The organism is Acidobacteriota bacterium, assembly GCA_016196035.1.
Taxonomy (GTDB): domain Bacteria; phylum Acidobacteriota; class Blastocatellia; order RBC074; family RBC074; genus JACPYM01.
Genome location: JACPYM010000066.1, coordinates 1 through 186,258 on the forward strand (window position 1 = coordinate 1; position 186,258 = coordinate 186,258).

Consider the following 186,258-nt stretch of genomic DNA (forward strand, 5'->3'; position numbering starts at 1 on the left):
AACGATATGCTTTCTACACACGGATGGTTGCGCTTGGGACTCCTTTCGAGTTTCGTCACCCAAAAGGATAACCCGCTACAACGCAATCATCCGTTTCTTTTTCAATGACCGAGCTTACCCACAAAATCCAGTGGGATCAGAAGTTTGAGGAAGAAGCAGATTGTTTACAAGGCGCTCCCCATGGCATTAGAGAGGAGAGGCCTTGCTTAGCTGAGGGGCCTTGCGGTGGTGTTGCGCAGGTTCCGCCCCGCAATGGTTGTACGCCAGCCGATGGTACTGAGTGTGATTTTGGAGACCTCCTTTTACCATCTGGAAATAATGGGGATCTTTGTTGTAAGGCTTCCCCTATCCTAATTGACCTTTCCGGAAGAGGGTTTAGCCTTAGCGATGTTGTTGGTGGAGTGCCGTTTAACTTAACCGGTAGCAATCCTAGCCTTCAGGCTGCCTGGCCGACCCAAAGTTCTGGCAATGCCTGGCTGGCATTAGACCGTAATGGTAATGGAACCATAGACGATGGCTTGGAATTGTTTGGCAATTTCACCCAACAATCACCTTACTCTGACGGTGAGAATGGTTTTCACGCATTAGCCGAGTTTGATAAGCCGGAGAACGGCGGTAACGAAGACGGCTGGATTACCAGCGCTGACGGTGTGTTTGCGTCTTTGGCAAGACATTAACCACAATGGAATTTCAGAGCCAGCCGAGCTACTTACCCTTGCTTCGCAAGGCATTACGATGATCTCTTTAGAGTATGTTTCGACGCCGATAGCTGATCAACACGGTAACCAATTCTTGTTTAAGGGGAGAATTATTACGGCAAATGGTGAAAAGGTAATTTATGATGTTTTCTTAAAGTCGGCAGTCATTGCACCCCGTCAGTGGCAAGTCCTAAGGAGTTCAAACAATACCTTGCTAGACCCGCCCCCAACCTTTGGAATTACGAGCGACCTGCCAGTACCGGCTGATTACGATGGTGATGGCAAGGCCGATAGAGCAGTCTGGCGGTTAAGCGATGGTAATTGGTTCATCGTGAAGAGTTCAAATGACACAACTACTGCTGTGATTACGTGGGGAATCTCCGGTGATGTGCCAGTGCCAAAAGATTATGATGGTGACGGTAAAGCCGACCTAGCTATCTGGCGGCCATATGAAGGTAATTGGTACATCAAACGCAGCAGTGATAGTCAATATCAGATTACTCAGTGGGGAGCAGCTTATGCCCCGTACTACGATGTGCCGGTACCCGCTGATTATGATGGCGATGGTAAGGCTGATTTGGCTATTTGGCGTCCCATCGAGGGTAATTGGTACATCAAGCAGAGTAGCAATGGCGCGAGTGTCATAAAGACCTGGGGTACATCTGGTGATGTTTTAGTGCCAGCTGATTATGATGGTGACGGTAAAGCTGACTTAGCCGTCTGGCGACCAGCAGAAGGTAACTGGTACATCAAACGCAGTAGTGATGATCAGTATCAGATTATTTCGTGGGGCGCTGGCTTCGACCCCTATTTCGATATACCTGTCCCCGCCGATTATGATGGCGATGGCAAGGCCGACGTCGCGGTCTGGCGGCGAAGGGAAGGCAACTGGTACATCAAGCAGAGTAACAATGGCGCAAATGTGATAAAGCAATTAGGAGTAAATGGCAACATGCCGATACCACGAGATTATGATGGTGACGGTAAAGCTGACTTGATAGTGTGGTGAGTAGGTATACCACAAATATGACTATTAGTTGTTACCTTGATTACGGTATGAACTTATGCTTTACAAAGTTGCTCATGCATATGGTGGGTAGCCATGCAGTATGACAGCCTGGAACAGCGGTAATTACCCGGACATATTGGCTGTCACACTTTACCACTCATTGCCCAACGCCCCAGTTTAATCCTCATCTACAACGCTTTCACTTCCAGCGCCGCCGCGCCCAATGCGCAGAACACGCGATTGAGTTTGACCAACACGCATCCGGTCAACAAAAGCTATGTGCATCTGTTTTTTGTGGAGGGCGCGTCGTGCAGCGTGGCGGATGGCTTTGTGTGTCTGACGCCGAATCAGACGACCAGTTTTCTGGCTTCGGATTTGGATCCGGGGACGAGCGGTTACGTCGTCGCTGTGGCGGTGGATGCGTTGGGCTGCCCGATCAGTTTCAACCATCTGATCGGCGATGAATTCGTAAAATTCAGCAGCGGTCACGCGGCCAATCTGGGCGCTGAAGCGGCGACGGCGATTGCGGGCGGCTTGCCGCTTTGCGATGGCAATACGACGACGGTTGAGCTGCGTTTTGATGGGAGCAGTTACAGCCTGCTGCCGCACGTGCTGGCGGTGGACAATCTGGCTTCGCGCGCGGATGGCAACGAGACGCTGCTGATTTTGAATCGCATCGGCGGCAGTCTGGCGACGGGCGCGGCGACGTTGGCGAATGTGTTTGGGATTCTTTATGACGATGCCGAAGCGCCGGTGAGTTTCAGCTTCGCGGCGGCGACTTGCCAGTTGCGCAGCGTGTTGTCGGGCAGTTCATTGCGCACGGTGCCGCGCTACGAGCAATTCATCCCGGCGGGCCGCACGGGTTGGTTGAAGGCTTCGGTGACAAATTTGGGCGCAATGACGGGCGCGGTCTTGAACTTCAATGAGAATGCGACGGCGCGGGGCGGGGCGTTCAATCAGGGCCACAACCTGCACAAGCTGACGACGACGAATGCGGGGGCGGTGACGATTCCGGTGTTCCCGCCGGGCTGTTGAATCAATGGATGTTTGTGTCAGTAGCCCGCGTGTAAGCAAAGGCCCGACTAGCCTACAGCGGTTTTCAGTTGAGTGAGTAGATAGGAAACGATTTTGCCCAATGTTTATAGGCTTTCGAAGTTTTTACTTCTACTTATTCCAGCGAAAACCGCTGTAAGCAAGCCCTTGCTTACGGCTTGTCATTACCAAAATCTGTGCACGAATCCAGCCCGCGAATGCGGGCGGCAGCATAAAGCCTGGGGCGGAGGCGTCAGCCGGAACCCCAGGACGGCGCCAGATGCAGCCCCAAGCCTGCGAAGTGGGCGGCAGACTTGCGCGCAGTGGAGCACGATCTGCCGCCCGCCATCGCGGGCTGGGCGCGTAATCGCCAATGTTCCCAGGGTTCCGCGCCACCGCGCTCCACCCTGGGCTTTACACTGCCGCCCACATCCGCGGGCTGAAAACCAGGCGCGCGCGATTCGTGCACAGATTTGGGTAATGACGAGACTTACGCGCGGGCTACTGACACCGTACACTGACATGAAAACCGATCTTAGCTTACCTGCTTCGTGCGCTTCATTGCTTCGTAGTGCAAGGCTTGTAAAATGCCTGGGCGGCGTTGCTGTGCATTCAGGCGTGGCAGCGCAAAACCCGAAAAGGAGATGTTTCCGTGTCGCTCCAACCATACTCATTCAAATTGACAGCGCTGGCGTGCGCGCTTTGGTTCAGTGTTTTGACGCCATCAGCACGAGCGCAAAACCAGCCCTTCGTCGCCAATTATGACGAAGCCAAAGTCGGCAGTTACGAATTGCCCGATCCTTTGCGGCTCGCCAACGGCAACGCTGTCACCGATGCCAAGGCCTGGCGCGCGCGGCGGCAAGAGATTTTGCGACTCTTTGGCGAGCACGTGTATGGCTTCACGCCCGCGACAAAAACGCGCATTGCGTTTGCTGAAACCAAACGCGACGAGAATGCGCTGGGCGGCTTGGCCGTGCGCCGCGAAGTCACGGTGTATCTGCTTGGACGCAAGGACGGCCCGCAAATGCATCTGCTGCTCTTTGTGCCAAAAGCGGCCCGGCAGCCTGCGCCTGTGTTCATGGGGTTGAGCTTCAACGGCAACCACGCCGTGCATCCTGATCCCGGCATCACGCTTTCGACCGCGTGGCTGCCCAATACCAGAGACGGCGGCGTCGTCAACAACCGCGCCACTGTCAAAGCGCGCGGCAGCGAAGCCAATCGTTGGGCCATCGAAATGATCGTCAAACGCGGTTACGCCGTCGTGACAGCCTATTGCGGCGATTTGTTCCCCGATCACAACGAAGGCCTGAAAGATTCGATCATCCCACAGCTTTATCGAAACGGGCAGACGGCGCAGGCCGCCAACGACTGGAATGCGCTGGGCGCGTGGGCGTGGGGGATGAGCCGCGCAATGGATTACATCGAAAAGGACAAGACGCTCGATGCCCGGCGTGTCGCCATCATCGGGCATTCACGGCTGGGCAAAGCTACGTTGTGGGCGGGCGCGCAGGATGAACGCTTTGCGCTGGTCATTTCCAATGAAAGTGGCGAAGGCGGCGCGGCGCTGGCGCGGCGTAATTTCGGCGAGACGGTCGAACGCATCAACACCAGTTTCCCATACTGGTTCAACGCCAATTTCAAACAGTACAACCGCAACGTCGCGGCGCTGCCCGTTGATCAACACATGCTGCTGGCGCTGATTGCGCCGCGTCCGCTTTACGTCGCTAGTGCCGTCGAAGACCAGTGGTCAGACCCGCGCGGCGAATTCCTCTCGGCCAAAGCGGCTTCGCCAGTGTATCGCTTGTTGGGCACGGATGGCCTGGGCACGACCGAGATGCCGGGCTTGCAGCAGCCAGTCATGACGACCATCGGCTATCACATCCGTGCGGGTAAGCATGATGTCACCGAGTACGATTGGGAACAGTATCTGAACTTCGCCGATAAACATCTGCGGACGAAGAAATAATGTACAGCCGGCTGCCAGCCGGCTGAAAGTTCGCGCGAATTTGGGGCTGGCTTTCGGCCTTACAACGTCTGAGCAGGCAGTTGGCTGGCAGCCGACTGTACATTGCGGCAAACAAATGATGAGCTTTGTTGACATCCTCATGCTGGCGCTGCGCAATTTGCGCCAGGCCAAACTGCGCACGGCGCTGACCGTCATCGGCGTCGTCGTCGGCGTTGCCGCGATTATTACGATGGTCAGTTTCGGCATCGGCTTGCAGCGCAACATCATCGGCCAGGCCTTTGCGCGACTGGATGCCTTCACTGCAATCACCGTGTTGGGCGCGGATACGGAAGACCTGCTGGCGTTGAACGAAGGGCGCACCGCGTTGGATGAAGACGAAGAGGGAGCCGCAAAGCCTGGGAATGCCGAAGCCGTAGCCAGCCCCGCGCCGAGTGCAACTCCGGCCAGCAATGGCCCACCGAATGCGCCCAGCCGGCCGCGCCGCGTGTTGGATGAAACGACGCTCGCCGAGATTGGTAGGCTGAAGGGCGTGCGGTTTGTCGCGCCAATTGTGACGTTCAATTGCTTCACGCGCTTTAACGACCGCACGCGGGTGCAAACGATTGCCGGGGCGACGGTGGGCGATGATCCGCGTTTCAAAACCTTTCTGGCGGGCGGCGGTTTCCGCACTGCCGATGCGCACGAAGCCGTCATCAACGAAAACTTCCTCACCGCGTTTTCGCCGGAAGCCTTTCGCCGTCGCCGTAATCGCCGGGGCGGGCCACCACAAGGCGGGCCGTTTCAAGCCACTTCGACCAAGAGCGATGAAGAGCGCGTGCGCGATGCGCAAGCCGCCCTGGGCAAAGAGCTTACGCTGCTCTCGCAACCCGGCGCAGCAAGTGTGACGGGCAGCATCTTTGGCATTCCGTTGCTCAATCCCGCTTCGACACCCATTGGCGTGGCTGATGACAGCCGCCTTGAGAAACATGCCTTTCGCATTGTCGGCGTGCTGAAAACCGAAGGCGGCTTGAATTTCAGCCCCTTCGGCAATGCCAATTTCTTTTTGCCGCTGGAACAGGCCAAACGCTTGCGGCTGGCGAATCTGTCGCCGATGGAACGCATGGGCGAGGCGCTGACCGGGCATGACGATGTGCCTAGCTATCGCGCGTTGGAATTGCGCGTCACCGATCCGAGCCAGATCAAACCCGTCACCGCCGCCTTGGAAAAGCTGGGCCTGCGCGCATTTTCAGTCACGACCCAACTCGAAGAGATCGAACGCATCTTCCTGATCATCAACAGCAGTCTGGCGTTGATTGGCGGCATCGCCTTGCTGGTGGCGTCGTTCGGCATTTCGAACACGATGATTATGTCCATCCGCGAACGCACGCGCGAGATCGGCATTATGAAAGCCATCGGCGGTTCGGACGGCGAGATCATGAAAATCTTTTTTGTCGAAGCCAGCCTGATTGGCCTGCTGGGTGGGACGTTGGGCGTGCTGGCGGGCTGGGGCGTAGACCGTTTGGCCAACACGCTGGCCAACCAGTGGATCGTGCGGCAAGCAGGCCAAACCATGCGCCACATCGAATTCTTTTCGATCCCCTGGTTTTTGTCGGGCGGCGCGATCCTGTTCGCCGTGTTCATCAGCCTGATTGCGGCGATCTATCCGGCCTCGCGCGCCGCCAAAGTAGACCCGATCAAGGCACTGCGCTATGAGTAATGCAGTGCCGGTTGTGCAAGTGAATTTTACGTTGGCTGGGCCGTCGAGATTCTTTGTCGAAGCGGTTGACTACACGGGGTTTCGGCCAGAGAATCACCGCCGTAACGAAACAAATTAAGCACCACTAGAGAGCAGTTGCGACGCGCGGGCGAGGCGCGTCCTACTCCTCTCAAAACGAAGAAAAATACCCCCCCTTCCTGAAGCAACATTCGGAGGGAACCATGAAAGTCCATCGTATTGTGCGGCGCTTTGTGCGGCAGCTATGCGGGCAAAGCTGTCTGGCGCTGCTGTGGTTATTGGGCGTGGCTGCCCTTGTGCAAGCCCAGACCGCCAGGTCTGCGAACGAGGCTGTGCTCAGCCTCGACACGCAGGTTGTGTCGCTGACCGTCACCGTCAGCGACAAACAGGGCCGCCATGTGTCCGGCCTGGAGCAAGGCGCGTTTGCCTTGTTTGAAGACCAAGTGGCCCAGGAAATCAGCTACTTCACCAATACCGACACACCGGCTTCGATTGTCGTCGTGTTCGATTTGTCGGGTTCGATGCGCGACGAAAAGATCAAACGCTCCCAACTGGCGCTCGAACGCTTTTTGCAGAACTGCCACGCCGATGACGAGTATTCGTTGATCGGGTTCAACGACCACGCCTGGGTGGCGTTAGACCGCACACGCGATCCGCAGCAGTTATTGCGGCAATTCAGTAGCGTGAAACCGGAAGGGAATACGGCGCTTTATGACGCCGTCGCGTTGGGCTTGCGGCAGTTGGAAAAGGCTCGTTATCCCCGGCGCGTGCTGTTGGTCATCAGCGATGGCGACGACAATCATTCGCGCGCCAGTTTGCGCCAGATCAAACGCCAGGTGAATGAATCCGCTGCGTTGATCTATGCCATTGGCGTGCATGATTTTTCGTTGCGCAACCAAATCGGCGGATTGATTCTGCACGAACTGACAGAGCCGAGTGGCGGCAAGGCGTTCTTCCCGAAAGATGGCGAGGCCATGTCGGAGGCGTTTGAAAAGATCGCGCTCGAATTGCGGCAGCAGTATTCCATTGGCTATACGCCGTCGAATTTTTCCGCCGACGGCAAGTGGCGCAAGCTGAAAGTCAAAGTCACACCGCCTCCCGAAACGCCGGGCATCGTCGTGCGCGCCCGCGTAGGCTATTACGCCAATCCCAAACGACCCGGGGCCGCTGCCGAAGAAGTCGAAGCGGCGCATCGCTAGTCGTTTTGTTGGATGGTTGCCGGCGGGCGAACGATCAGCGCGTCTTCGACGTGCGGGTCACTGTGCAAAGTGATGTGCACCGGGCAGCGGTTGGCGATGTAAAGCAAACGTTCGCGCTGCTCTTCGGTCACTGCGCCGGTGACGTAAATCAAGCGGCTGATGTGTTGAATCTCTTTTTTCGCGGCCTTCTGTTCGTCGCTGCACGATTCGCAATCGTCCGCGTGAATGCGGTCGAAACTTAGCAGCACCTCGACCTCGGTGATTGGCAGTTGCTTGCGTTCGATATACATCCTGAGCGTCATCGCCGTGCACGCGCCCAACGCCGAGAGCAGCAATTCATACGGCGACATCCCTTCATCGGTGCCACCTGCTTTGACCGGCTCGTCGGCCACCAGCGTGTGCGCCCCCGCCGTGATTTGGGTGCGGAAGCCATCGGCCAGCGCCAGTTTTACGCGAACATCATTCATTGTGCTTCCTCGGAAAAGACCCGCCGCAGATTATCGCAGAAAGGCGCAGATCAGCGTTTGTCTGCGATAATCTGCGGCTCAGGTTTTCGTTGCTTCAGAGGCGCGCCATCACAACAGTGGCAACTCTGCCGTGAGCAGTTGCAGCCCCAGAATTTTCCAGCGCGCAATCGCCGCGCGGATGTCGTCTTCGGTCGTGCGCGGATTGATCGTGCACATGCGCAGCACCGTTTGGCCGCGCAGGATCGTCGAACTGGCGAAGGCAAACCCGTCTTCGCGCACGGCATTGACGAGTTGCTGATTCAACCTGTCGAGTTCACTTTCGCCCACACCCACAGGCGCAAAGCGAAAGGCGACGATGCCCAGCGTGGCGGGCGAAACGATTTGCCAGCAGGCGTCTTCGCGCAACACTTGCTCGGCCAATTCCGCCAATTCCAGCCCGCGCGCCACCGCCGCGCGAAAGGCCGCGACGCCAAAGGCCTTGAACGAGAGCCACAATTTCAACGCGCGGAAGCTGCGCGTCAGTTGATAACCCTGCTCGTAAAAATTGACCTCGGCCATATTGAGTTGCGTGTCTTCCAGATATTCCGGCAGCACGTGAAAGGTCTGCTTCAACCAGCGCACATCGCGCACCAGCACGCAGCCGATTTCGTAGGTCTGAAACAGCCACTTGTGCGGATCGAGCGCCAGCGAATCCACTTCGCCCAATCCCGCCAATAATGCTTGGCCGCGTTCGCACAACACCGCCGCCACGCCATACGCGCCGTCAACGTGCAGCCATAAATCTTCAGCGCGGCAAAACTGCACCAGTTCCGGCAGCGGATCAATCGCGCCTGTGTTGGTCGCCCCCGCATTGGCGATCACGCAAAAGGGCCGCCTGCCATTGGCGCGGTCAGCGGTGACAGCGGCTTGCAACGCGGCCAATGGCAGGCGATACGCCGCATCGCTCGGCAGCTTGCACAACTGTTCGGGCGCAAAGCCCAACACGCGCAAGGCACGTTCAGAGGCCGAGTGCGTTTGATCTGAAAAGTAAACGACCGCATCGGCGAAGCGGTCATTCAGCTTGACGTGGCGCGCCACGGCCAGCGCCGTCAAATTGGCCGCTGACCCGCCCGACACGAAATGCCCGCCCGCCGTTGCAGGCAAGCCGCACAATTCGCGCAACCAATCCACCGTTACCAATTCGATTTGCGCGGGCGCCGAACCGCCCAGCCACGAGCCTACAAAAGGATTGAAGCCGCTCATCAGCACATCGGCCAGCACGCTGACAAAATTGACCGGCGTCGGGATGAAGGCGAAAAAACGCGGATGCCCGATGTTGCCCATAAACGGCCAGACATCGCGCTGCAATTGCGCGAAGAGTGTTTCAATGCCGGTTGGCGCTTCGGGCAAGGGCTCGCGCAAGCGGGCTTCGAGTTCGGCGCGCGTGCCGACGCGGATGGCGGGTTTGTCGTTGAGTTGTTCAAAGTGGGCGACGATCTCGTCAATGGCTTGGTAGCCGAGACGGCGCATTTCTGCGGGTGAGAGATCGAGTTGATCGTTGTTGGGCATTACTGGTTAAGGCGCGATCTGAACGTTCGGGTAGCGCTGAATCTTCCCATCCAGCGTGACCAGCAGGCAGCCGTAAATTCTGGCCGTGGCGACAATCAGTTGATCCGCTGGATCGCGATGGAAATTGCCGGGCAGATGATTGGACTCGACCGCAATTTCCGGTGTCAGGTCTAGCAGTTGGATACCCGGTTCAGCCAAGGCAAAGTTGAACCAATCTTTGATCGGGAAAGGCAGCGGCAATCTACCCAACAGGTCGAGTTTCGCCACCTCCCAGCACGAAAAGACGCTGACTCCCAGCCCTTGCGTGACGTGTGCTTGCACATAGGCTCGCTGCGCCGCCGGAAGCTGACTATCCCGATGCACCCACCAAACCCAAATATGCGTATCAAGCACGATCATCGGTAAATTTCCCAATCACTTTCCGGCACGGCAGGCTCAAAGGGGTCGTGGTAGACGATGGGCATACCGCGCAATGGATAGCGCTCTGCTTCATTCTTCGCGTCAGTCTCGGCACTTGGCGCTTGGAAAAAACTTGAACGCACGATGACCTCGACCCGTTCTCCGGTCAGGAAAGGCAGATTGCTCAAGGTCAAGCTGCCGTCCGGCGCGACTGTTGTTTCGACACGATAAGCTTGCATTGTTTTCTCCATTAAACACTTCCTACTAAACAATCCACCCGCCGCCAACCACTACATCACCATCATAAAACACCGCTGCCTGTCCCGGCGTGACCGCGCGTTGTGCTTCATCAAACGCCACCAGCACGGAACCATCCACTTGTTGCGTTAGCGTCGCCGCCGCCTCTTCCGCACGCGAACGAATCTTGACCGTGACGCGCAATGGTTTGGTCAACGCGGCCACAGCGATCCAATTGACGCGCCGCACGATCATGCTGGTCTTGAGCAAATCATCCACACCGCCAACCACCACGCGGTTGCGTTTGGCGTCCACTTCAATCACGTAAAGCGGATCAGGCGAAGAGATGCCCAGGCCGCGCCGCTGGCCGACGGTGTAACGATGAATGCCGGTGTGCCGGCCCAAGACCTGCCCGCTGACCGTGATGATTTCGCCCGGCGCGAGCGCGGCATTCAGCACCGGCAACGTCTTCACGTTCGGCTTTTCTTCGGCCAGATAGCGTTCGATAAATTGTGCGTAGTTGCCGTCCGGGATAAAGCAAATCTCCTGGCTTTCGGGTTTGTGCGCGGTCGGCAACCCGGCGGCGGCGGCGATGTTGCGCACTTCCTGCTTGGTCATTTCGCCGAGCGGGAACATGGCGTAGCGCAACTGCTCCTGCGTCAGTTCAAACAGGAAGTAGGATTGGTCTTTGGCGTGATTGACCGCGCGCAGCAACAGCCAGCGGCCCCGCGCTTCGTCGTATTGCACACGCGCGTAATGGCCGGTGGCGACTTTGGTGGCGTCGGCGGTCTTCGCCAATTCGACCAGCTTGTCGAATTTCAAAAACGAATTGCAGGCCACGCACGGGCTGGGCGTCAGGCCGTTGAGGTAGTTGTTGACGAACGGACTCACCACATCGCGCTCGAATTCATCTTCGAGATTAACGACGTAAAAGGGGAAGCCGAGCTTGTGTGCCACCGTGCGTGCGTCATACAGGTCGTCGAGCGAGCAGCAGCGCGACGGCAATGGTTCGCCGTCCGGCCCGACGTTGATGCGGCGCTGGTTCCAGAGCTGCATCGAAAAGCCGACCAGTTCGTGTCCTTGTTGTTGGAGCAGCGCGGCAGTGGTTGAACTGTCAACGCCGCCGCTCATGGCTACTGCGATCATAGATAAAATCTTCTTTCAACTTGGTCTGGTTTCAAGCATTGCCACCCGGCTAGCCAAATCAGCCCGCTCGCGTCGTTCGTTGAAAATGTCATCACGTAACAGGCTAACATCGCGGCGAATTTCACGGACGTAATCTTCCAGCGCGCCCAATCGGTCTTCAATTCCGCCTATCCGGTTTTCTAATACGGTAAAGCGTGCGTCAAAGTTGGCTGGCAAAGGTTGTGTGTCATACGCCTTTGCCTCAAGCCGCTCCATGCGCCCGTTTAACTCGCCCATGCCCCGGTGTAGCAAGAGCAGTAATTCACGGTCAGACAATTCTTGAGTATCGCTGTCTTCGGTCATTGGCATTTTCCTTTCGCTTGGCAACATCCTCGACACCCATGCTGTTTCCAACAATCCATTTCGGATGCTAAGATGCCCGCTCATATTAGCACACACCATCATCAATGCAGGGACTGAACTAGAAGACATGGCACAAACCAAACCCAACAGCGGCACGCTCAAAACCGAACCCAAGAGCGCGACCATCGAAAAATATCTCATCAAAAAAGAGCCTTACTACCTCAACATCAAAGACGAAGCGACGATCTTCGAGACGGCGTTTCAATCCAAACTGCCCGTGATGTTGAAAGGCCCGACCGGTTGCGGCAAGACGCGCTTTGTCGAAGCGATGGCCTACCGCCTGGGCCGCCCGCTGATCACCGTCGCTTGCCACGAAGACCTTTCGGCCACCGATCTGGTGGGTCGCTTCCTGATCGAAGCCGAAGAGACCGTCTGGCACGACGGCCCGTTGACCACCGCGCTCAAACACGGCGCGATCTGTTACCTTGACGAAGTCGTCGAAGCGCGCAAAGACACCATCGTGCTGATTCACCCATTGACCGACGACCGCCGCGTGTTGCCTGTCGAAAAGCTGGGCCAGTTGTTACAAGCGCCTGATGAATTCATGCTCGTGACCTCGTACAACCCCGGCTATCAGAGCGTGCTGAAAGACTTGAAACAATCCACGCGCCAGCGCTTCCTTTCGATTGAATTTGATTACCCGACTGCCGACAAAGAGACCGACATCGTCGCGCACGAAGGCGGCGTCAACGAAGCCACCGCGCGCGACCTGGTCAAGATTGGCGAGAAGGTGCGCAACTTGAAAGGCCACGGCCTGGAAGAAGGTGTTTCGACGCGCTTGCTGGTGTACGCCGCGCAATTGATCGCCAAAGGCATTGACCCGGTGACCGCGTGCGATGTGGCGATTGCCAGCCCGATTACAGACGATGCCGAATTGCAGCGCGGGATTCGGGAGATCGTGACGACGGTGATTTAGCGACCAATGATGAAAGCATGACGCCTTACAAGGAATTCACGCGGCGGTTCAAACTGCTGATCAGTAAGAACCCTCATCTCATCACGACAACCCTGAGTAACATTTTTACGATGAGGTTGATTGGCAACAAAACGTATGGCGACTTGGCCGAGATTGCCATTGCTGAATTCATCAATCAGTTCATGTACGATTTCAAATCCGTGCACGTCGGCAAAGACCTGTACCGCTCCAAAGCGCACGAAGAAGACATCAAGATTATCAATGAAGTCACACGCGACGAGTTTCCAGTCAGCCTCAAAGCATATGGAGAAGGCCCATTACAACTTTCGACCGACAAAAACTTCATACTGTTTCCGGCCTTGCAGAAATTTGGGCAGGTGATTGAAGGTGAACGGCAGCTTGGCGCGTTGTGGGCGTCTCCGGCCTTTCGTGATTTCGGCAGCCTGAATATCCTGCCTTTGATATATGACGAAAGAAACAAACGCTGCAATATCCTGGTGTTTGATTACGAAGCGGCTAGGCTGAATGTGCAGCGCGTTGTCTTGGAAGATGAAGGCAAGGGCAGAAAGCATCCGGTCTATCGTTTCTACGATGGCGACGGTAACTATGTATGCGAGGTGCGTTATGGCGGCGGTACTGCCAACGCTTTGCAACGAGGGCTTTGGACGCATACCAGAAATGGGTTGAAGTACTTTGATAGTGTGACTAACGGCTGGATTAGTTATTCCCACAGCCAAGTGTTGGTCAGACTCTTCTCGCACGCTCTGATTGCCACCAACAGCGGGCATCAAGCCGCGCTAGATAATCTCAAAGAAGACATCGAATCACAGAAACAAACAGCGAGCCTTATCTGATATGCAAGCACTTGCTTTATTTGATGACCTGGTTGTGACCGTTCCGAAAACGGAAGGGATTAAGTATGCTGGGTCTAAATTAAAGCTGTTGCCGCACCTCCTTTCGCTGGTTCAACAAGTCAATCCCAAAACGGTGTTTGATGGTTTTGCCGGGACTACTCGTGTTTCTCAAGCGCTGGCGCAAAGCGGTTACACCGTGATTGCCAATGACCTGGCGGTCTGGTCAGAAGTTTTTGCGACCTGCTATCTCTTGAATGATTACCCGGCTGCGCATTACAAAAGGTTGATAGACCATCTGAATCAGCTTCCACCTGAAGATGGCTGGTTTACCGAACTTTATGGAGGCGACGCATCTGAAGTTAGTTCCACTAGCCAGGATGGTCTCAAGAAACCATGGCAAAGCCACAACACACGGCGGCTGGACGCGATACGAAATGAGATTGACGGTCTTGCCTTATCCAACGCGGAGCGCGCGGTGCTCTTGACCAGTTTGATTTTGGCACTGGACGAGGTTGATAGCACCTTGGGGCACTATGCGGCTTACCTGAACGAATGGTCACCGCGTTCTTACAACCGTTTGCGGCTCAAGGTGCCGCAGCTTATTCCCAAGCGGGCAGCACATTCAGTTCACCGCCAGGATGTCTTTGAATTGTTGGCTGATGTTGAGGCTGACTTGGCCTATTTTGATCCGCCTTATGGGTCTAACAATGAAAAGATGCCGCCCTCGCGGGTGCGTTATGCGGCTTATTACCACCTCTGGACAACAGTCTGCTTGAATGACCGCCCACCTGTGTTTGGCAAGGCTAAACGCCGTGCAGATACTTCGGACGTTGTTGCTCCCTCGGTTTTTGAAGAGTTTCGCTGTGATGCCAATGGGCATTTCATTGCGCTAGACGCCATTGAACGCCTGCTCAAGTTGACCAAAGCGAAACACATTATTTTGTCGTACAGTTCGGGTGGGCGGGCGACCGCCGCAGGCTTGAATAATGCGATCAGCGCGGCTGGACGGCTGGTTGATGTGATAGAAGTTGATTACCGCAAAAACGTCATGGCCGGTATGCGGTGGACTAACGAATGGGTGCGCGAGGCTGAAGCCCCCAATCGGGAGTTTCTTTTCTTAATCGAGAAGTAGCGCTGTTTTATGTCTGAAGAACGCAAAAGTTTAACCGGTTCGTTGCTGAAAGGCCTGACCGGAAAAGCCGTCGAAGGGCTGGCCCGCAGCGTTGGCCTCAATCCGCACGACCACGCCTGGGTGACGGTGGACATCGGCGCGTCGCTGATGAGCGTCTCGCCCAAGGTCGCGCTGGATTTTTTTAAGGCCGCTAAAGAAGTCGCGCCGCTGCTCGAAAACGGCGACCTGCGCGCCTGGGCCGAATTGGGCAAACGCATCGCGCTGAATAACTCCGAAGAGGCGGGCGATTTCTTCCGCGATTCGGCGACGACGCTGGCGGCGCTGCCGCCGCAATTGCGCGCGCAACTGGTCGCGCTTTGTTCCAAACAGATCGTGCTTTCGCCGCAGGCCGCATTGACGACCTTTCGCACCGCGCCGCGCACCGCCGTGCAATTGGGCGATGAGGCTTCGGCCACGCGCCTGTTCGGCATCGCCGTCGAAGTCGCGCACCGCTCTGTCAAACACAGCACCGAAGTCCTGACCGCCGCGCCCACCGCATTGGCCGCGTTGCGCAAGTTGGAAACGCCCGACGCTGAGGTGTCGCCGACGCAGGCCGTGTTGAATCTGGCTGAAAGCTTTGCCCAGCGCACCGGCGCGACCGCCGCCGAATTCCTGACCGCGATTGGCGAGGGGCTGAATTTCATCACGCGTCCGGCTGATGTGGTGGCGCTGTGCGAACAGACGGCCGTCTTCCTTGAACGCGGCGGCGCGACGGCGCTGCAATACTTTCGCTCGGCGCGTTCGGTGATCGAATTGGGCGGCGCGCAGGCCTTCGACAAATGGAACCGCGTCACGCGCAAGGTCGCCGCCGAAGGCAACGCCATCGTTTACGACTTTCTCAAGCTCACGCCCAAAGTCCTTTCGACGCTCTCGATCACGCAGCGCCGACGCATCACCGAACGCATCGGCGCCGTGCTGGACATCGTCGAAGAGTTGGCCGACGCGAATGTGTATGTCGCGCTCGAGTGCTTCAAATCCTCGCCGCGCGCGCTGTCCGCCGCCACGATGGATCAGTTTCAAAGCTGGGCGCGCGAAGGCGCGGAGTTGCACAAACAGGATCGCCGCCGCGCCCAGGCTTATTACGCGCTCGAATCGAAAAGCAGCCAGGATAGCCTGCGCGGCGCGCACGACGGCGTCGCGCTCGAATCCATCTCGCACCTGTTGCGCCTTTATGTCGAAGGGCTGACCGGGCGCGAGATGATGATCGCGCCGCTCGGTCAAATCCCAGACGAATCGCGCATCAACGACGGCCAGACGATTCAACTGCCCTCGGTCATCGCCGAGTTCGGTTCGCCCGAATCCGATTTCAAGCTATACAAAGCCCTCGCCGCACACGCCGCCGGCCAGGTCGAATTCGGCACGCGCGACATCGGCACCACTGATTTGCGGGCCGCGCTGCACTCGATTGACGGCCACTTTGAAGACGTGTTCCAAAAGCAGCTTGCGCAACAGGCCATCGCCGAACTCAAAGCCGATCCTGAATTCGTGCAGTATTCAAACAGCGAACACCTGCGCGCGCTCACGCGTCCGCCCTTGCGCGAAGAGCAGGTCGAGTATGCTGACTACAAAACCGTCCTCTCGCGCTTTCCCAATTCGTTGCTCGCGGCGCGCATCTTCACCACGCTCGAAAACGGGCGTATTGATTGGCGTTTGCGCACGGCCTATCGCGGCATCCGGCGCGATCTCGATTTTGTGATGCGACACCTGATCGAACGCCGCCCGCCCATCGCCGAACTCACCATCGAGCAAACGCTCTATGAATTGCTCTTTCAAATCACGCTCTGCGGCGGCGTGATTGACGACATCGCGCGCCGCGCATACTCGCAAGTCATCCTCGAAATCGAAGCCATCGTCGCCGAATACCTGCGCGGCGCTGAGGCCTCGGTCGCCGATACGCTGCTCGCCACCAAACGCGTTTACGAACTGATCGGCCAGGCGCGCAACCAGCAGGAAGCGCAAAAGGACGCCGAGGCCGACGAAGAAGAAAAGGACGACGACGAGGACGACAGCGAGGGCGACAGCAAAGACCAGCAACAGACTCCCGCGCAGCAGCAACAGCGCGCGCCCGAAGTTTTCAACCAATGGTCGCAAGTGGTCGAAGACGTCATGCCCAGCGATTCGGAACTGCTCAACGAACTGATGAACGCCGAATCGAGCGAGCAGGACTTGCAGGAAGGCGACGAAGTATTCTTTTACGACGAATGGGACAGGGAACTGGGCGATCACCGTGCCAAATGGTGCCGCGTCATCCAACGCGAAAACCGCAAGGGCCACCGCGAGTTTGTCGAACAGGTGCGCGCCCGTTATTCCGGCGTGATCTCTTCGATCCGCCACCAATTCCAGATGCTCAAGCCCGAATCGTTGCGCAAGATCAAAGGCGAACTCGACGGCGAAGATTACGATTTGCAGGCGCTGATTGATCATTACATTGACCGCAAAACCACAGGCCGCCCGTCTGATCGCCTCTACATCCGCCGCATTCGCCGCGAACGCGATGTCGCCGTCTCTTTCCTGCTGGACATGTCTTCGTCCACCGCGCGCACGATCTCGCGCCACCCGAATCAGCCTTACACGCGCCCCGGCCAAAAGATCATTGACATCGAAAAGCAGGGCCTCGTCCTGATGAGCGAAGCCCTCGAAGCCGTAGGCGATGCCTATTCGATCTCCGGCTTTACCAGCGAAGGCCGCCGCAACGTCAAATACTTCGTCATCAAACGCTTCGGCGACCGTTACAACGAGACCGTCGAACGCCGCATCGGCGGCATCACCTACCACAACAACACCCGCCTAGGCGCCGCCATCCGCCACGCCGCCGCCGAACTCGAACGCCAGGACGCGCGGACAAAGCTGCTGATCGTGCTGTCGGATGGACGGCCCTATGACCACGATTACGGCGATTCCCGCTACGCCCGCGAAGACACCAAGATGGCCCTGCGCCAAACCAAAATGCTCGGCATCACGCCGTTCTGCATCACGATTGACCGCGAATCGGAAGCCGAGTTGAAGGATTTATACGGCGAAGTGGGCTACACGATTATTGATGATGTGATGAGTTTGCCGGAGCGGTTGCCGGGGATTTACCGGCGGCTGACGACGTAGCCTTCGTGACGCAATGGAAATTAAGAACCAAATTCTTACCGGAGATTGCAAAGTAGTGATGCAGAAGTTTCCTGCCAACTGCCTCTCTGCTTGCATTACTGACCCGCCCTACAACTACGAATTCATCGGCCACAAATGGGACGCGGCGGAAATCGAAAGGCGAGTGAGTCGAGTACAAGACAGCAAAACCCTGGTTAAAAACATTCCCTATGGCAGCGGCCTGGCTGGTGGCGTAAGAAACGCACGCTGGTATAACCGCGTCCGGCAAAACATTCTGGATTACGAAGAATGGTGTTACGAATGGGCGGTGGAACTATTCCGGGTTTGCAAAGAAGGAGCCGTCGTCGCGGCCTTCAACAGCACGCGCACGATGGCCCATTTGCAAGTGGCATTGGAGCGCGCTGGCTTTTATGCGCGGGATTGCATCGTTTACCGCCGCCCCAGCGGCATCCCGAAAGGTTTGAACCTGCAAGCAAAGTTAAAGCAGATGGGCGTCGAAGAACATCAGGAATGGGAAGGCTGGCATAGCTGTCTCAGGAGTGAATGGGAAGCCATCGTGGTCGTGCAAAAGCCCCTCATCAACAATTATGTCGAGACCTTGTTGAAGAATGGCGTCGGGTTATTTCGTGCCCTCAATGAAGACGGGTCGTTTCAATCTAACATCATCGAGAACATCCCGCGCGATGCCGAAGAGCAGGAAAATGTTCATTGCACCGTCAAACCCCTGGCCTTGATGGAAAAGCTGGTTCAAATGTTTGTGCCTGCCTCGCCAGAGCATCTGGTGCTTGATCCGTTTGCTGGCTCCGGGACAACGCTCGTAGCTGCCAAGAAGCATGGTTGCAGCTACGTTGGAATTGAAACTGTACCTGAGTATGTAGCGATAGCGAGAAAGCGGCTTGGTCAGATTGAGCGGCATAAGGTGACAAGAAAGAAAGCGCCCGCTAACGGCTTACCTTATACGCCGCCGCTTTGGCTTGAAGAAACTGTTTGAGGTCAAACCCTGTCAACTGCTGAATGAAATTGTAAGTAGCATTGCCCGTCAGCACCTGCCAACCGCTTAGCAGACAAGCGTTGATGGCATTCCCAAGATTATCCTCCCGCACGATCAACAAGATCGGTTGATAGTTCTGCTCAGTGAGCAATTTTCCATAGCCCTTGAACTTCTTCAGTGTGCCGGAGTCGCCGGAGCCAATGCGGTATTTGGTGTCAATCGCTTGGCGATCAACGATAAAGTCGCAAGGCTCATCCGCTCCGATCCGCAAGGCTGGTTTGAAGCCTGGACAAGTCTGGCGGCATAGTTCAATCACCAGCCGTTGCCAGCACATGCCCAACTCGCGCCCCCAGTATTGACGGTTTTCCCGCTTCAACTCAGGCGTAATAGCAAAAGCCGCCATCAATAGATCAACCTCGTTGTTTTCTTCCTGGTAGGTTTTGCGGGAGAACGAGTCCTGATATTGGCTCAGAATTTGGCCGAGGGAGGTTTCAATTTTTTCGCTTTCGTTCATTGCGCTCTTTCAGGCAATCGCTCAATTTGACGCCTAATGCTGCTGCGATGCGGTTGGCGTTGAGCAGCGTGATATTGCGTTCGCCACGTTCGACTGCGCCGATATAGGTGCGATGCAAGCCTGCCAGATCAGCCAGCGCTTCCTGCGATAAGCCTTGAGCAAGGCGTAATCTTTTGATGTTGTCGGCAAAAACTTGCGTCACATCCATACGCCACATTTAACCCCAGTGATGACTATCAGGCGACAGACTATGAGTAGCATCGTGAATGTGCTACATTCCGCGCGGCTCAGAATTGGAGGGTTTGTCGTGAAGGAGTGGAGTGATGAAGTTTGATGAGTTGGATGAAAAGATGCGCGTCTACGAAACCGCCCACGATCATTGCGCCGTGCCGGGGATGTTTCTGGCCGCGCGGATTGACGGGCGCAGCTTCACGCGGCTGACGCGCGAGGTGCAGCAGTTCGAGGCGCCCTTTGATGAACGCTTCCGCGATCTGATGGTGGCAACGACGGAGCATCTGATGCAGTGCGGCTTTCGGGTGATTTATGGCTACACGCAAAGCGATGAGATTTCGCTGCTGTTTCATCCGCTCGAAAATGCTTTTGGCCGCAAGCTGCGCAAGTACGATTCGATTCTGGCGGGCGAGGCGAGCGCGAAGTTCGCCTTGCTGCTGGGCGCGCACGCGGCGTTTGATTGCCGGTTGTCGTTGCTGCCCAATGCCGGGCTGGTGCGCGATTACTTCCGCTGACGCAACGAGGACGCGCACCGCAATGCGTTGAATGGCTGGTGTTACTGGACGTTGCGCAAGGACGGTTTGGATGTGACGCGGGCGACGAAGCAGTTGGAAGGCATGTCGGTGGCAGCCAAGAACGAGTTGTTGTTTCAACACGACATCAATTTCAACGACGTGCCGAACTGGCAAAAGCGCGGCAGCGGCTTGTATTGGGAAAGCTACGAAAAGCCTGCCCTCAATCCGCAGACGGGCGCACAGGTCTTTGCCCTACGGCGGCGCATCAAGGTAGATTACGAACTGCCGATGCGTGATGCTTACAGCGAGTTTGTGTTGAGTTTGTTAGCGCGGGAAACCGCCGTCACGCTTCAGCCCACACCTTATGAATAAAGTCTCCTGGCGATTGGTTTCGATTTTGGGAGCGTTGACGGCGTTCGGCTCGCTCTCGATTGATATGTATTTGCCGAGCTTTCCGACGCTCGAAAAAGAATTGCGCGCGAGCGGTTCCGCCGTCCAGTTTTCGCTGGCGGCGTTTTTTATTGGGCTGGCGTTGGGACAGGCGTTTTACGGGCCGTTGGCGGATCGGTTCGGGCGTAAGCGTCCGCTGTATTTTGGCGTCGCGCTTTATGTGGTGGCGTCGGTGGGTTGCGCGTTGGCTCCGAATATCGAGAGCCTGATTGCGTGGCGTTTTGTGCAGGCTGTGGGCGGCTGCGCGGGGATCGTGATTGCGCGGGCGATGGTGCGCGATCTGTTCGATCACCATTCGTCAGCAAAGGTCTTCTCGTTGCTGGTGCTGGTGCTGGGCGTGGCGCCGATTCTGGCGCCGGTGCTGGGCGGCTATGTGCTGAAAGCTTATGGCTGGCGTGCGATCTTCGTGATTCTGGCGGTGTTTGGCGTGGGCTGTTTACTAGCGGCAATTTTCGGTTTGCAGGAGACGTTGCCGGAAGCGGCGCGGCATACACACGACAATCCGATTCGCACGGCAGTGCGCGTATATGGGCAGTTACTGGTTGACCGGCGGTTTAATGGTTATGCGCTGGCAGGTGCCGTGGCGCAGGCCGGGCTGTTTGCGTACATCTCGAATTCGCCGTTTGTGTTCATTCAGTTCTATGGCGTGCCGGAGCAGGTTTTCGGAATCCTATTCGGTGTGAATGCATTTGGGTTGATCGCCGCTTCGCAAATCAATCATCGGCTGCTGGCGCGCTGGAAGCCGGATGAGATTTTGCATTGGGTAGTGTTGCTGATCGCATGTTTCGGCTTGGTGATGTTGCTGATGGCATGGACGCGCTTGGGCGGGATGTGGACGGTCTGGCCGCCGCTGTTTGCCTTTGTGTCGGCGCTGGGGTTTTCGTTCCCGAACATGATTGCGGGCGCGATGGCGCATCAGGCCGAACGTGCCGGGAGCGCTTCAGCGTTGGTGGGCACGTTACAGTTTGGGGCAGCGACGTTAGCAGGTTCACTGGTGGGCGTGTTTCATAATGCATCGGCGGTGCCGATGGCGGCGGTGATTGCGGGTTGTGGCTGTTTGGCGCTGTTGCTGCACCGGATAATGATTCAGCCTTTGGTGCGTGAATTGGGGCAAGTAGAGGTGGAAGAGGAAGTGGATTTACAAATTGTGGATTGATGAGACTGATGCGGTACCGGGAGCGGTAGCGACCGGGTTAGTCTGGCCTTGAGCCGATTGAATCAGAGGCTAACCCGGTCGCTACCGCTCCCAGTACTGCATCTTTTCACTTCGTCGGCGTAATTTCGACCTTCCGATACAGAATCTTGGTGTGATCGCCTTGCAGCATGATCGGGCCAGGCGCGGCTTCGTCGCTGTCGAGCGCACCGCCGGTGATGCCGGGGATGGTTTCGTTATCAATCAACGTTTGGCCGTTAAACACGACCGTGACTTTGCGACCCACCAGCGTGATGTCCAATGCTTGCCACTCACCAGGTTTCTTCGCCGCGTTCACCAGCGGTTTGAGCCAGCCGTACACCGCACCCATCCGCAAACTATCGAGCACTTGATCGAAGCCGTCGCTGATCTGCACTTCGTAACGCCCGCGCAGATAGACGCCGCTGTTGCCGTTGGGCACGGTTTGGAATTCGACGTGCGCTTTGAAGTCGGTGAATTTCTGCTGGCTGATGATGTCGGCGCAGGGTGTCTTGTTGGTCATAACGCCGTCGGCCACGCTCCAACAATCAGGGTGTAAGTTGTTGCGCAGCTTCCAGCCGGTCATGTCTTTGCCGTTAAAGAGTTGAATCGGCTTACCCCAGGCGACAGCTTTGCTTGGCGTCAGGGCGGGCGCGCGTTTGCCTGTCCATTGAATCGTTTTGCCGTTTTCGTCAATCACCGTACCAACGAGTTGTTCACCGTTGAGTTTGCCGGTGAAGACGAGTTCTTTGGGCGCGACTTCGTATTGTGCGGGAATGACGATGGTGAGTTGGCCGTTGGCAAATTCGGCTTTGCTGGCGTAACGCATGCTGCCGAAGCGTCCTACGAAACTGGCCATCAATTCGTTCTCTTTGCGCAAACGGACTTCCAGCCAGGACGGATAGCTGACGCCGTCGGCGCCTTGCACGGTCAAATCCCAGCGGCCCAGCACGGTATCGGCAAAGCCGGGTGCATTTTGCGCACCGGCATTGATGGTCAAAAGGGTCAGCAAGCAAATTAGGGCAAGCGTTTGTTTCATCGAATCAGTTCCTCAATAAATTTCAGCCGCAGTTCAAAAGGCGCGTAATTCCAACAACGTGATTTCCGGCGGGCAGCCATACCGCAACGGCGCGATCACTGTGCCCAAGCCGCGATTGACATAAATTTGTGTTTCACCCAGTTGCGAATGGCCGCGCATGAAGCGGCGGCTCTTACGCACCAGCCAGCGGCGGCGGCGCTCTTCGCGTCCCGTCAGCAAGCGCCAGTTGATTTGGCCGCCGTGCGTGTGGCCCGACAACACCAGGTCAATGCCCGCCCGCGCGGCTTCGCGGATGATGGTCGGGTTGTGCGAAAGCAGAATGCGCGTTTCGTCACGCGAAGTGCCAACCAACGCTTGCGGCAAATCTGCGTGCTTGGTCAGGATGTCGTCAATGCCCAGCAGGCGAATGTGCGCGCCAGCGCGTTCGAGTTTGAGATTCTCATTCGTCAACACGCGCACGCCTTGGTCGTGCAAGGCCGCAGCCATCAACGGGCCATCCGTCCAATGATCGTGATTGCCCAGCACGGCAAAAACGCCCAGCGGCGCGCGCAAGGCGCCCAACGTGCGCGCGCACGCGCCGATGTAAGCGCGCGTGTGCGAAACGTAATCGCCCGTCAGGACGATGACATCCGGTTGCAACGTGTTGACGTGCCGCACGGCTTCGGCGATTTCGTTGTCGCTCAGGAAAGGGCTGTGATGCAGATCGGAAAGTTGCGCCAGCCGCAAACCGTGAAAGGCGTGCGGCAGCTTGGGAATCCGGATTTGGGGTTGGGTAATCTCGAACTGATGGGCTTCGACAAAGGCGGCTTGCACCAGCGCCGCGAAGGTCTGACGCCATTGATACCGTTCCGGGCGGCGCCGGGTCAGGCGCGCAAATACGTTATGTTTCATCCAGCGTTAGCTCCGTAAGGGGGGTGAACTCAAAAGCTCTGCTGTCTTTTTCTTTGCACCGCGTAGGTTGAATTGTTTGTTGAGTCATCTATTGAATCATCATGGGATGCGAAACAGTGCGCGAATTATACGAACTACGCGGCGCATTGCGCAACGCCGATTTGCCAAGCGGCGCGCGGTTGCGGCATCTTGCGCACGCTTCTGATTTACTGCAAAAGGATACCCTCTAGCGCGTGTCACCATCACCCGTCATCAGCGTCATCATCCCGGTTCTCAACGAAGCCCGGCAAATTCAGGCCTTGTTGCGCGAATTGACCTGTCTGCCCGAAGTGGCCGAGGTCATTGTGGTGGATGGCGGCAGCACAGACGGCACAGCCGCGTTGGCGCAACAGGGCGGGGCGGCGCGTGTCTTGGAATTCGGGCGCGCCAACCGCGCTTTGCAAATGAACGCCGGCGCGGCGGCGGCGCGCGGCGAAGCGCTCTTGTTTTTGCACGCCGATGTGCGCTTGCCGTTGACGGCGCTCGCCGACATCCGCGCCGCGTTACAAGATGAACAGGTGGTAGGCGGCTGTTTTGCCTTTGGCTTTCCGGCTCACGTGCCGCGCGCTTACCGCGTTTACGCCTGGGGCATCAACCTGCGCACGCGCTGGTTCCAAACGGCTACCGGCGATCAGGCGCTCTTCGCGCGGCGCACAGTGTTTGAGCAGTTGGGCGGCTACCCGGCTCTGCCGTTGATGGAAGACCTCGAATTGTTCGAGCGGCTCAAACGCCAAGGCCGCGTCTGCGTTCTGCCGCACCCGGTGTGCGTCTCGCCGCGCCGCTGGCAACAGCACGGCTTGGTGCGCACGGGGTTGTTGATGTACGCCTTGCGCTTGGGCTATTGGCTGGGCTTTTCGCCCGCCCGGCTCAAACGATTTTTTCTGGACGTGCGTTGACTGCGCTTGACGCTGCTGCTGGAGAAACGCTATAAAGCGCCGATTAAGTGGTCTAGTCCACTAGGCATCTGATCAACCGAGCGAGCCTGAAAAACATGACAAGCAATTTGCTGGGCGCAGGCGTCAAACTAAATAAGCAGAGTTTCACACCGCTCTATCACCAAATCGAACAGGCCCTGCGCCGCCGCATCGAAGGCGGCGAACTGGCGCCGGGCGCGGCGATTTCGGAACGCGAACTGTCGGAAAGCCTGGGCATCAGCCGGATGACGGCGCGCCAGGCCTTGAGCGCCTTGCGGGACGAAGGGCTGATTTATTCCGAACGCGGGCGCGGCACCTTTGTCGCCGAACAAAAGCTGGATGTGCAAACGCGCCAGTTGCTCGGCTTCAGTGAAGACATGCGGCGGCGCGGCTTGGAGCCTGGCTCGCGTCTACTGAACTTCAAACGCTTCCGGCCCGAGGCCGCGCAAGCGCAAAAGCTGCGCCTGGCCGAAGGGGAGGAAGCGTTTGAGTTGACGCGGTTGCGGTTGGCTGATCGTGTGCCGATGGCGGTTGAGACCTGTTTGCTGCCGGTGCATTTGTGCCCGCAACTCAAGCGCGCCGATGTCGAGCGCGGCTCGTTGTATCAGGTTTTAGAGCAGCGTTACGGCGTGCGGCTGGGCCGGGCGGATGAAGTTTTAGAAGCCGCCTGTGCGACCAAAAGCGAGGCAGCATTGCTTTCGATCAAACCGCGCGCGCCGGTGCTGGTGGTGCAGCGCACTGTGTATGCTGCCGATGACGCCGTGATCGAATCGGTACGCTCGGTCTATCGCGGCGACCGCTATCAAGCGGCGATTCAATTGAAACGGCAGGGCCGTTGAACCAATCCCAAAGCAAATCTCAAATTACGAATTTGAAATTTGTCAGTCTCGCAAAATTCCCTAGAGGTAAGTATGCAAATGAAAAAGCTGGCAAGCAGCTTAATCCTGGCGCTGTTTTGTGTTTTCACTGCCAACGCGCAAGACACTTCGGCGCTGTTGACGGGCGCGGTCACCGATCCGCAGGGCGCGGTCGTCGCCAATGCCAAAGTCATCGTCAGCGACATCCGCACTGGCGTGGCAAAGACCGTGACCACCAATAGCGCGGGCGCCTATTTCGTGCCCGGTTTGCAACCGGGCGAGTTCACTGTCAGCGCCGAAGCGCAGGGCTTTCAGAAACTGACCAAACGGGGGCTGCGCTTGGAAATCGGCCAGCGCGCCACGGTGGATTTGCAATTGACCGTCGGCGGCACGGAAATGACGGTCGAGGTCTCGTCGGCTGCGGTGCTGTTGCAGGCTGAATCGTCCGCGCTGGAGCAGGGCGTCGAACAGAAGCTGGTCGAAAACCTGCCGCTGATTGACCAGAACGTCATGCAGTTGGTGCAAATCACGCCGGGCGTGGTGTCGGGCAATCCGAGCAATCCGGCAGCCATCGGCCTGATCGGCAATCGCAGCTTTTTCGATTCGAACTTTTCGGTGAATGGCGGGCGCGGCAGCACCAACGATGTACTGGTGGACGGCGTCGCCAACACCATCGGCGATTTCAACGGCGTGGGCGCGACGCCACCCGCGCGCGCCGTGCAGGAATTCAAAGTCGTGAGCGGCGCGCTTTCGGCGGAATACGGGCGCACGGGCGGCGGTGTGGTGACCTACGCGACGCGGCCCGGCGGCAGCCGTTATCACGGCTCGGTCTTTGAGTTTCATCAGAACAGCGAATTCAACGCGAATGGTTGGTTTAACAACAAGAATCGTATCGCGCGCGTCAGCAACCGCCGCAACCATTTCGGCGCGGATTTCAGCGGGCCGGTGGACATTCCGAAACTTTATAACGGCAAGAACAAGACGTTTTTCTTCTTCAACTACGAAGGCCGCCGCAACCGCGACCCGGTGGGCACGCTGTTGACGGTGCCGACGCTGGCGCAACGCAACGGCGATTTTTCAGACACGCGCAATCGCGCGGGCGCGCTGATTTCGATCTACAATCCCTGGACGACGCGCAACGCGCCGGGCAGTACGACGCAATTCATCCGCGATCAATTCGCCGGCAACAAGATCAATTGCGCGGCCCTCAATCCCGCCACCAACAAATCGTTCTGCGACCCGGTGGCCGTGGCCGCGCTGAAGTTTTACCCCGAACCGAACCGCGCGGCGGACGACACGGGCGGCTCGAACAACTACGTCGCGGCGGGCACCAACATCCTCGACCAGAATTACTATTCGATCCGCGTGGATCACAATTTCTCGTCGAAACAGAGCGTGTATGTGCGTTGGACGCGCATGCGGCGCGATGACGAACAATTCAATCCGCTGGGCAATATCGCGGGCAATGGGCGCGTGGTGATTGATAAATTCACGCACGCGGTCATCAACCATTCCTACACGCTGAGCAATTCGCTGTTTAACAACTTCCGCTATGGCTATGTGCGCTCGCACGCGAACCAGGTGCCCTTCGGCACGGGCTTCGACCCGACGACGCTGGGTTTGCCGCGCTATCTGAAAGACAACGCGGCGGTGCTGCAATTTCCGACCTTCAACCTGGGCGCGAACGGCTTCAGCTATTCGGCGCTGGGTTCGCGCGGCTTCAACAACCAGCCGCGCGACACGACGACCGTGGCCGACACCGTGACCAAAGTCTGGGGCAAGCACACCTTGAAACCGGGTTTTGAATTCCGGCTGATTCGCTTCCACCCGTTCCAGGTTTTCGACACGACGGGCAATTTCAGCTTCAACGCCAGCTACACGCAGGCCGACCCGAACGTCGGCTCGACCAGCAGCGGCTGGGGCCTGGCCTCGTTCCTGCTGGGCGCCTATGCGGCGGGCGCGAACCAGGCGATCTATGAATACGGCACGCCGCTGACGATCTATCACCGATACGCGGCGGGCTTCGTGCAAGACGATTGGCGCGTGCGGCGTAACCTGACGTTGAATCTGGGGCTGCGTTGGGATTTGGAAACGGGCACGGGCGAATCTAGCGACCGGCTGACCGCGTTTGATTTCCGCGCGCCCGCGCCGGTCAACACGCCGGCGGTGCGCGCCGCGCTGGGCCGCGATGTCAACGGCCTCTTGCGCTTCGTGGATAAGGGCGAAGCCGAATGGGCGGCGGATAAAAAACGCTTCGCGCCGCGCCTGGGGGCGGCCTGGCAACTCAACAACAAGACCGTCGTGCGCGCCGGTTACGCGCTGACCTATTTGCCGGTCTCGGTCGAAGTGCTCGGCTCGGTCGGCTTCAATTACACGATCAGCAGCGATCAACCCGACACGCGCATCCCGCAAAATTTGCTGAGCAACCCCTTTCCGACGGGCATTCCGGCGATTATCGGCAAATCACGCGGCGCGGCGTCCTTGTTGGGCCAGGGCATCACCGCCGTCGAAGACCGCATTGGCAGTTCGTACAATCAACTCTGGAATCTGGCGGTGCAGCGGCAACTCGGCAAAGCGCTGTTGGCGCAAGCCGCTTATGTCGGCAGCCACGGCGTGCGCCTGCCGCTCAACAGTTTCAACCTGAATCAACTCGATCCGGCTAATCAAACGCTGGGCAACACGGCGCTGGCGCAACTGGTGACAAATCCGTTCAACGGCGTCATCACCGATCCGCTGTCGGCCCTGAGCCGCTCCACGGTGGCGCGCAGCGCCTTGCTGCGCCCGTTCCCGCAATACACGACGATTGCCTATTCGCGCCCGCTGGCGAATCTGGGCGGTTCGTCATATCACGGCCTGCAATTGAGTTTGCAAAAACGCTTTTCGCAAGGCCTCTCGTTTCTCGGTCATTACACCTGGTCGAAAACGATGGACACGGGCGGCACGGGCAGCGGCATCGCTTTCACCGACACGACCAATATTCAAAACATCTACAACATCCGCGATGAATGGTCGCTCTCGACCCAGGATGTGCCGCACCGCTTCCAATTCACCTGGCACTATGAATTGCCGTTTGGTTACCGGCGGCAATTGCTGAGCAAGCTGCCGCGCGCGCTGGATGCGGTCATCGGCGGCTGGCAAGTGAGCGGCACATACACTTGGCAACAGGGCACGCCGCTCGCGTTGGTAGCGACCAATCGCCTGGGGCTGGGCAACAGCGTGCAGCGTGTCAGCGTGCGCGCGGGCCAGGACCCGAAGCTGGACAACGGTACAGCGCGCGACAATGTGCGCAACAATCTGGCGTGGTTTAACACGGCGGCGTTTTTCAATGCCAACGACGAAATCACCGCGTGTCCGGGTGCGCCCACAGGCGATGACCGCAGCAAGTGTTTCGTCTTCGGCAACGCCTCGCGCACGCTGGGCAGCGTGCGGCGCGACAATTATGTCAACCTCGACGCCGTGATGGGCAAGACGTTTCGGATCAGCGAGAAAGTCAACTTCGAGTTTCGCGGCGAATTTTTCAATGCCTTCAATCGCGTGGTTTTCGCCACGCCGACAACCAGCGTGAACGACCCGCAATTCGGGCGCGTGACCAACATCCTGACGCCGCCGCGCCGGGTGCAGTTGGCGGCGCGCATCACGTTTTGAAGCCGCTGAACATTGGAGCCACAGTAGCGCAACCGGCCGAGGTTGCACGGCTTCATCAACTACAACCAAGATTTACGTTGCGCCATGACGCTACTTATGAAACCGCGCAACTTCGGCCGGTTGCGCTACTGTGGCGCGTCATTGACCACTGACCACGTTTTCATTACTTTCGCGGCGATGAAACTCTTTCGACAACTCGCAATTCTCTGGTTGGTGTTTGGTTTGCTCACGCCAGGTATAAACGCCCAGACCAAACCGAAACCGCGCCCGCAACTCAAACCCGTGCCGATGAACAAAGGCCCACTCGGCGCGGCGGGCTACCTGACGCTGGTACCGCTTGATGACCGCCCGGCGGTGGGCCAGTTCGCCCAGATGATCGGAGCCATCGCCGATCATCAAGTGACCATGCCGCCGCGCGAATTGCTGGGCCGCTTCACGCAAGCGGGCGACACGGCCAAGCTGGCTGAATGGTTGAAGGCACAGGATTACAGCAAGACCGACGCGCTGATCGTCTCGCTGGATATGCTGGCCTATGGCGGACTGGTTGCCTCGCGCGTGCCTAACACGACGCTGGACGCGGCCGTCGCGCGCTTGGAGTTTTTTCGCTGGTTCAAACAGAAATATCCGCGCGTGCCGGTCTATGTTTTCAGCACAATCATGCGCGTCGCGCCGACAGCCACGGCCAAAACGCGCGGCACGCACGACAAGCTGGCGCGTTGGGCCGAGTTGATGGATCGCGTGCCCAAGACCGGCGAGCAAAAGCTGGCCGATGAACTGACGCTGCTCAAACGCGAATTGGAGCCGCAGGTCATTCAGGATTATCTGGCCGCGCGCAAACGCAATTTGCAGGTCAATCTGGCGGCGCTCGATCTGTATCGCGCCGGCCAGATTGACGAGATGATTCTGTTGCAGGACGACGCGCGCCAATACGGCTTACACCGGCAGGATCAGGACAAGCTGCGCGAACGGCTGCAACAATTGAAACTCGACGCCAAAATTCCAATCTACAACGGCGCGGACGAGGGCGCGCTGTCGCTCACCAGCCGCGCGGTCTTGGACAAGTACAGCAGCAAGCTGCGCGTGGCGGTCGTGTACTCTTCCGAAAAGAGCAAGCAGGTGATTGCGCCCTTTGAAGATCATCCGCTGCAATTCACCGTCGAACATCAGGTCTATGCAGCGGGTGGTGTGATCGTCGAAGAGACTGAGCCGTATGATTACAAACTCTTCGTCAATGCGCCCGAAACAACCCAAAGCGAATTCAACCAATTCGTCGGCAAGCTGCTGGCTGAACTGAAAGCGGGCCGTTGGGTGGTGCTGGCCGACGTGCTCTTTCCCGCGCCGCATCGCAGCGGAGCCGATGAACGGCTGATCGAAATCCTCAAACGCGAAAAACTGTTCGACATGTTCGCCGGTTATGCGGCTTGGAATACGGCGGGCAACACGCTGGGCACGGCGATTCCCCAGGCGAACATGCGCGTCTTTTACCGCCAGAAGCTCAACGACCTGCTCGAACGTTCAACCCGCACGCAGGTCGCGCAGCTTGAATTCCTGTTGCATCGGTTTGCGGGCGATTACCTTTATCACGACGTTGTGCGCCCGGCGGTCAACGAACGTTTGCGCGCGGCGGCGGCCAACGACGGCACGGTGACCTATGAACTCACGCCGGAAAAGTACGCTGAGGCCAACCGCGAAGTCGAAACGAAACTGCGCGCCGAGCTTGAGCAATTCTTTGCCGAATACTTTCAAGGCCGCACCTACCCGTTGGCCTTTCAACGCGGACAAGAGCGCGTGCTGAAAATCAACGGCCTCAAAGACCTGAAAATTTACCTGCCGTGGGCGCGCACCTTTGAGGTTGCCGTCGAATTCAAACTGGATCACACCTTGAATTGATGGCGGATGGCGGATGGCGGATTTGAGCAGGCACCCTAGACCAGTTTGCAATTGAATGTACGGGCAGTGCGGCTAAGACAGTACCGCGCGCGTGAGCAAGCGGGATGTCAACGCTGGCGCAATACGGTCTACCATGAGTCTCCGCTTGCTCACGCGCGCGGTACTGCCCCGGAGCGCGCTTTTTCTCGTACACTGATCTGCAATCCGATCTAAAACCTTGCTCGGATCGCAATTCGCAATTCGCAATTCGCAATCGAATGACTGCCCTATTCATCATCCTCATCTTCCTTTGCTATGCCGCGCTGATGCTGACGCGCCGTATGCCTGCGATCTTGGCCGTGCCCGCGATGGCCGTGACGATGGCGTTGGCCGCGCGCACCCCGCTCGCGCAAATTCTGAACGATGTAATCGTGGGCGGCGCGCGGCGTTTGGTGGACGCCTATCTGATGGTATTGGCGGGGGCCTTGCTGGGCCGCGTTGTGATGCAGACCGGCATTGCCGAAGGGCTGATCAAGCGCGCGGCGGAGTTTGGCGGCGACCGTCCGTTGGCCGTCGCGGTAATGCTGATGCTGGCGGTGGCGTTGCTGTTCACGACGCTGACCGGCTTGGGCGCGATCATTATGGTGGGCGGGTTGACGCTGCCGATCATGATGAGTCTGGGTGTGCCGCGTAAACTGACCGGTGTGCTGTTTTTGCTGGCTTACGGCGCGGGTTTCGTCTTCAACATTGCGGCCTGGGGGCTGTACCAAAAGACGCTCAAACTCGAAGCGCAGAGCATCGGCCAATTCGCGAGCGTGCTGTTCGCCATTGATGTTTCGCTGATCATCGTCTTTTTGGTTTATGCCGCACGCCGCATCAGTGCGTATGGCGCGTGGGCGGTGGCCGTTGACGACATTGCGGCCAAACGCGACGTGCCGCTGTATACGCTGCTCGTGCCGCTCTTGCCGCTGGCCTTGCACAAAGGTTTGGGCTGGCCGGTGATGCCGGCGTTTTTGGCGAGCGCGGTGCTGGCTGTGTTGTTGACGCGCCCGCGCGAATTGGTGCAGCAACTTGCCAGCGCGGCGGTGAAAGGTTTGGAAGACGTGGCGGCGGCAATCATCCTGATGATCGGCATCGGGATGCTGCTCAATACGACAGAAATTCCCGCCATCAAAGGCGCGCTCGCGCCGTTGGTGCAAGGTATCAACTTCCGCTCACCGCTGGTGTATGTGGCGTTCTTTGGCTTGCTCTCGCCGCTGGCCTTGTATCGCGGGCCGCTCAATTTTTACGGCGTCGGCATCGGCGTGTATTCGCTGCTGAGCGCGCTGGGACTGTTGCCGCCCGCCGCGTTGGTGGCGGCGGTGATGAGTGTCGCGCAGGTGCAAACCGTCAGCGATCCGACCAATACGCACAACGTCTGGGTGGCGAATTATGTCGGCATGCGCGTCGAAGAAATCACGCGTGCGACGCTGGCGTGGAAAGTGGCGGTCTGTGTGTTGGGATTGGTGGCTGGCAGCATGTTGTATTTGCGCTAGCCTTCCGCACGAAGGCACACGAAGGAGCACTAGGAAAATAAAGTCTCAGTAGTTCTAACAGCAGGGGAAAGGCTGAGCTGTAGGACGCAAGCTGATTCCTGGCTCCGGATGCCTGATAGGCCGAAAATGCCGGCAATTTTCAACAACCAGGAATCAGGAGCCAGGAATCAGGAATCAGCCCGCCAGTACGACGCGTTACCACAGGTTGAAATTTGGAACTGCTGAGTCTTCTTAGTACTCCTTCGTGTGCCTTCGTGGGCGGAACGATTATGAAAGTTCGCATTGGCATTGATGTCGGCGGCACCTTCACCGACGTGGTCGTGCTGGACAACGAGACGCACGAACTCGTCGGGCAATTGAAGCTGCCCACTTCGCACACCGCGCGCGAGGGCGTGGCGCTGGGCATCGTGTCAGCGCTCGAAGAAGCCATGCGCAAATTCGCCTTGCAACCCGATGATGTCAGCTTCATCGCGCACAGCACGACGCAGGCGACGAATGCGTTGCTGGAAGGCGATGTGGCCGAGGTGGGCGTCGTGGCGACAGGCAGCGGTTTTGAAGGCTGGCTGGCGCGGCGCGCGACCCGGGTGCCGCCGATTGCGTTGACCGCCAGCAAGCAGTTGATCGCGCAACACGCCTTCGTCAATGCGCAGAAGCGCGCGCGCGAACAGGCGTTGGAACAGGCGTTGGATTTGTTGGCGGCGCGTGGCGTGCGCGTGATCGTGGCTAGCGAAGCGTTCAGCGTAGACCGCGCTGCGGGCGAGACGCTGATTGCCGAAAAAGCGCGGGCGAAAAACCTGCTCGCCACCAGCGGTCACGAAGTCAGCAGCCTATACGGCTTGCGCGTGCGCACCCGCACCGCCGTCATCAACGCGGCCATCTTGCCGAAGATGATCGAGACGGCGGAAATGACCGAACGCTGCGTGAAAGACACCGGCATCGGCGCGCCGTTGATGATTATGCGTTCGGATGGCGGCGTGATGAGCGTCGGCGAAGTCCACAACCGCCCGCTCCTGACCATGCTCTCCGGCCCGGCGGCGGGCATCGCGGGCGCGTTGATGCACGAACGCGTGTCGGACGGCATCTTTATCGAAGTGGGCGGCACCAGCGCCGACATATCGGTCATCCGCGATGGCAATCCGGCCACGCGGTCCGCGCGTTTGAACGGGCATCGGATGTACCTGAACACGCTGGATGTGCGCACGCTGGGCGTGGGTGGCGGCAGCATGATTCGGGTTGACGCAGAGATTGAGCCAGCCGTGAATCACATATTTGAAATTACAGATGTCGGCCCACGCAGTGCGCACATCGCGGGGCTGGCTTATGCCTGCTTTACTCCGCCAGCAGAACTTGCCGGTGGGGAAGTCGAAATTATTCAGCCGACGCCGGGCGATGAAAGGGATTACGCGGTAGTGCGCACGATAGGTGGAAAGCGCGTGGCGATCACTACGACCTGCGCGGCAAATTTGTTGGGTTACATTACGCCGGGACATTTCGCGTTTGGAAATAAACATTCGGCGGAAATCGCTTTTACTTTATTGAGCGAGAGTTTGGGGCGTGCGGGGAAAGGTTCGTTTGCAACGGCGGCGAATGTGCTTGAGCTGGCTGGCGGCAAAATCGTGGCGACGATCAACGAACTGATTGCCGAATACCAACTCGCGCGCGATCAAGTCGTGCTGGTCGGTGGCGGCGGCGGTGCCGCTTCATTGGTGCCATTCACCGCGCAGTTGCTGAAACTGGAACATCGCATCGCCCGCAATGCCGAAGTTATTTCGCCCATCGGTGTCGCGCTGGCGATGGTGCGCGACACCATCGAACGCAACATCGTTGATCCCACGCCCGAAGATATTCTGAAAGTGCGTCGCGCAGCCGCCGATGCCGCGATTGCGGCGGGCGCCGTGGCTGAGAGCGTCGAGGTACAGGTCGAAGTGGATAAGCGCCGCAATCTGGTACGTGCGACGGCGTTGGGCACCACCGAAATGAAACGACGTGAGGGCGAAGCAGTGACGCTGACCGTCGCGGATTGCCAAACTGCGGCGGCACGTTCGATGCGGCTGGACGCGGGCGCAATGCGGCTCGCGGCGGAAACTGTCGGTCATTTGGTTTTCACGGGCGAACAAGTAGAGCGCTCCTGCTTTGGTCTTTTTAACGCGCGGCGGCAAATGTTGCGTGTCGTAGATCGCACGGGCGTGATACGCTTACAGCGCAGCACGGCGCGTGTAAGCAATACGACGCTCGCCGCACTCCCAGATGAATTAGCACGCGCGGTCGAGGCGCTGACCGATTATGGAGACGCCGGACGCACGATCCCCGACATCTTCATTTTGTACAGCGCACGCTTGGTGAATTTTTCCGGCTTGGCCGAATTGGAACAAGTACAGGCGTTGACCGAAGTCGAATTGCGGTCGCTCGATCCGGCCACCAAGTTGGTGATCGTGGCATGCCCGAAGCAGGTATAAAGCAATGCAAAGCACGAACGTGAAAATGATTGGCGCAGCCTTTGGAGTGCGCGCGGCACAGGCCGCCGCTTTGGTATTCCCTTCATTCGTCACGCGCCCAAGGGTTACCAAAGCGGCGGCCTGTGCCGCGCGCACTCCAAAGACGCGGCCCCTTACATTCAAAGCTGTAGGTGGCTGGTTTTTGCTTGCGCTGCTTTTGTGCAGTTCGCTGGGCAATGCCCAGGAACGCAAACCGCAGGAGCGCTCTGCGCCAGAGAACAAAGATGAGCAGGCGCAGTTGGCGCACGCGCAAACGTTGCTCAAACAAGCGCGCGAGGCTGTCGGCAATGATGATGCCTGGAGCAAGCTGCAAAACCTGACCGTGCGACTCAAACTGGAACGCCCCATCAAATACGTCAGTGTGCAAGGCCCCGACAAAGTCGAAGAAAAAGAGCGCACGCTCAACGGCAAGATCGAATTGGATTTCGCCGCGCCCGACCGTTACCGGCGCCGGTTCACGACCCAGACGCTGAGCAATTACAACTATTCTTTTTCCGAAATCGTCAATGGCGACAAGGCCTGGCGCGACCCGCCCTTGCAAGTGCGCTCTTCGCAGGGCGACAACCGCGTGGTGGATGTCGGGGACGTTGATCGCACGCTGAACGCGCAGACGCAAAGCGCGTTACAGCAATTGAGCCTTTTCACGCTGATGTATTTGCTGAAGACGCCCGCCGCCGTGCCGGTTAAATGGCGCTACGAAGGCAAATATGAGTTCACCGATCAAACCTTGGGCGTGGAACCGAAAGAAGTGGACTTGTTGATGGGCGTGCTGCCCGATGAGTTCCGCCCGTTCCTGTTTCTCGATCCGCAAACACATCAGTTGGTGGCCGTCGCGCTGGCTTATGTCGAAGCCTTGCGACCCAGCGTGATGGTCGAAGTGGCCGCCTTGGATCGCGGTTATTTGCGCCGCACTTATCAACGTGCGGGGCAGGAGCGGCGGGCGCGTTCCAAACCAGCCCGTATGCACGAGATGCGCTGGCTATTGTCAGATTACCGTGCCGTCAATGGCGCACAATTGCCGCATCGCATTGACGTGACGCGCGATGGCGAGTTGCTGGAAACCATGACCGTGCGCGAACTTTCGACCGAGCGCCCGATCAATCCGAAAAAATTCGAGGGCGAGCCGAAGGTGAAGTATTGATGCGCGGGCTGTCGTGTCGAAACGGGGAAACGGATTTGAGCGCAACGGCCCGCGCCCTGGCCGCAAAATTACGCCAACAGCACGGCCCGGTTTCAGCTTTTGAGTTAGCGCGGCTACACGGCGTCGAAGTTGTTGCTGACCGCTGGCAAGTAGCACATGGCCGTATTGTTTATTACGGCGAATGCACGCGCGAACCTTTGCGCATCGTGCTGAATGAAGCCGTGCTCGAACAGGCGGACTACTGCGAACAGATGCGTGAACTCGTCATCGCGCACGAACTCGGTCATTTGTTGCTGCCGCGTCCTTCGGTTTTCGCTTCAAGCAAAACAATTGAAAGTGCTGCCCACGCCTTTGCGCACGAATGGATTGGCAATTGTTGACGCGAAGCGTCTTTGGAGTGCGGGCGGCACAGGCCGCCGCTTTGATAGTCCAGTTGCTTATTCGACAATCCGGAAGACTACCAAAGCGGCGGCCTGTGCCGCACGCATTCCAAAGGCTCCGCTCTGCTTGCAAGTGAACAGCGAAATTTATGGCGTACTTTTTAGGGATTGATGGCGGACAGAGCCACACCACGGCGTTGGTTGCCGATGCGCAGGGGCGCATTGTGGGTTGTGGACACGCGGGTGCAAGCAATCACACCCGCGCGCCGGGCGGACGCGAACGGCTGACCAACGCCGTTAATCAGGCAGTTGGTACGGCGTTGCGGCAGGCCGGGTTAATTGAACCGCAGGAGGTGCGCGCGTTCCGATTCGTGAGCGCCTATCTCGCGCTGACCGGTGTACCCGAAGACAAAGTCGCCATCGTCAACGAATTGCTTTCCGCTGAATTTCTGAAAGTAGACCACGATGCACCGGGCGCGTTGGCGGGCGCGCACGCAGGTCAGCCGGGCGTGATCGTGTTGGCGGGCACGGGTTCAGTGGCGTGCGGCGAAGCGTTTGATACACGCGGCGCACGGCGTTACGTGCGCGTCGGCGGACGGGGTTATCTGTTCGCTGATGAAGGCAGCGCCTTTGCCATCGCGCGGCAGGCCTTGGCGCTGGCGTTGCGGCGGGCGGATCGTGTTGATGGTTACGACGAATTGCAGACCGCGCTGCTTGAATATTTCGCGCGGCCCGACCTGCCCAGCATCAGCGAAGACGTTTATGCCGACGTAATCTCGCGCGATCAATTGGCTGGCTTTGCCGTCGTGGTGGCGGCGCTGGCCGAACGCAGCGTCAGCGCGGCGCAACCATTGCTTGACCAGGCGGCGGATGATTTGGCCGAGTTGGCCGAAGCCGTCACGCAGCGTTTGCAAGCCAGCGAGCCGCTCGCTGTCTCGTATCACGGCGGCGTTTTCAAGAGCACCCATCTGTTTGCGCAATTCCGCGCCGCCCTTGCCCGGCGCTTGCCGCACGCGCGCCTTGTCACCCCGCGTTTCACTGCGTCCGTTGGCGCATTACTGTTGGCGTATCGGCAGGCCGGCATAACCATCACTCCCCAACTACTCGACCAATTAGAGCGGTTTGCAATTACGTTTATGGGAGCAGCTTGTGCCGGGACGGTACCGCGCGCGTGAGCAAGCGGCGCGTCAAGCTTACGCCGTGGGTTGAGTCGTGCAGGCTCCGCTTGCTCACGCGCGCGGTACCGTCCCGCAGCGCGGCTTTTCCCGTAAATTGAAGTGAAAACCAATCTAGTACTCCATCAAGCTGTAAGTGATGGATGCTGAGAGCGCATCCGGGATGTAGGGCGGGATTAAATGTTGCAAGGCGGACTCATTGTCTCTTGCCAGGCCCCAGCCGGTTCGCCGCTCAACGATCCCTACATCATCAGCGCGCTGGCCTTGACGGCTGAACAACACGGCGCGGTGGGCGTGCGCATCAAACACGCCGAGCAAGTCGCGGCGACCCGCGCGCGCGTTCACGTCCCAGTGATTGGTTTGGATAAAGTCGAATGCGCCGCTTCACCGGTTTACATCACGCCGACGTTCGCCAGCGCCGAGCGCCTCGCCGCCAGCGGAGCCGACATCATCGCGACCGATGCCACGCTGCGCCCACGCCCCAACGGCGAAACGCTGGATGTACTGATCCGGCGCATTCAAGACGAATTGCACAAACCCGTGCTAGCCGACGTGGCGACGCTCGACGAAGGCTTGCACGCGGCGGATTGCGGCGCGGCCTTCGTGGCGACGACGTTGTGCGGTTATACCGAAGAGACGGCGGGTATGAATTTGCCCGCGTTTGACTTGCTGGAAAAACTGGCCGCACGACTGACCCTGCCGGTGATTTGCGAAGGCGGCGTGAGTACGCCGAAAGACGTGCGGCGCGCCTTCGATTGCGGCGCGTTTGCGGTGGTAGTGGGGACGGCGATTACGGGCGTTGGGCAGTTGGTTGGCCGCATTGTAACAGCTACCCCACGCGCTACTCCGCGATGAAGCGGCGGCCGTCAATTCTTTCTCCCGCCTTCAGCAGCAGCGCCACCGCCTCCGCATAAACCCGATGTTCTTCCATCAAAATTCGCGCCGACAACGAATCTTCGGTATCGTCCGGCAACACCGGCACGACAGCCTGTTTGATGATCGGGCCGTGGTCGAGGTGTTCATCCACCAGATGCACGGTGCAGCCCGAAAACTTGACGCCGTAATCCAGCGCCTGGCGTTGGGCGTGCAAGCCGGGAAAGGCGGGCAGCAGCGAAGGGTGAATGTTGAGCACGCGATGCTGGAATTCGCCGATGAACCAGGGCGAGAGCAGGCGCATGTAACCCGCCAGGCAGACGACATCCACCTGCGCGGCGTGCAGGTGTTCAGCCAGCGCGCGGTCGTGCTCTTCGCGGGTTTTGCCGCGATGGTCGAGCACGCAGGTGGGAATGCCGAGTTCGGCGGCTTTCGCCAATCCGCCCGCATCGGCAACGTTGCTGATGACGAGCGCGATTTCGGCGTCGGGGATGCGCCCGGCGCGGACGGCTTCGGCCAGCGCGAGCATGTTGGAACCGCGGCCAGAGATGAGAATGCCAATGCGTTTCATAAGGTGATTCAGGATGGAACGATAGATTGTTTTGTAAAGGAGGCGGGATTCTACTCTGTGACTAGGCTGGCAACCAACTCTACGGGTGAAGCTCTTTATGCCGCCATACCGGCGGAAGCTTTGAGGTGAGCTTCAGCCCAAGATGGCCGGAATTTTCCACCACCCGGACTGCGCGCCCGTGCGACTTGCTTTAACCGGCTTGCGCTTGGATTGGCCGGGCGGGCAGCGTGCGCGCGTTTTTGACCGAGCTTCCCACACTTTCTTGCTCCTCGCATTAAGGGCAGGGCATACGCAAAACTGCAAGAAGAGGTGTGGGCAAAGAGCCGCGCCACGCTCGTATGATTTTTAGAGCGGAAAAACACTGAGACTGACTGATTTGATTAGGCGGCTAGCAAATGCGTGAGGCATAATGCGGTCGCATTCCAGGTGCCAATAACTTTGCTATCGTCTAAAGAACCTTCGAAAGAAGATTCCTTTATGAACCCTCAACCCTTACGAATTCAGCGCGGATTGGCTTGTTAATAGCGCATTTCTGCTGAAGGTCATCCCCAGCGGACTGGTCATGGCATCAATCAGTCCGGCTTATGCTTCTGGCAAAAAAACACCGCTCACTGGGGCAAGTTTAACCCTTTAGGTAAGTACCGACTGTCTGTCTGTTCGCCAGGCGATGGTTCTCTTGGTTGTCGCCTATGTGGTTGGCCATTGGAACTGCCTGAGCGGCTATGACGATGCTGTTTCTAGCTCTGACCCTAAACCAAGGCCTGGCAAATAACTGCTTGCTTTCGTCCCAGTGAGTTTGGTTCTGCCTGGTTTTTGGCGCTGATCACGCCAAAAAAATTTGGTAGTGGGGTAGTCAGGTGGGACTACAAACTAAAGCCGTCCCACCTGACTACCCCACTACCAAAAATTGATTGTCTCTCTAACCTGCGAGGAAGTTTTATGAAACCCACAAACAAATCTGCGCGCAAACAAAAAAAAGCCAACGGGAAGTTGCGTGGACTGGCGCTGCTGGTCCTGCTCATGGCTGTCGGTGTTGTAATTTGGCAAGCCAGCAAGCCGATGCTGGCTGCGAGCAGTATGGCGGCTGCCGTGGAAAGCAGCCGCTTATCGCTCGATACGGCGGTCGAGGTTTATCGCGACAATCGCACGAGCGCCAACTGGCAGGCTGTCGAGGCCGCGCGCCAGGTCTATCAAACGGCTTTTACCGAGGCCGTGAAAGTCAACGCCGTCAGTCCCGCTCCAGTCATGGCGGCGAGTGCGGCATTACAGCTACAGACGCTAGCTGCCATAAAGAAAAGCTTGACCCCAAACCAGAAGAAGATTAGCTCCCGACTACTCTTCGCCGCGCGCAAACAACGTGTGCAACTGCCCTTGGAGTTAAATTCAATGCGCACATCAGTACCGACCAGCGCTAGCGGTGACACCTTAGTAGATATCACTGTAATTAATCGCACGGCTGGTTTGAAAGTGCTGGACAAGTTTAGCTTCAAAGTCGTCAACGCCAGCCCTGCTGGCAGGGTGATCGTGGCGGAAGTACCGTTGGGTAAATTGGAAGAGCTGGCTGCGTTCCCAGAGATTATTGCCATCCGCGAACATGCCAAAGCCTACACCAGCCGCTATGTCCCATCTGGGGCTGAGGCGCAGACGCTAGTCAAACCTAGCTTTGAAAAACGGGCGGAAGCGTTGCGGAATCGGGTATCCGCAGCTTTGGCTGGGATGGTGTCCAATGTTTCTGAAGGCGATAAGACGCACCGGGCGCTGGATGCGCGTGGATTCTTTGGCGTCAATGGTAGTGGCGTAAAAGTCGGAGTGATCTCTGACGGTGTGGATTCGCTGGCGGCGTTGCAGGCCTCGGGTGATCTGCCTGCCGTGACCGTACTGGACGCGGGGTCAGGCGATGAAGGCTCGGCGATGCTCGAAATCGTTCATGATCTGGCGCCAAATGCACAACTTTATTTTGCTACTGCCGACCCCACGCAAGCCACTTTTGCGGCAAACATCATCGCCCTAAAAAATGCGGGCTGCAATATCATCGTGGACGATGTCGTTTATCTGGCCGAATCGCCCTTGCAAGAAAGCATTGTGGCGGATGCGGTCAATCAAGTAACGGCGGCTGGCGTGCTCTATTTTTCGTCGGCGGGCAATGAAGGCAACAAAAACGATGGTACTTCCGGCACTTGGGAAGGAAACTTCAATCCCAATGGGACGCCGCCCGCGCTGGCCGGTGGCGGCGCGGCTAATAATTTCGGCGATGGCGGGCAGTCTATCCTGGTGACTGCTGATTCAGCCGTGGTCCCTCTGTATTGGAGCGATGTTTTTGGCGTTTCGGCGAATGACTATGACCTTTACGACATGGACGGCGGACTCACGACCATCTTCGATGCTTCCACCGACACGCAAGACGGTGTGGGCGGCGATGACTTTCCGGTCGAAATCAGCGGCCCGGCCTTTAGCGGTGAACGTTTGGTCGTACTGCAATTTGCGGGTGCCAATCGGTTCATTAGCCTGCACAATTTCCGTGGCAGACTCGATCCAACTCTCAGCACGACGGGTTCGACCATTGGCCATTCCATCGCGGTGAATGCCTTCAGCGTGGCAGCGACCCCTGCGAGTGCGGGGTTTGGCGTAGGACAGCCAAGCGGCCCGTTCCCGAATCCTTTCACCACTGCCAACGTGACGGAGACTTTCACTTCCGACGGGCCGCGTCGGATTTTCTTCGATTTCGCTGGCAACTTACTGCCAGGCGCGCCGCCAGGTAATTTCTCTGCGACGGGCGGGATCGTGAGGCAAAAGCCGGATATTACGGCGGCAGACGGCGTGATGTGCGCCGCGCCCGGCTTTAATCCCTTCTTCGGCACTTCGGCAGCAGCTCCGCACGCGGCGGCCATTGCGGCCCTGCTCAAATCGGCGGGGCCCTTCACCAACGCGCAGATCCGCACTGCACTCATCTCTTCGGCGCTCGACATTGAGACAGTGGGTGTTGATCGCGATTCCGGCGCGGGCATCGTCATGGCCTACCAGGCACTGCAAGCCATTGGCGCGACACCGCAGGCATTCCTGAGTTTGGGAACCGTCGCGTTTACCGAAACAGGCGGCGACAATGACGGATTTGCCGAATCTTGCGAACAATTGAATTACACGATTGGGCTGACCAACGCTGGCGGAGCGACCGCGACGGGCATCTCGGCGACGCTGACTTCTGCGACGCCAGGCGTGGTCATCAATCAAGGCGTGTCGGCGTATCCGAATCTGGCAGTGGCCGCCAGTGCTAACAACACGACGCCGTTTACCGTAACGATTGGCTGCGGCGTGACTTGCGGTGCAACGATCAACTTTACCTTGACCGTGACGTTCAGCGGCGGAATGAGTCCGCAAATCTTCAATTTCAGCACGGCGATGGGCGCACCTGGCACGCCGATAACCTTCAGTTTCACCGGCCCACCGGTGGCGATTCCGGATGCCGCCGATTTGTCGGGCAGTAATCCGGGCGCGCCGGTCAACGCCAATCTGGTGGTTGCCGGGGTTCCGGGCAATATCTTCGATATTAACTTCCGCTTCGATGGCACCAGTTGTACGAACGCTATTGGTTCGACCACGGTCGGGCTGGATCACACTTTCGTCAACGACTTGAGGCTCACGCTGAGAGCGCCGGATAACACGACCGTGGTGGTCATTAACAACACCGACGGCAGCGGTAACAACTTCTGCCAGACGCTGCTCGACGACGAATCGGCGGGAGCTTCGATCCAAAGCGTGGTTTCCGGCAACGCGCCGTTCACCGGCTCCTTCAAACCGAATGCGCCGCTTTCGGGGTTCGACGCTCACGGTGCCAATGGCACCTGGCAACTACAGGCGCAGGATTTCTTCAGCGGGGACACCGGTAACATCCGCGCCTTCTCGCTGGTCATCACGCCGGCGGTTTGCGCGACAGCGGCGTGTTCGCTGACGCAGGCGAACATCATGGTAATTCCCGTGTCGCCCGGTACGACGGCAGTGGTCAACTACAGTCCGTCCATCACGGGCGGTTGCGGGGTCGTGACTTGCGTGCCGCCTTCCGGCTCGACCTTTCCAGCGGGGGTAACGCCCGTCACTTGTACGCCGCAAGCCGGTAGCCCGATCAACTTCACTGTAACTGTCGGTTGCGCACCGATCACGCTTGGCCCGCTGTCGGGCGCAGTGGCGGGCACGCCGTACAATCAATCGGCGGTGGCCAGTCCGGCGGGTTCATATACCTACTCAGTGATGAGCGGGTCATTGCCGACGGGCTTGACGCTGAATGCCGCGACCGGCGCGGTCACGGGCACGCCGACGGTGGCCGGGACCTTCACCTTCACTCTCAAAGCCGCCGACAATGTGAATCCCTGCATGGGCACGCGGAATTACACCGTGGTCATCACCTGTCCGACGGTCACGCTGGCGCCCACGACCTTGCCCAACGCAACGGTCAATGTGGCGTATCCGACGACTCTCACGGGCAGCCCCGCCGGCGGCAACTATACGTTTGCCGTCACCAGCGGCCTATTGCCTGCGGGCCTGACGCTCAATGCGAATGGTTCGTTCAGCGGTGCGCCGACGCAATCCGGCGTCTTCAATTTCCGCGTCACGGCCGCGGGCTTTGGAGGTTGCACGGGCTTCCTTGATTACGCGCTGGTCGTCATTTGCCAGACCGTTACGCTCAGTCCAGCGAGCTTGCCGAGCGGGACGGCCGGCACTGCTTATAGTCAGTCGGTTTCCGCTTCGCCTGCCGGGGCGTATACCTATGCGGTCACGTCAGGCTCCTTGCCGGCGGGGCTGACGCTCAATGGCGCGACCGGCGCGCTCACGGGCACGCCCACAACGACCGGCTCGTTCTCCTGCACGCTCACGGCTTCGGCGGGTGCGTGCAGTGGTTCGCAAAACTACACTGTGACCATCGGCTGCCCGACGATCACCTTAAGCCCTGGGAGCCTCGCTGCCGGTCAGGCGGGCGTCGCTTACAGTCAAACCCTCAGTGTCTCGCCTGCGGGCAGCTATACCTTTAGCCTGATCGCGGGAAGTCTGCCCGCCGGGTTGACGCTGAATGCCTCAACGGGAGTGATCAGCGGTATCGCCACCGCCACGGGCGCGGCAACCTTCACCGTCAAGGCGCAAGCGGCCACTGGCTGCGCTGCCACGCAAAACTACATGCTGGTCATTGGGTGTCCGACCATCACGGTCAATCCCGCGACCTTGCCGAGTGGCACGACGGGGACGGCGTACAGTCAGGTGATTTCGGCTGCACCGGCAGGCGGCAATTACAGCTATGCCGTGACCAGCGGTTCCTTGCCGCTGGGGTTGTCGCTCAATGCCGCGACCGGCCTGCTGAGTGGCGCGCCAACGACGAATGGGTCCTACACCTTCACGGTGACGGCGACGGGCTTTGGTGGCTGCCAGGGCAGCCGGTCGTACTCGCTGGTCATCGGCGGCGCTTGTCCGACGATCACGTTGCCGGGCAGCTTGCCCAACGGCAGTATCGGGCAGCTTTACAGTAACACTGTCGCCGCCGCGCCCGCCGGCAGCTACACCTACGCGCTGACCGGCTCGCTGCCGCCGGGCGTGACCTTCTTCAATGCGGCGGCGCTGCTGTACGGCTATCCGCTGGCGGCGGGCAGCTATACCTTCACGATCACCGCGACACAGGGCGCGTGCACAGGCAGTCAGAGTTATACGGTGCTGGTCGGGGCCGGTGCTTTTGCGGCGCGGGCGCAAGTGGCCGATTACGATGGCGACGGCAAAGCCGATCTGGCCCTCTGGCGGCCCGCGAACGGAAGCTGGAATATGCGGATGAGCAGCACGCAGTTGACCCAAACCATGAGTTGGGGCACCACAGGCGACCTGCCGTTGCTGGGCGATTACGATGGGGACGGCAAGACCGATCTGGCGGTTTATCGCCCCAGCGCGGGCACGTTCTACGTCCGGCGCAGCAGCGATGGCGGCTACCTCATCAGGCAGTGGGGCGTAAGTACGGACGTGCCGGTGCCGGGCGATTATGACGGCGACGGCAAGACGGACTGCGCCATTTGGCGGCCCAGCGAAGGCAACTGGTATGTGTTGCGCAGCAGCGATGGCAACATTGATGTCGTGAATTGGGGCATGGGCGATGCGCCGTATCTGGATGTGCCGGTGCCGGGCGATTATGACGGCGACGGCAAAACCGATCTGGCCGTGTTCCGGCGTGCGAGCGGGACGTGGCTGGTGAAGCGCAGCAGCGACAGCCAATTCATCATCAAGCAATGGGGCCTGGGCACAGATGTGCCGGTGGCGGCGGATTACGACGGCGATGGGAAGACCGACATCGCCGTCTGGCGGCAGGGTGTCTGGTACATCTGGCAAAGCGTGAGCAATCGTTACCGGTTGGAAAACTGGGGGACGAGCGCGGCACCGTACTACGATCAAGCCTTGCCGAGCGATTATGACGGCGATAAGCAGGCCGATGTCGCGGTCTGGCGCGCGAGTGATCGCACCTGGTATGTGCGGTGCAGCCACGACGGTAGTCTGATGATGCAGGCGCAGGGCCAGGCCGGCGATGTGCCAGTGGCGCGGCGAACGCCCTGAGCGTGCGTCGTTGCGGGAAGCTGACCGTCTCGTAGCGGGGACACGCTCGGGCGCAAAAAGGGGGCGCGGCTTTTAGTGAAGCCGTGCCTCCCTTTTTTTGATTTGCGCAGTTGAGTTACTTGCCCGAACGCCGGTTCGCTGGCGGTTGGGCAGTTGATTTGGTGGCTGCCGCAGCGGGTTTGTTCAAGTTCGTTTCAAATAACTTGAGAATTCGCTTGTATTCATCCGCCCAACTCGTTGCACGCTCAAAGCCGTGATCTTCGACAGGGAAGACAGCCAGTTCCCAATTCTCTTTGCGCAATTCGATCAGGCGTTGCGCCAAGCGCACCGAATCCTGGAAGTGCACATTCGTGTCCACCATGCCGTGACAGATCAGCAGCGCGCCTTTCAGATTTTGGGCGAAGTAAATCGGCGAACTCTGTTTGTAGGCCTCGGCATCATCCTGCGGCTGGTTCAAAATGTTCGCCGTGTAGCCGTGGTTGTAATGCGCCCAGTCGGTCACGGGGCGCAACGCCGCACCCGCCGCGAAGACATCCGGTTCGGTGAACAGCGCCATCAGCGTGATAAAGCCGCCGTAGCTGCCGCCGTAAAGGCCCACACGCTTCGAGTCTACTCCGTGTTCGGCGACGAGGTATTTCACAGCTTCTAAGTGATCGGTCAAATCCTGACCGCCCATGTGGCGGTAGATGCCCGTGCGCCAGTCGCGTCCGTAACCCGACGAGGCGCGGTAATCAATGTCAAAGACGAGATAGCCGCGCTCCATCAGCAGGTGATGAAACATGTATTCGCGGAAGTAGCTGCTCCACCATTTGTGCACGTTTTGCAGATAGCCCGCGCCGTGGACGAAGAGCACCGCCGGGCCGCCCGCTTTCCAGTTCGCGGGTTTGTACAACCGCCCCGGAACCTGCGCCCCATCGCGCGCGGCGAATTGCACGATGGGCGGATCAATCCAGTTGTAGCTGGCAAACTCTTCAAGCGGCGAGGCCGTGATTTGTTTTGGCGTAGCGGAGGCATTGGCCGCCGCCAGATAAAGCTCCGGTGGTTTGTTGCTGTACGAACGCACCAGCGCTATCTGCGATTCATCGGGCGCAAGCGTCGCCGCGTTGTTGCCGGGTAATGAAGTCAAGCGCGTGCGCGCGCCACCAGCAATGGGCATTGAATAGAAATGGCGCTCGTACAAACTGCCTTCGCTCGACGTGAAATAGAATTTGGTTTTGTCGTCCGACAGGCGCACGTCGGAGACTTCAAACTTGCCGCTGGTGAGTTGTTGCGGCGCACCGCCTTCGACAGGAACGCTGTACAGATGCGCCCAGCCGTCCTTTTCGGATTCAAAGAAAATCGTTTTGTTGTCGGGCAAGAAGCCGAGCGAGAACGCGCCGGGGCCGCCGACCCAAGCCTCGTCGTGCAGGTAATCGAGCACCTGGGTCTTGCCGGTGGCTTGATCAAGCGCCAAGACCCAGCGGTCTTTGTTGTCAGCGGAACGCGCCAGCAACGCGGCGTTCTTGCCGTCTTCCGAAAGCTGCAGGTTGAGCAGTTGCACATCGCGGTCGGCTGACTTTGGATCATCATTGCCATTGGGGGCTTTAACCTTCTGGCCGTGGTCAACGTATTTCACTTCGCCGTTCTCGACATTGATGATGGCGATGCGATTGCGCGTCTGCGCGTCGCCGACTTTGGTGCGGCCCGGAATGTCTTCGGTGAAGGCGGACTCGGTGACGTAGTTGGGCACGATCGTGCTTTTCGTGCCTGTCGCCGATTGAATGACCGTGGCAATGACCGCCGCGCCATCGGGCGTGAGCGTCAGGTTGGTGACGCTTTGCCCGGCGGGCAATTCAAATGGTTTGCGCTTTTCCTGCTTCTTGCGCTTGGCCTCTTGCTCCTCGCGGTTCAGCGCGCGTTCGCGCACGGCTTCCAGCAATTCGCGCTCTTCTTTTTTGAGGTAGTCTTGCTGCGTCTGTTTCTTGGGCGCTTCGGGCTGGCGGGCTTGGCCTTGTTGTTGCACATCATCCAGGACTAACCCGGTCGCTATCGCTTCCGGTTCCGTACCGTCGGCACTCTCTGCGCCGCGCCGTCCACCGCCAAACGCCAACGCCGGGCCAGCCGGAGCCGCGCCGCCGCCCGTGCGAATGTCGGTCAATTGCCGCAGGGAGCCGCCGTCCAGCGCGAGCACATACAGATTGTTGTTGCGCGTGAAATAAACGCTGCGCTGGTCGCGGGTGAAATGCGCGTTGCTCTCGCCTTCCTGCGTTTCGGTCAAACGGCGGCGCTCGTTTTTGGCATTGTCGTAGAGCCAGAGGTCGCCGTCTTCGGTAAACACGGTCAGCCGTTTGTCTTTGGAAACCTCGCCGTTGGCGGGCGGCGCGAGCTTGGCCTCGTCTTCGCTGAGCTTGCGCAAGCCGCCGCCATCGCGGTTGACGACGTAAAGATCAGGCTCTTTCAAACGCGGCTCGCCCGCGCGCTTCCAGCGGAAGTAGACGCGCTGGCTGTCGGGCGACCAGTACACGCGCGTGGGTTCATAGCCGACCAGGTCGGGGCCGCGCATGATGCTGTCAACGGTAAGGTCGAATTTTTTGGGCTGTTGCGCGGACGCGGGCGCGGGCAGCAATAGGGCGAATAGGCAAAGCGAAGTCAGTAGGCGGTGCAGTCCGTATTTCTTCATCTGCGGCTCCGATTGAATTGCTGTGATTGGTTTTGAGCAACAAGAACCAAAGAACACGCACGATGGCGCGTTAGGAACAAGCTCAAAGATTTGTTGTTCAAAGTCCTGAAAGGGCGAAATTGAATAGCCCAGGGCAACGCCCTGGGTTGCGGCGAAGCAAGAGACAAGCCCTAAAAGGGCGGAATAAGAGCGCTGAATTTCGCCCTTTTAGGGCTTGTAAATCATTTTGTGCGGATACCAGGGGCGTTGCCCCTGGCTATTGAATTTCGCCCTTTCAGGGCTTTACGACTCAGCTTAATCTCTTTGCGCTTGAACCCGTAAGCAGTTCTGCCATTCGGGTCAGCATCTGGTTAAGCGAGCTTTCGTGTACCTCGACGGTGTAACCATCGGCCACGCATTCAAAAGTCGAATCATGAAAAGACAAAACGTAGTGTTTGCGTGTCCAGAACCGATCTGGATCGTGGCGCCAATGAACCGAATTCATCCGTTCCAGTTGACGAATCCAAGAGGAAATTTCGATGACAAATGCGCCATACGGTGTTAGTCCGCGACTCGCCAGCGGATGCCCGTGGAATGCTTCATCATTCGGCGGGCCAAACATTGAACTGTAGCATCTGGAAAACTTGACGAGCGCAAGCGGTTCATCTTCAATGCTCTCGGTCACACCGCCGATCGTAGTTCCATCCCAGCCAGGTGGTGTGTCTTGCAAATAAAAGGCTACGACTGTGACGCCTTCGCTGCTCAATACAATCGGCGTCGGCGCTCCCACAGAAGATTGAGGAATGTCAGTGATGGGGACGACACGATCTTTCTCGTCTACTGAATACATCCTGACACTCTCCTTCCAACCCTAAACGAACTGCACCTTGCCGTCCCCTTCAATCACTTCGCCCAATACGACAGGCTTTTCCCGCACATTCGCCAACTGATCAATCACGAATTGGGCGAAGCCTTTGTTGGTCACGACGACCATGCCGATGCCCAGGTTAAACGTCCGCAGCATGTCTTCGTGTGGGACGTTGCCCAGGTCTTGAATCAGTTTGAAGACGGGCGGGATTTGCCAACTGTTCAGACGGATGGCGATGTCTACGTTGCGGGGCAGGATGCGCGGGACGTTTTCGACGAGACCGCCGCCGGTGATGTGGGCCATGCCTTTGATGACGCCTTCGTGTTCGATCAGGCGCGAGAGCAGCGGCAGGTAGTTTTTATGCGGCTTCAACAACTCTTCGCCGACCGTGCACCCGAGTTCGGGCACATGCGTGTCCACTTTGTAACCGGCGGCCTCAAAGAACACTTTGCGCGCCAGGCTGTAACCATTCGTGTGCAACCCCGACGACGGGATGCCCAGCACGACATCGCCGGCGGTGATGCGCGAACCGTTAATGACTTTCTTTTTGTCCACCACGCCGACGATGAAGCCGGCGATGTCGTATTCGCCATCGGCATAAAAGCCGGGCATCTCCGCCGTTTCGCCGCCCAGCAACGCGCAATCGCATTCGCGGCAGCCGCTGGCGATGCCTTCGACGATTTGCGCGACGGTGTTCGGATCGAGCTTGCCGGTGGCGATGTAATCCAAAAAGAACAGGGGCCGCGCGCCTTGCACCAGAATGTCGCCGACGCAGGCCGAGACCAGATCGTAGCCGATGGTCGTGTGAATGCCCGTCTCAAAGGCGACCTTGAGTTTGGTGCCGACGCCGTCGCAACTGGCGACCAAGACGGGCGAGCGCGTGTCGTCAAACGTGCCGTTAAACATCCCGCCGAAACTGCCGATTTCGGACATGACGTTGATGTTGAAGGTCGAGCGCGCCAGCTTTTTGATGCGTTCGGTGGCGGCGTTGGCAGCGTCAATGTTGACGCCCGCGTCTTTATAAGTAATAGCCATAATGCCGTGGAGTAGATTTGCAAAAGGAAGAGAGATTACGGAACAGACGGAAATAACCGAACAGACGGAAGAAACCAGTTAGACCAGTCAGTCTTTTCTGTTTGTTTCGTTATTTCCGTCTGTTCCGTAATCTCTTTTCCGGTTCATTTCTTGATTGATTGCTTTCAGTCAGTAGCTAAGGGGACCGCCGTCATCACTTCGCGCTGCCGCGAGGTTTCGACGCTGTGCCCCAGCAGCGTGGGATATTGCCCGGTGTAACAGGCTTTGCAAAAGCGTGTGTCTTGCGGGTCGCCAACCGCGTCGAGCATGCCCTGCATGCTCAGATACGCCAGCGAATCAGCGCCCAGGTAATCACGAATCTGTTCGATGGATTGATGCGAGGCGATCAGTTCTTCGCTGGTCGGCGTGTCTACGCCGTAATAGCAAGGTGCGACGGTGGGCGGACAACTGATGCGCATGTGCACTTCTTTCGCGCCCGCTTCGCGCACCATCTTGACGATCTTTTGCGAAGTCGTGCCGCGCACAATCGAATCGTCAATCAAGACGACGCGCTTGCCTTCGATCAGGTCGCGCACCGGATTGAGTTTGATTTTCACGCCGAAGTGGCGAATCTGGGATTGCGGTTCGATGAAGGTGCGCCCGACATAATGATTGCGCATCAGGCCGAAGCGTAACTTCAGGCCCGATTGCGAGGCGAAACCAATCGCCGCCGCCACGCCCGAATCGGGTACGGGCACGACGATGTCGGCCTCCACTGGGCTTTCGCGCGCCAGAGCCTTGCCCATCAGGTGACGGCTCTTGTTGACGCTGCGGCCGTAAACCAGCGAATCGGGCCGGGCAAAATAGACGTGTTCAAAAATGCAATGCGTGTGCGGCTTTTGCGGAAAAGGGTGGGTCGAACGCATGCCGTCGGCATCCACCACGATCATTTCGCCCGGCGCGACATCGCGCACATATTTCGCGCCGATCAAATCAAAGGCGCAGGTTTCCGAAGCAAAGACCGTCGCGCCCTCCAATTCGCCCATACACAACGGGCGGAAGCCGCGTGCATCACGAATGGCGATCAGGCTGTCGGGCGTGGTGAAGAGCATCGAATACGCGCCGTCATCGAACATCAAGGCCTCGACAATAGCTTCGGTCAAATCGCGGCGGCGCGAACGCGCGATGCGATGCAAGACGACTTCGGTGTCAGAGGTCGAAGAGAAAATCGCGCCGTCCTGTTCGAGTTGTTTGCGCGCTTCGCTGGCGTCGGGCAGGTTGCCGTTGTGGCAGAGCGCGATTTGCCCGTAGCTGCATTTGACGGCGAACGGCTGCGCTTCGTTGATGCTGACTTTGCCGGCAGTCGAATAGCGCACGTGGCCGATGGCCGCGCTGCCTTGCAAGCGTTTGAGGTTGGCTTCCTGAAAGATTTCGTTGACGTGGCCCATGCCGCGTTCGGAATAAAGCCGCACGCCATCGGTCGAAACGATCCCGGCGGATTCCTGCCCGCGATGTTGCAGGGCGTACAGTCCCAGATAAGTCAGCCGCGCGGCTTCGGAGTTCCCGAAGATCCCGAATACGCCGCACTCTTCACGAAATTTATCGAACAGCATTTGCCTACTTTTGCCTACTTTTGGTTGAATGATTGCGCACGTGTTGAAGTTATGGATGAACGTTGCGTGGAGTAGAAGGCAGTATAAACAATCAGCAGGCGGAGGCAAAAGGCACGCCTCAAACGCCTGCTGTTTCTCGTGCTGGGGATAGGCAGCTTTTAGGTGCAGCGCCAATGCTCAACTCAGATAGTTGTTTCCTCACAGTGCCGTCGCGCCGCCATCCACCACGAACGTCTGCCCGGTCACGAAGGACGCTTCATCCGAAGCCAGATACAGCGTGATGCCGCCGATTTCCTCCGGCGTGCCGACGCGCGGGATGGGTTGGGTGGCTTCGAGCTTTGACACGTACTTTTCGTTCTTCCAGAAATACTCGCTGAAATCGGTTTGAATTAGGCCCGGCGCAATCGCGTTGACACGCACATTGTGCTTGCCGAATTCCGCCGCCCAGTTGCGCGTCATCATCAACAGCGCCGCTTTGGTCGCGCTGTAAAGCAGCCCGCCCGGTTGGGGCCGCAGCCCGGCAATCGAAGCGATGTTGATGATCGAACCACCCGTGCCGCGTGCGATCATTTGCGGCACGGTCAAGCGAATCAGCCGCAGCGCCGAGACCACGTTGACCTCGAACATCTTGGCGAACATGTCGTCGGTCACGTCCAGACACGGCCCCTGCCCGATGTTGGTCGCGCTGTTGTTGACCAGAATGTCCACCGGGCCGAGCTGGCGTTCGGTTTCTTGCACCAGCTTTTCCAATTGCTCGGCGCGTCCGACGTGGCATTCAACCGGGATGATTTTGCCGGGCAAGGCGGCGAATTCCTGCGCGGTGGCTTGCAGGACTTCGAGCTTGCGGCTGGCGATAACGACGTTGGCGCCTGCGGCGGCCAGACGTTGCGCGATGGCCTTGCCGATGCCGCGCCCGCCGCCCGTGACGAGGGCGGTTTTGCCGTTGAGAGTGGACATAGAGATGCTCCTTGAAATTGTGGTTTGAACAGCGGCGCTCACCGTAGCCGTGCGCGGAAACGCTGTCAAGCAAAGCGCGGTTGACAATCTCACACGGGCTTCTTGATACTGCGGCCCGGTTTCAAATCCCAAATTTCAAATCCCGTTTTGCTACGAAAAGGAGCCGCAATGGAAGCCACTGCAACGTCGCAAGTTCGCGTGCACGACAAGTTTTACATCAACGGTCGCTGGACACAGCCGCAAGGCGCCGACTTAATCGAAGTCATCAACTCCACCACCGAAGCGATCATGGGAAAAGTCCCGGAAGGCACAGCCGAAGACATCAATGCCGCTGTCGCCGCAGCCCGTACCGCGTTCGGGTCGTGGTCAAGCACACCCGTCGAGACGCGCGCCGCCTACCTCGACCAAATCGCCGCCAAGTTGAAAGAACGCCAGGCCGGAATTGCCGCGACCATCGCCGCCGAGGTCGGTATGCCCTTGCCCATGGCGACCGCCGTGCAAGCCGGGCTGGCGATTACTGATGTCAGCACGACTGCCAAGCTCGCGCGCGAGTTTCAATTTGAAGAGCAGGTCGGCAACGCGCTGATTGCCAAAGAACCCATCGGTGTCGTCGGCTGCATCACGCCCTGGAACTTCCCGCTGCATCAGATCACCGCCAAAGTCGCGCCCGCGCTGGCCGCCGGTTGCACGGTGGTGCTGAAACCCAGCGAAGTCGCGCCGCTGACCGCGTTCATGCTGGCCGAAATCATTGACGAAATCGGCTTGCCCGCGGGCGTTTTTAACTTGGTAACGGGTTACGGCCCGGTCGTGGGTGAAGCCCTGGCCGCGCATCCTGACGTGGATATGATTTCCTTCACCGGTTCAACGCACGCGGGCAAGCGTGTCAGCGAACTGGCCGCGCAAACGGTCAAACGCGTCGCGCTCGAACTGGGCGGCAAGTCGGCCAACATCATTCTCGACGACGCCGATTTTGAACGCGCAGTCGCGAGCGGCGTCGGCAATTGCTATTTCAATTCGGGCCAAACCTGTTCGGCGCTGACACGCATGTTAGTGCCCAAGTCGCGCTACGACGAAGCCGTCGCCATCGCCAAACGTGCGGCTGAGAAATTCACCGTCGGCGACCCGCTCGGCGGCGCGGCCAAACTCGGCCCGCTGGTCTCGGCCACGCAGCGCGACCGCGTGGTGGGCTACATTGAAAAGGGGATTGCCGAGGGCGCGACGCTCGTGGCGGGCGGGCCGGAAAAGCCGGAAGGCTTGGAACCCGGCTTCTTTGTGCGCCCGACCGTCTTCGCCAACGTGGACAACCAGATGACCATCGCGCAGGAAGAAATCTTCGGCCCGGTGCTCTCGCTGATTGCTTACGAAGACGAAGACGACGCGGTGCGCCTCGCCAACGACACGGTTTACGGCCTATCGGGCGGCGTTTGGTCGGGCGATCCCGAACGCGCCAAACGCGTCGCGCGCCGCTTGCGTACCGGGCAGGTCGAAATCAATGGCGGCAGGTTCAATCCGCTGGCGCCCTTTGGCGGGTACAAGCAATCGGGCAATGGGCGTGAGTTAGGCAAGTTCGGGTTGGAAGAGTTTTTGGAAGTGAAGGCGATGTTACTTTAACGGCCAACCTCGCCAGTAACGATTTCTCAGCGCCGTGATGATCTTTCGCGGGGCTGTTACTCTCAGCTAATCCTTTGGCAATTGTGTAGCCGAAAAAATTCTCAGTCAATTCTGCATGGTCGCCTGTAATGGCTGACATTCTTATCCCTAACCAGCCTTTTCCTTTAAGGCAGTAACAACGTGATGCAATCAAGCGGAAGGATTTCTTGCTTCATTCATCGTGTATTCACGTTGCTTTGCTAACTTATCTACGCCAGCAACAGCACGGTGCGGAATCGCTGCCGCATCCTGCGCTCTGATGGTTGGCGCCTATAGTGTCACGGTGCAGTTCTCCCGGTTCGATTCAACTACTCCGCGACCATCTTTTCTTTTTGCTTATGTAAATAAGCCTCGGGCGATGTGCGCCTGACAGTGCGGCTTATGTCGCTGTCTACACGGTCAGCGATGACCCAAGCTATAAGGTGAGGTGTGTCCAGAGGGTGTTGACCGGAAAGAGCGGCGCCATTCTTTTAACTGACGATGAAGAATTCATTGATACGAATGCTGGCATGGTTTGTTAGCTGAGGAGAAGTACGTATGAAAACACGGTTTCTTTTGATGATTGCCTGGTTGCTCCTGGCAGTTCCGGCGTTTGCGGCGACTACCTATACCTATAACGGCCCCGCTTTTACCAGCGGAACCGATCACGTCTCGGTGAGTTTTACGGTGAATGCGCCGTTGGCTCCCTCAACCAGTTACTTGTCGCTTACCGCTGCGGGAGTAACAAGCAGCTCTGTTTCAGTTGTCGGCCCCGGCGGCGTTTTAACTGGATTCGTTCTGCCAGTAACTACTTTTCAGATACACACGGATGCGGCGGGTAACATAGATTCCTGGTTTATCTTTGGCGGTAAAAATACCTTGACCGGGGTGGCGCCAACTTCCACGGGAACTGATTGGCAGGCGTATACCATGAATACGATGGCGTTCATTCCGGGCACGGGGGTTCCGGGCGTCAACCAATCCTCGCTGGTCACGGGCCATTACAACTATGATCAAGCCACGCGCATCACGTTTTACGCTACCTGCGCGGGCGCTCCGGCGGGCTGCACGCTGGCGGGCAATGGGCAACCTTATGTAGGCGAGTACAGTGGCATCATCAACCCTGCCAACACGAGCGGTTCGTGGTGGGTCGTCACGACGGATAATGGCTCCGGTGGCGGGCCGTTGCCGCTGGCGCTGAGCGGCACCTTGCCAGCGGGTGTAGTGGGAACGGTATATAGCGGAGCGCTCACGGCCACGGGAGGCGCCGCGCCGTATTCCTGGTCTGCCACGGGCGTTCCCAGCGGGCTGACATTCGGCGCGGATGGCTCTCTTTCCGGCATTCCTGACACGGCGGGCAGCTACACTGTGCAAGCCACGGTGACCGACAGCGTGGGTGCAACGGCAACCGCCAGCGTGCCGGTCTCCATCACCAATCCGGCCCCGGTTGCGTGTTCGGGGACGAATGCGGTGATCACGGCGTATGTCGCACGCAATCCCGGTTTCATCACGGTGAATGGCGGGTTGAATCTGCTCGATCATTTATGGACGACCAATTTGAACCCGGGCAATACGACGTTTCTGGGCGGCTTGGTGAACTGGTACCAGACTGGTTTGATCGTGGATTACACCGGTGTTGCCGATCCGGCGGGTTGTATTCTGACGAACCTGACCGTCAAGCCGCGCGTGACGATCTCAACCACTTCCTTAGCGAATGGCACTGCGGGAGTCGCGTACTCTGCTCCGGTCTCCGTCACTTGGGGAGTAGCTCCGTATACGACTACGATCAGCGGATTACCGGCTGGGCTGAGCTTCAACGGCGTCAATATCACGGGCGTCCCCACAATCATTGGCGTGTTCAACCTGACGATTAGTGCGGTTGATGCCGTGGGAGTTTCGACGGTAAAGAATCTGAGTTTGACGATTGTGGATCGGGCCATTGTGTTCGCTCCGGTCTTGCCGAATGCCACGGTGGGCGCGGCCTATGCGGCGACGCTTGTGGCTTCCGGAGGTTATGGCGCGTTCACCTATGCAGCCACGGGGTTGCCGCCGGGCTTGACGCTCACAGGCAGCAGCCTCAATGGCGTGCCCACGACCGCCGGGACATTTAGCGTAAGCTTGACCGCGACGGACGCAGTTGGCGTCGCCCAGTCAGTGACAACCACGTTGGTGGTCAACCCTGCGCCGCCGGGCAACTTTACGATCAAAGACGAAGGGCAGGGCAGAATCACTGCTTTGGGCGCCGGGTATCTGATGGTTGGAACCAAGAAGTTGATTTGGAACGCCAGCACCAAGATCACTGTGAACACGCCAAGCGGCGAACTGCACGTCATTGATGGGTTCGTAAAAGTGAATATGCGGGTGCAGTGGAAAGGGTTGCGCGACAACGCCACCAATACCGTCTTGACCAGTCAGCTTGAGGTGAACTGATCCTCCATTTTAAGGCGTGATTGAACAGAGGGGCCTTTCGAGGCCCCTCTGCCTTTCAGTCGGCTCACCTAAGATTTCAGGACTTACGCAAAACGCGCGCGCGATAGCCACAGAGGCACGGAGACACAGAGCTTTGTTACAGTTCTGCCGGAGATCGCGGTCTTCCTCTGTGTCTCCGTGCCTCTGTGGCAAATCTTTGCGTAAGTCCTGGATTTTAAGCCCTACCGAAAAATTCGGCCCTGGCACTCCTCCAAGCCTTACCTCCCTGCAACTGAAGACCTAAACCGAAAAGCAAAAGTTCGGGTGAACATGGGGTAGTGTCCTATGCTTGTGTGGTTGGCTGAAAACATGAACTGCTGTCCGCGAAGCCACACGAAAAGCACACGAAGTTAGGCCCAACTCTTCGTGGCTGCTTCGTGTGGCTTCGCGGATGAGCTTTTCGGCGAATGCAAAATTCACAGGCACAAGCTAAGATACCGGCCCTATGCAAGATTCGCCGAGTAATCGTCCTGTAAGCCAGCCCTCGCCTTTGCGCTTCAACTCCGATTTCACCATTGCCGCTTTACTGACGCTGCTCTGCGCGGTCACGCGCTGGCTGGCGCGGCCCGCGTCGTGGTGGGAATGGGATGAAATCCTGTTCGGGCGGGCGCTGCGTCATTTCGATGTGACCAAACACGCGCCGCATCCGCCGGGCTTTCCGGTCTTCGTGGTCATGGGCAAGCTGGCGAATTGGTTGCTGCACGATGAATTCCGCGCACTGGTGGCGGTCAATTTCCTCTTCGCCAGTTTGCTGGCCGCCGCGCTGTTCTATTTGTACCGCGAGATTTTTGAAGATCGGCGCATTGCCGTGGTCGGTGCGTTGCTGTGCTGCTTCTTTCCGAACGTGTGGGTTTACAGTTGCGCGCCGCGCAGCGATACGCCGGCCTTGGTGTTGGGTTTGATCGCGTTGACGCTGGTGTTGCGCGGGCGCGTGTCGCGGCGGGCCTTGCTCGCCGGTTGCGCGTTGCTGGGCGTGGCGCTGGGCGTGCGCGTGACGCTGGCGGCGGTGCTGGGAACCGTGACGGCGTTGGTCTGGTTGGGTTGGTTGCGGCGGCGCGAGTGGCGCTTGGCGGTGTGGTGCGTGGTGTTGGTCGTGTTAGGCATTGTGAGTTGGTATGTGCCAATGGTGTTGCTGCACGACTGGCAAGCTTACCGCGCAACAGTCGCGGGGCACGGCCACTTCTTGCTATTCGACGATTCGTTCTTGAGTCCGGGGATCAATGGCTGGTGGTCGCGGCGGTTACAACGTTTCTTTGTGGATTTGTGGGGCGACGCCTGGATTGCGTGGACGGTTTACGGACTCTCAGCCTTGGGTTTGATCGTGCTGGCGGCGCGCAAACGCTGGGCGGCGCTGGGCTGGTTGCTGGCGGCGTTTGTGCCGTATCTGCTCTTCACGTTTTTGCTCAACAACCCGATGCAGCCGGTCTTTTATGCGATGCCGTTTCAGCCGCTGTTTGCCGGGCTGATGGCCGCCGGATTGGTGTTGCTATCCGAACGCGTCTTTGCGCCGCAACGCTTCCCGCGCTTGCAATATGCGGGCGTCGCGCTGGCGATTGGCTTGACGCTGGGCCTGGGCGAATGGGGGTGGTGGCCCGTCAAGATGATTCATCGCGAACCCAGCCCGGTCTTTCGCGCCATCACGGATTTGCGTGCGCGGCTCGCTCCGCAACGCGATGAATTGCGCAACGAAATCCTGTATGACCCGCACGTCAACTTCCTCATGCCTGAATACAAAACGCAGACGCAGGAAACGGTCACCTTGCCCGAACCCAACCTGCTCAATCCGGCTTATCAAACCGGACGCACCTTTGCCTTGACGCAAGGGCCGCTGCCTTTCGGCAACAGCGCGCTCTATCAATGGAACGCCGCGCGCGGACGCAAGCGCGTCACGAAGATGAGCCTTGAGCGCTATCTGAAACTTTACCTGACCGAGATTACTTCGTTTTGGCAAACGAACTATCTGGACGGCTGGTACGGCGTCGAAAATGATGGCGCGAATTTCTGGCGTTGGATGGGACGGCGCGCGCAGGTGGCGCTGTTTAACGAAGCCGACACCATGCAATTGTCTGTGCGCGGGGACATCGTTGCCTTGCGCGACGGTAGCCATCCGACCCTGACGCTGCGGCTGGATGGCCGCGAGGTCGCGCGCTTCAAACCGCAACACGAGGCCTTTGAACAAACGCTCACTGTGCCCACTGAGGCGGGCCGTTTCTGGTCTGTGCTGACGCTCGAAGTTGATCCCATCGTCACGCCGAAGGGCTTGGGCCTGAGCAACGATGAACGCGAATTGGGCTTGCGTTGTTACGAAGTCAAATGGGCGCCGCTCCCGCAAGCTCCACGACAGCCGCTCACGGCCAATCAGTTTATCGGTGAAGGCTGGGACGAGATCGAAGCCGATGGCGGCCTCTATTGGCGTTGGATGGCGGAGCGCGGCGTCATCAAGCTGCCGCCCCTGGCCAGCGACGGCAAACTTGAAATCGAACTGCACGCCGCTAAACCGGATGGAGGTCAGCCGTCCAGGCTCACTCTCACACTCAGCGGACAGGTGTTGGAAAGCTTCACGCCGCCATCAGACAAGGTGCTGAAGACCTATCGCGTGCCGCTGTCATTGCACCAAAATCGTCCCAGCGCATTGGTGTTCACTACCGATCAAGTTGTGGAAAAGGATGGGCGGCGCTTTGGCATTCAAGTGTTTCGGATCAACTGGAAACCGGATGATGGGAAGCCGGTGACGCCTTAGCCGCTTCTTTTTTTAGACTTGTGTGTCACTCGAAAGGTCGGGCCAACCTGGGTACGCAGCGCTTCCAGCGTGCAGACTTGGCCGTTGCTACAATCAAAGTCACTGTGTCTGTCCATCAGTCCTGCACGCTGGAAGCGCTGCGTACCCAGGTTGGCGCGCAGTTCATTTGTGGGCAGGCTTTGGCGAATTAGGCGGTGTGGCCGCGGCTTCTTCCCAAAGCAACTTTGTCAGCGAAAAGCTCAGCGCGCGGTCGTCGCGGCTCTTGGGATTGGCTTGGCTGGGCGTGACGGTCTGGTCGGCTTGCAGGCGCAACTCCGACCATTCGCCGCTGCCCTGTTGCGCGGGCGTTATCAGGTATTCGCGTCCGACAAGGCGGTCGGGCGCGGCGAACTCTTCGAGCAGCGCGCCGTTGAGGAATAATTTGAAAACCGTCGGGCGCGCAAAGGCCCCTGGCACCTGGCCGGCCACGCGCAAGCGCATGGGCTGTCTCGTGTTGAGCAAGCGCACGACACCTGTGCCATCCATCCATTGCCAGCGCGCTTCGCCCAAGCCTTCCCAACCGTGAAAGCCGCTCAGGAATTCGGCGCGCGGCGGTGATTTGTCCAGCGGCTCGATTTGCCAGAGCCGGTATTGCGACAGGTGGCCCACTTCCGTCCAATGGCCCAAGACTTGGCCTTGTGCTTGTTCCGCTTCGTAATCCATCAGTAGCGCGTAAAAGCGCGCGCCCCGCGCCAACACTTGCCGGTACACCGCCGGCCACGCGCCGGGCCGGATTTGCTCCCAACGGAAAACCGAACGGTTGGTGTAAAACCGCAACGCCCCGCTCATCTGCATCGAAACCAGCAGCGCCTCGCGCGGCGCTTGCGCATCGGCCCAGCGACAGGCGTCGGCATTGAGGCTCTGGTCGCGCGCGTAAGTGAAAAATTGATTCTGCGCATAGAAGCGCAACATCACGCCGAGTGTCATGGCGAACAAAACGCTTGCAAGCGCCCAGCCCCAACGCCGTCGTGGCGCTTTCCAATTCGCCAGCGTACTGTGCGACACCAGCAACGCGCCCAGCAACAAGCCCGGCAAACCCGGCAACAGAAAGCGCGTGTCGCCCCAGGCCTCGTAAATGTCATAACAGGAATAGAAGCACAGATACGCGCCAAACCAAGCCAGCAGCAAAGCACGATTGCGCCACGCCGTCCCGCGCGTGGCGCTCACGCCCAGCCAGGCCAGCAACGGCAGCGGGCTAAGCGAAATCGCCAGCCAATAGGCGTAGTAACTTAGCCGCTTGCCAAAGCCCGCGAACATCAGCGCGTTGTCCAACTGAATCACGCCATAACCGGTGCGCAACGGATGTCCATACGCCGTCAGGTTGTACGCGCAAAAGACGGCCCCCAACGGCGCACCGCCCAAGCCAAAACGTAACCACGCCTGCCATGTGAACGGCAGGCAAAAGGCCAGCGGCGCCAGCAACAACACATTCGTCGGACGCACCAGCACCGCCATGCCAAAGGCCGCGCCCGTCCACCAAGACCAATGCGTTTCTCGCCGCGCGCGCAAACCTGCCCAGACTGCGGCCAGCGCCCAAAACATCGCGGCAACATCGCTCATCGGTTGCGTGGACATGTGGATGACCGTCGAATTGAACGCCAGCATCACTGCACCCGCGCCCGCCCACACGCGCGGCAAACCCAGTTCAAGGCCGATCAAAAATATCAACGGCAGGCTCAACGCCGCCAGCAGCGGATTCACCAGATACGGCCCCCATCGCCAGCCCGCCAGCAACGCCGCCGCCGCCAGATGCAACGGAAAGCCCACCGGATAAAACGGCGTCTGCACCACCGGTTCGCCAGGGCGTCGCACCGTCAGATAAGCCAGCGGACAAAACACATCCGCATCATTCGCCGTCAGGCCGAAACGTTCCAGCTCTTTGACCGGCGGTTTGAGCGGCCCATGCAACAGCGTGCGCGCGATGTTGGCATAGCCCGAACTGTCAGAACCGCCCACCGCAAACGAGGAGCCTTGTGCAATCCAAACGAAATAACCGGTCAGCAGCGCCAACAACAACAAGCGGCCCGGCGAAGCGCGCAACCGCGACAGCAGGGCGGTACGGGGAGCGGTAGCGACCTGATCCCGCCGCCGCCGTAGCAGCCGGGAAACCAGGTCGCTACCGCTCCCCGTACCGCCCCATCCACGGCGTCCGGCGATTGCTCCAAGTAGCAAGATCAACACGCCCAAGCCCGCCAGCCGCGCCCCTTGGTTGAAACTTGGCGAGCGAAAGAGGAACTCGACGCGATGCTCGCCCGCCGGGACGCTCAAGCCGCGCAACGCATAATTCACCCGTTCGACCGGCACGCGCCGCCCGTCAATAAAGGCGTCCCAGCCGCGATAATACATTTCGCTCAACACCAGAAAGCCCGGTTGCGCATGCTTCGTCTGCAATTCCAGGCGTTGCGGTTCGTAGCGCGTGATTTTGACCTCCGCGCCTGCCGGATCGCCGGGCGCAGGGAGGTCGAGTTGCTCTTTGCCGTACAACTCTTTTTCAAACAGCGCCACCTCGCGCGGATCGTAAGCCGCACCGTCGCCAAGTTTGCCGGTCTTGATCGCGCGCAGCACTTCGGCGGTGGTGGACATTTGCAAACGGCGCACGAACCAGGCGCGCGGCAGAAAATGCTTGTTCTCAAACACCGTGACCGTGCCGAACTGTTGCAGCCGTTGCCAGCGCTCTTCGGGAATGTTCAGCACATCGAGCGCAAAGGAATTGTTTGTCTCGCTGTCAAACACCGCCGCGCGCGTGATGGTGAGATCGGCTTCCGTGGGAAGGTACGTCAATTCGATTTGTTCAATCGTCACGCGGTCGAATTTGAAACGCGCCAGATAGCGATGGCCTTGGTAACCGTCTTCGGGCCAGCTTTCGATGACTTTGGCGCGGTCGTGTTTGATGACGGCTTTGACATCGGCGCGGTCATAGGCCCATTCGGCGGTGTCGCGCCCGGCTTGCATTTGTTGTTCGATGACGCGCCCGTCCGTGGTGAAAAGCTTGATGCCGACGACCGGCGTGCCGGTGGTGAATTGCGGCGAACTGCCCATCGCCGAGACGAAGGCGAGTTCGTTGATCGTCGCGTGTTTTTTGAAGACCGTGCGCACGCCGGGCTTGAGTTGCAGCGTGCTCGGCTCGCCGTTGAATTTGATGCCCTCGTAAGTGACGGTGTCTTTCGAGGCCTGTTCACAGAGCAGGTATTTGACGTTGAGCAGATCGTAACCGCTGTGTTCGGGATTGAACGCGCTGAGGTCTTCGACCCAGCCTTCCAGCGTCATCTGCCCGGCGATGTCGGTCGTGCGCGTGAGGCGCAGCGGGTCGTAGCCATTCACGCTTTGCAGTCCGCGCACAATCGAGACGTTGGGGAAGTCCAGCATCTCGTAGCCGTCTTTGAAAGGCTGCGGCGACTGACTCAGGATGCGAAAGGCATTCAAATCCTTTTCGCGTTCTTTGATGAATTTGACCGAAGGCGCATCGGCCAGCCGTTCGCGCATATTGAAACTGGGCAGCCGCCATTCATACGAGAAGCCGTAAGACATCGCATCCAGCAGCACCAGCGCGACGATGGCGACGGAGATCAGCGCGTTTGGTTTACGCGCATACGCCGCCAGCGCCAGCACGCCCAAGCCAAAGAACACCACCGGATAGTAAATGTCGGGATTGGCAAACGAACCGGCTTCGGGCGGCAACGGCAAGTCCATCACTAGCCGTTCGTCAAAGAAGCAATAAATCACGACCGCGACCGCGACGATGCCGCCAAGCACGGCGGAACTCAGGCCGACCAACCGCCAACGTGCGCGCGCTTCCAATTCTGTCAGCGTCGTGATGCCGAATCCGGCCAGCAACCCCAGCGCCAAATTAAATTCCAGCAAGTGCCGCCCCGGCGCGCGGAACAGGTTATAGACCGGCACGTTATGCAAAAAGTGATATAAGCCGAAAGGCAAATTGTCGCCTAGCGCCAAGCCCACTGCGACCACCGCCCACGCCAGCCAGAACCATTGCAACGCGGTTTTACGCCAGCGGCAAAGCGTGACCAGCGCCAACAGCCACGTCAGCATGCCCACATAACCCGCCGTCTCGGTCGGATTCCAGCGGCCCCAGTACGGCACTTTGTACGGGTCAAGTGCCGCGCCGCCGAAATAATACGGGAAGAAAAAGCCCAGGATTTGCCGGGGCGGCAGTGAGAACTGCGAGAAGTATTCGTATGTGATGGCCGCGCGTTCGCTGAAATGCAGCATCTCGCGTTCGGGCAAGAGCTGAATCATAGAGAGCAACGCACCGCACAAGCCCATCGCTGCCAACGCGCCCAGATAACGCCAGGGTTGTTCCTGTTGTTCACGCAAGAATAGGGTGAAAAGCGTATAGGCGCCCGCCACGATGATCGTGTAGCAGGTCATCTGTGGTTCGCCCGCAAAAAGCTGCAAGGCGATAAACAGCGCGCCCAACGTAACCCAACGCCAGCGCGCGCGTTGATGCAATTCTTCAAGCGCCAGCAAAATCCACGGCAGCCAGGCCGCCGCTGCGATGCGATTGGTGTGGCCCAGATGCGCGACCAGATAGCCGCCAAAGGCAAACGCCAGCCCCGCTACCAACGCGCCCAATCGCGTCTGGCCGATGCGCCGCGCGTAAAGATACGCGCCGAGCAAGGCCAGGTGATAGGTCGTGATGACCATCAGATTCATCGCGGCCTGCGGTGAAAAGACAGCGAAGACCCACGTCGGCGGATACAGCGCGCCCGGCTGAATGCTCGCCAGCAGCGGCATACCCGCGAAGATGTACGGGTTCCAGAGCGGCAGCATCCCTTGTTGCAACATCTGCCCGATCAAGACGCGGATGCCGAAAATCTGTGACCAGCCGTCACCGGGGGCGAGCGTGACTTGGCCCAGCACAGCCGGAAAAAAATAAAGCAGCGGCGCGAGGATGAACACGGTGGCGCTCAACCAGCGCGGCCAAGCGTCAGACGGTTTATTGACAGGTGTCATAGCAACTCGACGAGGGGGAAGAGGTGCGGTCAGTACATGATTGTTGTTGATGAATGCGAGGGCGCGATTCTAAATCACAACAGCCAGGATTGGTACATTCAAGTTAATTTGCGTGCGTCGAAATACGGTGTTCAGAGTTCCGCCTTCAGGCGGTGGCGCGCCGCAGGCGCGTATATTGGCGCTTCGCGCCGCCACCGCCTGAAGGCGGAACTCTGAACACCGTAGCACAGTGTTGCAGTTTCGGCCCGTGTGCCAATGTTGTGTGATTCGATTTAGTGGGCGGGGCGGGCGCTGTCCGCGCCCGCCCCAGCTAAAATCCGCGTAAACACGAGGCTTCGCCAAATTGACGCCCCGCCACAGTGCACATACAATCCCCAGCCGTGCGTGGATGAAGTCGTCCCCCGATTCCCAAACCTGCCCAAACCTGAAAGTTGACTGAGGCATTTTATGAGCACCAAAGTCCGAGGCGAAGCGCGTGAAACGATGATGTTGACGGTGGCCCACCTCTCGCCCGCCGCCCAACAAATGGCCAAAGCCGCCCCTGCTCCCGCCAATGGCCCCGCCGTTAGCAAAGACAGCGAGAGCAAAGAGGCCAACGGCAAAGCAGCGAATGGCGCGGCTGTCGCGATAGCTGCGGCGGTTGCACCAGCCGAACGCCGCGGCACGGGCAATCTGGCCGAGAGTCCGCTGCTCAACCGCGAATTGAGTTGGATCGAATTCAACAGCCGCGTGCTCGACGAAGCGCTCGACCCGACGCAGCCATTGCTGGAACGCCTGAAATTCCTGGCGATTTTCTCGACCAACCTCGACGAATTTTTCATGGTGCGCGTCAGCGGCTTGCAGGAACAGAACGAAGCCAACCCGCATCTGACTTCGCCCGATGGGTTGAGCGCGGCGACGCAATTGCGGCTGATCTCAGAACGGCTGCGCCCGTTGCTGGATGTGCAGATGCGCTGTTTGCTGCGGCAGATTTTGCCGGGGCTGGAAAAATACGAGGTGCGCATCGTGCCGCACGATCAATTGAATCGTGACCAGCGCAAGGCGCTGCACGATTATTTTTACGAACGCATCTTCCCGATTTTGACGCCGCTCTCGGTTGATCCCAGCCATCCGTTCCCGTACATCTCGAACATCAGTTTGAACTTGGGCATTCTCGTCGTGCCCGAAACCAATGGCGAAGAGCCGCGTTTCGCGCGCGTCAAAGTGCCGCCCAACGTGCCGCGCCTGATTAAGGTCGAATCTAGCGGGGGCGCCGAACAGCATTACGTCATGCTCGAAGACGTCATCAGCGCCCACATCGAAGCCCTCTTCCCCGGCATGAAAGTGCAGGAATGCCAGCCCTTCCGCATCACGCGCGACGCCGACCTGGAAATCGAAGAGGACGAGGCGGGCGATTTGTTGAAGATGGTCGAACAGCAATTGCGCCAGCGCCGTTTCGGCTTCGGCGTGCGTTTGGAAGTGGCCGCCGGGATGTCGCCCGAAATGGTCAAGTTGTTGCGGCAGGCGCTGGATGTGAGCGAGCAGGATGTTTACACGGCGGACGGCCCGCTCAACATCCCCGACCTGATGACGCTCTGCAAACTCGATCTGCCCGCGCTGAAAGACGAACCGTTTACGCCGGTCACGCCCAAAGCCTTGTCCACGGGCGAAACGATTTTCGACGCGATTCGCCATCAGGACATACTGATGCATACGCCCTATGATTCTTTTGCGCCGGTGCTCGAATTCCTGCGCGCCGCCGCGCGTGATCCCAACGTGCTGGCGATCAAACAGACGCTCTATCGCGTCGGCAAAGATTCGCCCGTCGTCGAAGCCCTGATCGAAGCCGCCGAGAACGGTAAACAGGTCGCCGTGCTGGTCGAATTGAAAGCGCGCTTTGACGAAGAGAACAACGTGCGTTGGGCGCGCCGGTTGGAGCAGGCGGGCGTGCACGTCGTTTACGGCCTGGTCGGCCTAAAGACGCACGCCAAAGTCGCGCTGGTCGTGCGGCAGGAGAAAGACGTGATTCGCCGTTACGTGCATCTGGGCACGGGCAATTACAACCCGGCCACCGCGCGCATTTACACCGATCTGGGTTTGTTGACCGCCAATAAAGATTTCGGCGCGGACGTGACTGATCTGTTTAACTTCCTGACCGGTTATTCGCGGCAGGTGCGCTACCGCAAGCTGTTGGTCGCGCCGGTCAATTTACGGCAGAGCCTGAATGAACTAATCCGCCGCGAAGTCGAGCATCATCAGGCGGGCCGCCCGGCGGGCATTCTCGCCAAGTTCAACAGCATGACCGACACCGGCATGGCCGAAGAGTTATACGGCGCTTCGCGCGCAGGCGTGCCAATTGATTTGCTGATTCGCGGTATTTGTTGTTTGCGCCCCGGCATCGAAGGCCGCAGCGAAACCATCCGCGTCGGCAGCGTCGTGGGCCGCTTCCTCGAACATTCGCGCATTTACCGGTTTTTGAATGGCGGCGACGACGTGATCTATCTGGGCAGCGCCGACCTGATGAACCGCAACCTCGACCGCCGTGTCGAAGTGCTCTTTCCCATCGAAGACGCGCGCCTCAAAGAACGCATCAACCAGGAAATCCTCGCTGCCATGTGGCGCGACAACGTCAAGATGCGCTGGTTGCAACCGGATGGAACATACGCCCGCCCGCGTTTGGCTGATGACAAAGCGTTTTGCGCGCAGGTGAAGCTGTTGGAGCCGGCGTTGTTAGGGTAGTTCTTGTGATCGTGACAGATAGAGCAGGGAGTGTGGGCTTCAGCCTGTGTTCGTGACCTCCAACACAGACTGAGGCCTACACTCCCTGCTCTTTTGCCCACTATAACCTGACCACCTGTCCCGCATTCGCTGACGTATACAACGCTTCCACCACTTCCAACGACAGCCGTCCTTCGCGCCCATCAATCAGCGGCGCACGACCCTCCAGCACCGCCTGAGCCATATCTTCAATCTGCATGCGATGGCCTTCGTTCGAGATGGCCGCCGGATTGGCCGAGCCGTCGGTGAGTTGCGCGTCATTGCTGGGCGCGTCCGCTTCGCCATCAATGGCCCAGACGCTGATGGCATCGCCATCCAGGATGATTGTGCCGCGTTCGCCGCTGAGTTCGACGCGGCGCTTGAAGCCGGGCTTGACCGACGTCGTCGCCTGAATCACGCCGAGCGCGCCGTTTTGAAAGCGCAAGCTCGACACCAACGTGTCTTCGCCTTCGATTTGCGGATAGCGCAGCGCGGCTTTCATAGCGAACACTGTCTCGACCGGCCCCGCCAGCCAACGCAGCAAATCCACCGTGTGAATGGCCTGGTTGATCAGCGCGCCGCCGCCATCCAGCGCCTGTGTTCCGTGCCAGGACTCGGCGTAATACTCCGGCGCGCGATACCATTTCACGATGGCGTCGCAGAGCATCAACTTGCCCAGCCGGTTTTCCGCCAGCGCCTGTTTGATGCGCAACACGGCGGGCAAAAAACGCGATTGAAAGATCACGCCCAACTTGACGCCCGCTTCTTCGCACGCCGCGATCAACGCATCGGCTTTTGCCAAGGTCGTCTCAATCGGTTTTTCGGTCAGCACGTGCTTACCCGCGCGCGCGGCGGCGCTGCCTTCTTCGGCATGATTGCCGCTGGGCGTGCACAGATTGACGACCTGCAAACCAGGGTGCGCCAGAAATTGCGCGTAATCGGTATAAGCCGTCGCGTTAAAGCGCGCGGCGAATTCAGTTGTCTTGGCTGTATTGCGCCCGCACACGGCGACCAGCCGCGCGTTGGGGATGGCCTGGATGGCTTCGGCATGCACCTTGCCGATCATACCGGGGCCGGCGATGCCGAAGCCGATTTCATTGCTCATTGCTGATAATCCTCAGTTCATGGAATTTGTAATTTGAAATTTGAGATTGCACAATCGCCGCGCTCTTTCATCACTCGTCACAGGAGTTCAACCCATGCCGATCAATATCGCAGGCTTTCATCACGCTGGCTTTTTAGTCACCGATGTCGAACGCGCCGCCGCATTTTACGAAAACATTCTGGGATTGGAACCGCTGCCGCGCCCCGATTTGGGCTTTCCCGGCATGTGGTACGACTTACGCAACGGCCATCAGTTGCATTTGATGAGCGTCACCGGCATGCCCGGTCACGCCGATCCGCCGCGCCACGACCGCCACCTCGCGCTCAGCGTGCCGGACGTCAATGCCACCGAAGCGCAGTTGCAAGAACTCGGCATTCACATTGCCTATGGCAGTGGGCGTGCGGGCAACAAACAGTTGTTCATCCGCGACCCGGACGGCAACACGATTGAATTGCGCCCGGCATAGCTGTCCGACAAGCTGCCAGCTTGTCGGAGTCTCGGCTGACGAGCCAATAGGTTTCATCGCGACGCCCCGACAAGCTGGCAGCTTGTCGGACAGGTTCGCTCGCGTTCTTCCTGCACATGCCAACGGCGGCGCATTTCCAAAACCTCATCCGCTAATGCAGCCAGCTTGGGTTTCAACCGTTCACCATCCAACTCGCCCGGATCAGGATACCGTTGCGGCAACACCAGCGGACGTTCCGCGTCGCGTTCAGCGGCGGGCACGCGGGTGAACATTTGATAGATGCGCCACTCGGCCACGCCGACTTCGCGTTTCAACCACTTCAACGTGCGCCCCAACTCCGGCTCGCACTCGCTGATGGCGTTGAGCAGTGCGCTGCACAAAAAGGTCGCGCAAAACAGCGTCTTACCGCTCACGCAGCCTTGCGGCTCGATGATGCGGCAAGTGGGCGGACAACAGCCCGTGCCCTGCGCGTGACAGCGCCCGCAAATCTCGAACACGCCGCTCGCGGCAAAGAAGCGGTCGAGCTTGGCGATCAATTCGTCACGCGTCAGTCCGGCGAGTTCGCTTTCTTGTTCTCGCAACGTCGAGCGTTCTGCACGCGCGCAGGTCACGCAATACCAGCGCAGGCTTTCCTCGCTGGGCACGCCGGGCGTATGAAGCTGCAACTGTTGATAAAGCCGCGCTGGTGCGGTTCCGCATTGTTCGCAAGGTTGATCGGGCATCGGCGCACACCTTAACAATCGCGTTGGGCCGCGCGCAATCCAGCCGCGCAAAAAGAAAGGCGGGGCCACGTCAAGCGTGCCCCGCCTTGTTTGTTGTAAAGAGGGTGTTGTGGCTATTTCTTCTCTAACAGACTGAAGCCATATTCTAGATTAGCGCGCACGCTGACCGGCTGGCCGTCTTTTATGGCTGGGTCGAAGCGAATCTTTTGCGCCGCTGCAACAGCCTGTTCTGTCAGACCGTCCGGTAACCCGCGCACGACGCTGATGTCGGTCAGCTTGCCGTTGCGCCGGAAGATGACGCTCAAGATGACAATGCCTTCGACTTTGTTGTCGCGCGCTTCTTTGGTGTAGCCCGCTTTTTCGCGGTAGGTGATGACGGGGCGCAAGTCGGCGCTGGCTTTATAAACTTCTTCCTCGCCTTGCGCAGCCACTGTCGTTTGGTTGGCCGCCGTTGATTGATCTAGCTGTTGTCGCATTCTGCCAAGTTGCTCTATGAGCGCCTGCGTTTTTGACGCGCCCGCTGAATTTGGGATGTGCCCGGCGCCCGCCACCCAAAACGAACCATCTTCATATTCCACAATGGTTATGCGGGCAGTGAAATCTGTAGGGTTGAACGGCCCTGGGTTGAGCCGGTAATAGAGGGTGCGTTCGTTGCCTACTTCGATCATAGCCGTCGGTGGAATGGGTTTCTTGAACTCAGTTGTCAGACGCACTGCCCTAATGCGTGGATGAGTGAACTCGCATTCAACGCTCTTGATGGCTAGGGACGCTTGATTGGTCAACGTCAATAGAAACTGCGAAATTAAGGTAGCTTGGTTGTCGCCCTGTTCCGCAGTGACAAAGGGTTGATAACTTTCTTCCAGCATTGTTTTCACGACGGCCTTATGAATCAGCAGTGGAGGAGCGCTGGCCGAATCAATACGAATCGGAAATTCCGGCGCTTGCGCAATGGCGTCCCAATGATTGAGTCTGTCCGCCGGTTTGACATCTTGCGGCTCGGCCACAAGCGAGCGCACAGCTTTGTTTCCATTTACACCGCCCGCGATGCCATTTGCTACTCCGCCTTTCACGTTAATAGCAATACCTTGCTTGATACCGTCGGCGACGCCATCTGCCACACCGCCTTTGATGCCGTCTTGCGGTCCGCCATCCTCGATCACATTGCCAGACACGGTCGGCGGCTTGTCTTGCGCCAATGCCTGATTGCGCAGCGGCAATGCAATGACGCAGGAAAACACCAGCAGCGCCGCGACGGTGAACCCGATCAAAAAACGTTGCGGCCACGCCAGCCGCGTCGGAAATTCGTTTTGTAACATCGCTTCGATTCTCCTTTTCAGATTTGAACCGCCCACGCGCGAAACGCCCGCCATATTTGTGGACGGCCAGCCCAGGCCGAATTGCGCGACTTTCCACAGGCTGGCGGCGTAAATCTGTGGCGCGCCTTGCCAGCGCAAGACTGCTTCGTCGCAAACCCATTCGCGCTCGGCTAACAAACGCCGATCCAGCCACCAGACCAGCGGATGAAACCAGCACAGGCAACATACCCACATCTGCACCGTCGCCAGCAAATTGTCCCGATGCCGAATATGCAACAGTTCGTGCAACAACACGGCTTCGAGTTCGGCGTCGCTCAAACGTTCGGCCATGCCTTCCGGCCATGCGATCACTGGCTGCCAAATACGCCAGACACCCGGCTCGGTTAGGCGCGGGGCGGGCAACAAAACAACATTGTGCTGGTAAGACAGGCGTGCGCGCAGCCGTTGCAGGCATTCGAACTCGCGTCCGGTGTTGAGGGGCTGGCTGTTGCGTAAAGCCTGCGCGAAACGTCTGCGCCGGGATAGCCAGCCGGTCAGCAACAGTCCCGCGCCCAGCAACCAAACGCCCGTGAGCAGGCAATAAAACTCGTTATGCGAGGCCAGAGCCGCCCCCTTGCCCAGCTCAAGCGTGGCGAAAGGCGCGGCGAATTCGCCCAGCGGCTGCGCGTTCTCAAAGACGAGCGCAAAGCTGGCCGAAGGCAACTCTGCTGCGGGCAACAGTCGTGTGAGCCAGCCAATGCCGCCTTGCGCCAGCCAAAGCAGCAGCGCCGAGGGCAGCAGCAATTTGGCAAGAACGAGCAGCCAGGCAACGTAACGCACCCGCGCGGGCGCGCGCTTGAGCAAAGTCATGACAAGCCCCGCGAACAAGGCGATGAGCGTCGTTTGCCAAAGATGGTTGGCGAAGGCGGGCCAAAACCATTGCGCCCACGCGGCGAGCCCTTGATGCCAAAAAAGATGAGAAAACATCGGCGCGCTCCTTTGCGAAAGGGTTAATTGCGGCGTGCGGGTGTGCGTTTGCGCGGTTTCGGCGTTTCAGCGGGCGTGGCTGTTGGCGCCGGTTCCGCCAGCATGGTTTCCAGTGCGCGCACGTCTTCCAGGCTGAGCTTGCCGGCTTCGGCCAGATGCGCCATCAGCGGGCGCGCCGAACCGCCGAAGAGCATCAGCAGTTCGTCAATCAGGCGGCGATGCGCGGCCTGGCGCGTAAGCGTGGGTTCGAAGATATGTGCGTTGCCAATCTGTTTGACCTGGCGCACCGCGCCTTTTTGCTCCAAGCGGCGGATGATGGTTTGGACGGTCGTGTAAGCGGGACGCTGCTTTTCCGGCAGCGCCTCGTGGATTTCGCGGATGGCGGCGCGCTGTAAATCCCAGAGCGCATCCATGATTTCCAGCTCGAATTTCGTTAATTTGATTTCCGGTTTGTGCGGCATGGTTAGCTACCTCTGTCGTTGTTCCTACTACAAAGTGAGCTGACTCTACGACAGTTGTAGTTGAGCGTCAAGCGGGGCAAGCAAAAATTCATGCCACCATGCGGGCCGGAGGTGTTTATGCAAATCGAAGTGCCGTGGGATGCGGCGGAACGCGCCAAGGCTGAAGTGACACTCTTTGTCGTGTTGCTGTTGAGTTACATCTGGGGTTGGCAAGGCGCGTTTCGCGGCGCGTTGTGGGTCGTGATCGGCGCGGGCGTCTTGTTCATCATCGCAGCGAATGTGCGGCGCGGTTACGACGCGCATGCTCTGGGTTTGCGGCTGGACAATTTGCCGCGCTCCTTGCTGGAAGTTGGCCTGGCGACATTGCTGGTGAGCGGCTTGGTGGCAGGTAGCGGCTGGCTGCTCGGTACGCTTTGGCCGCTGGAACGGCTGGCGGCGCGGGCGCTGTGGTGGCGTTTTTTCTGGGCCTTCGTGCAGCAATACGCTTTGCAGGCGTTTGTGTTTGTGCGAATGCGCGAGGTGTATACCAGGGATCATCACGCGGCACTGACGGCGGCGGGTGTCTTCGCGTTTCTGCATGTGCCGAATCCCTTGCTGACGGCCTGCACCTTTCTCAGCGGCTATTTGTGGTGCCGATTGTTTGCGCGCTGTCCCAATCTCTTCACGCTGGCGTTGTCGCATACTATACTCGCGCTCGTGACGTCGCACAGTTTCCCGCGCGCCTGGATGCACGGTATGAAAGTCGGGCCGGGGTACTTCAACTTCTGACACTAAATCGAAGCACGCAACCTTGGGACAGTACCGCGCGCGTCAGCAAGCGGCACTTGGCGCGAGTGGCCGCTTGCTGACGCGCGCGGTACTGTCCCAAGTACCAATCCTGTGTGCTTTGATTTGGCTTTCCCACACAATCAAATCACAACGGTGCTGCGCGCGCGCGCGGCGCTCGCCACAGGAGGAATGGAATGGCACAGCGCAATCTGAAAGTTTATGACGCCATCGTCGTCGGTTCCGGCGCGACGGGCGGTTGGGCCGCCAAGGTGCTGGCGGAAAAAGGCCTGACCGTGCTCGTGCTCGAAGCCGGACGCCAGCTTGATCCGGCCAAGGATTTCCGCGAACACACCGAACCGTTTGAATTGAAATATCGCGGCTTGGTCGGTGGCGAAAAATATGCGCCGCGCCAGCCGATTCAATCGAAATGCTATGCGGCCAATGAATACGGGCATCATCTGTTCGTGGATGACATTGATAACCCCTACACGACGCCGGATGACAAGCCGTTCTGGTGGATTCGCGGGCGGCAGGTCGGCGGGCGTTCGCTCACCTGGGGGCGGCAGTCGTACCGGCTGAGCGATTTCGATTTCAAGGCTGCCAGCCGCGATGGCTATGGCGAAGACTGGCCGTTCAGCTATGCCGAGCTAGAGCCGTATTACAAACAGGTCGAACGCTTCGTCGGCATTAGCGGCTCGTATGAAAACCTGCCGCAGTTGCCGGATTCGGAATTCCAACCGGCGATGGCGATGACGTGTGGCGAGCGGCTGTTGAAGAAAGGCATCGAGAGCAAGTGGAAGGATCGCAAGCTGATCATCGGGCGCGCGGCGATTTTGACCAAGTCGTTGCCGGGCCGTCCGGCTTGTCACTATTGCGGCCATTGCGACCGTGGTTGCGAGACCAATTCGTATTACAGCAGCCCCGGTTCGACCTTACCCGCCGCAGCCAAGACCGGGCGGATGACGCTGCGGCCCAATTCGGTCGTGCGCGAAATCCTGGTGGACGCCAAGACGGGCAAGGCCAGGGGCGTGCGCGTGATTGATCAAAACACGAAGCAGGATTACGAGTATTTGGGCAAGACGGTGGTGCTGTGCGCCTCGACGCTCGAATCCACGCGCATCCTGATGCTGTCGAAATCGCGCCAGCACCCTGAAGGCCTTGGCGCTGCGTCGGGCGCGTTGGGGCATTACCTGATGGATCACATGTATCAGATCAGCGCGGGCGGCATTGTGCCGATGCTCAAAGGACAGGCCTATGACTATTCGGACGGGCGCGCCAATGGCGTCTATGTGCCGCGCTTCCGCAACATCAACGACAAGCAAAAAGATTTCATTCGCGGTTACGGCATGCAGGGCGGCGCGAAGATGGGCTACACCTTCAGCCACGGCAAACGGACGCCGGGCTTCGGTTCCGAGTTGAAGAAACTCATTCGCGAAGCGCCGAATGAAATCTCTTGGGGCTTGGGCGCTTGGTGCGAGATGTTGCCGCGCCACGACAATCGCGTGACGCTCAACGCCGCCAAACCGGATGCGTATGGCATTCCCACGCTGCACATCGAATGCACGCACGGCGACAACGAACGCGCGCTGGCCAAAGACGCGCTCGTTACGATGCAGGAAATGGGCGCAGCCGCCGGTTTCACGATTACCTTTGCCAGCAACAACCCCGCGCCCCCAGGTTTCTGCATTCACGAAGTCGGCACCGCGCGCATGGGCGCTGATCCGAAAAAGTCTGTGCTGAACAAATACAATCAGGTTTGGGAAATGCCGAACGTGTTCGTGACCGATGGCGCGTGTTTCGTGTCGCAAGGCTGCCAGAATCCGACGTTGACGATGATGGCGATTACGGCGCGGGCGTGCGATTACTTGGCGGGGGAATACAAACGCGGCAAGCTGTAAGTAATACGCTAGATGTCTGGCCACAGAGGCACGGAGTCACAGAGGAAAGGCCTGAACTACCGGAAACCATCCATCTTTCTCTGTGACTCCGTGCCTCTGTGGCAGAGGTTCTGGCTTTTGCGTAAGCTCCACTCTGGTTATGTACTGAGCCGCACGTCGTGCGAGGCGTGTGGCTCAAACTTTTTCTTCCTGTAAATAATTCGGGGGCCGGGCCATGGAAAAGCAAACGAGACAGTACCGCGCGCGTGCGCAAGCGGCGGCTGGAATGTTGCTCTCTTGCGCCAAACCTGTGGTACCGCTTGCGCCCGTGCGCGGTACTGTCCCCGTGCGCCGCGCTTGGTCTGAGTTGCCCTGGCACGCCATCAGGTAAGGGCGGCAACAGCCCCGAAGGATTTACGGAAAGAACTTTTTTGGGCAACTTCCGAAATAATTTCAAGCTCAGGTATTTTCTGCTTCTACCCGCCACACTCACCAATTGACTAACGCAGCTTCTCACTCTCCTGACAATTACGCTGCGTTATTCCCCGAAACAACCTGTCTGTTCGCTTTCACACAGGCGAGTAAGACCAAGCTTGCTAACTCAATTTATCACCGCACGCCCAGGCAGCGCCGGGTGTTAGGCATTCGTGTGCGCTTTTCTGCCCCGAAAGCACATCGCTCAAAACCACTTTAAGAGTAACCACGCAAGGAGAATCAATAATGAATTCGCAGCTACGAAAATCCGCTTGGGGGCAGTCGCCCGTTTTGACGTTCGCATTGGCTTGTCTGGTCTGTTTGGTTGGCGCCGCCAATGTTGTGCAAGCCCAGACCGCTACCATTTCCGGCAATCTGTTCAGTTTCGATGTGGTCAATGAAACCGGGCAAGTCGCGCACGGCTTCGAGATTCAACTTGAAGGCGCGGCCCAAAACGATCTGTATTACACCGGTTTCGGCCAACGTTATGGCGCGGGGAGCGTGTCAGCGTATACCGGCGGGGTCAACATTCGCTGGGCCAGTCCGTATGTCGGGGGCGCATACACCAAGACGACGCCGATGCACACGCCGGGCGCGCCGTACAACTGGAATGATTGTTATATCGGCGGCAGCACTTACGCCACCGCCGGTTGCGAAGCGTTGGGGCAAGGCTTGCGCACGACCGCGAATATCGTGCGCGCGACGGGGTACTGGCTGATTGACGACGCGGCAAGTCCGGGCAATTTGATTCGCGCCACACCGAACGTCGCCATTCCTTTCCCGACCTGGAGCATTGCGCCGGTGGTGGTCGTCAGTGCGCCGCCCGTCGTCGTGGCCGAAGTCGAAGCGCCGGAACCGCCCGAAACGCCTGAGAAATATGGCGACGCGCAATGGATCAAGATTTTCAAAACCCAACTCTCGCGCGAAGTGACGGCGGAGGATTTGACCAGCTTCAATCCCATCGTGCCGACGACCGCCGCCCAAATCGAAGTCGCGTGGGACATTTTGCAAGCCTCGCCGGTCAGCGGCGGCAATGGCAATCAGACGCGCAACCGCCGCCAAAATCAGGGCGGCATTGATGCTGACACGCGCGCGGTGATTCGCCGCTACGAGATGTACAAATACACCGGCAGTTACGACCCGATCACACACAAAATCGCGTGCGCTGATTTGACCTGTACGGCGCCTTCGACGGGCGAATTGGGCGATTTGATCTCGGCCCAAAATTCCGCGACGAATATCGTTCCTGATGTGTTGATTGTCAGCCGCAGCGGCGCGGGCGCCGTCAACTCGGCGGATGGCAAGCTCAAATGCGGCAATACCTGCGCGGAATTCGCGGTCAAGAACACCGCGCTGGGGTTGAGCGAAAATCCGGGCGGGCTGGTCTTCACCGGTTGGGCGGGCGCTTGCACAGGCACACAAGTCAATTGCACTGTCGCGGTGAACGGGGTGACGCTCGTGGGCGCGAACTTCCTGCCGCAATTCACGCTGTCAGTCGGGCGCAGCAATTCAGGCACCATCACTGCCACCCCGAACGGCAATGACCGCGCGTTGAATTGCGGCGGCAACTGCTCGGCGAAATTCACCAGCGGCACGACAGTCACGCTGACCGCCACGCCGCCCGCCGGCAAGAGCTTCGTCAACTGGTCGGGCAGCGGCGCGGGCGCGTGCAACCTGAGCACCGCGACAACCTGCACACTGACGATCACCAACAATCTTTCGGTGCAAGCGAATTTCAGCAAGTAAGCGCGGGGCCGAATCAGCAAAGCAAAAGAGGGGCGCAACGGCCTGGCAGTTGCGCCCCTCTTTTGCTTGCCATTGCTTGAACGCCACAGCTACAGGCGTTCGCAGCATTCAAATAAAACTTCAATCTCATGTATTTTACAGGCGGTGCGGCCACACTCACTAAATGATTAAGTGCGGTTCTCTCCTATCCTGGCAATACGCCTGCGCTTACTTGATGACCTGTCTCTTCGCCGTCACGCAGGCGATCACGACCTAGTTCACGCATTCAATTCGCCGCCGCGCGTCCGCCCAAACGCGGATGTTAGGTATTCGTGTGCGCTTTTTACTGCCCCGTGAGCGTGCGTTCCCAATCCCTGACGGAATTACCAAGTTGAGAGGAATTATGAACAGGCTAAAAACCCTAACGCTCGCCAGCACACTGATCCTTTGCGCGGGCTTAGTTTGGATTACGCAAACGCATGCCAGCGCCAACAGCTTTTCCAGGCTCGTGGCATTGTTGGTCAACTGGACGGCGGGGCCGAGTTTGCCTGCCGCGCGTAGCGGCGCCGCGTCAGTCCTTTTGCCGGACGGTCGCATTGTGACGGTGGGCGGTACGGCGGCGAATCCGTTGTCCGTTGTTGCGTTGACGCCTGGCGCGGCAGCTTGGGCAGCGGCTCCAGCCCTGCAAAATGCGCGGTTCGCGCCCGGGGCGGCGGCGGACGCGGCGGGGCGCATCACCATCATCGGCGGACGCGGCAGCAATAACCGCGCGATGAAAGAAGTCATCAGCTACGATCCCAACACGGGCAATTCGCAAGGGCTGCGCAGCCTGACGGCGGCGCGCTATCAGTTTGCTTATACGACCGCCTCGCTGGGCACTTACGCCATTGGCGGACGCGACGACGCAGGGCCGCTGGCTTCGGTTGAACGGCTGGGCGCGGATGGCCGCTGGGTCACGCTCGCGCCGTTGCCAGAGGCGCGTTACGGCTTCGCCGCTGCCTCGGATGGCGGCGATCACGTCTACACCTTTGGCGGTATCACGGCGGCGGCGACGGCGACGGCGACGGTCAATCGTTACACGGTCAGCACCAATACCTGGGACACGGTCTCGCCTATGCTGGCGGCGACGCAAAACAGCGCGGCGGTGCTGGGTGCGAACGGGTTTATTTATGTTGTGGGCGGCTCCAATGGCGCTACGGCCCAAGCGACCGTGCAGATTTACAACCTCGCCACCGACACCTGGACGTTTGGCCCGGCCTTGCCCGCGCCGGTCAGTTCCGCGAACGTCGTTATAAACGTGCCCAATCAGTTCGGGCAGTTGGTGGTCATCGGCGGCGTGGATGCGGCGAATAACAACACCGCAGCGGTTTCGCTGAGTCCGCAAGTGGATGCGCCGCCAGCCTCGATCTTCTTTAATGGCAGCACGCTTGCCACGGCTGGCGTGGCTTATAGCGCTTCTGTTTTCACCACTGGTGGCAATCCCTTGCCCAACTACTTATTGGTTAGCGCGCCGGTGGGCATGACGATTGACGGGAATACCAGTGCGATTTCGTGGACGCCCGCGCTGGACCAGATCGGTACGCAAACTGGCACGGTGCGCGCTTTCAACACGTCGGGCAGCCTGGATCAAAGCTTCACGATTAACGTTGCGCCACCCGCTCCGACGGGCTTGACTATCTCGAACATCACGGCCAACAGCGCCACGGTGAGTTGGAACCCGTTGCCAGCGGAGATCGGTGTGACGAGCTACACCTTGGTGGAACGTTTTTGCAGCGGCCGTGGCGGTTGTAGTTTCCCTCCGGTCACTGGCCCGCTGAGTGACACGACCGTCACCATCTCTGGCCTGGTTGCTGGCGGCGGTCATACCTATGCCGTGCGGGCGACGGTCAACGGAGTCACGTCGGGCCTGTCCGCGACCGCCTCGTTTGTGACTTTGCAACCCGCGCCGCCGACCAATGTCGTGGTCGCCGGGCTGACGCAAAACACCATCACCTTGGCGTGGACGCCGCCAGCAAACAGCGCCGTGCCGGTGGTGGGTTATCGCATCTTCGAATTCATCGCTGGGGTTGGACAGATCGTGACGCTCGATAACATCACGGGCACCTCTGGCACGGTGGGGGGCTTTTTGACGAATTCGACGCACCTGCTTTATGTGGCTTCCTTCGATGCCAACGGGAATCAGTCGCAGATCACGGGGCCGTTTTCCGTCACGACCTTGTCGCCGCCCGTGGTCTTCCATAACCCGGCGTTTCCGAAACCGGTCGGCGGCGGCTTTTACGCCGAATCCGTGGCGGCAGTGCTGGACGGCCAGTTGACGCTGGTTTCGGCAGAGGCGCATTCGACCGCGCCCGTGAATTTTGTCATCGGCGGTTCTGGGTTGCCCGCGCCGACCTTCTCGCTCGTGGGAGCGCCCGCCGGGATGGCGATTGATGCTGTGACCGGTGTCGTGACGTGGAATCCGGTGGCGGGCGTAACGCCCGGCACGTATACCGCCACGGCGCGCGGCACGAATAGCGAAGGCTTCAGCGATTTGACCTTTAGTTACACGGTCTATCCGTCCGGGTCGGATGTGTTGTCACCGGTGGCCGTGCAAAACTTCGCCGCGACAGTGACGAACATCACGCGCACGAGTGCGACCATCACGTGGCCCGCCACGACCGACAATGTCGGCGTCACCGGGTATCGCGTCTATCTGGTCACGCCCATCATTGTTTGCCCGCGCACCGGCTGTCCGCCGCTGCCGGTGGTAGCGCCCGTCGCCACGGTCAATGGTGTGACCACCAGCGTCAACTTGACCACCCTGCTCCGCAACACCGGCTATAGTTTCTGGATCGAAGCGTTCGATGCGGCGGGCAACACCTCGGCGATCCTGCCGGGCATACAGCGCAGCTTTACGACGTTAAACTAACCAACACCGACACAAGCCTTGGCGGGGCGGAGCAGGCAGCGCATTCGGCGTAATCCGAAGCGTTGCTTGCTCCGCCCCATTGTTTTGGCGCTGGCCTCAGCCGCGCGCGCCAATTGCCGTGCCTGCGATCTCGTGTACAATGCCGCCCGTCGCCAACGTACAGACAAGCGACACGCAAATAACCTCGCTCCGCAGAGCCTTAACCGTCCACTCGTAGTACCGCATGAAAACCTATTCCCTGATTCTCGTTTTGGTCCTCGTCGCCGGCTGTGCACTGGTGAAAAGCTACGCCGTACTGGCGCGTCAGCCCGCCGCCAACGAAACTGTCGTGCGCAAGTTCGAGGCCGCCTTTAACAAACACGATGTCGTCGCGCTGGCCGCGCTGGTCACCGACGACGCGCAATGGCTCAGCATAGACGGCGACAAACTCAGCGTCGAAACCGGCGGCAAGGCGGCGCTCGAAACCTGGCTGACCGGCTATTTCAAAAGCTGCCCGTCCTGCCACTCGGAATTTGAAGCGGTCATGGCCGCAGACCGTTTCGTGACCGTACACGAGAGAGCCATGTGGGAAAGCAAAAGTGGGCCGAAAGCGCAGCGCCGCCTCAGCGTCTATGAACTGCGCGACGGGCTGATTCGGCGGGTTTGGTATTACCCGGCAGAGAAATGACCTTGCCGGTGCAGTACAGGGAGCGTGAGCGACCTGAGCCTTGGCAATGGAAGCATTGAGGGAGCGCCAAGCTGCCTGCTTTCAAGGCTCAGGTCGCGCACGCTCCCCGTACTGTATCATCTGCTTCGCCCACAAAATCACTGCATCCAAGGAAACAGCCTTGACCGACACGCGCCAAACATTGACCGCCGACTTCATCCAACGCTGGGCCGCTTCCGGCGCAGCCGAGCGCGCCAATTACCAACTCTTTCTCGCCGAACTGTGCGACGTACTCGAAGTCCCGCGCCCGCAACCCACGCAACCCGATGACGCGCGCAATGCTTACGTTTTCGAGCGTGCCATCAGCTTTCAGAATCCTGACGGCACGACTTCGCCGGGGCGGATTGATTTGTATAAGCGCGGCTGCTTCGTGCTGGAAGCCAAGCAGGGAAGTGAAAACGCGAGAGTGCAAACTCACTCTTTGACGATGCGCCGAAACCAACGCGCAAAGGTACGGCAGTGCGCGGCACGACAGGTTGGGACGTCGCCATGCTCAAGGCGCGCGGCCAAGCCGAGCAATACGCCAAAGCCCTGCCGACGAGCGAAGGCTGGCCTGTCTTTCTCGTCGTCGTGGACATCGGGCATTCGTTTGAGTTGCTGGCCGATTTCACGCGGGCGGGCAAGACGTATTTGCCGTTCCCCGATGCCGCTTCGTATCGCCTCAAGCTGGCTGATCTTGCCAAAGAGGAAATCCGCGCGCGGTTGCGCGCGGTCTGGACTGATCCGCTGGCGCTCGACCCGGCACGGCGCAGCGCCCGTATTACGCGTGAAGTCGCCACCAAATTGGCCGCGCTCGCTAAATCGTTTGAAGAGTCGGGCCAAGCGCCCGAAGTCGTTTCTGCTTTCCTGATGCGCTGCCTGTTTACGATGTTTGCCGAAGATGTGCAGCTTATCCCTTCCAACAAGTTCACCGAATTGCTCGAAAGCCGCCGCGACAAGTTGCACACCTTTCAACCGATGCTCGAAGCGTTGTGGGCGACGATGAATACGGGCGGCTTTTCAACGATTCTCGAAGAGCATGTGTTGCGCTTTAACGGCGGCTTGTTTGAGAGCAGCGGGGCCTTGCCCGTCAAGCGCGCCCAACTCGAATTGCTGATCGAAGCCAGCCGCAGCGATTGGCGCGAGGTCGAACCGGCGATTTTCGGCACGCTGCTCGAACGCGCGCTTGATCCGGTCGAACGCCACAAGCTGGGCGCGCATTACACGCCGCGCGCCTATGTCGAACGCCTCGTGCTGCCCACCGTCATCGAACCGTTGCGCGAACAATGGAAAGACGTGCAAACCGCCGCCGTGACGCTGGCGCAGGAAGGAAAGCTGGAAGCCGCCGCCGCGCTGGTCAAAGACTTTCACCGCGCGTTGTGCGAAGTGCGCGTGCTCGATCCGGCTTGTGGCAGCGGCAATTTTCTTTACGTCACGCTCGAACACCTGAAACGGCTGGAAGGCGAAGTCATCAACGCGCTCAACGATTTTGACGCGCGCCAGGCCGCCTTTGAGATCGAAGGTTTTACCGTAGACCCGCATCAATTGCTCGGCCTCGAACTCAATCCGCGCGCGGCGGCGATTGCCGATCTGGTGTTGTGGATCGGCTATTTGCAATGGCATTTCCGCACGCGCGGCGACGCCCGCCCCAGCGAACCCGTCTTGCGCAAGTTCCGCAACATCGAATGCCGCGACGCCGTGCTCGCTTATGACCGCCGCGAAATCGTCACCGACGAAGACGGCCAACCCGTCACGCGCTGGGACGGGCGCACGCTCAAAACCCATCCCGTCACCGGCGAAGCCGTGCCCGACGACACCGCCCGCGTGCCGCTTTACGCTTACGTCAACGCCCGCAAAGCTGAATGGCCTGCGGCGGATTATGTGGTCGGCAATCCGCCGTTCATCGGCAACAAGCGGATGCGTATCACGCTTGGGGATGGTTATGTTGAGACGCTAAGAACGATTCAGACTGACGTTCCTGACAATGTTGATTATGTGATGTATTGGTGGAATCACGCGGCTGAACTCGTTTGCCAAGGCAAATTGCGGCAATTTGGTTTTGTATCAACAAACAGCATCACCCAGCCTTTCAACCGGCGCATACTCCAACGCCACCTTGATAACAAAGATGGGGTATCACTGACTTTTGCAATTCCTGACCATCCTTGGGTGGATACGGAAGATGGCGCAGCGGTAAGAATCTCAATGACATTGGGCAAACAAGGCCATCATTGGGGGGCTTTAGCAAAGGTGATCGCCGAGGAAGTTAGCGATGGTGATGGAACTAAAGTTACACTTTCAGCCGCTCAAGGAAAGATAAATTCGAACCTAAGTATTGGTGCTGATGTAGCAAGCGCAACCCGCCTTACTTCAAACATCGGCCTCTCATTTATGGGCGTGACTTTAGTTGGCGATGGCTTTCGTCTTACATCCGATGAGATACAGCAACTTGGTTATCAACTTGAAAAGCTGCCGCCTGTAATCAAGCCCTACGTTAGTGGTCGTGAAATTGCTCAACAGCGATTGATGCGTTACGTGATAGATCTTTTTTCGCTCTCACGCGATGGCGTGTTGCAAAACTATCCGCCGCTTTATCAATGGCTGTTGGATAGAGTTAAACCATTCAGAGACCAAAACAAAAGACAGTCTTACAAAGATCGTTGGTGGATTTTTGGAGAGCCACGATCAGCGATGCGAGAGGCGTTGAAATCACTCGACCGCTATATCGCAACGCTCGAAACATCAAAGCATCGTTTTTTTGTTTTCCTAAGTTCCGACGTTGTTCCTGATCACTCGCTATTTGTTGTCGCTTTGAATGATGCCTACACTTTGGGAGTTTTGAGTTCAAAGGTGCATCTGACCTGGGCATTGGCTGCTGGCTCAACATTGGAAGACAGACCACGCTGGCGCAATGTTACGTGCTTTGAACCCTTCCCATTCCCAGACTGCACCGCCGTCCAACAAGCCCGCATTCGCGCCTTGGGCGAGCAATTGGACGCGCACCGCAAACGGCAGCAAGCCTTGCATCCCGACCTGACGCTGACCGAGATGTATAACGTGCTGGAAAAAGAGCGGGGCTTACAGGTTGGACAAGCTGCTAGCTTGTCCACTGGTCTCGGCCAGTCGCCCACACCGCCAAGGCCTGGACAAGCTGGCAGCTTGTCCAACGCGCCGCCGCCGCTGACCGACAAAGAACGCGCAACGCACGAACGTGGCCTCATCGCCGTGCTGCGCCAATTGCACGACGAACTGGATGCGGCGGTCGCGGCGGCTTACGGCTGGCCTGCCGATTTGCCTGATGAAGAAATCCTCGCCCGTCTTGTCGCCCTCAACAATATCCGCGCCCGCGAAGAGCAAGCCGGTCACGTCCGCTGGCTGCGGCCCGAATACCAAAAACCGGCGGGCGTCCAAACCGCGCTCGACACGGGCGAAACGGATTTCGACACGCCGGTCGTCGCGGTCAAAACCGCCAAACTCCCCTGGCCCAAAAACCTGCCCGAACAAGCCGCCGCCTTGCGCGCCGCGCTCGCCGCCCAAACCGGCGTCGTCAACGCCGACGAATTGGCCAAAGCGTTCAAGGGCGCCCGCGCCGCGACAATTGCGAATTTGCTGCAAACGCTCGTTTCGTTGGGACTGGCGCGTGAAGTAGAGGCAGGGAAGTTTGCGGCGTGATTGAGCCCCAACGGGGCGAGATCTAGCAGCCCAGGGCAACGCCCTGGGCGTAATGGCAATGTTACAAAGCCCTGAAAGGGCGAAATAATCTCCAGGTTGGGTTGCTCCCTACGGTTATTCCGCCCTTTCAGGGCTTGTTTTCTACTGCTGCGCTGTTACCCAGGGCGATGCCCTGGGCTTTCATATTGTGCCCCGTTGGGGCGGGTATTGGCTTCCAAAATAGCGAAAAGGGCAAAGCCCAATATCTGGCTTTGCCCTTTTCCATTTGCTGCCGGTTTGTCTGGTGTCGGTTACTTCCCAATCGTCAACGGCATTTGCACCAGATACGGGCTGCCGCGTTTGACGGCAATGGTGAAGACGGTTTGCGGCAGCGGGTCAGCTTGGTTGAGTTCTTTGCTATTGCCGGTCAGCGCGTTTTGTTCGCTGCGGGTGCGGGCGCGGCCACGACCGGTATCGAGTTCGGCTTTGCTGAGCACATTGTTCTGCCCCCATTTGTTTTCCCACTCTGTCACGAGCGCGGCGGGCAGGCGGATGAGGCCGTCAGCGCCGGGTTCGGGAATGTTCTCGAGCGGGCGCGGACTCACCAGAAAACTCAGCACCTCGCCCGCCAGCGTCTTGTTTTCCAGATCGGACATCAGCTTGACCTCGAATACATAATCCTTGCTGTCCGGCAATTCGATGATGCGTCCGGCCTTGACCAGATGTTCGGCGCTCCTGGGGTTGGAGGGGAAAATCAGGATCGGATCGCCGACGGTTTTATCGGTGTATTTCTCGCGGTCAATGACATAGAGATAACCGTCTTGCGGCACTTCGACACTGAGGCGCAGCAATTGCCCGACCTTGAGCGGCGTATTGGCTTCGATGCGTTCCGGCACCATCTCTTCGGTGCGCTCGCTGTTGCCGATTTTTTTCTTCACCAGCACGCGCGCGATCTCATCTTTATTTTCCTGTGCGGACTTTTTCGGTTGATTGGAACGGCTTTCGGATGGTTGCGCCGCCTGTTTGATTTCGCTGGGCGAACGCAGCAGCCAGAGCGTGACGCCCAGCCCGGTTGATTCCGTGTCGGGTTTGGTAATGGTGCTGGGGGGCCGCGAAATGTTGGCCGGTTTATAGGTGCCTTGCCGCGGTTTGGCGCCCGTTGGCGCGGCGGGCCGGAATTCGGGCGGCCAGAAGCGGCGCGAATTCTCTTCTTCCTGAGGTTGCTGTTTTGGCTGGGATTGCCGTTTTGGTTGGGCCAGCGCGGCGAAACCGCCGGCCAGCAAAGTCGCACTGATGAACAGGCCCACGCCGAATTTCTTGGTCTGAATTGTTGGCAACATCGTTTCTCCTATTTTGCGCTCCGCTCGGAATTGCCTCGCGTGAAGCGGCGCTTCGATTCGTTTTTCCCGTCGCGGGTTGGTACCGCCCTCTCTTAAAACTGCGGCCTGATTATACGCGGCAGGTCGCGGTGCGCTGTTATCTTTGTCACAGCAGCGAATCAACGCCATTCGCCTTGGAGCGTAAAGGCTGCCCAGTAATATGGCGACTGCCGCTGTTTTTGCCGCCAGAGAGTGAGTTGCGCCGCGCGCAAGGCCGCTGCCGGTCGCAGCCCTTGGGTGAGCATGCCTTGATAAAACGCTTTCATCAATTCAGCCGTGGCTTGGTCGCTGACGCTCCACAGGCTGGCGACCACGCGCGGCGCGCCGGCATACATCAGGCCGCGCGTTAAACCGGTCAGGCCTTCGCCGCGTATCTCTTTGCCCAATCCGGTTTGGCAAGCGCTCAGGACGACCAGTTCCGTCGCATCCAGTTTCAAGTTGTACAAATCCGGCGCGAGCAGATAGCCATTCTGCGGCGCGCCCTGTTCGTTGATCAGGGAGAGCACCAGACCGGATAGCTCCGGGTTCAGGCTGTTCAAAAAACCGTGCGTCGCCAAGTGAATCAGGCGCGTTTGCCCGAGGGCCGGGCCGGTGATGGCGGCACGGTTGGCCTTGAAATCGAAGCTGGTTTGACGTTGCTCAGCCGGGACCAGCGCGAGAATGGCCTCGGCCTCCTGGCGCGTATAAGGCAAACGCGGGATGCTGAATCCGGCGTTCTCTCCGCCCGTTTCTTTCACCACTTTTTTCAACAACAGGGCGCGCACCGCGCTTTCACCGGCGGCAACAACCGGCGCGTCGGCTTTGTTTTGTTCTGGCTTAGCGAGCTTGAGGTTAAGGGTTTGGACACGCTCGTCCTGAGCTTCAAACACAGGGTCGGCCAGCACCAGCAATTGTTGCAGGGCCGGTTGGCGGTCTTTGGTTTCGGCACGCAAGACGGCGAGCGTGGAGGCCGAGGGCAGCGTGACGATTTCGTGTTTGACGAGCAGCGGCGCAGCGGCAGCGAAGTTGAGTGCCGCAAAGGGCACGTATTGCAGCGCGCCATCCGCCACAATCAGCAAACGTTTTGCGCCGAGTTGCGCGGCGACCGGGGCGAGAATCAACTTGCTCAAGGCCGCGCCAGCCTTGTGTATTTCGCGTTCCGCCGCCGCGAGGCGCGCTTGCCGCTGCTCCGGGTTCTCGCCTGTGGACGCTTGATTGCGCGCCGTCAGGCTGCGATAGAAACGGCGGGCGGCTTCCTCAAGCGTGCCGCGTTTGGGCAGCGTGTAACTGTGCAGCGTTGTCTTGCTCAGCGCCCACACATAGCTGCGCTCTTCGCCCAGCGCGTATTCCAGCAACAGCGTGTCAGGCGTGAGCAGTTGCCGTTGGATTTCCTGGGTCTTCAGCGGTTGCGGTTGGGTGAGCGCGGCATAGCGCGGGCTGCGCGTGCGAATGTCGCTTTGCACGGTGCGCAATTCGCCATTGAGCCGCTCCAATTCCTGCGTGAGCGGGGCGAGTTGCGCGGCGGCGGCGCCGCTCGTGACCAGTGCCAGTTGTTCGGCGGCTTTGGCGCTGACTTGCTCCTGCAACTCGCGTTCGCGGTCGAGCAGCGTGGTGTCCACGCCCGCGCGAATCTCCGCGCCGCTTTCGGTCAGCAGTTCCAGCAAGCCGCGGGCGCGCGCCTGTTCGCTGGCGTGCAAGGCCTGGGCGGCGAAACCGCGTTTGGGCAGCTTGCGGTGCAGGCGCATCAACACGTCAATGTACAGGTCGTAATACTGTTGCACCGACGCGCGGTAATCGGCGCGCAATTCGGGGCTGGTCAGTTTTTCGCGCTGCGTTTCGACCAGTTTGAGCGTCTTTTCCATTTGCTTGCGCGCTGCGTCCAAACGATTGCCGGTGCTTTCGAGCCGCGCCAGGCCGTAACGCGCTTTGGCTTCGCGGCGGGGTTCGTTGAGCTTGGCGGCGAGTTCGACGGCCTGTTGTTGCTGGTCGCGCGCTTTGGCGGGTTCGCCGAGCGCTTCATAAACAAAGCCCAGGTTGTTGAGCGCGGCGGCTTCGCCCGTTTTGAATTTGAGTTCGCGCGCGATGGGCAGCGCCTGTTGATAGGCCGCGAGCGCCTGCCGCTGGTTTCCTTGTGAAGCGTAAACACGCCCGAAGTTATTGAGGATGGCCGCCTCGAATTGGCGCGCTTTCAATTCACGCGCCAGTGGCAGCGCTTGTTCAAACACCGCGAGGGCCTGCGGGTAATCGTCCGCCGCCCAATGGGCCAGCCCTTGCAAATTGAGCGCGTCGAGTTCGCTGAGTTGGTCTTTGGCGGCCCGCAAGAGCGGGAGCGCGGCGGCCAATTGTTGCAAGGCTTCCTGCGGCGCGCCGAGCAGGTAATAAACGCGCCCCAATTGGCTGAGCGTCACACCGCGCCCGCGCGGGTCACGGCGCAAGGGCAGCGCTTGATTCAACACATCGAGCGCCTTTTGCGGTTCGCCCAGATCGGTGTAAATCAACCCCATGTTCGTCAGCGTGACGGCTTCGCCATCGCGGTCTTGGGCGGCGCGGCGTTGTGCGAGCGCGTCCTGCTGAAACTTGAGCGCCTTGCGCCGTTCGCCCAGATTCCGGTAAACAAGGCCCAAGGCGGATAACACCAGAGCACGGCTGCGCGCATCGCGGCGCAAGGGCAAGGCTTGTTCAAAGAGCGCGCGGGCTTGCTGTTGCTGGCCCAGACCCGCGTAAAGCTGGCCGAGATTGACCAGCATCACGGCCTGATTCTGGCGGTCTTCGAGCGCGCGGTACAGCTCCAAGGCTTGTTGGTATTCGGCAATGGCTTGTTCTTTCTGATTGGCAATGTTGTGCAGGGCGGCCAGGTTGGAGAGCGTCGAAGCCTCTTCGTCTTGATCGCCGAGATCGTGCCAGCGCGCGCGGGCCTGGTTGAAATAATCGAGCGCTTGGGTGGTTTCGTTGAGCGCCCGCAGGTTTTCGCCCAGGGCGGAAAGCGCCCCGGCCGTCAGCAAACGTTCGTCGAGCGCCCGCCAGAGTTGCAGAGCTTGCTCGAATTGCGGTTGGGCCTGGCGGCGCGTTTCGGGTTTCTTTTCATCGGCAAGCGCCGTGGCCGAGATGAAGGCCGCCTGGGCGGTGAGGAATTGCCGGTCGCGTTCGGTGGCGGCGCGCAATTCAAGCAGCGTGACACGGTAGTTGCCGCGCGGCGCGGTCTTTTCGGGGCTGGCGATTTCCAGCCGGAACGTCCCCGCTGCCGGGGCAATCCAAACCAGGGTTTCGGGGCGGCCTTCGAGAAAGAAATCAAGTTCGACCAGCGCTGGCTCGCCCGCGCCAAAGAGCGCCAGGGCGACGTCTGCGTCAAGCTGTTCGACCGTCAGCCGCAGGCATTGCCCGGCTGCCGCATTGATGCGGTAACTGTGCGTCTGCCCGCCTGCAATTTCTTTTTCGACCGGTTTGCCGGGTTCGAGCGGCTGGGGCGAGGGTGTTTGGCTGTGGGCCGGCAGCGCGCACAGGAAAAGCAGCCACAGCGGGAAGAGCGAGGGCGGGAAGCGCATAAAGCGGGGCATGATGGATACCTCAAGGGGGCGCGGCGAGGACAGCGCCCTTGAGACCGGTCGCTTTGTCCTCGCCATAAAAAACACAACACGCGGGAAAGCGCCATTTCACCGGTCTCCCCCGCGTGTTGTGTAATGAACGCTGCCGCGCCTTCGCTGCCGCTAACAAGCGGGCGGGAAGACGGGCACAGTCACGACGACCGTATCGGTCAGCCGTAAAATATGCAGCCGGTGTCCGCCGTCAAAGGCGTTGGCGGCTGAATCCACATTGACATTGTTATTGAGCATCAAGCCGGTGATGCCGATGTCGGCGCCGCCGTAAAGCTTCAACCAGCCGCTGCGCCCCGCCGGAATGATTTGCTCGAAGCGCGGTGTCGTGCGAATCAGGCTGCCCGACAGCGTGCCCCGGAAGACGCAACCCGCGTTGACCGAGAAACTGAACGGAGATTCGGCATCGTCATAAAGCACGCCGAACAGTGTGCCGATGGTGGCGGCGCCCGTCGCCAGATTACCGCCGATGCGCTGCACCGCGATAAAGGTGCTGTTGCCATCGGCGCGGCTCGGAATGTTGCTGGCCGCCAAGACACGCGGGAGCATGTTGTACCCATTCGGCTGGCCGTTGAATCGCAACTCAACCGCCGGACTGGATGGATTGCAGCCCGGTACCGGGCTGCCGAATTCAGCGGCAATGGCTTCGGCGGCTACTTCGGCCTCGACGCGCGTGCGTTTGAGCGGGGCGTTGCCGATGCTGCTGCCGACGGGCTGTTTGATACTGGCGTGCCCGATCAGGTAATTGAAACTGATCGGACAGCCGGTGTTCGTCCCATCGCCGATCCCCGGCGGGCCATCCGAAGCCACGGCGAAAACCGAACCCGTCGTGCCCGGATCAATGTCCGACATCAGAAACGCGGCGGTCTGGTTGGGCGACAGGCAGATGAACGAATCGGCCACCGAGCACGTCGCGCCATCAATGAAAAACAGATGCACCGCCACGCCCAGGGTCGGATGGATGTTGGTAAAGGAGATGCGCGTATTGTTGTCCAATCCATTGCCCGTTGCCGACGAGGCGTAAAACGGAAATGACAAAATCGAACCCGGTTTCACATCGCTGGGCGCCCCTGCGGGTGGAATGCAAGCGCCCGCTCCCAGGCTGGGTTGTATTACCGCAGTGGTCACGCTGGCGGTGTTGTTGGTCGTATCCTGATCGCCGCTGACGACCGCGACGTTCGTCCCGGTCGGCGGTTGGCAAATCCCCGGAATATGCGCGCGCAACGTGACCGTGGCGGACTGGCCCGGCGCCAGCGCGCCGAGTTGGCAGCTTATGCTATTGCCCGTGCCGCCGCAGCTTCCTTGCGTGGTGGTCACGTTAATGACCGACCAACCCGCCGGCATTGTGTCGGCCAGGATGGCTTGAAAAGTAACGCCTCCGGCGGGCGGCTCATTGCGCACGACAATCGTGTAGGTGATGTCGCTGCCTGCCGCCGCCGTGGGCGGCCCGGTTTTGGTAATGGTCAGATCGGAAATCTGTCCGGGGTCAGCGGCGCGCGCCGTGAGCGTAAGCAACGCCAGCGCCAGCGCTAAAAAGCAATGTCGTGTGTGTGTGTGTGTAAGACACATCGTGATTGTGCTCCTGTGTCTGAAATTTTTTGCCTAGTATCAGTTCGTGTTCGGGCTAGAGAGTGAAGCGTTTACCGCAGGCGCAGTGTAGGCGCTGCGGTTGGCAAGGTCAATGAGTTGCGGGCCGCCGCCGATTTATTGCCGGTCGAGTTCCAAGAGATAAAGCAGCAGCTTGCCGGGCTTGCCTTTCAAATAGGTTTGCGTGTCGCCCAATTCCGCCACGGCTTTGGCGGCTTCATTGCGTTTGAGAAATTCCTGCACCAGTTTGGCTTCGGCGGCCTCTTTCACTTCGACCGATTTGCGCGCACCGAGGGCGCGGCGCAATTGCTCGAACTCTTCCACGGCTGTCGGCGACCAGATCAACCAGAGCTTTTCGGTGCCCTGGGCCGCGTCGGCGACGCTGTAAGTGTTTGCGCCAGGCAACGCGAGCGTTTGGCCCGCTGCCAATTGGGCATTGGGGCGATCGGGCGGCATGGGCGCAAGCAGGTTGTAAACCGGCAGTCCGTTCTGCAATTTCGGGTCTTCGTTGAAAAGATAGAAATAGCCCGTGCGGTCGCTCGCGAAGTTGAGCCGCAAACCGGAACCGGGCGGAAAGATGATCGCTTGTTTGTGTTCTTTGGCGGCGATGGCGCAACTGCCGTCCTGTTTGACACGCGAACAGGAACTGATCGAATAACTCAGGATGCGTTCGGGTAAGACAACTGTGTTACCGGAATTTTCAGGCAGATGTGAGGGCGGCGTATTGCGCAGTTTGAAGTAACTGAAAATCCCGACGGCCCCCGCCAGCAAAACGACGATTAACGCGAAATACGGCAGCGGCGATTTGCCCGGCGCCGGGCGCGGTGCGGCCACGACGGGCGGCAACGAGCCAGAGCCTAATTCCGTGGGCGAAGACGGCGACGTGAGTTGCTGCCCCGACATGGAATTGGTGTGTACCGTGCGCGGAATCTGGTGAAGCAAGGCTTCGGCGAGGCTGTCGCCGAAATCGCGGGCGCGGCCAAAACGCTCTTCGGGCGCAAAGGCTATCGCTCGGAGCACGACCTGTTCAGCCGCAGGCGACAACTCAACGCGCAATTCGCGCGGCGGCGGTTGCGCGCCTTTCTTTTGCTGTTCGTGCAACTGTACCAGCGTTTCGGCATTGAAGGGCAGGTGACCGGTCAGCAGCTCATAAGTCATCACGCCGAGTGACCAGGTGTCGCTGGCGGACTGCGGTTCGCCGCGCAATTGTTCGGGCGCCATGTAAGGCAAGGCCCCGGCGACTTTGGTTTTGCCGGAATCGGTGTTGTTGCTTTGCGAATCCTTGACGGTGGCGATGCCGAAATCAATCAGCTTGACGACCTCTTCGCCTTCGGTGGCCCGCTGCACCATGACGTTTTCGGGTTTGAGGTCGCGGTGGATGATGCCCTTTTCGTGGGCGGCGGTCAGCGCCTGGCCGATTTGCCGGACGATGTGGGCGATGCGTGCCAAATCCATTTTGCCCGCTTGCATTTCCTGCTGCATCAGGCTGCGCAGGTTGACGCCCTCGACAAATTGCATCACGAAAAAGGGTTTGCCGTCGGGCATCGCGCCGACATCGAGCACGCCCACGACGCCGGGGTGATCAATGCGCACGAGGGCTTCGATTTCCTGGTCGAATTTTTTGCGGAACCAGGGCGTGTGCAACGATTGTTCGGAGGATTCGAGCAGCACTTTGATGACGACGCGCCGCTGGTGCAATTGGGTATCGCGCGCCAGATACACCACGCCGATGCCGCCACGCCCCAATTCGCCTTCGATCATGTAACGGTCTTTGAGCAGCACGCCGCTGTAATTGGTTTGTTTGAGTGCGGGCGTGATGTTGGGGGCGGTGCCGAAAGACGCCATCGGCTTGGTTTGTTCGGATTGTCGTTTGGTTTCCATTGCGATGCTGTTCCGCTGATTTGTGTTTGAAATCCGGAGCGCATCTTAGCATTGGCTGGGCAGCCGGTACAGTAGCGGAGGGCGCTTCTGGGAGAAGCGCCCTCCGCGCGCACCTTCTGAGGGTGACTTAGGCTGTGTTCAAAAATAAGTTGTTCATTGTTCATTTGTCATTGTTCATTTGTCATTACGGAATGCGCTGCCGGGCAATGACAAATGACAAATCAACAATGACAAATGAACAATGCGCCCCAGTCCCCGAAGCGCTGTCTGGCTCAAACGATCAAGTTATTTTTGAACAATGCCCTAGCATCAGCGAATGACCCGTGTGGGCTGATTGGCGCGCCCGCTCAGGCGGATGGTCACGCCATCGAATTTGGTCAGCGTGAAACCTTCAAAGGTCTCGTTGAAACAGGCGTTGAAATCGCTCAGCACGCTGATGGCCACCGCTTCGCCGAGTTTCAAGCCTTCGATTTCATCGCTGCGCCAATGCATGCCGGCGGTGTCGCGGCCATACGCCACATTCGACGCCAGCTTGTTCAATTCGCTGCCGATGGTCAGCGTGCCGTTGTACTCGCGCAAGGTCGCGCCGTCATCGCTGGGCACGACCGGACTCGGCACGACAAAGCTTTCGTCAAAGTACGCCTTGAGCACCGTCACGCAAGCGCCCGCCACCGTGGCGTGCCCGCCGGGGAAGGCCGGATGCACGGGGCAACCTTCGGGAAAGGCCATCGGCAATAGATAGCCGCCATATTTGCTGAACACATTCATGATCGCCCCGGAATTGAGCAGCTTGGCGTTAATCGTATAGTTAGCCGCATTGGTCAGTTTATTGTGCACGCGCCCGGCGAATTCTTCGGGGCGGATGCGGCGATGCACATACCATTTCTGGAACCAGGCGGCCTTGAGCGCCAGCGCCGCGATGCGCCCGATCAAATCCACCAGATGCGGGCCGCCGAAGGTCGCAAAGCCTGCCTGCCGGGTCGCGCGTTTGTAAGGATTGGCATCGTCGAGCGCCGCCGCGCCAAAGCTTTGCAGGATCAATGAGGCTAGCAAGAAGGCCTGATACGAAAAATCAATGTGCACATATTCGCCCAGGTCGCGGCCATTGCGGATGTAGCGATTGGCTGTGTCAAACGAGAGGCGCCGCGTGGGCGCCACGCCATTTTGAATGGCGAGCCACTCCTGATAGGCGACCATGAAATCTTCACCCGCCACGGGCAGCCGGTATTTCTGGTCAAACGGCGTCGCGCCCAGGCTGAAGGGTTTGAGCAGAAATTGCGAAACGTAATAGCCCTGCGCATCGCCGGGCATCGGCGTGCGGAACAGGCTTTGAGTATCCACACCCGTGTAATTGTCGAAGCGCCGCAGATCGGCCACGGCCGCATTCGTCAGCGGATGGCTGTCGTATTGCGAAAACGGAATGTCGCGGGTCAACGCGCGCCAATACAATTCGGCCATTTCGCCCGCGATGGCTTCGCTGTCGAAACGCGGCGGCACGGCAGTTTCAAAACTGTGAATGTCAGCGCCTTCCAAATCGAAGCACAACCCGGATTGCGGATCGACGAGTTTGCCCGCGCCGCCCGCCGGAATCTTCTCGAAATCCTCGGACTTGCCGCTGCGCAGAGCGTTCAAGTATGCCGCGTAGGCGTTCAAATCTGCCTCGCCCAGATTATTGTGCGGCAGCGTCTTGCTGAAGCTGGCGAGTTTACTGGCGTATGTTTCGTCATCGCCGTTGGTCAGATGCAACGGCAGCGGGCGGTTCGATTGATAGAGCGCAGCGGTCTGCCGCCGTAGCGTGGCCTGCCGGGCGCGCTGCACCGCGTCCAACGGGCCGAGGGCGTCCGTCTCAGCCAGCGCGACCGAACCGCCCAACAGCGGCGCTGCGCTCAGCCCGGCGGCGGCGGCCACGGTTGCCGTGGATTGTTTGAGAAATTGGCGGCGGCCCTGGGACGCCGCTTTGGATGAAAGTTGACCCGCAACGCCGACGTGGGGTTCGGGATTGTTCTTCTGTCTCATAATACTTCTCCGATTGTGGGTAAAAGGGCAGTCAGAAGGCAGGTAAAGGGTGGCGGCGTTGTATCCAACACCGCTGCCTGACACACCGGGCAACTGCACCGACAGCAAACTTCGACGCCAACGGCGTCAAAGGAAAGCGGCACCTATAAGGCTAGCTGGAAAATAGCGCACTCGGGGGATGATGAATAACGGGGATACTCCGGTTGGTAGTTGGAAGGTTCGTAATAAACCGCGCGTATGGTAGGCAGCATACCCGGCAGCGTCAAGCAAAATCTCCGGCGTTGGCGGACGCTGCGCCAGCCCCGGAGGCGGGCCGTACTAGATCAGATTGCAATTGGGTAGACGGGCTACTGACACCGTACACGCAATTGCAAACCGCTCTAACGCGCGCGAAGAGTGCGGAAGCAGTACAGCAGGACTGATCCGCTGGTTGTACATCGCGCGCGCGCGGTAGTAGCATTCGCGCGCATTTAATTCATACAACAACCGAGACCATTCATCATGCTGAACTTCTTAACCACTCGGCTACGGCTGAGTTTCGTAATGCGTGCGGGCCGCGCCGCCTGGTTGCTGACTGTGTTGCTCAGCGCCACTGCTTGCAAAGAGCAAGCCCAGCCTGCGGCTACGGCCAATCCACTCGGCACCTGGCGCGGCACGGTCAAAACCAACGCCGGTGAAGACGTGGCGTTTACCCTGGAAGTCAAAAGCGCCGGCCAATCGGCGGCGGGCCTCACGCAAGTGACGGGTACGCTTATCAACGGTGATGATCGGCTGGCTTCGACCGAAGGCGTCTTTGAAGGGCAGTCGCTCAAACTGCGCTACGATTTTTATGATGGTGTATTACTAGCGCGACTCAAGGGCGATGAAATGCAGGGTACCTTTGTGCGCCAGTGGCAAAAACAAACGCTCACGCGCGAATTGCAAGCCACCCGCAGCGCGACCGCTCCGGCAGTGGTTGGTGCGACGGCTGATCTGACCGGCGCTTGGGTGCTGAAAGTCGGCGAAGGCGAGCAACAGCGTTTGTGGCGGGCGGCGTTCAAAACCGCGAATGGACAGGCCACCGGCACGATCATTCCCGTCAGCGGCGATTGGGGGCAATTGTCCGGCACGTTCACGACGGACAATACGCTGACGCTCAATCGCTTTGACGGCATCAACGCGCGCATCTTCAAAGCCGTGTTGCAACCTGACGGCACGCTCGTTGGCTATCTGGATTTGGGCCTGTTCGACCCCGAGCGCAAGGTCGTGGCCGAGCGCATCAATGACAAGAATAAAAAACTGGTCGCCAGTTTGCCCGACCCGAACACCTACACGCGGATGAGCAATGCCAGCGAGCCGTTCCTCTTCAATTTCCCGGACCTCAACGGCAAAGTCGTCGCCTGGGATGACGCACGCTTCAAAAACAAAGTCGTCGTTGTTTCGATCACCGGCAGTTGGTGCCCGAACTGTCACGAAGAGACGCCGTATTTGCAGGAGCTTTACGCGCGCTATCAAAAGCAGGGTTTGGAAGTCGTCGCGTTGGCGTTTGAATACACCGGCGAAGTCTCGCGCGATTTGGAACAGGTGCGCATCTTCGCCCAGCGGCACGGCGTGCAATACCCGATGCTGCTGGCCGGTTCGACCGAAGACGCGCCCAAGAAGCTGCCGCAACTGATCAACTTCGGCGCCTATCCCACCACGCTTTTCATCGGGCGTGGCGGCCTGGTCAAACGCATCCATGCCGGTTTTGAAGGCAGCGCGACGGGCGAACGCTTCACCAAGCTGAAAAGTGAAATCGAAGCGCTGGTCAAGGAATTGCTGGCCGCGAAGGAGTGATTCCACCATTGGAGGAGTGAACGATGAATCGCAAGCAAGAACTGAAACGCGACTATCAGCAAAGTCAGCGCCCGATGGGGGTCTACCAGATTCACTGCCTCTCCAACGAAAAGATTTTGGTCGGCAGTTCGCTCAACTTGCCCGGCATCTTCAACCGGGAAAAGTTTGCCTTGCAACAGGGCGGCCACAAGAACAAGGCCCTGCAAGCGGACTGGAACGCTTTCGGCGAGGCTGGCTTTGCGTTTGAAATCCTGGATGAGCTGTCGCCGCGCCCGGACCCGGCTTATGATTACCGCGAAGACTTGACCGTGCTCGAAGATGTCTGGCTTGAACAACTGCAACCGTATGGCGAGCGTGGTTACAACGAACCCAAGAAAAACCGCGAACAGCGGCTACAGATGATTGCGGCAAAGCAACGGCCCACAACCTTGGATGATGATTAGTAGGTTGCCTGGTGCGCGCGAAGTACAGCAGGCTGCCAGCATGCTGGTGATTGACGGGAGTGCAGTCATTACTGCCAATCCGTCTTTGATGCAGTACCAGCAGGCTGGCAGCCTGCGGTACATTTTTGGAGCTTCTATGACCAACCAAATCAATCGCCGCGAATTCATCAAACGCAGTGCCGCCACAGGTGCAGGCGCAACTTTGACGCTGGGCGCCGCCAAACGCACTGACGCTGCTTTCGATCCGCAAAACAGCCCCAATGGCCGCCTGACGCTCGGTTACATCGGCGTCGGTGCGCGCGCGCAAGAGGTGCTGAGCACCGTCGTGCGCATGCCCGGCATTGAGGTCGTCGGCGTGTGCGATGCTTACAAAGGCCGGCTTGAACGCGCGGTTGAGCGCACGGGCGGGCGCGCGAAAATTTATCAGAACGCCGCTGAATTGCTGGCCGCGCCGGGGATTGACGCGGTTTACATCGGCACGCCCGACCACTGGCACAAAGACCACGCCATCGCCGCACTCAATGCGGGCAAAGACGTTTACATCGAAAAGCCGCTGACTTACACGATTGACGAAGGACTGGAAATTGCCGCCGCCGTCAAAAAGACCGGGCGCATCCTGCAAGTCGGCAGCCAGGGCGTCAGCACGCCCATCCAGCAAAAAGCGCGTGAGATCGTGCAATCGGGCCGTCTGGGCCAGATCACGATGGTGCGCATCTCGGTCAACCGCAACACGGCGGGTGGCGCGTGGATTTATCCGATTCCGCCGGATGCCAACGAGCAGACTGTCAACTGGGAAATGTTTCAAGGCTCCGCGCCCAAACACCCGTTCAGCCTGGAACGCTTCTGCCGCTGGCGTTGTTATCAGGATTATTCGGGCGGGATGGCGACCGATCTGTTTGTACATGCGATGACGACGCTGCATTTCGTGACGGGCGCGCAGGCTCCCGAAATGGCGCTGGCCGCCGGTTCGCTCTATCGCTGGAAAGGCAGCCGTGACGTGCCCGACACGCTCGACGCGATTTTGCAGTACTCCGAAGGCTTCCACGTCAATCTAAGCGGCACGTTTAACAACCAATCCGCCGGAGATCGCGGCATTCAAATCCTGGGCACGCAGGGCACGCTGACCATCGCCCGCGATGTTGTCTTCGCGCCCGAACGCCCGATTGACAACAACGATTGGATCGTGGCCGCCTGGCCGAGCGCGCTGGAACGCGCCTATTACAAAGACCCGCAGATCATCAAAGCCGAACGCCCGAATCAGTGGGAACCACAGATTGTCTCAGGCGAAGAACATTGGAGCGGCCTCGGCCCCAACGCCAATCAACTGCACTTCGAGCAATTCCAACAGGCCATCCGCACCCGCCAGCAACCGGTCGAAGACGTCTGGGCCGGCCATCGCGCGGCGGCGGTCGCGCATATGATCAACCTGTCGGCGCGGCGCAAACAGCCGGTTTATTGGGATCGTGAGCGTGACAAGCTGCGGGCTTAAGCGGTAAGCTTGCGTGGCGCTTGGCTGATGGGCAGTCACGCGCGGTCGAACAATCAAACGATAGAAAGGAAGTAAGAAGCCATGACTGAAGACCTCAATACCAAAGACTTGAGTGACCGCGAGTTGCTGGAACTGATGCAGCGTGACTACAGTTTAATGCATCGGGAAATGATCGAGATGCGCCAGGAATTCAACACACGCCTGGAAAAACTGGAAGTTCGCACCAATCCCTTGCCGCCGAACTACGACGCGCGCTTTACCGCCTTGGAACGCGATGTCAAAGACATCAAGCGTGAGATGCGTCAATTGCGCGATCACGATTGGCAGCGTGAGGGCCAATTGGTGGAAGTGCGAGAACGCTTAGAAGCGCTCGAAACCACGGCGGCGAATTAACCCTGCCGCAATCACCCCGGAGACTTGCCATGAAACGATTCACCCCAATCCTGCTGACCATTGCCTTGTTACTGAACAGCGCGCCCGCGTTGGCCCAAGAAGCCAAAACCCTCGACGACCTCAAACGCCAGGCCGTCGCCGAAGTGGACAAATTGCAAATCTTCACCCAGCAGATGGTGGATCAGATTTTCAGCTTCGCCGAGTTGGGCTTTCACGAATACGAAACGTCGAAGTATCTGACCGGCGTGCTCGAAAAGAGCGGCTTCAAGGTTGAAAAAGGCGTGGCCGGAATGCCGACGGCGTTCGTGGCAAGCTGGGGCAGCGGCAAGCCGGTGATCGCGTTTATTACGGACATTGATTGCATCCCGCGCGCCTCGCAAAAGCCGGGCGTGGCCTGGCACGAGCCGATGATCGAAGGCGCGCCAGGACATGGTGAAGGCCATAATTCCGGCATGGCTGTGAATGTGACGGCGGCGCTGGTGCTCAAGCAGTTGATGGAAAAGAACAAGCTCGGCGGCACGCTCAAAATTCTGCCGGGCGTAGCTGAAGAATTGGTGGGCGCGAAGGCGTTCTTCATTCGCGCGGGTCTTTTCAAAGACGTAGACATCGTGCTCGGTTCGCATGTGGATAGCGATTTCGCCACCAACTGGGGGCAGCCCGAACGCAACAGCGGCTTGGTTTCGGTGCAATACTCGTTTCACGGCAAAGCGGCGCACGCGGCTGGCGCGCCCTGGTCGGGGCGCTCGGCGCTAGATGCGGTCGAGTTGATGAACATCGGCTGGAATTTCCGGCGCGAGCATCTGCGCTTGCAACAGCGCTCGCATTACGTCGTCGTCAATGGCGGCGATCAGCCCAACGTCGTGCCGTCCGAAGCGAGCGTCTGGTATTACTTTCGCGAGTTGGATTACCCGAAGATCAAAGAGCTTTACGAACTGGGCAACAAGATGGCGCAGGCGGCCACGCTCATGACCGACACGACCGTGACACAGCGCGTGGTCGGTTCCGCCTGGCCGAATCATTTCAACAAGGTCGTCGCCGAAACGCAGGCCAAAAACATCGAGACCGTGGGCCTGCCGCAATGGAGCGAAGCCGATCAGACGCTCGCCAAAGCCTTGCAGAAAGAAATCGGCGCCAAGGTGGATGGTTTGAAGACCAAGTCGAAAGGCTTGGAAGGGCCGAAAGAACAGGTATTGGGCGGCGGTTCGGATGATGTGGGCGACATTTCGTGGAATGTGCCGATGGTGTATTTGCGCTTCCCGGCCAACATTCCGAACCTGCCCGGGCACAGTTGGGAAAACGCGATTGCGATGGCGACGCCGATTGCCCACAAGGGTTCGACGGCGGGCGCGAAGGTGCAGGCGTTGACGGCGCTCGATTTTCTGACGCAGCCCGACTTGGTCAAACAGGCCTGGGACTATTTCAACAATGTCCAAACCAAAGAGGTCAAATATCAGCCGCTCATCAATCCGGGCGATCAGCCGGCGCTCGATCTGAACAAAGAGAAGATGGAGAAATTCGCGCCGGAGTTGAAGAAGTTCTATTACGACCCGGCGAAGTACAAAACTTATCTTGAGCAATTGGGGATTCAGTATCCGACCGTCAAAAAATAAGCCGATTTTGGCGGTGGCTCGGAAAATCACGTAACAATACGTATAGGCAACGCGCGGGCGGGGCTGTATCTTCAGGTTGTTCGCGCTTGCTGTGTGTGCGACAGGGGACGGTCAAGCGCATGGCAAAGTGAATTCAACCTAGTGGTCGGCTCTGCCTTGCAGCAGGCTGACTATCTCAACGAGGGTGGCGTTTCTTGTGGGGAGAATCGCTGCCCTCGGTGTTTTTTCAGGACTGAAAAGCCCCCTTGTAGTGACGAATTTATTCGTCAGGCTTTGGCGCTGGACGAATAAATTCGTCACTACAAGAGCGGTTACAAGCCAATCCGCCGCAGCATCTGGGTAAAACGCGGATCATTGCGCAATGGTTTCAAGCGCGGATCAACGCCGAGATAGGCCAGCCGGTCGGCGCGCTCATCATAGGCTTTTTGCAGCATGGCAAAGGCCTGATCTTTATCTCTCAAACCCGCATAAATAACCGCCAGATGATAAGGCGAAATCGCATTCGCGCCGGTCAGCGCCGACAATTCGGCGACGATTTGGCGGGCCTCGGCTTGCCTGCCCGCCACGGCGTAAACCTGCGCCAGTTCGGCTTTGACCAGCGCGCTGCCGCCCGAAAGCGATACCGATTGAGTCAATTCGGCAATGGCCTGCGTGAATTTTCCTTGCTCGGCATAGACCTGGCCCAGATAGCGGCGCGCCGGAAAGAAGCCGGGGTCGAGCGCCAGCGTCTTTTGCAATTGGGTGACGGCTTCGTCGTATTGCCCGGTGAAATAGAGTGTGCGGCCCAGGTGCGCATTGATAATCAGCGAGAGCGGATCAAGGGCCTGCGTGCGGCGTGCTTCGGCGACGGCCTCTTCGTTGCGGCCCAGCATGAAGAGCAGCGTGGCGTACCACTGATGCGCCGAGGCGTAAGTCGGATTGAGCGCCAGGGCGCGTTTGAATTCCTGCTCCGCCGTCAGCCAATCCCAATCGTAAAGATACGCCGCCATGCCCAACGCCGCGTGCGCTTCGGCCAGCGTGCCGTCCTGTTCCAGCGCGCGCAAGGCGGCAGCTTTGGCTTTGGGAAACGCCTGGCGCGATGGCAAGGCGTTATAGATCGCCAGCAGGTTGTAACAATCGGCCTCGCCCGCCAGCGCCTGCGCGTAATCAGGATCGCGCGCCAGCGCCTGCTGAAACAGATCGAGCGCTTTTTTTAAGCCGTCGGCAGTGCGTTGATTCCAGTAATAGCGCGCCTGTTGCGAAAGCTGCTGGGCTGCCAAATGCTGTTGATCGTGGGCGCGCCGGGTGAGCGCCACGCGCAGCCGCTCGGCGACATCGCGCGTGATTTCCTGTTCGGCCAACAGCAACTCGGCAAACTTGTGTTGGTACTGCTCGCCCCAGATGGTGGTGTTGTCGCGCGCCCTGACCAATTCGATATTGATCACGAAATCGCCGCCGCGTTTGGCGATACGGCCCGTCAGGATGGCTTGGGCCTCCAATTCGCTGCCGATGCGGCGCATATCCGGCGCGGCGTTTTTGTAGCGCGAAACGACGCTGAGCGATTTGACCTTCAGATTGGGCAGTTGTGAAAGCTGATTGATCAGGCGCGCGGTCAGATTGTCGCCCAACGTTTCAAGGTCAGGATCGTTGGTCGCGTTGATGAAGGGCAGCACCGCCAGCGATTCCAGCGGCTTTTCGCGCCACGCCCACCAACTCAGGCCCGCCAGTCCCACCAGCAACACGAACATGAACGTCAGCAACCCGCGCCGCCGCCGTTTGATTTCCATGATCAGATATTCGGCGCTGGAGGTGTTGCTGACTGTATTGCTGACCGTGGGGGCATTGATGTCCGTGCGAAAGGGATCGTGCGGCAGCGGCGGCGCCACCGTCTGGCTGTTGCTCGTGGCTGGCAACTCCGCCGTCAATTGATCGGTCAAGCTGGCCGTGCGGTCGTTGCCCGCGGCGGCTTGGGCGGCGCGGCCCAGTTCGACTTCAAATTCCAACCGTTGTTTGACCCGCCGCAAATCGCTAAAGAGGCTCTTGCTGTTTTGGTAACGCTCCTCGCGATCTTTCGCCAACAGCCGGATGAGAATCCAGTTGACCTCGGCAGGGAGATTGCCGCTGCGCATTTCCAGCGGCGGTGGTTCGTGATGCAACACGGCGGCCAGCACGTCAGACGGCGTTTGTCCGATGAAAGGCAGGCGGCCGCCGATCATTTCATACAGCACCACGCCCAGCGAAAACAGGTCGCTGCGCGCATCCACTTCCAACCCGCGCGCCTGCTCGGGCGACATATAGCTGACCGTGCCCATGACTTTGCCCGGATCGGTTTTGAGCGCCAGCGTCGGCGCTTCGGGATCGGAAGCAGGCCGCTGTCGCTCGACCAGTTTCGCCAAGCCGAAATCGAGGACTTTGACGTACCCGTCGCGCCGGATCATCACGTTTTCGGGTTTGATGTCGCGGTGCACGATGCCGGCTTCGTGCGCGGCGGCCAGCGCGCTGACGATCTGTTGCGCGATGTTGACGGCGTCGGCCACGCTCAGGCGCGTCTGGGCCATGCGCTGGCGCAAGGTTTCGCCTTCGATGAATTCGGTGGCGATGAAATGGACGGCGTCGGCTTCGCCGACTTCGTAAATCGTGATGATGTTGGGATGATTGAGCGCGCTGGCGGCCTTGGCTTCGAGCACGAACCGGCGCAAACGTTCGGCATCGGCGGTGAATTGCGCTGGCAAGAGCTTGAGCGCCACGCGCCGCCCCAGCCGCATATCTTGCGCCAGATAGATTTCCCCCATCCCGCCCGCGCCGAGCGGAGCCGCGATTTCATAGTGTCCCAGGCGTGCGCCTTTGCCGATTGTCATGGCGGGAAAAGCTTGTCTACTCTTGGTAAAAGGGAAGTGCGTTTGCTGGCAGGATTAAAACCAGAGTGGGCGGGTAGCTGTCAAGCTTGGCGAAAAAACGTAGCGGCAAACTTGCACATAAGTCTGCCGCTATGTTGAAAGCTTAAAGTTGGGTGCGGCCCGGCTTCAACCCCTCGATAATCTCGCGGTCTTGCGTGCCCTCATGGCACACGATGCACGATTGCTGCCCACGTCCGGCCAGGTCTGAAACGAGGGCATAGGTCAAGCCGCGATCCGCCCAGGTGATGACTTTCCAGCCGTTGAGCATGTCGTAATGGAAGCGCAACCCTTTGGAGACGACCTGTTCGCCGCCCGAGGGCATGGCGACGCCATTCGCGGTCACGACCAGCGTGATCGGATGTTTGTCCATGTCATAAGCCACGAGCGCCGCGTAATCGTTGCGGAAGCCGACCAGCCGCGCGCCTTCCAAATTGTAAAGCCGCACCTGCCCCGAAGCTTCCTGATAGTTGGGCAGCTTCAAACTGAACGAGACCTTGCCCGCAAACCAGTTGGAGATTTCGGCGGGTGAAGCGCTGGCGATTTCCAGCGGCAGTTGGCCGCGCACCCGGCGCACGTGCGTATCCACGGCCATTTGCGCGAATTCGGAGGGCGCGGGCAGTGTCGTGGCGTTGCGATGTAAGACCAGCGCCCAGAAGCTCGCGAACACGGCGAAACACAAGACCGCCGCCAGGGCGAACAAACGCGCGGGGCGGAAGCCGAAGGCAGGCGGTTTGGCAGGACGCAACATTTGTTGCAGCCGTTGGCGCAGCGGTGCGGGCGCGACGAATGGTGCGGGTGTTTCAGCGAGTAACGTTGTCAGACGCGCGCGCAATTCCGGCGGCGCGGTGTAAAGCGGTTGCGCCGCGCGAATGGCTTCGATTTCCCGGCGCTCCCGTTCGTGCCACTGGCGGCACGCGGCGCAGCCTTGCAAATGCGCCTCGAAATCGTCGCGCTCGCCGTTGTGTAATTCATCGTCCAGGTACAAGGCCAACCGGACGTGGATGTTTTCGCACTGCATCATAGCTTTCTCGTTTGCTGATTCTTGCTGCATTAGCCACAGAGGCACGGAGTCACGGAGTCACGGAGGAAGAGCATGAGCCGCGATCATCTATCTGAATTGCTCTGTGTCTCTGTGTCTCTGTGTCTCTGTGCCTCTGTGGCTAATGCTCGTCTTTTCAACTCCGTTGCTAGCGAATCGCCGCTGTGCCGACGCGCCATTCGCTCAACAACGTGCGCAACTGTTCGCGCGCGCGGCCTAGCCGCGACATCACCGTCCCGGCGGGACACGCCAGGATCGTTGCAATCTGCTGATAACTGAACCCTTCGAAATCGCGCAACACAACCACCTCGCGGTAAGGCACGGGCAAGCGTTCGATGGCGGCGCGAATTTGTTCACGCTGGATTTTTTGCAACAGCACGAAATGCGGATCGTGCGTTTCGTGCGCGGGCCATTGCCAATGGTCTTCAGCTTCGGCATCCAATTCAACCGCGTGGCCCGCCAGCTTGGCGTGGCGGACGTGGTTGAGCCAGATGTTGCGCATGATCGCAAAGAGCCAGCTTTTCAAATTACTGTCGGGCAGCAAGCGCCCAAAGGCCCGCGCAGCGCGCAGATACGTCTCTTGCACCAGGTCTTCGGCTTCGGTGCGATTGCGCGTCAGCACCATGGCAAAACCATAGAGCGCATCCAGATACTCCAGAGCCGCCGCCGCAAAGTCCGGTTGTTGAGTGTTCGTTCGATTCATGTTTCAGCGCCGTTGCTGAGCGGAATAACACGCCCGGCGCGGAATTATTCCCGCGCCGGGATTTTTTGGCGAAGGCTGGAATAAAGCAACCGATGGCGTGTTATGTCAGGCAGCAAGTTGCAAATTTCCGGATTTAACCACGAAACAAGTTGAGTATTGGGAGCCTGTGCGTCAGCCAGGGCTTGATTGGCAATAGGGAAACTGCGCTTGCGCGCGGGTGATCAGTAGCGCCGGTACGGTACCGCTGCGTGGTTTTTGCCGTACACCGAACTGCAACCCGCTCTAACCGGGCTGTGACTATGAAAACACTATCTGAACGATTGCTGAACGGGTCTTCCGTTCGATCAAGGAGGAGTCAATGAACAAAAAACTGAAGATGTTGCTCGCCGCTTGCGCGGTCGTTGCGCTAGCGTTGGTGTCAACGCCTGAAGTCAGTGCGCAGAGCGATCCGCTGCGCAACCAGTTTTGGTGGCCTGAGCAACTTGACCTCGCACCGCTGCGGCAACAAGACGCTAAAGCCAACCCGCTGGGAGAAAAGTTCGACTACGCCAAGGCGTTTGCCAGCCTCGACCTGAACGCTGTCAAACAAGACATCAAGAAAGTCCTGACGACGTCGCAGCCTTGGTGGCCGGCTGATTACGGAAACTACGGCCCGTTCTTCATCCGCATGGCCTGGCACAGTGCCGGCACGTACCGTGTGGCTGATGGGCGCGGCGGCGCGGGCGGCGGTCAACAGCGCTTCGAGCCGCTCAACAGTTGGCCGGACAATGCGAACCTCGACAAGGCGCGGCGGCTGCTCTGGCCCGTCAAGCAGAAATACGGTCAGAAGCTTTCCTGGGCCGACCTGATGGTTTTGACTGGCAACGTCGCGCTTGAATCCATGGGGTTCAAGACCTACGGCTTTGCCGGTGGACGCGCGGACGACTGGGTACCGGATTTGGTTTACTGGGGGCCTGAGAAAAAATGGCTGGCCGATGAGCGCTACAGCGGAGACCGCAAACTCGCGAATCCGCTGGCCGCTGTGCAGATGGGTCTGATTTACGTGAACCCCGAAGGCCCGAACGGCAATCCTGACCCGCTGGCGGCCGCGAAGGACATCCGCGAAACCTTTGGCCGCATGGCAATGAATGACGAGGAAACGGTGGCGCTCATCGCCGGTGGTCACACCTTCGGCAAGGCGCACGGCGCTTACGATCCGGGCAAGTGCGTGGGGCCTGACCCCGCCGCCGCCGGTATGGAGCAGCAGGGATTCGGCTGGACGAACAAATGCGGCAAGGGCAATGCGGGCGACACGGTCACCAGCGGTCTGGAGGGCGCGTGGTCGTCCAAACCGGTTGCCTGGAGTTCGGAGTACCTCAAAAACCTCTTTGCCTTTGATTGGGTGAAGACCAAGAGTCCCGCCGGGGCGACTCAGTGGGTTCCCGCAAATGGGCAGGCAGCCAGCGCTGTGCCCGACGCGCACGACCCGTCAAAGCGGCATGCACCGATCATGTTCACGACCGACCTTGCGCTAAAATTCGATCCGAGCTACCAAAAGATTGCCAAGCGCTTCGCGGATAACCCGGAGGAATACAGGCTCGCGTTTGCCAAGGCGTGGTTCAAGCTCACGCACCGCGACTTAGGCCCGCGTTCCCGCTATGTCGGTGCGGAAGTTCCGAAAGAAGACCTGATTTGGCAAGACCCGCTCCCCCGCGTCGGCTATAAGCTGGTCAACGCGACAGATGTGGCGGCGCTGAAAGCCAAAATCCTCGCATCAGGCTTGACCGTCCCCGAACTGGTCAGAACCGCGTGGGCCTCGGCGGCCACGTTTCGCGGCACCGATATGCGCGGTGGCGCGAATGGCGCGCGCCTTCGCCTCGCGCCGCAGAAGGATTGGGAAGTCAACAATCCGGCGGAACTGACCAAGGTGCTGGCGCGTCTGGAAGGCATCCAGAAGGATTTCAACCGCGCGGCAGTCGGCGGGAAGAAAGTTTCGCTGGCCGACCTGATCGTGCTGGGTGGCAGTGCCGCCATCGAAAAGGCCGCAAAGGCCGCGGGCCACACGGTGGTGGTGCCCTTCACGCCGGGGCGCGTGGATGCAACGGAAGCACAAACCGACGTGCTGTCCTTCGCTCCGCTGGAGCCGGTGGCGGATGGTTTCCGCAATTACTTCAACAAAGGCGAGCGCCTGTCGCCTGCGGTGATGCTGGTCGAACGGGCGAATCTGCTGACGCTCTCCGTTCCTGAAATGACCGTGCTGGTCGGTGGTCTGCGTGCCTTGAATGCCAACGCTGGGCAGGCGCAACACGGAGTATTCACGGATCGCCCTGGCACCTTGAGCAATGACTTTTTCATCAACCTGCTCGACATGTCCACCAAGTGGAGCAAGTCTTCTACCTCCGAAGGGATTTACGAGGGAGTTGATCGCGCGACCGGCAAGGTCAAGTGGACGGCGACCCCGGTTGATCTGGCGTTCGGGTCGAACTCCGAACTGCGTGCCCTGTCGGAGTTCTATGCGGCGGCGGACGGAAAAGCGAAGTTCGTGCAGGACTTCGTGAAGGCGTGGGCCAAGGTGATGACCCTCGACCGCTTCGACTTGCCCTAAGTGTGGCGATGAAGCAGGGAAGGCACTGACAAAAGCAGTACCGCGCGCGTGAGCAAGCGGAGCAATCAACTGTTACCCAATGTTCGACAGATGACGGCTCCGCTTGCTCACGCGCGCGGTACTGTTTTAGTCCTTTGCCCCCAACCGGAACGTCAACCCCACGCTAAACGTGCGCGGGTAACCCGGCGTCGCGTGGATGCGTTCGACCTCATCCGCGTTCGGCGAGACGCGCGAGGCAAAATAATTCTGCGTCTCGAAGTAACGTTTGTCAGTTAGATTGTCTATTGCCAGATTGAATTCCAGCCGCCGATTCAGCCGCTTGTTCAGACCAAAATCCACTACGTCCAACCCCGCCGCGCGCAGGCCGGGATCAACCGGATCGAGCCGGTAATTGCTGGTGTGCCGATAGCGCAGCGAGCCGCTGAACCCGCGCCAGCCTGTCAACGTCAACGCCGCATTGGCGACCAGGCGCGGCGCGCTGTCCACGTACTTACGCTGGCCCGGTGCGGGGTCGTCTTCGGCAAAAAAGTAGTCGCGATAAAACACATTCGCCACGCTGGTCACACCCGCGTTGAAGCTGACGAAGCGCGTCAGCTTCAACGCTGTTTTGACCTCGAACCCATACGCGCGCGTCGGCCCTTTGAATTCAAAGCTGCCGTCATCGGGGATGTAGACCTGTTCATTCGAGCGATCCAGCCAAAACAAATCGGTGCTGAGCGAGAAGCGGTTGACCCCGTGAAAATCAAAATGATGCGCCGTGCCGACTTGGTAAAAGTCAGTTGTTGAAAGCTTCGGGCGGTCGGGCCGCTCGACCACACCGCGCGCGTCCTGGCTGGCGATGCCGCGCCCGTAGTTGAAATAGAGCGTTAGCGGCAGGCGGTCGCTGGGCGTCACCGACAGATTGAATTTTGGCTGCAAGCGTGCCGCAGACTGCACACCCGAAGCCGCCGGATCAATCTGATCGTTCACGCGAAAGCGGAAGTAGTCGTAACGCAAGCCGCCTTCGACGTGCACGTGCCCGTGAAAGAGATCAAGCCCTTGCTGGACGTAACCCGCCGTATTGGTGACGCGGGCGAGCGCGCTGGTCTGTAGGATTTCGCCATTCGCGCGATTGTCCGCCGTAATGAACTTACGATTCGGCGCGCGGCCGATGGATGGATACAAGCCGACATTGATTTGATTGTCGTGGTAATTCGCGCCCGCAATCAGCAGGGCGTGCTGGCCGAACACGGTGTAAGGCCGCAGATACTGTGCATTCGCCCCTTCCTGCAAGCGCGAATCGTGCTGTTGAATCTCATCGCCATGCTGCGGATCAACTTGATAGAAGGTGAAGTTGGAATACAGATCAAAGAGCGAGCGCGAGACAAATCCATCCACTTTGAAGACCGCGCCCTGACTATCTTCTTGCCGGTAATACACACTGCCAACGCCCGTATGCACGCGCCCGCCGTTGTCCGGGTCAATAAAGCCGAAGCGATCCAGCGCGCCCGTGTTGACCAGATCGAGCGGAAGCTGGCCCGAGGAATAAAAGTCATTGCGGCCCAGATTGAATTTGAAGCCCAGCTTGTGCGTCTCGCCCAGGTTGCGAATGTAATTGCCCGTCACGTTGTCGCGTTTGTAACGCAACGGATTTTTGAACGGCCCATCCGAACGCGACAACTCATACGCCAGCAACGCCGCGCCCGTTTTCAGCTTCGGGCTGTAGCCCAGAAACGAGCGGACTGTGTCGAACGAGCCGCCAGACAAGCGCGCAATCAATTGATCATCGAGCGCTTCTTTCAGCCGAATATGCACGACGCCCAAGCCTGAAAAATCGCCGTATTCGGCGCTGAACGGCCCATTGACGATCTCCACGTCCTGCACCAACTCCGGCGTCAGCGCTTTCAACTGGCCCAAGTAACCCTGCCCGTGGCCTTGCGTGCCCTGGTTTTGCTGGACGTTGTCCACCAGCACTTTCAGCCCGCCATTGACGCCCCCGTGATCCAGGTTGAAACCGAAGCGGCGGATTTCGAGCGACTTGCCTCCGCCTTCGTGCTGCCCGGCGTTGATGCCTGCGTCCAGCGTATGAAAGACCTGATCGTCGCGGCTAAACAGCGTATCGCGGTAAATAGTTTCGTTGCGCCGGTCAACCGTTGGATCGAGTTGCGCCGCCGTGATGACCAGACTGTCGTGGATTTGCGGGATGACGTATTCGATCTCCAAGCGCAGCCTGTCTTCGCTGGCGTTGACGGTGGTTTCGTTGGCGGCGATGTTTTTGCCGCTGACGCGCACGATCAGGTTTTCGCGCGGCACGGTCAGACTGAAATTGCCTGCGTCATCAGTGACGGCGGTTTTGTCGCCTGCGGAAGTCGTGATGGTGACGGTGACGCCGCGCACGATTTCATTGCGGGCGTTGACGACGGCGCCGATGAGCACGCGGCCCGCCGTGTTGGCGGTTTGCGCCGCAATGCTCGCAGTGCAATCCAGCAAAAGGCAAAGGGCCGCGATGATCGTCGAGGTGCGCATACGATGTTCTTCTCCTGACTTGTTTGGTTGGCGGCAAGCGCCATCCTGTAGAAGTACGGTATGCGGAGGCGAGTGGATTGGTGCAATTGATTGAAAACTGGCTTACTGACTTGCCAGCACACATGACCCAGCCTAGACTGCGCATATCTTTCAGCAAACGAGTCAACAAACGAGTCAGCAAACGAGTTTGTCCTACAACTTCGATTCAGGTGCAGCAGCGAGGGCGTCGTATGCTCAATGCACGCAAGCGCACACTATGCCACCCAGGCACAAAGAAGCTCCACGAACAAGGTGGAAACCAATTGCGCTGTGGGCGCGCTCATCCAACAATCAATAGCGTTAACGGCCCACGACGGTTAAACGAATTGCCGAGAAAACCGTTGGGCTGCTGCAACAGTCTCTTTGCGCACTGCCTGCGCTTCGACAGAGTATGGATTCGACGAATCAGGCTCGCTCATTTGCGGCAATTGTGTGGGCGCGCTAAACAGGAGGTCGGAAATGATCAAGCACTTCGGTCGCTGGGTAATCGTCTTGCTAATCGCCTTAACGGCCGGCGGTTGGTATTTGGAGCGCACCCTTGACCACGCAATAATTACCCAGGCTCTCTGGGTGATTTACGTCGCGGCGCCGGTGGTTAGCTTGCTGGCTATGGAGCGCCAGCGTGGCGCGCGACCCGGCGTCCTCAGCATCCTGGCGACATTGGGGGCCGCTTTGGTTATTGCCTGGATTCTGCTTGGGCTGGACGCACGATGGTGGATCAAGGGACTGCTATTCATTGTGCTGAGCACTCCTCTCACCTCCATCGCGAACGCCAGATTCCGGGCAGACGTCATGCGGGCGCAGCAACGCCGGGACGCGCACGCTACGCAACTCGCTGAGGCTGCCTTGGCTGGCGCGCCGGTTGAACGGTTCGCCTTGTACCTGCGTCCGTTCGTCAGCACCGACCGGTTGATAGCACAACCGTTGCCCTCAGATACCGAAGTGCCGGTTCATCTCGATGTTGAAACCGTGCTCGCGCGCGGTTTTCGCACAACGGTTCCGATCATCGCGCTGGGTACCACTGGCGATACGATGGAGGGGGCCGCGCGCGTGATGGTCAGCGATGACCACTGGCGCGAGATGGTCGAAGCGCTGGCGCGGCGTGCCGAGTTCATCGTGATGGTGCCGCTCTCGCGACCAGGTACGATGTGGGAGTTGGAATGGCTGAAGCAAAGCGACTTGCTCAAAAAGGTTCTTTTCATTATGCCTGAGACTCTCTATGAAACACCCGGCGGAGTGGTTTCGACACAGGAGCAAAGTGATCGCGTCTTCGAAGCAGGCGTGCAATTTTACGAGGCCTCAGTTCACATGCTCGATTTGCCGAAGGAATGGTTCGAAGCGGTGCGCGCCGCGAGAAATTTCGGTCTCGAATTTCCGCCGCTGGCCGCAGTCGGTGCTCTTTTCACGATGAATCCGGCGACCGGAAAGGTGAAAGACATTCTCCCGTTGGCATTGTCTATGGTGACCCGGCGCGTTCATTACTTGCGCACGAGCGTGGCGCGGCTGGGATTGTTGCCGGTGTCAAAGGCGCCGGGCGATTTCTCCAAGGAGTTTGTAAAGGCGATGATTTGGGGCGGGCGGACGCTCGAATTTGCCTTCATGCGCGCCGGGGACGGGTACGCCGCGTGGGGCGACACCGACACCGCAATCAGCCTGATGCAGCGCGCGGTCGAAGCCGGACAGCCACGCCCGAAATTCTCAACTGAGTACATCCACGCACTGCCTGCGCTGATGGAGGAACGCGTGCAGGTGGGCGACACCCGCGCTGCTGCAAACTATGCTGCATTCACACGCCGGGTGTGTGCCGACGCCGGGCTGGCGGCGCTGACCACAGATGAGACGCTGCGCCAGATAGACAGTCTGTGCCGGATGGAAGCAAACCCTCAGTGATTTGGAAACGGCCTTGTCTGCGTTCAAACGCACTGCTCTGCCATTGAACAAGGGATGCTTCGCCATTATGTCGCAACTGATTGTTGACCAAATCTGCGAACTCAGGCAGGAAGTCGAAGAATACATCGGTATGACGGACGCTATCCAAATCTGGCAGGTGCGTGAACGTGTTGCTGCCGAGGCCGGAATCCAAAGCTGACTTGACCAACCGCCGGATGTCAGGCCGTATACCGAATATGCCGCCGCCTGAGTACGCTTGCCTTCTCACGCCTTCGCTCGCATCATCCTCGCCATCAAATCCACCTCCAAAGGAAAACACCAATGCGCATATTTCGTTTCACCTGGCTCTCTTTGCTCGTCCTGGTCAGCTTGACCGCGGCCCAAAACCCCGCGCCCAGAACGCCGTCCCGCGCCGACCTCCTGCGCGGTGAATACAGCGCGTGGCGGGCGAATAACGATCTGCTTTCCTACGACCTCGACATTCGCGTAGACCCCGACAAGAAATTCATCAGCGGCAAGAATACGATTCGCTTCCGCATGCTCAAGCCGGACACGCGCATCCAGCTCGACCTGTTCGCCAATCTCAACGTAGACAAAATTCTGCACGGCGCGACCGAATTGAAATACACACGCGAGTTGGGCACGGTCTGGGTGGATTTCCCCGCGCCGCCCAAACAAGGCTCGGTGCAAGCCATCGAGTTTTACTATTCGGGCAATCCGCAAGAGACGGGGCGTTTCGGCGGCATCAGCTTTCGCAAAGACCCGGCGGGGCGTCCGTGGATCACGACCGCGTGCGAGGGCATCGGCGCAAGCATCTGGTGGCCGAACAAAGATCAGCAACAAGACGAAGTCGAAAGCATGCAAATGCACATCGCCGTGCCCAACGCGTTAACCGATGTGTCGAACGGGCGCTTCGTTGGCAAAAAAGATTTGGGCGATGGTTACACGCGCTGGGATTGGAACGTCAGCTATCCGATCAACAATTACAACGTCTCGCTCAACATCGGCCAGTACGAACATTTCAGCGACAAGCTGGGCGGCCTGACGCTGGATTTTTACTGCCTGCCCGAAAACCTGGAAAAAGCCCAGCGCCAGTTCGCCCAGGCCAAACCGATGATCGTGGCGTTTGAAAAGTATTTCGGCCCGTATCCCTTCAAACGCGACGGCTACAAATTGATCGAAGTGCCGTACTCCGGCATGGAGCATCAGAGCGCCGTGACGTATGGCAACCGCTTCGCCAACGGCTATCTCGAACGCGACTGGACGGGCGTGGGCGTCAGCCTGAAGTTCGATTTCATCATCATTCACGAGAGCGCGCACGAGTGGTTCGGCAACAGCATCACCGCCGCCGATGTTTCCGACCAATGGATTCACGAAGGCTGGGCGACTTACGCCGAATGCGTTTATGTAGAGGCCCTGTTCGGCAAAGAGGATGCGCTGAAATACACGAACGGCTATAAAACGAAGGTGCGCAATCAACAACCGATCATTCCGCCGCACGGCATCAACGCGACACCGGGGCAGGATCAGTATTTCAAGGGCGCGCTATTTTTGAATACGTTGCGCTCGGTCATCATTGATAAAGATGGTGACGATGCGCGTTGGTGGAAGGCCTTGCGCGCGTATTGCGAGCGGTTCAAATACCGCAACATCATGACCGAAGACCTCGTGCGGTTTTTCAACGCGCAGACGGGCCAGAACCTGACGCCGATTTTTGACCAGTACTTGCGGCAGGCGGCCTTGCCTGTGTTGGAACTGCGCTTTGCGCTGGGCAGCGTGGATTATCGCTGGAAGGCGGAGACGAAGGGTTTCGCCATGCCGATCAAAGTGGGACGGCGCGGGCAGTGGCAAACGATCAAACCAACAGCGGAATGGCAGACGATGAAGACGGATTTGGGGAAGGATGCGTTTGGGGTGGCGACGGATTTGTATTACGTCGAGGTCAGCAAGAGTTGAACAGTTGATGGGGTTGAACAAAACCAAAAGCCCTGAAAGGGCGACATTCAATAGCCAGGGGCAGCGTCCCTAGCGGCGGACGGGAAAAGTAAGAAGCCCTGAAAGGGCGAAATACGGTGCGGGTATTTCGCCCTTTCAGGGCTTTTGGTTTTACTGCGTTCTGACCCAGGGCGTTGCCCTGGGCTTCCATCTTGCGCCCCGTTGGGGCTTTCAGCAGAAGAGCCGAATCAGTGTCGCAGCACTGCTTCAATCTTACTGCTTGCCCTCTTTCTTCAACTTGCGCGGCGCGTAATAGGGCTTGCCGTTCAGCTTCTGCACTTCTTTCATAAAGCTGGTGCCGTACTCGCGCTCGGCATCTGACAGCGCCCAGGCCTGGCGTTTGTAATTCCAACTGTCGGGATTGAGTCGTTGCGCCTCTTTGTAATGCCGGATCGAAGCCGGGCCTTGGCCGTTGTGATAGAGGTATTCGCCCAAGGCAAACTCAGCAGCGGCCAGCGCCCATTCGGGCTTTTGCGGTGTGAGGCGTTCGCGGATTTCCACTTCACTCAGTGCAAACTGGCTCTGGTCGCCCTTGGCCGCCCAATCGCGGATAGCGGCGAGATATTCGGCGGCGTCCAAGCGGTGCATGCCCTTGTAACGGTCGTCCACATACGCGGCTTCGTTCGGACGCACGATGCGGCCTTGTTCGTTGATCCAGACGGCGGTCGGCACGTTGACCATGTCATAGAGCCGCGTGACCAGATGTTGGGTGTCAACCAAGACCGTGTATTCAGGTTTGGCCGCGTCAATCCAGGGTTTGGCGTCTTTGACGCCGCCGGTATCTTGGGCGACCGAGACGATCTCGAAGTTTTTGTCTTTCAATTCGGCGTAGAGCTTCTGCCAGCCTGGCAGGTCAAAGCGGCAGCCTCACCACGAAGCCCAGGTGATCAACAACACCTTCTTGCCGCGCAAGTCATGCAACGCGTGCGGCTTGCCATTCACATCGGGCAGCGTGAAATCGGGCGCGGTCAGCGAGCCTACAAAAGCATTTTGCACTTCCGGGCGCTCGCCGAAATACCAGGTCTCGGCTTCACGTGCGACAGGCTGATGCAACAGGCGCGCAAACTCGCTCAGGTTGAACCAGTTGGTCTTGCCTTGCGGACGCAAAAACGCGGTCTTGCGGTTTTTCGGCAGCGGGAAACAGAGTTCGTCGCGGCAAACGCCTTGCGGTTTCAAAGCGAATCTAGTCGCGCGTGTCAGGTCAGCCAGCGTCACCCACAGATCGCCGCTTGCGTTCATTGCAGCGGGCGGTGTGGCGACAGCCGTGGCGACTTCGTCGTAAATGACCGTTTGTTTGCCGGGGTCGGCAGCGCGAGTTGTCATAGTTGCGAGTACGCAAAAGAGAAGTGCGCGGATGAGTCGGTTGATGGTTTTCATGGTTTGTTTTGCAAATCGGAACACGAGTACGGTATGGCGCGCGTGCGCAAGCGGAGCCGTCGCACGATGTTCATTGGCGATGAGTTGCCAAACGCCGCTTGCGCACGCGCGCGGTGCCGTACTAAAGCAGCGTCCGTTGAATCAGCCAATACGCGCCCGCCAACGCCACCAGCACCGAGCAAACAGGCACGTAACGCTTCATAAAGATCGGCGATTTATGGAAATGCCAGATCAGCGGCAACACCAGAATCGCAATCGAGATCTGGCCGATCTCCACACCCAGATTGAAGGAGAACAGCGGCAGCGCCACGCCGCCGCCATTCACGCCAATGCCCAGTTCACGCAACACCGACGCGAAACCGAAGCCGTGAATCAACCCGAAGCACCACGTCAGCAACCAGCGTTTTTCGTAATTGTGCCGCACCAGGTTTTCAATCCCGACATACACAATCGAAGCCGCGATCAGCGGTTCGACAACCTTGGACGGCAAACTGACCCAGCCCAGCGTGGCGACGGCCAGGGTCAGCGAATGCGCCAGTGTGAACGAAGTGATGATCTTGGCCGCTTCTTTGAAGCTGCCGCCGACGATGAGCAGCGCGAACAGGAACAGCAGGTGATCGTAGCCGGTGAAAATGTGCTCGATGCCTAGCTTGACGAATTCGCTGAAGGAAAAAGCGGCGGCCTGGTTGGCGCTGGCGCTGGTCGCATTGGCGCTGCTGTCAAAGGTGTCGTGGGCAACGTCCAGAATTTGCTCGTTAATCGTTTGCCCCTGTTCGCCGCGCAACGAGATGACGTGGCGGTGGCCGCGCGCGAGTTTCGGCAACAGCAACGATTTCGCTTTGATGGGCAGCGCGGCGTCGCCCAGAAAGGTGATGTAAAAGAGCACATCGTTAAAGTCGTCGAGTTCGGCTTTGCTGCTCAACACCGACAAGCGTTGGCCGTTGGCGGTGACTTCCAGCATCGTGTTCGCCAGAGCTTCCAGTTTGGGGCGCGCGGCGGCGAATTCTTCGGCTGAATACTTGCCATCGCCATTGCTGTCTATCGTCACCAACGGCGCAATTTCAGCGCGATTAAACGCCAGGAAGGCGATCAATTGTCCGCCCGCCAACCGCAATTCGATATTGCTCAAACCGGGATCGTGCGCCCAAGCGGGTTGCACCAGCATTGCGCACAGCAGCAATTGCCACAGCGCGCGCATCAGCCTGGCGGGTTGATTTTGTTGCTTCATAAATGTTTGCGTTAAAGAAAAGAGCGTCGCGCCATCAAACCATGTCTAGCCGCCGGAAAACAACCAGACGTTGACCAAGCGCAAGAATTTTCTTTGGGTAGCGTTTGAACGCCTCGTATAGAGTGCTGCTGCAAGCCGCAGCTTTTTGGTTGTGCCCGGCAGTTTTCGACTCCTCTCGGCCCATCGCAGGCAAATGAAAAGCTGCAATGTGCCGCGACATTTCATACTGTTTGCAGTCGTTAGCGTCAGTTTTTTCATCGGAACGGGAATTTTTTGTGACATTTTGGGACAGTCGCTTGCGTTCAATCTCTAAGAAATGTATTTAGCTAACGACAAAGCACTGCGACTCTCATTTATGCTTTGTTACGGAAGGGTTCAGTAATCGGATTGGAACACGCACTAAGATTAGAGTACGGAAGGGCGAGATAGTGCGGGCCTTGTTCATTTCCTTTACAGCTAACATTCCCGGCTTACGAAGTCAGCGTTCCCACGCGCTGGCTTGATTAATCTTCTACTCGTGGGATAGTTGTCTTGTTCGGCGAGTAACCTTAGACAAGCGACCTAACACCTTTAGCAAAACTTCCTTTTGTCTGTCGCCCCGGACATCTGCCAAGTGTCTGCATGGCTTTGCCCAGGCGTATTTGCGCGCTCTTCACGCAGGGTATCACTACCCGTTTCAGGAGATTCCCATGACACCTCAAGCTTCTTCAGCACGCAGCTTCACCAGCAAAATTCAGCAACTGCGTAATCTGCGCCGCACGCTTGCCGCCCTGTGCGCGACAGCGGCGCTCGTCACAGGCATCTTGTATGCGCCCGCCGGTAAAGCCGCCGTCAACCAAATGTTGCATCGCGCCTGGCCGAGCATGAGGGCGACCAAAGCCGCCCCCGCGCCCCGCGCCGCCAAAACCGCCAAAGCGGCAGCCACACGAAATCTGGCCGCTGCGCCTGCTGGCAACCTGAATATCGCGCGCCAGGGCCACGCCGCCATGCGCCTGAGCGATGGCAAAATCCTGGTCGTCGGTGGCGAGAACGCCAACGGTCTGATCCGCGAATCGGAAATCTTCAACCCGGCCACGCACAGTTTCATCACCGCCGCCAGCCTGGACACGGCGCGCACCGAACACACGCTGACGCGCCTCGCCGACGGCCGCATCCTGGTCATTGGCGGACGCGGCCAAGCCCAGCCGCTGCGCACCACTGAAATTTATAACTACAGCGGGAACGTCTTCACGCCCGGCCCGGCTCTGAATCGCCCGCGCGCCGGTCACACCGCGACCACGCTGGCCGACGGCCGCATCCTGATCGCGGGCGGCAGCGCCGATGGCAGCGCCGAAATTTACAACCCCGCGACCCAGAGTTTCACGGTCGTGACGGGACGCCTGGATACGGCGCGCTCCTTCCATGGCGCCGCGCTGCTCAACACCGGCAAAGTCCTGCTGGCGGGCGGCAAGCTGACGAACGGTAGCGCCTTGAATTCGGCGGAACTCTTCAACCCCGCGACGCAAACGTTTGCCGCGATTGCCAAGCCGATGCGCGGCGCGCGCGTCAACCCGGTGCTCAACAAGCTGCGCGACGGCAAAATCCAAGTCATCGGCGGCGGCGAAGCGACGATGGAGATGTTCAATGCGGGCGGCGAATACTTCACCGCCTACGCCCATTTACCCAACAACGCGGTGACGATGAAAACGCCGGGACGTGCGGCGCTCTTTTATCGCAAGAACCGTCGGTCAGCGGCAGAGACTGGGGACACGACGGGAAATCTGAACGCATTGGTGGCCGCGCCGGATAGCAGTGACCCGACGGATCGTGATGGTTACACGATGACCGACTCTGGCAGTACGGCGCTGATCGCGGGCGGTACGGATAGCAATGGGGCGACGCTAAATTCAGCAGAGGAAACGCCTGCTTCAGCCGCGGCTGTGACGACGGATAAGACAGATTACGCTCCAGGTGAAGTCGCAACCATCACAGGCACAGGCTTCTTGCCAAATCAAAGCGTCAGCTTGTTACTCGAACGAGATCCGCCTACACCCGCGACAACGACTTGGACGGCGCAGGCAGATGCGACAGGCAATTTCACGACGGCCTATAACGTCGTGGAGACCGATCTCAACGTGTCGTTTATTCTTACGGCTTCTGGCCAGCCGGATAATTATCCTGTCGCACAAACAACCTTCACGGATGGCGCCGTTAGCGGCGCAACTGTCACGATCAAGAACGCTACTTGCACAACAAATCAGAACACCTTCAATGTCAGCGACACGGTGTGCAGCAGCGCGGTGGTAACTGTAGGTGGTTCTGGCAACGGTGATTTCCGTTATCAGTGGTACAACAGCACGACAATTAGCACCGCTACTTTGGTACGCGATACGGCACAATCGGGTCTGACTGGAACTTACACAGATACCTACTCCCCCACCACGGCTGGGACGTGGACTGTAATGATTTGTAAGACAGCCAATGCCGGGGCTTGCACAAGCCCCGGCAATCAGTCCGGCAGCGCTACTTTCATTGTAAATGGTGCTGCGCCGACCACACTTACCGTTTCCTCCGCCACTGGCACCTACGGCGGCACGATCAATCTTTCGGCCACGCTGAAAAAGACTTCGGATAATTCGGCAGTGAGCGGCAAGACGATTACCTTCACGCTGAACGGCAACAGCTTCGCCGGCAATACCGCGACGACCAATGCCAGCGGTGTGGCGACATTATCAAACGTCAGTTTGAGCGGCATCAACGCTAGCACCTATAACACGGGCGTGGGGGCGAGCTTCGCGAGCGATTCCAGCTTTGGCGCAAGCAGCGGCAGTAATACACTGACCGTGAACAAGGCCACGCCGACGATCACCTGGAACAATCCGGCGGACATCACCTATGGCACGGCGTTGAGCGCGACGCAACTTAATGCGACAGCGAGTGTGGCCGGCACGTTCAATTATTCACCCGCCTCCGGCGCCGTGTTGAGTGCGAGTAACGGGCAGACGTTGTCCGTGAGCTTCACGCCGACGGATACGGCCAATTACAACACGGCTTCGGCCAGCGCGACGATTAACGTGTTGAAGAAGACGCTGACGCCAACTGTCACTGTTAATAACAAAGTTTATGACCGCACAACCACAGCCACGATTGCCACGCGGTCACTCGCCGGAATCGTCGGTTCTGACGATGTGGCTTTGACCGGCGGTACCGCCACGTTCGATACGAAGAACGTCGGCACAGGCAAGACGGTGACGGTGGCCGGGCTGACTTTGAGCGGCGCCACGGCAAGTAACTACCAACTTTCTTCGACGACAGTGGCAACAACGGCGAACATCACGGCGCTGGCGCTTACCGGCACGATCACGGCCAATAGCAAGGTTTACGACGGCAATGCGACCGCGACGATTCTCACACGCGCGCTGAGCGGCGTGATTGCGCCCGATGTAGTCAACTACACCGGCGGCACGGCCAGCTTCGCCGACAAGAACGCGGGCACGGGCAAAACGGTAACGGCGACCGGGCTGACATTGAGCGGGGCCGATGCGGGCAACTACACGGTCAATGGCACCGCAACGACGACAGCGGACATCACGGCGCGCGCGCTGACGGTCAGCGCGACGGGCGTCAACAAGGTTTATGACGGCGCTGTGACAGCCACGGTGACGTTGTCGGATGACCGCGTAGCCGGCGATGCGCTGACGACCAGCTACACGAGCGCGAGTTTTGCCAACAAGCACGTGGGCACGGGCAAGACTGTGAGTGTCAGCGGCATCGCGCTTAGCGGCGCGGACGCGGGCAATTACACGTTCAATACGACGGCCACGACGACCGCCAACATCACGGCGCTGGCAATTACTGTGACAGCCGTGGCGAGCACTAAGAGTTATGACGGCACGACGAGTTCGTCCGGGTTGCCAAGCATTGCGCCCGCGTTAGTCGGTGGCGACACGTCGGGCTTCACGCAAAGTTACGACACGAAGCATGTGGGGACGGGCAAGACGCTCACGCCGTCCGGCTCGGTCAGCGACGGCAACAGCGGCAATAACTACAACGTGACGTTCGTCAACAATACGAGCGGCGTGATTACGGCGCGCGCCATCACCGTGACGGCGGCGACGAATACGAAGAGCTATGACGGCACGACTAGCGCGGCGGCCACGCCGACAATCACCGGGGGCAGTCTGGCCGCAGGCGACACGGCCAGCTTCAGCGAGAGTTACAACACCAGGCACGTTGGGACGGGCAAGACCTTGACGCCGAGCGGGACGGTCAACGACGGCAACGGCGGCAACAACTACGCGGTGACGTTTGCCAACGACATGACCGGCGTGATCAGCGCGCGCGCCATCACCGTCACGGCGGCGAGCGACAGCAAGGTTTATGACGGGACGGCTGTTTCTGGCGGCACGCCGACGATCACGGCGGGCAGCTTGGCCAGTGGCGACACGGCGACTTTCACGCAAGCGTTCGACAGCAAGAACGCGGGGCCGCGCACGCTCACGCCGTCCGGCGCCGTGAGCGATGGCAATGGCGGCGGCAATTACGCGGTGACGTATGCAACGGCCAGCGGCAGCATTTCCACGCGGGCGTTGGCGGTCACCGCGACCGGCGTCAACAGGGTTTATGACGGCACGACGGCGGCGAGTGTGATCTTGTCGGACAATCGCATCGGGAGCGACCTGTTCACTGCCAGCTACGCCAGCGCCACGTTTGCCGATAAGAACGTGGGCACGGGCAAGCCGGTCAGCGTCAGCGGCATCTCGATCAGCGGGACGGACACGGGCAATTACACCTTCAACACGACGGCTGCGACGACTGCCAACATTACGCCACGCGCGTTGACGGTGAGCGCGAGCGGCGTCAACAAGGTTTACAACGGCAATACCACTGCCACGGTGAATCTGTCGGACGACCACGTGTCGGGTGACAACATTACGACCAGCTACACGAGCGCCACGTTCAATAACAAGAGCGTGGGCACGGCGAAGCCGGTCAGCGTGACAGGCATCGCGATTGGCGGGACGGATGTAGGTAACTACACCTTCAACACCACCGCCGCGACGACGGCAGACATCACAGCGCGCGCGTTGACGGTGAGCGCGACGGGCATCAATAAGATTTACGACGGCAATATCAGCGCCACCGTGAACCTCTCGGACGACCACGTATCGGGTGACAACCTCACGACCAGCTACGCGAGCGCCACGTTCAACAACAAGAATGTGGGCACGGCAAAGCCGGTCAGCGTGACGGGCATTACGCTTGGTGGGACAGATGCGGGCAACTACACCTTTAACACCACCGCCGCGACGACGGCGAACATCACGGCCAAGCCAATCACGGTGAACGCCGTGGCGGATAGCAAGGTTTATGACGGCACGACGACTTCGGGGGGCACGCCGACCATTACGCCGGGCTTAGCCAGCGGCGACACGCCAGGCTTCACGCAAGCGTTCGACAGCAAGAATGTCGGGCCGCGCACCTTGAACGCTTCCGGTGCTGTGAGCGATGGCTATAGCGGGAACAACTACACGCTCACCTTCGTGCCCGCCAGCGGCAGTATTTCGGCGCGGGCGTTGACGGTGAGTGCGAGCGGCGTCAACAAGGTTTACGACGGGAACACCACGGCAACCGTGACCTTGGCGGACAATCGTGTGAGCGGCGACGTCTTCACCGACAGTTACACCAGCGCCGCGTTTGCCGATAAGAACGTGGGCACAGGCAAGCCGGTCAGCGTCAGCGGCATCTCAATCAGCGGGATGGATGCGGGCAATTACACCTTCAACAGCACCGCCGCGACGACTGCCAATATTACAGCACGCGGTTTGACGGTGACGGCGACGGCCAGCAACAAGGTTTACGACGGCAACACCACGGCCAGCGTGGCGTTGGCGGATAACCGGGTGAGCGGCGATACCTTCACGATCAACATTGGCTCGGCCACGTTCGACACCAAAAACGTCGGCATAGGCAAGACCGTCACAGTCAGCGGCATCACGCTCAGCGGGGCGGATGCCGGCAATTACAGTGCAAACACCTCGACCACGACCACCGCCAACATCACACCGTTAGCACTCACGGGCAGCATTACGGCGGACAACAAGGTCTACGACGGCACGACGGCGGCGACCATTGCGACGCGCACGTTAAGCGGTGTGGTGGGCAGCGATGCCGTCAGTTATGTCGGCGGCACGGCGACGTTTGCTGATAAGCATGCCGGCAACGGCAAGACGGTGACGGCGACAGGCCTGAGCCTGAGTGGAGGCGATGTGGGCAACTACACCGTCAATAGCACCGCTGCGACAACGGCCAACATTACGAAGCGCGGCCTGACCATTACCGCTCTGACCAACACGAAGATCTACGACGGCACGATCAGCGCCGCCGCCATCCCGACCTATAGCGGCTTGCAAACCGGGGACAGCGTGACCGGCTTGAGCGAAACCTATGACACCAAACACGTCGGCACAGGCAAGACCTTGTCGGTAGCCAGTTACTCAATCAGTGACGGCAATGGTGGGAACAACTACGCCGTCAGCACTCAGACGAACACGACCGGCGCAATTACCAGGGCCGGGTTGACGATCACGGCGATTGCCAACACGAAAGTTTACGACGGCACGACCAGCGCGGCGGCCACGCCCACGGTCAGCGGCTTGCAAACCGGCGACAGTGTGAGCGGCGCGAGCGAGAGCTACGACAACAGGAATGCCGGGACAGGCAAGACGTTGTCGGTGGTTGGCTACACGGTCAACGACGGCAACAGCGGCGGCAACTACACCATTGCCACCGTGCCCAACACCAATGGCGTGATCACAGCGCTGGCGCTCACCGGCAGCGTCACGGCGGCGAACAAGGTTTACGACGGCAATGTGTCAGCGACGATCTTGACGCGCACACTGACGGGCGTGCTTGGCAGTGACAGCGTCAGTTACACAGGTGGTACGGCGACCTTTGCCAGCAAGACCGTCGCCACGGGCAAGGTGGTGACGGCGACGGGCCTGAGCCTGAGCGGCACGGACGCGGGCAATTACTCCGTCAACACGACGGCGACCACGACCGCCGACATCACGGCGCTGGCGATTACCGGCAGCATCACGGCGGACAACAAGGTCTACGACGGCACAACGGCGGCGACCATTGCGACGCGCACGTTGGCCGGCGTGGTCATTGGGGACAGCGTTAGTTACATCGGCGGCACGGCGACGTTCAACAACAAGAATGTCGGCACGGGCAAGACTGTCACGGCGACGGGCCTGAGTCTGAGCGGGACGGATGCGGGCAACTACACCGTCAACACAACGGCGACGACGACGGCCACCATCACGGCGCGCGCCTTGATGGTGACGGCGACAGCCAGCAACAAGTACTACGACGGCGCGACCACCGCCAGCGTCACGTTGGCTGACAACCGTGTGTCGGGTGATGTGCTGACCATCAGCATTGCGGCGGCCAACTTCGATAACGCGAATGTGGGCACGGGCAAGACGGTGACGGTGACCGGCATCGCAATCAGCGGGACGGATGCGGGTAACTACGCCGTCAACACAACAACGACGACGACGGCCAACATCCTGGCGCGTCCGACCGTCATTCATTACACGGGGGCGTTGACTTCAACGTATGGCAATTGCACGGTGGCAATCTCCGCGACGTTGAAGGACGGGTTGACCAACGCGCTCGTCACCCAGCAAGAGACGATTACAATCTCGATTGCCGGTCAAACACCCGTAACCCTGACCAGCAGCACGGGCGTCTTCACGGGTACGGCGACCATTACCAGCGCCCTGAATGTGGGTTCGTACAACATCGTCTCGACCTTCAATGGCAATACCAACCCGGGTCAGGGCTACGCCGCCAGTTCGGAAACCCTGAGCGGGGCGAGCGGCTTCCAGATCACGCCGGCCTTTGTCGGCCCCTACAACGGCGGGGCGATTTACACCGGGCTGAATTTCTTCTGGACGACGGGGCCGTCGAGCAGCACGGCGACGTTGACCTTGAGCGCCACACTTAAGGACATCACGACGCCTTGCCAAGGTGACATTCGGACGGCGCGTGTAACCTTTGCCACGCGCAATGCGGACGGCAGTTACTCGCCCATATCCAATGCGCAGAACCTGCCGGTCGGTTTGGTCAATCCGGCTGATCTGACGGTGGGGACGGCGCAGGCGGTCTCGCAATACAACCTGGGCAACCAGAATTTTGCGAGCATCCAGATCGCGGTCATCATCACCGGCAACTACAAACGCGACCAATCAGCGGATGACACCATCGTCGGCATTGCGAAACCCGGCGTCGCCAACCAAATGATTGGCGTCGGCAAGTTGAATAATCTGGCTGGGCCATTCGCGTCGAACGGTTTCCTGGGCAACGCGCCGGCCACGGGCGCGAATTACTACACGTCCATTGCGTCCAACGTGAGTTACAACAAGAGCTTCACCAATCCGCAAGGCAAGGTGAACATCATCGTGAAGAGTCTCAACCGCAGCAACGGCACAGTGGGCACGGCGGTGCATACGTACTCGATCACCAGCAACTCAATCACAACGTTTACTTCGGCGGTGGTCAACGGCCAGCAGGTCGTCACCTTCGGGGCCAAGTGCAATGTGGTGGAGATCACCAACCCGGCCACGCCGATCGCGCTCGAAGGCGGCGCGCAAATGCAAATCGTCATGTCGCCGCCGGCCGGCAGCAGTGGTCAGACAGCGTCCATCACGGTTCAAAAGAACGGCGGCGGGATGTGGTATTCCAGCGCTTGGGATGGTACCAAGACCGTTGCCAAACCGTTGTCCAGCGGCATGATCAGCGTAAACTAGGCAATAGCCACGGCTGGTTAGCATGCACTTTTGCCAAGCGAAAGCCGTGTGCAGGTGAGAACCTGCACACGGCTTTTTTTCGCGATAAATTGTTGCCTGTGCGCGCATTCGCTCGAACGTATTTCGACCAATTCGCCTTACAACCGCCGCGCGCACACCAGCACGTGCGGGCCGTTTTCCGGCGCGATGTAATTCACGCCGTCCACCAGGCCCGGCACGAAATGCGCCTCGCCAATCAGCCCTTGAATCGTGGGGCCGAACTCGGTCAGCAACTCTGCCTGCGCGCCACGGATGCGGGCGTAGATGTCTTTCATCAACGCTTCGGAATGCGGCAGGTGTTCATACGTTTCGATGGCAAAGTCGGCTTGTTCCAGCAAGGGGCGGTAATCCGCGACAGGTTGTTTTACGAAGGGCATCGGGATGTGTTGTTCCCAACTTGTAAAGACCAAAGGTGCGCCGGGATGCAGGATACGAGCAGCTTCGTGCAAGGCTTGTTGCTGATCGTGCGCCAGCCAAATCGCATCAATCGAAACCGCGGCGTCGAACGACTGGTCGGTCAGGCCGGTGGCAGTCAGACTGCCGAGGGCGAAGTGGCTTTGCGCGCTGAGATTCAAGGCGTGGGCTTTGGCTTGCGCGGCGGTGAGGGCGGCGGCAGAAAAGTCTACGCCCGTCAGGTGCGCGCCGGTTTGTTGGGCCAGCCAGAGGCCTAAACTGCCGTTGCCACAGGCGAGATCGGCCAGTGACTGCCCGGCTTGCACATGTAACAACGCGGCAATACGTTGCAAATCGGCGAACGAGACAAAGCTGTACGGCACAATGGCGGCGGGTAGTTCAGCTATGCCCAAAGCTTCACGGAAGATCGCTTTGAGAGTGGTGCTTTGATCCTGCCGCTGATAAAAATCATCGAAGCTGCGCGCTTCGGCATTGTTGGCGTCCAGTGTTTGTTCAGTGCTTGCATTCATAGACATTGACTCTTACTTGGGAGCGCGGACGTCTCGTCCGCAATGAATAGAAGCTGCGAAGCTTTCCTTGCTCCCTTGTTGGTTTGACGCAGCGGCAGGAATAAGGAAGCCGCGCGGCTTTTCTTGCTTTGCGGACGAGACGTCCGCGCTCTCAGGGCTTGGCGTCTCAAGCCCACGAGCCAGCGCGCGCCGGTGCCGCATTACGGCGGAGTCGCCAGACGAGTGCATAGCACAGCACACCGAGCACGAGCGCGTAAGCCAGCAGTTTGACCCAGCCTGCCAACCACGCGCGCGGTTGCGCGATGGGTTGGCCCGCGCGCGACAACAGCGGTTTGGCGTTGGCGGGCAGCGTGCCGGTCGTAGCCGACCACATCACGGAGCGTTCATCAGGCGGGGCTTGCCGGTCGTTTTCGGGATACGTCTTCAGTTCATTGCTCACGCCGTCGCCGAACGCCGTGCTATCAAACACCGGCACACCCGCCACCGGTTGCAGCACGATCTCATGCCAGCCCTGACGATCGGTTTGATTGGCGTCGGTCAGCGTAAAAGCAACCGGAGTAGTTCCCAGATCAAACGGCGCTTCCAATTCGCATTCGATGCGCATGGTCAGCAGCTTGACCGCGCCAGGCAGCAGCGCGAGCGTTTGATTGCGCGCGCGCAATGCGAGCGGTTCGCCATTAGCCGTGAGCCGCAACCCGGCCAGCCATTGCGGCAGGTTGCGCGCCAACCAGGCGTCTTTTTCGGCTTTTGAGTAATTGCCGTTGCGGTCGGTGTCCAGCGACTGCAATTCCTGAAACGCCGCGATTTCGGCGTAATCCACGATGTACCGCAGCCGCACGCGATCATCCGCTGTGGCAATGCGGGTGTAGTGGCTGACCGCGAAATTGCCCAGCGGATGCGCGGTGACGGCGCTGGGCAAAAGCAGCAGGAACAGCAAGAGTTGGAGGGAGCGTGTGGTATGTTTCATCGTTCACCTCAACGTGTGATTGGCAGCCCTGGGTACGCATCGCTTCCAGCGTGCAGGCTTGGCGAGCTATGGTTGTCGGCCAGTGGCTCTGACTTGATGGCTCGCACGCTGGAAGCGGTGCGTACCCAGGTAGCGCGCGTTCCCTCAATTCGCCAATGCCTCAGCCGCGCGCTTCGCTTGCAACGGATCGAATTGCGGATTGAGCTTCAGCGCCCGTTGCAAATAGTCGCGCGCGGCAACTTGATTCCCAGCGGCGCGCGCGATCAATCCGGCGTGATAAAACAGCCGGGCGTCCTGCGTGCCCAGGCGCAGCGCCTCTTGGCTGGCGGTTTGCGCTTCGGCCAGCTTGCCTGCTTTGAGCGCCGTCCAGGCCAGCGCGTCTGCGCCGTAAATGTCGTGGCGCGCGGCATATTCGCGTTGCGCGAGTTGATAGGCTTCCGCCGGTTTCAAATCGTGATCGGCGTAAAAGAGCGCGAGTTGGCGGTTGTAAAGTTGCCCGCCCGCCGTGCCCAGCCGCGCCATCTGTTCGCACAGGGCATATTGCGCCTCGGCGTCTTTAGCGCGTCCGGCCAATTGATAGAGATCGCCGAGCGCGGCGACAAAAACCGGATCGGGCAAGCGTTGGGTGGCGCGTTGATACAACTCAATCGCTTCGTTCAGATCGCCACGGGCGGCGCGCACGCGCGCCAGTCCGCCCAGTGCGCGGTAATAATCGGGGAAGGTCACGAGCGCCGCGCGGTAATGCTCTTCGGCCGTGACATAGTCGCCAGTCATAAAGGCCGTCTCGCCCAATTGCCAACGGCACCAGGCAACAGTTTCGCGCGTGGGCGGCACGGTGCTGGCGGCAATAGCCAGCGCCTCGGTGTAATACAGCCGCTCGCGTTCATGCTTGCCATGCAGCGCGGCCAGGCGCGCCAGCCGGAGCGGCACGGCCATGCCTGCTTGCGGGCGGGCTTTCATTTCGTTGAAGGCTTTTTCGGCGGCCTCGTATTCGCCCAATTCCAACAGCGCATCGCCGAGCATCTGGTGCGGATAGGCTTTGCCGCCATCGAGTTTGATGAGTTGCTGGGCGTGGTCGCGCGCGCTGGCGAATTCGTGCGCGGCGAATTCGGTTTGAAAGAGCGTGGCCAATCCGCCGGTATTCTGTGCGGGCGGGAACGCTTTCAGCGAAGCCTGCGCCGCGCGCGTGGCGAGTTCAAGCCAGGTCAGATTGCCCGTCTCGCGCAAGCGCAACAGGTAATAGCCCGCCAGCTTATTGATCGCGATGAAATCATCCGGGTCTTTCTTGACGCGGTCTTCGAGAAAGCGGATCGCGCCTGCGGTGGCTTCCGGCACCAGCGGCGCAGCCTTGGGCAGCGCACGGGGCGCGGCTTCCATTGACGATTCCGCCTTGCCGCAACCGCTGCTGAACAGCATGGTCAGGACGAGAATTGCGAGTGCGAGAAGTGCGAGCTTGTTGCTTTTCATAAGAAGTAGTCAGTAGTCAGTAGTCGGTAGCCCGTAGTCGGTAGTCAGTAGTCGGTAGCCCGTAGTCGGTAGTCAGCGATTGATGGTTGTGTATAACCTTGAGCGCCGACTACTGACTACTGACTACTGACTACTGACTACTCGCCGCTAGTTGCGCGTATTGTCGTCGGTGCCGCTGTCGCGCGGTTGTTGCGGCGCGCCGAAGAAGGGGAACGTGTCGCGGAGCGGCACGTCGTTGGAATTGACGTTGTCGCCGAACGCATTCTGATTCGCCACGAAGAACAGAATCGTGTCAATCACGTCATCGCCCAAACGCCGCCCGTTCGGGAAGCTCGCGCCGGCATTGTTGCCGCCACCGGGGCCGCTGTTCGCCTTGGTCAGGTCGAAGCGCAGATAGTCGCCACGCGTCACGGCCACGCTGGCGAGAATGCCGATGTTGGTGGCATTCGTGCCCAGCGACGTGAGGGTGGCGACGATGCTGCCCGCGAAACGGCCCAGCGCGTCATCAATCGGCGAGGCCGCGTTGTATTCGTTCTTGCGCGCGAATGGAATCAACGCGACGTTGACCGCCGGATTGCCCGTCCGGTCGACATCCAGATAGGTGGTGCGGGGGAAGCGGCTGGGCAGTACGCCCGTCACGGTCGCCCGGCGCGAGGTACGATAGGCCAAGCCCAACGAATTGCCTGTCAGGCCGGTGCGCGCGCGCAACAACGCGATGGGCATGCTCAGCCCAATCGCCAGCGTGTTGTAACCGGCGAAGCTGTCACGCCCGCGTTGCAATGCGGCGGGGTTCGGACTGCCAGCTCCGACGGAAGCCACGAACCGTTGAAAGCCGGGGATGTCGAAGAAGAACGGATCATCCACGACGCCGGCGAAAAATGAAATGCCCGTGGACGCATCGGTGGTGACGACCGGCGTTGGCGCGGTGGCATTCAAGGTGGGCACCGTGGTCGGCGCGGTGAAAGTTTGCAAAAACGTCGAGTTGACCGACGCCGTTTGTGCCGACGATGAGGTGCCGACTTTTTCGGAGAAGGTCACGTCAATGAACTGGTCGGGTACCGCATCGCCATTGGTTTCCAATTCAAAACGGTAGCGCACAGCCGGGTCGAAGACGCCGAAGTTGACGGCTTCGGACGGCACGATGAACCCGGCCACCGTCGCCAACAACACGACGCGCGAGTTGTCCGACGGATCCAGGAACAGGTAGATGTCATTGATGTCAGCGGAACGATCCAGCGAAGCGCTGGGCGAATCGCCGTGATCCGCCGCGCCCACGGGCGTCGCCGGGATCAACAGCAAGGTCAGCGCCAAGCTGATTGATAAGGCAAAAGCCGCCAGCTTTTGCGTCTGCGTGCGTAAACGCAACATAGTTTTCTCTCCTCTGTGAAGATCGCCTGCCGGATAGGAGTCAGGCGAGTTGATAAAAACACGGCGGTCAGTCTGTTCAGCCAAACCGAATGGGCAAGCCGAACGGGCTGACGCCATGCGCAGGTTTGATGATTACGGTTGGCGCTGCACAATGCGGCGCGCCGCGAAGCTTTCGAAGAGCGAATCCGGCGTGGCGGATTCGTCGGGAGCTTGTTTCAACGATGCCTGACGACCCGGCGCATTCGACAAAGCCGCCATATTTTCCGCCGCCGCACTGTTCAAGCGGGTCAGCGCGAGCGTGTAAGCGCCGGTGCGCCCCGGTTCAAACGGCGTGGCGATAATGACGTAGTTGCCGCTTTGGTTGAGCGCCTTAAAGAGACTGGCGTCGCGGCCATTCGTGCCGCCGCCACTGTTGTCGTCAAAGGCGACCGTCTCGCCGTTGTCCGTGTTGAGAATCAGGAAGGAATCAAAGGCCGCTGAATTCATTCTGATTTGCACGGCGTCGCCTGCCGTGCCGGCAAACCAATACGCGTCCAGATAGGTGCCCGCCGACGTTTGCAGATCGGTCGTGCTGATGCTGGTGCTGGCGGGCGTCGCGCCGTAACTGATGTTTTGGAGGACGCCCGTGCTCAGCCGCAGTTGGTAGGAACCCAGCGCGTCTGGTTCAGCATCGGCGCTGGTGACAATGATGAAATAGTCGCCCGGCTCGCGCAGCACGGTCAGCAGCAGGGCGTTGTCGTTTTCTACGCTGCCGTTGCCGAAGCCGCCGGTCTGATCGTCCACGGCCAGCGGGACAATCGCGCCGTCGGTGCGTTGGCGAATAACGCCGACCAGCGCGTTGAATTGCGCCGAGCGCAGATCAAGCGCCACCGTCGTGTTGGCCGTCGTCGTGCGCAATTGATAGGCGTCAAAAAAGTAACTGCGCCCATCCGCTGCGACTTGCACTTGATCGTCCACGGTCAGCGCTCCCGTCACGGTCGTATTCGGATCGAGCGCCTGCCCGCGTACCACCGGCGCCGTGCCGCCGAGACGAACGGTCACGACATTGGAGAGCCTGCCGTTGGCGCTGACACGCACGCGCACAGAGCCGCTGCCCGCCAGTTCGGTCGGGATGGCGACGTTGATCTGATCAAGTCCGGCCAGACCCGTGCGCGCCGCGTAACTGACCGCGCCCGGCACGCCTTGAAAAGTCACCGTGATGGCTTCGGCGACGCCGTTTGCGTCGTTCGGAAGCGCCGCGACAGCATTGCGGATGCCAGTGGCGAAGAGCACCAGGAAGTTTGGCCGTTCGCGCGTGCCCACACTGAGTTCGCGCTCGCTGCCGTCAGCGTTGGTGACGGGTTGATAGTTGATGCCGTCCGTTGTCACTAACGCCGCTGGCGCGCCCGCGCCGTTGCCGCGCGCGGTGAAAATGCCCGGCGCGGTGCGTTGCATATTGAAGGTCGCCGTGCGGGTCGAACCGTCCGAATTGGTGACGACGATGGTCGCCGTGCCCTCGGTCGTGAGCGGCGGCAAGGCCAGGTTGACTTGGGTTGGCCCGGCATAAAACAGTCCGCAATCCAGGTTGTTGACCTTGACGCTCAAGCCGCCCAGCGTGGTGGGCAGCGGCAGCGTGGTCGCCGTGTAGCTCTGATTTTGCTGGGTCTGGAAGACGCCGAAAGCGGTCGCCATCGAATCCGGCGCGAGTGAGTCACTGAAAAAACTGGCCGAGTTGACGACGACAATTTGTGGTTGGGCCGCCGCCACTCGTCCTGCTCGATTCCCCCAACTCAGGTTCGTTAAACCTAGTAAGCAAAGAATCAAGCCCGTGCTGGCGAGACACGTCGCCAACCTGAGTCTGCGTCTGCGTGAAAGCAGCACTTCGCTACGCAATCTCATAGTTCTTACCTCCTGAAATCGAAATGAAAGTTGCCACAAGACACACTTATCCCCGTGGACAAAGCGTCCTGAATTCGTGAAACCAGTATCTATGCAAATGAAAGCCGGGTGTTGCTTACCCGTTGAACACTACGCGGCGCGCGGAAAATCAGTTTTGTCCGCAGGGCCGGTTTTAGCCCAAACTTCCTGCGGGAAGCTTGGTTCAACAAGGATGCCGCCTTGCTGTGCCCGCCATTCAACTATGTTGAAGCAAGGAAGGCCGTACAGCTTAGGACCGCGCCACCACCGTTTGGCAGCGGTTTTGCTTTTGGGGGAATCAAGGGCTGATAGAGCTGATGGGGCTAACGGCGCTGATGGCAGTCGCTGCTCGATACTGGCCGCGCTGCGTTTGGCTATTGTCGCGCCACTGCGTTGTTCGGCGTGCGTGCGCGCGTTGACTATCGGCCCTGTTAGCGGACAAGCCACAGGCTTGAAGACTGCCTCAAGGTCACTCGACATGAATTTCCCTCCCTCACTTGCTCAAGTTCGCTTGTCTTGGACGAATGGATGCAGACAGCGTAAAAAAATCTGCGGCACTCGTTGGTGCTCGCATTTGAATACGCGCCTTGTTTCGGATTGGATTGGTTAGCGCCAAACAATTGCGGATTTCAACTGACTGGGTAACGCAGGCAGCAAACGCCGACGGCTCGGCGCAAAGCTGTGCCTGATGCCGCGCAGACCTTGGTCGTTTCTCCGCCGCAGTTATGCAAATGAATGTGGTGGAAAGAAACGCAGCTTAGTTTGGAGGCTCTTCGTCAATCAACTTCTGCACCGGCGTGCGGCCCTGTTGAACAGGGCTGATTGCGTTGATCGGAACGGGTGCGGCCAATTGCGGAGCCGGTTGTTCCGTGGCGAGCGCTTCGATGATGGAGAGTTTGGGCTCGCCGATGGCGTTGATGCGCTCCAGCGAGGGCTGGCTTTCGCGCAAATAGATGAGCAGCCGCCACAACAGCGAGATCAAAAATAAAACGATCCCGACCTGCCGCACCATGTGATTATCGCTGGTCACGATCAGCGTTAAACCGATCCCGACCAGCAACCAGATAAATTCTTTGATGAATTGCATACGCCCCCCTCGGCTCAAACGTGCGGGTAAAACGACGAATCCGGAGAGCGCATTCTAAAAGCAACGGCCTCACGCTGCCAAAGTATTCAGCGGAAAAGGGCCGGACGTGGCGCAAGAATTCTTTCTACCCGCAAATCCACCCAGCCCTTTCTCCCGTAACTACCGTCAGGCCCGTCCATACGCGGGGATTGCTGCGCCGTGAATGGCGCTGGCCGCGTCCGAAGTCAGAAAGAGGATGATTTCGGCTAAGGCTTCCGGCGTGACCCAGCGGCTGTAATCGGCGTTGGGCATGGCGGCGCGGTTGGGCGGCGTATCAATCAGCCCCGGCAAGACGCAATTGACGTTAATGCCGTGGGGTTTGAGTTCGGCAGAGAGGCTTTCGGTCAGGCGTATGACCACGCTTTTTGAGGCGCTGTAAAGTGCGGCCCCGGCTTCACCGGCGAGCGCGCCACGCGAAGCGATATTGACAATTTTGCCCGCGCCTTGCTGCAACAGTTGCGGCGCAAAGGCGCGGCAGGTGTTGAACACCGAACGTCCGTTGAGGTCCATCAGGAAGTCCCAATCGGTAAGCGGCGTTTCATGCACTGGCGTCCCGGCCCGGTATCCGCCCGCCGTGTTGATGAGCGCATCAACGCGGCCAAAACGGTTGGCGGTTTCGGCGGCGACGGCGGCCACGGCGGCGGCATCGGTCACATCTACTCCGGTAGCCAAATGATGATCAGGTGAAGCGGCCATGTCGGCGAAGAGTTTTTGCAGACGATCAGGCGAACGATCAAGCAACACCAGCTTGGCGCCGGCTTTTTGATAAGCGTGCGCGACAGCGACGCCCAGATTGCCAGCCGCGCCGGTAATCACTACAACCTGATTGGTAAAATCGAACTTGATGGAATTTGGCATGGATTCTTTCCTCCCTGAAAGATGACGATTGAAATGAATTTGAAACTTTCCCCGCAAAATGCGATACCACGCGCGGCTCGACACACTGTTTGGGGGACACCGGGCAACCATGATATAAACTCGCCCCGACTGGCACAGGCTCCCCGCCCGCAAGCTGCGGCGGGGACGCCAGCACAGCTTATACCAACTGGGGAGTCACGTCCCGTACCCCACTCCAGCGAGGAAAAGTCAGTGCAAACAGCCCCAGACATAAATGCCAACCCAGGCGCACTTGATTCCCGGGCGCGCGATCGGGAATTGATCGGACTGGTTGGACGCATTGCCCAGGCGGATCAAACCGCGTTGGCCACGCTTTATGATACGACCAACCGGCTGGTCTACGGCTTGATCTTACGTGTCTTAAATGACGCGGGAACAGCCGAAGAAGTCTTGCTCGATGTTTACACCCAGGTGTGGCGGCAAGCCGCCAGTTACGACACCCAGCGTGGTTCGCCGCTGGCTTGGCTGACGACCATTGCCCGCAGCCGCGCCATTGACCGGTTGCGTTCGGGTTGGCAAACCCAACAACGCCAGGAATCGCTCGATGCCGTTAGTGATAGAGAAACCGCGGCGGCCAACCCAGAGGAAGCTACGGTCATGTCCGAACGGCAACAACTGGTGCGGCAAGCGCTGGCGCAACTTTCGCCCGAACAACGCGAAGTGATTGAGTTGGCTTATTACTCCGGCCTGAGTCATAGCGAGATTGCCGCCAAGCTAGGGCAACCGTTAGGCACAGTGAAAACCAGAACCCGGTTGGGGATGATGAAATTGCGCGATGCGCTCGGCGCGGTGTTAGGAAACTGAAACGATTTTAGAATGGATGGAAGTGAGAAACAGGTTGAAATGGAAATACAGGAACAGTTGATGGATGAGGCGGCATTGTATGCGTTGGGAGCGTTAAGCGCTGACGAAAGACAGACGTTTGAGCAGTTGCTTGCGACAGACGAAGGTTTGCGCGCGGAATCCCAGTCGTTCGAGGCGCTCATCGCGGATTTGGCCTTGTGCGTGAGCGCGGCGACGCCGTCACCGGCGACACGGGACAAGCTGCTGGCTCGTATTGCTGAAACTGAACAAGAGTCGAAGATTGTCGCGCCCCAATTGCCCAAGACGGTCCCTCCTGCGGTGGATATTCGCTTGCAAGAGGGAACTTGGATGCCGCTTGCCGAAAAAGTTTCTTGCAAGACGCTCTTTGCCGATCCGCAAACGGGGCTGGTGACTTCCTTGATCAAACTGGAACCCGGCGGCTATTTGCCGCGTCACCGTCATTTGGGGGTTGAACAAACGCTCGTGATTGAGGGCGATTGCATTGTCAATAACCAGGTTTTCTATCCGGGCGATTACCGCGTCCGGGCTTGCGATACCGAAGACGGCGCCGTCACCACGGCACACGGCACACTCATTCTGCTGATTGCGCCGGAGCGCTTTGAGATTCTCGATTCACACTGGCCCAACTAAGTTGGCCCAACTGCAATGTTGGCGGGAAGCCGAAAGGATATGGACGAGAGTGAACGACGTTAGTTCCACGGAACACATTGAGGAGCAAGCTGCGCTTTATGCGCTCGGCGCGCTCTCGCAACACGAGGCCAGCGCCTTCACGGAGCGGCTGGCCGAAGATAACGTCGCTTACGCTGCTGAATTGCAGCCCTTCGAGCGAGTGGTTGCCACACTCGGTTTCAGCGCGCCTGAAGCTGTGCCCTCCAGTTTGGTGCGCGAACGCTTGCTGTCCAATATCGCAGCGACGCCACGTACTGCTAAGTCCGTTCCCGCTGCTCCGCTGACTAACCAACTCGTGGCCACGCGGTATCGCGAAATTCACTGGAAGGACTGTGGCAACGGTGTCCTTGCCAAATTGCTATTTAAGGACCCTGTCGCGCGCACCATTACCACACTCTATAAACTAGCGCCCGGCACGACCTTTACCGAGCATACGCATCCGGGCGCTGAACAGTGTTTCATTCTGGAAGGCGATTTTATCGTGAATGGCGAATGCTTCGGCCCCGGCGATTTCCATTGCGCGACACGCGGCAGTACGCACCAGCACATCACCACAACACAAGGCACAACCTTGCTGGTTATTACGCCCGCTGATTACCGAATGGGCTGACCCAAAGCAGATAGGCAAAAGAGCATGGAGATCAGGTTGCAACCTGATCTCCATGCTCTTTTGCTTTGTCTGTCTGGTTAGCGGCTCGCCGCCATCGCCTTGCCGCGTTTGATCGTCATTTCTTTGAACAGGTAATCCGCGCCCGCAAACTTCTCGGTGATGAAGAGCACATAGCGGATGTCCACGACTAGGCAGCGATTCGAGGTGATGTCGTAATTGTAATCGCCGCCCAAGCCTTCAAAGTTCCCGTCAAACGCCAAACCGATCACCTCGCCGCGACCGTTCAGCACCGCGCTGCCCGAATTGCCGCCCGTGATGTCGTTGGTCGTCAGGAAAGCGACCGGCACGTCTTTCAGCCGCGTGTCCAGATAAGGGCCGAAATCTTTCTTCGCGCTCAGTTCTTTCAGTTTCGCCGGCACGTTGAAGGGTTCGACGCCCGTGTCCTTTTCGATCACGCCACTCAGCGAGGTTTGCCAATCGTAGCTGACCGCATCGCGCGGCTTATAGCTTTTGACTTCGCCGTAAGTGAACCGCAGCGTGCGATTGGCGTCGGGGTATTGCGGCCCCTTCTTCCAATCCAGCAAAGCCCGCACGTAATCGGCGCGCGCTTTTGGAATCGCGGTGTTGAACGCTTCCTGCTTTTTCGCCAGCGGGGCGGTTTCATCCACGACGGCGGCGGCGAGTTTGACCAGCGGTTCATTGCTGGCGCGCAATTCGCTGGCCGGCATCTTGAAGAGCTTGCTCAATTCGTCGAATGATTTCAGCGGCGTCTCGGCGATGGCCTTGCGGGCGAAATCGGTTTCGGCTTGCTGCCGCTCAACGCCGGTTTTGCCCGCGAAGAACGGCTCGACCGCGCTGGATTTTTGATTGGCCGGCAATTGCGACAGCCGGTTCAGCCCCGCCTGAAAGCGTTGCTGATCCACGGCGGCATCGCGCTCTTTCCAAGCGTTCTGGAAAAAGCCTAGCACCTGCGGCAAGGCGGCATCGCTGAATTGTGGGTTGCGTTCATTGGCCGGTTTCTCCTGATCGAGCGCGCGGCGATAGGCTGTGCTGACCGCAAAGATCAAGGTGCCCGAACCCAACAGGCCGGACAGCGCCTGTTCTTTGGCGCCGTAGCTGTTGAGGTCAGCGTACAAGTCGGCAATTTGCGGCAACAGCTTGCCGTACTTTTCTTTCAGCGCCGGATTGCCGTCGAGCCATTTGTTGAAAGTCGCCTCTTCGGCACGTTTGCGTTCAATCGCGCCCGAACGCCGCAAACCTTTGACCGTGCCGTCGAAGGCCTTGGCCGAATTGCTGAGGCTAAAAATGTCATCGGCGTATTTGATCTTCAACACCGGATCGCGATTGCCCGCCTCCGTCAGCACATTGATCTGCTCATTCAATGTATCCACCAGAAACGGGAGCCGCACGTTCTGGTTGTAGTCCACCGAATACGATTCGCGCCAGCGATAGGTCGCGCCGGGATAGCCCAGCACCATCGTGAAATCGCCTTCTTTGACGCCGCTGGCATCGAGCGCCAAAAACTTTTTCGGCTTGAACGGCACGTTGTCTTTGTTGAATCCGGCAGCCTTGCCGTCGGGCGCCACATACGCGCGCATGAAACTGAAATCGCCGCAATGGCGCGGCCATTCAAAGTTATCGGGATCGCCGCCGAAATAGCCAATGGCTTTGGGCGGCGCATACACCAAGCGCACATCGTTGAGTTGTTGATAAATGTAGAGGTGATATTGCGCGCCGCCATAGGCTTCGACGATTTGCGCAACCAGTCCGTCTTTTGAGAATTCGCGTGCGAGGTCGCGCTGTTTGCCCGCGACGGCGCGATTGCGTTCGGCATCGCTCATCCCCGGCGTGACGGCGGCCAAGATTTGATCGGTGACGTCGCGCGATTCCTGCGTGATACGCACGGTGTAGCCTTTCGCCTGAATCTCTTCGGCGCGCGCGTTCGCCAGGAAGCCATTCTCAATGTAGTTATTCTCGGTGCTGGACGCCGCCGTGATCGCTTCAAAGGCAACGTGATGATTGGTCACGATCAGCCCGTCCGGCGAGATGAACGTGCCGGTGCCGCCGCCGATGATGACGACCGCATCTTTCAGGCTGACCTTGGCCGTGCTGTAAATCTCTTCGGGCTTGAGCAGCAGGCCGCGCTTTTTGAGCTGATCTTGCGGCAGCTTGTCAAGCGCGCCGGGCAACCACATGCCTTCGTCGGCAAAGGACGCGAACGGCGTGGTGATTAAAGAAAAGGCCAGCAATGCTAGCAGTAAAGTTTTGCGAAACACTTGGGTTTTTCTCCTTCTGAAATCGTTAAGCATCTTTGGTCATTGCAGGAGCAACGCGGACTTTACCATAACAGGCAGGTTCTGCGGCTTGAGAAAATCGGCGCCGCAACAAGCCGGAAGCGTTGTTTGAAAAACCTGCTTCCAACCAGTCACGGTGCCGAATCACATCGTTATTTGAATAGCGTGGACGTTACTGCCCGCCGCTTGCCGCTTCGACCTTGGCGGCCCCGTTGATGAAGGCCGTCACGTCTTTGTGCAGCTTCTCGCGCGATTTCTTTTCGATGTACATCATGTGTCCGGCTTCGTAATAGGCGAAGCTGGCGTTTTTTCGAATCGCCGGCTCGAGGCTCATGTGCGACACCGTATGCTCGATGCCGTTATAGGGCGTGGCCACGTCGTAATAGCCGCAGAGCACCAGCAACTTCAGATGACCCTGCTGCGTCATCGCCGAGCGCAAGGCTTCGGCGGGGCCGCCGGGCTGCCCCTGATCCCACGGCTGCACGCGCGCGCTGAGCGTGTAATACATATCAGTACTCCACTTCAACTCGCGGCGCACATAGTCCTGGAACATCGCTACGTAAGAGCCATCGTAAGAGGCCAGACTCGGATCGTATTCGTCACGCTCGCCCGCCGCGTCGGCATCCATCCCGGTAAAGCGCGCGTCAATGCGGCCCACGGTCAGACGCTTGTCGCGCAGCAATTCCTTGAACCAGCGGAACGGGCTAATGCGCAGGTTGGTTTGCTCAAGGTATTTCGGCGCCAGGCCGGTGAAACGCGCCAGATTCTTGACGACCTTTTGATACTCCGCCGCAGGCAGTTCGTCACCTTTTTCGAGCGCGGCGGCATATTCGCCGTGCGCGAATTGGCGGGCTTGCTGCGCGATTTCAGCGGCGGTGAGTTTTTGCAGGTCGGGCGGCAACAGCTTGTGATACCACGCCGAGGAAATCAGCGTCGGCAGGAAAAAGATCGTCCGGTCATCCGCGCCCCAATTGCCGAACCCGACCGCCGAGAGCAGCACCACACCGTTCAAATAGATTTGATGACGGCGCTGCAAGGTATACGAAAGTTGCGCGGAGCGCGTCGTGCCATAGCTTTCGCCGATCAGGAATTTCGGTGATGCCCAGCGTTCGTTGCGTGTCAGGTACTGATAAATGAAATCGGCGAAGAAGGTGGCATCTTGCTCTACGCCATAAAATTGCGCTGTGTTTTCGCCCGGCGCGGGGCGGCTGTAGCCAGTCGAGATCGCGTCAATAAACACCATATCCGTGGCATCGAGGAATGAATCCCCGTTTTCGACAATCAAGTACGGCGCGGGCATGCCAAAGCCATCATCGGTCAGCGCAATGCGTTTCGGTCCCAGGCCCATGTGCGTATACGAAGAGGCCGACCCCGGCCCGCCATTGTAAACGAACGACAAAGGCCGTCGCGTTTTATCCGTCACTTCATCTTTGGTGTAGGCCACAAAAAAGAAGGTTGCCTTGGGCGTGCCATCATCGGCTTTGATGATGTAGGTCGCGGCGGTCGCCGTGTAATTGAGTTGCTGCCCGCCGATACGCGCGCTGCCGTGTGTGATCGAAGTTTTCTCTTCCAGCGGTGGCGCAGGGCGCGCTTGTGCCGGTTGACCTGGCGCGGTGGGTGGAGAGGTTGGCGGCTGTTGCTCAGCGCCACGGCCCCGCCCGCCACGTTGGGCGGGGTCCACTTGCGCTTGGGCCAGACAGACGGTCAACAGCAGGGTGATTGTTACCGCAACAGCACGATTCATATTGGGTTCTCCTTTGAAGGGAATAAGGTTGAACTCCTGCGAGTCGTCGGCGCACGGTGGGCGTACAGTTTACGATTGGGCAAACCATGCGAAGGTGGCACTGCTCTTGACTCGTAATGCTGGCTCAACCGTGGCGAGCCGCGATGCTAGCACAACCGCATAGAGCAGCCTAGCTTCAGCGTGAGAAGCTAGGTTGTCGGAAAAACACATTGCGTGTATTGCTAAAACAGCGCGGCCCGCAGCGCTTTGAACTCAGAAGAGTAAAGCCATCTGCGGGCCGGTAAGAAACGGTTGGGTATGGAGCTAAGGCTATTCGCGATTGATGCTCATGAAGTATTCCTCCACGGGCTTTATCTCCATCTTAGCGGTGATACCAGAGACGATGACGATATACCTGCCTACAGGGAGCTTCGCGGCGGGTAAATCTACACCAAGACTTTTATCAGATTTGATGACCTGCGGAGTGAGGTTTTGCCGACGCAATATCTCAATGCCGTTGAGCGTCCTCAGCACAACATTGAAACGAATAAATTGCGTTGGCGCCGGGTCACCTAATTGTAGGTGTAAATGTACGGTCGCGGCTTCGGCAGGTAAGGCAACCGGTTGCGCATTATTCGCAGCGCGCAAGTGCGCCGGTCGCAGCGTAGCCACAACGGTGCTAACAACGGCTTTAGTTGTGCCTCCGCTTAAAAGGGCCGGCGGATCATCTAACGAGGCTTGTAATTGATCGGCGACCTCGGCCAATGGATTCCGCTGTTTATTTGCCTCAGGCCGTTGTTTATCCGTTTTAGGGTGTAACTTAGACGGAAGTTTTTGCGTGGTCGCTTGTCGCGCCTCTTCTTGGGCGACTTGGGAGCGATAGGCTGAGACTTGATTGCTCAACATCCACACACCAAAGGACAGCACTGCCAGCGACGTGAGTGTCCAAAGAAAACCCAGTCTGGGCAGGAGAAAATCGTTGGCCCGGCGTGCGGAGAGAGCCAATAGCCCCGGTTTGACCGGTTTACTTGCCGTAGTGGTTTGTGTCGTTCCCTGATCCGCAATAAAGGTTAGTAATTTTCGCGTGGATTCGTATTTGCGGCGCCGGCGAGGCGTGGTCAGGAAATGATGTTCGAATTGCCGACGTTCAGCGGGCGCCAAAACATCATTCAGGTAATCGCAAATAACCTCTTCTTCCAACGCCAGCATTTCTTCATAAAAATGCGGCTCGCGGAAATAGCGAGTCTCAATTTGGCTTTGTTCTAACTCGGAGGCCGTCCCGAGCAGATAGCCAATGATAGCCTGATCTTCTCGCGCTCTCGTTTTCACGTGTTCACCTGCTCTAATTTCCCACGAAGGGTTATCGTTCGATTTGCCTACTGATTATGTGCTTGCGGATAGGTTTTCGTGGAGCTGTTGTCTCTCTGGGGGTAGTGAATTCTTCCGCACTGTAAAGTGCAGTCCGGCTTGAATCATTACATCTAGTTATAGCCACATCTCCGCAGCCAAAGCGCTGCCTGCACAAGCGAAAAACAAGCTTTACCAGCAAGGAGAAAGCACCTCGAACAGATTAGCGGCGGACTCCCGGTCAACTCTTTTTGCCTTCTTGCAGCTTCTTTTCATTGAGCCGTTTATTGATGCAGTCTTCGAGTGTCGCGCGTAACCGGTACACGCGCACGCGCAGGACATTGAGCGAAACGCCAAGCTTATTGGCCAGTGCAATCCGGTTATCAATCTTGGCTCGTTTTTCGGTTTGATAATACTGAATGACAAGTTCCTGGTTTTCCGGCGAAAGCTGTTTCAAACAATATTCAAAACACTCATACAGTTGTTCGCGACTACGGCGCTCGTCCAAGTCCTCTTCGACGGCCGCCAACTGTTCAAATTCTGGCGGGTCATCCTCTTGTTTACTTTGTTTGGGCAAAATCTCCAGTGCTAAACGTCGCGCCACGCCGTAACAATAATCCGGTAAGTTCCGGATGATCTCGCCTTCTTCCATGCGCCGGGCGACACGATTGAAAGTTTCGTCCGCCAAATCTTCGGCAAAGGCGCAACCGCGCCAATCAAAAAACGTCACGAGCACGCGGCGTAAATGTTCGTATTCATAGCCAGCCTGATCGCGGTCTTCATGCAATCCCTCCAACAATCTGTTGAAAGAGTCCGCACTCAAAGCCCAACCCTTTTCCCGGCGAGATGGTTCACTCACTCGTTGGTTCTTCCTCATAGCCTGCTTCGCACCTAAGCATTTTTGAGCGGGGCGCGCGCTTCGCAACGCGTCGCCCACAGCTAGACAGCTTCTTAAAGCGGGTGAATGATTGCCGGGAAGCAATCATTCATAGCACCAGTTTTGAGAGAGGGCTTATCAAGCGCAGTATTGCTGAGACAATGACCGCTCTCTCGCACTTTCCAGGCACCGTTCTGGATTTAGAAACGATGCCGCCTGCACCAAACTTTCCCGCCATCAGATTTACCCAGGAGTTTCTTCAACGACTGTGGTTAGAAAAATCGGGTTTCAGATGGCCTATTTGGTTCATTAGTTGGCTATGTCATCGGCACAGCCAACTCCTCAAATCGTTTTGTTTGCTGGCGCACAGGCTCGCCGGAATGTTTTGTATCGGCCGGTTTTGTAGCACCTGAGTGTCATTGCAGAACAGATAAGGACCGATAAATTGCAGCTTTGAAATGCTACAAAAACATGCATCGGGTTTTCTTGTGCGTTGAGCTTTCGTCCAATGAGATAGGATGCGAGCTTGCCACGAAAGTAGGGATCGTTTGGACGGGAATGCGGTTAAGTTGCTTTACAGTACCGGCAAACGTCCTACGCAATGCTGCGTAGCCCAAGAACGAATTGCCTCTTTTCGCCTTTGATTATTTTATAGCGACCGAAGCGTTTTAGGATTCGGAGGTGCTTCGGCTGTTGGGGACGGGCCGCAGTATAGACAAAGCGGTTGCTTAAATAAAGCCAAAATTTGAGCTATCGCAAACAAAATCAAGAATGCTGATGGTCACCCTGCCAAGAGGCGTTTACTTCGACACCTTAGGCCTTTTGATCTGGCTTTATAGTGGTAGCTTGGCTAAGCCGTGCCGGTAGGCGTAAATTGCCAGTTCAAACCGATCTCCGACATCCAGCTTGGAAAAGATGGAGGAAAGATGATGGCGAACAGTAATGACGCTGATGGAAAGCCGGTCGGCAATTTGCTGGTTGCGTAAGCCTTCACCGATTAAACCAATCACTTCACGTTCGCGCTCGGTCAATTGCGCAATCCGGGCCGCTTCGTCTGGTGTGGGAGGTTCAATTTGATGACTCCACATTTCCACCACTTCACGCTGCGGCGGACTGAGCCGCATTGGCGAAACCGCATGAGTCGCCATTGCCAGCACTTCCATCGGTTGGCCGGTTCGCACGCGCCAAAGATCGTTCAACACACGCGCCATCAAAGCCCCATCCAGCCAGACTTCGCCCACATTAACCTTGCGGATGGCTTTAACCAATATATCTGCTGCCTCCATTTTGCGCACGATTCCTACCGCCCCACGGCCTACTGCTTGATGATGGATATCCAAATCGTAAACGCCGGTCAAAATCAAGACGCGGGCATGCGGGGCAACGGCGAGCAACTCTGGCAAGCAGTCCAACCCATGTGTCGCGCCCAAATCCAGATCAAGCAAAATAATGTCGGGCTGTTCGCGGGCCGCCAAGGCGACAGCATCCTGGCAGGTCGCTGCTTCTCCGGCGACGGTCAATCCCGCCTGGTTCTCCAAAAGCAGACGTAAGCCTTCACGGACGATCACTTGATCATCCACTAACAGTAGTCGAATCGCGGGTACAGTAGTCGTGGCTAGCATGTTCATGAATCCGGTTGATGGCGAAATGCGCGGGTTTATGCTGCGGCACTTGCAACACGCGGCAGCTCACGCCAATGGGGGCAATCCTCAACCTGCTCGACTAGCAAGACAGGCACAAATTCAAATTGAAAATAACGGAGTAAATGAAGGGGGAATACAAAGGAAGCTGAGCGTCAGTGAGACCTGTTCACAATCACACCAGGAAACCGGGTTCGGTAGACCGTTTACAAACTATCTCCCGCATAACCATACTGCGCAAGTTGCATGAAAATGTATGTGAATTCTGGTTTGGAAACTCTGTCGCTCTTGAATGTCTTTTATGGACGGCGACAGATATAGCTGCTAAATGCCTGATCGTCAAGGCGGCACGAAAGGTAACCCGCGCCCTGTGATTGAATTGACAAAATTTCGGCATGCGCAGACATCCACCATCCAGCAGGACAGTCAGGGCGGTTGAGTATTAAAGTCGGAAAAAGATTTACTAAATTCTGGCTAAAGGATAATTCTCCTTAGTTAAGAACGATTGTCGCTTGCACCAAAAAAAGAGTGCGCTTACAATCCGCGCCCAGGCAGATCAGTGCTCATAGTTCCACAGTCCCAAAATCCAGCAGCACATTTGTCAAGATAGCTTTTGTTCCGGTCTTGGCCGTTTCGTACTGGGCGGCCATGGTGGGGTGTGTCTGGGAAAGTACACCCAGGTTTGGATCAGTGCGGACTGGTTGAGGAACTATGCGTCACTGCCTCTCCTCACAACCAGACGGCCACTTGATTCACGGGAAGCGCAACAAGGTAGAGAATGAACGGCAAACAAGCGAAGGCCCTCCTCATCGAAGACGATCCGCTTTATGCTCAAGCGATTCGCGGGCTATTTATGGCAAAGGGCGTCGCCTTTGAGTTGGAATGGGCCAGTAGTCTGGCTGCTGGACTGGCGCGTTTAGCGCAAAATGACATTGATATTGTCCTCCTCGACCTGGCCCTGCCTGATAGCGAAGGTTTAGAGACCTTCAACCGCATTCATCGTTCCGTCCCCGAACTGCCCGTCATCGTTTTAACCGCCACCAACAACGACGATATTGCTATCCAGGCTATGCAGGCGGGCGCGCAGGACTATCTGGTCAAGGGCGAAATCAACCGGCATTTGTTGCAGCGGGCGATGCGCTATGCCATCGAACGCCAGCGCAGCGAATCAGCGTTGCGCGAAAGTCAGCGCCTAATTCAAGAGATCGCTGACGTGACGCCCGAGATCATCGCCATTTATGATCTTGAAGAACAGCGTAGCGTTTACGTCAACCGCCAGCTTTCAAACATTCTCGGTTACAGCACTGGCCAATTAACACAACTGACACCCAAAGACTGGGTCGCACCAGATGACTACCCGCGCCTGAATGAGTTGTTTCAGCGCATCCGGAATTGTGCCGACGGCGAGATTCTGGAGATCGAATATCGCGCCAAACACGCCACCAGCAGTTGGCGCTGGTTGCACAGCGAGCTAACTGTCTTTGCCCGCCGTGAAGACGGTGAAGTGCGCCAGATTCTGATCTCTTCACACGATGTGACCGAACGGCGGCGGGCCGAAGAGGCTTTGCGGCAAAGTGAAGAGCGTTACCGCGATTTGGTGGAAAACAGCGGCTTATTGATCGGCACGCATGATGTCGAAGGCCGCTTTTTGAGCTTGAATCGCGCGACCTGGGAATTTTTTGGTGTGGATGAGGCGCGTGATTTACTGGGCCGGCGCATCAGCGATCAGGTGGCCTCGGAAGTGCGCGGCAAGTTCGAACAGTATCTGCAACGCATCGTTCAGGAGGGACGCGCGCAAGGCTTGATGCGCGTCAGGCTGCCGGGCGGCGGCGAACGCTTGCTGGAATTCGATAACTCGTTGCGGAAGGATGTGCCGGGCCAACCGGGTGTGATTCGGTATATCGCGCGCGATGTGACCGAGCGCCGTCAGGCCGAACGCAAAATCCGCGAGAGCGAAGAGCGCTTCCGCCTCATCGCCGAAAAATCCACCGACATGATCGGGCGTTATTCGGCGACTGGCGAAGTGCTCTATCTCTCGCCTGCCGTCGCGCGCATCCTCGGCTATGAGCCTGAAGATTGCGTGGGCCGTTCGATCTACGAATTCTTTCACGTCGAAGACGTCGAGGAAGTGCGGCGCGCGCATACCACGCTGCTCAACAGTCCGCTGACACAGAATGTAACCTATCGCTGCCGCCACAAAGACGGTCATTATGTTTGGTGTGAAAGCAATGCGCGGCTGGTGCGCCAACCCAGTGGCGCACAGGAAATCCTCGCCATCACGCGCGATGTTTCCGAACGGCGCGAGGCCGATGACGCGCTGCGCGAGAGCGAAGAGCGTTATCGCGATTTGTTCGAGAACGCCAACGACATTGTTTTTACCACCGACCTGCAAGGCAATCTGACTTCCTTCAACAAGGCTGGCGAATTGGTGACCGGCTTCACGCGCGAAGAAGTTTTGGAAAAAGGCGCGTTCGCCTCGTTCACGCCGGAGTTTCGCAAGATCGTGCGCGAGATGCTGGAAAAGAAACTGACCGGCAAATCCAAGACGCAATATGAATTGGAATTGACGGCCAAAGAAGGCCACCAACTGATCCTCGAAATCAGCGTGCGGCTCATCACCAAGAACGGCAAGCCCAGCGGTGTTCAGGGCATTGCGCGCGACATCACCGAACGCAAACGCGCCGACGCCGAGCGCGCCAAGTTGATGAAAGACCTCGAATCCGAACGCACGCTGTTACAAGCCGTGTTGCGGCAGATGCCTGCGGGCGTGCTGATCGTCGAAGCGCCTTCCGGCAAAGTCATTCTGGTCAATGAACAAGCCGCTCAGCTCATGCGGCGTTCGATGCAGGAATTGCGCGACGGCGTCAAATTCGAATTCTTCCATCTGGCCGGCAAGCGCTATCAACCGCACGAATGGCCATTGACGCGCGCGATTGACGCGGGCGAAGTCGTGACAAGTGAAGTCCTGCAAACCCGCCGCAGCGATGGCGCGGTCATCACCCTGCAAATCGAGGCCGCGCCCGTCCGCAATAAACGCGGGCGCATCGTGGCGGGCGTGATGGCCTTTAACGACATTACCGAGCGCCGTTTTGCCGAAGAGCAGATACGCGAACAGGCCGCGTTGCTCAACTGCGCCCAGGACGCCATCGCCGTGCAGGATTTAGAGGGCCGCGTGCTGTTCTGGAATCGCGGCGCCGAGCGGCTTTACGGCTGGTCATCGGCAGAGGTGTTGAATCAGCGTCTCGATGAACTGATCTATGCCAACGCGGAGTCGCAGCGCTTTCCTGAAACTCTGCGGCACCTGCAAGAGAAAGACGAATACAAAGTCGAACAGCGCCAACGCACCAAAGACCAGCGCGAGATTATTGTCGAGAGCCGCTACACCCTGGTGCGCGACGAAATCAGCCGCCCCAAATCCGTGCTCGTCATCAACACCGACATCACCAGCCGCCAGCAGTTGGAAACGCAGGTCTTGCGCATGCAGCGCATGGAAAGCATCGGCTCGCTTGCCTCAGGCATCGCGCACGATTTGAACAACGCACTCGCGCCGATCCTGATGGCGCTGCACACACTGCAACAACGCTTCACCGATCAAAACAGCCAGCACTGGCTTAGTCTGATTCGCAAGAGCGCCGAACGCAGCCGCGATCTGGTGGATCAGGTGCTGACCTTTGCGCGCGGGGCCAGCGGCGAACGCTTGCCGCTGGACCTCGACGAGTTGCTGCTCGATCTGGCGGGCATCTTGAAAGAAACGCTGCCCAAGAATGTCAAGTTGGAAGCCAACGTGCCCGACAATCTGTGGCCGCTGACCGGCGATAAAACGCAAATTCATCAAGTGCTGATGAATCTCTGCATCAACGCGCGCGACGCCATGCCGGCAGGCGGCTTGCTGACGGTTAAGGCCGAAAATGTCCAACTCAAACAGGAAGACGTTTGGACTTACGAAGGCGTCAAACCCGGCCCCTTTGTGCGTGTGACTGTCACCGACACCGGCACGGGCATGTCGCCCGAAGTAATTGATCGCATCTTCGAGCCTTTCTATACCACCAAAGAGCCAGGCAAAGGTTCTGGCCTTGGGCTTTCGACCGCCTCCGGCATCGTGCGCGGCCACGGCGGCTATATCGAAGTGAAAAGCGAGATCGGCAAAGGCTCACGGTTCATCGTCTGCCTGCCCGCCGATGTCGAGGCCGATCAGCAACCGGAAGAACCGGCGGCCTTGATTCTGGCCGTAGACGACGAGCCAACCTTATTGGAAGTCACCACGGCGACGCTTGAAACCGCTGGCTATCGTGTGCAGGGGGCCAGCGACGGACACGCGGCTCTCGCGGCCTATCGCCAACGTCCGAAAGAATTCAAAATCGTCTTGATGGACATGGCCATGCCAGGCTTGGACGGCATGACGGCCAGCCAGGCGATGCAGGACATTAATCCGGACGTAAAAATCATCGCCACCAGCGGCTTGCGCTCGCAACAAAACATCGAAGACGCCAAGCGCGTGGGCGTCAAGGCTGTTTTGTGGAAGCCCTATACTGCTGACGAATTGCTGGATAAAATCGCTGAAGTGATTCGGCAATAAACGCCGCCCTGCCCCAGCAAGCCGCAGAAACTGCTTGCGCGGCATGGGCGAACTCCCTACAATCGCGCGCATCCCTAAATTGATCTGACTGGCATCCTCGCTTAACTGGTCTCACTGGTCATCGGGTACGTTGGCGGCGCGAAGTCGCCTTTGAGCTTCCGGCACATTCGATACAAGGCTCTTGCTCGCCCGGGCCGGAGCGCCCCACACAAATTTCGTTACCCTCGTTTGCAATTGTTTGTTTGCTGGGCTTTGCTCGGCGCAAGTTCTTTTTACTGGTTTGCGTCAACTGCCGCGCCTCCGGTTGAGGCTTGGCTGGGTTCGCCAAATTCAAATGTGGTGCCGTTTCCAGGATAGGTGTGAAGATGTCAAAAAAGGTTTTGGTGATTGAGGATGACCGCTTGCACAACCAAGTGGTCGCGGGGCTGGCGCAAGCGCAAGATAGCGCCTTTGAATTTGAATTTGCCGAGCGGCTCTCGACCGGCTTGGCGCGGTTGGATAAAGGCGGCATTGATGTAGTGCTGCTCGATCTGGCGATGTCTGATGCCGAAGACCTCGCCATTCTGATCGAAGCGAAACAACAACAATCTTCGCTACCGATTATTGTGCTCACACCCAATAGCAATCAGGAAACGGCGCGGCGCGCCCTGCAAGCGGGCGCGCAAGAATGTCTGCCCAAAGCGCAGCTCGATCAAACTTCGTTACGCAGCGCGTTGCAATCGGCGGTCAGCAGCCGTGTGGCTGAAGTAGATGACCTAGGAAAAGCTGCTTCAAGTAAAGGAAGTGGCGCAAGTGGTGGAAATGAAAGCGGTGGCAGCCCTGGTAACGAGGGCAAACCGGAAGGCGAAGGTGAAAAGGTGTTGGTGGAATTGAAGGGACAAGCCTTGATTGACGAACAGAGCCGCGCGGCGTTGCGGGCCGTTGAAGAGCGTTACCGCACGCTGGCCGAACATTCAACCGAAGTGATTGCGCGTTGCGCGCTCGATGGGCGTTGTCTGTATGTTTCGCCCTCGGCGCGGCGCATCCTCGGCTATCAGGCCGAGGCTTTGTTTAACAAACCGTTCCAGCTTTTCGTCCATCCCGAAGACAAAGAGAAGGCGGAGGCTTTGCGGCTGCGCGCCTTGGGTGAAAATCACGCCAGCGAAACCTATCGCTATCGCCATCAGGACGGCCATACGCTTTGGCTGGAAACCGAAGCCCGGCTGATGCGCAACCCGCAAACCGGCGCGCCGCACGAAATCGTTTTTGTCGCCCGCGACATCACCCATCGCAAACAGGCCGAAAAACAAATGCGCCAGCAGGCCGCCTTGCTCGACAGCGCGCGCGACGCCATCTTGATGACCGATCTCGACGACCGTGTCGAATTGTGGAGCAAAGGCGCCGAGCGCATTTACGGCTGGACGGCGGAAGAGGCGCTGGGCCAAACGCTGGGCAAATTGTTTTACCCCGAAGGCTCGCCCAAATTCGATCAGGCGCGCGGCAAAGCTCTTGAACACGGCGAATGGTCGGGCGAAACCAAACAGCGCACCAAAGAGGGCCGCGAAATCACCGTCGAGGGCCGCTGGACACTGGTGCGCGACGAAGCCGGTCAGCCCAAATCCTTCCTCGTCATCAACACCGACATCACCGACCGCAAACGCATTGAAGCGCACCTGCTGCGCGCCCAGCGTATGGACAGCATCGGCGCACTCGCTTCAGGCATCGCGCACGATTTGAACAACGTGCTCGCGCCCATCCTGATGTCGCTGCGTCCGCTGCAACAAAAGCTTGCCGACGATAATTCGCAACGCTGGCTCTCGCTGATTCAAAAAAGCGCCGAACGCGGCAAAGACCTGATCGGCCAGGTGCTCACTTTCGCCAAAGGGACGACCGGCGAACAGGCCCCGTTGCAACTGACGCATCTGATCAAAGACATTGCGCGCATCCTCAAAGAGACGCTGCCGCGCAACATCGAACTCGATACCGAATTGCAGAGCGATCCGCCCTACGTCATTGGCGACACCACGCAGTTGCACCAGATGCTGATGAATCTGTGTCTGAACGCGCGCGACGCCATGCCCCAAGGCGGGCACTTGCGCATCGAACTGGAAAGCCTGCTGCTGACTGAAAAAGAAGTGCCGCCGCAAACCGGCATTACGCCGGGCCGGTTCATCCGCGTCACCGTTAGCGACACGGGCACCGGCATTCCCGCCGACCTGTTGGATCGCATCTTCGATCCGTTCTTTACGACCAAAGAGCACGGCAAAGGCACCGGCCTCGGCCTTTCGATTGCCATCGGCATCGTGCGCAGCCACGGCGGTTTTATTGACGTGACCAGCGAAGTCAACAAGGGCACGCAATTCAAAATCTACCTACCCGCCAGCGACGCCGTCGCCGCTGACATAGACGAAGAGCCGGAAGACGACATGACCGCCGGGCACGGCGAATTGGTGCTGGTCGTGGACGACGAAGAGAACATCCGCGAAGTCGTCGAGGCCACGTTGCTGGCTTCAGGCTACCGTGTCTTAACGGCAGAAGACGGCGAAGTGGCGCTGCGCCTTTACGAACAGCATCAAGGCGAAATCAAAGTCGTCTTGACCGATCTGATGATGCCCAAAAAAGACGGCGTGACCGCCATCCGCGAAATGCGCGCGCTCAATCCGCAGGTCAAAGTTATCGTCACCACCGGCGTCAAACTCTCCGGCTATCACGCCGAGGCTAACAAAGTCGGCTTCGGCGTTTTTCTGCCCAAGCCTTATACCGCCGATGAATTGCTGACGGCACTCGATAAGGTGTTGCGGAAGGAACAGTAGCCGGTTGTCGGTTGTCAGTAGTCGGTAGTCGGTAGTAATTTGTCGGCGTCCGGCAGCGGCCTAAACTGAAAAGCAATGGTGCTGACAACTGCTAACCGGCAACTAACCACCGAGAACTAATAACCGACTACCGAATACTGACTACCGACTACCGAAATGCAAAATCCACCCTTGCTCTCGATCTTGATGCCTGTTTACAACGAGGCCAAGACCATCCACGAAATCATCAAAAAAGTCGAAGATGCCAACATTGGCGACGTCCGTAAGGAACTGATCATTGTTGACGATGGCTCAAAAGACGGCACCCGCGATGTCCTGCGCGAGATGAGCCAGACCTCGCCCCACAAGATTTATTTTCACGGCCAGAATATGGGCAAAGGCGCGGCCTTGCGCACGGCGCTGCATTACGCCACCGGCGATGTCGTTCTCATCCAAGACGCCGATCTGGAATACGATCCGGCTGAGTATGGCGAACTCATTAAACCCGTCATTGAGGGCAAGGCCGATGTGGTTTATGGCTCACGCTTGACGGGGGGGAAGGTGGGGCGCGCGTTCAATTTTTGGCACTACCTCGGCAACAAGCTGCTGACCTTTATCACCAACATCCTTTACAACGCGATCCTCTCGGACATGGAGACCTGTTACAAAGTCTTCCGCGCCGATGTCATCAAGAGCTTCTTGATCAAATCGAACCGCTTCGATTTCGAGCCGGAGATCACCGCCAAAGTACTCAAACGCAAATACAAGCTCTATGAAATGCCCATCTCGTATTACGGGCGCGATTTTGCCGAAGGCAAGAAGATCACCTGGCGCGACGGCTTCGCGGCAGTGTGGGCGCTGGTGAAGTATCGGTTTGTGGATTGACCTGGGTGCGCAGGCATCCCTGCCTGCGGCGTGGCGTCAGACGGGCACATGCTGACAGGCATCCCTCTGGCTTTATTTCGTCTGACGCCCTGCCGCAGGCAGGGATGCCTGCGCACCCAGGTTGTCCGGCGCTTCCAATTGCAATGGCACACCCGGCGACACCGCGTCACCAAACAACAACCGCAATTCAGTCCTTCCCACAGGCGTCTCTGGCGGAATCAGCAAATTGACCTGATGCCCGCCAAACCGCGCATCCGCGCCGACGTAACTCGGTTCGATTACCTGTTCACCAATCTGCAACCGAACATTCTCGACACTCGCTCCGGCGGGCAAGTATTTGACGTAAAGCATCACCCAGGCTTTTGCGCCGCGCGTGTGTACATCCGTGCCGTAATCGCTGGCGTTGCGCACGGTCACGATCACGGGTCTCAGCGGCTCCGGCTCGCAGAGCGAAAGCAACCCCGGTGCGCTTGGTTTATCGCCCGCCTGGCGCGCTCGTACTTCAACACAGCCGACAGCCAAACCCGCCGGTAGCCACGCCTCGACTTGCCAAAATGACGCACTCCAATCGCCATCCACCGGCCCGACGTAGCAGGGCAGGAGTGTGTGCTCGCCAAGTTCGACCACGACCGAATTGGCGTCCGCCGTTGACTCCAGGCCCTCCAACACCAAAGACAGACAGGCGTGATCGCCGCTGATGGGAACCTGCTTGAGCGCGCGGTTGTCGTGGCGGCCCGCTTCCACGATTCGCAACGATACGTGGCGGTCGCTTTGACCGTCTGGCCGCTTGCGCCATGTCACCCAGCAATACTGCGTGCCCGCGTCAAAGAGCCGCAGCAATTGCGCGCCCAACTCTCGTGCCGTTTGCCGCAACGCGCTTTCCGGCAAGGCCGCACCCGTCCAAGTGTCGTGTGCCTGTTCTAAAAACGCCGCATCCGCCGTGCTGTTGACGCCGAACTTGCAGATTCCGCCCGGTTTCAACACGCGAAACGCATCCACTAAATTCGCGCGAATCACCGCCGCGCTCGGCACGTGCTGAAACACATACGCCGAAAAGACCAGATCGAAATAATCACTGGGCAACGCCGCAAAATCGCAGCCGCTGGTCTCGTGGCAATGCACGTTGGGGAAGGCGCGCAAGCGTTCGCGCGCCTGTCGAATCATCTCACCCGAAACGTCCACGGCGTGGACTTTGCCAAACAGTCCGGCCAGATGTTTGGTCATACGCCCGATGCCACAACCGATTTCCAGCACGCGCAATTTGCTTGGAGCGCGGCCCTGTGTCAGGAAACCCAGTTCGGCGCGCAACAGCTTGTCCACTTCGGCACGGCCCGTCTCGTCAAATTCCGCCTCGTCTTGTTCGACGCGGACGGTGTTGATGTACCACTTGGCGTTTTCGCGCGCGCGCGCGTTCCAATCGCGTTTCATCACGCTGCTGTAGTCATTGCTGATTGGTTCACTCATCGGCGAGCAAAGTACTACAGGCGCTGGGCGGAATTAAAGGCGACCTGGGTACGCACCGCTGCCAGCGTGCGGCCATCGCGGCAGGCGGGACAAGGCCGGAGGATTTCCTTTCAGCCTCAATCGGTATAACGCCGAGTCTGCACGCTGGCAGCGGTGCGTACCCAGGCTTCCCTTGTCACTGCTTCAACCTCTGTTGTACCTTGCCCGCGCCTATGACAACTCAATTCACACCCTTACCCCAAGCGGACAGCGCCTTGCGCGAACGGCTTGCCGCAGTGATAGACGAACAGCGCGATGCTTTTTTTGCCAGCGGCTGGTGGCACAGCATTGATCTGGGCCAGGGCCGCATCACGCCCGGCGTGCACAAGTTGGAAGAGCTGCGCGACAACTACACGCGCTTTGGCTTGCCCGAAGATTTGACCGGCAAACGCTTGCTCGACATCGGCTGTTGGGATGGCTTCTATACCTTTGAAGCCGAACGGCACGGCGCGCAGGTGACTTCAGTAGACGTCTTTCAGCCGCAGACCTATTTTGCCGCGCGGCGCGAACTGCAATCCAAAGCCGAATTTCATGAGTTGAGCGTTTACGAACTCGACCGCGAAAAGCTTGGCGCTTTCGACATCGTGCTGTTCCTCGGCGTGCTCTATCACCTCAAACATCCGCTGCTGGCGCTCGAACGCCTCTGCGCCATGACCAAAGACGTCGCCATTATCGAAACGCATGCCGTAGACAACATCTTTCCCACCGAGCGCCCGGTCATGGAGTTTTACGAGATTGATCAACTCGGCGGGCAATACGACAACTGGTGGGGGCCGAATAGCACTTGCGTGATACAACTGGCGCGCGCCGCCGGGTTCGTGCGCGCCGAACCGTTGCGGCTGGAACCCACGCGTGTTGCGGTCAAAGCCTATCGCAATTGGCCCGCGCCAGAATTGGAAGCCACGCCTTCCTTGCGCATTCGCCGCATCATCAACGCCTGCACCGATGAGGTGTGCTTCCCACGCATAGGCCGCCACGCCTATCTGGCGCTGATGGTCGAAGGCTTGCCCGTTGACGCTCAGCGTGAAAACGTGCGGCTGGAGATTGGGGGCTTCGGTTCCTTCGCCGTCTATTTCGGCGTATCGCGGCATGCGGAAGATGCGGGCTGTGTGCAAATCGCCGTGCCGATTCCGCCGGGGTTGAATGCTGGCAACGTAGTGGTGCGCCTGTGGTACGAACGCCAGCGCGCGGCGGACGCTGAGATTGAATTGATCGAAGGCAGTGAGTGGTAGAAGCCATGTACAGCAGGCTGCCAGCCTGCTGCTGCCGTGCCAATGGCGGAATGGCAGCAATTATGGCGCTATGGTGAGTTATCAGCAGGCTGGCAGCCTGCTGTACATTTATCCGGGAGGAAATATCGTGGCTGACGAAGTGATTCTGACCCAAGTCGAAAACAAAGTGGCGACCCTGACATTCAATCGCCCCGAAAAATTGAATGCGTTATCGCGCGAGTTGTTGTCGCAATCCATCGAAGTGTTGAAACAATGGGGCCGCGACCCGGAAATAGGCGCCATTGTCGTCACCGGTGCGGGCCGCGCGTTTTGTGCGGGCGGCGATGTCGGCAATATGGCGAAGGAGAACGACGCGCCGCCGCAAACGCTGGAACAACAGATTGACGGCTTGCGCGAGATGCAGGAGCTTTCGTGGCTGCTTTACAACCTGCCGAAAGTCACCCTCGCCGCCGTCAACGGCCACGCAATGGGCGCGGGCTTGGGCGTTTGTCTGGCCTGCGATCTGCGCATCGCTTCGGAAAACGCTAAGTTCGGCACCGCGTATGCGAAGGTCGGTTTCGGCGGCGATTTCGGCACGACGTGGTTGCTGGCGCGTTATGCCGGCGCGCCCAAAGCCAAAGAGCTGTTCTTCCTCGGCGACATCATTGATGCAACGGAAGCGCACCGCATCGGCCTCATCAATCGCGTCTTGCCGCACGACAGTTTGCTGAGCGAGGTCCAAGCCATCGCCACGCGTATCGCCCACGGCCCGTTGACCAGCTATCGCTATATGAAAGCCAACGTCAATCTGGCAATGACGACCGACTTCCGCACGCTGCTGGATCGTGAAGCCGAAACGCACCTACGCTGTGGGCAGACCGAAGACCACAAGGAAGGCGTGCGCGCCTTTCTCGAAAAACGTCCGCCGAATTTTTCAGGCCGCTAAACCGGGACGGTACCGCGCGCGTCAGCAAGCGGCGCGTCACTGCTGGCGGATTGGCGTAAGAGTAGAGCCTCCGCTTACTGACGCGCGCGGTACCGTCCCGATCTCAGGAGCAAATCATGGAATTCCGCGAGATCATTTACGCCAAAGACCAGCACGTCGCCACCATCACACTCAATCGTCCGGCCAAGCTGAACGCCTATTCCGAAGTGATGGTGCACGAGCTGTTGGCCGCGCTGGCCGATGCGCGCGATGACGACGCGGTGCGCGCCGTGATTCTGACCGGCGCGGGGCGAGGCTTTTGTTCGGGCGGCGACATCTCGACCGACTTTCAATATCCGGCGCGCTATCGCGGCCATAAGATGGAAGCCATGCTCGAAATGCGTGAGAACATGCACGTGCTGGTCAAATTCCTGCGCCGCTTCGACAAGCCTACGATAGCCGCCGTCAATGGCGCGGCGGTCGCGGGCGGGCTGACGTTGGCGTTGTGTTGTGACTTTCGCATTGCTGCCGAGAGCGCGAAGCTGGGCGATACGAGTTTGAAGTTCGCCCTGATTCCCGATGAAGGCGGCGCGTATCTGTTCCCCAAATTCATGGGTTTGGAAAAGGCGCTCAAGATGTCGCTCTTTTCCGAAGTCTACCCGGCGCGGCAGGCCAAGGAACTCGGCTTGGTGACGGAAGTCGTGCCGGATGCGGAGTTGATGGCGACCGCACGGGCGTGGGCGGAACGCCTCGCTGCCGGGCCGCCGATTGCTATCCGCATGACCAAACGCATGATGTATAAGCAGCAGACGATGGATTTGGAGAACGCGCTCGAAGACGCCGCGCTCAGCGTGATGGTGACGAACTATTGCGAAGACGTGAAGGAAGGCACGGCGGCTTTTCACGAGAAGCGGCAGCCGCAATTCAAGGGCAAGTAACGCTGAAAATTTCAAGAAGCAGAGTTTCCGAATTGAACCCGCGAAGCGGGTGGCCGGAATATAGCCCAGGGTGAAGGCGCAGCCGGAACCCTGGGAATAGATGCCAATCGTCAACAAGCCCGTGAAACGGGCGACAGACAATGATCCGTCGCCCGTTTCACGGGCTTGTCATTTACGCGCTCGACACTGACGCCCTGGGCTTTATGCTGCCACCCGCATTCGCGGGCTGGTAAGCGTCTACCGCATAAACCTGCGCCGGACAGCCAGCGCCAAGAGGGCGGCTTGGGCCGGGCCGAGGACGGTTTCCAGGGAGACCAGGAAGCTGCTCCATAAGCCCTTCGGCTTTGGTTCGGGCTTTTGCAGGATGCTGACGTTGAACGAGTACAGCGCGGCTTCGCGCCAGCCCAGCCGTTTGGGCGGGAGGTCGGGCGCGGTGGGTGGCGCAGTGTTGGCAACGACGGTTGCCGGTGGCGCGGCGGTTGGGGCTGTGGGCACAAATTCGCTGCGCTTGTAACCGAGCGTTAAGAGGGCGAGCAGCGCCACGAAGACGAGAAAGGCGCGGCCTACGCTTTCCCCATAGCCGCTCGCCAGCCAATACCACCAATCCAGCCGCCAGGGCACGAAGCCGTGAAACTTCTCAATCCGGCGCGCTTCAAAGGCGTTGTAGCGAAAGCGGGAAGCCTCGTGATACCGATGGTTCGCTTCGGCATTGTCGGCAAGCTGTCGGTAGGTGATTGCCAACAGGCGATGTGGCGCGCTGACTTTGGCTTCACTTGCGCTCTTTAATTCTTCCTTCAGCCGGAAATTCCACTCAACGTCAACAAACTCAAACTTGCGGGAATCAACATTGATAAACCAATTCGGACGTAGAATCAGCGTATGAAACGAAACCCGCTCAGGCTTTTCGAACTTCGCAAATTGGAGGTCAAGGTACGCCTTCTCTCCCAAGGCTTTCCTCTCTTTTGAGCCAGCGAAATGGGCATAGTCTTTGAAGCTTGCGCCGTAGAAGTCAGCCTCCGCACTGAAGCTTGCGCCCATGAAGTAAGCATCCGCACTGAAGTTTGCGCCGCTGAAGCGGGCCTTCGCACTGAAGCTTGCGCCCTCGAAGTTGGCCTCCGCACTGAAGCTCGCGCGGCTGAAGTAAGCCTCCGCACTAAAGCTTGCGCCCATGAAGTAAGCCTCCGCGCTGAAGCTTGCTTTGCTGAAGGTGGCCTCCGTATCCGCACTGAAGCTTGCGCCGCTGAAGGTGGCCTCAGCACTGAAGCTTGCGTCGCTGAAGCTGGCATCCGCACTGAAGCTTGCGCCGCTGAAGCTGGCCTCAGCACTGAAGCTTGCGCCGCTGAAGCTGGCCTCAGCACTGAAGCTTGCTTCGATGAAGTAGGCCACCGCACTGAAGCTTGCGTCGCTGAAGTCGGCCTCAGCACTGAAGCTTGCGTCGCTGAAGTCGGCCTTAGCACTGAAGCTTGCTTTGTGGAAGTCAGCCTTTTCAGGGAACCACACACCATAAAAGTTGTAATCCTGTTCAGCCAATTTTTTGCTGATGGCAACACGGAAACCCTCAAGTTTATCTGTGCCAGGGTAATGCAGCACACAGTAGTTTTTGCCCTCGTGTTGCTTAAAGAAAGGCTGGTTTGTACAGGCAGATCGGTCCACCCATTCGCAGCCACAGGTGAAATCGTCACTGGCATTCAGCGTCTCAGGCGTGGCTGTGCCGGGATAATGCCGTAGACAGTAATGCTGCCCTGCGGCGTTCCTGAAGTAGCGCCCCGGCTGGCACTCCGCCCGCAAGTGTTCCGCACAGGCACAGATCGAATTGTTCTCGTCGGATGTCATAACAGCGTTTCAAAGTAAGGCAGAAGGAAGCCTTAAAGCTTCATATCTCTCAAGCTCTCCAACACAGTCAACGGGCCATCAAGCAGTTGGGTGCTGGATTCTTACCACAGGCTTGCAGCGGCGGACAATCCGTCTCTGTTCCAAGCGTTCATTCATTGCACGTCAGCAGGCCGCAATTCCGCCATCGCATTCGCCCGCGCCGGAAAAATGCGATCCCGCCAATGCAACAGCGGTTGTTCGATCAGCTTGCCCAGCGCCGCGCCGTACAAACAACTCAGCACGACGTAAACCGCCATCACGATGGCCCAGCGCGCCGTCACCGGCAGCCAGGGTTGCAGCGCTTCGTAAAACCATTTGTCGAAGCGGTAGCGGAACGGGTTCAAATGCCAGAGGTAGATGCTGTAACTGTGCAAGCCGACCCAGGCGATCAGGCGGGAGAGGCGGCTCGCCAGAAACTTGCCCAACAACCCTTCGCCCAGCGGCGTGAAGACGGTGGCCATCAGCAGCGCCGCGTAGCCCAAGCCCAACACAGTAAAGCCGGGCATGTAGAAAAACTCGCCGCCTTTTTCGGGCACGACGATGCCCGCCAGCACGAACAGCGCGCCGCCCAGCAGCAGCCAGCGCCGGTGTTGCAAGATGGATTTCAGCACTTCCGGGTGCAAGTGATTCAGATAGCCCAGCAGCACGCCGAAAAAGATGCCGTCGGTGCGCAGGTGCGTCGAGAAAAACAGGAACGTCCAGTTCAAGCCGAGCTGCTCTTTCATCTGCTGCGACACAATGCGCAGCGCCAGCCCCAGCGTCAGCATGCCAAAGGCGATCAGCGGAATGGCCGGAAAATGTTTGCCTTGGGCGGGCTGCAAGCATGGCGCAAACGTCAGGAAGGCCGTGATGATCGTCAGTTGCACGCCGAGGAAGAGCAGGAAGCGCGGGTTCAGATACGAGCGCAGATACTCTTGCATCTCCAACGGCGCGGCACCGAGCGTCAGCCAATGCAGCAGGAAATATGTCAGCGTCAGCAGCGCCGCATAGCCCGCGATCAGCAGCACGAAGACGCGCAGCGCCTTACGCCAATCAGGCTGCGGATTCGACGCGAGCGCGACGATGAAGGGTAGCGCCAGATAGAAATGCTCTTCGACGGCGAGGCTCCAGGTGTGCACGGCGGGCGTGAGCACGTAACTTTGCAGGTGCACAAAATTCGGCAGCATCAGCGCGAAGACCTGGCGCGGCGTGCCGTGCGTGCCTTCCCAAATGTAGGCCAGCAGCACAAAGACTACGTAAACGAAATAGGCCGGCCAGATTTTCAAGCCGCGCCGGATGAGGAAACGCACGGTGTCTATACGCCCGCTCTGCTTCCATTCTTTGAAGAGCAGGCCGCCAATCAGAAAACCGCTGAGCACAAAAAACAAATCAATCGCCGTCAGCCCGAACAAGCCCCACACGTGCGCGAAGCCTTCGAGCTTGCCTGCGAATTGCGGATACCACGTCGGATGGCGGCCCAGCACCATCAGGATGGCGAAGCCGCGAATGAAGTCGAGTTGCAGCGAACGGGATTGGTCGGCGTAGCGCCGCGTGGTGGATGCTTGCATCGTGGTGGGCAGTATAGGTCTTGCTGAATTTTTGCGGCAAGTGCGTTACTCTGGGTACGCACCGCTTCCAGCGTGCGGGCGTGGCGTCAGATAGAAAAATGCCGGAGGGGTTTCCTTCCAGCATCAGCCGGTCTGACATCACGCCGCAGGCAAGGATGCCTGCGCACCCAGGGTCATGCGTCTTTCATCCAAAGCAATAACAATCCTGCTGCTCACGCTGTTGCCGTTTATCTATTTCTATCCGGCGGTGCTGGGCGACGTCACGTTGCTGCCGGGCGATGGCTGGTTGCAAAACCTGGGCGTGCGCATCTTCATCGGCGAGCGGTTGCGGCACGGCGAACTGGCGTTGTGGAACCCGTACATCTTCGCCGGGATGCCGCTGCTGGCGAGCGTGTATCCGGGCGCGCTCTATCCGCCGAACTGGTTGTTCGCGGTCTTTGCGCCACGGCTGGCGGCGAATCTGGTGGTTATCACGACCTTTCACATTGCGCTCATCGGCACGTACCTGTTTGCGCGCAAGAGCGGCAGCAATCGCGTGGGCGCGCTGTTGGCGGGCGTGGCGTTCAGCTTCGGCGGGTTCATGGTGAATCACATCAGCCAGACTTCGCGTATCGCGGCGGCGGTGTGGTTGCCGTGGGTGTTGCTGGCGCTGGCGGGTTGTGTCGAAGCAGCGATGGTTGGATCAAGATGGCGTGCTTGGCGTTGGGTGGCGTTGGGCGCGCTGTTTATCGCGTTGCAGTTCTTTGCGGGCGAACCGCAGATGTTGATTTTCACGGCGTTGGTGTGCGGGTTTTATTGCCTGTTTGCGTTGGGGCAATTCAGCGATTGGCGGCAACGCGGATATTTTCTGGTTGCGTGCGTCGCGTTAGTCACCGTCGGCGTGTTGTTTGCGCAAATGCAGTTGCAGCCGTCGCTGGAATTGCTGGCGCAAAGCGAACGCAACGATCCGGGCGCCTTATTTTTTGCGGGCTATTCCTATCCGCCCTGGCAACTGCCCGCGCTGATCTTTCCGTACTTTTTCGGCGGCGCTTTCTTTGGCCCGTATCACACCGAATACTGGGGCCGCGACATTGCGGGGATTATGTGCGGCTACGTCGGCTTGCTGACGTGGTTGCTGGCCTGCGTGGCTGTCGGCAAAGGACGGCGTGATAGGCGCGTGTGGTTGTGGGTGACGGTGGCGGTCGTCGCGGTCGTGCTTTCGTTCGGCGGCTATCTGCCGTTCGGGTTGAATGAATTGCTTTATCGCGTGCCGGGCTACAAGACGTTTCGCGGGTTGTACCGGCATCAGTACGAATTGACGTTCGCGCTGGCGCTGCTGGCGGCGTTGGGCGTGACGAAGCTGGGCGAATTGAATGATACCCCGCGCCGCCAGGCCGCACGGTTTGGCATCATTGCGTTGGGCGTCGTCGTGTCGGTCGTAGCGGTGTTGTTCCGCTTCTTTCCGAACAAACTGGCCTCGTTGCCGTTGCCCGCGAATGCCAGCTCATTGATGAATCCCGAAGCATTCGTGCCGCTGGTTAGCTTTGTACTCAGTGCGCTGGCTGTTTGGTTTTATGTGATCCCTCAGTCCGTAATCTCCAATCTCAAATCTGCAACTCTGTTGATTGTGTTGCTATTGGATGTCACCGCTTACGGCCATTTCTTTCACTGGAAGACCGGCAAGTTTGACGTTGCGCAGCGGCTGGCCGATCCGCCCGCCGTGCAGGCGATCAAAGCGCGTGAAGCTGATCTGAACAGCTTTCGCCTCGCGCATTTGATGCTGTTGCCGTATGACTACACGGCGAATTGGCCGGCGGATGACAATTTTGATCGCCTTGATTACCCGAATACTTCGATGGCGCGCGGGCTGCAAAGCGTGGCGGGCTATGACATTTTGCGCCCAATTCGCATCGGCGAAATGACGGGCACGGCCAATTCCGCCATCGCGGGTTTTTTGCAGGAAAGCGGCAGCTTTGCCGTGGCGGATCGCGACTTTGATCTGCTCAACGTGAAATACCTACTGGTTGGGCAGGGAGGTGCAAAAGGCAAAGAGACCGGGACAACGTTTGACGGCATGCACTTCGCGCAATCGCCCTGGAATCTGGATTTCAAACCGGGATTGACGCTGACGACAGACGCGAGCGGCGTGGCGGCGACTGAATTGGCGGTAGTTTCGACGCTGACAAATTCAACGAGCTTGCCCGACGGCGCGCCGGTCGTGAAGTTGAAACTGTTCGCGCGCGATGGCCGCGTGATCGAACGCGAATTGCAGGCTGGGCGCGATTCCTCTGAATGGGCATATGACCGGGCCGATGTGCGCGCCAACATCCGGCATCAACGCGCGCGCATTTTTGCCAGCACTGCGGCGGGTGAGTTCGAGTCGCATCAATACTTCACGCGGTTGCCGTTCGAGCGCGCCGAGATCGAACGCATCGAATGGATGCAGGTGTGCACTGACGCTTCAATCGTGCTGTTGAATGTGGCGTTGCACGAGGCGGCGACGGGGCGTTCGACGCCGGTCGCGCCGTACTATTTGCCGCCCGAACGCTGGCGCAAGCTGGGACAGTTTGAGCAGGTCGCGCTTTACGAAAACCTGCGCCAGTTGCCGCGCGCGTGGTTTGTGAGCGAGGCGCGCGCCTTGCCGAAAGCGCAGGTGCTGGCGACGATTCGCAACAGCAAGCTGCCTGATGGCGCGCCGTTCGACCCGGCGCACACAGCGTTGTTTGATCTGGAAGATTTCGGCAGCGGGGAAGTACGCTTGCCGCCAGTGACCGCTGCGGCCAATGCCCGTGTGGAAGTGACGCGCTACGAACCGCAGCGCATTTCATTGACGACTCACAACGAGCAGCCAGGTTTGCTGATGCTGAGCGAAATGTACGATCTCGGTTGGTACGCATACATTGACGGACAGAAAACGCCGGTGCAGCGGGTTGATTACAACCTGCGCGGCGTTGCGGTTCCGGCAGGTGCGCAGCGGGTCGAATTCGTTTATCAAGCCCCGGCGTTTCGCAAAGGCTTGGGTTATGCAGCGGCAGGTGTGTTGCTGTTGTTGCTTGGTGGTTTGTTTTGTTGGCGGCAGACAAGCGGGCAATTGAAGAGCAGCCTTGCCGCAGATGAACGCTGAGATACGCCGATCAGTGCTGCTGTTCAATGATGTAGGACATACGCAGAAGCATTGTCACAGAGGCACGGAGTCACAGAGTTAGATCGGGTTGCAATTGCGTGTACGGGGTGGGACAGCAGGACGGTACCGCGCGCGTCAGCAAGCGGCGCTCGCCCTGTGCACGCAGAGGTCTCACGCGGCAACACCGCTTGCTGACGCGCGCGGTACTGTCCCGGCGCATGAAGTTTCCCGTACATGCGAGTGCAAACTGATCTGAGACTTAAACTCCCAGCAAACCTTCTCTCTGGCTCTATGTCTCGGTGCCTCTGTGGCAAAGTTTCCGGCTTTGCGTAAGCCCTCTGATGTTTATCTGATGTTTATCTGATGTTTATCTGCGGTTATCTGCGTTCATCCGCGGCTGAAAGGCTCGGCCACGGCTGCCTTCAAATACTTCCGAAACTCTTTCGCGACCATTCCGCGCCAGATTTCGCGGAACTGGGCGAAAAGCATGGCTTGGCGTTCATCCAACGCCGCCAGTAGCTTTTCGAGCAGGGCAATCTGTTTGCCTCTGGGGGATAGCCGCCGTTGCCGCGCCAAATCTTTTGACAACATGGCCCGATGTGTCACGCAATCCTGATAATCGCCCAGGATGTCCTGGCCGCGTTTGAGCAATTCGATCAGCAGCGCCAGCCGGTCGGGGTAAAATTCGCGCGTGCTTTCGGCGCTGTAACGCAGCCGTTTGCCCGAGATGCGCAGGTTGTGGATTTCCGCCGCCGTCGGTTCATCATCGGCGTTGGGCCAATGCGAATAGAACTCGTTGAGCCGCGTCAGCAAGATGCGCGTGGCGGTTTTGGCGGCGGGCGTGTCAGGGTGAACTTTTTTAACTTTGAAAGCTTTAGCCATTGATGTTGGGAGAAGAGGGCGAGGTTGCGACCGTCACCATTAGCTTTGGGACTTCGCGTTTGAAGCTCACATAGGTTTCGCCGGCCAGAAAGAGCAACAAGCTTTGAAAGCGGCGTTTGCGCTGTTGGCGCAGCCGTTCGAGCAGATTGACGACCAAAGGGCGCTCGGCGGCGGCCACGAGCGTGAGCTTTGGTTTTAATGAATCCAGCAAGACATCCAGGTCACGCACTTCACCGAGCGCGTCCGCCAGGCTTTGCAGCCAGTCTTTCAGTTGCTGGCGTTCTGCCTTGGTCCAACAGGCGGCGAAATTAATGAGCGTCACGCGCAAACGCCGGGTGGCCACGCGCATGTCATGGATGGCTTCGACGTCGCCCAGCCTAACGCCGGCTTCCTGGCTTAGGATCACGGCGAATTGTTCGGCAAAGACCCGTTGCACCATTTGCGCAGTGCTTTCCTGCGGCGGACTTGTAGCGCGCTCAAGCATAAATTTCCTGTCGGGAGGGAAAGTTTGAGTATGACAGAGTTTAGCGGCAAAGCCTTGTGACTGAGAAGGCGGGCGGAAAATTTCTTGGAAAAATTTGCGCGACGGGCTGGAAGAACGCCGCCATTCCGCATTCTTTGCTAGTGCCAGCAAGATCTGCTGGTGTTGATGAAAAGATCGTGGCGGTCCGATGCCGGTAAGAACCCCCGCTGCGGTTTGTTTTCTCGACTTGCTCTTTGGCCGTGGAGGAATTGCTTGTACCCAGTGAGCAGGCAATTCCTTCACCGCTGTCGCCTCAGCAAGCGCCACTCATCTTCTTTCCAATCACTACTCCGAAACAAATTCATCGCTAATAAATTGATCGTCGCATAGGTTTTTTTGCTGGTGCTGCGTATAATCCACGCGCGTCTCAGCAACGCAATCAAACCTCGGAGGACTCAACGATATGCGCGCAGATTTGGCCGATTGGATCGCCCTCAACATGATTCGTGGCATCGGGCCGCGCACCGCCAATCAATTGCTGGCAGAATTCGGCACACCCGCGCAGGTCTTTGCCGCCTCGCGCCTGTGGCTGGAAAAGCTCGGCCTTAAACCCAATACGATTCAAGAACTGCACGACTCTTCCATCCTGGAAAAAGCCAACGCCGAAATCGAACGTCTAGAGGCCTTGCACGCCCGCGTCATCACGCTCGAAGACGAAGATTACCCGGCGCTGCTGCGCGAGATTCACGATCCGCCGATTGCTTTGTATGTGCGCGGCGATTTGCCCAGAGCCTACGCACAACCGTGTCTGGCCGTGGTCGGTTCGCGGCGCTGTTCAACTTACGGCGTGAATACGGCGCAGATGTTGGCGCGCGATCTGGCTGCCAATGGGTTGACCATCGTGTCGGGCATGGCGCGCGGCATTGACGCTGCCGCGCATCGGGGCGCGTTGGAAGTCGCCGAGGCGGGCGGCCAGACCATCGCTATCGTCGGCACGGGGTTGGAAACGATCTATCCCAAAGAGCACAAAGGCTTGGAAGCGGAAATCATGGCGCACGGCGCGGTCATTTCTGAATTTCCGCTGGGCACGCCGCCGCTGCCGCAAAATTTCCCCTATCGCAACCGCATCCTCAGCGGCTTGTGTTTCGGCGTGTTGGTGGTCGAAGCCGCCGAGCATAGCGGCTCGCTCATCACCGCGCGGCTGGCATATGAACAGGGCCGCGAAGTGTTCGCCGTGCCCGGCAATATCACCTCGCAGACTTCGTTTGGCCCGAATTATCTGATCAAAGACGGCGCAAAACTCGTCCAGCAATGGCGTGATGTAGTCGAAGAATTGCCGCTCGACATGAAAGAGAAAATTCTGGACGTCCAACGGCTTGCCGAGCAGAAAGACGGCAATGTTCAGCCGCTGTTTCCCGCCGTTGAATTCAGCGCCAGCGAACGCCAGTTATTGGAAATTCTTTCCGCCGATGTCCCCGCGCACATTGATCAGTTGTTAATGTCCAGCGGGCTGGCCTCAGCTGAATTGATGAATGCATTGCTTAGCCTGGAAATGAAAGATAGAATCCGAGAGCTTCCGGGCAAGAGTTTTATCAAACGGCTGTAAGCAGCGAAGGCATTATCTGAAGTGAGCGTCATAATGGAAATTTGGGGCTGGGTGAGCGGCAGTGTCGAATGGTTAAAGACCCTCGTCTTTGGTGTTTCCGATCAGGTGATTGCTTTGCCAGTCTATTGGGCCGCCCCGCTGATGATTTTGGTGGGGGCGGCAGATTCCTCCCTCCTCTCTTTGCCCGAAGTCAATGACATCATCACCATCACGCGCATCGCGCATAACCCGGCTGAGGTCTGGTTCTTTCCGCTCTTTCCGGCCCTTGGGTCGGTGTTGGGTTGCTCATTGTTGTATTACCTGGCGAGACAGGGGCGCGATACGATTACGAAACGCTTCCACCCGGAAGCGATCAAGCGGGTCGAATTGATCTATCGCCGTTGGGGCTTTTTGTCGCTGGCGATACCGGCGCTGTTGCCGCCACCACTGCCGTTCAAGATTTTTGTGGCGACGGCCGGCGCGCTGGGCTATCCGCCCAAACGCTTTGCCGCCGTGGTGATGATCGCCCGCACGATACGCTATTACTTTTGGGGCTTTGCCGCGTGGGTTTATCGCGAAGAGGTTTTGCAGGCCTTAAAATGGCTGGAAGCGCATTTCGAGCTTATCCTCGGCGCAGTGGTGGGCGGCATCGTTTTCTTTTTCTTAATACGTTGGTTGCTGATGGTGATGAAAAGCCGCGCGCTCAGGGCCGAGGCTTCTTATTCGGATTGAACTTGTCCGGCAAGCTGTCAGCTTGCCGTTGTGTCGGAAGATGACCCCCTTCCGGTTGAATTACTAACTGATGTTACGCGGTGGAAGTTTGACGATTCAGTTTGACCGTGAAAGACGGCGGTTTTTGTGCGCCGGAGGCGCAAGGGACATTAGCCGGTGGTGGAGCGCGGCGCGGAACCACCGGACGGCCAAAGCGCAGCGCGCCAAGCCCTGGAAAGGGCGACAGACGAACTGTGGTCTAGCGCCCTTTCAGGGCTGGGAATCAATCCTGACGCGGTTCCGGTGGTTCCGCGCGACGCTCCACCACCGGCTAATGTCCCTTGCGCCTCCGGCGCGAAGAAGACTGCCAAATTAAAACTCAATCTTTTCACTGCGTAACATGAGTTACTAAAATTATCGAGATCGCAGCAAGCTGGCAGCTTGCCGCTACCGTTGAGGCTTCATCCTTGAAATCATTCGTTGCCAAACTCACCGCCTGGCTCAAATCCGTCCAGGCCGCCCTTATTGCGTTCGGCGCATTCGGTATCTTTACCATCGCTTTGTTGGACGCTTCCTTTCTGCCGTTACCCGGCGGGCCGGACGCCGTCGTGATGACGCTTTCGCATTTGAATCACACCCTGATGCCGCTGTATGTGTTGGCGGCAGTGTTGGGTTCGACACTGGGGTGTTTGTTGCCCTATTGGATTGGCTACAAAACCGGCGCGGCGGCCTTGCGCAAATTCAGCCCGGAACGGCGTGACCGCGTCAGTCAATTATTGGATCGGTACGACACCTGGGCCATGCTGGTCGGTGCAATTCTGCCGCCGCCCTTTCCTTTCAAAATCTTTTTGATTTCGGCGGGCGTCTTTCGCGTCAAAGTCTGGCGCTTCCTGCTGGCGCTCTTCATCGGACGTTGTGTGCGCTATGGATTGGAAGGCTGGATGGCCGTGCGCTATGGCGAACACGCGGCGGATTTGTTCAAACAGCATTATCCAAAGATCGGGCTGGTGCTGGCGGCAGTGATCATTGTGTTCCTCATCGTCAATACGTTGCGCAATCGGAAGAATAGTGACGACGAGGGCGGGGAATTGCCCGATGCCGTTTGAGCGTGCCGAGAAAACGTAAGCCGCAGATAAACAACCAATTTTATCTGCGGCTTGCTTCTTCAAACTCACTTCAGCTTCACCACTTTTTCCAACCACCATTCTCCACCCGTCTGACTCACCACCAGCGTCGCGGTGATGCGGTCGCCGACTTTGAGCCGCTCAAACAGCCGTTTGTCTTTGAGTGGAAACTTCATCGTCATCGCTTCCATGTAATCGGCAATCGCCTCGTGTTCGACCTCGGCCAGCGACAACTGCGGGTAGAGCGCATAGATTTTGCCTTTCAGCACATAGCGTTTCGGCGGCGTGCCAGGCGGATATGGTGTGGGCGCGGGCTGCTGCTCCACACGGCGTGGGACGATGCCGGTTGCTGATGGCGGCGGGGTGGGCGTCGGCGTTGGTTTTTTCGTCTGCGCCGCGCGTTTGCGCCCGGTTTGCGCAGGTGCCCCTTGCGTCAGGCCAAGCACTACGCACAGTCCGCCAAGCAACATCATTCGATAACAACCAGGCATGACTTTCTCCGCTTATTTCTTCCACGCCAGCTTGCCCATAGCGCGCCAGGTGGTCAGTTTGATGCCCAATTCTTTCAGCAGCGCCCGCGTTTCAGGATCGGTGAATGACAGAAAGTCGGCATGGCGTTGTTGCCACGAACCGGTGATGCCTTTGAGTTCGTCATTGTCCAAACCCAAATGCACGATCAATATCGTCACGCCGGGTTTCAGGTTGCGCAGCAAATCGTGATACGCCTTTTTACGTTCGGCAGCCGTCTTGCCCGGCACGCCTGTCACTAGATAATCCAACAGCACAAAACCATCCGCCTCGATCTTGCGCAACGCAGCCTCACCAATCGGCGAACCGGAGGCTTTGCCATACGCCAGCGCTTCGGGTGTCGCGCGCATCACCATCACCGGGATGCCGTACTCTTTGCCGAGCTTGGTGTACACGTCAAAGAAATCCTGCCGCGTATACAGCGTGCCCATGTGCGTGTCCAGGTGCGTGGGCTTGATGCCGAATTGCCGCGCGCGTTCGATCTGCGCGCGAATCTCGGTCTCAATTTCCTGCGGTGTCGCGTGCTTGGCCGTATCCGCTTCCGAACGCCACATGTAGCCTTCGGGGTCGAGCAAGCCTTTGACCTGATCGGGCGGCGCGACCGGACGCCAGCGGAAATACTTCCACTCGCTGGTCAGCGTCAGATGCAGGCCGAAATCCACTTCGGGATGCTCGCGCGCGTAGGCAGCAATTTCCGGCATCCAGGGGCAAGGAATCATGATGCTCGCCGAAGTGACCATCCCGTGTTTGAGCGCCTCCATCGTCGCCAGGTTGACCGCATGCGACATGCCCACGTCATCGGCATGCACGATCAGCACTTTGTCATCGGGGCCGAAGCCGAGTTGTTGTGCGGTGTTTTGCGCGAAAGCGGCGGGCGCGAAAAGAGTAAGTGTTATGAGTATTGCGAAACGAAAATTCATACGTTGAAACCTTTCCGTCGGTTGAATTTCAGCAAGGAAAGCTTGACCCCTCATGTGCTTACCGCTTGCCCGGCGGCCAGGCGAAAAAGAGCGCCGACACCTGACAACTGAACCCTGGCAAGAGCGGCGAACTGAGTTTGTCCTGCGCTCCCAGCGTGCTGACGTGCCGCAACCGCAAACGTGCGCGCCGGTAAATTTCGACCTGCCGGCCAATCCAATCTACGATCCAATATTCCTGTACCCCACGCCGCGAATAGAGTTTGAGCTTGGCTTTGCGGTCACGGTCTTCGTTCTGTTTGCCGGGCGAGAGCACTTCGACAACCAATTCGGGCGCGTGGCGGAAATGGCCGGAGTCGTCCAGCGCATTGACCAAACGTTCACGGCCGATCCACACCACATCCGGTTCGACATCATCGTCATCGGCAAAAACCAAACCGGGATTAATGACGACTTCGCCCAGTTGGCTTTGTTGATTCCAGTCGAACAGGTAATGGCTAAGCGCCGTGCAAGAGTATTGATGCTCAAAGGTGGATGATCTGGACACAAACAACTCTCCTTCGATGATCTCGTAATGTTTGCCTTCATTGCTGTCCAGCAGCAGCAAGTCTTCCGAGGTGAATTTCGGCGCGGCCATTTCCGCCTTCGTGGCTTTCGGTTTGGTAAGTTTTGGCGCCGGTTTCGGGATCAGTATGCGTTGCGGTGTTGCCATAGATACTCCTCGCTTACAGATTGCGCTTTTTCAATTCGCTGACCAAATGCTCGCACGCCCGCACCGTAATTGCCATCATCGTCAGGGTCGGATTCTGACAGCCTTGCGAAACGAAAGCCGCACCATCGGTGACAAAGACATTCGGTGAGTCCCAGACACGATTGAACGGATCGAGCACAGACTTTTTCGGATCGCTGCCCATGCGCGCCGTGCCGACTTCGTGAATGCACAGACCGGGGTTGGCGAGTTGCGCATTGCCGCCTTCGACTTTCCAGCCAGCGGCTTCGGCCATTTCGTTAAGCGTGGCGAACTGGTCTTTGGACATCGCACGCTCGTTGTCGCTGTAGCTGCAATCAATGTGCGCGACGGGAATTCCCCAGGCGTCTTTGACTTCTTTGTTGATCGTCACGCGGTTTTCCGGGCGTGAGAGCATTTCGCCGAAGGCTCCCAGCCAGAAGCTGGCCGGGGCATTGGTCTCACGCACCGTTTGTTTGAAGCGCGGGCCGAAGCCGGGGAAGCTTTTCAGGTGCGGATGCAGCATGGTTTTGTTGGCTTCGCCCTGAATGCCATAGCCGCGCAGGAAATCTTTGTGCTTGTCGAAGACATTGCGGAACTTCGGAATATAAATGCCATTGTTGCGCCCTTCCGAAAAATCGTAGCCGTATTGCGCTGTGTCGGGCACAGTGCCGGTGACGCTGACCGAATAAGTGTGATCCATCAGATGTCGGCCCAACACGCCGGATGAATTACCGAAGCCTTCGGGGTGTTGGCGCGTAGCCGAATTCAGCAGGATGCGCGTGGATTCAATCGTCGAGGCGCAGAGCACGACGACTTTGGCAAAGGCTTCGTAGGACTTCTTCGTCACTTGATCAATGTATGCGACGCCCTTGGCTCTGGCGGTGTTCGTGTCCACGACCAAATGACTGACGACAGCATTAGTGCGCAGCGTCAGCCGCTTCGTTTTCATGGCGGCGGGCAGCGTCGAACCGGGCGTGTTGAACATGGAATTGGTCGAGCAGCCGCGTTCGCAATGGCCGCAATAATGACAAGCGGCGCGCCCGTTGTGTGGCTTGGTCAACATCGCCACGCGGCCCATGATCACTTTGCGCTGTGGCCAGTTCTTTTCAACGGCCTTTTTTAACGCGCGCTCAGCGCAGGTCATCGCCATCGGCGGCAGAAAAACCGAATCGGGCAACTGTGGCAGGCCTTCCGTCGCGCCACTGATGCCGACGAAGCGTTCGACGTGTTCGTAGTACGGCGCGAGTTCTTGCAAACCAAGCGGCCAATCTTCACCATGTCCATCGCGCGAGGCGGCTTTGAATTCATAATCGCTCAGCCGGTACGACTGGCGGCCCCACATAATCGAACGCCCGCCCACGTGCCGCCCGCGAATCCAGTCGAAGCCTTTGCCTGCCGGTGTCGTGTACGGATTGTCCACGTCGTCTACAAAAAGGTGATTGCCGTATTCGGTGCAGGCGTAGCATTTCGACTGAATCGGCTGGCGCGCTTTGAGCAATTCTTCTTGCGGCACTACACCGCGATATTTCAGTTCATAAGGATACGCGACCATTTTGAAATCTTTGTCGGGGTCAAGCATTTTGCCCGCTTCCAGCAAGAGGACGCGCAGCCCTTTTTCGGTCAGTTCCTTGGCCGCCCAGCCGCCGGTCGCGCCGGAACCGACGACAATCGCATCGTAGCTCGCAGTTTTCGCCATCACTTTTTCTCCTGTTGGGATCAATTCGGAATGTTGTGGCGCACAATCTAGTACAAGCCACTGGATGGGGCAATCGCGGAGACGGCACCGGGCGAGACGGTACCGCGCGCGTGAGCAAGCGGAGATTTTGCTTGAAAGCCATTGTGCATTAGCTGACGTCGCCGCTTGCTCACGCGCGCGGTACTGTTTCGCTTGTGCTCTCGCTGCCTGGCAAAGAGAATGTCACTAACTCCTAAGCAGGATCACCAATTATGTCGAATTACACTGTTATCACTTACGAGATACACGATGCCGCCGCGCACGTCACCCTCAACCGTCCCGACAAACGCAACGCCTTAAACGAGGCACTGGTCAGCGAACTCAGACAGGCGCTGACCGCCGCCGCGCAGGACGAAGCCGTCAAAGCGATCGTCATACGCGGCGCAGGCAAGGATTTCTGCGCAGGCGCTGATTTGGCCCAACTGCAAAAAATCGCGCAGGCCAACATCCTGGAAAACGTCGAAGACGCGCTCGGCTTTGCCGAATTGCTGCTGCAAATGCGGCGCATGCACAAACCCGTGATTGCCGCCGTGCACGGGCGCGCGCTGGCCGGTGGCGCGGGGCTGGCTTCGGCTTGCGATCTGGTGATTGCCGCGCGCTCGGCGCAGTTCTGCTACACCGAAGTCAAAATCGGCTTTGTGCCTGCGATGGTGATGGCGATTGCGCGGCGTAACCTGACTGAGAAACGCGCCTTTGAAATCCTGACCACGGGCAAACTGCTGAGCGCCGAAGAGGCCGCGTCGTATGGTTTCATCAATCGCGTTTGCGACGATGATGTATTTGAAGCTGAGGTCGAAGCCTTCGCTAGCGAAGTCACCAGGGTCAGCGCCTCGGCGGTGATGTTGACCAAGTATCTGCTGTATCAAACCGACGGCATGACCTTTGAACAGGCGCTGCGCACGGGCGTTGATGTCAACGCGATGGCGCGGCTGACGCCGGATTGCCAACAAGGTGTGCAGAAATTTTTGAACAAAGCATAGCGACCACAACAATGCGGTACCGGGAGCAGTAGCGACCGGGTGAAGGCTGGCGGGCATTCTAAGCGCCGAACCTCACCCAGTCGCTACTGCTCCCGGTACCGCATCAAAGAGCAAACCTGAATGAGCAGTCCCGAAAACACGCTTCAGACAACCGCGACCACTGAACTCACCCCACAAACGACCCTCACCTTAATAGGCGTCGCGCTCGGCATTTTTATGGGTGCGCTCGAAAACACTATCGTCGGTACCGCCATGCCAACCGTCATTGCGACCTTGGGCGGGATCGAAATTTATAGTTGGGTCGCCGTGGCTTATCTGCTCACTTCGACGGTGATGACGCCGATTTGGGGCAAGATGGCCGATTTACTAGGGCGGCGACCGGCGATGTTTGGCGGCTTGGCGCTGTTCATACTAGGTTCGGCGCTGTCGGGCGCGGCGCATTCGATGGGGCAATTGATCGCTTTTCGCGCCTTGCAAGGGCTGGGTTCCGGCGCGCTCTTTCCGGTTGGGATGACCATCGTGGCCGATTTGCTGACGCTGGAAAAGCGCACCAAGACCATCGCGCTCTTTAGCGGGATGTGGGGGATGGCGAGTTTGTTCGGGCCGCTAGTCGGCGGTTTTTTGACCGAACATTGGTCGTGGCGCTGGGTTTTTTATATCAACCTGCCATTCGGTATGTTGGCGGCGGGGTTGATTTGGGCCAATTACACCGAACGCCACGAGCGCCGCACCAATATCAAACTCGATTACGCGGGCACGTTGACGTTGGCGCTGGGGCTGATGGCCTTGCTGATCCTGGTCGAACGGGGCAGCGTGCTGAGCCTGCCAATCGTGCTGGGCGGCGCGTTGGTATGTGTGGCGCTCAGCGTGGCCTTCGTTTGGATCGAACGCCATAGCCCGGAGCCGTTGATCCCGCTCAAACTGTTTCGTGAACGCATGGTGCTGGCGACGACGCTGCACGGCTTGTTTGCCGGGATGCTGATGTTCGGTTCGATGTTGTATCTGCCGCTTTTTGTGCAAGGCGTGTTGGGCACTACGCCCACGGCGGCGGGCGCGATTTTGACGCCGTACATTCTTTCCTGGGTCGTCTGTTCGATCATCGGCGGGCGGATGATCTTGCGCGTGGGCTATCGCCCGGTTGTGTTGACGGGAATGTTGCTGATGATGCTGGGGGCGCTGATGCTGGCGTTTGTCTCGGCGGCCACGACACTGAATTATCTGGCCGGTTCGGTGATCTTGATGGGCATGGGCGGCGGTCTCACGCTTTCCAGTCTGATGATCGGCTCGCAACATTCGATGCCGCGTGCGTTGCTGGGTGTCGTGACTTCGACGGTGCAATTCGCGCGTAACATCGGCGCTTCGTTGGGCGTGGGCATTCTGGGCGCGGTCATGGCCTGGCGCTTACGACACGAATTGGCGCAGGGCCGTAGTGGGGAACTCACCGCGCTGGCTTTGCAACACAGCGACATTGCCGCCCTCGTCCGCCAAACGACGCGCGCGGCCTTATCTCCGGCAGCAGCGCAATTCTTGCAACAAGCGCTGGCGAATTCGTTGCGCCTGGCCTTCATTGTGGGCTTGGTAATGGTGGTGATCGCGGCGTTGATTTCGATGCTGATCCCTGCTGGCACCGCCCACGACTTAGTGCACGAAGACCACCAGGCCGACGATGCTGCCACCATCGTGCCAGAGCTTTGATTGCCTCTGGTCAACTCCAAAGATTGCGCCATCACACCAAAGATGCACTGACCGCCAAGCGTAGCTTCCTGCCATAATCCAGCCGATTTGATCCTTTCCAAACCAGCAGCCGCGCCACGTCCAAACGCCAACAAGCTTTACTACATTTCGCCACAAAGTGTCCGTGCACGATTGACAATTATCTATGTAGAACACTATACAAGCAGAACACTAGCTAGCTAGCTTCAGGAGTTACTCATGGGCAAGAGTTACCTTTCGTATTCGGTCGCGGTCATTTTGCAGGCCTTGGACAATGGCTACATCTATGGCTTCGACATTATGGACATCACGGGTTTGCCGAGCGGCACGGTCTATCCGGCCTTGCGGCGCCTGGAAGAGAACGGCTTCGTGCGGTCGAAATGGGAAAAGCACGCCGTCGCGCAAGCCGAACTGCGTCCCCCGCGCAAATACTACGAACTGACCAAGGCCGGGAAAACGATGTTGACCGAAGCGGTCAGTCGTTACCGGTTACTGGACCAATCACCGCTCGCTACGCGCGAGCCGAAAGAAGCTGACTGAGCCACTGCGATGCCAAAACAGGGGCCTGCAAAAAATTGGGTTACACGACTGTCTTTGCGCTTGGTGCAAGTGTTCGGTGTGATTGTGCCGCAACGGCTGCGCGCCGATTGGCGGCAGGAATGGGAAGCCGAGTTGCAGTACCGCGAACAATTGCTGGCCGAGTGGGCGCGGCTCGACTGGCGTAACAGACTGGATCTGTTGCGGCGCAGTCTGGGCGCGTTTTGGGATGCGCTGCTCTTACAACCACAACGATTGGAGGACGAGATGTTTCAAGATTTGCGTTATGGCTTGCGCATGCTGCTTAAGCACAAAGGGTTCACGCTGGTGGCGGTGCTCTCGCTGGCGCTGGGCATTGGGGCGAATACGGCGCTCTTTAGTTTGGTGGATGCCGTGTTGCTGAAAACCTTGCCGGTGGGCGAGCCTGAGCGGTTGGTGTTGTTTGAATGGCTCGCCGGAAAACCCTTCCGCACGAATGGCATGCGCGGCACCTTTGACGGCAACCAACTGCCCGGCATGCGCGACGCGTCAGTCTTCCGCTTCGACACCTTCGAGAAATTGCGGCAGGCGCAGGCGGCAGGAAATAGCCCGTTGGAGTCGCTGTTTGCCTTCGCGCCGATTTACGAACTCACGGCGGTGGTGGATAACCAGGCCGAGGTCGTGTTTGGGCAAGCGGTGACGGGCGGCTATTACGCTGGGCTGAAAGTACCGGCGCTTTATGGGCGCACGCTTGTCGAGTCGGATGACAAGGTCGCCGCCGCGCCGGTCGTCGTGCTCAGCCATCAATACTGGCAGGAACGATTCACCGCCAATCCGGCGGTCATCGGCCAGCAGCTCAAACTCAACAATCACTCGTTCACGATCATCGGCGTGACGCCGCCGGGCTTCACCGGCTCGGGGCAGGTCAATCAGCGTCCGGCAGTCACGGTGCCGCTGGCGTTTGAACCCACGCTGCTGGGTGACCGTTCGGCGCAGCCCAAAACCGGCAAACCCGGCAGTTGGTGGTTGTTGGTGATGGGCCGTTTGAAACCGGGCGCGACGCTGACCCAGGCGCGCGACAGTTTGAATGGCGCGTTTCAGGCGCACGCCCTCGAAATCATGCCGCCGCCGCGCAAAGACACCGAGTCCGCCAAAATCGAAGCCAAAGATTACCCGCGTTTGCTCGCGTTCACAGGCAGCCGGGGCGCACAGGAAACGCGCCGGTCTTATTCGGCCACGATATACGGCTTGTTTGCCGTGGTCGCGGCGGTGTTGCTGATTGCCTGCGCCAACGTGGCGAATCTGTTGCTGGCGCGCGCGGCGTTGCGCGGCCCTGAAATCACCGTGCGACTGGCGGTCGGCGCGGGGCGCGGACGGCTGATTCGTCAGTTGTTGACCGAAAGTGTACTGCTCTCGCTGCTGGGGGGCGCGGTGGGCGTGCTCTTCGCTTTTTGGGGCAAGCGCGCACTGGCGGCCTTGGCCGACCGCGAGACGCGCTTCTTGCCGGAAGGCGTCGAACCCAGCATGAGTTGGCGCGTGTTGCTCTTTACCGTTGCCGTGTCATTGCTGACGGGCGTGCTGTTCGGGCTGGCTCCGGCGTGGCGTGGGACGCGAGCCGATTTGGCCGCCGGCTTGAAACAGGCCCGCCGCACCACCGGCGCGGTTTCGCGGTTGAGCAAAGGCCTGGTCGTCGCCCAAGTGGCGCTGTCGTTGCTGTTGCTGATCGGCGCGGGTTTGTTCATTCGCACACTGCGCAACCTGCAACACGTGGATGTCGGATTCAATCAGGACAATCTGCTGCTCTTTGCCGTACAGCCGCGCCAGGGGGGGTACAAAGGCGAACGGCTCGTGCAATTCTATCAGCAGCTTTTCGCCAAGCTCGAAGCCTTGCCGGGCGTGCGCGCGGCGACGTTCGGCGCGGTGCCGTTGATTTCACATTTCACCTGGAATGATGGATTTCTGTTGCCCGGCGAAACGGTCAAGGGGGCGGGCGAACATATCGCCAACCGGCAATTCATGCGCGAAAACTATTTCTCGACGCTCGAAATCCCGCTGCTGCGCGGACGGGCGTTTACGGCGCAGGATGTGGCGAGCGCCCCACAAGTCGCCATCGTCAATCAAACCCTCGCCAAAAAGTTTTTCCCCGGCCTCGCAGAAGGGGGCGCGCTCGGCAAACACGTCAGAGATGACGACGGCAAACGCGATCTCGAAATCGTCGGCATCGTCGCCGACACCAAATACAACAGCCAGCGCGATGACATCGAACCGTTGCTGTTCACCTCCTGGCAGCAGGAACTCGATAACATCGGCGAAATGTATTTCACCTTGCGCACCAGCGGCGAACCGACGGCGCTGACCAGCGCCGTCCACCAGGCTGTGCGCGAACTCGACGCCACCTTGCCGGTTACCGAATTCGTCTCGCAACGCGCGCGCGCCGAAAAGTCGCTGGCGCAAGAACGGCTCTACGCGCGCCTGCTTAGCTTTTTCGGCGGCTTGGCGTTGTTGCTGGCGGCCATCGGCTTGTCGGGCGTGCTGGCCTATTCGGTCGCGCAACGCACCAACGAAATCGGCGTGCGGATGGCGCTGGGCGCGCAAACGACCGATGTGCTGCGGCTGATTATCTGGCAGGGGATGAAACTGGTGCTGCTCGGTCTGGTGTGCGGCACGCTGACCGCATACATCGTGAAACGCTTAGTGGCCAGCCAGTATTTCGCCGAACGCTCATGGCAGCGGCAGATGGCCGATCAGCTTTACGGTGTCAGCGGCACCGATCCCGTGACCATCGGCGTGATCGCGTTGTTGCTGGCTTCTGTCGCGTTGCTGGCTTGCTGGTGGCCCGCGCGCCGCGCCGCGCAGGTTGATCCGCTCGACGCCTTGCGGCACGAATAGCGGCGGCGGTCTTTCAGCAACACAGAGTAGTTGGGAAGAGCCTGGCGCTCCGGTTTGCAACGTTTGGGGACACTCTCCGCCACACGCTGAAACCGGAGCGCCAGGCTCTTTTCATTTGGATGGAACGAAGGCAGGGAAACCGGCGGCCGCACAGCAGGTGCAAAGCAGCGAGGACTTACGCAAAGATTTGCCATAGAGCCACAGAGGCACGGAGAAAGACGGAGAACGTTGCCAACACTGTGAAAAAGCTCTGTGTCTCCGTGCCTCTGTGGCTAACTTGTCCGTGTCTTGTGTAAGTCCTGACCCAGCAGAATTTGCCGGAAAATATTTTGGATGGTTTCGGACTGTTCGGGTGAATTACGGTTGTAAGCAGGTGGAAAGAACCTACAAGCGATGACCAACCTAGAGCGGTTTGCAATTGCGTTTACGGGAGCGCGTTATGCCGGGACGGTACCGCGCGCGTGAGCAAGCGGCGCGTCAAGTTGACGCTACTGGCTGAACCGCCCAGGCTCCGCTTGCTCACGCGCGCGGTACCGTCCTGCTGCGCGGCTTTTCCCATACACTGATGTGAAAACCGATCTAATGACTGCTAACGATGCCGAACTGTTGCGTTTGATGACGGACGGCGATGAGCAAGCCTTCACGGCGCTCTATCGGCGGCATCAGGGGTTCATCTACCGGTTCGCGCTCTTGATGAGCGGGCAGGCGAGTCTGGCGGAAGAAGCCACGCAAGAGGTCTTTCTGGCCTTGCTGCATCAGGCGCATAGGTTTGATCCGGCGCGCGGTTCGCTTCCGGCGTACTTATGCGGCACGGCCCGCCATCACGTCCTGCGTTTGCTGGCACGCGAGCGGCCTTACGTTCAGCTTGTGGAAGAAACTGACGAGGACGAAGCCGTCCCCCGCGCGCTGCTCAAAGCCGGGGACGATCCGCTCCGCGATTGCACGCGCAACGAAGCCATCAAACTGGTTCGCCAGGCCGTCCTGGCCTTGCCCGCGCGTTACCGCGAAGTGATCGTGTTGTGCGACTTCCAAGAGTTGAGTTATGCGGATGCGGCGCTGGCGTTGGACTGTCCGGTCGGCACGGTGAACTCGCGGTTGCATCGCGGGCACGCTTTGTTACTTAAGAAACTGCGCGCGGCGGGCAAGCTGGACGCGGCTACGCCCGCCGCGCAAGGGATGAGGTGTTTTGCATGAATTGCCAGGATTTTGCGAAGACTGTGTTGGCGCTGGCGCGCGAACAAGCGCTGGATGCAGCGGCGCGCGCACAAAGTTTGGCGCACGCCGAAGTCTGCGCGCAGTGCGCCGCGCGTCTAGCCGAAGAACGCACCTTGTGGGCGGCCCTGCATTTGGTTGTCGCCGAGGTTGCCAGGGAAGAAGCGCCCGCCCGCGTCGAAGCGGCTCTGCTGACGGCTTTCCGCGCACAAGCTGCGCGCGGAGAAACGCCAGTCAGCAGAATGTCGCCACTGCATAGACGCGGGGGGCGGTGGCGTCTGGTGGCCGCCTGGGCCGCCGTGATTCTGTTCGCTGTTCTCACCGGCGTGGTGTGGCTCAAATCAGCTTCGGATAAACAAAAGCAAACGGCACAGCAACCGCCTGGGACGACAGCCAGCCCGCACTTGCCAAAAGAAGCGCCTGCCCCACCTCACAGCGGGCAGGTGGATGCGCCTAAACTGGCGAACGTGCCGGCTGGAGCGTTACGCCCAAAGCCACGACACGGCATGCGCCGAGCGTCTGGCAACAATTCGGAAGAGGCAGAGGTGGTCACGCAATTTTTCCCCTTACGCGAGGGCGAAGACCTGGCCGCGTTAGAGAGCATGGGCATGTTGCGCGTTGCATTGCCCGGTTCGGCGCTGGGCGAAGTTGGCTTGCCCGTTGCGCCTGACAGCGCAAATACATCCGTCAAAGCTGATGTGGTGTTGGGTGAGGATGGTTTGGCGCGCGCGATTCGTTTCGTGCGCTGATGGTACTGACTCGAAATACAAAAGGAGAACTTTATGAAACAGAAACTGGGACAGTTGTTATTGATCGGCAGCTTGGTCGTCGCTGCCGGCCTTACCACGCTGGCGCAGGAAAAGAAGCCCGGGCCGGATGACGCGAAGGTTCAGACAGATGGTACGTTCAAAGTCCTCGCATCCAAGTCGGCCCTTGGCAAAGTGGTGAAGGGCGCGCCCTATGCGGCGACCGCGCTCACCGAGAGGGTGCAAACGTTGAGCGATGGCAATCAGATCGTGCGCAAGAATCAGACGAAGCTTTACCGCGACAGCGAAGGGCGCACGCGCACCGAACAGTCGCTGGAAACGATTGGCAAATGGACGGCGGAGGGCGAGTCCCAGCAATTCATTACCATCAATGATCCGGTGGCAGGGATGAGCGTTAGCCTCGACCCGCACACGCGCACCGCGCACAAGAATGTCTACGCGCTGCAAAAGCCCGCGACCGCCGAGTGGCTTGAGAGCGTTAAGGCGAATGGGCGAGCCCTAACGCAAGCCGAGGTTGAAGCGTTAAAGGAAAAGATGGGCACAAAACCTCCGGCGGGCGAGGCCACGCCGCAGCTCATCCCGTCGAAGGAATCCAAGCCGTGGGAGTTGCAAAAAGGCATTAGTGGCGACCCACGACGAAAAGTAGAAATGCTCGGCAAGCAAGTGATCGAGGGCGTAGAGGTGGTGGGCACGCGTTCCACGTATACCATCCCCACAGGTGAAATCGGCAACACCCTGCCTATCGAAGTGGTGGACGAAACCTGGTATTCACCCGAATTGCAATTGATGGTGCTGACCAAGAGCCGCGATCCACGCAGCGGCGAAACCAGCTATCGTCTGACGAACCTCACTCGCAGCGAACCGGCCCGCGCCTTGTTTGAAGTGCCAGCGGATTACACGCTCAAAGACTCCGCGCCGCTGCCGCTGAAAAAGCGCGCGCCGGAAGAGCAATAATGACCAGCCACGCAGGTTGCCGGTTTTAGAGCGGATTTCAATGCGGTGTGCGGGAAACGGGCGGGACGCTTTGCCAAATCGTCCCGCCCGCACGGCACGCCGACCGGCCACCCCGTAAACCCAATTGCAAACCGAGCTACTGCGCGCTGAAAACGGTAAACTGCCCATCCGCTCCAATCCTGCGCCAACTCCCTCGCCACCTGCTCCAACCAGCCAAATCCAAATGCCCGAGCGCGCATTTTCGAACACGCCTTTTCAGCAAAGCGGAAGCGTGCTGCGAATTTTGATAACGCGCCAAAAAACTGCGGCGTGACGGCATTATTTCACACGGCCCGCGCTGAAATGGTTGAACGTTTGCCAGCCGTCGCGAGTAATAACCAGTAGCAGGAAACAGAGCAAAAGCGCTGAAGCGGACTTTTGCCGGGGCTTTGCTGGGATGCGCAGCCATCTCGCGCAGCGCTTTGAAAGCTGCGCATCCCGCCGTTTTGACCGGCGACTTGCCAACTTGAAACGAAGCTTGAAACTGAAGCTTGAAACGAAGTTCACCCGCGTGATTTCACGGTCGCGCCTGCGACGCCAGGCAACAGATGCTGACTTTGCCTGCCTACGCCTCAGACACGGCTGAACAGCAAAACAACGAACTGACACCGCCGCCGCCGTTGCGCGGTGCGTAAGGAGACGTGTATGCAACGCTGCTCTATCGCGCTTGTCGTTTGGTTATTGGGTCTGTCAGCGCTGACGGTTGCCGCGCAAACGCCGCACAACGCCCAGGAATGTTTCCAACGCGGGCAAGCCCATTTTGCGCAGGGCGATTATGCCGGCGCGCACGCAGATTACACCTGTGCCATCGAACTCAGTTCGCGGCTCACGCAACGCCGTCCAACTGAAGACCCGCGCGCCAATATGGTTGAACGCGCGCCCGTCGAGGTTGACGACATTCGGGTGCTCACGCCCGCGACCGCCCTGGCCTATGCCAACCGAGCGTTGGTGCGCTATCAACTGGCGGATTACGACGGTGCCTGGCAGGACTGCAATCGCGCGCTGGCCATTCAACCGCGCCTGGCCGCAGCCTTCAACCAGCGCGGCATGGTTTGGTGTGCGCGCCATGAGTATGAGCGCGCGCTGCGCGATTTCGACCAGGCCATCCTGCTCAGCCCCCGCGAGCCGGAATTGCGCAACAATCGCGGCCGCACCCGCATGAAATTGGGAGATGCCGAAGGCGCGTTGAGCGATTTCAACGAAGCGCTGCGGCTGAATCCGCGTCTGGCGCAGGTCTATTTCAACCGGGGGTTTGCCTGGCGGGCGAAACGCGAATTTGAGCGCGCCTTGCAGGATTTTGAACAAGCGATCAAACGCGCACCCAAAATGGCCGAGGGCTATTTTGGGCGCGGCGTGGCTTTGTGCGACACGCACCACTACGAACTGGCTATCGGGGCCTTCACGCGCGCGCTCGAACTCGATCCGGTCATGACACATGCTCACGTCAATCGCGGGCTGGCCTCGCTGTGGTTGGGGCACGCCACAGAGGCTGAGCGCGATTTTGCTAACGCGCGAGCCATTGACCCCGAGCTAAACGCCGAATTGGAAGAGCGCATCGCCAAAGTAAAAGAGTTGTTGAAGAAGTGAGGCCTTACTTTCCGCGTGACAAATGTTTCAGACACGGCGAGGCAACGTCCGCGCACCTTTAGCCTTTGGTAGTGGCGAAGTCCGGCAGGCTGCTGTCACCGAACCTGCCCCACCTCCCACTTGATTTACCCGCTACCTTGCTTCTTTGCCACAACTTGAATCGGACACCGTCTCGCCTTCGTCGGAACGCACAACATTGAGACGGCGCGCCGGTACGGAACCGGGAGCGATAGCGACCGGGTGCTGTCGGAGCGCGCCTTCCAGCGGCCACCCGGTCGTTATCGCTCCCGGTTCCGTACCAATGTTGTCTGGTTTGATTTAGAAGCAAACCCTTCAAAAAAAAAATACGGCTGCGACCTTGACCGCTTATCTCACCCTATGTAGAATCCTTGCTAGATAGAATCTTCACTAGATAGGATGCTATCTTGAAACTGCTTTGAAGGAGTTCACGATGGGCAAAGGATTTCTTACATACGCCAGCGCCGCCATTCTGCAAGCGGTGGCCAATGGCTATCTCTACGGCTTCGACATCATAGACATCACCGGCCTGCCGGGCGGGACGGTTTACCCGGCGCTGCGGCGGCTGGAAGACGCGGGCTATCTCACCTCGAAGTGGGAAAAGCCGAGCATCGCGCAAGCCGAGCCGCGCCCGGCGCGCAAGTATTACGAGCTGACGCGCCCGGGTAGGGAAGTCCTGGCCGAAGCCGTCAAACGCTACCGGCTGTTGGAGCAGGTGCAACCAACCAAAGAGCGCGACCCGAAACCGTCTCGCGCGTGAGGGGCAAACCATGCCGTTGTTTACCTGCCACCAACGACCTTTCAGCAAACCGCACCTCTGGCTGATCACCCTTGTCGGCCTGATCGTGCCGCGCCGCTTGCGCGCCGATTGGCGGCAGGAGTGGGAAGCGGAGTTGCAATACCGCGCAGAAATGCTGGCGGAGTGGGACCGGCTCACCTGGCAAAACAAACTTGATCTGTTGCGGCGCAGCACGAGTGCGTTTTGGGATGCGCTGGTGCTGCAACCGAAACGATGGGAGGACGAAATGATCCAAGACCTACGATTTGCAGTGCGAATGCTGCTCAAGCACAAAGGCTTCACAGCGGTGGCGGTGCTCTCGTTGGGGCTGGGCATTGGCGCGAATACGATTGTCTTTAGTCTGGTGAACGCATTGTTTTTCAGTGCGCCGTCCGGGGTCGCGGCTGCGGAGCAACTCGTTGGGGCTTGTGCGCTTAATACTGCGCAACACAGGCTTGCCCCGCAAAACATTCGTTACCCCGATTACCTGCACTACCGTGATCACAATACAGTCTTTTCCGGCCTGGCCGGTTACTTCAGCGCGCACTTAGCGGATGGAGATTTCGCGGCGGAGGTGCAGGCGCAGGTGATTTCCGAAAGTTACTTCACGGTTCTCGGCGTGCGCCCTTTGCTCGGTCGTTACTTCTTGCCCGAAGAAAACCGCATTCCCGGCAGGAACCCCGTGGCTGTGCTGAGCTATGCCTTTTGGCAGCGGCGCTTTAACGGCGATGCACGCTGCATCGGGCAGACGTTGAAACTGAATGGCGTGACCTTCACGGTTGTCGGCATCGCGCCCCAGGACTTTCACGGCGTGTGGGTCGGAAACACTTATGACGTTTGGATTCCGACGATGATGGCGCAGGCCGCCTACCGTGACGTAAACATTCTCAGCCGCGACAGCGCCGAACTGGAGTTGGTTGGGCGTTTGAAATCAACCGCGACGCGCGAACAAGCGCAGGCGGAAATGACCACCCTCGCGCGCCAATTGGAAGCCAGCTATCCCGCAACCAACAAAGACGCCGGGGTGCAGCTATACGAGTTGAAAGGATTGCATCCCATCTTTCGGGACGAGCAAGCAGAATTGCCGCGCGTGCTGGCCGTGACGGTGCTGTGTCTGTTGCTGATTGCCTGTGCCAATCTGGCAGGATTGCTACTGGCGCGCGGCGCGACGCGGCAGAAAGAGATTGCGATTCGTCTGGCATTGGGTTCGAGCCGGGCGCGTTTGATGCGGCAATTGCTGACTGAGAGCGTGTTGCTTTCTCTGTTGGGCGGGTTGGTTGGCTGGGCGCTGGCTGCGGCGGCGAGCGGGCTGGTCGGCGATTTCTATTTTTCCGAAGTGGAAGGCGTCAAGCCATTTCACGAACTTCACTTTGACGGGCAGGTTTTTCTTTTCAGCTTTTTGCTGGCGGGATTGACCGGCATGCTGTTTGGCTTGATTCCGGCGCTGCAAGCTTCCCGCCCGGCGCTTGTGCCTGCGCTTAAAGACGACGCTTCCGCCTTTGGGTATCGGCGCTCCCGCTTGCGCGCCGCGTTTCTGGTCGTACAGGTTGCCTTATCCGTAGTCCTGCTGGTTGCCGCCGGGTTGATGCTTCAGAGCTTGCGCAACCTCAAATGGGACGCTGGCTTTGACGCGCGCAATGTTGTCTTCATCCGCATGAAGCCTCACCTCAGCGGCTACGATCAGCAGCAAGCACAAGTCTACTTTCAGAATGTACAGCGGCGGGTGGCGTCGCTAGCGGGCGTGCAATCAGTCGCGTTTGCCGGCTATCCGCCGCTGCGCAATTGGGGCGGCGACGCTTCAGTGGTGTTGCCCGGAGAACAGTTTGCCAATGAAAAAGACAAACGCCAGGTGAAGCAAAACAAGGTTGCTCCTGGATTCTTTGAAACGCTGCGCATCCCGTTATTGCAAGGCCGCGACTTTACCAACCAGGACAGGCAGGAAGGGCGGCGCGCCGTCATTATCAATGAGACGCTCGCCCGGCAGTTGTGGCCGAAGCAGGATGCGGTCGGTCAGTCCGTCCTGGTCGAGGATCAGCCCTGTGAAGTCGTCGGCGTTGCCCGGTACAACAATTTTCGCCAAAGCGGCGAGCCTGCTGAAGCCTACATCTTTCGCGCTGATTTCGGTGGCAATCGCATGCTGGTGCGGTTGCAGGGCGATCCGCGCGGAATGCTCCCACGGTTGCGGCAAGAGATTCTGGCTGTTGATCCGAACGTCGCCATCAGTGAAGCGTTGCCGTTGACGGAGATGGTGCAAAACTTTCGGCTCATGTGTAACCAGTTTGCATCGTTGCTGTCCGGCACATTCGTCGAATGAGCATCGCATTGATGCGTTTGGCGTTGTACATGGCTTCATAGGTCGCCACGTAGTCTTTGAGATAACGCTTGTGGACACCG

At 58.7% G+C, this 186,258-nt stretch carries 120 protein-coding genes and 2 pseudogenes; 68 read left to right on the forward strand and 54 right to left on the reverse strand.

Annotated features, from left to right (window positions below):
- The first annotated feature begins 104 nt into the window (after window positions 1-104).
- From HY011_20295 to HY011_20320, 6 genes are all read left to right on the forward strand, one after another.
- Window positions 105-677 (forward strand): hypothetical protein, encoded by a 573-nt coding sequence (locus tag HY011_20295; GenBank protein ID MBI3425281.1) that lies wholly within the window; start codon window positions 105-107, stop codon window positions 675-677.
- Window positions 678-735: 58 nt separating this feature from the next.
- A complete protein-coding gene (locus HY011_20300; protein MBI3425282.1) occupies window positions 736-1,707 on the forward strand; it encodes a VCBS repeat-containing protein in 972 nt (323 codons plus the stop codon).
- Between the two features lie 240 nt (window positions 1,708-1,947).
- Complete coding sequence (locus tag HY011_20305) at window positions 1,948-2,742, forward strand: hypothetical protein (protein ID MBI3425283.1); 795 nt, start codon at window positions 1,948-1,950, stop codon at window positions 2,740-2,742.
- Between the two features lie 676 nt (window positions 2,743-3,418).
- Entirely contained in the window at window positions 3,419-4,705 is a 1,287-nt protein-coding gene (locus tag HY011_20310) for an acetylxylan esterase (protein ID MBI3425284.1), read from the forward strand.
- A 115-nt stretch (window positions 4,706-4,820) separates the two neighbouring features.
- Window positions 4,821-6,401, forward strand: coding sequence for an ABC transporter permease (locus HY011_20315; protein ID MBI3425285.1), 1,581 nt, complete (start codon window positions 4,821-4,823; stop codon window positions 6,399-6,401).
- Between the two features lie 221 nt (window positions 6,402-6,622).
- On the forward strand, window positions 6,623-7,618 hold the full coding sequence (locus HY011_20320) for a VWA domain-containing protein (protein ID MBI3425286.1): 996 nt from the start codon (window positions 6,623-6,625) through the stop codon (window positions 7,616-7,618).
- Here the strand turns inward: HY011_20320 and HY011_20325 are convergent.
- The 6 genes from HY011_20325 to HY011_20350 all read right to left on the reverse strand — a co-directional run bounded on the left by HY011_20325 (window position 7,615) and on the right by HY011_20350 (window position 11,757).
- Entirely contained in the window at window positions 7,615-8,085 is a 471-nt protein-coding gene (locus HY011_20325) for an OsmC family protein (GenBank protein ID MBI3425287.1), read from the reverse strand. The genes HY011_20320 and HY011_20325 overlap by 4 nt on opposite strands.
- 108 nt (window positions 8,086-8,193) lie before the next feature.
- Window positions 8,194-9,633, reverse strand: coding sequence for an aminotransferase class V-fold PLP-dependent enzyme (locus tag HY011_20330; GenBank protein ID MBI3425288.1), 1,440 nt, complete (start codon window positions 9,631-9,633; stop codon window positions 8,194-8,196).
- 6 nt (window positions 9,634-9,639) lie between these two features.
- Entirely contained in the window at window positions 9,640-10,032 is a 393-nt protein-coding gene (locus HY011_20335; protein MBI3425289.1) for a type II toxin-antitoxin system VapC family toxin, read from the reverse strand.
- On the reverse strand, window positions 10,029-10,271 hold the full coding sequence (locus tag HY011_20340) for a hypothetical protein (GenBank protein MBI3425290.1): 243 nt from the start codon (window positions 10,269-10,271) through the stop codon (window positions 10,029-10,031). The genes HY011_20335 and HY011_20340 overlap by 4 nt, the downstream gene beginning before the upstream one ends.
- A 25-nt stretch (window positions 10,272-10,296) precedes the next feature.
- Window positions 10,297-11,415, reverse strand: a complete 1,119-nt coding sequence (mnmA, locus tag HY011_20345) for a tRNA 2-thiouridine(34) synthase MnmA (GenBank protein ID MBI3425291.1) — start codon at window positions 11,413-11,415, stop codon at window positions 10,297-10,299.
- 15 nt (window positions 11,416-11,430) lie between these two features.
- The gene (locus HY011_20350; GenBank protein MBI3425292.1) at window positions 11,431-11,757 is read right to left on the reverse strand and encodes a hypothetical protein; all 327 of its coding nucleotides are present in this window, start codon (window positions 11,755-11,757) and stop codon (window positions 11,431-11,433) included.
- Between the two features lie 127 nt (window positions 11,758-11,884).
- Between HY011_20350 and HY011_20355 the strand changes: the two genes are divergently transcribed.
- From HY011_20355 to HY011_20375, 5 genes are read left to right on the forward strand one after another with little or no spacing between them, the layout of a single operon-like run.
- Window positions 11,885-12,733: a CbbQ/NirQ/NorQ/GpvN family protein gene (locus HY011_20355; GenBank protein ID MBI3425293.1), complete on the forward strand. Its 849-nt coding sequence runs from the start codon at window positions 11,885-11,887 to the stop codon at window positions 12,731-12,733.
- A complete protein-coding gene (locus HY011_20360; protein MBI3425294.1) occupies window positions 12,649-13,587 on the forward strand; it encodes a hypothetical protein in 939 nt (312 codons plus the stop codon). The genes HY011_20355 and HY011_20360 overlap by 85 nt, the downstream gene beginning before the upstream one ends.
- A 1-nt stretch (window position 13,588) precedes the next feature.
- Complete coding sequence (locus HY011_20365; GenBank protein MBI3425295.1) at window positions 13,589-14,719, forward strand: DNA adenine methylase; 1,131 nt, start codon at window positions 13,589-13,591, stop codon at window positions 14,717-14,719.
- Between the two features lie 9 nt (window positions 14,720-14,728).
- On the forward strand, window positions 14,729-17,857 hold the full coding sequence (locus HY011_20370; protein ID MBI3425296.1) for a VWA domain-containing protein: 3,129 nt from the start codon (window positions 14,729-14,731) through the stop codon (window positions 17,855-17,857).
- A 13-nt stretch (window positions 17,858-17,870) separates the two neighbouring features.
- On the forward strand, window positions 17,871-18,848 hold the full coding sequence (locus HY011_20375) for a site-specific DNA-methyltransferase (GenBank protein ID MBI3425297.1): 978 nt from the start codon (window positions 17,871-17,873) through the stop codon (window positions 18,846-18,848).
- Here HY011_20375 and HY011_20380 read toward each other — a convergent pair.
- Complete coding sequence (locus tag HY011_20380; protein MBI3425298.1) at window positions 18,799-19,362, reverse strand: restriction endonuclease; 564 nt, start codon at window positions 19,360-19,362, stop codon at window positions 18,799-18,801. The two genes, HY011_20375 and HY011_20380, sit on opposite strands and share 50 nt — an antisense overlap.
- Window positions 19,340-19,570 carry a helix-turn-helix transcriptional regulator gene (locus HY011_20385; protein ID MBI3425299.1) on the reverse strand — a complete coding sequence of 77 codons (231 nt, stop codon included), beginning with the start codon at window positions 19,568-19,570 and terminating at the stop codon, window positions 19,340-19,342. The genes HY011_20380 and HY011_20385 overlap by 23 nt, the downstream gene beginning before the upstream one ends.
- Window positions 19,571-19,685: 115 nt before the next feature.
- Between HY011_20385 and HY011_20390 the strand changes: the two are divergent.
- Together HY011_20390 and HY011_20395 are read left to right on the forward strand one after the other, a co-directional pair.
- A pseudogene (locus HY011_20390) lies at window positions 19,686-20,480 on the forward strand (guanylyltransferase).
- Window positions 20,473-21,714, forward strand: coding sequence for a multidrug effflux MFS transporter (locus tag HY011_20395; protein ID MBI3425300.1), 1,242 nt, complete (start codon window positions 20,473-20,475; stop codon window positions 21,712-21,714). Before HY011_20390 ends, HY011_20395 begins: the two are co-directional and overlap by 8 nt.
- 106 nt (window positions 21,715-21,820) lie before the next feature.
- Here the strand turns inward: HY011_20395 and HY011_20400 are convergent, their stop codons facing one another.
- Together HY011_20400 and HY011_20405 are read right to left on the reverse strand one after the other, a co-directional pair.
- Entirely contained in the window at window positions 21,821-22,768 is a 948-nt protein-coding gene (locus tag HY011_20400) for a DUF1080 domain-containing protein (protein MBI3425301.1), read from the reverse strand.
- Window positions 22,769-22,801: 33 nt separating this feature from the next.
- Entirely contained in the window at window positions 22,802-23,659 is an 858-nt protein-coding gene (locus HY011_20405; protein ID MBI3425302.1) for a metallophosphoesterase, read from the reverse strand.
- 251 nt (window positions 23,660-23,910) lie between these two features.
- Here HY011_20405 and HY011_20410 point away from each other — a divergent pair, with 251 nt between their 5' ends.
- The 10 genes from HY011_20410 (at window position 23,911) to HY011_20455 (ending at window position 38,564) form a co-directional block, all read left to right on the forward strand.
- A complete protein-coding gene (locus HY011_20410; GenBank protein ID MBI3425303.1) occupies window positions 23,911-24,594 on the forward strand; it encodes a TIGR04283 family arsenosugar biosynthesis glycosyltransferase in 684 nt (227 codons plus the stop codon).
- Window positions 24,595-24,689: 95 nt separating this feature from the next.
- Window positions 24,690-25,451: a GntR family transcriptional regulator gene (locus tag HY011_20415; GenBank protein MBI3425304.1), complete on the forward strand. Its 762-nt coding sequence runs from the start codon at window positions 24,690-24,692 to the stop codon at window positions 25,449-25,451.
- A 78-nt stretch (window positions 25,452-25,529) separates the two neighbouring features.
- A complete protein-coding gene (locus HY011_20420) occupies window positions 25,530-29,114 on the forward strand; it encodes a TonB-dependent receptor (protein MBI3425305.1) in 3,585 nt (1,194 codons plus the stop codon).
- Between the two features lie 96 nt (window positions 29,115-29,210).
- The gene (locus HY011_20425; GenBank protein MBI3425306.1) at window positions 29,211-31,004 is read left to right on the forward strand and encodes a DUF4127 family protein; all 1,794 of its coding nucleotides are present in this window, start codon (window positions 29,211-29,213) and stop codon (window positions 31,002-31,004) included.
- Between the two features lie 257 nt (window positions 31,005-31,261).
- The gene (locus HY011_20430; GenBank protein ID MBI3425307.1) at window positions 31,262-32,518 is read left to right on the forward strand and encodes a citrate transporter; all 1,257 of its coding nucleotides are present in this window, start codon (window positions 31,262-31,264) and stop codon (window positions 32,516-32,518) included.
- A gap of 269 nt (window positions 32,519-32,787) precedes the next feature.
- The gene (locus HY011_20435; GenBank protein ID MBI3425308.1) at window positions 32,788-34,974 is read left to right on the forward strand and encodes a hydantoinase/oxoprolinase; all 2,187 of its coding nucleotides are present in this window, start codon (window positions 32,788-32,790) and stop codon (window positions 34,972-34,974) included.
- A gap of 4 nt (window positions 34,975-34,978) precedes the next feature.
- Window positions 34,979-36,154: a hypothetical protein gene (locus tag HY011_20440; protein ID MBI3425309.1), complete on the forward strand. Its 1,176-nt coding sequence runs from the start codon at window positions 34,979-34,981 to the stop codon at window positions 36,152-36,154.
- Window positions 36,155-36,189: 35 nt separating this feature from the next.
- A complete protein-coding gene (locus HY011_20445; protein ID MBI3425310.1) occupies window positions 36,190-36,534 on the forward strand; it encodes a hypothetical protein in 345 nt (114 codons plus the stop codon).
- Between the two features lie 149 nt (window positions 36,535-36,683).
- Window positions 36,684-37,709, forward strand: a complete 1,026-nt coding sequence (locus tag HY011_20450; GenBank protein ID MBI3425311.1) for an ATPase — start codon at window positions 36,684-36,686, stop codon at window positions 37,707-37,709.
- Window positions 37,710-37,889: 180 nt separating this feature from the next.
- On the forward strand, window positions 37,890-38,564 hold the full coding sequence (locus HY011_20455; GenBank protein MBI3425312.1) for an N-acetylmannosamine-6-phosphate 2-epimerase: 675 nt from the start codon (window positions 37,890-37,892) through the stop codon (window positions 38,562-38,564).
- Here HY011_20455 and HY011_20460 read toward each other — a convergent pair.
- The gene (locus HY011_20460) at window positions 38,551-39,153 is read right to left on the reverse strand and encodes a phosphoribosylglycinamide formyltransferase (protein MBI3425313.1); all 603 of its coding nucleotides are present in this window, start codon (window positions 39,151-39,153) and stop codon (window positions 38,551-38,553) included. The genes HY011_20455 and HY011_20460 overlap by 14 nt on opposite strands.
- A gap of 939 nt (window positions 39,154-40,092) precedes the next feature.
- On the opposite strand from HY011_20460, the gene HY011_20465 reads away from it, so the two are divergent.
- Complete coding sequence (locus HY011_20465; GenBank protein ID MBI3425314.1) at window positions 40,093-45,726, forward strand: putative Ig domain-containing protein; 5,634 nt, start codon at window positions 40,093-40,095, stop codon at window positions 45,724-45,726.
- A gap of 115 nt (window positions 45,727-45,841) precedes the next feature.
- Here HY011_20465 and HY011_20470 read toward each other — a convergent pair whose 3' ends face one another.
- The 5 genes from HY011_20470 to HY011_20490 all read right to left on the reverse strand — a co-directional run bounded on the left by HY011_20470 (window position 45,842) and on the right by HY011_20490 (window position 52,816).
- Complete coding sequence (locus HY011_20470; GenBank protein MBI3425315.1) at window positions 45,842-48,385, reverse strand: prolyl oligopeptidase family serine peptidase; 2,544 nt, start codon at window positions 48,383-48,385, stop codon at window positions 45,842-45,844.
- Between the two features lie 289 nt (window positions 48,386-48,674).
- Window positions 48,675-49,214: a hypothetical protein gene (locus HY011_20475; GenBank protein ID MBI3425316.1), complete on the reverse strand. Its 540-nt coding sequence runs from the start codon at window positions 49,212-49,214 to the stop codon at window positions 48,675-48,677.
- A gap of 21 nt (window positions 49,215-49,235) precedes the next feature.
- The gene (locus HY011_20480; protein ID MBI3425317.1) at window positions 49,236-50,267 is read right to left on the reverse strand and encodes a phosphoribosylformylglycinamidine cyclo-ligase; all 1,032 of its coding nucleotides are present in this window, start codon (window positions 50,265-50,267) and stop codon (window positions 49,236-49,238) included.
- Window positions 50,268-50,431: 164 nt separating this feature from the next.
- On the reverse strand, window positions 50,432-51,859 hold the full coding sequence (locus HY011_20485; protein MBI3425318.1) for an amidophosphoribosyltransferase: 1,428 nt from the start codon (window positions 51,857-51,859) through the stop codon (window positions 50,432-50,434).
- A gap of 198 nt (window positions 51,860-52,057) precedes the next feature.
- The gene (locus HY011_20490) at window positions 52,058-52,816 is read right to left on the reverse strand and encodes an SDR family oxidoreductase (protein ID MBI3425319.1); all 759 of its coding nucleotides are present in this window, start codon (window positions 52,814-52,816) and stop codon (window positions 52,058-52,060) included.
- Between the two features lie 168 nt (window positions 52,817-52,984).
- Here HY011_20490 and HY011_20495 point away from each other — a divergent pair, with 168 nt between their 5' ends.
- From HY011_20495 to HY011_20505, 3 genes are all read left to right on the forward strand, one after another.
- Window positions 52,985-54,427 carry an aldehyde dehydrogenase family protein gene (locus HY011_20495; GenBank protein ID MBI3425320.1) on the forward strand — a complete coding sequence of 481 codons (1,443 nt, stop codon included), beginning with the start codon at window positions 52,985-52,987 and terminating at the stop codon, window positions 54,425-54,427.
- A 576-nt stretch (window positions 54,428-55,003) separates the two neighbouring features.
- Window positions 55,004-56,875, forward strand: a complete 1,872-nt coding sequence (locus tag HY011_20500; GenBank protein MBI3425321.1) for a putative Ig domain-containing protein — start codon at window positions 55,004-55,006, stop codon at window positions 56,873-56,875.
- A gap of 484 nt (window positions 56,876-57,359) precedes the next feature.
- A complete protein-coding gene (locus tag HY011_20505; GenBank protein MBI3425322.1) occupies window positions 57,360-59,654 on the forward strand; it encodes a glycosyltransferase family 39 protein in 2,295 nt (764 codons plus the stop codon).
- A 162-nt stretch (window positions 59,655-59,816) separates the two neighbouring features.
- Here HY011_20505 and HY011_20510 read toward each other — a convergent pair whose 3' ends face one another.
- The gene (locus tag HY011_20510; GenBank protein ID MBI3425323.1) at window positions 59,817-64,664 is read right to left on the reverse strand and encodes a YfhO family protein; all 4,848 of its coding nucleotides are present in this window, start codon (window positions 64,662-64,664) and stop codon (window positions 59,817-59,819) included.
- Between the two features lie 525 nt (window positions 64,665-65,189).
- On the opposite strand from HY011_20510, the gene ppk1 reads away from it, so the two are divergent.
- Window positions 65,190-67,382, forward strand: a complete 2,193-nt coding sequence (ppk1, locus tag HY011_20515; GenBank protein ID MBI3425324.1) for a polyphosphate kinase 1 — start codon at window positions 65,190-65,192, stop codon at window positions 67,380-67,382.
- A gap of 100 nt (window positions 67,383-67,482) precedes the next feature.
- Here ppk1 and HY011_20520 read toward each other — a convergent pair whose 3' ends face one another.
- Window positions 67,483-68,505 (reverse strand): Gfo/Idh/MocA family oxidoreductase, encoded by a 1,023-nt coding sequence (locus HY011_20520; protein ID MBI3425325.1) that lies wholly within the window; start codon window positions 68,503-68,505, stop codon window positions 67,483-67,485.
- A gap of 94 nt (window positions 68,506-68,599) precedes the next feature.
- Here HY011_20520 and HY011_20525 point away from each other — a divergent pair, with 94 nt between their 5' ends.
- The gene (locus HY011_20525; GenBank protein ID MBI3425326.1) at window positions 68,600-68,971 is read left to right on the forward strand and encodes a VOC family protein; all 372 of its coding nucleotides are present in this window, start codon (window positions 68,600-68,602) and stop codon (window positions 68,969-68,971) included.
- A gap of 53 nt (window positions 68,972-69,024) precedes the next feature.
- Here the strand turns inward: HY011_20525 and HY011_20530 are convergent, their stop codons facing one another.
- The 3 genes from HY011_20530 to HY011_20540 form a co-directional block, all read right to left on the reverse strand.
- The gene (locus HY011_20530; protein MBI3425327.1) at window positions 69,025-69,693 is read right to left on the reverse strand and encodes a hypothetical protein; all 669 of its coding nucleotides are present in this window, start codon (window positions 69,691-69,693) and stop codon (window positions 69,025-69,027) included.
- 113 nt (window positions 69,694-69,806) lie between these two features.
- Window positions 69,807-71,975 (reverse strand): M56 family metallopeptidase, encoded by a 2,169-nt coding sequence (locus tag HY011_20535; GenBank protein ID MBI3425328.1) that lies wholly within the window; start codon window positions 71,973-71,975, stop codon window positions 69,807-69,809.
- A gap of 23 nt (window positions 71,976-71,998) precedes the next feature.
- The gene (locus tag HY011_20540; GenBank protein ID MBI3425329.1) at window positions 71,999-72,436 is read right to left on the reverse strand and encodes a BlaI/MecI/CopY family transcriptional regulator; all 438 of its coding nucleotides are present in this window, start codon (window positions 72,434-72,436) and stop codon (window positions 71,999-72,001) included.
- 117 nt (window positions 72,437-72,553) lie between these two features.
- On the opposite strand from HY011_20540, the gene HY011_20545 reads away from it, so the two are divergent.
- From HY011_20545 to HY011_20570, 6 genes and pseudogenes are all read left to right on the forward strand, one after another.
- Window positions 72,554-73,204 carry a hypothetical protein gene (locus tag HY011_20545; protein ID MBI3425330.1) on the forward strand — a complete coding sequence of 217 codons (651 nt, stop codon included), beginning with the start codon at window positions 72,554-72,556 and terminating at the stop codon, window positions 73,202-73,204.
- A 194-nt stretch (window positions 73,205-73,398) separates the two neighbouring features.
- The gene (locus HY011_20550) at window positions 73,399-75,102 is read left to right on the forward strand and encodes a GMC family oxidoreductase (protein MBI3425331.1); all 1,704 of its coding nucleotides are present in this window, start codon (window positions 73,399-73,401) and stop codon (window positions 75,100-75,102) included.
- A gap of 699 nt (window positions 75,103-75,801) precedes the next feature.
- Complete coding sequence (locus HY011_20555; protein MBI3425332.1) at window positions 75,802-77,301, forward strand: hypothetical protein; 1,500 nt, start codon at window positions 75,802-75,804, stop codon at window positions 77,299-77,301.
- 382 nt (window positions 77,302-77,683) lie between these two features.
- Complete coding sequence (locus HY011_20560; protein MBI3425333.1) at window positions 77,684-80,188, forward strand: fibronectin type III domain-containing protein; 2,505 nt, start codon at window positions 77,684-77,686, stop codon at window positions 80,186-80,188.
- A 223-nt stretch (window positions 80,189-80,411) separates the two neighbouring features.
- A complete protein-coding gene (locus tag HY011_20565) occupies window positions 80,412-80,855 on the forward strand; it encodes a nuclear transport factor 2 family protein (GenBank protein ID MBI3425334.1) in 444 nt (147 codons plus the stop codon).
- A gap of 136 nt (window positions 80,856-80,991) precedes the next feature.
- Window positions 80,992-84,545 (forward strand): annotated as a pseudogene (locus HY011_20570) (class I SAM-dependent DNA methyltransferase).
- A gap of 290 nt (window positions 84,546-84,835) precedes the next feature.
- On the opposite strand, the gene HY011_20575 reads toward HY011_20570, so the two are convergent.
- The 5 genes from HY011_20575 to HY011_20595 form a co-directional block, all read right to left on the reverse strand.
- Complete coding sequence (locus HY011_20575; protein ID MBI3425335.1) at window positions 84,836-85,864, reverse strand: DUF4384 domain-containing protein; 1,029 nt, start codon at window positions 85,862-85,864, stop codon at window positions 84,836-84,838.
- Window positions 85,865-86,022: 158 nt separating this feature from the next.
- Window positions 86,023-89,436, reverse strand: a complete 3,414-nt coding sequence (locus tag HY011_20580; protein ID MBI3425336.1) for a CHAT domain-containing protein — start codon at window positions 89,434-89,436, stop codon at window positions 86,023-86,025.
- Between the two features lie 150 nt (window positions 89,437-89,586).
- A complete protein-coding gene (locus tag HY011_20585; GenBank protein MBI3425337.1) occupies window positions 89,587-91,041 on the reverse strand; it encodes a DUF11 domain-containing protein in 1,455 nt (484 codons plus the stop codon).
- Window positions 91,042-91,176: 135 nt separating this feature from the next.
- Complete coding sequence (locus tag HY011_20590; protein MBI3425338.1) at window positions 91,177-92,940, reverse strand: protein kinase; 1,764 nt, start codon at window positions 92,938-92,940, stop codon at window positions 91,177-91,179.
- Window positions 92,941-93,249: 309 nt separating this feature from the next.
- Window positions 93,250-94,956 carry a vanadium-dependent haloperoxidase gene (locus HY011_20595; protein MBI3425339.1) on the reverse strand — a complete coding sequence of 569 codons (1,707 nt, stop codon included), beginning with the start codon at window positions 94,954-94,956 and terminating at the stop codon, window positions 93,250-93,252.
- Window positions 94,957-95,457: 501 nt separating this feature from the next.
- Between HY011_20595 and HY011_20600 the strand changes: the two genes are divergently transcribed.
- From HY011_20600 to HY011_20620, 5 genes are all read left to right on the forward strand, one after another.
- Window positions 95,458-96,771 carry a TlpA family protein disulfide reductase gene (locus tag HY011_20600; protein MBI3425340.1) on the forward strand — a complete coding sequence of 438 codons (1,314 nt, stop codon included), beginning with the start codon at window positions 95,458-95,460 and terminating at the stop codon, window positions 96,769-96,771.
- Window positions 96,772-96,794: 23 nt separating this feature from the next.
- The gene (locus HY011_20605; GenBank protein ID MBI3425341.1) at window positions 96,795-97,214 is read left to right on the forward strand and encodes a GIY-YIG nuclease family protein; all 420 of its coding nucleotides are present in this window, start codon (window positions 96,795-96,797) and stop codon (window positions 97,212-97,214) included.
- 136 nt (window positions 97,215-97,350) lie between these two features.
- Window positions 97,351-98,703, forward strand: coding sequence for a Gfo/Idh/MocA family oxidoreductase (locus tag HY011_20610; GenBank protein MBI3425342.1), 1,353 nt, complete (start codon window positions 97,351-97,353; stop codon window positions 98,701-98,703).
- A gap of 81 nt (window positions 98,704-98,784) precedes the next feature.
- Complete coding sequence (locus tag HY011_20615; protein MBI3425343.1) at window positions 98,785-99,096, forward strand: hypothetical protein; 312 nt, start codon at window positions 98,785-98,787, stop codon at window positions 99,094-99,096.
- 29 nt (window positions 99,097-99,125) lie between these two features.
- Window positions 99,126-100,706: an amidohydrolase gene (locus HY011_20620; protein ID MBI3425344.1), complete on the forward strand. Its 1,581-nt coding sequence runs from the start codon at window positions 99,126-99,128 to the stop codon at window positions 100,704-100,706.
- A 311-nt stretch (window positions 100,707-101,017) separates the two neighbouring features.
- Here HY011_20620 and HY011_20625 read toward each other — a convergent pair whose 3' ends face one another.
- The 3 genes from HY011_20625 to HY011_20635 all read right to left on the reverse strand — a co-directional run bounded on the left by HY011_20625 (window position 101,018) and on the right by HY011_20635 (window position 105,324).
- Window positions 101,018-103,543 carry a protein kinase gene (locus HY011_20625; protein MBI3425345.1) on the reverse strand — a complete coding sequence of 842 codons (2,526 nt, stop codon included), beginning with the start codon at window positions 103,541-103,543 and terminating at the stop codon, window positions 101,018-101,020.
- 142 nt (window positions 103,544-103,685) lie between these two features.
- On the reverse strand, window positions 103,686-104,603 hold the full coding sequence (locus HY011_20630) for a zf-HC2 domain-containing protein (protein ID MBI3425346.1): 918 nt from the start codon (window positions 104,601-104,603) through the stop codon (window positions 103,686-103,688).
- A gap of 166 nt (window positions 104,604-104,769) precedes the next feature.
- Window positions 104,770-105,324: a sigma-70 family RNA polymerase sigma factor gene (locus HY011_20635; protein MBI3425347.1), complete on the reverse strand. Its 555-nt coding sequence runs from the start codon at window positions 105,322-105,324 to the stop codon at window positions 104,770-104,772.
- A 358-nt stretch (window positions 105,325-105,682) separates the two neighbouring features.
- On the opposite strand from HY011_20635, the gene katG reads away from it, so the two are divergent.
- Entirely contained in the window at window positions 105,683-107,908 is a 2,226-nt protein-coding gene (katG, locus tag HY011_20640) for a catalase/peroxidase HPI (protein MBI3425348.1), read from the forward strand.
- A 126-nt stretch (window positions 107,909-108,034) separates the two neighbouring features.
- On the opposite strand, the gene HY011_20645 is transcribed toward katG, so the two are convergent.
- Entirely contained in the window at window positions 108,035-110,413 is a 2,379-nt protein-coding gene (locus tag HY011_20645) for a TonB-dependent receptor (GenBank protein MBI3425349.1), read from the reverse strand.
- 498 nt (window positions 110,414-110,911) lie between these two features.
- On the opposite strand from HY011_20645, the gene HY011_20650 reads away from it, so the two are divergent.
- A complete protein-coding gene (locus HY011_20650) occupies window positions 110,912-112,342 on the forward strand; it encodes a hypothetical protein (protein MBI3425350.1) in 1,431 nt (476 codons plus the stop codon).
- 321 nt (window positions 112,343-112,663) lie between these two features.
- On the forward strand, window positions 112,664-114,298 hold the full coding sequence (locus HY011_20655) for a M1 family metallopeptidase (protein ID MBI3425351.1): 1,635 nt from the start codon (window positions 112,664-112,666) through the stop codon (window positions 114,296-114,298).
- A 252-nt stretch (window positions 114,299-114,550) separates the two neighbouring features.
- Here HY011_20655 and HY011_20660 read toward each other — a convergent pair whose 3' ends face one another.
- The 3 genes from HY011_20660 to HY011_20670 all read right to left on the reverse strand — a co-directional run bounded on the left by HY011_20660 (window position 114,551) and on the right by HY011_20670 (window position 116,942).
- Window positions 114,551-115,189 (reverse strand): TlpA family protein disulfide reductase, encoded by a 639-nt coding sequence (locus HY011_20660; protein MBI3425352.1) that lies wholly within the window; start codon window positions 115,187-115,189, stop codon window positions 114,551-114,553.
- 15 nt (window positions 115,190-115,204) lie between these two features.
- Window positions 115,205-115,660: a redoxin domain-containing protein gene (locus HY011_20665; GenBank protein MBI3425353.1), complete on the reverse strand. Its 456-nt coding sequence runs from the start codon at window positions 115,658-115,660 to the stop codon at window positions 115,205-115,207.
- A gap of 175 nt (window positions 115,661-115,835) precedes the next feature.
- Window positions 115,836-116,942, reverse strand: coding sequence for a HupE/UreJ family protein (locus tag HY011_20670; GenBank protein ID MBI3425354.1), 1,107 nt, complete (start codon window positions 116,940-116,942; stop codon window positions 115,836-115,838).
- Between the two features lie 689 nt (window positions 116,943-117,631).
- Between HY011_20670 and HY011_20675 the strand changes: the two genes are divergently transcribed.
- Window positions 117,632-125,737 carry a hypothetical protein gene (locus HY011_20675; protein MBI3425355.1) on the forward strand — a complete coding sequence of 2,702 codons (8,106 nt, stop codon included), beginning with the start codon at window positions 117,632-117,634 and terminating at the stop codon, window positions 125,735-125,737.
- A gap of 137 nt (window positions 125,738-125,874) precedes the next feature.
- On the opposite strand, the gene HY011_20680 is transcribed toward HY011_20675, so the two are convergent.
- From HY011_20680 to HY011_20710, 7 genes are all read right to left on the reverse strand, one after another.
- Window positions 125,875-126,699: a class I SAM-dependent methyltransferase gene (locus HY011_20680; GenBank protein MBI3425356.1), complete on the reverse strand. Its 825-nt coding sequence runs from the start codon at window positions 126,697-126,699 to the stop codon at window positions 125,875-125,877.
- A 166-nt stretch (window positions 126,700-126,865) separates the two neighbouring features.
- Window positions 126,866-127,666, reverse strand: coding sequence for a hypothetical protein (locus HY011_20685; GenBank protein ID MBI3425357.1), 801 nt, complete (start codon window positions 127,664-127,666; stop codon window positions 126,866-126,868).
- Window positions 127,667-127,810: 144 nt separating this feature from the next.
- Window positions 127,811-129,133 carry a tetratricopeptide repeat protein gene (locus tag HY011_20690; protein ID MBI3425358.1) on the reverse strand — a complete coding sequence of 441 codons (1,323 nt, stop codon included), beginning with the start codon at window positions 129,131-129,133 and terminating at the stop codon, window positions 127,811-127,813.
- 147 nt (window positions 129,134-129,280) lie between these two features.
- The gene (locus HY011_20695) at window positions 129,281-130,501 is read right to left on the reverse strand and encodes a DUF4331 family protein (protein MBI3425359.1); all 1,221 of its coding nucleotides are present in this window, start codon (window positions 130,499-130,501) and stop codon (window positions 129,281-129,283) included.
- A 132-nt stretch (window positions 130,502-130,633) separates the two neighbouring features.
- Window positions 130,634-132,247, reverse strand: coding sequence for a hypothetical protein (locus tag HY011_20700; protein ID MBI3425360.1), 1,614 nt, complete (start codon window positions 132,245-132,247; stop codon window positions 130,634-130,636).
- Between the two features lie 907 nt (window positions 132,248-133,154).
- Window positions 133,155-133,484 (reverse strand): hypothetical protein, encoded by a 330-nt coding sequence (locus HY011_20705; GenBank protein ID MBI3425361.1) that lies wholly within the window; start codon window positions 133,482-133,484, stop codon window positions 133,155-133,157.
- A 165-nt stretch (window positions 133,485-133,649) separates the two neighbouring features.
- A complete protein-coding gene (locus HY011_20710) occupies window positions 133,650-134,381 on the reverse strand; it encodes an SDR family NAD(P)-dependent oxidoreductase (protein ID MBI3425362.1) in 732 nt (243 codons plus the stop codon).
- 33 nt (window positions 134,382-134,414) lie between these two features.
- On the opposite strand from HY011_20710, the gene HY011_20715 reads away from it, so the two are divergent.
- The 3 genes from HY011_20715 to HY011_20725 are packed head-to-tail and all read left to right on the forward strand — an operon-like array spanning window position 134,415 to window position 136,524.
- Window positions 134,415-135,224: a sigma-70 family RNA polymerase sigma factor gene (locus HY011_20715; protein MBI3425363.1), complete on the forward strand. Its 810-nt coding sequence runs from the start codon at window positions 134,415-134,417 to the stop codon at window positions 135,222-135,224.
- 12 nt (window positions 135,225-135,236) lie between these two features.
- The gene (locus HY011_20720; GenBank protein MBI3425364.1) at window positions 135,237-135,875 is read left to right on the forward strand and encodes a cupin domain-containing protein; all 639 of its coding nucleotides are present in this window, start codon (window positions 135,237-135,239) and stop codon (window positions 135,873-135,875) included.
- Between the two features lie 49 nt (window positions 135,876-135,924).
- A complete protein-coding gene (locus HY011_20725; protein MBI3425365.1) occupies window positions 135,925-136,524 on the forward strand; it encodes a cupin domain-containing protein in 600 nt (199 codons plus the stop codon).
- A gap of 77 nt (window positions 136,525-136,601) precedes the next feature.
- Here the strand turns inward: HY011_20725 and HY011_20730 are convergent, their stop codons facing one another.
- The 5 genes from HY011_20730 to HY011_20750 all read right to left on the reverse strand — a co-directional run bounded on the left by HY011_20730 (window position 136,602) and on the right by HY011_20750 (window position 144,393).
- The gene (locus HY011_20730) at window positions 136,602-138,800 is read right to left on the reverse strand and encodes a S46 family peptidase (GenBank protein ID MBI3425366.1); all 2,199 of its coding nucleotides are present in this window, start codon (window positions 138,798-138,800) and stop codon (window positions 136,602-136,604) included.
- Between the two features lie 190 nt (window positions 138,801-138,990).
- Window positions 138,991-140,562, reverse strand: a complete 1,572-nt coding sequence (locus HY011_20735; GenBank protein MBI3425367.1) for a peptidase S10 — start codon at window positions 140,560-140,562, stop codon at window positions 138,991-138,993.
- Between the two features lie 309 nt (window positions 140,563-140,871).
- Complete coding sequence (locus tag HY011_20740; GenBank protein MBI3425368.1) at window positions 140,872-141,870, reverse strand: hypothetical protein; 999 nt, start codon at window positions 141,868-141,870, stop codon at window positions 140,872-140,874.
- 259 nt (window positions 141,871-142,129) lie between these two features.
- Window positions 142,130-142,825, reverse strand: a complete 696-nt coding sequence (locus HY011_20745; protein MBI3425369.1) for a sigma-70 family RNA polymerase sigma factor — start codon at window positions 142,823-142,825, stop codon at window positions 142,130-142,132.
- A gap of 773 nt (window positions 142,826-143,598) precedes the next feature.
- Window positions 143,599-144,393 carry a response regulator transcription factor gene (locus HY011_20750; protein ID MBI3425370.1) on the reverse strand — a complete coding sequence of 265 codons (795 nt, stop codon included), beginning with the start codon at window positions 144,391-144,393 and terminating at the stop codon, window positions 143,599-143,601.
- A gap of 790 nt (window positions 144,394-145,183) precedes the next feature.
- On the opposite strand from HY011_20750, the gene HY011_20755 reads away from it, so the two are divergent.
- The 3 genes from HY011_20755 to HY011_20765 all read left to right on the forward strand — a co-directional run bounded on the left by HY011_20755 (window position 145,184) and on the right by HY011_20765 (window position 152,637).
- Window positions 145,184-148,981 (forward strand): PAS domain S-box protein, encoded by a 3,798-nt coding sequence (locus HY011_20755; protein MBI3425371.1) that lies wholly within the window; start codon window positions 145,184-145,186, stop codon window positions 148,979-148,981.
- A 365-nt stretch (window positions 148,982-149,346) separates the two neighbouring features.
- Entirely contained in the window at window positions 149,347-151,773 is a 2,427-nt protein-coding gene (locus tag HY011_20760; protein MBI3425372.1) for a PAS domain S-box protein, read from the forward strand.
- 156 nt (window positions 151,774-151,929) lie between these two features.
- Complete coding sequence (locus HY011_20765; protein ID MBI3425373.1) at window positions 151,930-152,637, forward strand: glycosyltransferase family 2 protein; 708 nt, start codon at window positions 151,930-151,932, stop codon at window positions 152,635-152,637.
- A 72-nt stretch (window positions 152,638-152,709) separates the two neighbouring features.
- Here HY011_20765 and HY011_20770 read toward each other — a convergent pair whose 3' ends face one another.
- Window positions 152,710-154,101: a methyltransferase domain-containing protein gene (locus tag HY011_20770; protein ID MBI3425374.1), complete on the reverse strand. Its 1,392-nt coding sequence runs from the start codon at window positions 154,099-154,101 to the stop codon at window positions 152,710-152,712.
- A gap of 212 nt (window positions 154,102-154,313) precedes the next feature.
- Between HY011_20770 and HY011_20775 the strand changes: the two genes are divergently transcribed.
- From HY011_20775 to HY011_20785, 3 genes are all read left to right on the forward strand, one after another.
- Complete coding sequence (locus HY011_20775; GenBank protein MBI3425375.1) at window positions 154,314-155,372, forward strand: DUF1698 domain-containing protein; 1,059 nt, start codon at window positions 154,314-154,316, stop codon at window positions 155,370-155,372.
- A 70-nt stretch (window positions 155,373-155,442) separates the two neighbouring features.
- Window positions 155,443-156,297, forward strand: a complete 855-nt coding sequence (locus HY011_20780) for an enoyl-CoA hydratase (GenBank protein ID MBI3425376.1) — start codon at window positions 155,443-155,445, stop codon at window positions 156,295-156,297.
- Window positions 156,298-156,413: 116 nt separating this feature from the next.
- On the forward strand, window positions 156,414-157,214 hold the full coding sequence (locus tag HY011_20785; protein MBI3425377.1) for an enoyl-CoA hydratase/isomerase family protein: 801 nt from the start codon (window positions 156,414-156,416) through the stop codon (window positions 157,212-157,214).
- Between the two features lie 237 nt (window positions 157,215-157,451).
- On the opposite strand, the gene HY011_20790 is transcribed toward HY011_20785, so the two are convergent.
- A complete protein-coding gene (locus HY011_20790; protein ID MBI3425378.1) occupies window positions 157,452-158,384 on the reverse strand; it encodes a pentapeptide repeat-containing protein in 933 nt (310 codons plus the stop codon).
- 28 nt (window positions 158,385-158,412) lie between these two features.
- Between HY011_20790 and HY011_20795 the strand changes: the two genes are divergently transcribed.
- Window positions 158,413-158,595, forward strand: a complete 183-nt coding sequence (locus HY011_20795; protein ID MBI3425379.1) for a hypothetical protein — start codon at window positions 158,413-158,415, stop codon at window positions 158,593-158,595.
- A gap of 604 nt (window positions 158,596-159,199) precedes the next feature.
- Here the strand turns inward: HY011_20795 and HY011_20800 are convergent.
- Window positions 159,200-160,633, reverse strand: coding sequence for an acyltransferase (locus HY011_20800; GenBank protein ID MBI3425380.1), 1,434 nt, complete (start codon window positions 160,631-160,633; stop codon window positions 159,200-159,202).
- Window positions 160,634-160,808: 175 nt separating this feature from the next.
- Between HY011_20800 and HY011_20805 the strand changes: the two genes are divergently transcribed.
- The gene (locus HY011_20805; GenBank protein MBI3425381.1) at window positions 160,809-163,736 is read left to right on the forward strand and encodes a YfhO family protein; all 2,928 of its coding nucleotides are present in this window, start codon (window positions 160,809-160,811) and stop codon (window positions 163,734-163,736) included.
- Window positions 163,737-164,123: 387 nt separating this feature from the next.
- Here the strand turns inward: HY011_20805 and HY011_20810 are convergent, their stop codons facing one another.
- Complete coding sequence (locus tag HY011_20810) at window positions 164,124-164,618, reverse strand: CHAD domain-containing protein (protein MBI3425382.1); 495 nt, start codon at window positions 164,616-164,618, stop codon at window positions 164,124-164,126.
- The gene (locus HY011_20815; protein ID MBI3425383.1) at window positions 164,611-165,408 is read right to left on the reverse strand and encodes a CHAD domain-containing protein; all 798 of its coding nucleotides are present in this window, start codon (window positions 165,406-165,408) and stop codon (window positions 164,611-164,613) included. Before HY011_20815 ends, HY011_20810 begins: the two co-directional genes overlap by 8 nt.
- Window positions 165,409-165,544: 136 nt before the next feature.
- Between HY011_20815 and dprA the strand changes: the two genes are divergently transcribed.
- The 3 genes from dprA to HY011_20830 all read left to right on the forward strand — a co-directional run bounded on the left by dprA (window position 165,545) and on the right by HY011_20830 (window position 168,483).
- A complete protein-coding gene (gene dprA / locus HY011_20820; protein ID MBI3425384.1) occupies window positions 165,545-166,687 on the forward strand; it encodes a DNA-protecting protein DprA in 1,143 nt (380 codons plus the stop codon).
- A gap of 33 nt (window positions 166,688-166,720) precedes the next feature.
- The gene (locus HY011_20825) at window positions 166,721-167,398 is read left to right on the forward strand and encodes a VTT domain-containing protein (GenBank protein ID MBI3425385.1); all 678 of its coding nucleotides are present in this window, start codon (window positions 166,721-166,723) and stop codon (window positions 167,396-167,398) included.
- Between the two features lie 446 nt (window positions 167,399-167,844).
- Window positions 167,845-168,483, forward strand: a complete 639-nt coding sequence (locus HY011_20830; GenBank protein ID MBI3425386.1) for a DedA family protein — start codon at window positions 167,845-167,847, stop codon at window positions 168,481-168,483.
- A gap of 65 nt (window positions 168,484-168,548) precedes the next feature.
- Here HY011_20830 and HY011_20835 read toward each other — a convergent pair whose 3' ends face one another.
- The 4 genes from HY011_20835 to HY011_20850 all read right to left on the reverse strand — a co-directional run bounded on the left by HY011_20835 (window position 168,549) and on the right by HY011_20850 (window position 172,372).
- Window positions 168,549-168,992, reverse strand: a complete 444-nt coding sequence (locus tag HY011_20835) for a copper-binding protein (protein MBI3425387.1) — start codon at window positions 168,990-168,992, stop codon at window positions 168,549-168,551.
- 12 nt (window positions 168,993-169,004) lie between these two features.
- Window positions 169,005-169,949, reverse strand: a complete 945-nt coding sequence (locus HY011_20840; protein MBI3425388.1) for a polysaccharide deacetylase family protein — start codon at window positions 169,947-169,949, stop codon at window positions 169,005-169,007.
- A 58-nt stretch (window positions 169,950-170,007) separates the two neighbouring features.
- On the reverse strand, window positions 170,008-170,583 hold the full coding sequence (locus tag HY011_20845) for a Uma2 family endonuclease (GenBank protein ID MBI3425389.1): 576 nt from the start codon (window positions 170,581-170,583) through the stop codon (window positions 170,008-170,010).
- Between the two features lie 88 nt (window positions 170,584-170,671).
- Window positions 170,672-172,372 carry a GMC family oxidoreductase gene (locus HY011_20850; GenBank protein MBI3425390.1) on the reverse strand — a complete coding sequence of 567 codons (1,701 nt, stop codon included), beginning with the start codon at window positions 172,370-172,372 and terminating at the stop codon, window positions 170,672-170,674.
- Between the two features lie 251 nt (window positions 172,373-172,623).
- On the opposite strand from HY011_20850, the gene HY011_20855 reads away from it, so the two are divergent.
- The 10 genes from HY011_20855 to HY011_20900 all read left to right on the forward strand — a co-directional run bounded on the left by HY011_20855 (window position 172,624) and on the right by HY011_20900 (window position 186,178).
- The gene (locus HY011_20855) at window positions 172,624-173,391 is read left to right on the forward strand and encodes an enoyl-CoA hydratase/isomerase family protein (protein MBI3425391.1); all 768 of its coding nucleotides are present in this window, start codon (window positions 172,624-172,626) and stop codon (window positions 173,389-173,391) included.
- A 120-nt stretch (window positions 173,392-173,511) separates the two neighbouring features.
- Window positions 173,512-175,086: an MFS transporter gene (locus HY011_20860; protein ID MBI3425392.1), complete on the forward strand. Its 1,575-nt coding sequence runs from the start codon at window positions 173,512-173,514 to the stop codon at window positions 175,084-175,086.
- 237 nt (window positions 175,087-175,323) lie between these two features.
- Window positions 175,324-175,644 carry a helix-turn-helix transcriptional regulator gene (locus HY011_20865; protein ID MBI3425393.1) on the forward strand — a complete coding sequence of 107 codons (321 nt, stop codon included), beginning with the start codon at window positions 175,324-175,326 and terminating at the stop codon, window positions 175,642-175,644.
- A 9-nt stretch (window positions 175,645-175,653) separates the two neighbouring features.
- Window positions 175,654-178,509, forward strand: coding sequence for an ABC transporter permease (locus tag HY011_20870; GenBank protein MBI3425394.1), 2,856 nt, complete (start codon window positions 175,654-175,656; stop codon window positions 178,507-178,509).
- A gap of 582 nt (window positions 178,510-179,091) precedes the next feature.
- Entirely contained in the window at window positions 179,092-179,703 is a 612-nt protein-coding gene (locus HY011_20875) for an RNA polymerase sigma factor (protein MBI3425395.1), read from the forward strand.
- Window positions 179,700-180,470, forward strand: a complete 771-nt coding sequence (locus HY011_20880; protein ID MBI3425396.1) for a hypothetical protein — start codon at window positions 179,700-179,702, stop codon at window positions 180,468-180,470. The genes HY011_20875 and HY011_20880 overlap by 4 nt, the downstream gene beginning before the upstream one ends.
- Before the next feature lie 33 nt (window positions 180,471-180,503).
- Window positions 180,504-181,442 carry a hypothetical protein gene (locus HY011_20885; protein MBI3425397.1) on the forward strand — a complete coding sequence of 313 codons (939 nt, stop codon included), beginning with the start codon at window positions 180,504-180,506 and terminating at the stop codon, window positions 181,440-181,442.
- A 684-nt stretch (window positions 181,443-182,126) separates the two neighbouring features.
- Entirely contained in the window at window positions 182,127-183,068 is a 942-nt protein-coding gene (locus HY011_20890) for a tetratricopeptide repeat protein (GenBank protein ID MBI3425398.1), read from the forward strand.
- A 451-nt stretch (window positions 183,069-183,519) separates the two neighbouring features.
- Window positions 183,520-183,846 carry a helix-turn-helix transcriptional regulator gene (locus tag HY011_20895; protein MBI3425399.1) on the forward strand — a complete coding sequence of 109 codons (327 nt, stop codon included), beginning with the start codon at window positions 183,520-183,522 and terminating at the stop codon, window positions 183,844-183,846.
- A gap of 10 nt (window positions 183,847-183,856) precedes the next feature.
- Window positions 183,857-186,178 (forward strand): ABC transporter permease, encoded by a 2,322-nt coding sequence (locus HY011_20900; GenBank protein ID MBI3425400.1) that lies wholly within the window; start codon window positions 183,857-183,859, stop codon window positions 186,176-186,178.
- Window positions 186,179-186,258 lie beyond the last annotated feature (80 nt).

What these genes read in the sequence shown, in the direction of transcription:
- HY011_20545 (MBI3425330.1), top strand. Translation starts at nt 72,554, where the DNA reads ATGCAAATCGAAGTGCCGTGGGATGCGGCGGAACGCGCCAAGGCTGAA.
- HY011_20590 (MBI3425338.1), bottom strand. Translation starts at nt 92,940, where the DNA reads ATGGAAACCAAACGACAATCCGAACAAACCAAGCCGATGGCGTCTTTC.
- HY011_20490 (MBI3425319.1), bottom strand. Translation starts at nt 52,816, where the DNA reads ATGTCCACTCTCAACGGCAAAACCGCCCTCGTCACGGGCGGCGGGCGC.
- HY011_20715 (MBI3425363.1), top strand. Translation starts at nt 134,415, where the DNA reads ATGAATTTGAAACTTTCCCCGCAAAATGCGATACCACGCGCGGCTCGA.
- HY011_20615 (MBI3425343.1), top strand. Translation starts at nt 98,785, where the DNA reads ATGACTGAAGACCTCAATACCAAAGACTTGAGTGACCGCGAGTTGCTG.
- HY011_20500 (MBI3425321.1), top strand. Translation starts at nt 55,004, where the DNA reads ATGAAAACACGGTTTCTTTTGATGATTGCCTGGTTGCTCCTGGCAGTT.
- HY011_20875 (MBI3425395.1), top strand. Translation starts at nt 179,092, where the DNA reads ATGACTGCTAACGATGCCGAACTGTTGCGTTTGATGACGGACGGCGAT.
- HY011_20680 (MBI3425356.1), bottom strand. Translation starts at nt 126,699, where the DNA reads ATGAATGCAAGCACTGAACAAACACTGGACGCCAACAATGCCGAAGCG.
- HY011_20370 (MBI3425296.1), top strand. Translation starts at nt 14,729, where the DNA reads ATGTCTGAAGAACGCAAAAGTTTAACCGGTTCGTTGCTGAAAGGCCTG.
- HY011_20710 (MBI3425362.1), bottom strand. Translation starts at nt 134,381, where the DNA reads ATGCCAAATTCCATCAAGTTCGATTTTACCAATCAGGTTGTAGTGATT.
- HY011_20560 (MBI3425333.1), top strand. Translation starts at nt 77,684, where the DNA reads ATGAACAGGCTAAAAACCCTAACGCTCGCCAGCACACTGATCCTTTGC.
- HY011_20475 (MBI3425316.1), bottom strand. Translation starts at nt 49,214, where the DNA reads ATGTATTCAGTAGACGAGAAAGATCGTGTCGTCCCCATCACTGACATT.
- HY011_20765 (MBI3425373.1), top strand. Translation starts at nt 151,930, where the DNA reads ATGCAAAATCCACCCTTGCTCTCGATCTTGATGCCTGTTTACAACGAG.
- HY011_20895 (MBI3425399.1), top strand. Translation starts at nt 183,520, where the DNA reads ATGGGCAAAGGATTTCTTACATACGCCAGCGCCGCCATTCTGCAAGCG.
- HY011_20845 (MBI3425389.1), bottom strand. Translation starts at nt 170,583, where the DNA reads ATGGCCGCGCCGAAATTCACCTCGGAAGACTTGCTGCTGCTGGACAGC.
- HY011_20580 (MBI3425336.1), bottom strand. Translation starts at nt 89,436, where the DNA reads ATGCCCCGCTTTATGCGCTTCCCGCCCTCGCTCTTCCCGCTGTGGCTG.
- HY011_20635 (MBI3425347.1), bottom strand. Translation starts at nt 105,324, where the DNA reads ATGAATCGAACGAACACTCAACAACCGGACTTTGCGGCGGCGGCTCTG.
- HY011_20480 (MBI3425317.1), bottom strand. Translation starts at nt 50,267, where the DNA reads ATGGCTATTACTTATAAAGACGCGGGCGTCAACATTGACGCTGCCAAC.
- HY011_20775 (MBI3425375.1), top strand. Translation starts at nt 154,314, where the DNA reads ATGACAACTCAATTCACACCCTTACCCCAAGCGGACAGCGCCTTGCGC.
- HY011_20325 (MBI3425287.1), bottom strand. Translation starts at nt 8,085, where the DNA reads ATGAATGATGTTCGCGTAAAACTGGCGCTGGCCGATGGCTTCCGCACC.
- HY011_20610 (MBI3425342.1), top strand. Translation starts at nt 97,351, where the DNA reads ATGACCAACCAAATCAATCGCCGCGAATTCATCAAACGCAGTGCCGCC.
- HY011_20655 (MBI3425351.1), top strand. Translation starts at nt 112,664, where the DNA reads ATGCGCATATTTCGTTTCACCTGGCTCTCTTTGCTCGTCCTGGTCAGC.
- HY011_20550 (MBI3425331.1), top strand. Translation starts at nt 73,399, where the DNA reads ATGGCACAGCGCAATCTGAAAGTTTATGACGCCATCGTCGTCGGTTCC.
- HY011_20510 (MBI3425323.1), bottom strand. Translation starts at nt 64,664, where the DNA reads ATGACACCTGTCAATAAACCGTCTGACGCTTGGCCGCGCTGGTTGAGC.
- HY011_20330 (MBI3425288.1), bottom strand. Translation starts at nt 9,633, where the DNA reads ATGCCCAACAACGATCAACTCGATCTCTCACCCGCAGAAATGCGCCGT.
- HY011_20450 (MBI3425311.1), top strand. Translation starts at nt 36,684, where the DNA reads ATGGCGTACTTTTTAGGGATTGATGGCGGACAGAGCCACACCACGGCG.
- HY011_20505 (MBI3425322.1), top strand. Translation starts at nt 57,360, where the DNA reads ATGCAAGATTCGCCGAGTAATCGTCCTGTAAGCCAGCCCTCGCCTTTG.
- HY011_20695 (MBI3425359.1), bottom strand. Translation starts at nt 130,501, where the DNA reads ATGTTGCGTTTACGCACGCAGACGCAAAAGCTGGCGGCTTTTGCCTTA.
- HY011_20600 (MBI3425340.1), top strand. Translation starts at nt 95,458, where the DNA reads ATGCTGAACTTCTTAACCACTCGGCTACGGCTGAGTTTCGTAATGCGT.
- HY011_20335 (MBI3425289.1), bottom strand. Translation starts at nt 10,032, where the DNA reads ATGATCGTGCTTGATACGCATATTTGGGTTTGGTGGGTGCATCGGGAT.
- HY011_20890 (MBI3425398.1), top strand. Translation starts at nt 182,127, where the DNA reads ATGCAACGCTGCTCTATCGCGCTTGTCGTTTGGTTATTGGGTCTGTCA.
- HY011_20415 (MBI3425304.1), top strand. Translation starts at nt 24,690, where the DNA reads ATGACAAGCAATTTGCTGGGCGCAGGCGTCAAACTAAATAAGCAGAGT.
- mnmA (MBI3425291.1), bottom strand. Translation starts at nt 11,415, where the DNA reads ATGATCGCAGTAGCCATGAGCGGCGGCGTTGACAGTTCAACCACTGCC.
- HY011_20840 (MBI3425388.1), bottom strand. Translation starts at nt 169,949, where the DNA reads ATGAATTTTCGTTTCGCAATACTCATAACACTTACTCTTTTCGCGCCC.
- HY011_20565 (MBI3425334.1), top strand. Translation starts at nt 80,412, where the DNA reads ATGAAAACCTATTCCCTGATTCTCGTTTTGGTCCTCGTCGCCGGCTGT.
- HY011_20625 (MBI3425345.1), bottom strand. Translation starts at nt 103,543, where the DNA reads ATGACAATCGGCAAAGGCGCACGCCTGGGACACTATGAAATCGCGGCT.
- HY011_20885 (MBI3425397.1), top strand. Translation starts at nt 180,504, where the DNA reads ATGAAACAGAAACTGGGACAGTTGTTATTGATCGGCAGCTTGGTCGTC.
- HY011_20850 (MBI3425390.1), bottom strand. Translation starts at nt 172,372, where the DNA reads ATGGCGAAAACTGCGAGCTACGATGCGATTGTCGTCGGTTCCGGCGCG.
- dprA (MBI3425384.1), top strand. Translation starts at nt 165,545, where the DNA reads ATGCGCGCAGATTTGGCCGATTGGATCGCCCTCAACATGATTCGTGGC.
- HY011_20880 (MBI3425396.1), top strand. Translation starts at nt 179,700, where the DNA reads ATGAATTGCCAGGATTTTGCGAAGACTGTGTTGGCGCTGGCGCGCGAA.
- katG (MBI3425348.1), top strand. Translation starts at nt 105,683, where the DNA reads ATGAACAAAAAACTGAAGATGTTGCTCGCCGCTTGCGCGGTCGTTGCG.
- HY011_20525 (MBI3425326.1), top strand. Translation starts at nt 68,600, where the DNA reads ATGCCGATCAATATCGCAGGCTTTCATCACGCTGGCTTTTTAGTCACC.
- HY011_20900 (MBI3425400.1), top strand. Translation starts at nt 183,857, where the DNA reads ATGCCGTTGTTTACCTGCCACCAACGACCTTTCAGCAAACCGCACCTC.
- HY011_20605 (MBI3425341.1), top strand. Translation starts at nt 96,795, where the DNA reads ATGAATCGCAAGCAAGAACTGAAACGCGACTATCAGCAAAGTCAGCGC.
- HY011_20380 (MBI3425298.1), bottom strand. Translation starts at nt 19,362, where the DNA reads ATGAACGAAAGCGAAAAAATTGAAACCTCCCTCGGCCAAATTCTGAGC.
- HY011_20860 (MBI3425392.1), top strand. Translation starts at nt 173,512, where the DNA reads ATGAGCAGTCCCGAAAACACGCTTCAGACAACCGCGACCACTGAACTC.
- HY011_20485 (MBI3425318.1), bottom strand. Translation starts at nt 51,859, where the DNA reads ATGCTGTTCGATAAATTTCGTGAAGAGTGCGGCGTATTCGGGATCTTC.
- HY011_20705 (MBI3425361.1), bottom strand. Translation starts at nt 133,484, where the DNA reads ATGCAATTCATCAAAGAATTTATCTGGTTGCTGGTCGGGATCGGTTTA.
- HY011_20530 (MBI3425327.1), bottom strand. Translation starts at nt 69,693, where the DNA reads ATGCCCGATCAACCTTGCGAACAATGCGGAACCGCACCAGCGCGGCTT.
- HY011_20690 (MBI3425358.1), bottom strand. Translation starts at nt 129,133, where the DNA reads ATGAAAAGCAACAAGCTCGCACTTCTCGCACTCGCAATTCTCGTCCTG.
- HY011_20800 (MBI3425380.1), bottom strand. Translation starts at nt 160,633, where the DNA reads ATGCAAGCATCCACCACGCGGCGCTACGCCGACCAATCCCGTTCGCTG.
- HY011_20585 (MBI3425337.1), bottom strand. Translation starts at nt 91,041, where the DNA reads ATGTGTCTTACACACACACACACACGACATTGCTTTTTAGCGCTGGCG.
- HY011_20340 (MBI3425290.1), bottom strand. Translation starts at nt 10,271, where the DNA reads ATGCAAGCTTATCGTGTCGAAACAACAGTCGCGCCGGACGGCAGCTTG.
- HY011_20440 (MBI3425309.1), top strand. Translation starts at nt 34,979, where the DNA reads ATGCAAAGCACGAACGTGAAAATGATTGGCGCAGCCTTTGGAGTGCGC.
- HY011_20595 (MBI3425339.1), bottom strand. Translation starts at nt 94,956, where the DNA reads ATGAGACAGAAGAACAATCCCGAACCCCACGTCGGCGTTGCGGGTCAA.
- HY011_20750 (MBI3425370.1), bottom strand. Translation starts at nt 144,393, where the DNA reads ATGAACATGCTAGCCACGACTACTGTACCCGCGATTCGACTACTGTTA.
- HY011_20650 (MBI3425350.1), top strand. Translation starts at nt 110,912, where the DNA reads ATGATCAAGCACTTCGGTCGCTGGGTAATCGTCTTGCTAATCGCCTTA.
- HY011_20785 (MBI3425377.1), top strand. Translation starts at nt 156,414, where the DNA reads ATGGAATTCCGCGAGATCATTTACGCCAAAGACCAGCACGTCGCCACC.
- HY011_20435 (MBI3425308.1), top strand. Translation starts at nt 32,788, where the DNA reads ATGAAAGTTCGCATTGGCATTGATGTCGGCGGCACCTTCACCGACGTG.
- HY011_20835 (MBI3425387.1), bottom strand. Translation starts at nt 168,992, where the DNA reads ATGCCTGGTTGTTATCGAATGATGTTGCTTGGCGGACTGTGCGTAGTG.
- HY011_20760 (MBI3425372.1), top strand. Translation starts at nt 149,347, where the DNA reads ATGTCAAAAAAGGTTTTGGTGATTGAGGATGACCGCTTGCACAACCAA.
- HY011_20720 (MBI3425364.1), top strand. Translation starts at nt 135,237, where the DNA reads ATGGATGGAAGTGAGAAACAGGTTGAAATGGAAATACAGGAACAGTTG.
- HY011_20810 (MBI3425382.1), bottom strand. Translation starts at nt 164,618, where the DNA reads ATGGCTAAAGCTTTCAAAGTTAAAAAAGTTCACCCTGACACGCCCGCC.
- HY011_20400 (MBI3425301.1), bottom strand. Translation starts at nt 22,768, where the DNA reads ATGAAACAAACGCTTGCCCTAATTTGCTTGCTGACCCTTTTGACCATC.
- HY011_20455 (MBI3425312.1), top strand. Translation starts at nt 37,890, where the DNA reads ATGTTGCAAGGCGGACTCATTGTCTCTTGCCAGGCCCCAGCCGGTTCG.
- HY011_20670 (MBI3425354.1), bottom strand. Translation starts at nt 116,942, where the DNA reads ATGAAGCAACAAAATCAACCCGCCAGGCTGATGCGCGCGCTGTGGCAA.
- HY011_20405 (MBI3425302.1), bottom strand. Translation starts at nt 23,659, where the DNA reads ATGAAACATAACGTATTTGCGCGCCTGACCCGGCGCCGCCCGGAACGG.
- HY011_20870 (MBI3425394.1), top strand. Translation starts at nt 175,654, where the DNA reads ATGCCAAAACAGGGGCCTGCAAAAAATTGGGTTACACGACTGTCTTTG.
- HY011_20460 (MBI3425313.1), bottom strand. Translation starts at nt 39,153, where the DNA reads ATGAAACGCATTGGCATTCTCATCTCTGGCCGCGGTTCCAACATGCTC.
- HY011_20735 (MBI3425367.1), bottom strand. Translation starts at nt 140,562, where the DNA reads ATGAATCGTGCTGTTGCGGTAACAATCACCCTGCTGTTGACCGTCTGT.
- HY011_20555 (MBI3425332.1), top strand. Translation starts at nt 75,802, where the DNA reads ATGAATTCGCAGCTACGAAAATCCGCTTGGGGGCAGTCGCCCGTTTTG.
- HY011_20805 (MBI3425381.1), top strand. Translation starts at nt 160,809, where the DNA reads ATGCGTCTTTCATCCAAAGCAATAACAATCCTGCTGCTCACGCTGTTG.
- HY011_20630 (MBI3425346.1), bottom strand. Translation starts at nt 104,603, where the DNA reads ATGATGCAGTGCGAAAACATCCACGTCCGGTTGGCCTTGTACCTGGAC.
- HY011_20295 (MBI3425281.1), top strand. Translation starts at nt 105, where the DNA reads ATGACCGAGCTTACCCACAAAATCCAGTGGGATCAGAAGTTTGAGGAA.
- HY011_20855 (MBI3425391.1), top strand. Translation starts at nt 172,624, where the DNA reads ATGTCGAATTACACTGTTATCACTTACGAGATACACGATGCCGCCGCG.
- HY011_20825 (MBI3425385.1), top strand. Translation starts at nt 166,721, where the DNA reads ATGGAAATTTGGGGCTGGGTGAGCGGCAGTGTCGAATGGTTAAAGACC.
- HY011_20420 (MBI3425305.1), top strand. Translation starts at nt 25,530, where the DNA reads ATGAAAAAGCTGGCAAGCAGCTTAATCCTGGCGCTGTTTTGTGTTTTC.
- HY011_20575 (MBI3425335.1), bottom strand. Translation starts at nt 85,864, where the DNA reads ATGTTGCCAACAATTCAGACCAAGAAATTCGGCGTGGGCCTGTTCATC.
- HY011_20315 (MBI3425285.1), top strand. Translation starts at nt 4,821, where the DNA reads ATGATGAGCTTTGTTGACATCCTCATGCTGGCGCTGCGCAATTTGCGC.
- HY011_20770 (MBI3425374.1), bottom strand. Translation starts at nt 154,101, where the DNA reads ATGAGTGAACCAATCAGCAATGACTACAGCAGCGTGATGAAACGCGAT.
- HY011_20300 (MBI3425282.1), top strand. Translation starts at nt 736, where the DNA reads ATGATCTCTTTAGAGTATGTTTCGACGCCGATAGCTGATCAACACGGT.
- HY011_20780 (MBI3425376.1), top strand. Translation starts at nt 155,443, where the DNA reads ATGGTGAGTTATCAGCAGGCTGGCAGCCTGCTGTACATTTATCCGGGA.
- HY011_20365 (MBI3425295.1), top strand. Translation starts at nt 13,589, where the DNA reads ATGCAAGCACTTGCTTTATTTGATGACCTGGTTGTGACCGTTCCGAAA.
- HY011_20375 (MBI3425297.1), top strand. Translation starts at nt 17,871, where the DNA reads ATGGAAATTAAGAACCAAATTCTTACCGGAGATTGCAAAGTAGTGATG.
- HY011_20675 (MBI3425355.1), top strand. Translation starts at nt 117,632, where the DNA reads ATGACACCTCAAGCTTCTTCAGCACGCAGCTTCACCAGCAAAATTCAG.
- ppk1 (MBI3425324.1), top strand. Translation starts at nt 65,190, where the DNA reads ATGGCCAAAGCCGCCCCTGCTCCCGCCAATGGCCCCGCCGTTAGCAAA.
- HY011_20430 (MBI3425307.1), top strand. Translation starts at nt 31,262, where the DNA reads ATGACTGCCCTATTCATCATCCTCATCTTCCTTTGCTATGCCGCGCTG.
- HY011_20865 (MBI3425393.1), top strand. Translation starts at nt 175,324, where the DNA reads ATGGGCAAGAGTTACCTTTCGTATTCGGTCGCGGTCATTTTGCAGGCC.
- HY011_20385 (MBI3425299.1), bottom strand. Translation starts at nt 19,570, where the DNA reads ATGGATGTGACGCAAGTTTTTGCCGACAACATCAAAAGATTACGCCTT.
- HY011_20665 (MBI3425353.1), bottom strand. Translation starts at nt 115,660, where the DNA reads ATGACAACTCGCGCTGCCGACCCCGGCAAACAAACGGTCATTTACGAC.
- HY011_20620 (MBI3425344.1), top strand. Translation starts at nt 99,126, where the DNA reads ATGAAACGATTCACCCCAATCCTGCTGACCATTGCCTTGTTACTGAAC.
- HY011_20790 (MBI3425378.1), bottom strand. Translation starts at nt 158,384, where the DNA reads ATGGGCGCAAGCTTTAGTGCGGAGGCTTACTTCAGCCGCGCGAGCTTC.
- HY011_20755 (MBI3425371.1), top strand. Translation starts at nt 145,184, where the DNA reads ATGAACGGCAAACAAGCGAAGGCCCTCCTCATCGAAGACGATCCGCTT.
- HY011_20495 (MBI3425320.1), top strand. Translation starts at nt 52,985, where the DNA reads ATGGAAGCCACTGCAACGTCGCAAGTTCGCGTGCACGACAAGTTTTAC.
- HY011_20685 (MBI3425357.1), bottom strand. Translation starts at nt 127,666, where the DNA reads ATGAAACATACCACACGCTCCCTCCAACTCTTGCTGTTCCTGCTGCTT.
- HY011_20350 (MBI3425292.1), bottom strand. Translation starts at nt 11,757, where the DNA reads ATGACCGAAGACAGCGATACTCAAGAATTGTCTGACCGTGAATTACTG.
- HY011_20355 (MBI3425293.1), top strand. Translation starts at nt 11,885, where the DNA reads ATGGCACAAACCAAACCCAACAGCGGCACGCTCAAAACCGAACCCAAG.
- HY011_20425 (MBI3425306.1), top strand. Translation starts at nt 29,211, where the DNA reads ATGAAACCGCGCAACTTCGGCCGGTTGCGCTACTGTGGCGCGTCATTG.
- HY011_20465 (MBI3425314.1), top strand. Translation starts at nt 40,093, where the DNA reads ATGAAACCCACAAACAAATCTGCGCGCAAACAAAAAAAAGCCAACGGG.
- HY011_20395 (MBI3425300.1), top strand. Translation starts at nt 20,473, where the DNA reads ATGAATAAAGTCTCCTGGCGATTGGTTTCGATTTTGGGAGCGTTGACG.
- HY011_20540 (MBI3425329.1), bottom strand. Translation starts at nt 72,436, where the DNA reads ATGCCGCACAAACCGGAAATCAAATTAACGAAATTCGAGCTGGAAATC.
- HY011_20320 (MBI3425286.1), top strand. Translation starts at nt 6,623, where the DNA reads ATGAAAGTCCATCGTATTGTGCGGCGCTTTGTGCGGCAGCTATGCGGG.
- HY011_20470 (MBI3425315.1), bottom strand. Translation starts at nt 48,385, where the DNA reads ATGAAGAAATACGGACTGCACCGCCTACTGACTTCGCTTTGCCTATTC.
- HY011_20645 (MBI3425349.1), bottom strand. Translation starts at nt 110,413, where the DNA reads ATGCGCACCTCGACGATCATCGCGGCCCTTTGCCTTTTGCTGGATTGC.
- HY011_20535 (MBI3425328.1), bottom strand. Translation starts at nt 71,975, where the DNA reads ATGTTTTCTCATCTTTTTTGGCATCAAGGGCTCGCCGCGTGGGCGCAA.
- HY011_20520 (MBI3425325.1), bottom strand. Translation starts at nt 68,505, where the DNA reads ATGAGCAATGAAATCGGCTTCGGCATCGCCGGCCCCGGTATGATCGGC.